The sequence below is a fragment of the Sphingomonas sp. BK481 genome, from assembly GCF_014194875.1.
GTDB lineage: Bacteria > Pseudomonadota > Alphaproteobacteria > Sphingomonadales > Sphingomonadaceae > Sphingomonas > Sphingomonas aerolata.
Genome location: NZ_JACIAP010000004.1, coordinates 170,076 through 398,875 on the forward strand (window position 1 = coordinate 170,076; position 228,800 = coordinate 398,875).

220 protein-coding genes, 5 tRNA genes and 2 riboswitches (2 of these 227 cut by a window edge) are annotated in these 228,800 nt (G+C 66.6%); of the genes, 73 read left to right on the forward strand and 152 right to left on the reverse strand.

All coding sequences use genetic code 11. The features are described 5' to 3' along the window. From FHY04_RS09830 to rpsL, 34 genes are all read right to left on the reverse strand, one after another. Positions 1–25 carry the beginning of a DNA-directed RNA polymerase subunit alpha gene (locus tag FHY04_RS09830; protein ID WP_031395236.1) on the reverse strand. The gene continues 1,046 nt to the left of window position 1, outside the view, so the window shows 25 of its 1,071 coding nt (coding positions 1–25); it begins with the start codon at positions 23–25; the stop codon falls past the left edge of the window. A 100-nt stretch (positions 26–125) separates the two neighbouring features. Further along, the gene (rpsK, locus tag FHY04_RS09835; RefSeq protein WP_031395237.1) at positions 126–515 is read right to left on the reverse strand and encodes a 30S ribosomal protein S11; all 390 of its coding nucleotides are present in this window, start codon (positions 513–515) and stop codon (positions 126–128) included. Positions 516–599: 84 nt separating this feature from the next. Beyond that, positions 600–968: a 30S ribosomal protein S13 gene (gene rpsM / locus FHY04_RS09840; protein ID WP_031395238.1), complete on the reverse strand. Its 369-nt coding sequence runs from the start codon at positions 966–968 to the stop codon at positions 600–602. A 215-nt stretch (positions 969–1,183) separates the two neighbouring features. Continuing rightward, positions 1,184–1,417 carry a hypothetical protein gene (locus FHY04_RS09845; protein WP_056674863.1) on the reverse strand — a complete coding sequence of 78 codons (234 nt, stop codon included), beginning with the start codon at positions 1,415–1,417 and terminating at the stop codon, positions 1,184–1,186. Positions 1,418–1,466: 49 nt separating this feature from the next. Next, entirely contained in the window at positions 1,467–2,810 is a 1,344-nt protein-coding gene (locus tag FHY04_RS09850; RefSeq protein ID WP_183936300.1) for a HAMP domain-containing sensor histidine kinase, read from the reverse strand. Positions 2,811–2,816: 6 nt separating this feature from the next. Next, positions 2,817–3,509, reverse strand: coding sequence for a response regulator transcription factor (locus tag FHY04_RS09855; RefSeq protein WP_031395241.1), 693 nt, complete (start codon positions 3,507–3,509; stop codon positions 2,817–2,819). A gap of 210 nt (positions 3,510–3,719) precedes the next feature. Then, entirely contained in the window at positions 3,720–4,370 is a 651-nt protein-coding gene (locus tag FHY04_RS09860; RefSeq protein WP_037529375.1) for an adenylate kinase, read from the reverse strand. A 51-nt stretch (positions 4,371–4,421) separates the two neighbouring features. Beyond that, entirely contained in the window at positions 4,422–5,786 is a 1,365-nt protein-coding gene (gene secY, locus FHY04_RS09865; RefSeq protein WP_031393745.1) for a preprotein translocase subunit SecY, read from the reverse strand. 324 nt (positions 5,787–6,110) lie between these two features. After that, the gene (gene rplO / locus FHY04_RS09870; RefSeq protein ID WP_031393746.1) at positions 6,111–6,653 is read right to left on the reverse strand and encodes a 50S ribosomal protein L15; all 543 of its coding nucleotides are present in this window, start codon (positions 6,651–6,653) and stop codon (positions 6,111–6,113) included. A gap of 117 nt (positions 6,654–6,770) precedes the next feature. After that, the gene (gene rpmD, locus FHY04_RS09875; RefSeq protein ID WP_031393747.1) at positions 6,771–6,947 is read right to left on the reverse strand and encodes a 50S ribosomal protein L30; all 177 of its coding nucleotides are present in this window, start codon (positions 6,945–6,947) and stop codon (positions 6,771–6,773) included. A gap of 6 nt (positions 6,948–6,953) precedes the next feature. Further along, complete coding sequence (rpsE, locus tag FHY04_RS22535; protein WP_260171436.1) at positions 6,954–7,763, reverse strand: 30S ribosomal protein S5; 810 nt, start codon at positions 7,761–7,763, stop codon at positions 6,954–6,956. A gap of 3 nt (positions 7,764–7,766) precedes the next feature. After that, positions 7,767–8,123 (reverse strand): 50S ribosomal protein L18, encoded by a 357-nt coding sequence (gene rplR / locus FHY04_RS09885; RefSeq protein WP_031393749.1) that lies wholly within the window; start codon positions 8,121–8,123, stop codon positions 7,767–7,769. Next, the gene (gene rplF, locus FHY04_RS09890; protein WP_031393750.1) at positions 8,123–8,656 is read right to left on the reverse strand and encodes a 50S ribosomal protein L6; all 534 of its coding nucleotides are present in this window, start codon (positions 8,654–8,656) and stop codon (positions 8,123–8,125) included. Before rplF ends, rplR begins: the two co-directional genes overlap by 1 nt. Beyond that, positions 8,656–9,051 carry a 30S ribosomal protein S8 gene (rpsH, locus tag FHY04_RS09895; protein WP_031393751.1) on the reverse strand — a complete coding sequence of 132 codons (396 nt, stop codon included), beginning with the start codon at positions 9,049–9,051 and terminating at the stop codon, positions 8,656–8,658. Before rpsH ends, rplF begins: the two co-directional genes overlap by 1 nt. 10 nt (positions 9,052–9,061) lie before the next feature. Then, positions 9,062–9,367, reverse strand: coding sequence for a 30S ribosomal protein S14 (gene rpsN / locus FHY04_RS09900; RefSeq protein WP_031393752.1), 306 nt, complete (start codon positions 9,365–9,367; stop codon positions 9,062–9,064). Between the two features lie 65 nt (positions 9,368–9,432). Beyond that, a complete protein-coding gene (rplE, locus tag FHY04_RS09905; protein WP_042466294.1) occupies positions 9,433–10,047 on the reverse strand; it encodes a 50S ribosomal protein L5 in 615 nt (204 codons plus the stop codon). Next, entirely contained in the window at positions 10,040–10,357 is a 318-nt protein-coding gene (gene rplX, locus FHY04_RS09910; protein ID WP_183936301.1) for a 50S ribosomal protein L24, read from the reverse strand. The genes rplE and rplX overlap by 8 nt, the downstream gene beginning before the upstream one ends. Further along, positions 10,357–10,725, reverse strand: a complete 369-nt coding sequence (rplN, locus tag FHY04_RS09915; protein ID WP_031393755.1) for a 50S ribosomal protein L14 — start codon at positions 10,723–10,725, stop codon at positions 10,357–10,359. The genes rplX and rplN overlap by 1 nt, the downstream gene beginning before the upstream one ends. 164 nt (positions 10,726–10,889) lie before the next feature. Further along, on the reverse strand, positions 10,890–11,162 hold the full coding sequence (rpsQ, locus tag FHY04_RS09920; protein WP_031393756.1) for a 30S ribosomal protein S17: 273 nt from the start codon (positions 11,160–11,162) through the stop codon (positions 10,890–10,892). A 10-nt stretch (positions 11,163–11,172) separates the two neighbouring features. Further along, on the reverse strand, positions 11,173–11,379 hold the full coding sequence (gene rpmC, locus FHY04_RS09925; protein WP_031393757.1) for a 50S ribosomal protein L29: 207 nt from the start codon (positions 11,377–11,379) through the stop codon (positions 11,173–11,175). Positions 11,380–11,383: 4 nt separating this feature from the next. Continuing rightward, a complete protein-coding gene (gene rplP / locus FHY04_RS09930) occupies positions 11,384–11,818 on the reverse strand; it encodes a 50S ribosomal protein L16 (RefSeq protein WP_031393758.1) in 435 nt (144 codons plus the stop codon). 15 nt (positions 11,819–11,833) lie between these two features. Continuing rightward, positions 11,834–12,541 carry a 30S ribosomal protein S3 gene (gene rpsC / locus FHY04_RS09935; RefSeq protein ID WP_031393759.1) on the reverse strand — a complete coding sequence of 236 codons (708 nt, stop codon included), beginning with the start codon at positions 12,539–12,541 and terminating at the stop codon, positions 11,834–11,836. Next, entirely contained in the window at positions 12,541–12,918 is a 378-nt protein-coding gene (gene rplV, locus FHY04_RS09940) for a 50S ribosomal protein L22 (RefSeq protein ID WP_037529220.1), read from the reverse strand. Before rplV ends, rpsC begins: the two co-directional genes overlap by 1 nt. Beyond that, a complete protein-coding gene (gene rpsS, locus FHY04_RS09945; RefSeq protein ID WP_031393761.1) occupies positions 12,918–13,193 on the reverse strand; it encodes a 30S ribosomal protein S19 in 276 nt (91 codons plus the stop codon). The genes rplV and rpsS overlap by 1 nt, the downstream gene beginning before the upstream one ends. Position 13,194: 1 nt before the next feature. Continuing rightward, a complete protein-coding gene (gene rplB, locus FHY04_RS09950) occupies positions 13,195–14,034 on the reverse strand; it encodes a 50S ribosomal protein L2 (RefSeq protein WP_031393762.1) in 840 nt (279 codons plus the stop codon). A 4-nt stretch (positions 14,035–14,038) separates the two neighbouring features. Continuing rightward, positions 14,039–14,353, reverse strand: a complete 315-nt coding sequence (locus FHY04_RS09955; RefSeq protein ID WP_031393763.1) for a 50S ribosomal protein L23 — start codon at positions 14,351–14,353, stop codon at positions 14,039–14,041. After that, a complete protein-coding gene (gene rplD, locus FHY04_RS09960; protein ID WP_183936302.1) occupies positions 14,346–14,972 on the reverse strand; it encodes a 50S ribosomal protein L4 in 627 nt (208 codons plus the stop codon). The genes FHY04_RS09955 and rplD overlap by 8 nt, the downstream gene beginning before the upstream one ends. Before the next feature lie 2 nt (positions 14,973–14,974). Further along, positions 14,975–15,721, reverse strand: coding sequence for a 50S ribosomal protein L3 (rplC, locus tag FHY04_RS09965; protein WP_056406239.1), 747 nt, complete (start codon positions 15,719–15,721; stop codon positions 14,975–14,977). Between the two features lie 287 nt (positions 15,722–16,008). Further along, positions 16,009–16,317, reverse strand: a complete 309-nt coding sequence (gene rpsJ / locus FHY04_RS09970) for a 30S ribosomal protein S10 (protein WP_007406109.1) — start codon at positions 16,315–16,317, stop codon at positions 16,009–16,011. 224 nt (positions 16,318–16,541) lie between these two features. Next, entirely contained in the window at positions 16,542–17,090 is a 549-nt protein-coding gene (locus tag FHY04_RS23045; protein WP_221211726.1) for a GFA family protein, read from the reverse strand. Positions 17,091–17,109: 19 nt separating this feature from the next. Continuing rightward, positions 17,110–18,303, reverse strand: coding sequence for an elongation factor Tu (tuf, locus tag FHY04_RS09980; protein WP_031393767.1), 1,194 nt, complete (start codon positions 18,301–18,303; stop codon positions 17,110–17,112). Between the two features lie 106 nt (positions 18,304–18,409). Continuing rightward, entirely contained in the window at positions 18,410–20,506 is a 2,097-nt protein-coding gene (gene fusA / locus FHY04_RS09985) for an elongation factor G (protein WP_031393768.1), read from the reverse strand. Positions 20,507–20,629: 123 nt separating this feature from the next. Next, positions 20,630–21,100 carry a 30S ribosomal protein S7 gene (rpsG, locus tag FHY04_RS09990; protein ID WP_031393769.1) on the reverse strand — a complete coding sequence of 157 codons (471 nt, stop codon included), beginning with the start codon at positions 21,098–21,100 and terminating at the stop codon, positions 20,630–20,632. Positions 21,101–21,149: 49 nt separating this feature from the next. After that, positions 21,150–21,521: a 30S ribosomal protein S12 gene (gene rpsL / locus FHY04_RS09995; RefSeq protein ID WP_010164594.1), complete on the reverse strand. Its 372-nt coding sequence runs from the start codon at positions 21,519–21,521 to the stop codon at positions 21,150–21,152. A 314-nt stretch (positions 21,522–21,835) separates the two neighbouring features. Between rpsL and FHY04_RS10000 the strand changes: the two genes are divergently transcribed. The 3 genes from FHY04_RS10000 to nusG all read left to right on the forward strand — a co-directional run bounded on the left by FHY04_RS10000 (position 21,836) and on the right by nusG (position 23,296). Further along, positions 21,836–21,912, forward strand: a tRNA-Trp gene (locus FHY04_RS10000). 640 nt (positions 21,913–22,552) lie between these two features. Continuing rightward, a complete protein-coding gene (gene secE, locus FHY04_RS10005; protein WP_031393770.1) occupies positions 22,553–22,750 on the forward strand; it encodes a preprotein translocase subunit SecE in 198 nt (65 codons plus the stop codon). A 9-nt stretch (positions 22,751–22,759) separates the two neighbouring features. Then, positions 22,760–23,296: a transcription termination/antitermination protein NusG gene (gene nusG, locus FHY04_RS10010; protein WP_031393771.1), complete on the forward strand. Its 537-nt coding sequence runs from the start codon at positions 22,760–22,762 to the stop codon at positions 23,294–23,296. Between the two features lie 68 nt (positions 23,297–23,364). Here nusG and FHY04_RS10015 read toward each other — a convergent pair whose 3' ends face one another. From FHY04_RS10015 to FHY04_RS10050, 8 genes are all read right to left on the reverse strand, one after another. Further along, positions 23,365–24,291, reverse strand: a complete 927-nt coding sequence (locus FHY04_RS10015) for a glycosyltransferase family 2 protein (RefSeq protein WP_183936303.1) — start codon at positions 24,289–24,291, stop codon at positions 23,365–23,367. Further along, positions 24,288–25,190 carry a polysaccharide pyruvyl transferase family protein gene (locus FHY04_RS10020; protein ID WP_183936439.1) on the reverse strand — a complete coding sequence of 301 codons (903 nt, stop codon included), beginning with the start codon at positions 25,188–25,190 and terminating at the stop codon, positions 24,288–24,290. The genes FHY04_RS10015 and FHY04_RS10020 overlap by 4 nt, the downstream gene beginning before the upstream one ends. 2 nt (positions 25,191–25,192) lie before the next feature. Continuing rightward, positions 25,193–26,266 carry a glycosyltransferase gene (locus tag FHY04_RS10025; protein ID WP_183936304.1) on the reverse strand — a complete coding sequence of 358 codons (1,074 nt, stop codon included), beginning with the start codon at positions 26,264–26,266 and terminating at the stop codon, positions 25,193–25,195. Next, a complete protein-coding gene (locus tag FHY04_RS10030; RefSeq protein ID WP_183936305.1) occupies positions 26,263–27,183 on the reverse strand; it encodes a glycosyltransferase family 2 protein in 921 nt (306 codons plus the stop codon). Before FHY04_RS10030 ends, FHY04_RS10025 begins: the two co-directional genes overlap by 4 nt. A 64-nt stretch (positions 27,184–27,247) precedes the next feature. Next, the gene (locus FHY04_RS10035; protein ID WP_183936306.1) at positions 27,248–28,360 is read right to left on the reverse strand and encodes a glycosyltransferase; all 1,113 of its coding nucleotides are present in this window, start codon (positions 28,358–28,360) and stop codon (positions 27,248–27,250) included. Then, the gene (locus FHY04_RS10040) at positions 28,357–30,234 is read right to left on the reverse strand and encodes an HAD family hydrolase (RefSeq protein WP_311724407.1); all 1,878 of its coding nucleotides are present in this window, start codon (positions 30,232–30,234) and stop codon (positions 28,357–28,359) included. Before FHY04_RS10040 ends, FHY04_RS10035 begins: the two co-directional genes overlap by 4 nt. A 299-nt stretch (positions 30,235–30,533) precedes the next feature. Continuing rightward, positions 30,534–32,567, reverse strand: a complete 2,034-nt coding sequence (locus FHY04_RS10045; RefSeq protein WP_183936308.1) for an alpha/beta fold hydrolase — start codon at positions 32,565–32,567, stop codon at positions 30,534–30,536. A gap of 134 nt (positions 32,568–32,701) precedes the next feature. Then, the gene (locus FHY04_RS10050; protein WP_260171437.1) at positions 32,702–33,823 is read right to left on the reverse strand and encodes an alpha/beta hydrolase; all 1,122 of its coding nucleotides are present in this window, start codon (positions 33,821–33,823) and stop codon (positions 32,702–32,704) included. A gap of 114 nt (positions 33,824–33,937) precedes the next feature. On the opposite strand from FHY04_RS10050, the gene FHY04_RS10055 reads away from it, so the two are divergent. After that, positions 33,938–34,693 carry a Crp/Fnr family transcriptional regulator gene (locus tag FHY04_RS10055; RefSeq protein ID WP_183936310.1) on the forward strand — a complete coding sequence of 252 codons (756 nt, stop codon included), beginning with the start codon at positions 33,938–33,940 and terminating at the stop codon, positions 34,691–34,693. Positions 34,694–34,784: 91 nt separating this feature from the next. Further along, a complete protein-coding gene (locus FHY04_RS10060; RefSeq protein WP_183936311.1) occupies positions 34,785–37,943 on the forward strand; it encodes a helicase-related protein in 3,159 nt (1,052 codons plus the stop codon). A gap of 3 nt (positions 37,944–37,946) precedes the next feature. Here the strand turns inward: FHY04_RS10060 and cobF are convergent, their stop codons facing one another. The 6 genes from cobF to cbiE are packed head-to-tail and all read right to left on the reverse strand — an operon-like array spanning position 37,947 to position 43,098. Further along, entirely contained in the window at positions 37,947–38,714 is a 768-nt protein-coding gene (gene cobF / locus FHY04_RS10065) for a precorrin-6A synthase (deacetylating) (protein WP_311724411.1), read from the reverse strand. Further along, complete coding sequence (gene cobA, locus FHY04_RS10070) at positions 38,711–39,430, reverse strand: uroporphyrinogen-III C-methyltransferase (RefSeq protein WP_183936312.1); 720 nt, start codon at positions 39,428–39,430, stop codon at positions 38,711–38,713. The genes cobF and cobA overlap by 4 nt, the downstream gene beginning before the upstream one ends. Further along, complete coding sequence (locus FHY04_RS10075; protein ID WP_183936441.1) at positions 39,427–40,749, reverse strand: cobyrinate a,c-diamide synthase; 1,323 nt, start codon at positions 40,747–40,749, stop codon at positions 39,427–39,429. Before FHY04_RS10075 ends, cobA begins: the two co-directional genes overlap by 4 nt. A gap of 8 nt (positions 40,750–40,757) precedes the next feature. Further along, positions 40,758–41,543, reverse strand: a complete 786-nt coding sequence (gene cobM, locus FHY04_RS10080; protein WP_183936313.1) for a precorrin-4 C(11)-methyltransferase — start codon at positions 41,541–41,543, stop codon at positions 40,758–40,760. Continuing rightward, positions 41,540–41,905, reverse strand: a complete 366-nt coding sequence (locus FHY04_RS10085; protein ID WP_183936314.1) for a cobalamin biosynthesis protein — start codon at positions 41,903–41,905, stop codon at positions 41,540–41,542. Before FHY04_RS10085 ends, cobM begins: the two co-directional genes overlap by 4 nt. After that, on the reverse strand, positions 41,902–43,098 hold the full coding sequence (cbiE, locus tag FHY04_RS22540) for a precorrin-6y C5,15-methyltransferase (decarboxylating) subunit CbiE (protein WP_183936315.1): 1,197 nt from the start codon (positions 43,096–43,098) through the stop codon (positions 41,902–41,904). Before cbiE ends, FHY04_RS10085 begins: the two co-directional genes overlap by 4 nt. Between cbiE and FHY04_RS22545 the strand changes: the two genes are divergently transcribed. Continuing rightward, the gene (locus FHY04_RS22545) at positions 43,097–43,846 is read left to right on the forward strand and encodes a cobalt-precorrin-6A reductase (protein ID WP_183936442.1); all 750 of its coding nucleotides are present in this window, start codon (positions 43,097–43,099) and stop codon (positions 43,844–43,846) included. The two genes, cbiE and FHY04_RS22545, sit on opposite strands and share 2 nt — an antisense overlap. Here the strand turns inward: FHY04_RS22545 and cobJ are convergent. The 7 genes from cobJ to FHY04_RS10130 form a co-directional block, all read right to left on the reverse strand. Further along, complete coding sequence (gene cobJ, locus FHY04_RS10100) at positions 43,822–44,586, reverse strand: precorrin-3B C(17)-methyltransferase (RefSeq protein ID WP_183936316.1); 765 nt, start codon at positions 44,584–44,586, stop codon at positions 43,822–43,824. The two genes, FHY04_RS22545 and cobJ, sit on opposite strands and share 25 nt — an antisense overlap. Then, positions 44,583–45,305: a precorrin-2 C(20)-methyltransferase gene (cobI, locus tag FHY04_RS10105; protein ID WP_333980969.1), complete on the reverse strand. Its 723-nt coding sequence runs from the start codon at positions 45,303–45,305 to the stop codon at positions 44,583–44,585. The genes cobJ and cobI overlap by 4 nt, the downstream gene beginning before the upstream one ends. 53 nt (positions 45,306–45,358) lie before the next feature. Further along, the gene (locus FHY04_RS10110; RefSeq protein WP_183936318.1) at positions 45,359–45,988 is read right to left on the reverse strand and encodes a precorrin-8X methylmutase; all 630 of its coding nucleotides are present in this window, start codon (positions 45,986–45,988) and stop codon (positions 45,359–45,361) included. Then, positions 45,988–47,112, reverse strand: a complete 1,125-nt coding sequence (locus tag FHY04_RS10115; RefSeq protein ID WP_183936319.1) for a cobalamin biosynthesis protein CobG — start codon at positions 47,110–47,112, stop codon at positions 45,988–45,990. Before FHY04_RS10115 ends, FHY04_RS10110 begins: the two co-directional genes overlap by 1 nt. Beyond that, complete coding sequence (gene cobN / locus FHY04_RS10120) at positions 47,109–50,402, reverse strand: cobaltochelatase subunit CobN (RefSeq protein WP_183936320.1); 3,294 nt, start codon at positions 50,400–50,402, stop codon at positions 47,109–47,111. The genes FHY04_RS10115 and cobN overlap by 4 nt, the downstream gene beginning before the upstream one ends. 5 nt (positions 50,403–50,407) lie before the next feature. After that, positions 50,408–51,457: a cobalamin biosynthesis protein CobW gene (gene cobW, locus FHY04_RS10125; protein WP_183936321.1), complete on the reverse strand. Its 1,050-nt coding sequence runs from the start codon at positions 51,455–51,457 to the stop codon at positions 50,408–50,410. Positions 51,458–51,593: 136 nt separating this feature from the next. Continuing rightward, positions 51,594–51,811, reverse strand: a riboswitch (cobalamin riboswitch). A gap of 160 nt (positions 51,812–51,971) precedes the next feature. Next, on the reverse strand, positions 51,972–52,961 hold the full coding sequence (locus FHY04_RS10130; RefSeq protein WP_037530938.1) for a HoxN/HupN/NixA family nickel/cobalt transporter: 990 nt from the start codon (positions 52,959–52,961) through the stop codon (positions 51,972–51,974). A 226-nt stretch (positions 52,962–53,187) separates the two neighbouring features. After that, positions 53,188–53,401, reverse strand: a riboswitch (cobalamin riboswitch). 237 nt (positions 53,402–53,638) lie between these two features. On the opposite strand from FHY04_RS10130, the gene glp reads away from it, so the two are divergent. Beyond that, a complete protein-coding gene (gene glp, locus FHY04_RS10135; RefSeq protein ID WP_183936322.1) occupies positions 53,639–54,823 on the forward strand; it encodes a gephyrin-like molybdotransferase Glp in 1,185 nt (394 codons plus the stop codon). Positions 54,824–54,891: 68 nt separating this feature from the next. Further along, complete coding sequence (gene lexA / locus FHY04_RS10140) at positions 54,892–55,623, forward strand: transcriptional repressor LexA (protein ID WP_183936323.1); 732 nt, start codon at positions 54,892–54,894, stop codon at positions 55,621–55,623. Between the two features lie 190 nt (positions 55,624–55,813). On the opposite strand, the gene FHY04_RS10145 is transcribed toward lexA, so the two are convergent. Continuing rightward, entirely contained in the window at positions 55,814–57,991 is a 2,178-nt protein-coding gene (locus tag FHY04_RS10145) for a ComEC/Rec2 family competence protein (RefSeq protein WP_260171438.1), read from the reverse strand. A 19-nt stretch (positions 57,992–58,010) separates the two neighbouring features. Between FHY04_RS10145 and gltX the strand changes: the two genes are divergently transcribed. Genes gltX through FHY04_RS10160 form a run of 3 tightly spaced genes read left to right on the forward strand, consistent with a single transcriptional unit; the run spans position 58,011 to position 61,027 of the window. Further along, entirely contained in the window at positions 58,011–59,516 is a 1,506-nt protein-coding gene (gene gltX / locus FHY04_RS10150) for a glutamate--tRNA ligase (RefSeq protein ID WP_081877730.1), read from the forward strand. A gap of 25 nt (positions 59,517–59,541) precedes the next feature. After that, positions 59,542–60,825, forward strand: coding sequence for a citrate synthase (locus tag FHY04_RS10155; RefSeq protein WP_107929711.1), 1,284 nt, complete (start codon positions 59,542–59,544; stop codon positions 60,823–60,825). A gap of 1 nt (position 60,826) precedes the next feature. Next, the gene (locus FHY04_RS10160; RefSeq protein ID WP_183936459.1) at positions 60,827–61,027 is read left to right on the forward strand and encodes a hypothetical protein; all 201 of its coding nucleotides are present in this window, start codon (positions 60,827–60,829) and stop codon (positions 61,025–61,027) included. Here the strand turns inward: FHY04_RS10160 and FHY04_RS10165 are convergent. The 4 genes from FHY04_RS10165 to FHY04_RS10180 all read right to left on the reverse strand — a co-directional run bounded on the left by FHY04_RS10165 (position 60,983) and on the right by FHY04_RS10180 (position 65,118). After that, positions 60,983–62,401: a sensor histidine kinase KdpD gene (locus tag FHY04_RS10165; protein WP_183936324.1), complete on the reverse strand. Its 1,419-nt coding sequence runs from the start codon at positions 62,399–62,401 to the stop codon at positions 60,983–60,985. The two genes, FHY04_RS10160 and FHY04_RS10165, sit on opposite strands and share 45 nt — an antisense overlap. Beyond that, positions 62,398–63,528, reverse strand: a complete 1,131-nt coding sequence (locus tag FHY04_RS10170; RefSeq protein WP_031394560.1) for a DUF2336 domain-containing protein — start codon at positions 63,526–63,528, stop codon at positions 62,398–62,400. Before FHY04_RS10170 ends, FHY04_RS10165 begins: the two co-directional genes overlap by 4 nt. 34 nt (positions 63,529–63,562) lie before the next feature. Next, positions 63,563–64,744, reverse strand: a complete 1,182-nt coding sequence (locus FHY04_RS10175; protein WP_183936325.1) for a hypothetical protein — start codon at positions 64,742–64,744, stop codon at positions 63,563–63,565. An 80-nt stretch (positions 64,745–64,824) separates the two neighbouring features. Then, the gene (locus FHY04_RS10180; protein WP_183936326.1) at positions 64,825–65,118 is read right to left on the reverse strand and encodes an Hpt domain-containing protein; all 294 of its coding nucleotides are present in this window, start codon (positions 65,116–65,118) and stop codon (positions 64,825–64,827) included. A 182-nt stretch (positions 65,119–65,300) separates the two neighbouring features. On the opposite strand from FHY04_RS10180, the gene FHY04_RS10185 reads away from it, so the two are divergent. Next, positions 65,301–67,496 (forward strand): hypothetical protein, encoded by a 2,196-nt coding sequence (locus FHY04_RS10185; RefSeq protein WP_311724422.1) that lies wholly within the window; start codon positions 65,301–65,303, stop codon positions 67,494–67,496. 23 nt (positions 67,497–67,519) lie between these two features. Here FHY04_RS10185 and FHY04_RS10190 read toward each other — a convergent pair whose 3' ends face one another. The 26 genes from FHY04_RS10190 to FHY04_RS10315 form a co-directional block, all read right to left on the reverse strand. After that, positions 67,520–67,801, reverse strand: coding sequence for a DUF1467 family protein (locus tag FHY04_RS10190; protein ID WP_031393778.1), 282 nt, complete (start codon positions 67,799–67,801; stop codon positions 67,520–67,522). Positions 67,802–67,805: 4 nt separating this feature from the next. Further along, the gene (locus tag FHY04_RS10195) at positions 67,806–69,443 is read right to left on the reverse strand and encodes a ribonuclease J (protein WP_031393779.1); all 1,638 of its coding nucleotides are present in this window, start codon (positions 69,441–69,443) and stop codon (positions 67,806–67,808) included. A 63-nt stretch (positions 69,444–69,506) separates the two neighbouring features. Further along, a complete protein-coding gene (locus tag FHY04_RS10200; RefSeq protein ID WP_183936328.1) occupies positions 69,507–70,283 on the reverse strand; it encodes a type III pantothenate kinase in 777 nt (258 codons plus the stop codon). Between the two features lie 72 nt (positions 70,284–70,355). Then, positions 70,356–71,123, reverse strand: a complete 768-nt coding sequence (locus FHY04_RS10205; RefSeq protein WP_183936329.1) for a biotin--[acetyl-CoA-carboxylase] ligase — start codon at positions 71,121–71,123, stop codon at positions 70,356–70,358. Then, positions 71,090–72,535, reverse strand: coding sequence for an NADH-quinone oxidoreductase subunit NuoN (gene nuoN, locus FHY04_RS10210; RefSeq protein WP_183936330.1), 1,446 nt, complete (start codon positions 72,533–72,535; stop codon positions 71,090–71,092). Before nuoN ends, FHY04_RS10205 begins: the two co-directional genes overlap by 34 nt. Continuing rightward, positions 72,535–74,067, reverse strand: coding sequence for an NADH-quinone oxidoreductase subunit M (locus tag FHY04_RS10215; protein WP_183936331.1), 1,533 nt, complete (start codon positions 74,065–74,067; stop codon positions 72,535–72,537). Before FHY04_RS10215 ends, nuoN begins: the two co-directional genes overlap by 1 nt. Next, positions 74,067–76,175: an NADH-quinone oxidoreductase subunit L gene (gene nuoL / locus FHY04_RS10220; protein ID WP_183936332.1), complete on the reverse strand. Its 2,109-nt coding sequence runs from the start codon at positions 76,173–76,175 to the stop codon at positions 74,067–74,069. The genes FHY04_RS10215 and nuoL overlap by 1 nt, the downstream gene beginning before the upstream one ends. Before the next feature lie 5 nt (positions 76,176–76,180). Then, on the reverse strand, positions 76,181–76,489 hold the full coding sequence (gene nuoK, locus FHY04_RS10225) for an NADH-quinone oxidoreductase subunit NuoK (RefSeq protein ID WP_031393835.1): 309 nt from the start codon (positions 76,487–76,489) through the stop codon (positions 76,181–76,183). Then, entirely contained in the window at positions 76,486–77,097 is a 612-nt protein-coding gene (locus FHY04_RS10230) for an NADH-quinone oxidoreductase subunit J (protein WP_031440949.1), read from the reverse strand. The genes nuoK and FHY04_RS10230 overlap by 4 nt, the downstream gene beginning before the upstream one ends. Positions 77,098–77,216: 119 nt before the next feature. Beyond that, complete coding sequence (gene nuoI, locus FHY04_RS10235) at positions 77,217–77,702, reverse strand: NADH-quinone oxidoreductase subunit NuoI (RefSeq protein WP_031393837.1); 486 nt, start codon at positions 77,700–77,702, stop codon at positions 77,217–77,219. Beyond that, complete coding sequence (gene nuoH / locus FHY04_RS10240) at positions 77,699–78,748, reverse strand: NADH-quinone oxidoreductase subunit NuoH (protein WP_031393838.1); 1,050 nt, start codon at positions 78,746–78,748, stop codon at positions 77,699–77,701. The genes nuoI and nuoH overlap by 4 nt, the downstream gene beginning before the upstream one ends. Continuing rightward, positions 78,745–80,739: an NADH-quinone oxidoreductase subunit NuoG gene (gene nuoG, locus FHY04_RS10245; protein WP_183936333.1), complete on the reverse strand. Its 1,995-nt coding sequence runs from the start codon at positions 80,737–80,739 to the stop codon at positions 78,745–78,747. The genes nuoH and nuoG overlap by 4 nt, the downstream gene beginning before the upstream one ends. Further along, positions 80,739–82,040 carry an NADH-quinone oxidoreductase subunit NuoF gene (gene nuoF / locus FHY04_RS10250; RefSeq protein ID WP_031393840.1) on the reverse strand — a complete coding sequence of 434 codons (1,302 nt, stop codon included), beginning with the start codon at positions 82,038–82,040 and terminating at the stop codon, positions 80,739–80,741. Before nuoF ends, nuoG begins: the two co-directional genes overlap by 1 nt. Beyond that, complete coding sequence (locus FHY04_RS10255; RefSeq protein ID WP_183936334.1) at positions 82,040–82,708, reverse strand: NAD(P)H-dependent oxidoreductase subunit E; 669 nt, start codon at positions 82,706–82,708, stop codon at positions 82,040–82,042. Before FHY04_RS10255 ends, nuoF begins: the two co-directional genes overlap by 1 nt. Continuing rightward, positions 82,708–83,919: an NADH-quinone oxidoreductase subunit D gene (locus FHY04_RS10260; protein ID WP_197975229.1), complete on the reverse strand. Its 1,212-nt coding sequence runs from the start codon at positions 83,917–83,919 to the stop codon at positions 82,708–82,710. The genes FHY04_RS10255 and FHY04_RS10260 overlap by 1 nt, the downstream gene beginning before the upstream one ends. A 20-nt stretch (positions 83,920–83,939) precedes the next feature. Further along, positions 83,940–84,788: an NADH-quinone oxidoreductase subunit C gene (locus FHY04_RS10265; RefSeq protein ID WP_183936335.1), complete on the reverse strand. Its 849-nt coding sequence runs from the start codon at positions 84,786–84,788 to the stop codon at positions 83,940–83,942. Continuing rightward, the gene (locus FHY04_RS10270) at positions 84,785–85,354 is read right to left on the reverse strand and encodes an NADH-quinone oxidoreductase subunit B family protein (protein WP_037527518.1); all 570 of its coding nucleotides are present in this window, start codon (positions 85,352–85,354) and stop codon (positions 84,785–84,787) included. The genes FHY04_RS10265 and FHY04_RS10270 overlap by 4 nt, the downstream gene beginning before the upstream one ends. Beyond that, complete coding sequence (locus FHY04_RS10275) at positions 85,345–85,719, reverse strand: NADH-quinone oxidoreductase subunit A (RefSeq protein WP_031393845.1); 375 nt, start codon at positions 85,717–85,719, stop codon at positions 85,345–85,347. The genes FHY04_RS10270 and FHY04_RS10275 overlap by 10 nt, the downstream gene beginning before the upstream one ends. Positions 85,720–85,970: 251 nt before the next feature. Beyond that, positions 85,971–86,783, reverse strand: a complete 813-nt coding sequence (locus FHY04_RS10280; protein WP_031393846.1) for an inositol monophosphatase family protein — start codon at positions 86,781–86,783, stop codon at positions 85,971–85,973. Positions 86,784–86,945: 162 nt separating this feature from the next. Further along, positions 86,946–87,509, reverse strand: a complete 564-nt coding sequence (gene efp / locus FHY04_RS10285) for an elongation factor P (RefSeq protein WP_183936336.1) — start codon at positions 87,507–87,509, stop codon at positions 86,946–86,948. Between the two features lie 73 nt (positions 87,510–87,582). Further along, positions 87,583–88,194 carry a M23 family metallopeptidase gene (locus tag FHY04_RS10290; RefSeq protein ID WP_183936337.1) on the reverse strand — a complete coding sequence of 204 codons (612 nt, stop codon included), beginning with the start codon at positions 88,192–88,194 and terminating at the stop codon, positions 87,583–87,585. 4 nt (positions 88,195–88,198) lie between these two features. Then, the gene (locus tag FHY04_RS10295) at positions 88,199–89,209 is read right to left on the reverse strand and encodes a L,D-transpeptidase family protein (protein WP_183936338.1); all 1,011 of its coding nucleotides are present in this window, start codon (positions 89,207–89,209) and stop codon (positions 88,199–88,201) included. Between the two features lie 172 nt (positions 89,210–89,381). Beyond that, a complete protein-coding gene (gene thiE, locus FHY04_RS10300) occupies positions 89,382–90,068 on the reverse strand; it encodes a thiamine phosphate synthase (RefSeq protein WP_183936339.1) in 687 nt (228 codons plus the stop codon). 75 nt (positions 90,069–90,143) lie between these two features. Next, positions 90,144–91,064 (reverse strand): class I fructose-bisphosphate aldolase, encoded by a 921-nt coding sequence (locus FHY04_RS10305; RefSeq protein ID WP_037527538.1) that lies wholly within the window; start codon positions 91,062–91,064, stop codon positions 90,144–90,146. Between the two features lie 20 nt (positions 91,065–91,084). Further along, positions 91,085–91,417, reverse strand: coding sequence for a type II toxin-antitoxin system PemK/MazF family toxin (locus FHY04_RS10310; RefSeq protein ID WP_056674787.1), 333 nt, complete (start codon positions 91,415–91,417; stop codon positions 91,085–91,087). Continuing rightward, positions 91,414–91,680 carry a ribbon-helix-helix protein, CopG family gene (locus tag FHY04_RS10315; RefSeq protein ID WP_159512388.1) on the reverse strand — a complete coding sequence of 89 codons (267 nt, stop codon included), beginning with the start codon at positions 91,678–91,680 and terminating at the stop codon, positions 91,414–91,416. The genes FHY04_RS10310 and FHY04_RS10315 overlap by 4 nt, the downstream gene beginning before the upstream one ends. Before the next feature lie 154 nt (positions 91,681–91,834). Here FHY04_RS10315 and FHY04_RS10320 point away from each other — a divergent pair, with 154 nt between their 5' ends. Beyond that, positions 91,835–92,344 carry a TlpA family protein disulfide reductase gene (locus FHY04_RS10320; RefSeq protein WP_409349157.1) on the forward strand — a complete coding sequence of 170 codons (510 nt, stop codon included), beginning with the start codon at positions 91,835–91,837 and terminating at the stop codon, positions 92,342–92,344. On the opposite strand, the gene FHY04_RS10325 is transcribed toward FHY04_RS10320, so the two are convergent. The 3 genes from FHY04_RS10325 to gap form a co-directional block, all read right to left on the reverse strand. Then, positions 92,341–93,531, reverse strand: coding sequence for a phosphoglycerate kinase (locus FHY04_RS10325; RefSeq protein WP_183936340.1), 1,191 nt, complete (start codon positions 93,529–93,531; stop codon positions 92,341–92,343). The genes FHY04_RS10320 and FHY04_RS10325 overlap by 4 nt on opposite strands. Then, a complete protein-coding gene (locus FHY04_RS10330) occupies positions 93,528–93,938 on the reverse strand; it encodes an MOSC domain-containing protein (protein ID WP_183936445.1) in 411 nt (136 codons plus the stop codon). Before FHY04_RS10330 ends, FHY04_RS10325 begins: the two co-directional genes overlap by 4 nt. Positions 93,939–94,116: 178 nt before the next feature. Beyond that, positions 94,117–95,127, reverse strand: a complete 1,011-nt coding sequence (gene gap, locus FHY04_RS10335) for a type I glyceraldehyde-3-phosphate dehydrogenase (protein ID WP_166746020.1) — start codon at positions 95,125–95,127, stop codon at positions 94,117–94,119. A gap of 144 nt (positions 95,128–95,271) precedes the next feature. Here gap and FHY04_RS10340 point away from each other — a divergent pair, with 144 nt between their 5' ends. The 4 genes from FHY04_RS10340 (at position 95,272) to FHY04_RS10355 (ending at position 96,751) form a co-directional block, all read left to right on the forward strand. Beyond that, on the forward strand, positions 95,272–95,496 hold the full coding sequence (locus FHY04_RS10340) for a hypothetical protein (protein WP_183936341.1): 225 nt from the start codon (positions 95,272–95,274) through the stop codon (positions 95,494–95,496). Between the two features lie 11 nt (positions 95,497–95,507). Then, positions 95,508–95,804, forward strand: a complete 297-nt coding sequence (locus tag FHY04_RS10345; protein WP_260171439.1) for a cell division protein ZapA — start codon at positions 95,508–95,510, stop codon at positions 95,802–95,804. A 216-nt stretch (positions 95,805–96,020) separates the two neighbouring features. Continuing rightward, entirely contained in the window at positions 96,021–96,554 is a 534-nt protein-coding gene (locus tag FHY04_RS10350; RefSeq protein ID WP_183936342.1) for a 5-formyltetrahydrofolate cyclo-ligase, read from the forward strand. Beyond that, positions 96,551–96,751: a DUF2842 domain-containing protein gene (locus FHY04_RS10355; protein ID WP_183936343.1), complete on the forward strand. Its 201-nt coding sequence runs from the start codon at positions 96,551–96,553 to the stop codon at positions 96,749–96,751. Before FHY04_RS10350 ends, FHY04_RS10355 begins: the two co-directional genes overlap by 4 nt. A gap of 71 nt (positions 96,752–96,822) precedes the next feature. On the opposite strand, the gene FHY04_RS10360 is transcribed toward FHY04_RS10355, so the two are convergent. The 4 genes from FHY04_RS10360 to FHY04_RS10375 all read right to left on the reverse strand — a co-directional run bounded on the left by FHY04_RS10360 (position 96,823) and on the right by FHY04_RS10375 (position 100,222). Then, positions 96,823–96,899 (reverse strand) — tRNA-Asp (locus FHY04_RS10360). A gap of 89 nt (positions 96,900–96,988) precedes the next feature. Next, positions 96,989–97,065: transfer RNA gene (locus FHY04_RS10365), tRNA-Asp, on the reverse strand. Between the two features lie 55 nt (positions 97,066–97,120). Continuing rightward, positions 97,121–98,269: an AI-2E family transporter gene (locus FHY04_RS10370; RefSeq protein WP_081874318.1), complete on the reverse strand. Its 1,149-nt coding sequence runs from the start codon at positions 98,267–98,269 to the stop codon at positions 97,121–97,123. Positions 98,270–98,512: 243 nt separating this feature from the next. Then, positions 98,513–100,222 carry a class I adenylate-forming enzyme family protein gene (locus FHY04_RS10375; RefSeq protein WP_183936446.1) on the reverse strand — a complete coding sequence of 570 codons (1,710 nt, stop codon included), beginning with the start codon at positions 100,220–100,222 and terminating at the stop codon, positions 98,513–98,515. Between the two features lie 187 nt (positions 100,223–100,409). Here FHY04_RS10375 and FHY04_RS10380 point away from each other — a divergent pair, with 187 nt between their 5' ends. The 6 genes from FHY04_RS10380 to FHY04_RS10405 all read left to right on the forward strand — a co-directional run bounded on the left by FHY04_RS10380 (position 100,410) and on the right by FHY04_RS10405 (position 107,673). After that, entirely contained in the window at positions 100,410–101,639 is a 1,230-nt protein-coding gene (locus FHY04_RS10380; protein ID WP_183936344.1) for a serine hydrolase, read from the forward strand. A 30-nt stretch (positions 101,640–101,669) separates the two neighbouring features. After that, positions 101,670–103,700: a 3-hydroxyacyl-CoA dehydrogenase NAD-binding domain-containing protein gene (locus FHY04_RS10385; RefSeq protein WP_183936345.1), complete on the forward strand. Its 2,031-nt coding sequence runs from the start codon at positions 101,670–101,672 to the stop codon at positions 103,698–103,700. 122 nt (positions 103,701–103,822) lie between these two features. Continuing rightward, entirely contained in the window at positions 103,823–105,004 is a 1,182-nt protein-coding gene (locus FHY04_RS10390) for an acyl-CoA dehydrogenase family protein (protein WP_166746025.1), read from the forward strand. Positions 105,005–105,094: 90 nt separating this feature from the next. Next, positions 105,095–106,222, forward strand: coding sequence for an acyl-CoA dehydrogenase family protein (locus FHY04_RS10395; RefSeq protein ID WP_183936346.1), 1,128 nt, complete (start codon positions 105,095–105,097; stop codon positions 106,220–106,222). Positions 106,223–106,295: 73 nt separating this feature from the next. Then, on the forward strand, positions 106,296–107,183 hold the full coding sequence (locus FHY04_RS10400; RefSeq protein WP_183936347.1) for an acyl-CoA thioesterase II: 888 nt from the start codon (positions 106,296–106,298) through the stop codon (positions 107,181–107,183). A gap of 76 nt (positions 107,184–107,259) precedes the next feature. Beyond that, on the forward strand, positions 107,260–107,673 hold the full coding sequence (locus tag FHY04_RS10405) for a BLUF domain-containing protein (protein WP_031394451.1): 414 nt from the start codon (positions 107,260–107,262) through the stop codon (positions 107,671–107,673). Positions 107,674–107,683: 10 nt separating this feature from the next. Here FHY04_RS10405 and FHY04_RS10410 read toward each other — a convergent pair whose 3' ends face one another. From FHY04_RS10410 to FHY04_RS10430, 5 genes are all read right to left on the reverse strand, one after another. Beyond that, on the reverse strand, positions 107,684–108,496 hold the full coding sequence (locus tag FHY04_RS10410) for an SDR family oxidoreductase (RefSeq protein ID WP_221211729.1): 813 nt from the start codon (positions 108,494–108,496) through the stop codon (positions 107,684–107,686). A gap of 13 nt (positions 108,497–108,509) precedes the next feature. After that, positions 108,510–109,274 carry an SDR family NAD(P)-dependent oxidoreductase gene (locus tag FHY04_RS10415; RefSeq protein WP_183936448.1) on the reverse strand — a complete coding sequence of 255 codons (765 nt, stop codon included), beginning with the start codon at positions 109,272–109,274 and terminating at the stop codon, positions 108,510–108,512. 35 nt (positions 109,275–109,309) lie between these two features. Continuing rightward, positions 109,310–110,389 carry a phosphotransferase family protein gene (locus FHY04_RS10420; protein ID WP_183936348.1) on the reverse strand — a complete coding sequence of 360 codons (1,080 nt, stop codon included), beginning with the start codon at positions 110,387–110,389 and terminating at the stop codon, positions 109,310–109,312. Continuing rightward, a complete protein-coding gene (locus FHY04_RS10425; RefSeq protein WP_107045377.1) occupies positions 110,386–111,468 on the reverse strand; it encodes a Zn-dependent alcohol dehydrogenase in 1,083 nt (360 codons plus the stop codon). The genes FHY04_RS10420 and FHY04_RS10425 overlap by 4 nt, the downstream gene beginning before the upstream one ends. Before the next feature lie 123 nt (positions 111,469–111,591). Continuing rightward, on the reverse strand, positions 111,592–112,875 hold the full coding sequence (locus FHY04_RS10430; RefSeq protein WP_183936349.1) for an acyl-CoA dehydrogenase family protein: 1,284 nt from the start codon (positions 112,873–112,875) through the stop codon (positions 111,592–111,594). 156 nt (positions 112,876–113,031) lie between these two features. Between FHY04_RS10430 and FHY04_RS10435 the strand changes: the two genes are divergently transcribed. Then, entirely contained in the window at positions 113,032–114,261 is a 1,230-nt protein-coding gene (locus FHY04_RS10435) for a TetR/AcrR family transcriptional regulator (RefSeq protein ID WP_056406190.1), read from the forward strand. 64 nt (positions 114,262–114,325) lie between these two features. On the opposite strand, the gene FHY04_RS10440 is transcribed toward FHY04_RS10435, so the two are convergent. The 3 genes from FHY04_RS10440 to FHY04_RS10450 all read right to left on the reverse strand — a co-directional run bounded on the left by FHY04_RS10440 (position 114,326) and on the right by FHY04_RS10450 (position 120,205). Continuing rightward, positions 114,326–115,648 carry an MFS transporter gene (locus FHY04_RS10440; protein ID WP_260171440.1) on the reverse strand — a complete coding sequence of 441 codons (1,323 nt, stop codon included), beginning with the start codon at positions 115,646–115,648 and terminating at the stop codon, positions 114,326–114,328. Between the two features lie 79 nt (positions 115,649–115,727). Continuing rightward, positions 115,728–118,907: a TonB-dependent receptor domain-containing protein gene (locus tag FHY04_RS10445; protein ID WP_183936350.1), complete on the reverse strand. Its 3,180-nt coding sequence runs from the start codon at positions 118,905–118,907 to the stop codon at positions 115,728–115,730. A 683-nt stretch (positions 118,908–119,590) separates the two neighbouring features. After that, on the reverse strand, positions 119,591–120,205 hold the full coding sequence (locus tag FHY04_RS10450; protein WP_183936351.1) for a glutathione S-transferase family protein: 615 nt from the start codon (positions 120,203–120,205) through the stop codon (positions 119,591–119,593). A 77-nt stretch (positions 120,206–120,282) separates the two neighbouring features. Here FHY04_RS10450 and FHY04_RS10455 point away from each other — a divergent pair, with 77 nt between their 5' ends. The 5 genes from FHY04_RS10455 to FHY04_RS10475 all read left to right on the forward strand — a co-directional run bounded on the left by FHY04_RS10455 (position 120,283) and on the right by FHY04_RS10475 (position 125,596). After that, positions 120,283–121,851, forward strand: coding sequence for a class I adenylate-forming enzyme family protein (locus tag FHY04_RS10455; protein WP_183936352.1), 1,569 nt, complete (start codon positions 120,283–120,285; stop codon positions 121,849–121,851). After that, entirely contained in the window at positions 121,848–122,624 is a 777-nt protein-coding gene (locus FHY04_RS10460) for a thioesterase family protein (protein WP_183936353.1), read from the forward strand. The genes FHY04_RS10455 and FHY04_RS10460 overlap by 4 nt, the downstream gene beginning before the upstream one ends. A gap of 148 nt (positions 122,625–122,772) precedes the next feature. After that, positions 122,773–123,423 (forward strand): hypothetical protein, encoded by a 651-nt coding sequence (locus FHY04_RS10465; RefSeq protein ID WP_183936354.1) that lies wholly within the window; start codon positions 122,773–122,775, stop codon positions 123,421–123,423. Between the two features lie 84 nt (positions 123,424–123,507). Then, positions 123,508–124,227, forward strand: a complete 720-nt coding sequence (locus FHY04_RS10470) for a response regulator (RefSeq protein ID WP_031395033.1) — start codon at positions 123,508–123,510, stop codon at positions 124,225–124,227. Between the two features lie 52 nt (positions 124,228–124,279). Then, positions 124,280–125,596, forward strand: coding sequence for a HAMP domain-containing sensor histidine kinase (locus FHY04_RS10475; protein ID WP_183936355.1), 1,317 nt, complete (start codon positions 124,280–124,282; stop codon positions 125,594–125,596). A gap of 42 nt (positions 125,597–125,638) precedes the next feature. Here the strand turns inward: FHY04_RS10475 and FHY04_RS10480 are convergent, their stop codons facing one another. The 4 genes from FHY04_RS10480 to FHY04_RS10495 all read right to left on the reverse strand — a co-directional run bounded on the left by FHY04_RS10480 (position 125,639) and on the right by FHY04_RS10495 (position 130,196). After that, positions 125,639–126,928, reverse strand: coding sequence for an MFS transporter (locus FHY04_RS10480; protein WP_031395035.1), 1,290 nt, complete (start codon positions 126,926–126,928; stop codon positions 125,639–125,641). Next, positions 126,928–129,015: a M3 family metallopeptidase gene (locus FHY04_RS10485; RefSeq protein ID WP_183936356.1), complete on the reverse strand. Its 2,088-nt coding sequence runs from the start codon at positions 129,013–129,015 to the stop codon at positions 126,928–126,930. The genes FHY04_RS10480 and FHY04_RS10485 overlap by 1 nt, the downstream gene beginning before the upstream one ends. 177 nt (positions 129,016–129,192) lie before the next feature. Beyond that, entirely contained in the window at positions 129,193–129,411 is a 219-nt protein-coding gene (locus FHY04_RS10490; RefSeq protein WP_183936357.1) for a hypothetical protein, read from the reverse strand. Continuing rightward, complete coding sequence (locus FHY04_RS10495; RefSeq protein WP_311724454.1) at positions 129,408–130,196, reverse strand: Crp/Fnr family transcriptional regulator; 789 nt, start codon at positions 130,194–130,196, stop codon at positions 129,408–129,410. The genes FHY04_RS10490 and FHY04_RS10495 overlap by 4 nt, the downstream gene beginning before the upstream one ends. 68 nt (positions 130,197–130,264) lie before the next feature. Here FHY04_RS10495 and gntA point away from each other — a divergent pair, with 68 nt between their 5' ends. After that, the gene (gene gntA / locus FHY04_RS10500; protein ID WP_183936358.1) at positions 130,265–130,963 is read left to right on the forward strand and encodes a guanitoxin biosynthesis heme-dependent pre-guanitoxin N-hydroxylase GntA; all 699 of its coding nucleotides are present in this window, start codon (positions 130,265–130,267) and stop codon (positions 130,961–130,963) included. Next, on the forward strand, positions 130,956–131,537 hold the full coding sequence (locus tag FHY04_RS10505; protein ID WP_183936359.1) for a DUF1989 domain-containing protein: 582 nt from the start codon (positions 130,956–130,958) through the stop codon (positions 131,535–131,537). The genes gntA and FHY04_RS10505 overlap by 8 nt, the downstream gene beginning before the upstream one ends. A gap of 38 nt (positions 131,538–131,575) precedes the next feature. On the opposite strand, the gene FHY04_RS10510 is transcribed toward FHY04_RS10505, so the two are convergent. After that, positions 131,576–131,986: a (deoxy)nucleoside triphosphate pyrophosphohydrolase gene (locus FHY04_RS10510; RefSeq protein WP_037529009.1), complete on the reverse strand. Its 411-nt coding sequence runs from the start codon at positions 131,984–131,986 to the stop codon at positions 131,576–131,578. Positions 131,987–132,017: 31 nt separating this feature from the next. Between FHY04_RS10510 and FHY04_RS10515 the strand changes: the two genes are divergently transcribed. Both FHY04_RS10515 and FHY04_RS10520 read left to right on the forward strand, forming a co-directional pair. Beyond that, positions 132,018–132,233, forward strand: a complete 216-nt coding sequence (locus FHY04_RS10515; protein WP_409349158.1) for a Flp family type IVb pilin — start codon at positions 132,018–132,020, stop codon at positions 132,231–132,233. Between the two features lie 120 nt (positions 132,234–132,353). Then, positions 132,354–132,524 carry a Flp family type IVb pilin gene (locus FHY04_RS10520; protein WP_183936360.1) on the forward strand — a complete coding sequence of 57 codons (171 nt, stop codon included), beginning with the start codon at positions 132,354–132,356 and terminating at the stop codon, positions 132,522–132,524. A gap of 76 nt (positions 132,525–132,600) precedes the next feature. On the opposite strand, the gene FHY04_RS10525 is transcribed toward FHY04_RS10520, so the two are convergent. The 4 genes from FHY04_RS10525 to FHY04_RS22550 all read right to left on the reverse strand — a co-directional run bounded on the left by FHY04_RS10525 (position 132,601) and on the right by FHY04_RS22550 (position 136,563). Then, positions 132,601–133,548 (reverse strand): acetyl-CoA carboxylase carboxyltransferase subunit alpha, encoded by a 948-nt coding sequence (locus FHY04_RS10525; RefSeq protein ID WP_183936361.1) that lies wholly within the window; start codon positions 133,546–133,548, stop codon positions 132,601–132,603. A gap of 31 nt (positions 133,549–133,579) precedes the next feature. Then, complete coding sequence (locus FHY04_RS10530; protein WP_183936362.1) at positions 133,580–134,533, reverse strand: tyrosine-type recombinase/integrase; 954 nt, start codon at positions 134,531–134,533, stop codon at positions 133,580–133,582. A gap of 13 nt (positions 134,534–134,546) precedes the next feature. Beyond that, the gene (locus FHY04_RS10535) at positions 134,547–136,163 is read right to left on the reverse strand and encodes a hypothetical protein (RefSeq protein WP_260171442.1); all 1,617 of its coding nucleotides are present in this window, start codon (positions 136,161–136,163) and stop codon (positions 134,547–134,549) included. 265 nt (positions 136,164–136,428) lie between these two features. Next, on the reverse strand, positions 136,429–136,563 hold the full coding sequence (locus tag FHY04_RS22550; protein WP_260171443.1) for a hypothetical protein: 135 nt from the start codon (positions 136,561–136,563) through the stop codon (positions 136,429–136,431). A gap of 103 nt (positions 136,564–136,666) precedes the next feature. Here FHY04_RS22550 and FHY04_RS10540 point away from each other — a divergent pair, with 103 nt between their 5' ends. The 3 genes from FHY04_RS10540 to FHY04_RS10550 are packed head-to-tail and all read left to right on the forward strand — an operon-like array spanning position 136,667 to position 138,443. Continuing rightward, positions 136,667–137,206, forward strand: coding sequence for a shikimate kinase (locus FHY04_RS10540; protein ID WP_031395245.1), 540 nt, complete (start codon positions 136,667–136,669; stop codon positions 137,204–137,206). Further along, entirely contained in the window at positions 137,203–138,303 is a 1,101-nt protein-coding gene (gene aroB, locus FHY04_RS10545) for a 3-dehydroquinate synthase (RefSeq protein WP_183936364.1), read from the forward strand. Before FHY04_RS10540 ends, aroB begins: the two co-directional genes overlap by 4 nt. Continuing rightward, a complete protein-coding gene (locus tag FHY04_RS10550) occupies positions 138,303–138,443 on the forward strand; it encodes a DUF2256 domain-containing protein (RefSeq protein ID WP_081874135.1) in 141 nt (46 codons plus the stop codon). The genes aroB and FHY04_RS10550 overlap by 1 nt, the downstream gene beginning before the upstream one ends. Positions 138,444–138,456: 13 nt before the next feature. Here the strand turns inward: FHY04_RS10550 and FHY04_RS10555 are convergent, their stop codons facing one another. From FHY04_RS10555 to radA, 5 genes are all read right to left on the reverse strand, one after another. Continuing rightward, entirely contained in the window at positions 138,457–138,786 is a 330-nt protein-coding gene (locus tag FHY04_RS10555; protein ID WP_183936365.1) for a DUF423 domain-containing protein, read from the reverse strand. Then, positions 138,783–140,546 (reverse strand): cation:proton antiporter, encoded by a 1,764-nt coding sequence (locus FHY04_RS10560; RefSeq protein ID WP_031439608.1) that lies wholly within the window; start codon positions 140,544–140,546, stop codon positions 138,783–138,785. The genes FHY04_RS10555 and FHY04_RS10560 overlap by 4 nt, the downstream gene beginning before the upstream one ends. Then, positions 140,546–141,034: an iron-sulfur cluster assembly scaffold protein gene (locus tag FHY04_RS10565; protein WP_183936366.1), complete on the reverse strand. Its 489-nt coding sequence runs from the start codon at positions 141,032–141,034 to the stop codon at positions 140,546–140,548. Before FHY04_RS10565 ends, FHY04_RS10560 begins: the two co-directional genes overlap by 1 nt. Further along, positions 141,031–141,597: a CvpA family protein gene (locus FHY04_RS10570; RefSeq protein WP_031439610.1), complete on the reverse strand. Its 567-nt coding sequence runs from the start codon at positions 141,595–141,597 to the stop codon at positions 141,031–141,033. The genes FHY04_RS10565 and FHY04_RS10570 overlap by 4 nt, the downstream gene beginning before the upstream one ends. A gap of 110 nt (positions 141,598–141,707) precedes the next feature. Further along, the gene (gene radA / locus FHY04_RS10575) at positions 141,708–143,078 is read right to left on the reverse strand and encodes a DNA repair protein RadA (RefSeq protein WP_107929806.1); all 1,371 of its coding nucleotides are present in this window, start codon (positions 143,076–143,078) and stop codon (positions 141,708–141,710) included. Positions 143,079–143,202: 124 nt separating this feature from the next. Here radA and FHY04_RS10580 point away from each other — a divergent pair, with 124 nt between their 5' ends. Further along, positions 143,203–144,354 carry a glycosyltransferase family 1 protein gene (locus FHY04_RS10580; RefSeq protein WP_183936367.1) on the forward strand — a complete coding sequence of 384 codons (1,152 nt, stop codon included), beginning with the start codon at positions 143,203–143,205 and terminating at the stop codon, positions 144,352–144,354. Between the two features lie 25 nt (positions 144,355–144,379). On the opposite strand, the gene FHY04_RS10585 is transcribed toward FHY04_RS10580, so the two are convergent. Further along, positions 144,380–144,664, reverse strand: a complete 285-nt coding sequence (locus FHY04_RS10585) for a DUF2218 domain-containing protein (protein WP_183936450.1) — start codon at positions 144,662–144,664, stop codon at positions 144,380–144,382. A 2-nt stretch (positions 144,665–144,666) separates the two neighbouring features. Then, entirely contained in the window at positions 144,667–145,278 is a 612-nt protein-coding gene (locus tag FHY04_RS10590) for a PadR family transcriptional regulator (protein ID WP_056674712.1), read from the reverse strand. 176 nt (positions 145,279–145,454) lie between these two features. Here FHY04_RS10590 and FHY04_RS10595 point away from each other — a divergent pair, with 176 nt between their 5' ends. The 3 genes from FHY04_RS10595 (at position 145,455) to FHY04_RS10605 (ending at position 147,796) form a co-directional block, all read left to right on the forward strand. Beyond that, positions 145,455–146,774 (forward strand): replication-associated recombination protein A, encoded by a 1,320-nt coding sequence (locus FHY04_RS10595; RefSeq protein WP_056406173.1) that lies wholly within the window; start codon positions 145,455–145,457, stop codon positions 146,772–146,774. A 74-nt stretch (positions 146,775–146,848) separates the two neighbouring features. Next, a complete protein-coding gene (locus FHY04_RS10600) occupies positions 146,849–147,703 on the forward strand; it encodes a hypothetical protein (RefSeq protein ID WP_183936368.1) in 855 nt (284 codons plus the stop codon). Positions 147,704–147,720: 17 nt separating this feature from the next. Next, positions 147,721–147,796: transfer RNA gene (locus FHY04_RS10605), tRNA-Thr, on the forward strand. A gap of 33 nt (positions 147,797–147,829) precedes the next feature. Here the strand turns inward: FHY04_RS10605 and FHY04_RS10610 are convergent. Continuing rightward, positions 147,830–150,826, reverse strand: coding sequence for a glycosyl hydrolase family 28-related protein (locus FHY04_RS10610; RefSeq protein ID WP_183936451.1), 2,997 nt, complete (start codon positions 150,824–150,826; stop codon positions 147,830–147,832). Positions 150,827–150,911: 85 nt separating this feature from the next. Continuing rightward, positions 150,912–151,124: a helix-turn-helix transcriptional regulator gene (locus tag FHY04_RS10615; RefSeq protein ID WP_037529849.1), complete on the reverse strand. Its 213-nt coding sequence runs from the start codon at positions 151,122–151,124 to the stop codon at positions 150,912–150,914. Between the two features lie 366 nt (positions 151,125–151,490). Between FHY04_RS10615 and FHY04_RS10620 the strand changes: the two genes are divergently transcribed. From FHY04_RS10620 to FHY04_RS10630, 3 genes are all read left to right on the forward strand, one after another. Beyond that, positions 151,491–152,837, forward strand: a complete 1,347-nt coding sequence (locus tag FHY04_RS10620; RefSeq protein ID WP_311724469.1) for a gluconate:H+ symporter — start codon at positions 151,491–151,493, stop codon at positions 152,835–152,837. Between the two features lie 40 nt (positions 152,838–152,877). After that, the gene (locus FHY04_RS10625; RefSeq protein WP_037529848.1) at positions 152,878–153,555 is read left to right on the forward strand and encodes a FadR/GntR family transcriptional regulator; all 678 of its coding nucleotides are present in this window, start codon (positions 152,878–152,880) and stop codon (positions 153,553–153,555) included. Positions 153,556–153,685: 130 nt separating this feature from the next. Further along, positions 153,686–156,685, forward strand: a complete 3,000-nt coding sequence (locus FHY04_RS10630) for a TonB-dependent siderophore receptor (RefSeq protein WP_260171444.1) — start codon at positions 153,686–153,688, stop codon at positions 156,683–156,685. 33 nt (positions 156,686–156,718) lie between these two features. Here FHY04_RS10630 and FHY04_RS10635 read toward each other — a convergent pair whose 3' ends face one another. The 3 genes from FHY04_RS10635 to FHY04_RS10645 all read right to left on the reverse strand — a co-directional run bounded on the left by FHY04_RS10635 (position 156,719) and on the right by FHY04_RS10645 (position 159,938). Then, positions 156,719–158,119, reverse strand: a complete 1,401-nt coding sequence (locus FHY04_RS10635; RefSeq protein ID WP_183936370.1) for a methyl-accepting chemotaxis protein — start codon at positions 158,117–158,119, stop codon at positions 156,719–156,721. A gap of 5 nt (positions 158,120–158,124) precedes the next feature. Next, positions 158,125–159,540, reverse strand: a complete 1,416-nt coding sequence (locus FHY04_RS10640) for a diguanylate cyclase (protein ID WP_183936371.1) — start codon at positions 159,538–159,540, stop codon at positions 158,125–158,127. An 86-nt stretch (positions 159,541–159,626) separates the two neighbouring features. Then, entirely contained in the window at positions 159,627–159,938 is a 312-nt protein-coding gene (locus FHY04_RS10645) for a hypothetical protein (RefSeq protein ID WP_183936372.1), read from the reverse strand. A gap of 525 nt (positions 159,939–160,463) precedes the next feature. Between FHY04_RS10645 and rplK the strand changes: the two genes are divergently transcribed. Continuing rightward, positions 160,464–160,895, forward strand: coding sequence for a 50S ribosomal protein L11 (gene rplK / locus FHY04_RS10650; protein WP_031392847.1), 432 nt, complete (start codon positions 160,464–160,466; stop codon positions 160,893–160,895). A gap of 4 nt (positions 160,896–160,899) precedes the next feature. Beyond that, positions 160,900–161,592 carry a 50S ribosomal protein L1 gene (rplA, locus tag FHY04_RS10655; protein ID WP_031439626.1) on the forward strand — a complete coding sequence of 231 codons (693 nt, stop codon included), beginning with the start codon at positions 160,900–160,902 and terminating at the stop codon, positions 161,590–161,592. Positions 161,593–161,677: 85 nt separating this feature from the next. Here the strand turns inward: rplA and FHY04_RS10660 are convergent, their stop codons facing one another. Both FHY04_RS10660 and FHY04_RS10665 read right to left on the reverse strand, forming a co-directional pair. Further along, on the reverse strand, positions 161,678–162,532 hold the full coding sequence (locus FHY04_RS10660) for an oxidoreductase (RefSeq protein WP_183936373.1): 855 nt from the start codon (positions 162,530–162,532) through the stop codon (positions 161,678–161,680). A 95-nt stretch (positions 162,533–162,627) separates the two neighbouring features. After that, entirely contained in the window at positions 162,628–165,132 is a 2,505-nt protein-coding gene (locus tag FHY04_RS10665; protein ID WP_183936374.1) for a PhoX family phosphatase, read from the reverse strand. A gap of 403 nt (positions 165,133–165,535) precedes the next feature. On the opposite strand from FHY04_RS10665, the gene rplJ reads away from it, so the two are divergent. Further along, positions 165,536–166,051 carry a 50S ribosomal protein L10 gene (gene rplJ / locus FHY04_RS10670; RefSeq protein WP_031392843.1) on the forward strand — a complete coding sequence of 172 codons (516 nt, stop codon included), beginning with the start codon at positions 165,536–165,538 and terminating at the stop codon, positions 166,049–166,051. A gap of 64 nt (positions 166,052–166,115) precedes the next feature. Continuing rightward, complete coding sequence (gene rplL, locus FHY04_RS10675) at positions 166,116–166,490, forward strand: 50S ribosomal protein L7/L12 (protein WP_031392842.1); 375 nt, start codon at positions 166,116–166,118, stop codon at positions 166,488–166,490. A 211-nt stretch (positions 166,491–166,701) separates the two neighbouring features. Here rplL and FHY04_RS10680 read toward each other — a convergent pair whose 3' ends face one another. Further along, on the reverse strand, positions 166,702–168,030 hold the full coding sequence (locus FHY04_RS10680; RefSeq protein WP_183936375.1) for a hypothetical protein: 1,329 nt from the start codon (positions 168,028–168,030) through the stop codon (positions 166,702–166,704). Positions 168,031–168,156: 126 nt separating this feature from the next. Beyond that, the gene (locus tag FHY04_RS22900) at positions 168,157–169,434 is read right to left on the reverse strand and encodes an EAL domain-containing protein (protein WP_183936376.1); all 1,278 of its coding nucleotides are present in this window, start codon (positions 169,432–169,434) and stop codon (positions 168,157–168,159) included. A 551-nt stretch (positions 169,435–169,985) separates the two neighbouring features. On the opposite strand from FHY04_RS22900, the gene rpoB reads away from it, so the two are divergent. Together rpoB and rpoC are read left to right on the forward strand one after the other, a co-directional pair. After that, positions 169,986–174,167, forward strand: a complete 4,182-nt coding sequence (gene rpoB / locus FHY04_RS10690; RefSeq protein WP_031393738.1) for a DNA-directed RNA polymerase subunit beta — start codon at positions 169,986–169,988, stop codon at positions 174,165–174,167. Positions 174,168–174,366: 199 nt separating this feature from the next. Beyond that, positions 174,367–178,653: a DNA-directed RNA polymerase subunit beta' gene (gene rpoC / locus FHY04_RS10695; RefSeq protein WP_183936377.1), complete on the forward strand. Its 4,287-nt coding sequence runs from the start codon at positions 174,367–174,369 to the stop codon at positions 178,651–178,653. A 112-nt stretch (positions 178,654–178,765) separates the two neighbouring features. On the opposite strand, the gene FHY04_RS10700 is transcribed toward rpoC, so the two are convergent. Both FHY04_RS10700 and FHY04_RS10705 read right to left on the reverse strand, forming a co-directional pair. After that, positions 178,766–179,530: a metallophosphoesterase gene (locus tag FHY04_RS10700; RefSeq protein ID WP_183936378.1), complete on the reverse strand. Its 765-nt coding sequence runs from the start codon at positions 179,528–179,530 to the stop codon at positions 178,766–178,768. Between the two features lies 1 nt (position 179,531). Further along, positions 179,532–180,623: a catalase family protein gene (locus tag FHY04_RS10705; RefSeq protein ID WP_183936379.1), complete on the reverse strand. Its 1,092-nt coding sequence runs from the start codon at positions 180,621–180,623 to the stop codon at positions 179,532–179,534. Between the two features lie 141 nt (positions 180,624–180,764). Here FHY04_RS10705 and FHY04_RS10710 point away from each other — a divergent pair, with 141 nt between their 5' ends. Further along, positions 180,765–181,439 carry a fumarylacetoacetate hydrolase family protein gene (locus FHY04_RS10710; RefSeq protein WP_183936380.1) on the forward strand — a complete coding sequence of 225 codons (675 nt, stop codon included), beginning with the start codon at positions 180,765–180,767 and terminating at the stop codon, positions 181,437–181,439. Between the two features lie 123 nt (positions 181,440–181,562). Beyond that, complete coding sequence (locus FHY04_RS10715) at positions 181,563–183,185, forward strand: OFA family MFS transporter (protein ID WP_198527021.1); 1,623 nt, start codon at positions 181,563–181,565, stop codon at positions 183,183–183,185. A gap of 95 nt (positions 183,186–183,280) precedes the next feature. Here the strand turns inward: FHY04_RS10715 and FHY04_RS10720 are convergent. Further along, positions 183,281–183,354 (reverse strand) — tRNA-Gly (locus tag FHY04_RS10720). A gap of 278 nt (positions 183,355–183,632) precedes the next feature. Here FHY04_RS10720 and FHY04_RS10725 point away from each other — a divergent pair. From FHY04_RS10725 to FHY04_RS10745, 5 genes are all read left to right on the forward strand, one after another. Further along, entirely contained in the window at positions 183,633–186,689 is a 3,057-nt protein-coding gene (locus FHY04_RS10725) for a TonB-dependent receptor (protein ID WP_183936381.1), read from the forward strand. Next, a complete protein-coding gene (locus FHY04_RS10730) occupies positions 186,689–187,708 on the forward strand; it encodes a phytase (RefSeq protein WP_183936382.1) in 1,020 nt (339 codons plus the stop codon). The genes FHY04_RS10725 and FHY04_RS10730 overlap by 1 nt, the downstream gene beginning before the upstream one ends. Positions 187,709–187,802: 94 nt before the next feature. Beyond that, positions 187,803–188,051, forward strand: a complete 249-nt coding sequence (locus tag FHY04_RS10735; RefSeq protein WP_031441754.1) for a glutaredoxin domain-containing protein — start codon at positions 187,803–187,805, stop codon at positions 188,049–188,051. A gap of 3 nt (positions 188,052–188,054) precedes the next feature. Next, positions 188,055–188,624 carry a TspO/MBR family protein gene (locus FHY04_RS10740; protein ID WP_183936453.1) on the forward strand — a complete coding sequence of 190 codons (570 nt, stop codon included), beginning with the start codon at positions 188,055–188,057 and terminating at the stop codon, positions 188,622–188,624. After that, positions 188,621–188,992, forward strand: coding sequence for a thiol-disulfide oxidoreductase DCC family protein (locus tag FHY04_RS10745; RefSeq protein WP_183936383.1), 372 nt, complete (start codon positions 188,621–188,623; stop codon positions 188,990–188,992). The genes FHY04_RS10740 and FHY04_RS10745 overlap by 4 nt, the downstream gene beginning before the upstream one ends. Here the strand turns inward: FHY04_RS10745 and FHY04_RS10750 are convergent. Next, complete coding sequence (locus FHY04_RS10750; protein ID WP_409349159.1) at positions 188,989–189,990, reverse strand: NAD(P)-dependent oxidoreductase; 1,002 nt, start codon at positions 189,988–189,990, stop codon at positions 188,989–188,991. The two genes, FHY04_RS10745 and FHY04_RS10750, sit on opposite strands and share 4 nt — an antisense overlap. 22 nt (positions 189,991–190,012) lie before the next feature. Between FHY04_RS10750 and FHY04_RS10755 the strand changes: the two genes are divergently transcribed. Next, on the forward strand, positions 190,013–190,627 hold the full coding sequence (locus FHY04_RS10755; RefSeq protein ID WP_031441750.1) for a TetR/AcrR family transcriptional regulator: 615 nt from the start codon (positions 190,013–190,015) through the stop codon (positions 190,625–190,627). A 66-nt stretch (positions 190,628–190,693) separates the two neighbouring features. Here the strand turns inward: FHY04_RS10755 and FHY04_RS10760 are convergent, their stop codons facing one another. Together FHY04_RS10760 and FHY04_RS10765 are read right to left on the reverse strand one after the other, a co-directional pair. Beyond that, entirely contained in the window at positions 190,694–193,450 is a 2,757-nt protein-coding gene (locus FHY04_RS10760; RefSeq protein ID WP_183936385.1) for a response regulator, read from the reverse strand. A gap of 325 nt (positions 193,451–193,775) precedes the next feature. Beyond that, on the reverse strand, positions 193,776–194,534 hold the full coding sequence (locus FHY04_RS10765; protein ID WP_183936386.1) for a molybdopterin-binding protein: 759 nt from the start codon (positions 194,532–194,534) through the stop codon (positions 193,776–193,778). 52 nt (positions 194,535–194,586) lie between these two features. Here FHY04_RS10765 and map point away from each other — a divergent pair, with 52 nt between their 5' ends. After that, positions 194,587–195,414, forward strand: a complete 828-nt coding sequence (gene map / locus FHY04_RS10770; RefSeq protein WP_031395631.1) for a type I methionyl aminopeptidase — start codon at positions 194,587–194,589, stop codon at positions 195,412–195,414. A gap of 236 nt (positions 195,415–195,650) precedes the next feature. Here map and FHY04_RS10775 read toward each other — a convergent pair whose 3' ends face one another. Continuing rightward, positions 195,651–195,971 (reverse strand): hypothetical protein, encoded by a 321-nt coding sequence (locus FHY04_RS10775; RefSeq protein WP_183936387.1) that lies wholly within the window; start codon positions 195,969–195,971, stop codon positions 195,651–195,653. Positions 195,972–196,130: 159 nt separating this feature from the next. Between FHY04_RS10775 and purL the strand changes: the two genes are divergently transcribed. The 3 genes from purL to bfr all read left to right on the forward strand — a co-directional run bounded on the left by purL (position 196,131) and on the right by bfr (position 199,223). Then, on the forward strand, positions 196,131–198,350 hold the full coding sequence (gene purL, locus FHY04_RS10780) for a phosphoribosylformylglycinamidine synthase subunit PurL (RefSeq protein WP_166746066.1): 2,220 nt from the start codon (positions 196,131–196,133) through the stop codon (positions 198,348–198,350). A gap of 93 nt (positions 198,351–198,443) precedes the next feature. Continuing rightward, positions 198,444–198,614, forward strand: coding sequence for a bacterioferritin-associated ferredoxin (locus FHY04_RS22560; protein ID WP_037527780.1), 171 nt, complete (start codon positions 198,444–198,446; stop codon positions 198,612–198,614). A gap of 93 nt (positions 198,615–198,707) precedes the next feature. Next, on the forward strand, positions 198,708–199,223 hold the full coding sequence (gene bfr, locus FHY04_RS10785; protein ID WP_042467738.1) for a bacterioferritin: 516 nt from the start codon (positions 198,708–198,710) through the stop codon (positions 199,221–199,223). 54 nt (positions 199,224–199,277) lie between these two features. Here the strand turns inward: bfr and FHY04_RS10790 are convergent, their stop codons facing one another. From FHY04_RS10790 to FHY04_RS10825, 8 genes are all read right to left on the reverse strand, one after another. Further along, the gene (locus FHY04_RS10790; protein ID WP_031395627.1) at positions 199,278–199,715 is read right to left on the reverse strand and encodes an Hpt domain-containing protein; all 438 of its coding nucleotides are present in this window, start codon (positions 199,713–199,715) and stop codon (positions 199,278–199,280) included. 55 nt (positions 199,716–199,770) lie between these two features. Beyond that, positions 199,771–200,052, reverse strand: a complete 282-nt coding sequence (locus FHY04_RS10795; RefSeq protein ID WP_183936388.1) for a sulfurtransferase TusA family protein — start codon at positions 200,050–200,052, stop codon at positions 199,771–199,773. 3 nt (positions 200,053–200,055) lie between these two features. Further along, positions 200,056–201,444 carry a ribosome biogenesis GTPase Der gene (der, locus tag FHY04_RS10800; RefSeq protein ID WP_031395626.1) on the reverse strand — a complete coding sequence of 463 codons (1,389 nt, stop codon included), beginning with the start codon at positions 201,442–201,444 and terminating at the stop codon, positions 200,056–200,058. A gap of 71 nt (positions 201,445–201,515) precedes the next feature. Beyond that, positions 201,516–202,838, reverse strand: a complete 1,323-nt coding sequence (locus FHY04_RS10805; protein WP_056406153.1) for a PQQ-binding-like beta-propeller repeat protein — start codon at positions 202,836–202,838, stop codon at positions 201,516–201,518. Beyond that, a complete protein-coding gene (locus FHY04_RS10810; RefSeq protein ID WP_183936389.1) occupies positions 202,835–203,572 on the reverse strand; it encodes a tetratricopeptide repeat protein in 738 nt (245 codons plus the stop codon). The genes FHY04_RS10805 and FHY04_RS10810 overlap by 4 nt, the downstream gene beginning before the upstream one ends. Before the next feature lie 92 nt (positions 203,573–203,664). Beyond that, positions 203,665–204,537: a 3-methyl-2-oxobutanoate hydroxymethyltransferase gene (gene panB, locus FHY04_RS10815; RefSeq protein WP_183936390.1), complete on the reverse strand. Its 873-nt coding sequence runs from the start codon at positions 204,535–204,537 to the stop codon at positions 203,665–203,667. A gap of 80 nt (positions 204,538–204,617) precedes the next feature. Next, on the reverse strand, positions 204,618–204,899 hold the full coding sequence (locus tag FHY04_RS10820) for a DUF427 domain-containing protein (RefSeq protein ID WP_031441739.1): 282 nt from the start codon (positions 204,897–204,899) through the stop codon (positions 204,618–204,620). An 11-nt stretch (positions 204,900–204,910) separates the two neighbouring features. Then, complete coding sequence (locus tag FHY04_RS10825) at positions 204,911–205,267, reverse strand: ArsC family reductase (RefSeq protein WP_031441738.1); 357 nt, start codon at positions 205,265–205,267, stop codon at positions 204,911–204,913. 257 nt (positions 205,268–205,524) lie between these two features. Here FHY04_RS10825 and FHY04_RS10830 point away from each other — a divergent pair, with 257 nt between their 5' ends. From FHY04_RS10830 to FHY04_RS10850, 5 genes are all read left to right on the forward strand, one after another. Then, positions 205,525–205,755: a hypothetical protein gene (locus FHY04_RS10830; protein WP_152555547.1), complete on the forward strand. Its 231-nt coding sequence runs from the start codon at positions 205,525–205,527 to the stop codon at positions 205,753–205,755. Between the two features lie 70 nt (positions 205,756–205,825). Beyond that, positions 205,826–207,901, forward strand: coding sequence for an NAD(+) synthase (locus tag FHY04_RS10835; RefSeq protein ID WP_183936391.1), 2,076 nt, complete (start codon positions 205,826–205,828; stop codon positions 207,899–207,901). Positions 207,902–208,021: 120 nt separating this feature from the next. Beyond that, positions 208,022–208,792 carry a CDP-alcohol phosphatidyltransferase family protein gene (locus FHY04_RS10840; RefSeq protein ID WP_236559052.1) on the forward strand — a complete coding sequence of 257 codons (771 nt, stop codon included), beginning with the start codon at positions 208,022–208,024 and terminating at the stop codon, positions 208,790–208,792. A gap of 15 nt (positions 208,793–208,807) precedes the next feature. Continuing rightward, positions 208,808–209,899: an inositol-3-phosphate synthase gene (locus tag FHY04_RS10845; RefSeq protein ID WP_031396675.1), complete on the forward strand. Its 1,092-nt coding sequence runs from the start codon at positions 208,808–208,810 to the stop codon at positions 209,897–209,899. A gap of 1 nt (position 209,900) precedes the next feature. Further along, complete coding sequence (locus tag FHY04_RS10850; protein WP_183936392.1) at positions 209,901–210,602, forward strand: NTP transferase domain-containing protein; 702 nt, start codon at positions 209,901–209,903, stop codon at positions 210,600–210,602. A 16-nt stretch (positions 210,603–210,618) separates the two neighbouring features. Here FHY04_RS10850 and FHY04_RS10855 read toward each other — a convergent pair whose 3' ends face one another. Next, on the reverse strand, positions 210,619–211,887 hold the full coding sequence (locus FHY04_RS10855) for a Xaa-Pro peptidase family protein (RefSeq protein ID WP_183936393.1): 1,269 nt from the start codon (positions 211,885–211,887) through the stop codon (positions 210,619–210,621). A 72-nt stretch (positions 211,888–211,959) separates the two neighbouring features. Between FHY04_RS10855 and FHY04_RS10860 the strand changes: the two genes are divergently transcribed. Continuing rightward, entirely contained in the window at positions 211,960–213,297 is a 1,338-nt protein-coding gene (locus FHY04_RS10860; protein ID WP_056674632.1) for a dicarboxylate/amino acid:cation symporter, read from the forward strand. A gap of 58 nt (positions 213,298–213,355) precedes the next feature. Here the strand turns inward: FHY04_RS10860 and FHY04_RS10865 are convergent, their stop codons facing one another. From FHY04_RS10865 to FHY04_RS10890, 6 genes are all read right to left on the reverse strand, one after another. Continuing rightward, complete coding sequence (locus FHY04_RS10865) at positions 213,356–213,991, reverse strand: glutathione S-transferase family protein (protein ID WP_183936394.1); 636 nt, start codon at positions 213,989–213,991, stop codon at positions 213,356–213,358. After that, positions 213,988–214,845, reverse strand: a complete 858-nt coding sequence (locus FHY04_RS10870) for a class I SAM-dependent methyltransferase (protein ID WP_183936395.1) — start codon at positions 214,843–214,845, stop codon at positions 213,988–213,990. The genes FHY04_RS10865 and FHY04_RS10870 overlap by 4 nt, the downstream gene beginning before the upstream one ends. 259 nt (positions 214,846–215,104) lie before the next feature. Then, positions 215,105–216,178, reverse strand: a complete 1,074-nt coding sequence (gene recA, locus FHY04_RS10875; protein WP_031396669.1) for a recombinase RecA — start codon at positions 216,176–216,178, stop codon at positions 215,105–215,107. Between the two features lie 313 nt (positions 216,179–216,491). Then, positions 216,492–217,349, reverse strand: coding sequence for a 4-(cytidine 5'-diphospho)-2-C-methyl-D-erythritol kinase (locus tag FHY04_RS10880; RefSeq protein WP_183936396.1), 858 nt, complete (start codon positions 217,347–217,349; stop codon positions 216,492–216,494). A 20-nt stretch (positions 217,350–217,369) separates the two neighbouring features. Continuing rightward, complete coding sequence (locus FHY04_RS10885) at positions 217,370–218,794, reverse strand: tetratricopeptide repeat protein (protein WP_311724494.1); 1,425 nt, start codon at positions 218,792–218,794, stop codon at positions 217,370–217,372. Positions 218,795–218,798: 4 nt separating this feature from the next. Further along, complete coding sequence (locus FHY04_RS10890) at positions 218,799–220,460, reverse strand: electron transfer flavoprotein-ubiquinone oxidoreductase (RefSeq protein WP_031394586.1); 1,662 nt, start codon at positions 220,458–220,460, stop codon at positions 218,799–218,801. A gap of 150 nt (positions 220,461–220,610) precedes the next feature. Between FHY04_RS10890 and FHY04_RS10895 the strand changes: the two genes are divergently transcribed. From FHY04_RS10895 to FHY04_RS10920, 6 genes are all read left to right on the forward strand, one after another. Next, positions 220,611–221,378, forward strand: coding sequence for a uracil-DNA glycosylase (locus FHY04_RS10895; protein ID WP_031438903.1), 768 nt, complete (start codon positions 220,611–220,613; stop codon positions 221,376–221,378). Further along, positions 221,375–223,246, forward strand: coding sequence for a lytic transglycosylase domain-containing protein (locus FHY04_RS10900; RefSeq protein ID WP_031438902.1), 1,872 nt, complete (start codon positions 221,375–221,377; stop codon positions 223,244–223,246). Before FHY04_RS10895 ends, FHY04_RS10900 begins: the two co-directional genes overlap by 4 nt. Before the next feature lie 6 nt (positions 223,247–223,252). Continuing rightward, positions 223,253–223,780, forward strand: a complete 528-nt coding sequence (gene moaB, locus FHY04_RS10905) for a molybdenum cofactor biosynthesis protein B (RefSeq protein ID WP_183936397.1) — start codon at positions 223,253–223,255, stop codon at positions 223,778–223,780. A 222-nt stretch (positions 223,781–224,002) separates the two neighbouring features. Continuing rightward, complete coding sequence (locus tag FHY04_RS10910) at positions 224,003–224,287, forward strand: hypothetical protein (protein ID WP_183936398.1); 285 nt, start codon at positions 224,003–224,005, stop codon at positions 224,285–224,287. A gap of 345 nt (positions 224,288–224,632) precedes the next feature. Further along, complete coding sequence (locus FHY04_RS10915) at positions 224,633–225,355, forward strand: outer membrane protein (protein ID WP_183936399.1); 723 nt, start codon at positions 224,633–224,635, stop codon at positions 225,353–225,355. 82 nt (positions 225,356–225,437) lie between these two features. Next, positions 225,438–226,508 carry a PA0069 family radical SAM protein gene (locus FHY04_RS10920; RefSeq protein ID WP_183936400.1) on the forward strand — a complete coding sequence of 357 codons (1,071 nt, stop codon included), beginning with the start codon at positions 225,438–225,440 and terminating at the stop codon, positions 226,506–226,508. 31 nt (positions 226,509–226,539) lie between these two features. Here the strand turns inward: FHY04_RS10920 and FHY04_RS10925 are convergent, their stop codons facing one another. The 4 genes from FHY04_RS10925 to thiS form a co-directional block, all read right to left on the reverse strand. Further along, on the reverse strand, positions 226,540–226,695 hold the full coding sequence (locus tag FHY04_RS10925) for a hypothetical protein (RefSeq protein WP_156360324.1): 156 nt from the start codon (positions 226,693–226,695) through the stop codon (positions 226,540–226,542). A 115-nt stretch (positions 226,696–226,810) separates the two neighbouring features. Further along, the gene (locus FHY04_RS10930) at positions 226,811–227,473 is read right to left on the reverse strand and encodes an HAD-IA family hydrolase (RefSeq protein ID WP_031438897.1); all 663 of its coding nucleotides are present in this window, start codon (positions 227,471–227,473) and stop codon (positions 226,811–226,813) included. Positions 227,474–227,614: 141 nt separating this feature from the next. Next, positions 227,615–227,797 (reverse strand): CsbD family protein, encoded by a 183-nt coding sequence (locus FHY04_RS10935; protein ID WP_031394577.1) that lies wholly within the window; start codon positions 227,795–227,797, stop codon positions 227,615–227,617. Between the two features lie 105 nt (positions 227,798–227,902). Beyond that, a protein-coding gene (thiS, locus tag FHY04_RS10940; RefSeq protein WP_081877604.1) for a sulfur carrier protein ThiS crosses the window boundary here: on the reverse strand, positions 227,903–228,800 show its 3' portion. 110 nt of this gene lie beyond the right edge of the window; only the last 898 of its 1,008 coding nucleotides appear in the window; the start codon falls outside the window, past its right edge; it ends in the stop codon at positions 227,903–227,905.

Consider the following 228,800-nt stretch of genomic DNA (forward strand, 5'->3'; position numbering starts at 1 on the left):
GCCAGTTCTTTGCGTTGACAGACACTTGCTTCCCCTAATTTGGGGGCCGGCGGACAGGACGTCCACCGGCCATGAATATGCACCCGTGCCGCGCGATCAACCGCGCACGGGCAACGTCGGAGAAATCAGACGCGACGACGCTTCGAAGGACGAACGCCGTTGTGCGGGATCGAGGTCACGTCGCGGATCGACGTGATCTGGAAACCGACCGCCTGCAGCGCGCGCAGTGCCGACTCGCGGCCCGAACCGGGGCCCTTCACTTCGACTTCGATCGTCCGAACGCCGTGCTCGGCGGCCTTCTTGCCCGCGTCTTCCGCTGCGACCTGGGCCGCGTACGGGGTCGACTTGCGCGAGCCCTTGAAGCCCATTGCGCCGGCCGACGACCACGAGATCGCGTTGCCCTGGGCATCGGTGATCGTGATCATGGTGTTGTTGAAGCTGGCATTCACGTGTGCGACGCCAGAGGTGATGTTCTTGCGCTCGCGCCGCTTAATGCGCTGAGGTTCGCGTGCCATGGTGTATTTCCTGACCTGTATCTGCGTGACGCCGGGCGGTCCCTCGGGACCAGCGCCGGCGGAGTAATCCGGTGTTGAGTCGGATTACTTCTTCTTGCCGGCGATCGGCTTAGCCTTGCCCTTGCGGGTGCGCGCATTGGTGTGCGTGCGCTGGCCGCGGACCGGCAGGCCCTTACGGTGACGAAGACCACGATAGCAGGCGAGATCCATCAGGCGCTTGATGTTCATCGACACCTGGCGACGCAGATCGCCTTCGACGGTGTAGTCGGCGTCGATCGCCTCACGGATGTGCAGCACTTCCTGGTCGGTCAGGTCCTGGACTCGTGCGGTGTCGGCAATGCCGAGCTTCGCGACGATTTCCTTGGCCTTGGTCGAACCGATGCCGTGAATATAGGTCAGCGCGATTACCACGCGCTTGTTGGTCGGGATATTAACACCCGCGATACGTGCCATGAACTTGGTTCTCCTGCTCCACGAGGTCCGGCATGGCTGCACGGCCCTCATCTCCTAGCGATGATCCGAAACGCACGATAACGGCGAACGCAAAAGAGCGCCGCCGGGAACCGTCGTATCGGGGAGGTCGAATTAGGCGCGCGCTAACGAACTGTCAAGCCGCGGGTTCCGCCGCCCGCGTGATGTGCCCCCGCAAGCCGCGCCGCGCGACCGCGTCAGGGCCGGGCCCCGGCCACCCGTCGCATAACGATCCAGCGCCGCAGCGCGACGACGAACCAGATCAGCTCGACCAGCCCGAACGGCCATGCCCCCTGCAGGAAGCCATAGGCCGATCCGAACAGGCACCCCACCGCGAAGCCGAACGTCCACCAGTGCGATCCCGATTCCTTGGCGTAGCACAGCAGGGTGAAGGAAACCGCGGCAAGCCCGAAAAGCGAAAGTGCGTCCATCGGCAGCCTCTTGCCGCGTCCGCCCGGACAAAGCCATCCCCGCACGCGGTCAGACCGGCAGGACGATCCGTGCGACGAGGCCCGGCGCATTGTCACCCAGTTCGAACCGCCCGTCATGCAGCCGCGCGACCGCCTCGACCAGCGCCATGCCCAGCCCCGCCCCCGGGGTCGTGCGTGCGCTGTCGAGCCGCCCGAATCGCTTGAGCGCCTGCGCGCGGTCCGCCACCGCGATCCCCGGCCCGCGATCCTCGACCTGGATCGCGACGCCGTCACCGCGCTCGATCAGGCGGAGTGTTACCGTGCCGCCACTGGCACCATGCCGCAGCGCATTGTCGATCATGTTGGTGATCGCCTGGCTCAGCAGTTCGCGGTGCAGCGCCATGGTCGGTGGCCGATCATCGATCGCCACGACGAAGCTCAGGCCGGCATCCTCGGCGACCGGGGCATAGAGCTCACCGATCTCCTCGAGCAGGTTCGCAGGCGACACCTGGATGAACCGGTCGCGCGATACCGAGCCCGACCGGCTGATCTCGATCACCATCGTCAACATCCGCATGACGAGATCGGTCTCGGTCAGCAGCCCGCCCAATGCCACTTCACGCGCGTCGGGGTCCGCGATCAGCACCGCCTGCTCGGTCTTGGTCCGCAGGCGCGCCAACGGCGAGCGCAGGTCGTGCGCCAGGCTGTCGGTCACGACGCGCAGCTCGGCCATCACCCCCTCGAGCTTGCTGAGCATGACGTTCAGTCGCGCGGCCAGCCGGTCGAACGCGTCACCGCCACCCGCGACCACGGCCACACGGCGTGACAGGTCACCCTCGCCCGCAGCCTCGACGACGCTCGCTATCCCGTCGAGACGCCGACCGACATAACGCGCGAGAACGAGTCCCCCGACGATGCCGAGCGCGAGCGAGAGGGTGATGGCGAAGGCCAGCGCGCGCTCCATCGCACGTTCCTCCGCCGCGATCAGATCGAGGTTGCGGCCGGTCAGCAGCCATTGCCGGCCGATCGGGTACAGGGCGTACCCCGTCTCGCGCGCGTTCCACAACGCGTCGTCGCCAAGCCGGGCGATCCTGAAGCGGGTCATCCGCAGCGGCACGGTCAGCCTCGCAGGCGCGACTCCCTGGACGGTTCGTCCGTCCGCGTCGACGAGCGCGAGTACCAGCGAGACGTCGCCGGGGCTCACCGCCTCGCCGATCGCCTGGCGCAGTTCGGGAATACCGCCAACTTGCCAGACGGTGCGCAGCGCATCGGACTGTTCGGTGGTCTCGCGCCGGATCGCATCGATTGCATCGGCGCTGGTCTGTTTCCAGACGAAGCCGATCAGCGCGAGGTTGGACACCAGCGACAGCATGATCGCGAGCAGCGCGATCCGCGCGGTGACCGACAGGCGCATCGCGGTTCAGCCCTCCACGGCGAGCCGGTATCCTGCCCCGCGTACCGTATGGAGGATCGGCGTCGGGAACCCGTCCTCGAGCTTGCGCCGCAACCGCCCGATATGGACGTCGACGACGTTCGATCCCGGATCGAAGTGATAGTTCCAGATCTTCTCGAGCATCATCGTCCGCGTCACGACCTGCCCCGCATGCCGCGCTAGGAATTCGAGCAGGTTGAATTCGCGCGCACCCAGCGGGATCGTGTGCCCACCGCGCGACACGACGCGTGAAAGCAGGTCGATCTCGAGATCGCCGACCGACAGCTTGGTCTTTTGCGGATCGCTCGCGAGGCGGTCCGACCGGCGCACCAGCGCCTCGACGCGCGCCGACAGTTCCGCGAACGAGAAGGGTTTGCAGAGATAGTCGTCGGCCCCGGCCTTCAGCCCGTCGACCCGGTGATCGACCGCGGCGAGTGCGGAGAGGATGAGGACCGGGGTGACGATCCCGGCCGCGCGGACCGCGCTGACCATGGCGAGGCCGTCGAGCCCCGGCAGCATCCGGTCGGCGATGATGAGGTCGAAGATCCCCTCGCTCGCGAGGAACAGCCCGTCACGCCCATCGCCACAGGTCTCGACGGCATAACCCGCCTCGGTCAGCCCCTTGGCAAGATAGCTCGCGGTCGAGACATCATCTTCGACAATCAGGATCTTGCGGTTCACGGCGTCATCGCTTTCCCCTGTCCCATAACGGAAAGGCCGGCGGAAATCACTTCCCGCCGGCCCCCACGGTACCCCCGGGAGTGACGGGCACCGATCTCTGGAAACTCGCGCCGCTCGTTCGGGCGACACGCGTCTCTTAGGATCGGGCACTCCACAGGGGGATGACCCGAACATGACAAACCTGTCATGTTCGGACCGGTGATCGTCCAATCAGCGGTCGTCGAGGATCGCTGCGATCGCGACGCCGACATGGCCGATGTCCGCCATCCCGTCGACGCGGCGCACGAGACCACGTGCATCGTAGATTGGCAGGATCGGCGCGGTCTTGGCGCGATATTCGGCCATCCGCGTCTTGACGGTTTCGGCATTGTCGTCGGGACGGCGCTTGAACTCCGTCGAGCCACACACGTCGCAGACCCCGGCAACCGCCGGCTGCTTGAACCGATCGTGATAACCGGCGCCGCAGTTTGCGCAGGTGTACCGCCCAACTACACGGTCGATCAGCGCGGCTTCGTCGACCCCGAGCTCGATCACGTAGTCAAGCGTGCGACCGCGAGCCGCAAGCAGACCGTCGAGCGCCTCGGCCTGGGCCGCGGTGCGCGGATAACCGTCAAAGATCACGCCGTTTGCGGTATCGGGCTGGTCGAGCCGCTCACCGATGATGCCCGACACGATGTCGTCGCTGACCAGGCCCCCGGCGGCCATCACGGCTTTCGCCTGAAGGCCGACGGGCGATTCCGCTGCGACCGCAGCGCGCAGCATATCGCCGGTGGACAGCTGGACCATGCCGCGTTCGGCCACGAGCGTCGCGGCCTGCGTGCCCTTGCCCGCGCCTGGCGGGCCAAGAAGGATGATATTCACGAAACGCACTCCCCTCGTTCGTGCAGGATTATAAACCGGTAACCCCGCAACTTAGCGAAGTCGACCGCCCTTCAGCTTCGCCTTCTTGATCAGATCGCCATATTGATGCGCGAGCAGATGGCTCTGGATCTGTGTCACCGTATCCATCGTCACGTTGACGACGATCAGCAGGCTGGTCCCGCCGAGATAGAAGGGGATCGACAGCGCCGTGACCAGATATTCGGGCAGCAGGCAGATGATCGTCAGATAGGCGGCACCGATGACGGTGATGCGCGTCAGTACGTAATCGAAATAGTTCTCGGTGTTCTTGCCCGGACGGATGCCGGGGATGAACCCGCCATGCCGCTTCAGATTGTCCGCCGTCTCTTCGGGATTGAACACGATCGCGGTGTAGAAGAACGAGAAGAAGATGATGCCGGCGCCGTAGAGCAGCATGTACACGGGGCTGCCGTGCTGCAGATACTGGTTGAGGGTGATGATGAAATCGCCCCACTGCGACTCACCTGCAACGCGCTGGCCCGCGAACTGCGAGATCGTCAGCGGCATCAGCAGCAGCGACGAGGCGAAGATCGGCGGGATGACGCCGGCGGTATTGATCTTCAGCGGCAGATGGCTGCGATCCGCCTGCATCCCGCGCTGCGTCTGGCGCTTGGGATACTGGATCAGGATGCGGCGCTGTGCGCGCTCCATGAAGCAGATGAACAGGACGAGCAGGACGACCGCGACGATGATGCCGATCAGCTTGATCGGGTCGAGGCTGCCCGAACGGCCGCCCTCGAGCAGGTTGACCAGCGTCGTCGGCAGATGCGCGACGATGCCCGCCATGATGATCAACGAGACGCCGTTGCCGATGCCGCGGCTGGTGATCTGCTCACCGAGCCACATCAGGAACATCGTGCCGCCGATCAGCGAGATGACCGCCGCGATACGGAAGGTCATGCCCGGCTCGATCACCGCGGCAATGCCCTGGTTCGCGCCGAGCGTCTCGAGCCCGACGGCGATGAAATAGCCCTGCACCGCGGTCAGCCCGACGGTGCCGTAGCGGGTATACTGGTTCAGGCGCTTGCGGCCCGATTCGCCGTCCTTCTTGATCGCGGCGAGCGTGGGGCTCAACGAAGTCGCGAGCTGCACCACGATCGAGGCGGTGATGTAGGGCATCACGCCGAGCGCGATCAGCGACATGCGGCTGAGCGAGCCACCGGAGAAGGTGTTGAAGAAGTCGAGCACGCCGCCCTGCGTCTGCTGCGACAACAGCCCCAGCGCGGTCGGATCGACACCCGGCAACGGGACATAGCTGAGCAGGCGGAAGACGATCAGGGCGCCGATCGTGAACCACAACCGCTTCTTGAGATCGGTCGCCTTGGCGAATTTGGACAGGCTGACGCTTTGCGCCATCTGGTCGGCTGCGGATGCCATACGTGTGATCGTCCTGGAAACAAAGAAGGCGGGAAGCGTTGTGACCGCCCCCGCCGCTCATATAGGCGCAGGAGCGCGCTTGTCTAATGCCTAGGTGCGTTATGCGAGCCCGACGGGCGCTCGGTCGCCCCCTGCCCCGTTCGTCCTGAACGAAGTCAAAGGACGTTGCCCCAGGTGACGTACCCTTCGACTACGCTCAGGGCGAACGGAGGAAGGGTGGTCCCGAAAAACGGGCGGGTCGGAAGCGGGCGACAGGAAGCCGCCAGGTCAGGCAAATAAAAAAAGGGGCCGGCGCTCTCGCACCCGCCCCCTTTCTCGTTCGGCTCAGGCCTTGAACGACGCCTTGTGCGCCGCACGCTCCTTGTACTTCACGCCCTTCTTGGCGGCAGCCTTCTCGGCTGCGGGGACGAAGTGGATCACCTCGACCTTGCCGCCGATCTTCTCGACCGCCTCGATCGCACCCTTCGACGCGCCGTCGACGGTGAACGAAAGGACCGTGGTCAGCTCACCCTTGGCGAGGAGGCGGACGCCGTCCTTGCCGCCACGTGCCAGGCCAGCGGCCTTGAGCGCGTTGTGGTCGAGCGTGGCGTTCGCCTCGATCTTGCCGGCATCGACCGCGAGCTGGATCGCGCCGAGGTTGACCTCTGCGAAGTCCTTGCGGAAGATGTTGTTGAAGCCGCGCTTAGGCAGACGCATGTGGAGCGGCATCTGGCCGCCTTCGAAGCCGGCGATGGACACGCCCTCGCGGCTCTTCTGGCCCTTCTGGCCGCGGCCGCCGGTCTTGCCCTTGCCCGAGCCGATGCCGCGTCCGACGCGCATCTTGGACTTACGGGCACCTTCGTTATCGCGGAGTTCGTTGAGCTTCATGGTAATGCACTCGCTTTCGCTTGTTACGCGCTGGTTGAAAAACCGGGGTTGGATTCTGGAATAAGAAAGGGGGCCGTTAGCCCCCTTTCCCGTATTTGTCACGTGGGTCGTGAAGGCTCAGCCTTCGACCGACACCATGTGCTGCACCTTGCGGATCATGCCGCGGACCTCTGGGCTGTCTTCCAGCTCGCGGGTCTTGTGCATCTTGTTCAGGCCGAGACCGACCAGCGTTGCGCGCTGGTCCTTCTCGCGGCGGATCGGCGAACCGGTCTGCGTGATCTTGATGGTAGCCATGATCGCTTACTCCGTGATCGCAGCTGCATCGGCCTCGGCGGTCTTCGAACCACCATGGCCGAGCAGGTCGGCGATCTTCTTGCCGCGACGCTGTGCGACGGCCTTGGGCGAGGTCTGCTCGCCAAGGGCTTCGAACGTTGCGCGGATCATGTTGTAGGGGTTCGACGTGCCGACCGACTTGGTCACGACGTCTGCGACACCCAGCGACTCGAAGACGGCGCGCATCGGGCCACCGGCGATGATGCCCGTACCCTGAGGCGCCGACCGCAGCGTGACCTTGCCGGCACCGAAGTGACCGTTGCCGTCATGATGCAGCGTGCGACCGTCCTTGAGCGGAACGCGAACCATCTTCTTCTTGGCAGCTGCCGTCGCCTTCGAGATGGCTTCCGGCACTTCGCGTGCCTTGCCATGGCCGAAGCCTGCACGGCCCTTGCCGTCGCCGACGACGACGAGTGCTGCAAAGCCGAAGCGCTTGCCGCCCTTGACCGTCTTCGAGACGCGGTTGATGTGCACCAGCTTCTCGATCAGCTCTTCGCCGCCATCGTCCGAACCCGGACGACCGCCACGATTGTCACGACCGCCACGACCGCCATCGCGACCACCACGGTTGCCACCGGGGCCACCGCCGCGATTGCCGCCGGGGCCACCACGACCGCCACCGCCACCGCCGCCGCCACCGGGACGACCACGGCCACCGCCGCTGTTGCCCTGGTACCCGGTGCTCTGGGGCACGTTCCCCGTAACGTTCTGGGCCGTGACGTCCTGTGCGGTCGTCTCGGGTGCGATTACCGCTGGCGTGTTGTTTTCGTCAGCCATGTCTTAGAACTCCAATCCGGCTTCGCGCGCGGCATCGGCAAGAGCCTTCACGCGACCGTGGTAGAGGAAGCCGCCGCGATCGAACACGACCTGGGTCACGCCCGCTGCCTTGGCAGCCTCGGCGACGCGCTTGCCGACCGAGGTCGCCGCATCGATGTTGGCGCCGGACGTGCCGCGCACGTCCTTCTCCAGCGTCGAGGCCGAAGCAACCGTCGTGCCGGCGGCATCGTCGATCACCTGGGCATAGATGTGCTTGCCCGAGCGATGCACGGACAGGCGCGGACGGGTGCCGGCGCGTGCGCGCAGCGCGGTACGGTTGCGGCGACGCCGCTTGGCGAAAAGAGAAAGTCCCTTGGTCATTACTTCTTCTTCCCTTCCTTGCGGAAGATGAACTCGCCGTCGTACTTGATGCCCTTGCCCTTGTACGGCTCGGGCTTGCGCCACTGACGAATCTCCGCGGCCAGCTGGCCAACCATCTGCTTGTCCGAACCCGAGATCTCGATCGTCGTGTTGTCCGGCGTCTTCACCTCGATGCCCTCGGGCACGTCGATGTTGACGTCATGGCTGTAGCCGAGCTGCAGCTTGAGGTTGCGACCCTGGGCTGCGGCACGATAGCCGACGCCGCTGATCAGCAGCTTCTTGGTGAAGCCTTCCGACACGCCGGTGACCAGGTTCTGCACCATGGTCCGCTGCATGCCCCAGAACGCGCGGGCGCGCTTGGTGTCGTTGGCCGGCTGCACCGAAATGCCGCCGTCTTCGATCGTGTAGCTGATCTCGTCGCGAAGCGGCATCTTCAGGGTCCCCTTGGGGCCCTTCATCGTCAGCTGCTTACCCTCGATCGTCGGCGTGATGCCCGCCGGTACGGTGACCGGCTTCTTACCAATACGGCTCATCAGAACACCTCCGCGAGGACTTCGCCGCCGACGTTCTGCTCACGTGCTTCGGAATCCGAAAGCACGCCGCGGGGCGTCGAGACGATGGTGATGCCGAGGCCGTTACGGACGCGGGGAAGTTCCTGCGAGCCGGAATAGACGCGACGGCCGGGCTTCGAGACGCGCGCGACATGCTTGATCGCAGGCTGGCCCTCGAAATACTTCAGCTCGATGCGAAGGCCGGCCGCGGGGCCCATCTGCTCTTCGCTATAGCCACGGATATAGCCTTCACGCTGCAGAACGTCGAGCACGCGGACGCGCAGCTTCGACGCCGGAGTCAGGACGGAGTCCTTCTTCGCGCGCTGGCCATTACGGATACGGGTGAGCAAATCACCCAGGGGATCGGTCACTGCCATGATGTAGTCCTTACCAGCTCGACTTCGTGACGCCGGGGATCAGGCCCTTGTTGGCCAGATCGCGCAGCTGAATACGGCAGAGCCGGAACTTGCGGTAATAGGCGCGCGGGCGACCGGTCAGCTCGCACCGGTTACGGATGCGGGTCGGGTTCGCGTTGCGCGGGATTGCCGCCATCTTGAGGCGAGCGATCAGACGCTCACCATCGTCGAGCGTCTTGTCCGCTGCGATCGCCTTCAGTGCCGCGTACTTCGGGGCATACTGCTTGACCATGCGCTTGCGGCGCTCGTTCTTGTTGACTGAACTCAGTTTCGCCATCGACTTAAGTTCTTTCTTTCCTGAAGCGCCGCCCGTGACACGAGGTCAGGGGCGGCGGTTGGTAGTTAAGCTGCCTTCTTCTCGTCGGCAGCGTCGTCTTCGATCGGGAACGGGAAGCCGAAGAGACGGAGAAGCTCGCGAGCCTCGTCGTCGGTCTTGGCGGTCGTCGTCACGATCACATCCATGCCGCGGACCTTGTCGACCCGGTCATAGCTGATTTCTGGGAACACAATCTGCTCCTTGATACCGCAGGCATAGTTGCCACGGCCATCGAAGCTCTTCGGGTTGAGACCGCGGAAATCGCGGACGCGGGGAAGAGCGATCGTGATGAAACGATCGAGAAACTCGTACATGCGCTCGCGGCGAAGGGTAACCTTCACGCCGATCGGCATGCCTTCACGCAGCTTGAACTGCGCGATCGACTTCTTGGCCTTCGTCACGACGGGCTTCTGGCCGGCGATCAGCTCCATTTCCTGGGCTGCCTGGTCGACCTTCTTCTTGTCCTGCGTCGCTTCGCCGACACCCATGTTCAGCACGATCTTGTCGATCCGGGGGATCTCCATGACGTTCTTGTAGCCGAACTTTTCGGTCATCGCCTTGATGATCGTCTCATCATACATCTTCCGCATGCGCGGCGTGTAGGCGGCCTCAGTGCCAGCGGCGGTGTTCTGATCAACCATTGATCTTCTCCCCGGTCTTGACGGCCACGCGGACCTTCTTGCCATCCTGCTCCTCGAAGCGGACGCGGGTCGGCTTGCCGTCCGCGGTCACGTGAGCGACCTTCGAGACGTGCATCGGTGCTTCCTTGCGGACCAGGCCACCCTGCGGGTCACCCTGGGTCGGCTTGGTGTGGCGCACGGCGACGTTCACGCCCGAGACGACGACCTTGTCGATCTTCGGCATCGACATCGTGACTTCGCCGGTCTTGCCCTTGTCCTTGCCGGACAGGATGATGACCTTGTCACCCTTCTTGATACGCTGGCTCGCCATTACAGCACCTCCGGCGCAAGGCTGATGATCTTCATGTGCTTCTTGCCACGCAGCTCGCGAACGACTGGGCCAAAGATACGGGTGCCGATCGGCTCCTCGTTCTTGTTGACCAGCACCGCGGCGTTGCCGTCGAAGCGGATGACCGTACCGTCTGCACGGCGGATATCCTTGGCAGTACGAACGATCACCGCGCGGTGAACGTCGCCCTTCTTCACGCGGCCCCGTGGCTGCGCTTCTTTGATGCTGACGACGATGATGTCGCCAACGCCTGCAACACGACGCTTGGAACCCCCAAGCACCTTGATGCACTGCACCCGCTTCGCGCCGCTGTTGTCAGCGACGTCGAGATTGGACTGCATCTGGATCATGGATCCGTATCCCTTCTCTGTCTCTGGGGTCGATACCGACCGAACCCCGCCTAAAAAATCACCCCGCCGCGGACGAATCCGCAGCGGGGAGGAGCGGCCGCTTAGCCGTTCCCGTTTACGAAAACAAGAGCGCAGGGAGTTGCCCCCCTGCCCTCATGTTTGATTCAGCCCTCGGCCGAAGCCCGCTCCGGCGTCGCGTGGGTGTTGACCCGCTCGATCACCTTCCAGGTCTTCAGCTTGGAGATCGGTGCGGTCTCTTCGATCCGCACGGTCTCGCCCTGCTTGAACTCGTTGCTCTCGTCATGAGCATGATACTTCTTCGAGCGACGGATGATCTTCCCGTAGAGCGGGTGCTTCACCTTACGCTCGACGTTCACGACCACCGTCTTGTCGCCCTTGTCGGACACGACCAGACCGGTCAGCACGCGCTTCGGCATGATGTGTTCCTTACTTCGCGGCGTCAGCGCTGGTGCGCTGAGCCTGCAGGGTCTTGATGCGAGCGATGTCGCGGCGGACCTCACGAACGCGGCTCGGCTTTTCGAGCTGGTTCGTGGCGGCCTGGAAGCGCAGGTTGAACTGCTCGCGCTTCAGTTCGCCAAGCGACTCCGACAGCTGGTCGTCGCTCTTGGCCTTCATGTCGTCGATACGAGCCATGATCTTACTCGCCTCCCAGATGCGAGGTGTCGCCCAGGCGGGCAACGACCTTTACCTTGATCGGCAGCTTCATGGCCGCCCGCTCGAATGCCTCGGCAGCGATCTTGCCGTCGACGCCGTCGAGCTCGAACAGGATCCGACCCGGCTTGACTCGAGCGGCCCAGTATTCCGGCGCGCCCTTGCCCTTACCCATGCGGACTTCGGCTGGCTTTCCCGAGACCGGAAGGTCTGGGAAAATGCGGATCCACAAACGCCCCTGGCGCTTCATGTGACGCGTGATCGCGCGGCGGGCCGCCTCGATCTGGCGTGCGGTGATCCGGTCGGGCTCCATGGCCTTCAGGCCGTAGGAGCCGAAATTGAGCGAGAAGCCACTCTTGGCGTCGCCCGAAATCTTGCCCTTGAAGGCCTTCCGGAACTTGGTCTTTTTTGGTTGCAGCATGTCTGTTCCTGCCCCTTAGCGACGATCGTCGCGCTGCGGCCGCACGCCGGAGGTCTGAGCCTCCATCATGATGCGGTCGTACGACGTCGGATCGTTGCCGAGAATCTCGCCCTTGAAGACCCAGACCTTCACGCCGCAAACGCCGTAAGACGTGTGCGCCGTAGCCTCGGCATAATCGATGTTCGCGCGCAGCGTGTGCAACGGAACCCGACCCTCACGATAGCTCTCCGACCGTGCGATCTCGGCGCCGCCAAGACGGCCGCCGCAGTTCACGCGGATGCCTTCGGCACCGAGACGCATCGCCGACTGAACCGCACGCTTCATGGCGCGACGGAAAGCGATACGACGCTCGAGCTGATCGGCGATGCCCTGTGCAACGAGACGCGCATCGACTTCCGGCTTGCGGATCTCGACGATATTCAGCGACACGGTCGACGACGTCATCTTGCCGATCGTCGAACGCAGCTTCTCGATGTCCGCACCCTTCTTGCCGATGATCACGCCAGGGCGTGCAGCGAAGATGGAGATGCGGGCCAGCTTGGCCGGACGCTCGATCACAACCTTGGAGATCGCAGCCTGCGGCAGCGTCTTCATGATATATGCGCGGATCTTGAGATCCTCGAGCAGGAGCCGACCATAGTCGGCGCCTTCGGCGTACCAGCGGCTATCCCAGGTACGGTTGATCTGCAGACGCAGACCGATGGGGTTGCTCTTCTGACCCATTATGCTTCTTCCTGCTCGCGCACGACGATGCGCAGACGGCTGAATGGCTTGAGGATGCGGGTCGACTTGCCGCGGCCGCGGGTCGCGAAGCGCTTCATCGTGATCGACTTGCCAACCGATGCCTCGGCGACGACCAGCGAGTCGACGTCGAGGTTGTGGTTGTTCTCCGCATTGGCGATGGCCGAGGCCAGCACCTTGCGGGCTTCGATCGCCATGCCCTTGGTCGAGAAGGCGAGGATGTTCATCGCATCGCCGACCTTCTTGCCACGGATGAGCGCAGCCACGAGGCCGAGCTTCTGTGCGGAACCGCGGATCTGCGTACCGACCGAAAGCGCCTCGTTGTCCGCGACCTTGCGCGGGCTGACTTGCTTAGACATCAGCGCTTGCCCTTCTTGTCGGCGGAGTGGCCGGGGAAGTAGCGCGTGGGCGCGAACTCGCCCAGCTTCATCCCGACCATGTCCTCGTTGACCGAGACCGGCACGAACTTGCGGCCGTTATAGACGTTGAACGTGAGGCCCACGAACGACGGCAGGATCGTCGAGCGACGCGACCAGGTCTTGATCGGCGAACGCGCGTTGGTGTCCTGGGCGGTTTCTGCCTTCTTGAGCAGATGAAGGTCCACGAACGGACCCTTCCAGACTGAACGAGCCATGTTAGCCCTTCCTCTTCGTCGAATGACGCGACCGGATGATCATCTTGTCGGTCGATTTGTTGTGACGCGTGCGCGCACCCTTCGTCGGCTTGCCCCACGGCGTGACCGGATGACGGCCACCCGAGGTACGGCCTTCACCACCGCCGTGCGGATGGTCGACCGGGTTCTTGGCGACGCCGCGCGTCAGCGGACGAATACCAAGCCAGCGCGAACGCCCTGCCTTGCCCAGGTTCTGGTTCTGGTTGTCGGGGTTCGAAACCGCGCCAACCGTCGCCATGCAATCGCTGCGGATATAGCGCTGCTCGCCCGAGTTCAGGCGGACCATCACCATGCCCTTGTCGCGACCGACAACCTGCACATACGTGCCGGCCGAGCGAGCGATCTGGCCACCCTTCATCGGCTTCATCTCCACGTTGTGGACGATGGTGCCGACCGGCATCTGACCGAGTTCCATGGCATTGCCCGGCTTCACGTCGGTCTTCTTGGCCGCGAGGACCTTGTCGCCGACGGCCAGACGCTGCGGCGCCAGGATGTAGGCGAGCTCTTCGTCCGGGTACTTGACCAGGGCGATGAACGCGGTGCGGTTGGGATCATACTCGATCCGCTCGACAGTGCCTTCGACGTCCCACTTGCGACGCTTGAAGTCGATGTAGCGGTACTTCTGCTTGTGACCGCCGGCGATGCCGCGCGAGGTCACATGGCCCTTGTTGTTACGACCGCCGGTCTTGTGCTTGCCTTCGGTCAGCGCCTTGACGGGCTTGCCCTTCCAGAGCGACGACTTGTCGACCAGGATGAGACCGCGGCGTGCCGGCGATGTCGGATTATAATGCTTGAGTGCCATGGCCTCAGATCCCCGTCGTCACGTCGATGGACTGACCGTCCTTCAACGTCACGATTGCCTTTTTCATGTCCGAGCGCGAGTAGTTCGTGCCCTTCCACTTCTTGGTCTTGCCCTTCTGGACGAGCGTGTTCACGCCGACGACGTTCACGTCGAACAGCGCCTCTACGGCCGCCTTGATCTCGGGCTTCGTGGCGTCGTTGGACACCTTGAACACCACCGCGTTGTGCTCCGACAGGGTCGTCGTCTTCTCGGTGATGTGCGGGGCCAGGATAACGTCGTAATGACGATTATCGATGCCCGCCTTCTGCTTCTTAGCCATGGAAGCGCGCCTCCAGCTTTTCGACAGCGGCGCGCGTCAGCACCAGCGTGTCATGCTTCAGGATGTCGTAAACGTTCGCGCCGGCTGCCGGCATCACGTTCACTTCGTACAGGTTGCCCGCAGCGAATGCGAAGCTGGTGTCGACCATGTCGCCGTCGATGACGAGCGCACGCTTGCCGAAGCCGAGCTTGGCGAGATCGCCCTGCAGCGTCTTGGTCTTGCCACCCTCGACAGCCAGGCTGTCCATGATGACCAGCGAGCCCGCCTTGGCGTGGCTGCTGAGTGCCATGCGCAGACCGAGCGAGCGAACCTTCTTGTTCAGCGACGGGTTGAAGTCACGGACGCGAGCGCCGTGAGCCTTACCACCACCGATGAACACGGGCGCGCGACGATCGCCGTGACGTGCGGTACCGCCGCCCTTCTGGCGACCGAACTTCTTGCCGGTGCGAGCGACGTCTGCGCGCTCACGGGTGCCACGAGCCGTCTCGCGACGCTTCTCGAGCTGCCAGGTGACCACACGGTGCAGGATGTCGGCGCGCGGATCGAGACCGAAGATCTCGTCGTTGAGTTCGATGTCCGCGCCCTCGGTGCCGGCGAAAGATGAAAGCTTGATCTTCACGCTCAGCCCTCCTGGCCGTCGGCTGCAGGTGCGTCGGTCGTTTCGGCCGGCGTGTCTGCTGCGGTGTTGCTGTTGGCGGTCTTGAGACCGGCGGGGAACGGTGCGTCGGCGTGGCGCGCGACCTTCACCGAGTCCTTGACGAAGAGCCAGCCGCCCTTGGAGCCAGGAACCGAACCCTTGACGAACAGGAGACCACGCTCGACGTCGGTCGATACGATCTCGAGGTTCTGCTGGGTGCGATACTTGTCGCCCATGTGGCCGGCCATCTTCTTGTTCTTGAAGACCTTGCCCGGATCCTGGCGCTGACCCGTCGAACCGAGCGAGCGGTGCGAGACCGACACGCCGTGGGTTGCCCGCAGACCGCCGAAGCCCCAACGCTTCATGCCGCCCTGGAAGCCCTTACCCTGGGTCTTGCCCTGGATATCGACGATCTGGCCTGCGACATAATGGTCGGCCGAGATCTCGGCGCCAACGTCGAGCAGGCCGTCTGCGTTCACACGGAACTCATGGACGACAGCCTTGGGCTCCACTTCGGCCTTGCCGAAATGGCCGCGCTGCGGCTTTGCGACATTCTTCGACTTGGCAACGCCTGCACCAAGCTGGACGGCCGTGTAGCCGTCACGATCCATTTCGCGAACGGAAATGACCTGATTGCCTTCGAGTGCCAGAACGGTGACCGGCACGTGCCGACCATCTTCCTGGAACAGGCGGGTCATCCCCATTTTCTTCGCGATCACGCCAGTACGCATGATCTTGTCCCTTCCTAGACAGAGGCCCCGTCGGACTATTCCTCAGGGGCTTGCGGACCATGTCCGGAGCAAGCTCCTTGATGCATCCACCTGACCCCATCCCCGGCAAAAGCCCTGAATGGAGTCGGATCAACCCGGTAAATACGAAACGCGCCCCGTCCCGGGCTGGTGTTCCTGCTGACGCAGGAACGTGACGGGGGACGCTGCCCCGTCGGTTTGCACCGACGGCGGTATCCCAATGTCGAACGGCGCGGGACCGTTACCGGTCGACCGCGCCGCGCTCGCCCTTAGGCGAGCTTGATCTCGACGTCAACGCCAGCGGCGAGGTCCAGCTTCATCAGCGCATCGACCGTCTGCGGCGTCGGCTGGACGATATCCAGCATACGCTTGTACGTGCGCACCTCGAACTGCTCGCGCGACTTCTTGTCGATGTGCGGGCCGCGGTTCACGGTGAATTTTTCGATGCGCGTCGGAAGGGGAATCGGACCGCGGATGAGCGCGCCGGTGCGGCGTGCGGTGTCGGCGATGTCGCCGGTGGCCTGATCGAGCACGCGGTGATCGAACGCCTTCAGACGAATGCGGATATTGCTGTCCATAGTCCCTACCGATGCGAAAGAGCGGGCCCGTTTCCGGGCTCTTGCTGGTTGATGTTTAAACCGAAGGCGGGCCATTACGGGAGAGTCGCCGAAAAGGCAACTAGGGCGACGACGATTTTAGGCCGCCCATCGCGGCGGCGATAGGCTCCATGACTACCCTCACCCAACCCCTATGACGCTACCTCGGCCTAGGGCGGGCGCCCGATCAGCCGGATAACCGACGCCTACACGCGTCCTTTGGCGAAATGCTGTACTTCCCCTGGTAAGGTCACCCAGTGATGCATCGATTCCTCCCAGACAGAGCGAACGGGAGCTGGGAAAGCACGATCGGCAATTGCGCCCACGGCGACCCCGATCATCGACGGGTGCTTGACGGTCCTCGCATAGACCGTTGATCCGCACTCTGGGCAGAAGACCGTCTCGAAGCGATTGCCTTCGTCCGTCGCCCGCTCAAACCGTTTGCCCTCACCTCCGACTGTGAGCAGCTCCTCGGGATAATAGGCGAGAACACCAAAGGGCGATCCGCTTCGGCGCTGACAGGCGATGCAGTGACATGCCACCACGGCAGGCGATGGCCCCGGAAGCTCGACCGTGAGTCGACCGCACTGACATTGCGCACGCATAAGTCCCGCCCCCCGTGGCGTGCCTAATCTAGCCGTTTGCCAGACCCTGGCAATTGCCTGCTTGCCGCCCAACGCTCTGACGACGCTGCGGCCGCCCCCGAACACGAAAAAGCCCGGCCTCTCTCGCGAGAAGCCGGGCTCTTCGATCATCTCCCGAAGGAGAAGATGCTTACTTGTCGATCTGGCTGACGACGCCTGCACCGACGGTACGGCCGCCTTCGCGGATCGTGAAGCGCTGGCCCACGTCCATGGCGATCGGTGCGATCAGCTTGATGCCGAGCGACACGTTGTCGCCTGGCATGACCATCTCGGTGCCCTCAGGCAGCTCGACGGTGCCGGTCACGTCCGTCGTACGGAAGTAGAACTGCGGGCGGTAGTTGGCGAAGAACGGCGTGTGACGGCCACCCTCTTCCTTCGACAGCACGTAGACTTCCGAGTTGAAGTCGGTGTGCGGCTTGATCGTGCCTGGCTTGCAGAGCACCTGGCCACGCTCGACTTCGTCGCGTGCAACGCCGCGGATCAGCGCGCCGACGTTATCGCCAGCCTGGCCCTGGTCGAGCAGCTTGCGGAACATCTCGACGCCCGTGACCGTGGTCTTGCGAACGGTCGGGTGGATACCGACGATCTCGACTTCCTCGCCAACCTTGACGATGCCGGTCTCGACGCGGCCGGTGACAACCGTACCACGACCCGAGATCGAGAACACGTCCTCGATCGGCATCATGAACGGCTTGTCGAGCGGACGCTCGGGCTGCGGAATGTAGTCGTCGACAGCCTGCATCAGCTCGGTGACGGCGTCGGCGCCGAGCTTCTGGTTCGAACCCGACAGCGCGCAGGTTGCCGAACCCTTGATGACGGGGATGTCGTCGCCCGGGAAGTCGTACGAGCTGAGCAGCTCGCGGATTTCCATCTCGACCAGCTCGAGGATTTCCTCGTCGTCGACCAGATCGACCTTGTTCATGAACACGACCATGGCAGGCACGCCGACCTGGCGTGCGAGCAGGATGTGCTCACGGGTCTGCGGCATCGGGCCATCGGTCGCCGAAACGACGAGGATCGCGCCGTCCATCTGGGCTGCGCCGGTGATCATGTTCTTCACATAATCGGCGTGGCCCGGGCAATCGACGTGCGCGTAGTGACGGTTGGCCGTCTCGTACTCGACGTGTGCGGTCGAGATCGTGATGCCGCGCTCGCGCTCCTCGGGAGCCTTGTCGATGTTTGCGAAGTCGACAGCGGTACCGCCGGTCGTCTCGGCGAGAACCTTCGTGATCGCAGCGGTGAGCGACGTCTTGCCATGATCGACGTGACCGATGGTGCCGATGTTGAGATGCGGCTTGTTCCGCTCAAATTTTGCCTTGGCCATTGTTTCCTACCTTCTGATTCGTATTCCGGTGCCACACCGGGAACCGCGCGAACGCGGCCCCATAGCGGCTGTTAAAGCCTGACGCTAGCCCTACCCCCTTAAAGGGTTAGGCCAGTTTCGCCTTCACCTCGTCAGCGACGTTCTGCGGCACTTCATCATAATGCGAGAACTGCATCGAGTATTGCGCGCGGCCCTGCGTGAACGAGCGGAGCGAGTTCACATAGCCGAACATGTTGGCCAGTGGCACCATCGCCTCGACCGTCTGCGCGTTGCCGCGGCTGTCGGTGCCCTGGATCTGGCCACGACGGCTGTTCATGTCGCCGATGACGTCGCCCAGATAGTCCTCCGGGGTGACGACCTCAACCTTCATGACCGGCTCGAGCAGCGTGATGCCCGACTTCTGCGCGACTTCGCGCATTGCGCCACGTGCACAGATTTCGAACGCCAGAGCCGACGAGTCGACGTCGTGATACGCGCCGTCATACAGCACGATCTCGAAATCGATGATCGGGAAGCCGACCAGCGAACCCGACGCGGCGGTCTCGCGGAAGCCCTTCTCGATCGCGGGCAGATATTCCTTCGGAATGTTGCCGCCCTTGATCTCGTCCTTGAACGTGATGCCCGAACCGCGCTCGCCCGGCGTGACCTTGACCTTCACGCGACCGAACTGGCCGGTGCCGCCCGACTGCTTCTTGTGCGTGTAGTCGACGTCGACCGGCTTCTTCAGATATTCGCGATACGCGACCTGAGGAGCACCGACATTGGCCTCGACCTTGAACTCACGCTTCATGCGGTCGACCAGGATCTCGAGATGGAGCTCGCCCATGCCCTTGATGATGGTCTGGCCCGACTCGGGGTCCGACGACACGCGGAACGACGGGTCCTCGCGTGCGAGACGATTGAGCGCGACGCCCATCTTCTCCTGATCGGCCTTGGTCTTCGGCTCCACCGACAGCTCGATCACGGGCTCGGGGAATTCCATCCGCTCGAGGATGATCGGTGCGTTCATCGCGCAGAGCGTGTCGCCCGTGGTCGTGTCCTTGAGGCCTGCGAGAGCAACGATGTCGCCCGCGAACGCTTCCTGGATGTCCTCACGGCTGTTCGCATGCATGAGCAGCATGCGGCCGACCTTTTCCTTCTTGTCCTTGACCGAGTTGGTGACCTGCGATGCGGTCTCCAGCTTACCCGAATAGATGCGGGCGAAGGTCAGCGTGCCGACGAACGGATCGTTCATGATCTTGAACGCCAGTGCCGAGAACGGAACCTCGTCCGACGAAGGACGCTCGTCCGGCGTCACGCCGTCGAGCTTCAGACCCTGAATCGCGGGAACGTCGAGCGGCGACGGCAGATAGTCGACCACGGCGTCGAGCAGGGGCTGGACGCCCTTGTTCTTGAACGCCGAACCGCAGACCACGGGGACGAACGCCATGCTGAGCGTACCCTTGCGGATCAGCTTCTTGAGGTCGGCGACGCTGGGCTCGTTACCCTCAAGATAGGCTTCCATCAGAGCATCGTCCTGCTCGACAGCCATCTCGATCAGGTCGCTGCGATACTTCGCGGCCTTGTCGGCCATGTCCGCCGGGATGTCCTGATATTCGAACTTCGCGCCCAGGCTCTCTTCGAGCCAGATGATCGCGCGGTTCTCGACGAGGTCGACCAGGCCCTTGAAGCCGCCTTCCATGCCGATCGGCAGGTACAGGACCGCCGGGCGCGCACCGAGACGCTCGATGATCGAGTCGACGCAGAAGTAGAAGTCGGCACCGGTGCGGTCGAGCTTGTTGACGAAGCACATGCGCGGCACGCCGTACTTGTCGGCCTGACGCCACACGGTCTCGGACTGCGGCTCGACACCGGCAACGCCGTCGAAGCACGCGACCGCGCCGTCGAGGACGCGCAGCGAACGCTCGACTTCGATCGTGAAATCGACGTGGCCCGGGGTGTCGATGATGTTGATAAGGTGCTCTTCACCCTTACCTTCTTCGGCGCGCCACTTGCAGGTGGTTGCAGCCGACGTGATCGTGATCCCGCGCTCCTGCTCCTGCTCCATCCAGTCCATCGTCGCGGTGCCTTCATGCACTTCGCCGATCTTGTAGGACTTGCCGGTGTAATAGAGGATGCGCTCGGTCGTCGTCGTCTTGCCGGCGTCGATGTGCGCCATGATGCCGATGTTGCGGTAACGGTCGAGCGGATGGCTGCGGGCCATGATCGTGCTTCCTTAAGGATATGGGGAGCCGAACGTGCCGGCTCCCCAATATATAGGTGTTTGCGTTACGGGCGAAAGACCGCCCGTGACACGGTTACCAATGCTAGGCTTCGAAGCCCGCTGTTACCAGCGGTAGTGCGAGAATGCACGGTTGGCTTCTGCCATCCGGTGCGTGTCTTCGCGCTTCTTGACCGCGTTGCCGCGGTTGTTGGCCGCGTCCATCAGCTCGCCCGACAGCCGTGCGGCCATCGTGTTCTCGCTGCGCGAACGGGCCGCACCGATCAGCCAGCGGATTGCCAGCGCCTGTGCACGCTCGGGACGCACTTCGACGGGAACCTGGTAGGTTGCACCACCGACGCGACGCGAACGGACTTCGATGCCCGGCTTCACGTTGTTGAGCGCATCGTGAAAAACGCCGATCGGGTCGCGCTTGGCGCGGCTCTCGACGGTTTCGAATGCACCGTACACGATCAGCTCTGCGACGGACTTCTTGCCGTCCAGCATGACGCTGTTCATGAACTTCGACAGAACCTCATCCCCGAACTTGGGATCAGGCAGGATGACCCGCTTTTCGGGACGACGACGACGTGCCATTTTATATTCCTTCTAAACTTCAGCCTGTGTGATCAGATACCTGATCGGCTTACTTCGGACGCTTGGCGCCGTACTTGGAACGCGACTGACGCCGGTCCTTCACACCCTGTGTATCGAGCACGCCGCGCAGGACGTGATAGCGAACACCGGGAAGATCGCGGACACGACCGCCACGGATCAGGACAACCGAATGCTCCTGAAGATTGTGGCCCTCGCCCGGGATGTAGCTGATGACTTCGCGCTGGTTGGTCAGGCGAACCTTGGCCACCTTGCGCAGAGCCGAGTTCGGCTTCTTCGGGGTCGTCGTGTAGACGCGCGTGCAAACGCCACGCTTCTGCGGGTTGGCTTCCATCGCAGGGACCTTCGACTTGGCCTTCTGCGGATCGCGGCCCTTGCGGACCAGCTGGTTGATCGTCGGCATTGAAGCCTTCACCTTTCAAATGGTTACTTTGCTGGAGCCATTGAGGCGCCTGAGAATACAAAAAGGACCCTAGGAAGCGCAAAACGCTCCTCAGGCCCTGGAATGCATCCAGCAATGTTCAAGCATGCCCGGCGGGAAAGACTCCCGAAGAACAGGGCGCGCCTATAGGTCAGGAGTCAGCCGCGGTCAACACGGGGATCACCCCCCCTGCCCTGAAGCCGACGCCAGATTGGTTGCACGTTCGACAATCGTGCATCGGGCATGAACAGGTGCTTGCCCTGCCGCGGACATGGCGCTAGAGCCCGCCACCGCACAGGAGTGTAGCTCAGTTGGTTAGAGCGTCGGTCTCCAAAACCGAAGGCCCTCGGTTCGAATCCGAGCACTCCTGCCATATCTTCTCACATCGCCGTCGATATGCATCTCTGACCACCGGGTCAGTGATCAGCAAAGCCGCCTCCATCGCGATTGCACAAAACGCATTTCATAATGCAATTTGCGCAGTTGTGAAATCCGCTGCTGCGATGCACAAAGACTGTGCCTTTCAGGCATCCTCTCCTAAAACTTTTACGGCCGGTCTTTGACCGGCCTTTTTTTTGGTCTGCGCGCTGATATACCGATGACGGTCCGTCACGCCGGCAAACATAACAGAAACGCAGGAGAGGCGCCGCCGGCAAGACCGGCACCGGTTGACGGCCGGCGGGGGAGAGGGCGCAAACGCCCGCCCCCGCGCCTTCCGGTCCCGCCTTCCACGCATCCCCTTATGCTTCCAACCGTGTGCGAAAGGCCGGTGCATCGCGGCTTACGCGCTGCCGAGTCGGGCCATAACGGGCACGCCTGGCGGACGCTGCCGCCCCGCCCCTTGCGTTCCGTCGGCGTGGAAGCTATCTGCGCCGCCATCCGACAGCGAGACGGACGCATGCCCGACCCCTTTGACGGGGCCCTATTGATGGGGCGACCCTTCACAGGGAGCGGGTTATGGGTCTATGCCTCGCTTCTTTTCATGTCTCCATCAGGCGGGTTCGAACAGCACCGTGGCTAAAACGTCCCCACTCGAATTCATCCGGCAGGTCCGCACCGAAACCTCGAAGGTTACGTGGCCGACGCGTCGCGAGACGATCATGACCGGGGTGATGGTCGTCATCATGACGACGATCCTCGCGCTCTTCTTCTTCGGCGTCGACTCGATCCTTCAGGCGATCGTCACCGCCCTCCTGAAACTCGCTCAATAAGGTCCGCACATGGCGCGCTGGTACATCATTCACGCCTATTCGGGTTTCGAGGGCAAGGTCCGCGACTCGATCATGGCAGAGGCGACCCGTATGGGTCTCGAACAGCTCGTCGAGCAGATCGAAGTCCCTACCGAGACGATCACCGAGGCCCGCCGCGGCAAGAAGATCGCGGTCGAGCGTAAGTTCATGCCGGGCTATGTGCTCGCCAAGCTGAACATGAACGACGACGTCTATCACCTCGTCAAGAACACCCCCAAGGTGACCGGCTTCCTCGGCAGCATGGGCAAGCCGCAGGCGATCAGCGAGGCGGAAGCCACGCGGATGCTGAACAGCAAGGAAGAGGCCGCGGCCGCTCCCAAGCAGAAGGTCAAGGTCGACTACGAAATCGGCGATCAGGTCAAGGTGCTCGACGGTCCGTTCGCGAGCTTCAACGGTCTGGTCGAGGAACTCGATTTCGACCGCAGCCGCGTCAAGGTGTCGGTGTCGATCTTCGGTCGCGCGACCCCGGTCGAGCTCGAGTTCGAGCAGGTCGAACGCTCGAAGTAATCACCGCCTGAGCCTGAGGGCTCAGTCTGGACAATCGATCATGGGCCTGATGCTGCGACGCCACGGCATCAGGCCTTTTCGTGTGCGTTTGAAAGCCGTACCCGCGCCGTAAGCCCGTGCCCGGCATAAGCGAGAAAGCCGCGCAGCATGTGGCGCAGGCGGAACCTGTGAAACCGCCGGATATAGGGAAAGGGCCGCGTCCCCGCGCGGGTCTCGCCGAGCGCATCGCCAAGGTCGCGGCGGATCGCCCCCAGGATCCGCCGGTCGCTCAGGATGTGCTTGGCGTAGAGCGCGCCGTCGCCATAGCCATAGCCCGCGAGCAGCGCGATCACCTGATCGGGCCGGCAGCGCCCGTGATGATGCTCGACGACGAAATACGGGTCATAGGCGACGACCACCCCGGCCGCGATCGCGCGGAACAGGAAATCCGTATCCTCCGCCGCCACGAACCGCGCGCCCGCGCCGAACCGCGTATCGAACGGCCCCGTCCGCGCGATGACGTCGTGCGTGAAGGCAAGGTTCGCGCCCATCACGAACCCGCCGGGAAACGCGCCCGGCACCGGCTCCATCGGATGATCCTCAAGCTTCAGCGTCACCGGCAGGTCTGCGGCATCGCCCGGCAGGATCCGCCCGCCGACGATCGTCGGCGTCGCAACCCCCGCGAACCGGCGGACCAGCGCGAGCAGATAGTCCGGCTTGAGCACGCAATCGTCGTCGGTCATCGCGACGATCCGCCCGCGGACATGCGCCAGCCCCAGATTGCGCGCCCGCGCCAGCCCCGCGAGTGGTTCGGCCAGCAGCAGCACGGGAAACGCCTGCTCCGCCTGCCAGGCCGCCAGCCGCGCCGCGGTGTCGTCGCGGGACCCGTTGTCGACCACCACCATTTCGACCGCCACGTCCCCCGCAACGCCGACCGCGCGCGTCACCGAGTCGAGCGTGCGCGACAGCGACGCCCCCCGGTCGCGCGTGCAGATCAGCACACTGACGTCGATCATTCGCGCAGCAGCAGCGGCGACGGCGCGGTCCAGGCGGCGATATAGGCGGACAGCTTGCCATAATCATTGTCGAGCGCGACGTGTGGGATGCCCAGCAGCAGCGCGAGGATATGCGCGTGCAGCCGGTCAGTGACGATCTGCCGCCCGCGCGACAGGAGCGTCAGCCCGCGCGCGACCCGCGCATAAGCCAGTCGCTCATAGTGCGCAGGACGCGGCGCCCCCACCTCCCATACGGGCAGCACGCCGTCCTCCAGCCAGTCGAGCACCACCGCCCCCTCCGGCACCGGCCCGCGATCCCCCGCCACGCGCTCGTCATCGGTCCGCATCAGCATCAGCAGGTCGCAATCCGCCGGCCCACGCGGCTGCGCCCCCAGCGCGAACGCGGAATCGGGCGCGAGCGTGACCGGGCAGGACAACCGCTGTGCGAGGTCGAGGCTCTGCGCATCGCGGACATAAAGGTGGAAATCGGGGTGCGCGGCGACGCAGGCGGCGAAGCGGTCGAGCCCCTCGCCGGCGCGGAAATGGATCGACTGGGGCAGCTGGACGATCGTCCGGTCGCGAAACTCCGCCAGCATCGCCTCGCGAAAATGCTGATGATGCGGCCAGATATCCCCCAGATTGCCGCCGCCGTGCAGGAACACGACCCCCGCCGGGCTGTCGCGGCGAAACGCGTCCGCGTCGAACGCGTCCCAGGTACAGACATGATCGGGATCGCGCCCGGTGATCGCGCGGAGCATCGCGATCTCGCCCAGCCAGATCGCGCTGTCGCCGACATTGGCGTGATCGGGAAAGTCGAGCAGCGCATAGCGGTCACCGGGCCCCACATGCCGCCGGTACAGCGCCGCCAGCGCCGCCTGCTGCACCGTAACGACGTCATCGCCCCGTATCCGTGCAGACATAGTCACGCGACCATCTCCGCCTTGGCCGCGCATACCTCCGCATACAGCGCCTCGCACCGGTCGAGCCAGCGGTCGCGCGTGAACAGCCGTTCGACCCGCGCACGCGGTACATCGCGCGGGATCGCCATCGCCGCAGGGATCGCCGCCGCCAGCCCCTCGACGTCGCCCGGCGCTGCAAGGCACCCCGCCTCGCCCACGACCTCGCGCGCGGCTCCCATGTCGAATGCGGCGACCGGCAGGCCGCACGCCATCGCCTCCGCCGCGACCAGCCCGAACGGCTCGTCCCAGCACGGCGTGAACAGGAACACCGACGCCTGCCCGAGCGCCGACGCCAGCGCCGCGCCGTCCAGATGTCCGCCATAACGGACGTCGGGTCCCAGATGCGGCGCGACCTCGGCCGCCCAATAGTCCGGATCCTCGATCTGCCCGTACAGCGTGATCGCCACACCCGCGCGCCGTGCCGCCTGTACCGCCAGATGCGGCCCCTTGTTCGGCGTCATCCGTCCCGACCAGACCGCGCTGCCGTCCCCTGCGGGCGAGAACCGCCACGCGGCGGGGTCGATGCCGTTGTGCAGCACCGACGCCTCGGCAGGCGCGCCGTCCGGCCACCAGGCGCTCAGCTGCGACTGCGACGTCACCGTCAGCCGGTGCGTCGGCGACGGGCTCGCCTTCACGAACCAGTGCAGCGCGTCATAGGGCGGCACGTGGAGCGAGGTGACGGTCGGCACGATCGCGGTCCGCTGCGGCTCGATGGGGAAGCGGCTCAGGCTGTTGTTGTGCACCACGTCGAACCGGCCCGCCGCGATCCTCTCGCACGCCGCGATATAGCCCTGGTCGACGTGCGCGATCAGCGGCGCCGACCCGCGATGCTCGGCCCAGGGAAACACGCGCTCGTAATGCTGGGGCAGCACCGGATCGATTGCGAAACGGGGATCGCTGTCGCCGCTCGCGAACAGCACGACGTCATGACCGCGTGCCTGCAGCCCTTCCGCCAGATACCAGCTGTGCGATTCCATCCCGCCCATGAACGGCTGCGCGATCCGCTGGCGGACGTGCGAGAGCAAAGCGATCCTCACGCCGCCGCAGCACTCGCAGCGACACGCTCTTCCAGCAGCCGGATGACGCTTGCGGTATTGGCATAGGGCTGGTGGCTCTGCTGTCCGGTCAGCGCGAGATCCGCGTCATCAGGGCGGCGGAGCACGCGGATCGGCTGGCCGGGCCGGTCGTCGATCAGCCCCATCAGCCGGAATGCGTGCAGCCAGTGCCCCATTGTCCGATAGCCCCAGCGCGCCTCGAACAGCTCGGCATTGCGGATCACACTGTCGAGATGATGGACCGGCGGCATGTGGTGCGGGTGATATTGATGATGCGCCAACCCGCCCTTGATCCACGCGATCGGCACGCCCGCGGTGTCGAGCACCTTGCCGAAATCGGTATCCTCGCCGCCATAGCCGTTATAGCCCTCGTGGAACCCGCCGACCGCGAGGAAGGTCGCACGCCGCATCGCGAAGTTGAGCGACCAGAAACAGCGATAGTCGCCGCACGCCTCGATCCCCTCGGCAGGCGGGCCGCGTCGGTCCGAATGCCGCACCGCGACTGCCGCGAAATCCTCGCTGCGCCAGTCCCCCTTCGTCGCGCCGCCCGGCAGGTACATCACCTCGCCCATCAGCAACCCGTCGTAGGTTGCAAGGTGCCCGGCATAGTCCGCGACCAAGCCCGGCGCCGGGATACAGTCCATGTCGAGGAAGATCAGCCCCTCCCCCGTCGCAGTCCGCGCCGCCAGGTTGCGCGCAGCGGCGAGCGGCAACGCCTCGCCCGCGATCATCAGCTGGCGGACCGGAAAATCCGTCTCGGGCAGGACATAGGGCTCGTCCTGCATCACCGCGACGATCAGCTCGCGCGGCGGGGTCGTCTGTCGCGTGAGCCCCAAAACCAGATTGTAGAGATGCTCGGCCCGCCCCTTGGCCAGCGTGACGATCGAGATAGCGGACATGGGCAGGGCTCCAATGGGATCGGGGGGACAGGACGGAACAGGGTAATGACGGGGGCAGAACGGATCAGGCCGGGTGCGGTGCCGTACCCCAGAGCCGCGCCGCCAGCGCCTCGAGCCAGCGCGCGGCATCGTCGGCGGGGGCATCGGCGATCATCGCGCGCTGCCGTTCGGGACGGTGCTGCGCATAGGCGGCGTCGATCGCCTGCGTCCACGCGTCCGCCGACGACGGCAGATGCGGCCGGATGCACGCGACCCCCGCCGCGCCGAGCGCGTCCGCCTTGCGGTGCTGCTCGTCGAAATAGCGCCATTCGGGCACGGCGATCCACGGCCGCGCCGCCGCCAGGATCTGCTGGCAGGTCGTGTTGCCCGTCGACGCGATCACCAGATCCGCCGCCGCGACATAGTCCGCCGCATTCTCCACCCAGCCGCGATGTTCGATATTGGCGGGCTCGGTCGCATGCCAGTCGCGCACGACCGGCCCGATCGTGATCCAGCGCGCGGCAGGCCGGCTGCGCGCGCCGACGCCCAGCGGCGCCTGCCCGAACCCGCTGCCGCCGCCGCCGGCCATGACGAGGATCATCTCCTCGCGCTCGCCAATCACCAGCCGCTCCCGCGCCGCGCTCCGGTCGGGGCCCCGCGTATCGACCCCCAGCCCGCCCGCGAAACACGTCTTTTCGACCATCGCCGCGTCCCAGTCGGGCTGGGCGAGATCGACGTGGAACGCGGCGAGCAGCCCGGCGGCGCCGTCATAGGCCGCGCGGTGCCCGGCATCGCCGCGGTCGCCATGCTGCAGCACCTTGACGTGCGGGACGCTGCAGATCCGCGCCAGCTGTGCGATCTCCGCCGACACGTCGCAGATCATCAGCGCGGGGTCCGCTTGCGCGAACCAGTCGGCGATCGTCGCCATCGCGCTTCGGATCCCCGGCCAGCCGAGCGGCGCGCAGTGCAGCGTCGCCGGCGTCGCGACCCAGTCCATCGCCACTTCCTGCCCGGTCGGTTCGAACAGCGACGGGATCGTCACGATCCGCGCCTGCGCCGGCAGCGCGGGGAAGATGTCGTCGCGCGCGCAGAATATCGTCACGGGACGCGACGGCGGCAGCGCCTGCAGGATCGCGGCACAGCGTTCCGCATGCCCGCGACCCTGATGGTGGACGAAATAGCCGAACGGACGCGTCATGCCGCGACTTGCACGGCCGGCGTGGTCAATCCGAGCCGTGCCAGCCCCTCGACCAGCCCGGCGGCATGGTTGCGCGTGGCGCGATGCAGCCCGGGACGCGCGGCAAGCGTCGCCAGTTCATCACTCGCATTGGCGACGACAATCGCGAACCCGCATGCGTCGAGCATGTCGAGGTCATTGCCGCTGTCGCCCGCTGCAATGCAGTCGTCGAGCGTCAGTCCCAACCCGGCCGCATAGGCCGCGATCGCCGCCGCCTTGCCGCCGCCGGGGGACAGCACGTCGATCAGCCGGCCGTGCGAGAACACGACCCGCGCTGCAAGCCCCGCCTGCGCCAGAGCCGCGCGGATCTCTGCAGCGTCGGCGGCGTCGCCAAAGAAGCTGAGCTTGTGCGCGCCCTCGGTAACGACCGGCTGGGCACAGATGCCGAGCGGGGCAATCGCCGCGCGTACCGCCGCCCGGTCCCAGTCCTTATCGAGCGCGGCAGTGAACGCTGCGCAGCACTGCCACCCGCCATGCGCCGCTGGACGGAGGATCCGCGTCCCGACGTCGACGATGAATGCGTCCGGCTCGGGCAAATGCCACTGCGCCAGCACCGCGCGCGCCTCGGCGAAGCTGCGCCCCGTCGCGACCACGAACGGCAGGCTGCTGCCATGCCGCCAGCGTGCGAACGCCGCTGCGCCGTCGACCGACCCGGTCAGCGTATTGTCGATGTCGCAGGCCAGCAGAGCGGGTTGGCGCCGTAATGCCGCATAGATCCCGACAGCCGACCCGGCATAACGCCGCCAGTCATACGCCGCATTCCCCACGCGTGCCGCCCGGCTCAGCCGCGCATGAAGTCCGGCGTCTCCGATCACCGCGCGGCATGCCGCAGCGATTCCCGCCTCGTCGCGCGGATCGACCAGCAGCCCGTGACCGATCTGCGCGACGATCTCCGCTGGCCCTCCGTTGCGGGTCGCGACGACCGGAACGCCGGCCGCTGCCGCTTCGATCAGGGTCAGCCCGAACGGCTCGTGCAGCGCCGGGTTGACGAACACGCCGCCTGCCGCCGCTCGCCGGTACAGCGCGGTGACGTCCGCCGCATCGTGCCGCGGCGGCAAGGCAAAGCGCCCACGCAGCGCAGGACTAGCGGCAAGCGCCTGCAGTTCGCCCAGCACCGCCCGTTCCTCGCTCGACGATTGGCCCCCATGTTGCCCAGCGAGGATCACCAGATTCGCACGGTCGTGCAAAACCGGATCCGCCGCGAACGCGCGAACAAGGGCCGCGAGGTTCTTCTTCGCCACCGGTCGCGCGATCGCCAGCAGGATCGGAAGATCCGGCCGATCGAGCCAGTCTTCCAAGCTGTCGACCAGCGTCACCGTGCCTCCTGTATCGGGACGGCGGGGTACGCCTGGCGGGACGCAGTGGATCCGGCCCGCGACCTCGACGCCATAGGCCGGGACCTGCCGTTCGGCCTCGTCCCGCGTCGATACGATCAGCGCGTCTGCCGCAGCGATCGCGGTGGTTTCCGCCGCAATCCGCGTGTCGAGTTCGGCTCCGCCAAGGCCCTGCCGCCGCTTGTCGATCGCCAGCGCATGCGGCGTGTACACGAACGGAATGCCGAACCGGCGGCGTGCCTCGATCGCGACCGCTGCGGCATCGGCGAAATGCGCATGGATGACGTTGGGCATGACCGCCTGTCCGGCGATGTGACGGCAAAACGCCTCGGTGAATGCAGGCAGGTCGGCGGCGAGCGCCTCCTTTTCGAGATAGCGGTCGTCGCCACTATCGACCCGGTCGATCGTCAACCTGTCGGTAATGCGCTCCGATCGCTGGCCATGCACGGATGGCAGATCCGCAGACCGGAACAACCGGGTAACGATCGAGACCCGGTCCACGCCGGGAAGCTCTGCCTGAACCAGCGCTGCGTCGACCACATACGCAAGATGCCCCCCGGAGTCGGCGGTAATGCCGAAGTCGATGGGCGGCGCTTTCAGGCAGCCCCCGAGGGCCAAATGGAGAATGAACAAGGCGACCCCGTATCGTTAGTATGGCGAAACGACACGCCACGACATTCGATCCCGGGGTGCGCGGTTATCGCGTTGCGCTATGTTAACCCTGTTGCAATCTGACGTTTTCTGCCGCTGCCGGACAGCGGCGCCCCGGCATGTCTGCATGCCCGGGGCGCCCGTTTATGTCACCGCACCGGGTCGAATGCGAACAATGCGGTCGGCAGCGATGCCGGCGCACCCGGCTTGAACCAGCTGGTGTCCTGGATATGGCTCGCGGTCACATAGATCCGCCCGTCGGGCCCTTCGGAGAAGGTATCGGGCCAGCGCAGCCGCTTGTCGGTCAGCACCGGCTCGACGTGATCGCCGACCAGCCGCGTGATGCTGTCGTCGGTGGGCGACGTGATGTACAGCACCCCCGCCTTGCTCATCCACAGACCGTCCGCGACATGCGTCTCGGCGATGGTCTTTACCCCCGCCGCCTGCTGCGCTGCGCTCACGCCCTCGCGGAGCAGCCCGGTATCGATCGCGTACAGCGTCTTGCCGGTGAGTGCCTGGTAATACAGCGTTTTGCCATCGTTCGAGATCGCGATCCCATCCGCGGAGAAGGCCGGCTGGCGGCCATCGGGGCGGACCAGCGGCTTGCCGTCGGTCATGACCGTCACGCTCTTGTCGATCTGCGTCGAGCCATGCCCGTCGAGCGCGCGCATACCCTTGCCGCTCTCCAGGTCGATCACGATGATCGCGCCGCGCGTGCCCGAATCGGTGATGTAGCCGGTCTTGCCGTCGGGCGAGAAGCGGATGTCGTTGAGGTACGTACCCTGCAGCGCGACATCGGGCGCGACCTTGATCACCTTGGTCACGCGGTTCGTCGCCAGGTCGATCCTGACCAGCTTCGGCGCGCCCTCGAGCGGCTTTTCGTTACCCGGCGCGCCGGGATCGAGCACCCACAGATTGCCGTGCCCGTCGGGCACGATCGACTGGACGCAGACGAAATAGTCGCCGACCGGCAATTCGCTGGCGCGGGCGTTGCGCCAGCTGTTCCACGTGTCGTCGGGATAGGCCTTGAGCTTTCCGTCCGGCAGCACCTCGGCGACCGAGATCGGCGCATCGTCGGTCCAGCGCGGAAAGTTGACGAACCGTCGTCCGTCTGCGGTCACCGCGACGCCGGTCACCTGGTGGTCGAACGTCGCCACCTGAGTCAGCGGGCTCGCCGCGGTCTTGGCCTGTGCGACGCCGGCCGCGGTTGCGGCGGCGGCGAGTGCGAACAGCGCGGCGCCTGCGAGAAGGGGTTTGAACTTGGACATGTCTTGGCTCCGGTAAATCGTGTCGGACAAGGTGGCGGGATCGCCGGTGAACAGCGTGACGAGCAGGTCGGCGACCGCCTCGGGCCGCTCACGCTGTGGAAAATGGCCGACGCCCGGCAAGGTGACGAAGGCAAAGGGGCCCGAGAATTTCTCCGGTACCGCGGTGGTCGCGCTCGGCGGGTTCACCCCGTCCTCCGCACCCTGAATGTACAGCGCGGGCAGCGACAGCGTCTCGCTCGCCTTTACCGCTTCCTCGAGCCAGACGCTCGCGGGATCGGGCGCCGCCTCGTCCCAGCGCGCGCGATAGCTGTGCAGCGTGACGTCGACCCAGTCCGGATTCCCGAACGCGCGCGCCACTCGCGCAAAGGTCGCCTCGTCGAACCAGCCCGGCGGCGACCAGTTGGTCCAGTGGACATGCGCGAACCCCCTGGGATCGTCGCGCACCGCCTGCGCGCCGCGCGCGGTGGCCATGAACCAGTGATACCATTGCCGCTGAGTCTGTTCGAACGGCGGTGTCGGCATGCCACCCAGTCGCGGCGGCGTCGCGAGCATCGCGATCCGCTGCACCCGCTCGGGCCAACCGACCGCCAGCGCCTCGGCGATGTTCGAGCCCCAGTCATGCCCCGCGACCATGAAACGCGCGATCCCCAGCCCGTCCATCAGCGCAATCGCGTCCATCGCCAGGACCGCGCTGTTGCCCGTGCGCGGCGCATCCGCCGCCACGAACCGCGTCTCGCCGAACCCGCGCAGCGTGGGCACGATCGTCCGCAGCCCGGCTTCGTGCAGCGCGGGCAGGACGTCGTCCCAGGTGGAGGAATCATCGGGCCAGCCGTGCAGCAACAACACCGCGTCGCCCTCGCGCGGGCCCGTATCGGTATAGGCAATTGCCAGCGTCGGCGTCGTCATCACGGGCATCTCAGCGCTCCGCCATCGGCAGGGCCACAACCGGCCCGAACGCACGATAGCGGGGCGAAGAGGCATGGGTCGTCGACGTCATGGCATTACTCGCTGCAAAAATGGGAGGGAGAAACTATTCCCCTCCCAACGCATCAGCGCTTCGCAGGAGCCATGGCGAACGCCGCCTTCAGCCGTGCCACCGCGAGATCGTTCGCATCCTTGGCGCCGCGCATGATCGTGCCCATGCCGAAGAATTCATGCGTCACGCCCGGGAAGGTGCGCTGTTCGACCTTGTCGCCCGCCGCGCGCATCGCCGCGGCCAGCGTCTCGCCGTCCGACCGCAGCGGATCGATCTGCGCGTTGATGATCGTCGTCGGCGGCAGCCCGCGCAGGTTCGCCCCGACCAGGTTCAGCCGCGGATCCTGCGCATCCGCCTTGCTGGTCTGGTAGTAATAACCGAACCACGGCAGCATCGCGCCGTTGAGCGGCTTCGCATTCGCCGAATCCCGGCGCGACGGCAGCGTCTTGCTGCTGTTGGCGATCGGATAGACCGAGACGATGTGCAGCGGCGCGGTCAGGCGATTGTCGCGGGCATAGATCGCCGTCGCGACCGCCAGATTACCGCCGGCGCTCTCGCCCGCAACCGCGATCTTCGCCGGGTTGCCACCCCATGCCGCGGCATTGGCCAGCGTCCAGCGATAGGCCGCCGCCGCGTCGTCATGCTGCGCGGGGAACTTGAACTCGGGCGCATGACGATATTCGACCGACACGACGATCGCATTCAGCGCCTTTGCCATCGCGCGCGGTGCCGCGTCATAGGTCGCGACATCCGCGATCACCCAGCCGCCGCCGTGATAATAGACCACGACCGGCAGGCCCTTGGCATTGGCGGCGCTCGCCGGCTTGTACACGCGGGCGAACTGCTTGGCGTCGCTGCCATAGGGCATGTCCTGCGTCGTCACCGATGCGTCGGGGGTCGTTGGCATGCCCTTCTGTGCCATCACCGCCTTGGCGCCATCGGCAGCCGAGGGCTGCTGGCGTGCTTCGGCGGGCGTCAGCGTCTCGATCGGCTTGCCGCCGAGACCGGCCAGCGCGTCGAGGACGGCCTGCATGTCGGGTGCAGCCTTGGCCGGCGCCATCTTCGTGGCGGGCGGCGGGGGCGGCGGCGGCGCGGTGTCGCTGCGCGCCGACTGGGCGAACGCGGTGCCCGGGATGATTACGAGCGTCGATGCAAACACGCCGGCGAGCAGCGTCCGTCGAATGGAATGTGTCAAAATTGCCTCCTGTATCATTGAGAGGCGCAACCCCGGCGGCGGCGTGGGAGTTGCTGTACGAAACCGGACGAAGACCGGATCGTATTGAATTCGTGCAGTGTTTCAGGGGGCGTGATGGCGGGCGACAATCGACTGGAGACCATCAACCGGGATGGGGCTGGCGACGCGTCGTCGGCACGCGGCACAGAAAACCGGCTGCTTCAGCGCTTGAGCCCCACCGACTTCGCACTGATCGCCCCGCATCTCGACCGCGTCCCCTTTGAGGTCGGCGCGTCGCTGACACGGGCGGGCGACCGGATCGAGACGCTCTGCTTTCCCGAGGAGGGGATCGCCGGCGTGCTCGACGCGCTCGAGGGCGATCATCGGTTCGCGGTCGGGCTGATCGGTGCGGAGGGCTTTGTCGGCTGGTCCGCACTACTCGGCGACGACCGCTCGCCCTATGACGTCGTGATGCGCGCCGAACAGGGCGTCGCGCTGCAGCTCCCGCTCGATCGCTTCCACGCCGCCGCCGCGCAGAGCGACACGCTGCAGCTCGCGCTGCTCCGTTTCGTGCAGGTGTTCATGACCCAGATGGGCCGCACGATCGTATCGTCGCTTGCGCATTCGATCGAGCGACGCATGGCGCGCTGGATCCTGCTCTATCACGATCGCATCCGCGACGACGCGATCTGCATGACGCATGAGGAGTTCCGCCTGATGCTCGGCGTCCGTCGCAGCAGCGTGACCGAAGCGCTGCACCGGCTCGAGGAGGAGCATGCGATTCGCTCGGTCCGAGGCCGCGTGCTGGTCCGCGACCGCGACATTCTGATGCGGATGGCGGGCGACACCTATGGCCATGCCGAATCCGAGTATCGACGCCTGCTCGGTTGAGCCGGTCGGAACATTTCGTGCACGGATCACGGAACGAGCCGGTCCGCATACCGTTCATTCAATGGGCGCCAACGGCCCGACCGGAGGGGCCATGCTGAAGCGTACCGACCATATCGACCTGCCGGGCGACACGCGCGCCGCACCGGCAAAACTGCCCGCGGCGATCGTCGTTGCCGAGCTGCTGACCGCCGGGATCGACCGTGCCATTCTGGTGGTCGAGGACGAGGCGCGCGCCGAGGCAATCGCCTGTCTCGCGGAGGGGTTCGCCCCTGCGATGACCGTCGTCCATCTCGTTGCGAGCGATGCGCTCCCCGGCGACTCCGCGCCGCCCAGCGCCGCCAATGTCGGGCGCCGGGTCGAGGCGCTGCGCCGTCTGCGCGCCGCGACCGCTACAGCCTCGACCGGCCCGATTCTCCTCGTCCTCTCCGCCGAGGCGAGCGCAGTCCGCTATCCAGCCCCCGCCGCGTTCGACGAGGCACCACCGGTGTTCCGCGTGGGCGACACGATCGACATCGCCGCGCTGCCCGCGCTCGCCGACACGATCGGCTACACGATCGATGACCGCGTCGACGAACCCGGCGAGATCGCGATCCGCGGCAGCGTCGTCGACCTGTTTCCAGCCGACCGCGCGAACCCTGCCCGGATCGAATTCGACGACGATTCGGTTATCACCGAAATTCGCAGCTATGACCCGGTGTCGCAGCGCAGCCTCGAGACGCTCGACGCGGTAATCGTCGGTCGCGCCTGCGAACCCGATCTAGGTGACGGCGTCGCGATCACCGAGCATCTACCCGACGCCGCGCTCCATTTCGACCCTCTGGTCGACGACCGCCGCACGCGCTTCCTCGCGCTTGCCGCCGACGGCACCGCGGCGCGTCAGGTCAAGGCCGCGCTGGTCGACGCCCGCGCCTGGAACAAGGCGACCGCCGGCCGCCAAATCCTCGCCACCGACACCCCGGTCGAACGCACCCCGCGCTTCATCGAGCGGCGCGATCCGGTCCGCGCATTCCGCCGCTTCGCGCGTTCGGTGATCGCCGACGGCCGGCTCGCGATCGCCGGGTCCGCGCGTGACCTCCGTTTCCTCGCATCGCGGCTCGGCGTCGACGCCGAACACGTTGACAGCCTTGCCGAGGCGGCGGCCGCACCCGTCGGTTCGGTGTCACTGCTCTGCGCTCCGCTCGACCAGGGCTTTGTCCATGCCGATCTCACCATCGTCGCCGCCGCCGATCTGCTCGGCAGCCGCGCACGACTGGACGACGGCCCCGGTGTTGGCGTTGCGGCCTTTGCCGAAGGTGCGACGCTGCAGACCGGCGACATTGTCGTGCATGAGGATCACGGCATCGGTCGCGTTCTCGGGGTCGAGGCGCTGCCCGACCTCGATGGCGTCGCGGCCGACGCCATCGTGCTCGACTATGCCAAGGGCGCCCGCCGGCTCGTACCCGTGCATGAAGCCGATCGCATCTGGCGTTATGGCGCAGACGCGGATGCGGTGACGCTCGACACGCTCGATGGCGGAAGCTGGACCAAGCGTCGCGCTGCGATCGACACCGCGATCGCCGAAAGCGCACGTGCGCTTCAGGCGGTTGCCGCCGAACGCGACGCGCGGACGACGCCGCCGATCGTCCCCGATGTCGCACTCTACGAACGGTTCGCTGCGGGCTTCCCCTTCGCCGAGACCCCCGACCAGGCGCGCGCGATCGCCGCGGTCCGCAGCGACCTCGCCAGCGGCAAGCCGATGGACCGGTTGATCGTCGGCGATGTCGGCTATGGCAAGACCGAGGTCGCAATTCGCGCCGCCGCGCTTGTCGCGCTGGCCGGTCGCCAGGTCGCGATCGTCGCGCCCACCACGGTGCTGATCCGCCAGCATCTCGAAACGTTCCGCACGCGCTTTGTCGGCACCGGGCTGGAGGTCGCTGCACTGTCTCGGCTGTCGACGCCTGCCGAGCGCAAGCGCGTCTGCGCCGGCCTCGCCGACGGGTCGATCGCGGTCGTGGTCGGCACCAGCGCGATCGGCGGCAAGGGCGTCGTCTTTGCCGATCTCGCGCTGGTCGTGATCGATGAGGAACAGCGGTTCGGCGCGAAGGCCAAGACAGCGCTGCGCGACATGGGCGCGGGTCACGTCCTCACGCTCAGCGCCACGCCGATCCCACGCACGCTTCAGTCGGCGATGGTCGGCATCCAGGCGATCTCGGTGATCGCGACGCCGCCCGCGCGCCGCCAGCCGATCCGCACCATCGTCGCGCCATTCGACGACGCCGCGGTCCGCAAGGCGCTCCGCCGCGAACGCGCGCGTGGCGGCCAGAGCTTCGTCGTCGTGCCGCGGATCGATGACATCGCCCCGCTCGCGAAGACGCTCGCGCGGCTCGTCCCCGAACTCGGCCTCGTCATCGCGCACGGCAAGATGGACGCCGCCGAGCTCGACGACGCCATGGCGGGCTTTGCCGCGGGTGACGGCGACGTGCTGCTCGCGACCAACATCATCGAGGCGGGGCTCGACGTGCCGCGCGCCAACACGATGATCGTCCACCACGCCGACCGGTTCGGCCTGTCGCAGCTCCACCAGCTGCGCGGCCGGGTCGGACGCGGCGGCCGGCGCGGCCAGATCCTGCTGTCGACCGACGGTGAGGCCATGATTGCCGAGGCGACGATGAAGCGCCTGCGCACGCTCCAGGCGTTCGACCAGCTCGGCGCGGGGTTCGCGATTAGCGCGCGTGATCTCGACATGCGCGGCGCGGGCGATCTGGTCGGCGAGGATCAGGCCGGCCACATGAAGCTGATCGGTATCGACCTCTACCAGCACCTGCTCGGCCGCGCGCTGAAGGCCGCGCGTGGCGAACCGGTCGATCAGTGCCAGCCGGTGCTCAATCTCGGCGTCGGCGGCATGCTCCCCGAGGCGTGGATCCCCGAAACCGACCTGCGGCTGACGCTCTACGGCCAGCTCGCGCATCTGACCGACATCGCCGCGCTCGACGCGTTCCAGGCCGAGCTCGAGGACCGGTTCGGCGCGCTGCCGGACAATGCCGTCCGCCTGCTCGAATGCGCGCGGATCCGCGCACTCGCCGCCGCCGCCGACATTCGCCAGATCGATGTCGGCCCGGGGGCCATCGCCTTCACCCCGGGGAATCCGACCGCCGCCCTTCCGGCGCCGTTCGAACCGGCGAAGCGCCGCTGGCTGGTCCGCGAACGGATCGAGGATCCCCTCGCCCGCCTCGATCGCGTCCGCGAGCTGCTGAGCGACCTGTCGGAGTGACGCTCAGCCGCCCGTGCGGCGCAGGAGATACACGTCCATGATCCAGCCGTGCCGGGCGCGCAGCCCGGCACGGCGTGTGACGATCTTTGGTCCAACCGTAGTAAGCGACCCGGCGATTAGCGCCTCTTGCGCCATGCCCAGATACGCCCCCCACCAGATCATGATGCCCTCGGGAGCGAGCGTCTCGAACGTACACGCTCCGTCGAGCATCACCGCCAGCGTCTCGACTCCCGCCGGCCACCCCTCCGCGCGCAGCCGCCGACCGGTGGTGATCGTCACCGGCGCGGCGAGCGTGTTGAGCGGGATCGCATGCGCCGCGGTCAGCGCCTGCAGGCTGGTGATCCCCGGCACCACGCTGACCCCGATCGACCGCCCTCCCGCGCGCAGCCGGTCAGCGATGCGCAGGCTGCTGTCGTAGAGCGACGGATCCCCCCAGACGAGGAACGCGACCCGTCCTCCGCCCGGCAGATGCTCTGCGATCTGCGCCGCCCACGCCGCCGCGATAGCGTCGTGCCACGCGTCCACCGCCGCACGGTACGGCACGTCCGCATCGCGCTCGGGCAGGTCGAACTCCACCACCTTGGCAGGCCCGGTCAGCAACGCGGTGCAGATCGTCCGGCGCAGATCAACCAGATCGGACTTCCCCGCGCCTTTCCGCGGAAGCAGGATCAGGTCGGCAGCGTTCATCGCCGTGACCGCCGCGCGCGTCACGTGATCGGGATTGCCCGTGCCGATCCCGATCAGCGATATCGCGATCTCGCCACCGCTCACGGCGCCATCAGCGAGCCATAGAGGATCAGCGCGGGCTTGTCGGACACGCCCCCCGCCAGCCGCGCCGCGAGCCCCGCGATCGTCGACCAGGTCAGGCTCTGGTCGGGATGCCCGACATTTTCCGCGAGCAGCGCGGTCGTGTCGCCCGACAGACCATGTGCGACGAGCGATTCGACCAGAGCCGGAAAGGTCCGCTGCGGCATGAACACGACCGTCGTCGCCTCCGGATCGGCGAGCGCAGCCATGTTGCGCTGCTGGGGCAGTTTCCCGGTCACGTCATGGCCGGTGACATATTGCACCCGGCGCGCGGACAGGCGTCGCGTCAGCGGTATCGCCGCGGCGGCGGCGGCGGCGCTCGCCGCGCTGATTCCGGGGACGATCTCGAAGTCCACGCCCGCCTCGCGCAGCGCGACGATCTCCTCCTCCAGCCGCCCGAACATCCCCGCATCGCCCGACTTCAGCCGGACGACGCGCGCGCCGGTCAGCGCATGGTCGACCAGCAGCTGCGAGACATGCGACTGGCGCGGCGACGGCCGCCCCGCGCGCTTGCCGACCGCGACCAGTTCGGCACCGACGCGCGCATGGCCCAGCACCGCGCCCGACGACAGATCGTCGAACAGCACGACGTCGGCGCGCTGCAACCGCGTCACCGCCTTCAGCGTCAGCAATTCGGGGTCGCCGGGGCCGGATCCGACGAACGAAACGAAACCGGTCATGCAGCCGGTGGGCCAAGGGGGGCGATCATGTGGAAGAAACTACCCGTCACGCCGCCGCGATGCGAGCCGGTTTCGGGTACGGCCTGCGCATTCGCGTCGACCACCTGCGCCAGCGGCGCGTCGGGCTGGTCGAGGATCGTCGAATAATGGAACTCATGCCCCGCCAGCATCGCCCCCGCCGCGATCCCGCCGATCGGCGCGTGCAGCGTCGCACGGCGATAGCCCAGATGCATCCGCCGCTTCTCGTAACTCGTCACCAGCCCGAGCAACCCGGCCATCCGGTGCCGCGTCCCGTCCGCATCGATCAGCCCCTCGCCCAGCGCCATGTACCCGCCGCACTCGCCGTGCACTGGTCGCGTCCGGGCATGCAGCGCCAGCGCCGCACGGAACCGGTCCGCCGCTGCCAGCACCCCGGCATGAAGCTCGGGATAGCCCCCCGGCAGCCAGACCAGATCGGCATCCTTCGCCGGCGCCTCATCCGCCAGCGGCGAAAAGGGCAGGATCTCCACCCCCGCGCTGCGCCACCCGTCCAGCACATGCGCATAGGTGAACGAAAAGGCGGCATCCTGCGCCAGCGCGATCCGCTGCGCCGGCGGGGTTGGCACCATCGTCCCCTGCGCCATGGGACGCGGCGTCGCGGCCGCCGCTTCGCGCAGTGCGGCGATATCGACATGCGCGCGCAGGAACGTCGCATAGGCCGCGATCTGCGCGTCGAGCGCGGGATGTTCGATCGCCTGCACCAGACCCAGATGTCGCTCGGGCAGCGTCAGGTCGCCGCGCCGCGGCAGCGCGCCAAACACGCGGATCCCGACCGCCTCCATCCCGCTGCGCGCCAGCCGCTCGTGCCGCTCGCTCGCCACGCGGTTGAGGATCACGCCTGCGACCCGCACGCCCGGATCATAGCGCGCGAACCCCAGGGCGGTCGCCGCCGCGGACTGCGCCTGGCCCGACACGTCGATCACCAGCACGACCGGCCAGCCCATCCGCCGCGCGACGTCCGCGCTGGCGCCATTGCCCGTCGCGCCCGCGTGCGCCACCCCGTCGAACAGCCCCATCGACCCTTCGGCCAGCGTCATGTCCGCATCGTCGCCGCGCGCCGCGATCCCGTCGAGCCGCCGCCCCGTCATCGCCCAGCTGTCGAGGTTGAACGACGCGCGCCCGCTCGCCGCGCGGTGGAATGCCGGGTCGATATAGTCGGGCCCGCATTTGAACGGCTGCACCGCGATCCCGTCGTCGCGCAGCGCACGCAACAGCCCGAGCATCACCGTCGTCTTCCCCGTTCCCGACGCAGGCGCAGCGACCAGCAGCCCCGGGGTCATGCCGCGCGTCATGGCGTGTCTCCTGCGAACCGGGACTCCGCCGATTGCGGCCGGAACCGCCGGTCATAGCCTTGCGCGTACAGGCTGCTCGTCGCGAAATCGCCCGGCGCCAGCACGCGCCCGACCAGGATCAGCGCGGTCCGCTCGGGCCGCCCCGTCACCGCCGCCTCGATCGTCGACAGCGTCGCGCGGACGATCTGCTCGTCGGGCCAGCTCGCGCGCCACACCACCGCGACCGGGCAGTCGCCACCATAAGCGGGCAGCAGGTCCGCGACGACCTGCGGCAGATTGTGCACCGACAAATGGATCGCCAGCGTCGCCTGTGTCGCGGCGAACGCGGCCAGCGTCTCGGCCGACGGCATCGAGCTTGCCCGCCCAGGCGTCCGCGTGAGTACCACCGATTGCGCCAGTTCGGGCAAGGTCAGTTCGACCTCGAGCGCGGCGGCGGCGGCGGCAAAGGCGGGGACGCCGGGGGTGATCGTCACCGGAATGTCCAGCGCGCGCAGCCGCCGCAGCTGCTCGCCCATCGCCGACCAGATTGACAGATCCCCCGAATGCAGCCGCGCGACATCCTGCCCCCCTGCGTGCGCGGTGACGATCTCGGCGATGATCTGGTCGAGGTCCATCGGCGCGGTGTTGACGATCCGCGCACCGGGCGGACAATGCTCGAGCAGCGCCTCCGGGATCAGCGACCCGGCATAGAGGCACACCGGCGACATCGCGATCCGGTCGCGCCCCCGCAACGTCAGCAGGTCGGGCGCACCCGGCCCTGCACCGATGAAATGCACGGTCATGGTCGAAATCCTTGGGCAATGGCGCAGGTCGCGCGTCGGCACGGCGAAACATGGCGAAGGGTCAGCAGCCGCGCGCCTTGCCCCGCGGCGGCGAGTGCAGCGGCCTCCGCGACGCTGCCGGTCCCCCGCACGGCAAGACTTACCGGCGACCGGGTGGCGGGACTGGCCGCAGTCAGCGCGGCGGGATCGACCGTGATCAGCGGCAGACCCAGCAGCGCCGCGATCTCGCCGGGCAGCCCCTGCTTGTCGTCGGGCGCGGCCAGCGCCTCGACCGGCGGCAGCCCCTGCTGCGCGGCGGCCAGCGCGGCGCGCAACGCGGCGGCATCCGCGGCCGTATTGAAGCCAAAACCGGCGACGATCATGCCGGATACGCCCATTGCACCACCGGGTACTGCGCGCGCCACCCACGTCGCGTCCCGATCGGCACCGCCTGCGCCACCTCGATCCGCATCAGGCTCCCCCCCTGCGCTGCCTGCCACTGCGTCAGCAGCGCCTCCGATTCGAGCGTCACCGCATTCGCGACGATGCGCGCGCCCTGCTCGACCCGCGGCCACAGCGCGCGCAACAGCGCCTCGGACAGCCCCCCGCCGACGAACACCGCATCGGGACATGCCTGCGTGTCGAGACACTCGGGCGCCCGCCCCTCGACCACCACCAGCCGGTCGACGCCCATCGTCGCGGCATTGTCGCTGATCCGCCGCGCGCGGACCGGATCCGCCTCGAACGCAATTGCCCGCATTGACGCGTGCGCGAGGAGCCACGAAATCCCGATCGATCCCGATCCCGCGCCGATATCCCACAAGTTCTCGCCCGGTTTCGGCGCGAGCGCGGCCAGCGTCACCGCGCGGATCGGCGACTTGGTGATCTGCCCGTCATGCGCGAACCAGTCGTCGGACAGCCCCGCCTGCGGCACGACCGCGCCCGCCCCGTCGAAGACGATCCCGACCGCGACCGGATGCGCGATGTCGTCGAACGCCATCGTCGTTGCAGTCGCAACGCGGATCCGTTCGCGCGGCCCGCCCAGCGCCTCGAGCACGTGCAGCGCCGACGCGCCGAACCCCGCCGCATCCAGATACGCCGCCAGCCCGCCGACCGCCGCCCCGTCGCGCACCAGCACGATTGCGCGCCGCCCCCGCGTGATATGCGGCCGCAACCGGCCGAACGGCGCGGCATGCAGCCCCAGGCATGTGCAGTCCTCGAGTCCCCAGCCGAGCCGCGCCGCCGCCAGCGCGAAGCTCGACGGCGCGGGATGCGCGATCCACTCGCCCGAACTCAGATGCCGCGTCACCGACGTCCCCGCGCCGAACCAGAACGGATCCCCCGATGCCAGCATCACCACCCTCTTACCGCGATGCCCGATCAGCCGCGCGATCCCGTCCTCGAACGGCACTGGCCAAGCCTCGACCGCCCCCCTAAGCTCGCCGGCAAGCGCCAGATGCCGGGTCGCGCCCGTCACGATCTCGGCATCGGCCAGCGCCGTGCGCGCCGCGGCGGACAGCCCGGCCGCGCCGTCCTCGCCAATCCCGACGATCGTCAGCCACGGAGCCTCAGTCATTCCGACCATCCTGCTTCTCGGCGGCACCACCGAAGCCAGCGCGCTCGCCGCACGGCTGGCGGCGCGCGGCGATCCGACCGTGCTGAGCTATGCCGGCCGCGTCGCCAGCCCGCGCGCGCAGCCGGTCCCCATCCGCATCGGCGGCTTTGGCGGCGTCGGAGGCCTCATTACCTATCTCAAAGAGCACCGTGTCACGCACCTGATCGACGCGACGCATCCCTTCGCCGCGCAGATGCACCGCCATGCGGTCGACGCCGCGGCACAGGCGGGCGTCGCGCATGTCGCGCTCGCCCGCCCCGCCTGGACCCCGGTCGCGGGCGATCGCTGGCACCGCGTCGCCGATATCCCGGCCGCCGTCGCGGCGCTCGCCGGCCCGCCGCAGCGCGTGATGCTCGCGCTCGGCCGGATGCATGTCGACGCTTTCGCGCAGCAGCCGCAACACGACTATCTGCTGCGTTTCGTCGATACGCCCGACGATCCGCCGCCGCTGCCCCGCCACCGCCTGGTCGTCGACCGCGGCCCGTTCGACGCCGCCGGCGACACCCAATTGATGCGCGATCACGCGACAGACCTGGTCGTGTGCAAGAACGCGGGCGGCAGCGGCGCGGCGGCCAAGCTGGTCGCCGCGCGCACGCTCGGCCTGCCGGTGATCATGATCGACCGTCCGCCGCTGCCCGCTCGACACGCGGTCGATACGGTCGACGCGGTGCTCTACTGGCTCGATCATGGCGCGGACCGCGGCGTATAGAGGATCGGCCCCTGCGCCCGCGCGATGATCCGCGTCAGGCTCGAACCGACGATCACCATCGTCCGCATGTCCGCCATCTCCGCCCGCGCCTCGGTCAGCGGTACGATCGACAGCGCTTCCTCGGGCGTCGACACCGCCCGCGCGAACAGCACCGGGCGATCGTCGCCGCACGTCGTGCGAAGGATCTCGAACGCGCGGACCAGCCCGTCGGGTCGCGCCTTCGATCGCGGATTGTAGAAGGCGATCGCGAAATCGGCCTCCGCCGCCAGCCGCACGCGTCGCTCGATCAGCGCCTGGGGCTTCAGATTGTCCGACAGGTTGATCGCGCAGAAATCATGCCCCAGCGGCGCGCCCGCGCGCGCACTCGCCGCCAGCATCGCGGTGATCCCCGGCAGCACGCGGATGTCGATCGCGCCCCACGCCGCCGGTCCCGCCTCGAGCGCCTCGAACACCGCCGCCGCCATCGCGAACACGCCGGGATCCCCCGACGACACGACGACGACGCGCGCGCCTTCCGCTGCCAGCTCGAGCGCATGGCGCGCGCGGTCGATCTCGACCCGGTTGTCGCTCGCATGCAGTGTCAGGCCGTCGCGCGCCGGAACCCTCGCGACATAGGGGATATAGCCGATCACGTCGGTCGCCTCGGCCAGCGCCGCGCTGACCTCGGGCGTCACCAGCGCAGCATCCCCCGGCCCCAGCCCGGCGATCGCCAGCCAGCCGGTCCCTGCGCTCTGCATCATGGCCGCCGCCCCTGCCCGTGGATGAGCAGGATCGCGAAATAGGGCGTGACCGCATCCGCCTCGCACAGCCGCGTGACGCGCTGCTCGGCCATCGCCGCATATTCGACCAGCCACGCCGCCTCCTCGCGCCCCGCCGCGGCGACCGCGCGGCGCAGCTTGGCGAGGTGGCGGCCGATCTTCATCACCACCAGCGCGTCGGTATCGCGGATGCGCCGCACCAGGTCCGCCTCGGGCAGCGTCCCCATCACCACCGTCAGCACGTCGTCGCCCCAGGTGATCGGCGCGCCGCTCGCGGTCCAGGCGCCCGACATGCCGGTAATGCCGGGGACGACCGCGACCGGCGCGACCCCCTGCAACCGCGTATAGAGGTGCATGAACGATCCGTAGAAGAACGGGTCGCCCTCGCACAGCACCACCACGTCCTCGCCGCCCAGCGCCAGAGCCGCGAGGTGATCGATGCACCCCGCGTAAAAGCCCGACAGCCGGTCGTTGTAGCGCGGATCGGACAGCGCGATCTCGGTGGTGACGGGATATTCCATGGGATATTCGATCACGTCGTCGCGCAGCATCCCCTCGACGATCCGCCGCGCCTGCCCCGGCCGTCCCGCCTTGCGGAAATAGGCGATATGCCGCGCGCCGCGCACCAGACGGTCCGCGCGCACGCTCATCAGGTCGCACGCCCCCGGCCCCAACCCGACGCCGTGGATCGTGCCCGTCACGACCACCTGTACCGGCGGCGCCACCAGGGTCGCGGACGGCTCCGCCACGCCGATCATTCCGCCGCGCTCGCCAGCGCGTTGATCGCCGCGACGGTGATCGCGCTGCCGCCCAGCCGCCCCTCGACGATCACGCACGGCACCGGCTGCGCCGCCCACAGCGCATCCTTCGATTCGACCGCACCGACGAAACCCACCGGACAGCCGATGATCGCCGCGGGCCGCGGACAATCGGGATCCTCAAGCATATTGAGCAGGTGGAACAGCGCGGTCGGCGCATTGCCGATCGCCACCACCGCACCCGCCAGATGCGGCCGCCAGAACTCCAGCGCCGCGGCCGAGCGCGTTGTTGCCATTTCTCTCGCCAGCGCGACCGTCTCGGGCGTGTGCAGCGTACAGATCACCGCATTGTCCGCCGGCAGGCGCGCGCGCGTGATCCCCTCGGTCACCATCCGCGCATCGCACAGGATCGGCGCACCCGCCCGCAACGCCGCGCGCGCGGCCCGTGCGAAGCCGGGCGAAAAGCGGATATCCCCCGCCAGCGCGACCAGCCCCGCAGCGTGGATCATCCGCACCGCGACCGGCTCCTCCTCGGCGTCAAACCGCGCGAGATCGGCCTCCGCGCGGATCATCGCGAACGACTGGCGATAGATCGCGGCCCCGTCGGTCTCATAGGCATAGGGCATCAGGCGGCTCCGGACGGCTGGGAGAAATGGGCGATAATCTGAGCTGGTTCGAGCGCGCCGAGCAGCGGCGGCGCGCCCGCCCGCGCGTGCAGGGCAAGATCGAACCGCCCGGCGCGCCCGGTGAGCGTCACGTCCGCAGGCCGCGCCCGCGCGCAGCCCTTGGCGCATCCCGACACGTGCAGGCTACCAGCAACCAACGGAGCGAGCCGCCGCGCGAGGTCGCGCGTCGCGACGCTCGCCTGCGGGCAGGCGGGCGCACCGACACAGGCGTCGACCCCGGCGCGCACGCTGCTCTGGTCACGCGCGCTATCCGCCACCCCGCCTTCGAGGATCAGCATCCGCCACGGCGTCACGCGGATCGCCGTGACCGGGTCCGCGGCGATCCGGTCGCGCAACTCTACTGCCGCGATCCGCCCGAAGCCGAGCGCGACCGCCGCGCCCAGCGGATGCGCCCCGGCTTCGGGCGGTGGCGCGGTGGGCGCGGGAACCAAGGTCGCGGCCCCCGGCACGGCCGCCGCATGGCGCGCCATCCGCCCCGCCGCCGCACCGCCGCTGTCGACGAACCACCGCGCCAGCGCGACCAGCGCGTCGACGGCGGTGTCGCGCGTCACGTCCACCCCCGCCGCACGCCCCTCGCCGCGGACCAGCAACCTGCCGTCCACCGCGCGCTCGACCCGGAAATCGGCGGGCGCGCGGGTCAACACGGGCGCGAGCCCCGCATCAATCGCAAAACCAACCTTGCCAGGCAGCACCGGCAGGTCAGCCAATCGCTCGCGCAACGCGGTGGCGATATGCTGCGTGTCGTCCCCGTCCCGCCAGTCGGGCGCGACCAGCATCGCGCCGCGCGCCTCGCGCTCCGGATCGGGATCGATCAGCCCGACCGCCAGCAACGCCTCGACCAGCCCCCGCCAGCCCGCCTCGGTCACACCGCGGATCTGCAGGTTGGCGCGACTGGTCACGTCGATCTCGCCATTTCCCCACGCCATCGCCGCATCACACAGCGCGAGTGTCTGCGCGCGCGTCAGCCGGCCGAGCGGCGGGCGGATGCGCACCAGCAGCCCGTCGCCCGCCGCCATCGGCCGCCACGCATCGGGGCACCATCCCTTGACGGCGAACGCGCTCATGCCGGCAGCTCGAGCTGCGCGAGGATCGAATTGCGCCGCGTCGGCCACAGCCCCGCCGCGTGCAGCGCCGCGAACCGCGCGGTCATCGCCGCCAGCGCCGCGGGGTTCGCGCTTTCCAGAAACGCACGCACCGCGTCGCGCCCCAGCGTCGCATCATAATAGAGGTCGATCAGCTCGGGCGACACCACCCGCGCCAGCTGCGCGAACATCGCCATATGGTCGAGCGTCGCGGCGATCTCCGCGCCGCCGCGAAACCCGTGCCGCATCATCCCCTCGACCCAGGCCGGGTTCGCCGCCCGCGCATGGACGACTCGCGCAATCTCCTCATCCAGCGGACGCGCACGCGGCCGTTCCGGATCGCGCGCATCGAGATGATACAGCGCCGCGCCCTTACCCCCGGCAACCGCCTGCGCCGCCGCGAACCCCGCCTCGTGCGCGGCATAATCCGCGGCGAGCAACAGGTCGGTCTCGGGCAGGTCCTGGACATGGACGAACGCGTCGGCGGCGACGACCCGGTCGCGGATCCCCGCTGGATCGAACCGCGTCGCACCGACGTCGCCCGCCCCGTCCAGCGCATGGCTCGACGCCGCCAGCCACGCCGCACCCGCCGCCGCCCGCGCCGCCTCGCCATACGCCTCGCCCGCATCACCCAGCCCGAGCCCGTAGCGACCCGGTTCTGGCCCATAGACCCGCGCACCGACGGCAGCGCCGACGAACGGGTTCCAGTCACCGGGCTCGTCGCGTAGCGCCAGCGCGCGCACCGCCTGCCCGAACATCTGGCCGAGCGCGGGAAACGCATCGCGGAACAGCCCCGACACGCGCAGCGTCACGTCGATCCGCGGCCGGTCGAGCCTCGCCAGCGGCAGGATCTCGACCCCCGTGACCCGGTCCGACGCATGATCCCAGACCGGCTCCGCGCCGAGCAGGTGGAGCGCCATCGCGAATTCCTCGCCTGCGGTCCGCATCGTCGCCGACGCCCACAGGTCGACGACCAGCGCGCGCGGATAGTCGCCCTCGTCCTGCAGATGCCGGCGGACCAGTTCGTCGGCCAGCCGCACGCCCTGCGCATGCGCCGCGCGCGACGGCACCGCGCGCGCGTCGGTCGCATACAGGTTGCGCCCGGTCGGCAGGACGTCGCTGCGTCCGCGCCACGGCGACCCCGACGGCCCCGCCGCGATCCGCCTGCCCCGCAACGCGCTCAGCAGCCCGTCGCGCTCGGCCTCGCCCTGTTCGCCGCGACCATAGACGTGCAGCCCGTCGCCGAACTGGCTCTCCTTCACGTCGCACACGAACGTGTCGATCCGCGTGATCGCCTCCGCCTGGCTCGCCGCCTCGTCGAGCCGCAGCGTCGCCGCCAGCCCGGTCGCGCGCGCCTCGTCGGCGATGTCGCGCTGCAATCGGTCGCGGCGCGCGGGGTCGAGCCCGTCGGCTGTTGAAAACTCGTCGAGCAAAGATTCGAGCCGCCCCAGGCCCGCGCCGCTGCGCGTCGTCGCGGCCGGCGGCGGGACGTGGCCGATCGTCACCGCGCCGATCCGCCGCCGTGCCTGCGCCGCCTCGCCCGGATCGTTGACGATGAACGGATAGAGCACCGGCATCGCCCCGGTCAGCGCCTCGGGCCAGCATTCCCCCGACAGCGCGACCGCCTTGCCCGGCAGCCATTCGAGCGTCCCGTGCGCGCCGACATGGATCAGCGCATCGGTCCCGCGCGCGTGCAGCCACAGATAGAAGGCGACATAGGCGTGGCAGGGACAGCGCGACAGGTCGTGATACTCCCCGACCCGCGCCGCACTGCGCCCGCGTTCGGGCTGGAGCGCTATCACCACGCGCCCCCGCTCGACGCCCGCGAACTGGAACGCGCCGTCGATACAGGCCGGATCGTCCTCGGGCGCGCCCCAGCTTTCCTTGAGCGCATCGCGCAACACGGCCGGCAGGCCCCCAAGTGCCGCACGATACGCCGCGACCGGCCACGCGATCCGCCCCGTCGCCAGCGCCCCGGCCAGCGCTTCGGGCGCCGCGCCGCCGGTCGCGTAACCCGCCGCCGCCAGGTCCTCGACGATCGCCTCGGCGGATGCCAGCGCGTCGAGCCCGACCGCATGCGCCATCTGATAGTCCTTGCCCGGATAGGTCGACAGCACGACCGCGGGCCGCTGGTCAGCGACCGGCCGCTCCGCCAGCCGCACCCACGCGGTGACGCGCGCGACGATCGCCGCGATCCGCTCGGGGTCAGCCCGGTGCTCGCGCCGAGCATAGCCGAGAGCGTCGTCGCGGACGCCGTCCTCCTTGAAACTCGCGACGCCTGCGAACAGCCGTCCGTCGACCTCGGGCAGGACGACGTGCATCGCCAGGTCGGCGGGGGACAACCCGCGCGTCGATCCCGCCCAGGCGGCACGGTCCGACGTCGCCAGCGCGACCTGGAACACCGGCACACCTGCTCCGTCGAGCGGCGATGTGTCGTCAACGCCGCGGCCCGAAAAGGCGGTCGCGTTGACGATCGCCGCCGGGGCGAGCGCGACGACCCAGCGCTTGAGCCACCCCGCGACGCCCGGCGCCTTCAACGACGGCGCGAACAGCCCGACGACGTCGAACCCCGCCCCACTCAGCCCGGCATGCAGCGCCTCGACCGGGTCGAGATCGGCAGCGGTCAGGTAGGAGCGGTAGAAGATCAGCAGGATCCGCGGCCGCGTCGCGGTCATCGCGAACGCCGCCGGGCACGTCACCCCGTCGCGCGGCTGCCAGCCGCCGACCTCTGGGACCGTCTTCACCCCCGCGACCGGCCCGGCATAGAGCCCCGCCGCCAGCGCCATCTGCGCCAGCGCGGCCTGCGCCGCGACCGCGCCGCCATCGTCGCACAGCGCGGCGAGCCGGCGCAGCGTCGACACCGGCACCGTCGACGCCGCATCGAGCCGCGCGTCGATCCGCCCGTCGGCCGGCAGCACCGCCAGCGCGATCCCCCACGCCCGCGCCAGCGTCTCGACCTGCTGCAACCCATAGGACCAGTAGGACCGCCCGCCGATCAGCCGGATCACGATCCCCTTCGCCCCACCGCTCCCGCTCAGCGTCCGCTCGACATAGGTATCGACCGACAGCGGATGCGCGAGCGCGGACAGGTTGGCGAGCCGGAGCGACGGCAGCGGGCTTCCACTCGCCGCCGCACGCCGCCACCCGGCCGCGAACGCGCCGAGATCCCCGTCCGAAAAGGACAGGACGACGAGATCCGCCGGGCTCTGCGCCAGGTCCTGCGGGACCGCGCTTTCCTCCAGCCCGTGGCTTTCGCGGAAGACGACGTGCATCGCCGTCAGCCCTGAAGCGCGGCCCGGATCCTTGCAGGGTCGATCCGGTCATGCTCGGCGATCACCACCAGCCGCGTCTGCCGCGCCTCGTCGGCGCGCCACGGCCGGTCATATTGCGTCCGCACCCGCGCCCCGACCGCCTGCACCAGCAGCCGCATCGGCTTGCCCGTCACCGCGGCATAGCCCTTCACGCGCAGGATGTCCGCGTCGCGCGCCAGCGTCTCGATCCGCGCGGCGAGCGCCGCCGGGTCCGCGATCTCGCCGAGTTCGACGATCATGCTGTCGAAATCGTCATGCTCGTGATCGTCAGCGCCATCATGATGCGACGGCCGCGCCGCGATGTCGTCCTCCGCAGCCGCGTTCAGCCCCAGCACGACGCGCGGATCGATCACCCCGTCGGTCAGCGCGATCACCGGCAGCACGCGCGCGGACTCCGCCGCGATCACCGCGCGCGCCGCGGTGACCCCCGCCTCGCCCGCCAGATCCGCCTTGGTCAGCAGTACCAGATCCGCACAGGCGAGCTGGTCCTCGAACACCTCGGCAAGCGGCGTCTCGTGATCGACGCTCGGATCGGCGCTGCGCTGCGCCTCGATCGCGGCGAGATCGGGCGCGAACCGTCCCGCGGCGACCGCTTCCGCATCGGCCAGCGCGATCACCCCGTCGACCGTGATCCGCGACCGGATCGCGGGCCAGTCGAACGCCTTGAGCAACGGCTTGGGCAAAGCGAGCCCCGACGTCTCGATCAGGATATGGTCGGGCCGCGGGTCGAGCGCGAGCAAAGTCTCGACGGTCGGGATGAAATCGTCCGCGACGGTGCAGCAGATGCAGCCATTGGCGAGCTCGACGACATTCTCGGCCGGGCAATCGGGGATCGCGCAGCCCTTCAATATGTCGCCGTCGATGCCGAGCGTGCCGAATTCGTTGACGATCACCGCGAGCCGCCGGCCACCGGCATTCCGGATCAGGTGGCTGATCAGCGTGGTCTTGCCCGCGCCGAGGAACCCGGTGACGATGGTGACGGGAATCTTGGCCAGGCTCGGCTGGGGGTCGGTCATGCGATACTCTCCGGGCGTCGGAACGACAGCCACGGACGGACGCACGCCCGCAGCCACACGCGCGCACGACCTGACGGCCGCACGCGTTCGTCGCTCAGACGGAGTACCGTGCCGCGACCATCCCCTGGATCAAGGCAAGAGCGACCATGACGCTGGCAGGTCTCCTGGCTCGCGGGTCGAAGCTCGATGCACGCCTTCCCAGGTCCCGTGACCCAGTGGCTGCCCCCGCATCGGGGGCCTGTGCGTCTCGCTCACCGCTTACAGTTGCAGGGACAGCCGCGGCATTGGGAGGCAAAGCTCCCGCACCGCATTCCCATTCAAGCCCCGAAGGGCACCGGCGCGATCTGTTGAGGTTCGGTAAAACCAAACCTCGGGGTTGGGTTTAGAGGAGTTTCGTGACTGTGCCAATGCACCTGACCTCCGTCATTCTGACGAAAGTCAGGATCCAGGGCCACGCATGATCCGGTGATTGGCTCTGGGCGCCGGGTCGAGCCGGGGATGACGACGCTGCTCGTTACCCCCGCACCACCTCGATCTCGTCGAACCGCTTCCACCGGTAGATCGCGAAACTCAGCACCCAGCACGCCACGAACAGCGCGATGATCGCAAAGCCCAGCCCGTTGAAATTCTCGCCCAGCGCCGAAGCAACGTCCCACACGCCCCCGCTCAGGCCGAGCTTCGACGCCAGCAGCGCGAGCGTCTCGATCCCGCCGATCGCGATCGCGACGATCGCCGAGATCAGCGTGATCGTGATGTTGTAATAGAGCTTGCGGATCGGCTTCACGAACGCCCATTCATACGCGCCGAGCATCACCACCCCGTCGGCACTGTCGACTAGTGCCATGCCCGTCGCGAACAGCACCGGCAGCACCAGCACCGTGCCGATCGACAGCCCGTCCGCCGCCTGGCTTGCAGACAGGCCGAGGATCGCGACTTCGGTCGCGGTGTCGAACCCCAGCCCGAACAGGAACCCGAGCGGCGCCATGTGCCAGCTGCGCGTGACCAGCCGGAACATCGGCCGGAACAGCCGCGCGAGCAGCCCGCGATTGCCGAGCAGCAGGTCGAGATCCTCCTCGACATAGCGCCCCCCGCCGCGGACATGGCCGAAGGTCCGCCACACCGATCGCAGGATGATCAGGTTCATCGCCGCGATCGTGAACAGGAACAGCGCGGAGATCAGTGTCGCGATCACCCCGCCCGCCTGCTTGAACGCCTCGAACTGCGCCAGCGCACTCGCGGTCAGCGCGATCGCGACCGCGGCGATCAGGACGATCCCCGAATGGCCGACCGCGAACCAGAAGCCGACCCCGATCGGCCGCTGCCCGTCCTGCATCAGCTTGCGCGTCACATTGTCGATCGCCGCGATATGATCCGCATCGACCGCGTGGCGCAGCCCCAGCCCCCAGGCGAGCATCGCGGTACCCAGCATCAGCGGTTGCGCCTGGAACAGCGCGAACGCCCATCCCCAGGCGGCGATGTTGGCCGCAACCAGCATCGCGAACATCCAGCCGATCCGGTGTCGCGTCGAACGACCGGCGGTCCGCCCGGTCATAATCTTGGTCATTGGTACATCCCCGGCGTCCGACGAGGACGGGGGCCTGCCGCGAACGACCGGGACGCGCGCCGACCGGACGCCCTGAGCGGCCGGCATGCGTCGCCGATGCGGCCCCCGCCGCATGGTCGTCGCTCAGACGGCGTTCACCGTGCCTCGGCCACCCCCTGGGCCGGGACAAGAGCGACCAGACGCCGGCAGGTCTCCTGGCTCGCGGGTCAAGGCTCGACGCACACCTTCCCAGGCCATCGGCCCAGTGGCTGCCCCCGTTGCAGGGGGCGCGTGCGTGTCGCTCGCCGCTTACAGTTGCAGGGACAGCTGCGGTCTTGGGGCAAACCCCGCACCGCATTCCCATTCAAGCCCCGAGGGGCACCGACGCGATCTGTGCGGATCCGGCTTGCGTCGGACCTGCGCCACAGGGCTAGCGCGTTTTGCCCGCGCTGACGACAGGATTTGCGTGCGGCGCAACGCAGGGCATGTCGTCCCATTTCACCGCAACGTCTGCCGTACCTCGTACGTTGATCGCGTAACCGACCGGTGTCCTGCCGGTCGCGGCGTTGCCCGCTTTCCGCCCCGCGGCTTTCGTGCGAGCAGCGCAGACCTTCATCGCCCCGCTGAACGGAGCCCGCATGCGCCCTCTCGTCCCCGTCGCCGAAGCCCAGTCCCGCCTCTTCGCCATGGCCTCGCGCGTGCCGGCCGAAACCGTGCCGCTGCGCTCGGCGATGGGTCGATGGGCGGCGGAGGACATTCTCGCCCGCCGCACCCAGCCCGCGACCGACCTCTCGGCGATGGACGGCTATGCGATCCGCTACGCCGATCTGCCCGGGCCGTGGACGGTCATCGGCGAGAGCGCGGCCGGCCGCCCCTTCACCGGTTTAGTCGACGCGGGACAGGCGACGCGCATCTTCACCGGCGCGGCGATGCCGGCAGGCGCCGACACGGTGCTCGTCCAGGAGGAAGCCGCGCGCGACGGCGACCGGCTGATGCTCGACGGCGAAGGCCCCGCCTTCGAGGGACGCAACACGCGCCGCAAGGGGCTCGACTTCGCGACCGGCACCCGGCTGATCGCGGCCGGCGACCGGCTGACGCCCGCGCGCATCGCGGTCGCTGCGACCGGCGGACACGGCACGCTGTCGGTCGGCCGCCGGCTGCGCGTCGCGGTCGCCGCGACGGGGGACGAGCTCGTTCCGCCCGGCTCGACCAGCGACCCCGTCCCGCTACCGGAATCAAACGGCATCATGCTCGCCGCGATGCTCGCCGACCTGCCCGTCGACATTATCGATCTCGGAATTCTCCCCGACCGGCTCGACACGCTGCGTGACGCCTTTGCCGGGGTCGATGCCGATCTGCTCGTGACCACGGGGGGGGCGTCGGTCGGCGATCACGACCTCGTGCGCCCCGCGATCGAGGCGGCGGGCGGGACGATCGACTTCTGGCGGATCGCGCTGCGCCCGGGCAAGCCGATGATGGCGGGCGCGCTCGGGCGGATGATGCTGCTCGGCCTGCCGGGCAACCCGGTCTCCGCCTTCGTCACCGCCATCCTCTTCGTCCGCCCCGTCGTCGCGCACATGCTCGGCGCGCGCGATCCCCTGCCGCAGACGACGCACGCGCTGCTCGGCGAGGATCTTCCGCCCAACCAGTCGCGGACCGACTATATGCGCGCCGAACTGCGCGACGGCCGCGCCTATGCCTCGACCATCCAGGACAGCTCGATGCTGCTGACGCTCGCCCGCTCGTCCTGCCTGATCGTCCGCGACGGCGACGCGCCGGCGGCAAGGGCGGGCGACTCGGCGGAAATCCTCGTCATCGCGTGACGTCACCGCTTGACGAAGCTGCAAGTGTTCCATAGAAGTTCCTCGTCTGTTCCGGACGGAGAACCGTTATGCTCACGCGCAAGCAGCACGAGCTTGTCTGCTTCATCAATGACCGCCTCGCCGAGACGGGCGTGTCGCCCTCGTTCGAGGAGATGAAGGACGCGCTCGACCTGAAATCGAAATCGGGCGTGCACCGTCTGATCAGCGCGCTTGAGGAGCGCAACTTCATCCGGCGCCTGCCCAACCGGGCGCGCGCGCTCGAAGTGCTAAGGATGCCCGAGCGTCCGGAGGCGGCAATCGCACAAACTGCGGCGAAGTCGGGGCCGAAGTCGGAGGCTAAGGCATCGGCCAGCACCGTATCTGCGCCGGACACGGCCAGCGCCACGCCCGCGTCGCCCGCCCGCATCGCGGCGAACGACGTCGTCGAGATCCCGCTGCACGGCCGGATCGCCGCCGGCGTCCCGATCGAAGCCTTTGAAGGCAGTTCGATGCTCGCCGTTCCGGCCGCATTGCTCGGCACCGGCGAGCATTATGCGCTGGAGGTTTCGGGGGACTCGATGGTCGAAGCCGGCATCCTCGACGGCGATTATGCGCTGATCCGCCGTACCGAGATCGCCCGCGACGGCGAAATCGTCGTCGCGCTGATCGAGGACAGCGAAGCGACGCTCAAATATTTCCGCCGCGAAGGCGCGATGGTCCGGCTCGACCCGGCCAACCGTGCCTATGACCCTCAGCGTTATGCGCCCGCACAGGTCCGGGTTCAGGGCAAGCTGTCGGGTATCCTGCGCCGCTACGATTGACAAATGCCGGGGAGCGCTGGCGGTCATCACCGCCACGCAACCGGCAGTGGCGTTCGTGACCAACGGCCTCAGGCACCATCGTCCGCGTTTCGGAATTGCGGCCCTCCCAATCGGAGGCCCCACTTTCGCAGGATCATGACCCGACATTCCCAGTCGCGACCTATCGCCCTGACCACCCCCGACCCGGCACCTAAAACCGGACCGACGCCGCACGTCCGGCGACCCCATGCTGATCGCCCGCCGCCCCGAACCGTCGCGTTGACCGCGCCACCGTCGGAGGATCGCGCCACGGGTGCCGGTCCCCCGGATTGAGCACCGTCACCATCCGCCCTGTGGTCAGCGTCAAGGCGATCCCCCCGGTCCGCGTGAGCACCGATCGATCGAGCTTCAGCCATCGCGGCGTACAATCGCGCGGCAGCCCGCGCTCGCTGATGACGATGTCCGCGCGCCGGCAGGCGGCAACCATCTCCGCGATCGGCACCCGGTAAACGCTGCGCGTCGCCAGCACACGCCACGCCCGCCCCCGCGCGACGACATCCGTCAAGCACAGGTCGCGGCTGCACCGCGCGTCGGGCTGATCCGCCAGCAACAGCGGTTCTCCGTCGACCCCGCCATTCTCCGCCAGTGTATCGCGGACATAGTCCCCCGCCTGATCGCGGAGCAGCGCGAGCCCGGCGGCGGTCCGGACCGCGACGTGACGGCCATCGCCCGTCACAAGGATATCGGGTGACGGCGTCATCAGCGCCCAGATCGCGCCGACTGCCAAGGGCAGGATCCCGATCCGTCGCCACCGCGTCCGCCACAGCGCGATCCACACACCGCCGCCGACCATCAAGGCAAACGCCCCGTCGGGCACCGCCGGCAGCGCGCGGACCGCGCCCGGTGCATGCGCCACGCCGCGCGCGAGCCACAGCAGCGCGTCGAGCGCATGCTGCACCAGCCACCAGGCGGGCGCGCCAATCCCGATCGTGTCGAGCAGCAGCGCCAGCGCTTCGAACGGCATCACGACGAACGTGGTCAGCGGGATCGCGACGATATTGGCGACCGCGCCGTACAGCCCGGCCTTGTGGAAATGATAGACCGCGATCGGCATCAGCGCCGTCTCGACGACGAGCCCGGTCAGCAGCAGCGACGCGGCGCCGCGCAACAGGCGCCTGCCGCGGCCCTCGTCATGCGGCGCGAACGTGGCACGGACGACGGGATGCTCGTGCAGCGCGATGATCGCGGTGATCGCGGCAAACGACAATTGAAAGCTCGGCCCGGCGAGCGATTCGGGCAGCGCGAGCATCACCGCGATCGCTCCCGTCGCGACCAGCCGCAACGTCATCGCCTCGCGCCCCATCGCCAGCGCGACCAGCACCAGCAACGCCGCGATGCACGAGCGGATCGTCGGCACCTGGCTGCCCGTCAGCACGGTGTAGCCGATCGCCGCCGCCGCACCGGCAAGCGCGGCAATCAATGGCAGCCGCGTGTGCAGCGCGAGCCACGGGCTGAGCGCCAGCAGCCGCAGCACGATCAGCATCGTAGCTGCGACCGCGGCGGTGATGTGGAGGCCGCTCACCGACAGGAGGTGCGCCAGCCCGGCGCGGCGCATCGCCTCCGCATCCGCGTCGCTGATCGCGCCGACGTCGCCGGTCGCCAGCGCCGCCGCGATCCCGCCCGCGCTCCCGTCGAGTTGCGCAACGATATGCCGCGACAAGGCCACCCGGACCCCAGCGCCGCCGCGGCCCGGCATCGTCACCTCGACCGGAGAAAAGCCCCGCCCCGTCGCGCCGATCCCGCTGAACCAGGCGACGCGCGCAAAGTCATAGGCGCCGGGTACCGCGGGCAAGGGCGGCGGCATGAGTCGAGCGCGCAGCCTTATCGTCGCGCCGATCCCCAGCGTCACTGGCGCATCCGCCTCTGCCAGGTTGATGCGGACGCGGCCTGGCAACGCAACCGGTGCGCCATCGGCGTCCTGCCCCGGCCCGACCGGCCGCACCGTCAACCGCACCAGTCGACGCGCGACGAGCGGTTCGATCGTCTCGACCCGCGCCGACAGCTGCACGAAAATCGGCCCCGCGAGCACCGGTGCCGCCACGCGGTCCGATCGCACCCAGATCAGCCCGATGCCGAGCGCCGCCGCAATCGCGCCGATCGCGAGCATCCGCGCCGCACGCCCGCCGCGCCCCACCGCAAGTCCGGCCAAACCGCCAGCGGCCAGCAAAAGGATCGCGGTGCCCCATGCCACGGGATCGGGCAGCACGAACCACAGCGCGATGCCGCCGCCAAGCCCGACCGGCAACCAGGTTATGAGCTGGTCGCGCTCTGCCTCCAGCCAGCGTTCGATCGCCCGGCCGGGCTCCGCCATCCAGGGCGGCACGCCCATTTGTCGCCGCCGGGGACGCATGCTAGAGGCGGCGACGGCTGATCCGGCCATCGTTTCTACAGTCTGGGAGCACCCGCGGTTGGGCGCAATATCTGATACGGATGCCGTCGTTTCGGCCGCACCCGTGGTTACTCGTTTCGCTCCGTCGCCGACGGGGTTCCTGCATCTTGGCGGCGCGCGCACGGCGTTGTTCAACTGGCTGTTCGCCAAGGCGAATGGCGGCAAATTCCTGCTGCGTATCGAGGATACCGACCGCGTGCGGTCGACCCAGCCGGCGATCGACGCGATCATCGACGGGATGCGCTGGCTGGGGATCGACTGGGACGGCGACGTCGTCATGCAGTTCGCCGGCGCCGATCGCCACGCCCGCGTCGCGCACCAGATGGTCGAGGCCGGCCACGCCTATCGCTGCTACATGACCAATGACGAGATCGCGGCGATGCGTGCCGAGGCGCAGGCGGCCAAGAAGCCGCTTCGCATCCGCAGCCCGTGGCGCGACCGTCCGGCAAGCGAGGCCCCCGATCTTCCCCATGTCGTCCGCCTGCGCGCGCCGCAGGAAGGCGCGGTCACGATCGAGGATCGCGTCCAGGGATCGGTGACGGTCCGCAACGAGGAAATCGACGACCTCGTCCTCCTCCGCTCCGATGGCACGCCCACCTACATGCTCGCGGTCGTCGTCGACGATCACGACATGGGCGTCACGCACGTGATCCGCGGTGACGATCACCTCAACAACGCGTTCCGCCAGCTGCCGATCTACCGCGCGATGGACGCCATCGAGGGCGGCTGGCCCGATCCGATCTATGCGCACATCCCGCTGATCCACGGCCCCGATGGTGCCAAGCTGTCCAAGCGGCACGGCGCCGTCGGCATCGAGGCGTATCGCGACGAGATGGGCATCCTGCCCGAGGCGTTCGACAATTACCTGCTGCGGCTCGGCTGGGGGCACGGTGACGACGAGATCATCAGCCGCGAACAGGCGGTCGAATGGTTCGACCTGTCGGGCGTCGGCAAGTCACCCTCGCGCTTCGACCTGAAGAAGCTCGAGAATCTGAACGGCCACTATATCCGCGAGGCAGATGATGCGCGTCTGGCCCAGCTCGCCGCCGATCGTCTCGGTCATGCCCTGCCCGATGGCGGACTCGACCTTCTGACTCGCGCAATGCCTGTCCTGAAGCCACGTGCAGCGAACCTGAACGAACTCGCCGAAGGTTCGAATTTCCTGTTCAGCCAGCGCCCCTTGGCCATGGATGACGCCGCAGCGAGCCTTTTGCAGGGTGAAGCGAGTGCGATTCTGACGAACGCGCATGCTGAACTTGACGCGCTCGACAAGTGGGATACGGAAGCGCTCGAAGGCGCGGTACGGCGCGTGGCCGAAGCGCGAAGCCTAAAGCTCGGGCAGGTTGCACAACCCCTTCGCGCCGCGCTGACCGGTCGCAAGACGTCGCCGGGAATATTCGATGTGCTCGACCTGCTCGGGCGTGACGAGAGCCTCGGTCGGATCGCCGACCGGATGGCAGACTGATAAGATTTCGAGGAAGGATACAAGCATGAGCGAGACCGCAAACCTCAAGGTCGACGGCAAGGAATTCGATTATCCGGTCATGTCCGGTACGGTCGGCCCCGATGTCATCGACATCCGCAAGCTGTACGCGCAGACCGACAATTTCACCTATGATCCGGGCTTCACCTCGACCGCCTCGTGCCAGTCGAAGCTGACCTATATCGACGGCGATGCGGGCACGCTGCTCCACCGCGGCTACACGATCGGCGAGCTCGCCGAACAGTCGAACTTCATGGAAGTCGCCTATCTGCTGCTGAACGGCGAACTGCCGAGCGAAGACGAGCTGTCGACCTTCTCGAACACGATCACGCGCCACACGATGGTGCATGAACAGCTCGCACAGTTCTTCCGTGGCTTCCGTCGCGACGCGCATCCGATGGCGATCCTGTGCGGCGTCGTCGGCGCGCTGTCGGCCTTCTATCACGATTCGACCGACATCCACGATCCGGCACAGCGCGTCATCGCGTCGCACCGCCTGATCGCCAAGATGCCGACGATCGCCGCGATGGCGTACAAGTACAGTGTCGGCCAGCCGTTCGTCTATCCGGACAACACGCTGAGCTACACCGGCAACTTCCTGAAGATGACGTTCGCCGTCCCGGCCGAGAAGTACGTCGTGAACCCGATCGTCGAAAAGGCGATGGACCGCATCTTCATCCTCCACGCCGATCACGAGCAGAACGCGTCGACCTCGACCGTCCGTCTCGCCGGCTCGTCGGGTGCGAACCCGTTCGCGTGCATCGCAGCCGGCATCGCCTGCCTGTGGGGGCCCGCGCATGGCGGCGCGAACGAAGCCGCGCTCAACATGCTGCACGAGATCGGCACGGTCGACCGGATCCCCGAGTTCATCGCCCGCGCGAAGGACAAGAACGATCCGTTCCGCCTGATGGGCTTCGGTCACCGCGTCTACAAGAACTACGATCCGCGCGCGGCCGTCATGCAGACGACCGTCAAGGAAGTGCTCGGCGAGCTGGGCGTCACCGACCCCGTGTTCGACGTGGCGATCGAGCTCGAGCGTCTGGCGCTGAGCGATCCCTACTTCATCGAGAAGAAGCTGTTCCCGAACGTCGACTTCTATTCGGGCGTCATCCTCTCGGCGATCGGCTTCCCGACCTCAATGTTCACGGTGCTCTTCGCACTCGCCCGCACCGTCGGCTGGGTCGCGCAGTGGAACGAGATGATCACCGATCCCGACCAGAAGATCGGCCGTCCGCGCCAGCTCTACAGCGGCCCGACGCAGCGCGACTATACGCCGATGGCGTCGCGCTGAGATGAAGCTCCGGCCGATCCTGATGGTCATCGGCGTGCTGTGCGCGCTGATGGGGTTCCTGTGGATCGGCCAGGGGCTTGGCTATGTCCATTGGCCGCGATCGAGCTTCATGCTCGATCAGCGGCCATGGGCAGACCGCGGCGCCGCGCTCGCGGTATTAGGCCTGGTACTGATCCTGGCTGCGCGCCGCCTGTGTCGGTAACGACAACACGAACCGCGCGCCCTCGCCGATCGCGCTGTCGATCGTCAGGTCGCCGCCCATCGCGCGTGCCAGCCGCCGCGCGATATAGAGACCGAGGCCGTTGCCGCCCGGTTCGGACGAGTCGACCCGCTCGAACTTCTCGAATATCCGCGCATGATCCGCGGGCGCCACGCCCTTGCCGGTATCCGCGACGACGACGGTCACCTGATCGCTCCCCGCATGCGCCGTCACCAGCACCGCGCCACCCGACTGCGAATAGCGCACCGCGTTGCCGATCAGATTGACCAGGATCTGCAAAACGCGACGGAAATCGCCGCGCGCGACGACGCGGGCTTCCGCGGCGGGGCGGGTGATCGTCACATTCGCGTTGCCCGCTCGCACCGCCAGCAGCCCGGCCGCACGCCGCGCAATATCGGCCATATCGATCGTCTCGAGAAGCAGCGCGAAGTCGGGCCGCTCGACCGCCTGAAGATCGACCAGATCGTCGACCAGCGCCAGCAGATGGCGGCCGGCATTGGCAATATCTGCGGCATAATCGGCATAATCGGGCTGCACCAGACCATCGGTCTGCGCATGGATACTGTCGGCGTTCGCGACGATGCGCGCCAGCGGTGTCCGCAACGCTCGGTCGAGCCCGGCGGTGAAGGTCGGCGACAGCTGGTCCGCCCCCGCCTGCCGGGGCTTGGCGGGCGGCGATGGTACGTCCGCGGGATCGTCGATCAGTTGCCCGCTGCCGATGAACCCTGCAAAGGCGCGTTCTGCATCACGGCGGACCACGGCGCTCAGCATGATCGCGCGGCCCGACCTTCGCAGCCGCGCGGGCTGTGCGTCGAGCGGCTGGCGGCGCGCGACCGCGTCGAGGATCGGCAGCGCGCCGTCATCGCCGCTGTCGAGCATGACGAGGCTCGTCAGCGGCTTGCCGAGCAACGCGAGCGGGTCGACGCCCATGCGGGGCCCTGCGTCGGGCGATACGAATGTCAGGCGAAGTGCTGCGTCGGTTTCCCAGCGCCAGTCGGCACCACTCGACAGGAAATCGACGCCTGCACCGGGGTTCGGTGCCGCTGGACGCCACGGCTGGAGTTCGCGCCAGCCACTCACCGCAAGGCCGACCGTATCGCCCTCGGGCTGCGCACGGACCCAGAGGTCCAGATCGACGTCGTCATCGGCGATCACCACGCTACGCGAAACCGCGATTCCCAGCCGGCGCGCCAGGCGGGCGATCATCGCGAGCTGCGGCACCGCGATCGGCGCGCCGATCACCCCCCCGGCGCGGCTGTTGAGCGCAAGCAGGATCGGATCCGCCGACAGCAACACGCCGTCCCCTGCCACTTCCGCCAGTGCGACCGCAGTATCGCCTGTCGTATATCCCGTCATCGTCGGTCTGCCCCGGCCAGCGCCCGCAACGCAGCGCGAAACTCGCGGTGCATCGCCAGCGGTGCGATCGCCGCGCGCGCATCGTCGACCGCGACGCTCGCGATGCTGTCGAGCGCGTCGGCGAAACTTTCGATATCACGGCGTGGATCGGCATCGGCCAGCGCCAGCCCGATCCGCGCGATCGTCTCCCGGTCGAGATCCGCCGCCCGCAGCGCCAGCCACAGTTGCTCTCCGTCGGGATCGAGTACGATCACCCGGACCTGTTCGGCATCGATCCCGATCGCATGCGCCAGCACCGCGACGAACAGGGTCAGACGCCGGTCGCCGAGCGCCTCGACCAGCAGCGCCGGCAATTCGTCGCGACGGGCATCGATCGCCGCGGCGAGGCGGATCGCGACCGCTTCGGGGCGCTCCGCGTCATCATGCGCGGCAAGGCTGCGCAGCGCCGCTTCGGTGATTGCCTGATCACTCTGGCCGCGGCCCTGCATCGCGACCATCTCGCCAGCGTCCTTCAAGGCATCGTCAAGCCCGTCGCGCACCGCTGCGGCAACCCACCAGACGAGGCGGCGATGCAGGTCGGCGGGCACGTCGCTTCCGGCGATCATTCCCGATTCATTGGCAGCACGACGCCGACTTTCCGCCGCGAGCAGCGCGCCGGCCGCGGTGGCGACGGTCGTATCCGACACCCCCGTCAGGCGGATCAACAGGCTCGGCTCCTCGGGACCGGCAATCGCGGCGGGAAGGGCGTCTGCGATCAGGTCGTGCCGGACGCGAGCGATCAGGTCCTTCATCAGGTCGCGATCGCGCAACACCCCCGACCGCGTCAGCCGCAGCAAGGCGCCGCCCTGCGTCAGGATCGCCTCCGCCCGCGTCGTCTCCCCCAGCCCGGCGAGAACGCGGGCGGCATGACGGCGGATATCCGCCTCGATCGCCCCGATGATCCCGCGCAGGACATGCGCCAGCATCAACCTCGTACGTTCCTCCAGCCGCGCATCGGCGGTCAGGAAAAAGTCGGTGATTGTGGTTTCCAGCCGGTCGTCGGCCCGCTGACGCGCACGCGCGGCGCGCGCGATCGCACTCGCCCGTGACAGCGCGGGATCAGGCAAGGGTTCAGAGCCAACCGACATGCGCCGTGCCTACCCCCTTATTATTAAGGCGGTACTAAGGCTGAAGACGAAGATGCTCGATTGCCGCAGCCAGCGTGACCGTCGCGTACAGTCCGGCGATCGCAAGGCCCAACAGCGGAAATCCGAGGATCGCGACGATCGTGACGATCAGCAGATAGGCCGGCGCACTGCCCCACCACATGCGACGCGCGCGCTCGACGATCGCGCGTTCCCCCAGCGCCGCGATCGCGAGCAGTGCGGCCGCCATGACCAGCGCGCTGTTGTCCGCCGAATAGCCCGCCCACAGAAAGGCAAACAATAGCACGGCGAGCGCGCTGACGACGCCGATCCCGCGCGTCTGCATCGTCGCGACCGACTCATCGTCGCGCAGCCCGCTCAGCACCGAGCCGATCGCCAGACCGACACAGGCCGTGCTGGCAAGCACCAGTCCGGTCGCCAGCCAGCCGAACAGCATGGCGCCAAGCCCGGCTGCGGCGATACCCAGCGACGTCGCGCCGACGGTCGTGCCAGCAACGCTCTTATCGACCAGGAACGGCAGGCCGAGCCTGGCGATCGGCGCGAGCACGAAACGGTCGAACCAGCCGCTGCGCCCCGACACGATCGTCGCCAGCACCGCACGACCGCGTTCTTCCAGCGTCCGCGCCTCGCGCTCGATGCCGTGCCCGCTGCGAATTGCATCGGTCGGCAACAGGATCTGCACCGCGCGCGCCTGCACCGCGATCCGCAGCATCGTCGATTGCAGGTCGTAATCATTGGGCAGGCCAGCGACTTCGGCGATCCGTGCGGGCTCCAGCCGGGCGACCCCGGCCCATGCCATCTGGCCGCCGACACGCTCGAACCCGGGTCCGGCATCGTCCTCCGGCACGACGAGCAGCGCATCGCCGCCCTCGTTCGCCATCGCCGCGACGATGCTCTCGGTCGTGACCAGCCCGTCGCCGAGCATCAAGACGCGCGCCAGCGGATGGAGCTTCTCCATCGCCTCGGCCGCAGTCCGGACGGTATCGACCGCGACGCCGCGGCGGTTGATGCGGTTGATCGCGCCCAGCAACTCAGGCGTCAGCCGCGCGACGACCACGATCACCTGACGCACGCCGGCTGCGATCAGCAACCGCGCCTGATACTCGATCAGCGTGACGCCGCTGAACGGCAAAGTGGCAGCCAGGCGATCGGGGCGATCGTCGGCATCGTGAATAGCAAAGAGAAGCCCGGCAAGCATCTGCGGCTGTTAGGCGTCGAAACGGCGGATGCAAAGCCCGCGCGTCGGAAGCGCGTGCAGATCGACGCCCTGCATGCGCATCAAAGCTGCTCGACCGCGTCGCGCAGCCGGCGCAGCATGTCGTCGTCGCCGGGCAGGGTGTCGGCCGCCACGCGCGCCAGCGTCATCAGCGGCATTGCGCCAAAGCTCGCCGCCAGCCCCTTCAGCCGCCATGCCGCGGCGCGCCACGCCTCGGTGTCGGATGCGTCCACCATAGCGTCCAGCGCGTCCGCCGCGCTGTGGGTGAAGGCGAGGTGCAGGTCGGCGATCAGCAGCGGATCGTCCCCGACCGCGGCTGCCAGGGCGGCGTCGATTGCTCCGGGATCATAGGCCATGAGATGGGGCGTACACGCGACCGACTTAACGGGAGGTTGCGCTATTCGCTTTGTCAAAGCCGATTTCATGGTAAAACCCGGACATGAACGGGGGTTCTTCCATCATCGGCCTGCGCGCGGACCCTGCCCGGGATCCGGACCTTGGCGACGTCCCACCACCGCCTTTGAAGGAACGCGCACCCGTGTTTATCGACGACTATATCCTGCCGGCGGACGACGACGGCGCCGATCGCGGCCGGATCTTTGCAGGTGCCGCAATCGCCGCGGTCCTGCTCTGGCTCGCCGTCATGCTCTGGCTCGTCCGCGGCGAGATCGGTGCGATCGGACCGGTCGCGCTGGTCCAGCTCCTCGCAGCGCTGTGCGTCGTGCCGGCGCTGATCGGCATCATCTGGTTGCTCGCGATGCGGACGAGCCGGGCCGAGGCGGCGCGGTTCGGTGTCACGGCGCGCGCGATGCAGGCGGAATCCGCCCGGCTCGAGCAGGCGGTCGCCGCGACTGCGCAGACGATCGACCGCAATCGCCGTCATCTGGCGGATCAGGTCGACACGTTGATGACGATGGGCGAGACCGCGCATCAGTTTCTCGGCGCGATCGGCGAAGGCTTCGCGACCGAGATCGAACGCGCCGACGCACACACGCGCAGCCTCGTTGCCGCGGCCGACGCGACGCAGACGTCGCTCGGTGTCCTGCTCGCCTCGCTGCCGCGCGCGCATGCCGAGACGGAAGCGATGGCGGACCAGCTTGAGCGCGCCGGCCTTTCCGCCAGCGAACATGCCGGTGCCCTCGATGCGCAGATCGGCGCGCTGGCAGCCCGTGGCCGGGAGGCCGATGCGGTGGCGAGCGGCGCGGCGCAGCGGCTGGCCGCGCATATCATCCGGATGGAAGCGACCAGCGAAACCGCGGGCGCGCGGCTCGAGGCCGTCACCGAGACGATGTCCGCAGCGGTCGACGCGCTGCTCGGGCGCACCGCCGATGCGGTCGACGAAGCACGCAAGGGCATTGCCGCGCAGGGTGACGCGGTGCTGGCGATGGTCAGTGCCAATCAGGCTGCACTCGACGGCGCGACGCGCGCGAGCGCCGAGGCAATCGCCGACCGGATCGCCGGCGTCGATTCGGCGATCGCCCAGGTTGCCCGCCGCCTTGAGGATCAGCGTACAGCCGGGGAGGTTATCCTCGGCTCGCTCGGTTCGGGCCTCGACCAGGTCGAGACTCGCATCGACACGCTCCACCATCATGGTGTCGAACGAACCCAGTTGCTCGCTGCGTCGATCAGCGCGCTGGGCGGCTCGGCGGATGCGATGACCGAGGCGCTCCGCTCGGGCGAGGCGATGGCGGGGCGGACGATCGGCACGACCGAATCGCTGCTGATCGCCCTCGACGCCGCGGCGCGCGAGATTGACGAAACGCTGCCCGATGCGCTCTCACGGCTCGACCGGCGCGTCGCCGACAGCAAGGCGATCGTCGTGGCCGCAAAGCCCGAACTGCTCGCGCTCGTCACCGCGGCCGAAAGCACGCACGATGCGATCGAGGCGATTGCCGGTGTCATCGCCGAACAGCGTAGCGTGCTCGATCGCCTGTCGAACACGCTGCTCGACACGCTGGCCTCGGGACGCGCCAAAGCGGACGCACTTGGCCAGATGGTCGACGAGACGATCGATCGCACCAACAGCTTCTCCGAGGAAGCCGCACCCCGTCTCGTCGAGGCGTTGCTGCGCGTCCGCGAGACCGCGACCGCGGCGGCGGATACCGCGCGCCACACGCTGGCTCAGGTCATTCCCGACGCCGCGCAGGCGCTCGAGCTCGCCAGCAGTGCTGCACTGCGCCGCGCGACCGGCGACACCGTCGATCGGCAGATCCAGGCGATCGGCGACGCGACCGACGCCGCGGTCGACGCGACGACGCGCGCGACCGAGCGGCTGGCGGCACAGGTCGAGGCGATTGCGCAACAGACCGCGGTCGTCGAAACCCGGCTCGAAGAGGCGCGCAACGACCGCGAAACCGCCGACCGCGACACCTTCGCACGGCGGGTATCGCTGCTCATCGAATCGCTGAATTCGGCCTCGATCGATATCGCCAAGGCGTTCGCGCCCGAAGTCGCCGACAGCGCTTGGGCCGCCTATCTCAAGGGTGATCGCGGCGTCTTCACGCGGCGAGCGGTGCGGATCCTAGATGCAAACGATGCCCGCGCGATCGCGAACCTGTATGACGACGATGCGGGCTTCCGCGAGATGGTGAACCGCTACATCCACGACTTCGAATCGATGTTGCGCGCGATCCTGGCACAGCGCGACGGCTCACCGCTCGGTGTCACTCTGCTCTCGTCGGATATGGGCAAACTCTACGTGGCGCTCGCACAGGCAATCGAACGCCTCCGCTAAAGGGGGCGCCCGCCCCGGTCGCGCTAGCGGCGGACCATGTCGCGTGTGTCGAACAGGTCGAACATCTGCGGCGTGATCCAGCCGTAAGCGTAATTCAGTTGGAACAGCACGAACAGCGTCGTCGCGACGATCGTCACGCGCCAGGCAACGCGGCCGGCGTGGAAATCATGCGGCGCGCTTTCGGACTGGCCGGGGACGGTTTCGCCCCCGACCTCACGCGTCGTCCGTACACCGAATGGCAGGACCAGGAACACCGAGAACGCCCAGAACAGGACGTAGATCGCGAGTGCCGAGGTCCAGCGCATCGGCTCAGCCTTCGATCAGCAGAACGTCGACGATCGGCTTCTTGCCGGTCCAGCGCGTCGAGACCTTGCGGACCGCAAGCCGGACCTGCTCGCGCATCTTGTCGATATCGCGCTTGCCGCCCCGCACGGTGTCGGCAACCGCCTGGACCGCATCCGCGACGAACGCGGCACGATCTTCCTCGACAGGCACGCCCTGAACGCGGACCTGCGGCTGGCCGAGCATCCGCCCGTCCTTGCCGATCGCCACCGCGACCGAAATCTGGCCGTTGATCGCCAGCTTGCGACGCTCGTTCAGCGTCGTGCCGTCCGCCGGCAGGATCACGTCACCGTCGAGGACCAGACGGCCAACCGTCGCATTGCCGATCTTGACCGGCCCCTTTGGCGCGAGCCGGACGATGTCGCCGTTGCTCTGCACAAGCGCACGGGGGATCCCCTGCTCCAGCCCGAAGCGCGCATGCTCCATCATGTGGCGCATCTCGCCATGCGTCGGGATCAGCGTGTCGGGACGCAGCCACTCGTACATCTGCGCCAGTTCCGGCTGGCCGGGATGGCCCGAGACGTGAACGTGCGCCTGGCGCTCGGTCACCATCCGGATGCCCTTGGCGGCCAGCGTGTTCTGGATGCGGCCGATCTGGACCTCGTTGCCGGGAATCTGCTTCGACGAGAAGATCACCGTGTCATCGGCCTCGAGCGTGATCGTGTGGCTGCCATTGGCGACGCGCGCGAGCGCGGCACGCTCCTCGCCCTGCCCGCCGGTGGCGATGATCAGAACCTTGTTCTTGGGCAGACGCATCGCGGTGTCGGGATCGATCGTCTCGGGGAAGTCCTTCAGATACCCCGTCGCACGCGCGACCTTGATGATCCGGTCGAGCGAGCGTCCGGTGACGCACAGCTTGCGCCCGGTTTCCTTCGCCACTTCGCCGAACGTGTGAAGCCGTGCGGCGTTCGACGCGAAGCTGGTGATCATCACCCGGCCCTTGGCCTTGCTGACCTCTTCGAACAGGCCCTTGCGGACCGTGCTCTCGCTGCCCGACGCGGTGGTGTTGAAGATGTTGGTCGAATCGCAGACCAGCACGTCGACGCCCTTGTCGCCGATCGCCATGAAGCCTTCTGGCTTGGTCGGATTGCCGATCACCGGGTTCTTGTCGAGCTTCCAGTCGCCGGTGTGGAACACGCGGCCATAGGGCGTGTCGATCAGCAGCGCGTTCGCCTCGGGGATCGAATGCGACATTTCGACGAAGGTGAAGCCGAACGGCCCGAGCTGGAAGTTGCCGCCCATCGGAATCATCTTGAGTTTCACGCGGTTGGCGATCCCCTCTTCCTCGAGCTTGCCGCGGACCAGGCCCATCGTGAACGGCGTCGCATAGATCGGCACGCCCAGATCTTCGGCGAGATAGGGCAGCGATCCGATATGGTCCTCATGGCCATGCGTGATCACGATGCCGAGTAGATCGTCGATCCGCTCCTCAATGAAGGACAGGTCGGGCAGGATGACGTCGACGCCGGGATATTGCGGATCTGCAAAGGTGATGCCGAGATCGACCATCACCCATTTGCCCTGGCAGCCATACAGGTTGACGTTCATGCCGATTTCGCCGGAGCCGCCAAGGCCACAGAAAAGGAGTTCGTTCTTCGGAGTCATTGATTACTTTCAGGATTACAGGGGAATGTGGCCCGCAGGCCGGTTGGCGCGAGCCCAATGGCCCTAGATATGGTGACGGTCCCACATCATCGCCAGCCCCTGGATCGTCAGGTCGGCCTCGATGACGTCGAACACGTCGGTCTGTTTTTCGAAGAGGGTAGCAAGTCCGCCGGTCGCGATGACCTTGACCGGGCGTCCGACCTCGGCCTTCATTCGCGCCACCAGCCCCTCGATCATCGCGACATAGCCCCAATAGATGCCGATGTGCATCTGCGAGACCGTGTTCAGCCCGATCACGCTGGTATCGCCGGGTGCCTCAATCGCGATCCGCGGCAATTTGGCCGCGGCAGTGACCAGCGCGTCGAGCGACAGGTTGATCCCCGGCGCGATGATGCCGCCCTTATACGCGCCGCGATAGTCGACGAGGTCGAACGTCGTCGCCGTGCCGAAATCGATGACGATCAGGTCGCCGTCGTGCAGCGCGTGCGCGGCGATCGTGTTGACCGCACGATCAGCGCCCAGCGAGGCGGGCTCGTCGACATCGATCGCGATCCCCCATTCGACCGGCGCGCGGCCGGCGATCAGCGCCTCGGTCGCGAAATATTTCGACGCGAGGACCTGCAGATTGTGCAGCGCGCGCGGCACCACCGTCGCGATGATCACGCCCTCGACCGCGCCCCGGTCATGCCCACCGAGCTGCATCAGCTGGCTCAGCCACACCGCATATTCGTCCGCCGTGCGGCGTGGATCGGTCGCGATCCGCCACCGCGCCACGATGACGCCCTTCTCGACGAGCGCGAACACGACATTGGTATTGCCGGCATCGATGGCGAGCAGCATGCGGGGACCTTCAACCTTTCCGTGCGGATAGTGCATAGTCGAGACCCGCGGCGATGGCGATGACGCGCCGCATCACAGCAGGAATATGTCGGCGGCGTGGATGACACGACGCTCGCCCGTCGCGGTGCGCAGGATCAACGCGCCATCGCTATCGAGCCCCACGAACAGTCCCTCGACCGCGTCGCCGTCCGCGAGCCGCGCGGTCAGCGCGGTGCCCGCCGGATGCGCGCAATCGACCCAGCGCGCACGGACGGGCGCCAGCCCCTCCGTCCGCCAACGCGCGACCCAGCGCGCAAACCCGTCGGCAAGGATGTCGAGGAACGACGCGGGCTCAATGACGACGCCATGCACCGTGAGATCGGTCGTCTTGCGATCGGCCAGCTCGGGATGGTGCGCAATGTTGACCCCAAAGCCAACCACGACCGCATCGTCGGCCCGCTCGAGCAGGATCCCCGACAGCTTGGCACCGGCAAGTAACAGGTCGTTCGGCCATTTGAGCAGCAGCGTCGCGCTCGAGTCCGTGGTTCCCTGTCGGATACCGGCGACGACGAAGGTCGACACGGCCTCATACAACGCGACCGCCGCGACGAGCGCGAGGCTGGCGGCGGGCGGATCGCTCGGACGCAGCCGCACCAGCGTGCTCGCATAGAGATTACCGTCGGGCGATGACCATTCCCGCCCCTGTCGGCCGCGTCCTGCAGTCTGCCGAACCGCCCTCAGCCAGAGGCCGTCATCGGCGCCGGTGCGGGCCAGCGCCAGCAGGTCGGCATTGGTCGATCCTGTCTCCGCAACGGTACGGATGATGCTCAGAACAACGCCCGCGCTGCCGCCATCGTCCATGCGCCGAGCACGGGGATGAGCAGATAGCCGGCCGGCGAGACGAACACCGCCGCCAGCGCGATCAACCCGCCCTCGACCTTGTTCTCCATCGGCGCAAAGGCGGGTGCCGGATCGTCGAAGTACATCGTCTTGACGACGCGCAGGTAATAATAGGCGCCGATCACCGATGCCGCGATGCCGACCACGGCCAGCGGGAAGAGGCCTGCATCGACGGCCGCACTGAACACCGCGAACTTCGCATAGAAGCCGAACAGCGGCGGGATGCCGGCAAGGCTGAACATGAAGATCGCGAGTGCTGCGGCAAGCCCCGGCCGCGTCCGCGACATACCCGCAAGGCTCGCGATCGTCTCGACCGGCTGCCCGTCATCGCCGCGCATCTGCAGCACGACCAGGAACGAGCCCAATGTCATCGCGACATAGATGGTCAGATACATCAGCACGCCCGACACGCCCTCGGGCGTCCCCGCGGCAAGACCGATCAGTGCGAAGCCGACATTGTTGATCGACGAATAGGCCAGCAGGCGCTTGACGTTGGTCTGGCCGATCGCGGCGACCGCGCCGAGGATGATCGAGGCGAGCGCCGCGAAGATCACGATCTGACGCCACTGGTCCGTCGCCGGCCCCATCGCCTCGATCGCGACGCGCACCGCCATCGCCATTGCCGCGACCTTGGGGGCCGAGGCGAAGAACGCGGTGACCGGGGTCGGTGCGCCCTCATAGACGTCGGGCGTCCACATGTGGAACGGCACTGCGCTGATCTTGAATGCGAGCCCTGCGAACACGAACACCAGACCGAACAGCAGGCCGAGCGACTTGGTCCCGGCATAGGCGTCGGCGATGCCCGAGAACAATGTCGTGCCGCTGAAACCGTAGACCAGCGAGATGCCGTATAATAGGATGCCGCTGGCGAGCGCGCCGAGCACGAAATATTTGAGGCCTGCCTCGGCCGAGCGCCCGTCGCGCCGCATGAAGCTGGCGAGGACATACGCTGCAAGGCTCTGCAGCTCGAGACCGACATAGAGCGTCAGCATGTCGCTGGCCGAGACCATGATGCCCATGCCGCACGCCGACAACAGGATCAGCACGGGGTATTCGGGACGAAGATCCTCGCCCTGCGACCGCGCGAAGAAGCTCGGCGCCATCATGATCGCGACCGCGGATGCGATGTAGATCAGCACCTTGGCAAACGCACCGAACGCATCGGCACGGTAGAGGCCGTCGAACGCATAGCCGCCCGACGATGCCGGACCGACCAGCGCGATCCCGGCACCAACCAGAACGAACACGGAGGCGATCGACACGGCGCGCGTCGACGAGTCCCCGCCCCAGGCCGAGACGAGCATCAGCGCGATCGCCCCCAGTGCCAGCACCAGCTCGGGCAGCGTCATTGCGATGTTAGCGGCGTATTCCATCAGTGTGCCTCCCCGTGCGCGGCTTCATGCACGGTGGCGGGCTTCCCCGCAGTTGGGTTCGAATCGCTGGCCGGCTTGGCGCGGTCGACGCGCGCGAGCAGGACGCTCACATCCTTGCGCATCGGCGCGAGGAAGCTCTCGGGATAGACGCCCATCCACAGCACGACGGCTGCGATCGGCGCGAGCAACCAGAATTCTCGCGCCGACAGATCGACCATGCCGCGAACCTCGTCCGACTTGATCTCGCCAAAGACCACGCGACGGTAAAGATACAGCATGTATGCCGCGCCGAGGATGATGCTCGTCGTGCAAAGCAGGGCCGTCCAGGTCGAGACCTGATAGGTGCCCATCAGCGACAGGAACTCGGCGACGAAGCCGCTGGTCCCCGGCAGCCCGATCGACGCCATGGTGAAGAACAGGAAGAAGATCGCATAGCGCGGCATGTTGATTGCCAAGCCGCCATAGCGCGAGATTTCGCGGGTATGGAGCTGGTCGTAGATCACGCCGACGCACAGGAACAATGCACCCGATACCAGCCCGTGGCTTAGCATCATGATCATCGCGCCTTCGATGCCCTGGCGGTTGAACGCGAACAGACCGATTGTGACGATCGCCATGTGCGCCACCGACGAATAGGCGATCAGCTTCTTCATGTCCGACTGCACGAGCGCGACCAGCGACGTGTAGATCACCGCGACCGCCGACAGGCCGAAGATCAGCCAGGTCAGCTGGCCCGAGGCTTCGGGGAACATCGGCAACAGGAAGCGCAGGAAGCCGTATCCGCCGAGCTTCAGCAGTACGCCCGCCAGGATCACCGACCCTGCGGTCGGCGCCTGCACGTGCGCGTCGGGCAACCAGGTATGGACCGGCCACATCGGCATCTTGACGGCAAACGACGCGAAGAACGCCAGCCACAGCCAGGTCTGCACATGCGCCGGGAAGTCGTAGTTCAGCAGCGCCGGGATGCTCGTCGTGCCCGCGGTCTTCGCCATGTACAGCATCGCGATGAACATCAGGACCGAGCCGAGCAGCGTGTACAGGAAGAACTTGTACGACGCGTAGATCCGGTTCGCGCCACCCCAGATACCGATGATCAGGTACATCGGGATCAGGCCGGCTTCGAAGAAGACGTAGAACAGGAACAGATCCTGCGCCGCGAACGTGCCGATCATCAGCACTTCGGTGAACAGGAACGCCGCCATGTATTCCGGCACGCGCGTCGTGATCGAGCGCCAGCTGGCGCCGATGCAGATCGGCATCAGGAACACGCTGAGCATGATCAGCATCAGAGCGAAGCCGTCGATGCCGAGCGACCAACCGAACGGCCCAAAGATGCCGGGGGCATGCTCGACGAACTGCCACTGTGCGCCGCCGATGTCGAAGTTCATCCACAGCATGATGCCGAGCGCGAAGTCGATCAGCGTTGCCGCCAGCGCGAGCATCCGGGCCGTGTTCGCCGAGACGAACAGGCACACGATGGCCGCGATCATCGGGACCGCGATCAGGACGGAAAGGATAGGAAAGCCGGTCATCAATAGAGTCCGATCGCCCAGGTTACGGCGGCTGTCAGGCCGATCAGCATGACGAAGGCATAGGTGTAGAGATATCCCGTCTGGAAGCGGCCGGCGACGCGCGCGCCGACTTGGACCAGCCAGGCCGACCCGTCGGGGCCGAACCGGTTGATCGTCTTCTCGTCACCGCGGTGCCACAGGAAGCGGCCAATCGCGAAGGCGGGGCGGACGAAAATCAGGTCGTACAGCTCGTCGAAATACCACTTATGCAGCAGGAAGTCGTAGAGCACGCCGAACTGTTCGATCACCTTGCCTGGGAAGGACGGGTTCTTGATATAGGCGTACCAGGCGGTCAGCAGGCCGAGCAGCATCGCGATCGTCGCCGACAGTTTGATGATGAGCGGCACGCCGTGCATCTCGTGCATCAGATGTTCGCGGAACGCGAGTGCGCCCTTCCAGAACTCTTCGCCTGCACTCGGCTCGATGAAGTAACCGTGGAAGACGAAGCCCGCCAGCACCGCACCGATCGACAGGACGATCAGCGGGATCAGCATCGGCAGCGGGCTCTCATGCGGGTGATACCCGCCATCGCCTTCCGCCGGCGCATGCACGGCATCGTGATGATCATGCGGCGCATGGCCTGCGTCCTCGGCCTTGGCCGGGTTCGCATGATGATCGTCGACGTGATGCGCGTCGTGCGCATGGTCGTCGTGACCATGGGCGTCGTGGAGCGCATGCTGGATGTGCTCCGATGCGGCCCAGCGCGGCTTGCCCCAGAAGGTGAGGAACATCACGCGCCACGAATAGAAGCTGGTGAGCAGCGCGACGAGCACACCGACGAACCACACGCCCGGCTGACCCGCAGCCCAGCTCGCCTCGATGATCGCATCCTTCGAATGGAAGCCTGCGAACCCGAATGCGGTGTTGCCGAAGATGCCGGGGATGCCGACGCCGGTGATCGCGAGCGTACCCGCCATCATGCCCCAGAACGTCACCGGGATCTCCTTACGCAGGCCACCATAATAGCGCATGTCCTGCTCATGGTGCATCGCATGGATCACCGAGCCGGCACCCAGGAACAGCAGCGCCTTGAAGAAGGCATGCGTGAACAGGTGGAACATCGCCGCGCCGTAGGCGCCGACGCCCGCGGCGAAGAACATGTAGCCGAGCTGCGAACAGGTCGAATAGGCGATGACGCGCTTGATGTCGGTCTGGACGAGGCCGCAAGTGGCGGCGAACAGGCAGGTCGCGGCTCCGACCGAGGTGACCACCGTCAGCGCGACCGGGCTCATCTCGAACATCGGCGACAGGCGGCACACCATGAACACGCCTGCGGTGACCATGGTCGCCGCGTGGATCAGCGCCGACACCGGCGTCGGCCCCTCCATCGCGTCCGGCAGCCAGGTGTGCAGGCCGAGCTGTGCCGACTTGCCCATCGCGCCGACGAACAGCAGCAGGCAGAGCACCGTCATCGTATCGAAGCGGTAGCCGAGGAAGCCGATCGTCGAGCCGGCCATACCGGGTGCAGCCGCCAGGATCTCGGGGATCGAGACAGTGCCGAATACCAGGAACGTGCCGAAGATGCCGAGCATGAAGCCCAGATCGCCGACACGGTTGACGACGAACGCCTTGATCGCGGCGGCGCTGGCCGAGGGCTTGCGGAACCAGAACCCGATCAGGAGGTAGGATGCGAGGCCCACCCCTTCCCAGCCGAAGAACATCTGGACGAGGTTGTTCGCGGTAACCAGCATCAGCATCGCAAAGGTGAACAGCGACAGATACGCAAAGAAGCGCGGCTGGTCGGGATCCTCGTCCATATAGCCCCAGCTATACAGATGGACGAGTGCCGACACCGAGGTGACGACGACGAGCATCACCGCGGTCAGCGCATCGACGCGCAGCGACCACGCAACGTTCATGTCGCCCGACTGGATGAAGTTGAGCAACGGCTCGACGGTCGCGCTGCTGGTGCCCGCCATGAAACCGAGGAAGATCGGCCAGGATAACAGGCACGACGCGAACAACGCGGCCGTGGTGACGATTTTCGCCGGCACGTTGCCGATCGCGCGATTGCCGAACCCGGCAACGATCGCGGCCAGTAACGGCAGGAAGACGATAAGCTGGATCAACCGTATTACCCCTTCATCCGGTTGACGTCGTCGACCGCAATGGTGCCGCGACCGCGGAAATAGATGACCAGAATGGCCAGGCCGATCGCGGCCTCACCCGCCGCGACCGTTAGCACGAACATCGCGAACACCTGTCCGACGAGATCGTTGAGGAAGGCCGAGAAGGCGACGAGATTGATGTTCACCGCGAGCAGGATGAGCTCGATCGCCATCAGAATGACGATGAGGTTCTTGCGGTTCAGGAAGATGCCGAGCACCCCCATGGTGAACAGGATCGCCGCGACGACGAGGTAGTGGACGAGACCGATCGTCACAGTTCGACTCCCTGCCCGACGACCGGGCGCGTATTGCGCGTTGCGTCCTGCGGACGGCGTGCGTTCTGACGGCTGATGTTCTGCGCCTTCACGCCGCCACGCTGTCGATGCGTCAGCACGATTGCGCCGATCATCGCGACCAGCAGGACGAGCCCGGCCGCCTCGAACACGAACAGATAGCGCGTGTAGAGCAGGTTGCCGATCGCCTGGATGTTGGGCACCCGCGCATCGATCGGCGCCGCGCGCCGTGCGAGCTGGATCGGCCCCGTGCTCCATGCGCCGATCGCGATCATCACCTCGGCCGCGAGTGCGACCGCGAGCGCCAGCCCGATACCGAAGTACCGTGCCACGCCGGCACGCATTTCGGCAAAGTCGATGTCGAGCATCATGACGACGAACAGGAACAGCACCGCGACCGCACCGACATAGACGATGACGAGCAGCATCGCGATGAACTCGGCCCCGACGAGGATCATCAGACCCGCCGCGTTGAAGAAGGCGAGGATCAGCCACATCACCGAATGGACCGGATTGCGCGACGCGATCGTCATGGCGCCCGACAGGACGACGACGAAGGCGAAGAGGTAAAAGGCTAAGGCCTGGATCATGAGGTCCTCGTCACCCCAGCGAAAGCCGGGGTCTCACGCCGCGCGGGCGCGCTCGGAAACGGGGAGATCCCAGCCTGCGCTGGGATGACGGAGTTAATCTGTGTCATCGCGGCGCTCGCTTAACGGTACGGCGCATCGGCGGCAAGGTTCGCCGCGATCGCGCTTTCCCAGCGATCGCCGTTATCGAGCAGCTTCGACTTGTCGTAGATCAGCTCTTCGCGCGTCTCGGTCGAGAATTCATAATTCGGACCCTCGACGATCGCATCGACCGGGCACGCCTCGGCGCACAGGCCGCAATAGATGCACTTGGTCATGTCGATGTCGTAGCGCGTCGTGCGGCGCGAGCCGTCGTCGCGCGGCTCGGCCTCGATCGTGATCGCCTGGGCGGGGCACACGGCCTCGCACAGCTTGCACGCGATGCACCGCTCTTCGCCATTGGGATAACGACGCAGCGCATGCTCGCCGCGGAACCGCGGGGACACCGGGTTACGCTCGTACGGATAGTTGATCGTCGCCTTTTCCTTGAAGAAATAGCGAAGCGTCAACGCGTGCGCCTTCACGAATTCCCACAGGGTGAACGATTTGATGATCTGAGCAACGCTCATGAACCCACTCCAACGCGCGTCAGCATTAACACGCCCGACACGAGGAAAACCCAGAACAGCGAGACGGGCAGGAAAATCTTCCAGCCGAGCCGCATCAGCTGATCATAGCGATAGCGCGGCACGGTCGCCTTCACCCAGCTGAACAGGAAGAAGAAGAACAGGATCTTGGCGAACAGCCAGATGATCCCCGGCACGTAATAGAGCGGTGCCCAGTCAACCGGCGGCAGCCACCCACCCCAGAAGAGCGTCGCGTTGAGCGCACACATCAGGATGACGTTGGCGTACTCACCCAGCCAGAACAGTGCGAACGCCATCGACGAATATTCGGTCTGGTAACCGGCGACGAGCTCGCTCTCCGCCTCGGTCAGATCGAACGGTGCACGCTGCGTTTCCGCGAGGCTCGAGATGAAGAACATCACCGCCATCGGGAACAGCAGCGGATTGACGATGTAGCCGTTGATATGCAGCCCGAACATGTTCTGCTGCGCGGTCACGATGCCGGACAGGTTGAACGTGCCCGACCACAGCACGACCGAGATCAGGATGAACCCGATCGCGACTTCGTAGCTGACCATCTGCGCGGCCGCACGCAGCGCCGAGTAGAACGGATATTTTGAATTCGACGCCCAGCCCGCGAGGATGATCCCGTACACGCCGAGCGACGACGCCGCGAGCACGTAGAGCAAGCCGACATTGATGTCCGCGAGCACGACGCCGGGCTGGAACGGGATCACCGCCCAGACGATCAGCGCGACCGTGAAGGTGATGATCGGCGCCAGCAGGAACAGCGCGCGATTGGCGGCTGCGGGGACGATCGTCTCCTGCAGGAACACCTTCAGACCGTCGGCGAAGCTCTGCAGCAGGCCGAACGGACCCACCACGTTCGGACCACGCCGAAGCGCCATCGCCGCCCAGATCTTGCGATCGGCATAGATGATCATCGCAACCGCCAGCATCACCGGCAGCGCGATCGCGAGAATGTCGATGATCGTCGCGAGGAAGAACGCCCAGTCGTAACCGAGCGAAGATTCGAACCAGGAGATCATTCGGCTGCCTCCGCAAAGTCTTCCCCGTGGAGAAGTTCAGCCGAGCAGCGCTGCATCGTCGGCGATGCGCGGCAGATCGCGTTGGTCAGGTAGAAGTCCTTGATCGGATAGCCGGTCAGAACCCCCTCGCCTGCACCGTCGAGCGACGGCGGGCTCCACTCGAACGTCGCGAGCGCCTGGTGACGCAGCGCGGGAACGGCAGCGAACATCTCTTCGCGCAGCCCCTCGAAGCTGTCGAACGGCAGCGTGTGGCCGAGCGTGTCGGACAGCGCGCGGAAGATCGACCAGTCGTCGCGCGCATCGCCGGGGGCGAACACTGCACGCTCGCCGCGCTGGACGCGACCTTCGAGATTGACCCAGGTTCCCGACTTCTCGGCATAGGTCACGCCCGGCAGGATGACGTCGGCAGCCGCCGCACCCTTGTCGCCGTGATGCCCCACGAACACCTTGAAGCCCGCGAACTGGCTGAAATCGACCTCGTCCGCGCCGAGGAAGAAGCCGAGCTTCGCCCCCATCACGTCAGCGATTCCGCCCGTCTGCGCATAGCCGAGCATCAGCCCGCCCATCCGCGACGCGGCCATATGGACGACGTTGAAGCCGTTCCAGCCGTCCTTGACGAGGCCCAGCGTGTCGACGAGCTTCAGTGCGGCGCCGTGGCCACCCTTCAGCGCCGCGCCACCGACGATCACCATCGGACGCTCGGCCTTGCCGAACGCCTCGGTCACTGCGTCGGGCAGAGTGCCGAGCAGGGCCAGATCGTCGCCGAGCCACTCGACCTTGTAGGTCAGCTCGGTCTCAGGGCCGATCGCGAAGACCTTCGCGCCCTTCTTGATCGCCTTGCGAACCCGCGTGTTCACCAGCGGCGCTTCCCAGCGCAGGTTGGTGCCCACCAGCAGGATCGCGTCGGCACGCTCGGTACCGGCGATCGTCGTGTTGAAATTGACCGCAGCGATGTTCGACGCGTCATAGGCCATGCCGGTCTGGCGGCCTTCGAGCATCGTCGAGCCCATCTTCGCGAGCAGCGCCTTGGCGGCGTACATCGTCTCACAGTCGACCAGGTCGCCTGCGACCGCGGCCACGCTCGACCCGGCATCAACCGCCTTGATCGCTGCAAAGGCCTCGTCCCACGTTGCGGGCTGGAGCTTGCCGTTCACGCGGACATAAGGCTTGTCGAGACGACGACGGACCAGGCCGTCGATCGCATGGCGCGTCTTGTCGGTCGCCCACTCCTCGTTCACGTCCTCGTTGATCCGCGGCACGCAACGCAGCACCTGGCGACCACGGCTGTCGAGCCGGATGTTGGTGCCGACCGCGTCCATGACGTCGATCGTCAACGTCTTGCGGAGTTCCCACGGACGCGCCTCGAACGCGTAGGGCTTCGACGTCAGCGCGCCTACCGGGCACAGATCGACGACGTTACCCGACAGCTCGCTCTTGACCGCATTCTCAAGATACGAGGTGATCTGCATGTCCTCGCCGCGGAAGATCGCACCGATCTCCTCGACGCCAGACACTTCCTCGGCAAAGCGGATGCAGCGCGTGCACTGGATGCAGCGGGTCATGACCGTCTTCACGATCGGACCCATATATTTCTCGGTGACCGCGCGCTTGTTCTCGTCATAGCGCGAATGGCCGCGGCCATAGGCGACCGACTGGTCCTGCAGATCGCACTCGCCACCCTGATCGCAGATCGGGCAATCGAGCGGATGGTTGATCAGCAGGAATTCCATGATGCCCTCGCGGGCATTCTTGACCATCGGCGAGTTGGTGAAGATCTCCTGCTTGTCCGCGGCCGGCAGTGCGCACGACGCCTGCGGCTTGGGCGGACCAGGCTTCACCTCGACCAGGCACATCCGGCAATTGCCGGCGATGCTCAGCCGCTCATGATAACAGAAACGCGGGATCTCCTTGCCGGCAAGCTCGCACGCCTGCAGCACGGTGGCACCCTGCGGCACCTCGATCTCTACGCCATCGACTTTGACTAAGGGCATTACTCTGCGGCTTCCATCATCGGCGCGGTGTCACCACCACGTTCGCGGATACGGCGTTCCATCTCGGGGCGGAAATGCTTGATCAGGCCCTGGATCGGCCAGGCTGCGGCGTCGCCGAGCGCGCAGATCGAGTGACCCTCGACCTGCTTCGTGACCTGCTGGAGCATGTCGATCTCGGACAGCTCGGCATCGCCTGTGCGCATCCGCTCCATCACGCGCCACATCCAGCCGGTGCCTTCGCGGCACGGCGTGCACTGGCCGCAGCTCTCATGCTTGTAGAAGTAGGAGATGCGGCTGATCGCACGGACGATGTCGGTCGACTTGTCCATGACGATGATCGCCGCGGTGCCGAGGCCCGAACCGACCGCCTTCAGGCCATCGAAATCCATCGCGCAGTCCATGATCTGCGCGGCGGGCACCAGCGGCACCGAGGAGCCGCCCGGGATCACCGCGAGCAGATTGTCCCAGCCGCCACGAATCCCGCCGCAATGCGTCTCGATCAGGTCGCGGAACGAGATGCTCATCTCTTCCTCGACGACGCAGGGCTTGTTCACGTGCCCGCTGATCTGGAACAGCTTGGTGCCGCGGTTGTTCTCTGCGCCGAAGCTCGAGAACCAGGCCGCACCGCGCCGCAGGATCGTCGGTGCGACCGCGATCGATTCGACGTTGTTGACGGTCGTCGGGCAGCCATAAAGGCCCGCACCCGCCGGGAATGGCGGCTTTAGCCGCGGCTGGCCCTTCTTGCCCTCGAGGCTCTCGAGCATCGCGGTCTCTTCGCCGCAGATGTACGCGCCCGCACCACGGTGGACGAACACGTCGAAGTCGTAGCCCGACCCGCACGCATTCTTGCCGACGAAGCCACGATCATAGGCCTCGGCAACCGCCGCGAACAGCGTCTCGGCCTCACGGATATATTCGCCGCGGATGTAGATGTACGCGGCACGCGCACGCATCGCGAACCCGGCGATCAGCGCGCCCTCGATCAGCTTGTGCGGATCGTGACGGATGATCTCGCGATCCTTGCAGCTGCCCGGCTCGGATTCATCGGCGTTGATGACGAGGAAGTTCGGCCGGTCGGGCTTCGGCTCCTTGGGCATGAACGACCATTTGGTGCCGGTCGGGAACCCTGCCCCACCGCGGCCACGCAGACCCGACGCCTTCATCACGTCGATGATCGCGTCCTGGCCGAGCGCCATCAGGTCCTTGGTATTGTCCCAATCGCCGCGCATGATCGCGGCGTCGATGTTCCACGGCTGAAAACCGTAGACGTTGGTGAAGATGCGGTCCTTGTCGGCGAGCATCAGGCCCACTCCCCCCGGTAATCTTGGTTCGCGTCGACCATCGCCTTGAGCGAGGTCGGGCCGCCTTCGGGGCAGCTCGCGCGGCGGCCGAACTGCGGCCCCGGCGTCGGCGTGCCGCCACTGGCGAGCGCCTCGAGGATCTCGGTCGTCTTGTCGTAATCGAGATCTTCGAAGTTATCGTCGTTGATCTGAACCATTGGCGCGTTCGCGCAGGTGCCCAGGCACTCGACCTCGGTCAGCGTGAACATGCCGTCCGGCGTCGTGCCGCCCTTGACGAGGCCCCGGTTCTTGCACGCGGCCAGCACGTCGTCCGACCCGCGCAGCATGCACGGCGTCGTGCCGCAGACCTGCACGTGATAGCGACCGACCGGTGCGAGATTGAACATCGTGTAGAAGGTCACGACTTCGTAGACACGCATGTACGGCACGCCGATCTGACGCGCGACGAACTCGATCACCGGCACCGGCAACCAGCCCTGCGTCTGCGTTTCCGCACCAACCTGGCGCTGGGCAAGATCGAGGAACGGGATCGACGCCGACTGTTCGCGGCCCTTCGGGTAGCGCCCGAGGATCTCGTTCGCCTTCACCTGGTTCTCGTCCGTCCAGGCGAACGAGCCCCAGCGTGCGCGGGTCTCTGCCTCATCGGGAATTTTCGGAGCTTCAGCCATCAGCGGTCACATTCACCAAAAACGATATCCATCGCGCCGAGGATCGCGGTCGTATCTGCCAGCATGTGACCCTTCGCCATGAAGTCGAAGGCCTGGAGATGCGAAAACGCGGTCGGGCGGATCTTGCAGCGATACGGCTTGTTGCTGCCGTCGGCGACCAGATACACGCCGAACTCGCCCTTGGGGCTCTCGGTCGCGACATAGACGTCGCCGGCGGGCACATGGAAGCCCTCGGTATAGAGCTTGAAGTGATGGATCAGTGCTTCCATCGACTGCTTCATCTCCGCGCGCTTGGGCGGCACGACCTTGCGGTCGAGCGAGGCGATCGGCCCCTCGGGCATGTCGCGCAGGCACTGCTTCATGATCCGTGCCGACTGACGCACTTCCTCGACGCGCACCATGAACCGGTCATAGCAGTCGCCACGCGTGCCGACCGGCACGTCGAAGTCCATCTTGGCATAGACGTCATAGGGCTGTGACTTGCGCAGATCCCAGGCGATGCCCGATCCGCGGATCATCGGACCCGAAAAGCCCCATTTGATCGCATCGTCACGGCTGACGATCGCGATGTCGACGTTACGCTGCTTGAAGATGCGGTTGTCCGCGACAAGCGAAATCGCATCCTCGAACAGCCGCGGCAGGCGCGTGTCGAGCCAGTCGCCGATATCGGCGAGCAGCTTGAGCGGTGCATCCTGATGCACGCCACCGGGACGGAAATAGTTGGAATGCATGCGCGCGCCGCTGACGCGCTCGAAGAAGTTCATGCAGTCTTCGCGGATCTCGAACAGCCACAGGTTCGGCGTCATCGCGCCGACGTCCATGACGTGGCTGCCGAGGTTGAGCATGTGGTTCGAGATGCGCGTCAGCTCGGCGAAGAACACACGCAAATACTGCGCACGCTCAGGGACTTCGAGGTCGAGCAGCTTCTCGACCGCCAGCACCCAGCTATGCTCCATGCACAGCGGCGAGCAGTAATCGAGACGATCGAAATACGGGAGCGCCTGCGTGTAGGTCTTGTACTCGATCAGCTTCTCGGTGCCGCGGTGAAGCAGCCCGACATGCGGATCGACGCGCTCGACGATCTCGCCGTCGAGCTCCATGACCAGACGGAGCACGCCGTGCGCCGCGGGATGCTGTGGACCGAAGTTGATCGTGTAGTTCTGGATCGTGACGTCGCCGGTCGTGGGATCGGCCGCATCGCCCTCGCCCAGAAGCTCCTCTACATAGAGACTCACTGGTTCTGTCCTCCGCCCTTGGTCGGGATCACGTCCGACTCCACGGGCTTGTCCTGCTTCTGGTTGCCCGGATCGGGCTCGCCCGCACCGCTCTGCGTGGTGTTCTGGACGTCCTTCTTCGCATAGGGCTCGCTCGGCGCGTCGGGCGCCTTGGTCGCGCTCTGCGCCGCATCCGCCTTGACGATCGTATCGGCCGACAGCGGCGTCTGCGTGCCCTTGGCCTGTGGCAGCGCGCCCTTCTCGTCACCCGGAAGGACGTATTCGGCGCCCTCCCACGGACTCATGAAATCGAACGTGCGGAAATCCTGCGCGAGCTGCACCGGCTCGTACACGACGCGCTTTGCCTCTTCCGAATAGCGCAGCTCGACATAGCCCGTCAGCGGGAAGTCCTTGCGCTGCGGATGGCCGCGAAAGCCGTAATCGGTCAGGATGCGGCGCAGGTCCGGGTTGCCGCTGAACAGCACGCCGTACATGTCGTACACTTCACGCTCGAGCCAGCCGGCGACCGGCCAGATGTCGGTAACCGACGGCACCGGCTTGTCCTCGTCGGTCGCGACATGGACGCGCAGGCGGTGGTTCCGCGTCAGCGACAGCATGCAATAGACGACCTCGAACCGCTCGGCACGATCGGGATAGTCGACGCCGGCGATTTCCATGAGCTGCTGATAGGCAAGCCCCGGCGTATCGCGCAACGCGATCATCGCGTCGTACAGGTCTTCACGACGGACGTGCAGAGCGACCTCGCCGACCTTGTCGACCGCGTCGAGCAGCATGCCGCCGAGCGCCGCGCGGGCCGCGTCGATCGTGCCGTCATTGGCGGCATAGGCTGGTGCGGGCGCCCTCACCGTTCAATGCTCCCGGACCGCCGGATCTTCCGCTGCAACTGCATGATGCCGTACAGCAACGCTTCCGCGGTCGGCGGGCACCCGGGGACATAGATGTCGACGGGCACGATCCGGTCACAACCGCGCACGACGCTGTAGCTATAATGATAATAGCCGCCGCCGTTCGCGCAGGATCCCATCGAGATCACGTATTTCGGCTCCGACATCTGGTCGTAGACCTTGCGAAGTGCGGGCGCCATCTTGTTGCACAGCGTCCCGGCGACGATCATCACGTCCGACTGACGCGGCGACGCGCGCGGTGCGGCACCGAAGCGCTCGAGATCGTAGCGCGGCATGTTCACGTGGATCATCTCGACCGCGCAGCAGGCGAGCCCGAACGTCATCCACCACAGCGAGCCGGTACGGGCCCACTGGAACAGCTCCTCGGTCGAGGTGACCAGGAAACCCTTGTCGGTCAGTTCACCGTTCAGGCCGTCGAAAAAGCCCTGGTCGGGCGGCACGATCGCGCCACCGCCGGCGGGTGCCAGCAGACCGGAACCGGGCTGCGATGTGAGCTCTACTCCCAATCGAGTGCTCCCTTCTTCCATGCATAGGCGAGGCCAAGGGCCAGTTCGCCGATAAAGATCATCATCGAGATCCACGCGGTCCAGCCGAGCGTGAAGACCGAGACGGCCCAGGGAAACAGAAACGCCGCCTCGAGATCGAAGATGATGAAGAGGATGGCGATCAGGTAGAAGCGCACGTCGAACTGGCTGCGCGGATCCTCGAATGCGGGGAAGCCGCACTCATATTCGCTCAGCTTCTCGGGCGTAGGCTTGTGCGACCCGGTGAGCCTGGAGACAGCCATCGGCAGGAACACGAACGTGCTCGACAATGCGATGGCGACCCCGAGGAACAGGAGGATCGGAAGATAGTGCGACAGGTCGACCAAATGGCTTCTCGCAGATGCGAACAGATGGGGAGCCTTTAGGCCGATGGGCCCCGTGGGGCAAGGCTAGCAGCCCGTGAGAATCACTCGCAAGAGCTGTATGAGCCCCGCGGGAAACCTGCGTTACCTGCATGGTTCCGCAAGCAACGGCAACCGCCAGGCGCCGGTCGTAGCCCCCAGCAAGACCGTCACCCCAGCAAAAACTGGGGTGACGGACATTTGGCAGGCCGGCCCGGCCTACCGACCCAAATGCATCAGCGCAGCGCGCCGGCCACCAGCTTATGCAGGCGCGAATGCAGCGCATCATTCGCCGCGAGGAACTCGTTGCGCTCCATCGCGCGGTCGCCACCGCGGAAGTCGGTCACGTAGCCGCCTGCTTCCTTGACCAGCAACATCCCCGCCGCGACGTCCCACGGCTTCAGGTTCGATTCCCAGAAGCCGTCGAACCGCCCCGCTGCCAGCCAGGCGAGATCGAGCGCCGCCGCGCCCAGACGACGGATCCCCGCCACCTCGGGTGCGACCGCACCGAAGATGCGGCTCCACTGCGCGAAATCGCCATGACCGAGGAACGGAATACCCGTCGCGATCAGCGAATCGGCCAGGTCGCGCCGCGACGACACGCGCAGGCGCTGGTCGGTCAGCCACGCGCCGCGGCCTCGCTCGGCCCAGAAGCTCTCGTCGGTGAGCGGCTGATACACGAGCGCAGTCGTGACCTCGCGCTTGCCGTTCGGCATCGGCTCCTCGACCGCGATCGAGATGCAGAAATGCGGGATGCCGTGGAGGAAGTTCGACGTGCCATCGAGCGGGTCGACGATAAAGCGCGGCTTGTTGGGATCACCCGCGACCTCGCCGCGCTCCTCCATCAACATGCCCCAGTCGGGGCGTGCGTGGCTCAGCTCTTCGAAGATCGTCTGCTCGGCGCGCTGGTCGGCCTGGCTGACAAAGTCGGCGGGACCCTTGCGGCTGACCTGCAGCTGCTGGACCTCGTTGAAATCGCGGCGCAGGCGCGGCGCGGCCTTGCGGGCGGCGCGCTCGATGACGGTCATGATGCCGGAATGGCTGGGCATTTCAATCCTTTCAGCCCCTCCCCTTCAGGGGAGGGGTTGGGGTGGGGCAGTGCCGCAGACCCAGGCCGCGGGCAAAGCCCGCGTCGTCGGCCGGGCTATGCCCGCCGGCCGGGCCGGCGGGTCGTGCGGATAGCTTAAGCTATCCGTCTCGGCCGCTCGGCCTTAATCAGCACGCCTTACATAGGTCTGCTCATAGACATCGACCACGATCCGCGTGCCGGCACCGATATGCGGCGGCACCATCACGCGCACGCCGTTCTCGAGCACCGCAGGCTTGTACGACGACGAGGCGGTCTGCCCCTTCACGACGGCATCGGCTTCGACGATCAGCGCCTCGATCGTGTCGGGCAGCTGGACCGAGATCGGCCGCTCCTCCCAGAGCTCCATCACGACATCCATGCCGTCCTGCAGGAACGCCGCGGCATCGCCCAGAATGTCGGCATCGAGCGTGATCTGCTCGTAATTGATCTTGTCCATGAAGGTCAGCGCGTCGCCGTCGCGGAACAGATACTGGAAATCGACGGTGTCGAGCCGGACCTTCTCGACGCTCTCGGCGGAGCGGAAGCGCGTGTTGCTCTTGCGGCCGTCGATGAGGTTCTTCATCTCGACCTGCATATAGGCGCCGCCCTTGCCGGGCTGGGTGTGCTGAATCTTCACGGCGCGCCAGATGCCGCCTTCATATTCAAGGATGTTGCCGGGACGAATCTCGACCGCGTTGATCTTCATGACCGATTCCTGCTGGAAAGAGCTAGGGGCCGTCCGCCAGGCAAGGCCGTGCGGAAACCCGAAGCCGCGCGCTTTAGCGGGATGGCCGCGCGCGGGCAAGCAGCGGGTAGGGATTGACCTCTTCGCCCTGCCACCAGCGCTGGCCCGGCTGCATCCGGCTGACCCCGAAATGCAGGTGATAATTCCCTGCGCCCGCGTCACCGGTGTCGCCGACATAGCCAAGCCGGTCCCCCGCCGCGACAGCCATCCCTTCGCGCACGCCCGGCGCATAGCCCGCGAGGTGCGCGTAATAATAGGTCCAGCGCCGGTCGGGTGACCGGACATAGACGGTGATCCCGCCAAGCGCGCTCTGGAACAGCTTCTCGATTCGTCCCGGCGCCGCGGCGACGACCGGCGTGCCGCCCGCCGCCATGATGTCGGTGCCGTGATGCCCGCGCAGCCCGCCGCCGCGCGGATCGTTCCAGCTGTTGCCGACCGCGGTGCGTGGGACACCCAGCACCGGCATCGTCAACGAACGGGGCGCGTCCACAACCCCGTCCTCCGCGACCGCGACGTTCGACGCCGCCGGCGACGACGCGCGCCACGCCACCGACCGTCGCCCGCCATCCCCGAAAGACAGCATCGAAGCGAACGCGCCGACCACCAGGACGATCAGCGCGAGAATAACCCAGAACGTCCGCGTCATGCGATCAGGCCTGGAAGACCGCCTTGGTCCCCGGCTTGATCATCATCGACAGTCGCGCCGCATCCCAGTTCGTCAGGCGGATACAGCCATGGCTTTCGGCGCGCCCGATCGTCTCGGGATTGGGCGTGCCGTGAATGCCGTAATGATCCTTGGACAGGTCCATCCAGACGACGCCGACCGGACCGTTCGGCCCCGGCGGCAGCATCTCCTTCTTCTGTCCCTTCTTCGCATCCCAGAACAGCGCCGGGTTGAAGTGGAATTTGGGGTTATAGTCGGAGCCCTTGATCGTCCACGTCCCCAGCGGCAGCGGGTCGTGGCTCGACCCCATCGTCGCCGAGAACTGCGCGATCAGCTTGTCGTTCGCGTCGAGCACCCGCAGCACGCCGTCGGACTTGTCGACGACGACGTGATCCGCCTGAGGCTGCTTCGCATCGACGTTGAGCATGTTGAGCGTCGCGCGCCAGTCGGGACGGAACTTGGGATCATAGTCGCGCGACGTCGGGAGAGCGTTGGGGAACACCACCTTTGTCCCCGCCGACAGTTTGGTCGACGGCGAGTTGAGGGCCATGATCACTGCGGGCGTGGTGTGGAACATCTCACCCAGCTTCTCCATGACCGTCCGGTAGCCGATCGTCTGAAGCTCGGCCTGCTTCGCCGGGTCCTTGGGCAGCGGATTGACGAACGGCCCTGCGAGCATCTCGGGCGTCAGCGCGACCGTGACGGTCGGCCGTGCCGCACGATAGGGATACAGCGCGCGCATCGTCTGCGTGTCGGGCTTGCCCGTGATCGGCAGCCCCTTTGCCTCCTGGAGCCCTTTGAGCGCGGCCACGAGCGACTGCCCGCCGCGTCCGTCGAGTACGCCCGGACCGAAACCCAGATGATCGAGGATCACCTGGACGTGCAGTACGTTGCGGTCGATCGGTACAGGCCTGGCAGGGACAGGCTGCGCCACCGCCGGCAGGGCCGCGAGCAGGCAACCTGCAAGAACCGAAGCTTTCGTCACAAATGCCGTCATGCTCGTCATCCCAACCGTTACGCTACTGCATCAAACGGTTGGAACGACGGTTGTTTCCGTGACGCCAGCCAACGCGCCTCCATCACCCCAAACTGTCATCCTGACGAAAGTCAGGATCCAGAGCCGCAAGGCGCAGCGCGACAGTTGAGGTATCCGAGGGCGACGCAGGGTCTCAGCGCTTGGCGAGCACCTCGCCGAATGCCTTGACCGCAGCGACCTCGTCACCATTCCAGACGGCGCCCGACACCGCGACGAAATCGGCCCCCGCCGCCGCCAGCGCCGCGGCATTGTCCGGCGTGATCCCGCCGATCGCGACACACGGCATTTCGAACAGCGTCGACCACCAGGACAGAAGCACGGGCTCGGCCAGATGCTCGACGGTCTTGGTCGTGGTCGGATGAAAGGCCCCGAACGCGACATAGTCCGCGCCGGCCTCGCCCGCTTCCATCGCCAGATGCCGGCTGCCGTGACAGGTCACGCCGATCTGCGCATTGGGGCCGAGCTGCGCGCGCGCCTCGCGCGGATCGCCATCGCTCTGCCCGAGATGCACGCCGTCCGCGTCGAGCCGCTTCGCCAGCCCGATATCGTCGTTGACGATGAACGCGACGTCGCGCTCGGCACAGATCGCACGCAGCGGCGCGCCGAGCGCGGCGGCGGCGTGCTGGTCGATGTCCTTCACGCGGAACTGGAACGCCGCCACCGGCCCGGCGTCGAGCGCGCGTGCCAGCCGCTCCGGAAAGTCGCCGCCGACGTCGAGTGGCGAGACGAGATAGAGCTGACATGGCGGCCGCCGCATGTCGCGGCGGAAATTCTCGGCGAATGTCGGGTCGAGCGGGCCCAGCGGATCTTCTTCGGTCATCCCCCGCCCCTAGCGGGTCGCGCCGCGCCCGTCACCCCGGCGCAGAGCCGGGATGACGGGCGGGCGAAGCCGCGCTTATTCCTCGTTCTTGTAGATCCGGATGATCCGGTCGAGCATCGCCAGTGCCTCGTCGCGCGGGCGCTGGAAGGTGTTGCGGCCGATGATCGAGCCGTTGCCACCGCCGTCACGAATGTCGCGTGCATCCTGGAAGACCGCATCGGCACCCTTGGACGCGCCGCCCGAGAACACGTTGATGCGACGCCCGGCAAAGCTCGACTGGACGACGTGGCGGACGCGATCGGCCTGCTTGGACCAGTCGGTGCCGGCATAAAGCGGCTTGGCTTCCTTCTGCTCGATATGATCGGTCGGCAGCTTGGTCTTGATGATGTGCGCACCGAGCAGCGCCGCCATGTGCGCGGCATAGGCGCCGACGTCGAGCGCGAGTTCGCCGTCCTTGGTCAGCTCGCCGCCACGCGGATAGGACCAGATCACGGTCGCGATGCCGACCGACTTGGCCTCTTCGCTCAGCTCGCGGATTTCCTCGACCAGGTCGAAGAACTGGTCCGCACCCGGATAGATGGTGAAGCCGATCGCCGCCGAGCCGAGCCGCACCGCATCCGCCACGGTCGCGGTCACCGCCTGGTCGATCGTCGTCGCCCAGCTGTTCGAGCTGTTGCACTTCAGAATCGTCGGGATCTGCCCGGCGAACGTGTCCGCGCCCGCCTCGAGCATGCCGAGCGGCGCTGCATAGGCGCTGAGCCCGGCGTCGATCGCGAGCTGATAATGGTAATGCGGGTCATAGGCCGCCGGATTGACCGAGAAGCTGCGTGCTGGGCCGTGCTCGAAGCCCTGGTCGACGGGCAGGATCACCAGCTTGCCGGTACCGCCGAGCTTGCCCTGCATCAGGATGCGCGCAAGGTTCGCCTTGACGGCCGAACTCGTGGCCTCGTACTTGTCGAGGATGGTCTTGATTTGCGGTGTGATCGTCGAGGTCATGATAAGTCCTTTTCTAAAATCTAAAGGGCGAGCCACCGGCGCAGTGCCTGATCCACGGCAAACATGGTTTCGTCGGACGCCGCGCCGACCCGTCGACCGATGCGATGCCGCCAGACCGATTGCACTTTGTCGATACTGACCTCACTCGACTTGAGGAGCCCCGTATCGGCATTGGCCGCGATCGGTATGCGGAACAGTCCGAGGCCGGCAAGCTGGCTGGTGATCAAGCACACAGCAACGCTGTCGTGATCCTGCAGGAACGCATCGGCCTGAACCACGAGCGCAGGGCGCGGCTTTCGCGCAAAATCCCCCGCGCCGGCATCAGCAATAGTCACGATATCGCCGCGTTTCATTCGGCGGCAGACCGACTATTGCTGGCAGGCTCCGGATCATCCCAGGCTACGCCCAGCCGCTCCCATGCCTCGTCGTCTTCGGTCCAGCCAAGTGCTGCGGCCGCAAGCGATTGCCGCCGCGCCTCCGCGAGAAAGGCCTCGTCGTGGCGTTCGACGTAGCGGCGCACGGCTTCGCGTGCGATATCGCTCTTGCTGCGTCCTTGCGTGCGGGCAACCGCCGCGAGTCGTTCTTCGAGGTCGCTATCGAGCCTGACGCCGAGCATCCGAGTCTCCGTTTAACATGTTAAACATAGGCAAGGGGCGGCGCCGGATCAACCCCTGCCTGACCGCACTCGAACGCGCGCGCGGGACAGATTGACGCACCATCCCCGGACGCCGAGGATGGCGAAGGGAAAACCTCCGGGGGGAGAGCAAGCGATGACGGTTTCGACAAAGGGCGTGATTGCGAGCGCCCTGGCGCTGGCGATCGCGATGACGCCGTCCCACGCGTCAGCGACGATCAAGGTGGGCGACCGGGCGCCGAAATTCGAGATGACGCTGATCGACGGCAGCAGGATCAGCAGCACCGCCCTGCACGGACAGGTCGTCATCCTCAATTTCTGGGCGACATGGTGCGGGCCGTGCAAGGCGGAATTGCCGCTGCTCGATACCTATTACCGGCTGCGCAAGGACAATGGCCTGCGCGTCTTCGCGGTCGCAACTGAAGATTCGCTCCCGGCATACAAATTGAAGCCGGTCTTCGCAGCGCTGGCGATACCATCGGCGCGGCGGATCAAGGGCGCGTTGGGCGTCATGGGCGCGCTGCCGACCAACTACATCATCGATCGCGCCGGGGTCGTCCGCTATGCGAAACCCGGCGCGTTCGACCTGGCCGACCTGAACACGCTGCTCGTGCCCCTGCTCAACGAGCCGGTGCCGACGCCTTAACGGGTCAGCGCGGCGACGCCGGGCAGGTCCTTGCCCTCCATCCATTCCAGGAACGCACCGCCCGCGGTCGACACGAAGGTGAACGCATCCGCGACCCCGGCATGGTTGAGCGCCGCGACCGTATCGCCACCCCCTGCGACCGAGACCAGCGAACCACCCTCGGTGAGTGCCGCCGCCGTCTTGGCGAGCGCGACCGTGGCGGTATCGAACGGCGGCGTCTCGAACGCGCCGAGCGGACCATTCCAGACCAGGGTCCGGCAATTCTTCAGGACGTCGCCAAGCGATTCGACCGCGGCCGGGCCGACGTCGAGGATCATCTCGTCCGCTGCGACCTCGTGCACGTTGATCGTGCGCGTGGCGGGGTTCGGCTTGAACTCCTTCGCAACGACGACGTCATAGGGCAGATGGACGGTGCAGTTCGCCTTGTCGGCGGCCTCCATGATCTGTTCGCAGGTGGCGGCGAGCTCATGCTCGCACAGGCTCTTGCCAACATCGACGCCGCGCGCCGCGAGAAAGGTGTTGGCCATGCCGCCGCCGATGATCAGGTGATCGACGCGCGTGACCAGGTGTCGCAGCACGTCGAGCTTCGACGATACCTTCGCGCCGCCAACGACTGCTGCCACGGGATGCTCCGGCGCGCCCAGCGCCTTCTGGAGCGCGTCGAGTTCGGCCTCCATCGCGCGGCCGGCAAAGGCCGGCAGGACGTGCGCCAGACCCTCGGTCGAGGCGTGCGCGCGGTGCGCGGCCGAGAAGGCGTCGTTGACGTAGAGATCGCCGAGGCTGGCGAAACGCGCGACCACCGCCGGATCGTTCGCCTCCTCGCCGCCGAAGAAGCGCGTGTTCTCCAGAACCGCGATATTGCCGGGTTCGAGCATCGCGACCGCGTCGTCCGCGCCTTCCCAGTCGACATAGCGAACCTCGCGGCCCAGCACGTCGCTATACGGCCGGACGACCTGCGAGAGCGAGAATTCCGGGCTCGGATTGCCCTTGGGGCGGCCGAAATGGGCGAGGATCAGGACGATCGCGCCTTTGTCGGCCAGTTCGCCGACCGTCGCGACGGTTGCCCGCAATCGCGTGTCGTCGGTGACGGCCCCTTCGGCCATCGGCACGTTGAGGTCTTCGCGGACAAGTACGCGCTTGCCCCGCACATCGCCCATGTCGTCGAGCGTCTTGAATGGCTTGCTCATGGTTCTTCGATCCTGATCTCGTCACCGACGGCGATCCTGCCGCCCATCAAAACGCGGGTACACGCCCCGCCCCGCCAGTCGGGCGTGAGCGCGGCGAACAATCCTGGCGCCAAGGCTTCCATGCGTTCGCACGGATCGGTGTGGCGCGTCACCTCCAGCACGACGTCAGCGCCAATGCGGAGCCGGGTGCCGGGTATCTGGGGAAGGTCGAAGCCGTCGACGAGAAGGTTCGCGCGGCGTTCGTACCAGGGAATATCACAGCCGACCTCGGCCATCGCGGCGTCCCAGTCGCCGCGTTCGAGCAGCGTGACCTGACGCCGTCCCCTGCCGCCGGGCTTTACATAGCCGCGAAAGTCACCGTGCAGGCCGGCCTCGATGGTGATCTCGACATGGTCGATGACCTCCATCGGAGCTTTCGCGCGAGCGTGACGCGCGATGCCGGCGATCGTGCCTGCCCTGTGTGAGGTCGAGGCCACCGCCCCCTGCCCGTTCGTGTCGAGCGCAGTCGAGACACCATCTGTCACGCGAGGCGGCTTCTCGACTGCGCTCGAAGCGAACGGAAGAGGGGGTACATAGGTCGCAAGTTCAGATGAACTTCGCCATCGCCGTGGCCGTGTCGACCATGCGGTTCGAGAAGCCCCATTCATTGTCGTACCAGCTGACGACGCGGACCAGCTTGCCGTCGATCACCGCGGTCTCCAGGCTGTCGATCGTCGACGAGGCCGGGGTATGCTGAAGATCGATCGAGACGAGCGGCTCGTCCGACCAGTCGAGCACGCCGACCAGCGGGCCGCTCTCGGATGCCGCCTTCAGCACCGCGTTCACTTCCTCACGGGTCGTGTCGCGCGACGGGGTGAAGGTCAGGTCGATCAGCGAGACGTCGGGCACGGGCACGCGGATCGCCGACCCGTCGAGCTTGCCCTTCAGTTCGGGCAGCACTTCGGACACGGCACGCGCGGCGCCCGTCGTGGTAGGGATCATCGACATCGCCGCAGCGCGTGCGCGACGCAGGTCCGGGTGGATCTGGTCGAGGATCTTTTGGTCGTTGGTATAGGCGTGGATCGTCGTCATCAGGCCGCGCTCGATGCCGATCGCATCGTTCAGCACCTTGGCGACCGGGGCCAGGCAGTTGGTCGTGCACGACGCGTTCGACACGATCGTGTGCTCGGCCGTCAGCTTGTCATGGTTGACGCCGTAGACGACCGTCAGGTCGACATTCTTGCCCGGTGCCGAGATCAGCACCTTCTTGGCGCCGGCGTCGAGATGCTTCTGGCAGCTTGCCTTGTCGGTGAAGAAGCCGGTGCATTCGAGCACGATGTCGACGCCCAGTTCGGCATGCGGCAGGTTGGCGGGGTCGCGCTCGGCGGTGACGCGGATGCGCTTGCCGTCGACGACAAGTTCATTGCCCTCGGCCGTCACGTCGCCCGGATATTTGCCGTGAACGCTGTCGCGCTTGAACAGCCAGGCGTTCGACTTGGCGTCGCCGAGATCGTTGATCGCGACGAGTTCGAGTGCGCCGTTCGACTGCTCGAGAACCGCGCGGGCAACGAGCCGGCCGATCCGCCCGAAACCGTTGATCGCAACCTTGACCGTCATTGCTGTATCTCCGCTACGCCCGTGAGTCCGTTCCGGGCGCGCTGCCTTTGCGGGGCGGTGGGGCGCCCTGTCAACACCATGGACGGTGTACGGCACGGGCGAAAGCCGCTTGCCGCGCCCCCCGGCCATGCTATCTCGCAATCTATGCCAGATACTCTTCCCGACGCGCCGACGGCCGTCGACAGGCCTCCCGACGGTCCAACCGCGGTCGACAGGATCGACGCCGCTATCGGCCGGATCGAAGCCGCGATCCACGCACGCGCCGAAAGCGGCGACGCCCTCGCCAGGCGGCATGCCGCGCTCAAGGCGCGCATGGCGGAGGCCGTCGCCGCGCTCGACGACGTCATCATCCGCGGGAGCCCCAACTAATGGCGCAGGTCATGCTCGATATCGGTGGCCGCCCGCATGCGGTGGCGTGTCGCGACGGCGAGGAATCGCGCGTCCGTCTGCTCGGCGCGATGCTCGCCGAACGCTGGCCGGTCGCGGACCGCGCCGCCGGGGGGCTCAGCGCCGAACGCGCAATGCTGTTCGTAGCGCTCATGCTCGCCGACGATCTGGACGAAGCCGCGCATCGGCCGCCCGAAGGATCGGCGGTCAGCGAGATCGCACTGACGCGTATCGCCGATCGTCTCGAAGGACTTGCACAGGCCCTTGAGCAAAGCCCGCCGAGCGCCTAGATTGGGCTTGGCGGGTTCTGCCCGGTACGAGCCTTTATTATCCCTGAGGCTATTCATCATCCATAGGGGGCTGTCCCTGTTAGGACCCTGGTCCGAAGCATATGGTCCCCACCTGACGTACCGTGCGTCAGTGGATAACCCGGCACACGGCCATGGTGGGCCCGCCACATCACCATTCCCGTCATCGGACGATACCCGCATGATCGATCCGCACCCGTGAGCGACAAGGCCGCGCTCCGCACCGCATTGCGGGCCGCCCGTGCGGCCGCCGCGCCCGTCGAGATCCGCGTCCCGGACGCGTTCCTGGCCCGGCTTTCGCCCGGCCTGACCGTCGCCTCCTATGTTCCGATGGCTGGCGAGGCGGATCCCTCCCCCTTCGCACGCGCCGCGGTCGAAGCGGGGTGCGTCATTGCGCTTCCGCACGTCGTGCGCCGCGACCAGCCGATGCGGTTTCTCGCCTGGGAGACCGAGGCGGCGCTGATCGCCGGCCCCTTCGGGCTTCACCAGCCCCCGGCCGATGCCGCCGCGCTCGGCCCCGACATCATCCTGACCCCGCTGGTGGGGTTCGATCGCGACGGCAATCGCATCGGCCAGGGCGCAGGCTATTACGACCGCGCATTTCTCGCACATCCCGACGCATGGCGAATCGGCATCGCGCTGGCGATCCAGGAGGTCGAGGCGCTGACGCCCGACGCCTGGGACGTGCCGCTTCACGCCATCGCCACAGACAAGGACTGGATCACGCCATGACACCTAGCTGGCGCAAACCCGCCGGGATGCTCGGCATCCTGTTGCTGATCACGCTGTGGTGCGTCGCGATCGTCAGCCTGTCGACGATCGTCGGCAGCTGGCAATGGCTGGGCCAGCTGGCATTCTATCTCGTCACCGGGCTGATCTGGATAGCGCCGCTGAAACCCGTGCTGCTCTGGATGGAAACGGGGCGCTGATCCCGGTCGCTAAGCGGACGGCATCTCGGGGCGGCTGATAATTTAATGGGGGTCTCGGCCACCCCTTGGGGTGGCGCGAGTGACGGGACTCGAACCCGCGACCTCCGGCGTGACAGGCCGGCGCTCTAACCAACTGAGCTACACCCGCATTCCCAATGACGACCACTGCACACTACCCGCAAACGAGTCTGGCAGTCGTCACCGTCGTAGACACTATCTCACACCATCGACGAACGATGGCGCGAGTGACGGGACTCGAACCCGCGACCTCCGGCGTGACAGGCCGGCGCTCTAACCAACTGAGCTACACCCGCTGAAACAGCGTGGAGGCGGCAACTAGGCGAGGGTTGGGATAGCGTCAACCCCCATTCAGCCGCCTGTTTCACGTTGGTCGTCGGACGCGTCCCCCCGGCGACGATTCCGCCCGCTTTTTTGCTGGACCAGCGTGCCGTGCTCGAACAGGAACCCCGCGATATCGGGCTTGCCCGCCGCACCCAGCACGGTCTGGATGATGATCAGCAGCGGCACCGCCAGCAACGCGCCGAGCGTGCCCCAGACCCAGCCCCAGAAGCTCAGAGAGATCAGGATCAGTAGCGGGCTGATCGTCAGCCGGTGGCCGACGATGAACGGCGTGATCGCGTTCGCCTCGACCAGATGCAGCCCGTACATCAATGCCGGGGGAAGCAGCGCCATCCAGATATCCGAAAAGGTCATCAACCCGCCCAGCCCGAGCAGGAACGCGCCGATCACGGGTCCGAAATAGGGGATGTAGTTCAGCAGGGCGACGATCCCGCCCCACATCGCCGGATAGGGCATGCCGATCGCCCACAAGGCGGTGCCGGTCACGATCCCGAGCAGGACATTGATGACGGTGATCGTGCCGAGATAGGCCGAGACGTCGTCGACCACGTCCTGAATCACGCGTGCGGTCGCCATCGCCCCGTCGAAGCTCGTGCGGCCCGTGATCGTCTGCCGTCGCATGCCCGTCCAGCCGGACAGGAAGAAGAACACGATCAGGATCCCGAACAGCAGCTGGACGATCACCGCCGGCGCGGATGTCGCGGCGAATTCGAGGATCGAACTTGGCGCCGCGACGCCCGCGGTTGCAGGCTGCTTGATCGGCGTCGACGCGACCTGCCGCAGCGTCTTGTTCACATATTTCTCGAGGCTCGAATAGAGATCGAGCAGCGGCGCCAGATTGCTCTGGATCCGATCGAGCCGTGTCGGCAGCAGCCGAAAAAAATCGGTTGCCGGCACGAGGATCGCGGCGATCGCGACATTGGCCGCGACCAGGAACACCAGAATGCACGCGAGCGCCGCGATCGGCGACGGCACGCCCCGCCGTTCGAGCCATTCGAGCACCGGAATCAGTGCGACGGCGATCACCAGCGCGGTCGTCAGCGGCAGGAAGAACTCCGCCCCTGCCTTCAACGCGAACGGCAACGCGATGACGAGCCCGATTCCGGCGGTCAGCGTCAGCGCGGCGAGCAGGCGATCGCGCCGCTGCGCGATCCGCATCGCATCCTCGACACCAACGCCGATCGGGGGTTCGAACACCCCTTCCGCGCTGGTTTCCGTGGTTGCCCCGCCCCTAGCGGGCGGCGGCCCTCCCTCATGGACGTCCGCCGTACCCGCCTGGGCCGTATAATCGTCGTTCGCCATGCCGTTACCCCTCGCTTGCCCTTCCCCTTGTCACAATCGGGGCGGCATTCAAGCGGTGTTGACGCTCCGCCTGCGCGATGCAGAACGAATCGCCCTAAACTATGATGCCGTGGCCGGAATCCGATCCGCAAAAAGCGATTGCAGGTCCTTTTTCAGGATCTTGCCGTTCGCGTTACGGGGCAAGGTCTCGGGCACGAAGCGGATGGCGACGGGCGTCTTGAACGCCGCGAGCCGTTCGCGCACCCAGGCCTGCAGCTCCGCCTCGCTCGCCTGCGCACCGGGAGCGAGGTGGACGACCGCGACCGGCTCCTCGCCCAGCGTGCGGTGCGGCAGCCCGATCAGCGCGCAGTCGGTGACCGCGGGATGCGCGTAAAGGACGTTCTCGACCTCCGACGAATAGATGTTCTCGCCGCCCCGGATGATCATGTCCTTGGCTCGGTCGACGATGTAGCAGAACCCCTCCTCGTCGAGCCGCGCGAGATCGCCCGTCCGCACCCAGCCGTCGATGAACGTCGTCGCGGTCGCCTCCGGCTTATTCCAATAGCCCTTCACGATCATCGGCCCGCGCGCCCAGAGCTCGCCGACCTCGCCGAGCGGAAGCTCGGTGACGCCGTCCTCCGCGACGATCTTCAGGTCGACGACCGGCGCGGGGGGCCCCGCACTGCTCGGTCGGTTGAGATAATCCTCTGCGCCGTGATGCGTGACCGTCGCCATCGTCTCGGTCATGCCCCAGCCATTGCCGGGCAGCGCGCCGAGCTCGCTATGGATGCGCCTGACCAGCTCGGGGGCAGACGGCGCGCCGCCATAGGCGATCGATTCGAGCGACGAGAGATCATAGTTGCCGCGGTCGGGATGCTCGATCAGCTGCCACGCAATCGTCGGCACGCCGCCGGTCACGTTCACCTTTTCGCGTTCGATGATCTCCATCGCGCGGACGGTGTCCCACTTGCGCATGAAGATCATCGTGCTGCCCGTCGCGATCACGCCCATCATGCCCGCCGAGCAGGCGGTGACGTGGAAGAGCGGGATGACCGTCAGCGTCACGCGCGGGGTCGGCTCGGGCGGCATCTCGCCGCGCCGCAGGGCCGAACGCGCGCCCGAATAGCCCCCGGTCAGGATGTTCGACATCATGTTGCGATGCGTCCCCAGCGCCCCCTTGGGGGCACCGGTCGTGCCGCTGGTATAGAAGATTGTCGCATCGTCGTCGGGCGCGATCACCGCGTCGGGCAGCGGCTGATCGGGCAGCGCCGCCCAGTGCGAGGACGTCCCGATCACGCCCTCCAGCGGCCCTGCGATACCCGTCAGCGGCGCGACCGCGCGGCTGACCAGCACCTGCTCCAGCGACGGGATCGTCGCGTAGATATCCTCGAGCCGGTGATGGCGTTCATCGTCGGTGATCAGAACCCGGGCACCCGAATCGGCGAGACCATAGGCCATCTCCGCACCCGTCCACCACGCGTTCAACGGCACCATCACCGCGCCGATCGCGGTCGCTGCGAAGAACGCGACCGGCCATTCGGGCAGGTTGCGCATCGCCAGCGCGACGCGGTCGCCCGGCCCGATGCCGAGCGCCCGCAGATGCGCCGCCAGCGTCGTCACCGCGCGCCACGTCGCTTCATAGGTCACACGCTCGTCTTCATAGATGGTGAAGACCCGCTCGCCATGACCGCGCGCGGCCTCGATCAGGTAACGCAGCGACGGCGGCGCATTCTTCCACACCCGCGTCGCGACCCCGCCGATCGTCACGGTCTCCATCTCGAACTTGCCGCCGGGCGCAGTCAGCCGCCGTTCGGTTTCCGCCATCGACATGACCGGCCAGTTGGGGTCCAGGGCGATGATTGGTTCATGAGCCAAGGCCAGCCTACTCCAAATATGAATTTCGGGTTTGGCTTATCCGCCAACCGGATGCACGTTTAGAGTTGATTTGCACGCCACTCAAGGCAATAGGAGTGCCCAAGTTCGAACCGGGGGTATGGTGCATGCGGGGAAGCTGGCGATGACCGCCGCGGTCGCTGGGGCGGCTGAACGGCACGGCTTCGATCCGGCACGGCTCGCCGCGATCGATAGGCTGTTGAAAGACCGCTATATCGTCACCGGCAAGCTCCCCAATGCGCAGCTGCTGATCACGCGCGACGGCGAAACCGTGCATTTCTCGCATCAGGGCCTCGCCCGCGAAGGCGGCGCGCCGATCGACGAGACCTCGCTGTTCCGGATCGCGTCGATGACCAAACCGATCACTTCGGTCGCGTTCATGATGCTGGTGGAACAGGGCCTCGTCGCGCTCGACACGCCGGTTCATCACGTCCTGCCCGCGTTCAAGGGGATCGGCGTCTATAACGGCGGCGGTGCGGGGGTCCCCTTCGCGGTGAAACCGACCGCCGAGCCGATGCGGATGATCGACCTGCTCCGCCACACTTCGGGGCTGACCTACGGCTTCCAGAACCGGTCGAACGTCGATGCCGCCTATCGCGAAGGCAAGATCGAGAACTGGCACGGCAATCTCGATCTCGACGGGTTCGTTGCCGCGCTGGGCGCTTTGCCGCTCGAATTCTCGCCGGGGACCGCGTGGAATTATTCGGTGGCAACCGACGTGCTCGGCGCGGTTGTCGAGCGCGTGTCCGGCGTCACGCTCGACACCTTCTTCACGACGCGGATCTTCGTGCCGCTCAAGATGGACGACACAGGATTCCAGGTTCCTGCCGACAAGACGGATCGCCTGACCGATTGCTACACGGTCGCGCCGGGCAAGGGGCGCACGATGCTCGATCGCGGCGAGAAGAGCGCGTGGAGCCGTCCGCCGACGCTGTTGTCGGGTGGTGGCGGGCTTGTCTCGACCGCGCTCGACTATCAGCGCTTCTGCCAGATGTGCCTCAACGGCGGCGAACTCGACGGTGCGCGGATCCTCGGCCGCAAGACGCTCGAACTCATGACGCAGAACCATCTGCCCGGCGGCGCCGATCTGACGACGATGTCCCGGTCGATGTTCAGCGAGGCGACCAATGCCGGCACCGGTTTCGGGCTGGGCTTCGCGGTGACCATCGATCCCGTCCGATCGATGATGCCGGGGTCGAAGGGCGAATATTACTGGGGCGGGATGTTCTCGACCGCCTTCTTCATCGATCCGGTCGAGCGCCTGTCGATGGTCTTCATGACCCAGGTCTCGCCCAGCAGCCTCTACCCCATCCGTCGCGAGCTCAAGACGATGATCTACGCCGCCATGACCTGATCCGTCAGCGGCCGTCACCAGGAGAGAATAATGACCACCCCGATCCGCACCGAACGCCATGACGACGTTCTCGTCATCATCTCGAACAACCCGCCGGTCAACGCGCTCGGCGCGGCAGTCCGCCAAGGGCTCGAAGCCGCGATCAAGGACGGCGTCGCCGACGCGAGCATCACCGCGATGGTGATCCGCTGCGACGGCCGTACCTTCTTCGCGGGCGCCGACATCACCGAATTCGGCAAGCCGATGGTCGAGCCCGGCCTGCCGACCGTCGTCGACATGATCGAGGCGTCGTCCAAGCCCGTCGTCGCCGCGATCCACGGCACCGCGCTCGGCGGCGGCTGCGAAGTCACGCTCGGCTGCCATTACCGCGTCGCCGTCCCCTCGGCCAAGATCGGCACGCCCGAGGTCAAGCTCGGCCTGCTGCCCGGCGCGGGCGGCACGCAGCGCATCCCGCGCATCGCCGGCGTCAAGCTCGCGCTCGAGATGACCGCCAAGGGCGATCCGATCCCGGCGAAGACGGCGCTCGACGCCGGCCTGATCGACAAGATCGTCGGCGAGGACAGCCTGGAAGACGACGCGATCGCCTTCGCGCGCGAGATCGCGGCGAAGCGCCCCCTGCCCCGCGCGTCCGAGAAGACCGCGCAGGCCGATCCCGAGGCGGTCGCCGCATTCAAGAAGGAGAATGCGCGCCGCTTCCGCAACTTCGACGCCCCCGCCGCCAACATCGCCTGCGTCGAGAAGGCCTCCGACGGGTCCAGCTTCGCCGATGGCGTCGCGTTCGAACGCGAGCAGTTCATGGCGCTCATGATGGGCGTCCAGTCCGCCGCCCAACGCCACATCTTCTTCGCCGAGCGCCAGGCCGCCAAGATCGACGACGTCCCCGCCGACACCAGGCTGCGCGAGATCAAACGCGTCGGCGTGATCGGCGCGGGCACGATGGGCGGCGGCATCGCAATGAACTTCCTGTCCGCCGGCATCCCCGTCACGATCGTCGAGATGCAGCAGGAGGCGCTCGACCGCGGCACCGGCGTCGTCCGCAAGAATTACGAGGCAACCGCCGCCAAGGGCCGGATGAAGCCCGAACAGGTCGAACAGGCGATGGGCGCGCTGAAGCCCACGCTCGACTTCGCCGATCTCGCCGAGTGCGACCTGATCATCGAGGCGGTGTACGAGACGATGGAGGTGAAGAAGGAGATTTTCACCAAGCTCGACGCAATCGCCAAGCCCGGCGCGATCCTCGCCTCGAACACCTCCTATCTGAATATCGACGAGATCGCGGCGTGCACGAAGCGTCCAGAAGACGTCGTCGGGATGCACTTCTTCTCGCCTGCCAACGTCATGAAACTGCTCGAGGTGGTCCGCGGCGACAAGACCGCGGACGACGTGCTCGCGACCGTCATGGCGCTTGCCAAGAAGATCAAGAAGGTCGCGGTCGTCGCGGGCGTCACCTACGGCTTCATCGGCAACCGCATGCTGATGCCGCGCCAGGTTGAGGCGACCAAGCTGCTGCTCGAAGGCGCGAGCCCCGAGCAGATCGACCGCGTCCATGTCGCGTTCGGCATGCCGATGGGCCCGTTCCAGATGAGCGACCTCGCCGGCGTCGACATCGGCTGGCACCGCGACCCGAGCCGGATCGAGAATATCCGCGATGCGCTGGCGGCCGAAAACCGCTGGGGCCAGAAGACCAAGGCGGGCTTCTACGATTACGACGAGAAGCGCACGCCGTCCAACTCCCCCCGCGTCGCCGAGATCATCGACGATTTCCGCGCCAAGTCGGGCGTCACCCCGCGCGAGATCAGCGACGAGGAGATCGTCGCGCGCACGCTCTACACGATGGTCAACGAAGGCGCGCTGATCCTCGAAGAGGGCAAGGCGCAGCGTGCGTCCGACGTCGATGTCGTCTGGATCTACGGTTACGGCTGGCCGGTCTATCGCGGCGGGCCGATGTTCTGGGCGCAGTCGGAAGGCTTGCCAAAGGTCGTCGCCGGGCTCGAGAAATACGGCTTCCCGGTTGCCAAGTCGCTCAAGGATGCCGCCGCGAGCGGTGGGAAGATCAAGTAAATTCTACGCCCTCTCCCCTCAGGAGAGAGGGCCGGGGTGAGGGGCAGCCAAGCCGTGCTCCGCCCCTGGCAGCCCCTCACCCCACCCTCTCCTCGCAGGGGAGAGGGAGAAAGGAAGACCCGATGACCGACCTCGACACCTTCCGCACCGAAACCCGCGCCTGGCTCGCGGAAAACTGCCCGCCCGAGATGCGCAAGCCCGTCCGCTCGGAGGACGATGTCTGCTGGGGCGGTCGCCAGTTCAAGCCATCGAGCCCCGCGCAGAAGGACTGGCTCGACCGGATGGCCGCCAGGGGATGGACCGTCCCCGACTGGCCCAAGGCCTATGGTGGGGGCGGCCTGTCGCCCGCCGAAACCAAGATCCTCCGCGAGGAGATGGCGGCGATCAAGGCGCGCAACCCGCTCAACAGCTTCGGCATCTCGATGCTCGGACCGGCACTGCTCAAATATGGCACCGAGGAGCAGAAGCTCGATCACCTGACCAAGATCGCGCGCGGCGAGATCCGCTGGTGCCAGGGCTATTCCGAACCCAATGCGGGCTCCGATCTTGCAGGGCTCGCCACCTCGGCGGAGGACAAGGGCGACCATTATCTCGTCAACGGCCAGAAGGTCTGGACGTCCTATGCCGACAAGGCGGACTGGATCTTCTGCCTCGTCCGCACCGACAAGACGTCGAAGCAGGGCGGGATCAGCTTCGTGCTGTTCGACATGGCCACCCCCGGCGTCTCGACCAAGCCGATCCTGCTGATCAGCGGCAATTCCCCCTTCTGCGAGACCTTCTTCGACAATGTCGAGGTTCCCAAGGTCAACCGCGTCTACGAGGAGAACAAGGGCTGGGACGTCGCCAAATATCTGCTCGGCCACGAACGCGAGATGATCTCGGGCATGGGGCTCGCCTCGTCGGGCGGCAACCCGCTGATAGACGGGGCGATCGCCACCGTCGGGCTCGGCCATGACGGCCGCCTCGCCGACCCGCTGCTCCGCGCGTCGATCGCGTTGTTCGAGGTGCGCGCCAAGGCGTTCGGGGCGATGTCCGAGCGGTTCATCGATGAACTGAAGGCGGGCAAGGCGCATCCCGCACAGCCGAGCATGATGAAATATTACGGCACCGAGCTGAACAAGTCGCGCTACGAACTGATGATGGCGGCGGGTGGCTCGGACGCGCTCGAATGGGACAGCGACCGCTCGCGCGGCGGTGCGATCCCGCGCTCGTGGCTGCGCACCAAGGCGAACTCGATCGAGGGCGGGACGAGCGAGATCCAGCTCAACATCATCGCCAAGCGAATCCTCGAACTGCCGGCCTGAGCTCTACCGTTCTCCCGCGAAAGCGGGAGCCCAGAATCACGAACGCTGCGCGCGGGGCTCCTGGGCCCCCGCCTCCGCGGGGGAACAGAAATGCCACTCTATCTCGACGACGACCAGACCGTCCTTCAGGACACGATCCGCGACTTCGTAGCGGAACATGCCCCCGTCAGCCACATGCGCGCGCTTCGCGATGCCGAGGACGCCACCGGCTTCTCGCGCGACCTGTGGAAGCAGTTCGCCGAGATGGGCTTCACCGGCATCCTGGTCGGCGAGGACCAGGGCGGACTCGGCCTTGGCCATGTCGAGGCGGGCGTCGTGCTCGAACAGATCGGTCGCAACCTGTCGCCCTCCCCCTTCCTGACCACCGCCGTCGCCGCGGTCGAGGCGCTCAAGGGCACCGGCCAGGCCGAGCGCTGGTTCCCCGGCATCATCGCCGGCGACACGGTCGCCGCGCTTGCGATCGACGAAGCCGCCAAGCACCGCGACACGATCGCGATGACCGCCGAACGCGCGGGCAACGGCTTCAGGCTGACCGGCGCCAAGCGCTTCGTTGCGCATGGCCACACCGCCGACCTGATCATCGTCGCCGCACGTACCGCAGGCGGCGCGGACGATGCCGACGGGATCACCTTGTTCGCTGTCCCGAAGGACGCCGCCGGGCTCAGCGCGAACGCTGAGCGGCTTGCCGATGCGAGCCTCGCCGCACGGCTCGACTTCGACGGGGTGGAGGTCGATGCCGATGCGGTGATCGGTGAGGTCGACGCCGGCCGCGCGCCGCTCGACCGCCTGCTCCGCGCGGGTCGCACCGGCGCGTCCGCCGAGCTGCTCGGCGTCGGCGGCGGCGCGATGGACATGACGATCGGATACATGAAACAGCGCAAGCAGTTCGGCACGCTGATCGGCAGCTTCCAGGCGCTCCAGCACCGCGCGGCGCATCTCTATTCGGAGATGGAGGTCGCGCGCGCCGCGGTCCTGAAGGCCCAGCAGCTGCTCGATCTGGGCCACGACAAGGCCGACGAGGCCGTTTCGGTCGCCAAGGCGATGACCGCGCTCGCGACGACGCTCAGCGTGCAGGAAAGCGTGCAGATGCACGGTGGCATCGGCATGACCGACGAATATGACATCGGTTTCTACATGAAGCGCGCGCGCGTGCTGGCCGAACTGTTCGGCGACGCCAACTTCCATGCCGACAGGCTGGCCATCGCCGCGGGCTATTGACCCGAACTTGTACCCCCGCGAAGGCGGGGGCCCAGACTGGGCTCCCGCCGTCGCGGGAGACCAAGGAGGTCAAATGCCTGAAGAAAACGCCGAAGTAACACCCCAAGCCCTCGCCCAGGGCCTCGTCGACTTGCTTGAGATCGACGAGGTCGACACCGACCTCTATGTCGGCAAGCGCCAGCCGGGCGGCGTCGGCCGCGTGTTCGGCGGGCAGGTGATCGCGCAGGCGCTCCAGGCCGCGCAGCGCTCGACCGAGGCGCCCAAGCCGGCGCATTCGCTCCACGCCTATTTCATGCGGCCGGGCAACGAGGACTACCCGATCGTCTACCGCGTCGTCCGCGATTTCGAGGGCCGCAGCTTTGCGACGCGTCGCGTCATCGCGATGCAGAAGGGCCAGCCGATCCTCAACATGGCGGCGTCGTTCCAGACCCCCGAGGACGGGCTCCACCATCAGGACGCGATGCCCGACGTCGCGCCGCCCGAGGAGCTGCGGTCCGATCGCGACCTGCGGCTGGAGAATATTGACGGTATTCCCGAGAAATTCCGCGCGCACATGCTCCGCTGGCGCCCGATCGAGGTCCGCCCGGTCAACCCGCGCAGTTGGATCGATCCCCCTGCACAGGCGCCGAGCCATGCCAACTGGTTTCGGATCGTGGCGCCGATCGGCGACGACCCGGCGATGCACCGCGCGGTCCTGTCCTATGCCTCGGACATGGCCCTGCTCGGAACCGCGCTGCTGCCGCACGGGATCAACTGGATCACGCCGGGTCTGCAGACCGCCAGCCTCGATCATTCGCTATGGCTGCACGAGGATTTCCGCGCGGACGACTGGCTGCTCTATGCCTGCGATGCCCCCTGGTCGGGCCATGCGCGCGGCTTCAACCGCGGCAAGATCTTCTCCCGCGACGGACGGCTGGTCGCGAGCGTCACGCAGGAGGGGCTGATCCGGATGCGAAAATAACCTTGGTTTACACGGGTTAACCCGGTCTTCGTAAATTCCGATTAGTCCCGCGCGATCATTCTCCGGGATCATCGGCATGCAGCGCCTTCTCTATATTAGCACGTCGCGTGGCCGTGTGACACAGCCGGTCATCGACGAGATCCTGCGGGTCTCGCGTCGCAACAATGCCGCCGCGGGCGTGACCGGTCTGCTCATCGCTGGCGGCAACAGGTTCTTGCAGGTGCTCGAAGGCGATGATCTCGCCGTGTCGCGCACCTTCGATCGCATTCAGCGCGACGACCGGCATTTCGCGATGGTACAGCTTGCGAAACAGACGATCACCGAGCGCAGCTTCGGCAGCTGGTCGATGGGATTTGCCAGCGGCGCGGCGCCTGGCGGTGGCGCGACGTCGCCCGCCGCCACGATCGCGGCGCTGATCGCACCGATCGAGGATCCGACGCTACGCGGCTATTTCACCGGTTTCGCCGACCTGCATCTCTCAGCCGCCTGAGCGGACCACCTCAGGCTGCGGTCTTGCCGTAATCCTGTCGCGTCACCGGATGGCTCGACGACAATCCGCCATCGACCACGATCGCCTGACCATTGACGTAGCTTGCGTCATCGGAGGCGAGGAACACCGCGACCCGGGCAAGCTCCTCGGGCTGCGCGCCGCGGTGGAGCGGGTTTAGGCGGCCGACGCGGTCCATCTTGTTGGCCTCGCGCGCGTAATCGAACACCGGTTTGGTCATCCCCGTCTCGGTCAGCCCGGGGCAGATCGCATTGACCCGGACGTTCGCACCCGACAGCTGCTGCGCCGACACCGCCGCGAGGTTGATCACTCCCGCTTTGGACGCGGAATAAGCCGGCGACCCTGCGCCCGACCGTAACCCGGCGACACTCGCGGTCAGAACGATCGCGCCGCCCCTGCCCGTCTCGGCCGCGTGCGCGACGATCCGTGGTGCCGCGTGCTTGATGGCGAGGAACGGACCGATCAGATTGACCCGCAGCACTTCGGTGATCAGCGCGACGTCGGTGTCGAAGAGATTGGCCATGCCGCCCGAGATTCCGGCATTGGCGAACAGCACGTCGAGCCCGCCAAAGGTATCACAGGCCAGTGCGACCATGCGGATCACGTCCTCCTCCTCCCCCGCGTCGACGCGGATCGGGGTGGCGACGCCGCCGGCCTGGCTGATCAGATGCGCGGTCTCGTCCGCACCCTCGGTACGGTCCGCGACGACGACATGCCCGCCCTCCGCCGCGAACAGCAATGCCGCCGCGCGGCCGATGCCGGATCCTGCGCCGGTGACGATGATCGACCTGTTCTCGAACCGCATGATGCCCTCCCCTTTAGATCGTGACGCCGCCGTCGATGACCAGCGTCTGCCCGGTCATGAAACGGCTTGCGGACGCCGCTAGAAAAACCACCGCGCCCGCGATTTCCTCGGGTTCGCCGATGCGTCGCAGCGGCACGCGGGTGTTCGCCGCCGCGATCCGCTCGGGATCCTCCCACAGCACGCGCGCGAAATCGGTGCGGATCAGTCCTGGCGCGATACAGTTCACGCGGACGCCCGACGGGCCGAACTCGACTGCGAGATTGCGTGCCAGCTGCATGTCGGCGGCCTTGCTGATGCAATAGGCGCCGATGACCGGTGATCCGCGAAGCCCACCGATCGAGGAAATGATGATGATGCTGCCGTCGCGCTGCTCCGTCATGCCGGGGGCGACCATCTGGATCAGCCAGTGGTTGGAGACGATGTTGTTGTCGAGGATCTTGCGGAACTGGTCGTCGCCGATCCCCGCCTGGGGTCCGTAATAAGGATTGGAGGCGGCGTTGCAGACCAGCACGTCGATGCGGCCGAACGCACTGCGGGTCGTGTCGACGAGATGCTGGAGCGCCGCCTTGTCGGCGATGTTCGCCGCGACCGCGATCGCGCGGCCCTCGCCGTGGCGCGCGTTGATCTCCGCCGCGACCGCATCGCACGCCTCCTGTTTCCGGCTGGAGATCACGACCCTCGCGCCATGTGCCGCCAGCTCGAAAGCGCTCGCCTTGCCGATCCCGCGCGACGATCCGGTGATGATCGCGACCTTTCCGGTCAGGTCGAACTGCGTCATGCCCTGCCTCTCCCCTTCCGCCTGCGGGACGTGCGTCACGCGCCCGCCTTCACCGCAAAGCCCCATGCCGCATCCGCCAGCGCGTGCACCTTGGCGACCGTCGCCTCGGCCTGCGCGCTCGACGCGGTGCCGTCGATGATCCGCTTCTTGATCCCCTGGACGATCCCGGTGAGCCGGAAGAGGTTATAGGCGAAATACCAGTTCAGATCGGGGACGCCGTCCCGCCCGGTCGCAGCGCAATAGCGCGCGACGACCTGCTCGATCGTCGGAATCCCGGTCTCCGGACCGGTCAGGCCGAGCACCCCCGACCGGCCTTCGGGTTCGGTCACCCAACTCATCAGCATGTAAGAAAAGTCGGCGAGCGGATCGCCGAGCGTCGACAATTCCCAGTCGAGCACCGCGATCACCTTCGCGCCCGCGCCGTCCGTCGCATGGGCGAAGATCATGTTGTCGATACGATAGTCGCCGTGGACGATCGACGTTCGCGTCTGGTCGGGCAAGGTCCGTGGCAACCAGTCGATCAGCCGCTCGACCGATTCCATCCGCTCGGTCTCCGCCGCGCGATATTGCTTGGTCCAGCGCCCTACCTGCCGCTCGAAATAATTGCCGGGCTTGCCATAGGATGCGAGCCCCGCCGCCGCGTAATCGGTGTTGTGAAGCGCAGCGAGCGCGTCGATCATCGCGTCATAATGCGCGCGGCGTTCGGCGGGCGTTGCACCCGGCATCGCGCCGTCCCAGATCGTCCGACCCTCGACCATTTCCATCACATAGAATGGCGCGCCGATGACGTCGGGATCCTCGCACAGCCCGTACGGCCGGGGAACGGGAAAGCCCGTCGGATGAAGCCCGGCGATCACCGCATATTCGCGCTCGACCGCATGCGCCGAGGGCAGGATCGGCCCGAACGGCTTGCGGCGCAGGACATAGGCGCGCGCCGGTGTGTCGAGCCGATAGGTCGGATTCGACTGGCCGCCGGCGAATTTGGCATAGGTGAGCGGCCCGGCAAAGCCTTCGACAGCCTCCGTCATCCATGCCGTCAACCGGTCGAGATCGAGCCGGTCCCGCTCGCCGACCGGGATCGTACCGACCATCGTGCTGGCTGCGTCGCCGCTCATGAAAAGGTGATCACGCTGCGCGTCGTGTCGCCGCGACGCAGTTCGTCGAATGCATCGTTGATCCGTTCGAGCGGCATGCGGTCCGCGATGATCGTGTCGAGATCGAGCAGCCCGCGCATGTAGAAATCGACGAGCCGCGGGATGTCGACCGGGAACCGGTTCGACCCCATGAACCCGCCCTGCAGCCGCTTGCCCGACAACAGGTCCATCGCCGACAGCCCGACCTTCTCGCCCAGCGGCATCATCCCGAGGATCGTCGCGGTCCCGCCGCGCCGCAGCACCTTGACCGCGGTCGCCGCCGATTGCGTCCGGCCGACCGCCTCGATCGCATGGTGGACGCCGCCCCTGGTCAGGGCGACGACCTCGTCCGCGGCAGTCTCGGACAACGCATCGAAGCTGTGCGTGGCGCCGAGCTTCTCCGCCATCGCGCGCTTCTCCGGCACCGGATCGAGCGCGATGATCTTGCCCGCGCCCGCGATCTTCGCGGCATTCACCGCCGCCAGCCCGATCCCGCCGCACCCGACCACGCACACCGTCTCGCCCGGCGTCACGTCGGTCGTGTTGAACACCGCGCCTGCCCCGGTCGTGATCGCGCAGCCGAGCAGCGCCGCACGGTCCATCGGCATGTCGCGGTCGATCGCGACGCAGGCGTGTTCGTGCACCAGCATCATCTCGGCATAGGCGCTCAGGTTCAGCATCTGCGCGATCGGCCGGTCACCCAGCATCAGCCGCGGCGGCGCGCCCTTCGGACGCCGCACCGAGCTGTCGACGCAGAGCGCCATCCGGCCGGTCACGCAGAACTCACAGTGGCCGCAAAACGCCGACAGGCAGGTGACGACATGGTCGCCGACCTTGACCATGGCGACCTCGTCACCGACCGCCTCGACCACGCCACACGCCTCGTGACCCGGAATGGTCGGCATCGCATGCGGATAGGCGCCGTCGACGAAGTGCAGGTCGGAGCGACACACCCCGACCGCGACGGTACGGATCAGCACCTCGCGCGGACCGGGCTTCGAGACGGTAACGTCCTCGATGCTGAGCGGCGTATTGGCTTCGAAAAGGACTGCGGCTTTCATGGGTGGTCTGGCTCCAGATTTGGCGGGCGCGCAATCAAAAATGCCGTTCGTCCCGAGCGAAGTCGAAGGACTGGCTCGTTCGGGGCATGTCCTTCGACTGCGCTCAGGACGAACGGGACAGGGTCAGCGGCTCACCCCGACATCCCCGCTCGACACGCCGCCTTTGCGAAAGTCCCCGTATTTGCCGAACTCGTTGCGCGCGATCGACCGGTTGTGGACCTCGTCGGGACCATCGGCGAAGCGCAGCGTCCGCATTGCCGCCCAGTCGTGCGCGAGCCGGAAATCGTCCGACACGCCGCCGCCGCCATGCGCCTGGATCGCATCGTCGAGGATCCTCAGCGCCATGTTCGGCGCGGCGACCTTGATCATCGAGATCTCGATCTGCGCGGATTTGTTGCCGGCCTTGTCCATCATGTCCGCGGCCTTCAGGCACAGCAGCCGCGTCATCTCGATATCGATCCGCGCGGTCGCGATCCGCTCCTCCCAGACCGAGAAGTCGGCGATCCGCTTGCCGAACGCGACACGGCTCAGCAGCCGCTTCGCCATCGCCTCGATCGCGGTCTCCGCGACGCCGATCGTCCGCATGCAATGGTGGATGCGGCCCGGCCCGAGCCGCCCCTGCGCGATCTCGAACCCGCGCCCTTCGCCCAGCAGCACGTTCTCGACCGGCACGCGGACATTCTCGAGCACGACCTCGCCATGCCCGTGCGGCGCGTGGTCATAGCCATAGACGGACAGCATCCGCTTGATCGTCACGCCGGGCGTGTCCATCGGCACCAGGATCTGGCTCTGCTGCTGATGCCGCGATCCCTCGAAGCTCGTCTTGCCCATGACGATCGCGATCTTGCAGCGCGGATCGCCGACCCCCGACGACCACCATTTCGTCCCGTTGATCACATAATGATCGCCGTCGCGGACCATCGACGTCTCGATATTGGTCGCATCCGACGACGCCACCGCAGGCTCGGTCATCAAAAAGGCGGACCGGACCTCACCGCGCATCAGTGGACCGAGCCACGTTTCCTTCTGCTCGCGCGTGCCATAGCGGTGGAATACCTCCATATTGCCTGTATCGGGCGCCGAGCAGTTGAAACATTCGCTCGCCCAGCTGACCTTGCCCATCTCCTCGGCGCATAACGCATATTCAAGATTGGTCAGCTGCGTCCCCTCGAACACGAAGCTGTCATCGACGTGAGTCTGCCCGGAATGGGGGGGCATGAAGAAATTCCACAGCCCAGCGGCCTTGGCCTTTTCCTTCATCTCCTCAATCACCGGAATCACCTTCCAGCGCTCGCCATGGTGGGCCTGCGCGTCGTAATCGGCCTGACGCGGGCGGATATTCTGGTCGATGAAGTCGCGCACGCGATCTCGGAAATAGGTCTGTCGGTCGCTGAAGCTGAAATCCATGCGGGCTCTCCATCGGTCCACGGTCTGGCGGTCGATTAGACCATACCGCGTATTCGGTAAAGCATCCCGGAGCCTGCCGAAAGCCGGTTTTCCACTCGGCCACGAAAGCGCCTAAAAAGCACTGTAACTTCAAATCGAAGCTGTTAGGGTATTTTGATGAAGGTTCCGGCAGAGGCGATCGAAGACGGCGAACAGGGAACGAAGCGCTTCCGTGCCAAGCGTGACGCCATCCTCGCCGCAGCCGCAGAGGCGATCAACGAACAAAGCGCCAAGGGCATGACCTTCGCGGACGTCGCGCGGCGCGTCGGGCTCAACACGACGAGCGTTACCTATTACTTCAAGCGCAAGGAAGACCTTGCTGCTGCCGCGTTCGAGAACACGCTCGATTATCTGCTACGGATGCTCGACGAGGCGATGGTCGAACCGACCCCGCAGGCGCGCGTCGCCCGTTATCTCGCGCTCAACATGGCGCGGCTTGGCCGGATCCAGCGCGGCGAGGAGAAGGCGTTCGCGGTCCTGTCCGATCTGCGCGCCACTGAGGATCCGATCCGCAGCCGGCTGATGAACGGCTGGCGCGAGGTTTTCCGCCGCACCCGCCTTCTCTGGGGCCCGTCGACCGGCCGCGCACAGACCGACATTCAGAGCGCGCGCGCCCACGTCCTGCTCGAAAATACCTTCTGGTTGCCGATCTGGCTGACGCGCTACGAGCCCGACCAATATGCCCGTGTCGAGGCGCGGTTGATGGATGTGTTCGCGCACGGCATCGCAGGACCCGGTGCGCGCTGGGCACCGACGCTGCTCGACCTCAGCCATGACGATGCCGAGCCGGGGCGCGAGGCTTTCCTGCTGGCTGCGACGCGGCTGATCAACGAACTCGGCTATCGCGGCGCATCGGTGCAGAAGATCGCGTCCGAACTGAACGTCACCAAGGGCAGCTTCTATCACCATCTCGATGCGAAGGACGATCTGGTCATCGCCTGCTATCGCCGCAGCTTCGACACGATCGCCGATGCGCAGGGCCGCGGTGAGGCCGAGGGCGGCAGCTATTGGCACAAGCTGTCGAGCACCGTCGCGACTTTGCTCGACGTCCAGTTCGCCGAGCGCGGTCCGCTGCTCCGCACGACGGCGCTCAGCGGCCTGCCGCCGAGCGTTCGCGACGCGATGGTCGAGCGCTCGAACGGGATCGCGCGGCGCTATGCGGGGATGATGATGGACGGGATCGGCGAGGGCTCGATCCGCGCGGTCGATGCGCTGATCGCCGCACAGGCGCTGATGGCGGTCCAGAATGCCGCCTTCGACATGCGCAAATGGGCGTCGACCATGCCGCGCGAGCGGGCTGTGGCGATGTACGCCTCGACACTGATGTACGGCTTGTTCGACGATTGATCGGCAGAGGGGCGGCGGGGACCGGCACAGGCTGACTGCCGCGCCGGTCCCCGCCCCCGGCGTCTCAGGCGGTCGCGAGCGCGGCCTGATCTTCGGCACGCTTGAGCAGCACGCCCGCACGCCAATAGTGATAGAGCGCCCAGGGCGTCATCATCACGATGATCACCAACGCATAGCGTAGTGATTCCTCGCCAAAGGTCGGCTTCAACAGGTCGCTCAGCCAGCCGACCATCGTCGGGCCGAGGCCGAGGCCGATCAGGTTGATGACCAGCAACGTGATCGCCGCCCACATCGCACGCGTCTTCAGCGGCGCGAGATGCTGGATCAGTGCGAAACTCGGCCCCAGGTACGAATTGGCGAAGATCAGGTAGACGAAATAGCTGCCGATCGCGATTGCCGGCACGTCGATCAGGTAGAAGGCCAGCGCGAAGGGCAGCGACAGCCCCTTCATGACGAGCACGACCCAGCTCTGCACGTGAAGGCCGTGGCGCTTGGCGAGCACATCGGCGATCTTACCGCCGGCGAGCGCCGAGATTGCCCCGAACAGCGCCCCCGGCAGCGCGATGTAGCGCGACACGTCGAGCATCGAGATGCCCAGCGATCGCTGCATAAAGCTCGGCCCCCACCCCGTCAGCGCGTACCCGATCATCGAGGTCAGGGTCACGCCGACGACGAGATGCCGCGCGGGCGCGCTCGCCCACATCGAGGCAAAGCCCTGTGCGACGCTCGGCATCGGCGCCGGCGCGGCGACCGGGCCGGCGTCGGACAGGCCGCGACGGGGCTCGACCATGAACAGCCGGACGAGCACCGCCAGCGCGATACCGGGCAGTCCGACGGTCATCATCGCCACCCGCCAGCCATAGCTGTGCGCGACGACGCCACCGATCAGCGTCCCGAACCCCGCCCCCAGCACCACGCCGAGCGAATAGACCGCCATCGCGCCCGCACGCTTTTCGGGGGGATAGAGATCGGCGATGATCGAATGGCTCGGCGGGCTGGATCCGGCCTCGCCGATCCCGACGCCGATGCGGAACAGCATGAGTTGCGTGAAGTTTTGCGCCAGACCGCACATCGCGGTCATCGCGCTCCAGATCGTCAGGCTCACCGCGATGATGTTGCGGCGGCTCGTCCGGTCCGCCAGTCGCGCGACCGGAATGCCGAGCGTCGCGTAGAAGATCGCGAACACCAGTCCCGAAAGCAGCCCAAGCTGCGTGTCGGTCAGCACGAGGTCCGCCTTGATGCGTTCGAGCAGGATCGCGAGGATCTGCCGATCCATATAGCTGAAGAAATAGGTGAGCGTGAGCAGGCTGAGCGTCAGGCCGCGGCGCTTCATGGCCAGGGAATCGGCGATGTCGGAATGCGTCTTCAACGCTGTCGCCATGGTCATCCTCTCGTATCGTTGCTGGCCTTGCGACCCTGTTGGGACCGTACCCAATCATGGAAAGCAAGGCCAGCGCCGAGAGCAATCAGAATTTTTGCGACAAACCGAGTTTTGCGGTGAACCCGAGCGGCGAGGCGGTGAACGGATCGTAATTCTGGTCCAGCCGCGCGAAGGGCGGCGCGCGATCGAAGATGTTGAGCGCGGACAGCGACACCGTCGATCCGGTCGGCAGCGCGATCCTCAGCGTGGCATCCATCGTCTTGAACGCGCCGATCTCCTTGCCACCCGTCACCGATCCACCCGCCAGCGCACCGAAGTTCGGCCCGAAGATCGCGGCGCCGCGCTGATCGGTATAGCCATCGATATAGTTGAACTGCACCCGCAGGCTGGCGACATCGTAATCACCCTGCACATACCAGTTACCCTTGATTTCGGGTACCGGATAGGCCGTCGTCTGGTAGTTGAGCAGGCCGACACCGTCGAATGCGGGCTGCACGACGATCCCCTCCACCGTCACGTCCTTGGTCTTGTAGTCGATGACATAGGTGCCGGTCGCGCCCACCGTGACGGTCGCCAGCCCTAGCTCGCCGCGGAAGCTCGCCTGGACGTCGAGACCCGAGGTCGTGACATTGGCGCTGTTGACATAGACGGTGCGCAACCGCTGGACATTGCCGACACCGCAGCCCGCACCGGTGAAGGTGAAGCGCTGCTGGAGAGCGGCAAAGGCGGCATTGCCGCAATTCGCCGCGCCGCTCGCACCGAACAATGCGTTGACGATGCCCTGTGTCGGCTCCTGCTCGATCGGCCCCTTCAGGTCGTACCGGAAATAATCGACGCTCGCATTGAACCCGCCCGCGTCGAGGATCACGCCGCCGCTATAGGTCGTCGCCTTTTCAGGCTCGAGGTCCGGATTGCCGTTGATGTCGACCGCGCGGAACGAGGTGCCGATGATCTGCAGCGCGGTCAGATTGCCTTCGAGCTGCTGCGCGGGCGGTCCGCGGAACGTCGTCCCGGCCCCGCCGCGCAACGCAAGCCACGGCGCCACCTGGATGCGCAACCGCCCCTGCGGATTGAAGGTCGACCCGACATTGCCGCCATAATCCTCATACCGCGCGGACAGCTGGGCGTTGATCGCCTCGAGGATAGGCAGCTGCAGCTCGGCGAACAGCGCCTTCACGTCGCCCACCGAGGACGCGTTCCGGTTGGTGCCGAGGAAGCCCAGCGCACCCGTCTGCGGCGTACAGGTCGCACGCGGATTGAGCGGGGTCCCCGGGCAGGGATTCACCGCAAGATTGCTGTCGGCATTATAATTCACGGCATAATAATTGCGCCGATACTGGCCGCCGATCGCAAAGCCGACATCGCCGCCGGGCAGTCGCAGCCCGGTCCGCCCGCCGAGCACGAGGTCGCCGACGAACAATTGCGTGTTGTAGACGGTGCGCGTCGTGCGGAAGAAATTGTCGACCGTCGCAATGTCGTTGACCAGCCCCGCACCGGGCGCGGTGCTGAGCCCGTTGGTGCCGCGCGACCCGGCATAATTGGGGTTCACCTGGCCCGTGACCGGGTTGGCCGCCACCGCGGTCGAGAACGGGTTGAAGAAGGTGCAGCCATTCGTTCCGGCAAGCGAAGCGATCTGCGCAGCGGTCAGCCCGGCGCGCGACGCGGTGGTCGCATAGGCGCAATTGGGACCACCAAAGCCCGCGATCGCGTTCTGCAGCAGGTCACCGAACGTGTCGGTCCCCTCATTTTCGCGGACATATTGCGAATAGGTCCCGCTCGCGGTCAGGTTGATCCGATCGGTGACCTCCCATGACAGGTCCGCGGTAAAGCGCATTTCCTCGGACTGGCGCTTGGAGAATGCCGATCCGCGGTCATTGTCCCCGCCCCGCATGACCGGATTGCCACCGAGCAGCGCCGGACGGAACAGCGAGGGGAAGGCGAGCGCGGGTGCGAGCGGCGTGCCGTTCGCGGTCAGGCAGCCCGCCGCCGCACCATAGACCTGGCAATAGTCGCGTAGTGCCGGTGCATAGGTCGGCACCTGGAAGAAGCCCGCACCGCCGCCCGCCGCATTCGCCGATGGCGGCAGCGTCGGCAGATAGGTCGGCGACGTCGTGATCCGCGTCGAGGTCGCTCCATAGAGCGCGGTCGCGGTGAACTGCAGCGAACTGGTGAGGTCGATCGCGACCTCGGCATAGGCCTGATACCGGTCCTCCGGCTCGACCAGATTGCCGAACTGGCCGTAATTGTTGAAGCATCGATCGGTCGGCACGGCGATCGTCCCGACTGCGGTCGGCGTCGGTGTCGTCGAGCCCGCGACGCTGCGGAATCCGCCGAGCGATTCACACCCCAGATCGCGAACGAAATTCACCCCGTTCGACGCGCCGTTCGCGCCATAGCCGGTGAACAGACGCCCGCTGACCGGGTCGAGAAACGGGACGGTCGCGTTGAAATCGAGGTTGCCGGGGTTGCCGCCGCCGGTCCAGCCGCCCTGGGGATTGTTGGCATAGGGCTGAATGGTGAAGTCTCGATCGGTCGTACGGAGCTCGGACCGATGCTGATAGCCGAACGACGCCAGCATCCGCACGCCGTTGCCGCTATGGCCATAGCTCATGGCCGTGCCGTAATCGCCCTTCGACCCGTCGATATAGCGGTAGTCGCCCGACACCAGGAAACCCTGCTGGTCGGTCCGTGTGATGAAATTGACCACGCCCGCGATCGCGTCCGAGCCATAGGTGGCGGCGGCGCCGTCCTTGAGCACTTCGACACGGCCGATCGCGGCCGAGGGGATCAAATTGATGTCGACGATCGGAATACCGCCGCCGACCGGCACCAGCCGCTTGCCGTTGAGCAGCACCAGCGTACGTTGCGGCCCCAGTCCGCGCAGATTGACCGACGCGACGCCCTCATTGCCCTGACTGCGGCTGTCGAACTGGTTCGCGTCGCCGGTCACGCCGTTCGAAGTCGGCAGGTTCTTGAGCAGTTCGACCGCGGTCGGCGCGCCCTGCTTCGCGAGTTCATCGCCCGAAATCACGTCGACGGGTGCGGCGGCATCCTCGGACGACCCCCGTATCAGCGAGCCGGTGACGATGATGTCGGCATTCTCTGACTGGGCGGCGGCGGCCTGCGCGGGGTTCGCTGTGACCTGCCCCGCTCCCGTCGTTCCCAATGGTTGTGGATCTCCCCCGATCTGTGCTGCCGCCGGAACGGCAAGGGCCCATGCAAGTACGAAAAACGCGGACGCGACGAAATAGCGCTGCTTGGCCACATCACTCTCCCCTGTTCGGCCGAAGCACTTTGGCCCGTACCGCATCATCGAATAGATTCTTCTACGCCTTACGCGTCAAGCGGGAAAATCGTAGCATATTGCTACTAATCCCTGCCAATACTGTCATGTAGACGGCTTTCGCCAGTTCCGGATCGGCCAGAACCATTTTTCGATCTTGCGATAATGTAGTCCCGGGGAGAGGGGCTTTGCCGCAGCGGTCCGACCTTAAGGAAACCAGCCGCCGCCGGCCTTCAAGCGCCACAGTCAGGTCACGCCGGATGATTCCGCAGAACGGGGCAGCGCACGCGGCGTCAGGCCAGGTCGCACGATGCTCGCTGATGCTGGGGTTTCAGGAAGGACGGCGGAAGGTACGGCCTTGCCGTCCTTCCGCCTTATCCCCTCTCCAAACTCGTCAAGGCGGCGAACTGTTGGACTGCCTGCCTGTCGATACCGAGCACTGCGAAAGTGCTTCAAGGCTCAACCACCCTAAGTCCGTCTCTTTCCGAAACTGAACATCAGGTATGGGCAGCTATTGGCATGATTCGCCGGGGGATGCAAAGGGAAGTTCGAGCGCCGTCGCGGATGCCGGACTAAAGTCGGGGATGCCGGCCTAAGAGCCCTCCGACCACGTCCGGCCGGTCCGGAGCACGAGGCCGGGGCCAGGACCCGGGACGCCAGCGGCGCTAGGCCTGTGCGCTCGGACGGGCCGACGCGCGGTCGTGCCAGGCCCTGAGATGCTCCAGCTCGTCCGGGATGGGAATGCCGACGAACGCGGCGAAATCGATCGTCGTCAGCAGGACGATGTCGGCAATGGTATAGCGCACTCCGTCGAGCCATTCGACGCCCGCCAGCGCAGCGTCGAACTCGGCCATGGCCGACCGGACACGCGGCCGCTGGGTTTCGCCGAATTCGGTATATTGCGGCTTCACGATCCGCGCCGTCCAGGGATGCGTATGCTGCCACACCAACGACAGCGGCGTCATCAGCCGCAGCTCGACCCGTCGCGTCCACATGTCCACCTCCGCGACATTGTGCGCGCCGTGCCCGAACAGCGGCGGGTCCGGATGCAGCGCCTCGAAATATCGACAGATCGCGACGCTCTCGGTCAGCACGCGACCATCGTCGAACGCCAGCGCAGGCGTCTGGCCATAGGGGTTCACCGCGAGGAACTGCGCCGCCTTGTGCTCCGCCTTGGGTATCGACACCTGCACCATCGGGATGCGCACCTGCTTTTCGGCGAGGAAGATCCGGACGCGACGCGGGTTGGGCGCCGGCGAGGCACTGTCGTAGAACAACATCGGCTGATCCTTTCGCGAGTCGTCTTTTCGAATATCGCGTATGGCATTCGCCGCACACTTCGCCTAGCCACGCGGATATGACGATCGCCTCCGATTTGCTCGCTACCGGCTTCGCGCCTCTGCCGGATCTCATCCGCGCCCATGCCCAAGAACGCGGATCATCGACCGCCATCGCAGATTCGCAGGGCAGTATCGACTATGCGACGCTCGACCGGACGATGGACCGCGTCGCGGCCGCGCTGCAACGCGACGGCATCGCCGCGGGACAGGCGATCGCGATCGTCGCCGCGCCGTCGACCAGCTATCTTTCTGTTTTCCTTGGCGCGGTACGGGCCGGCTGTGTCGCGACCCCGATTGCGCCGTCGGCAACCCCCTCGGCGATCGCGGCGATGATCGCGGACAGCGGCGCGCCGATCGTCGTTCTCGACGAGGCCATGGCGCAGGCTCTGGCGGACGAACGCATCACCGCGCGCATTCTGCTCATGTCGGATGCCAACCTGCCGCCTGAGGGGCCGTCCGGCGACGCCGAGCTGTTGGAGCGCTGGCTCGCGCCCGATGGCGCACGCCCCACGCCCGTGGCGATCGCGCCTGGCGATGCGTTCAACATCATCTATTCCTCGGGCACGACCGGCACGCCCAAGGGGATCGTCCAGAGCCATGCGATGCGCTGGGCGCATATCGCGCGCAACAGCGCCGCGGGGTTCGACACCGCAGTCACGATGATCGCGACGCCGCTCTATTCGAACACCACGCTCGTCAGCGTCCTGCCGACGCTCGGCTGGGGGGGCAGCGTCGTGCTGATGGGCAAGTTCGACGCGCGCGGCTATCTGACGCTCGCCGAGCGCTACCGCGCGACGCACACGATGCTCGTCCCCGTCCAGTATCAGCGGATCATGGCGCTCCCCGATTTCGACGCGTTCGACCTGTCGGCCTTCCGTTTCAAGACGAGTACCAGCGCGCCCTTCTCCGCCGCGCTGAAGGCCGACGTGGTCGCGCGCTGGCCGGGGCTGCTCGTCGAGTTCTACGGCATGACCGAAGGCGGAGCGAGCTGCGCGCTCAACGCGACCGCGCATCCGACCAAGCTGCATAGCGTGGGTCAGCCGATGCCGGGGCACGAGATCCGCCTGATCGACGACGACGGCGTCGAGGTGCCGCCGGGCGAAATGGGCGAGGTTGTCGGCCGCTCGCCCGCAATGATGAACGGCTATCACGGCCGCAGCGCTGCGACGCGCGACGCCGAATGGCATGATGCCGAGGGCAACCGCTATATCCGCCACGGCGATGTCGGTCGGTTCGACGAGGACGGCTTCCTGATCCTGATGGATCGCAAGAAGGACCTGATCATCTCGGGCGGGTTCAACATCTACCCCTCCGACCTCGAGGCGGTGCTTGGGCAGCATCCCGACGTCGCCGATTGCGCGGTCATCGGCATGCCGTCGGAGAGCTGGGGCGAGACGCCGGTTGCGATCATCGTCCCGCGCTCGCCCGCGGCGAACCCGGCTGAAATCCTGACATGGACCAACGCGCAGCTCGGCAAGACCCAGCGCCTGTCGGACATCCATCCGACCAGCGAACTCCCCCGCAGCGCGATCGGCAAGGTGCTCAAACGCGAGCTGCGCGATTCCCTGACGGGGACGGCGGCATGACCAGTCTGCGACAGGCGATCGAGGCGCTGCAGCCGATCGAGGGCGGCTGGCGCGGGACCGTGCCGGACAATTGGCTGCAGGGCCGCACCGCCTATGGCGGGTTCTCGGCCGCGCTTGCACTACATGCGGCGCAAATGTCGGACACCGACCTCCCACCGCTCCGCTCGGCGCAGGTCGCGTTCATTGGCCCGCTCTCGGGCGACATAACGATCCGCGCGACGCGGCTGAGGCGCGGCCGCAATGCCGCGTTCGTCCAGGCGGACGTCGAAAGCGCGGCGGGGCTCGGGCTGCGCGCGACCTTCGTCTTCATGGGGCCGATCGCTTCTCGCGTCGACCACCACACCGGCACCGCGCCCGCCTTCGCGGTACCCGACGCCGACACCGCGACCTATCGCGGACACAGCGCGGTCGCCTTCTCACGTAATTTCGATCTGCTCGACCGCCGCGACGACAGCGTCGGCCCCGCCGAATGGCTGCGCTGGGTCCGGCTGGCGGATCGCGACGGGCTGGATCCGATGGTCGAGCTGATCGCGGTCGCCGACTGCCTGCCACCCTCCGCGCTCAAGCTGCTCGGCGGGCCTGCGCCGCTCAGTTCGATGACCTGGCTGCTCAACATTCTCGGCCCGCAACCGGTGACGCACGATGGCTGGTGGCTGCTGCGCGCGACGACCGACTATGTCCGCGACGGCAGTTCGAGCCAGTCGATGGCAATCTGGAACGCGCAAGGCCTGCCGATCGCCGAACAGATGCAGAGCGTCGCGATCTTCGCCTGACGGCCACGTCAGGTCGGCCGCGCGCGAATGTGACGTGCACGATACAGATTGCGACAGTTTATCCGTCACCTGACAAAGCGTCGCGACAGCAGACCATCATAACCGGGACATTCGATGGGGATCAGCCCTGTCCCACCGGAGATACGCGATGCGCAAGACCCTGCTCACGCTGGCGCTGACCGCCAGCAGCTTTGCCGCCACGGCATGCGGCGCACAGTCCGCCCCCGCCGACCGCGCCGACGCCGCCGCCACCAGCGCCGCCAACCGCGCCGCGCTGCAGACGACCATCGCCGGCCAGGCGCAGGCGGCGCCCGAAGCTGCCCCCCGCGGTCCCGGCCCGCGGCACGCAGGCCGGATGCGCGGCGGGCCGATGATGCAGGCAGATACCGATCGCGACGGCGTCCTCACCCGCACCGAAGTCCTCGCGCAGGCAGAGGCCCAGTTCGCCCGATTAGACGCCGACGGCGATGGCATCGTGACAGCGGCCGAACGCCAGGCGACACGCGAAGCGATGCGCGACCGTCGCGAGGCCCGGATGGCGGCACGCGGCAAGACGCTTCCGCCCGAGCGCGCAGGCATGGCGGACGGCAGGAAGGACCAGATGATGCGCGGCAGGCGCGGCGGCGGTGACGGCGTGCTCACGCGGGCCGAATTCATCGACCGTGCCGGGCAGCGTTTCGACCGGATGGACGCCAATCATGACGGACGGCTCGACGCGGGCGAGCGGCCGGATCGCCGTGCGATGCGCCATGGTCGCGGGCATCGGATGGACCGGCCGGGCGGCGATACCGATCAGTAATTCGCCCCCCTGCCCCTGCGCGCCGGACGGTCTACGATCGTCCGGCGCTTCCTTTGGACACGCACCATGCTAGACGTCGCCCCCATGGGAGACATGCCGCATCTGTTGCTCGTCGATGACGAGCGTTCGATCCGCGAGCCATTGGCCGCCTATCTGACCAAGCAGGGATTTCGCGTCACGCAGGCGGGCGACGCGGAGGCCGCGCGGACGCGGCTGACCGCATATGCGATCGACCTCGTCATTCTCGACATCATGATGCCGGGCGAGGACGGGCTGAGCCTGTGCCGCCACATCGCCGCGACCAGCGACGTGCCGGTCATCCTGCTGACCGCGCGCGCCGAGGAAACCGACCGGATCGTCGGGCTGGAAATGGGCGCCGACGATTATGTCGTGAAGCCTTTCTCGCCGCGCGAACTCGCGACGCGGGTGAAGGTCGTCCTGCGCCGCGCCACCGCTGGCGGCGCACGACAGCATGCGCCCGAGGCCAATTCGTACGCCTTCGCCGGCTGGGTGCTCAAATCGGGCGAACGCGCGCTGGTCGACCGCGAAGGCGTGTCGGTGCCGTTGTCGACCGGCGAGTACAACCTGCTGCTCGCGCTCGTCACGCGACCGCGGCAGGTCCTGACCCGCGACCAGTTGCTCGATCTCACCCAGGGGCGCGAGGCCGCTGCGTTCGATCGCGCGATCGACAATCAGGTCAGCCGGCTGCGCCGCAAGATCGAGGCGGATGCCAAGACGCCCGAACTGATCAAGACGGTCTGGGGCGGCGGCTATACGCTGGCGGCAGAGGTCATCCGCCTGTGATCGCGCACCCGTGACGGCGTCCCGGCCCTGGCCGCGCAGTCTGGCAGGGCAGATGGCGCTGCTGATTGCGCTCGCCCTGTTTGTCGCGCAGGCGATAAATTTCGGGCTCATCCTTCGCGACCGGACCGAATTTCGTCTCGCCCAGGCGACGCGACCGGTGGCGACACGGATTGCCGATGCGCTCGAACGCGAAGCGCATGCCGGGCGGCCGCTGACCGCCGACCGCGGCCGGGTCCGTCGCCTCACCGCCAATCCGCTCGCCCCCTTCGCCTATCAGCGGCATCCGGAGGTCGCCGCGGAACTCCGTCGCCAGCTTGCCGACCAAGGGCTGACGGTGGGCAGGATCGATACCGGTCTGCGCCCGGTTTCCGACGACGATGCCGGGTCCCGGCGGCGGGAGGGTCGTCGCAACGCCGACCGGCGGGGCGACCTGCAGGGCCCCACGCTGGTGATCGCGGTCGAACAGCCGGGCCGCGGGTGGCTGGCGATCACCGCGCCGTGGCCGCAGCCGGGCTGGCGGCTGCTGTTCGCACTGTTGAGCCAGACCGCGATCCTGTACGTCATCGTGCTGTTGCCGGTGCTGTGGATCGTCCGGCGGATGTCGCGCCCGTTGCGCGATCTGCGCGCTGCGGCGGAGTCGTTCCGGCCGGGCGAGCCGGGTATCGCGCTGTCGGTTCGCGGCCCCGACGACGTCGCCGCGCTGGTCGGCGCATTCAACGCGCTGCGGCTGCGCGTCACCGCGATGCTCGACGAGAAGGATCGGATGCTCGGTGCGATCGGCCATGACCTGCGCACGCCGCTGGCAGCACTGCGTGTTCGTATCGAATCGGTCGAGGACGACACCGATCGCGCGCGGATGGCGGACACGATCGCCGAGATGAACCGCACGCTCGACGACATCCTTTCGCTCGCCCGGCTCGGCCGCCCCAGCGAGCCACCGACCGATGTCGATCTGGCGGCGCTGGTCGACGCGGTGGTCGAGGATTTCCGCGATATCGGTGACAATGTGACGTTCGTCGAGGCGGGGCGGCTCCGGATGCACCTGCGGCCCTCGCTGATCCGGCGTGCGGTTCGCAACCTGATCGAGAATGCGGTCAAATATGGTGTTTCGGCAGAGGTCCGCGTCGAGGCGGACGCGCGCCGCGTCGCGATCATCGTCGCCGATCAGGGGCCCGGGATCCCCGAGGATCGCATGGGCGACGTGTTCGACGCGTTCACACGGCTGGAAACGTCGCGCAATCGCGAAACCGGTGGCATCGGGCTGGGCCTTGCGCTCGCCCGCGCCATCATCCGCGAGGCCGGCGGCGAGATCCGCCTCGTCAACCGCACGGGCGGCGGCCTGGACGCGATCATCGAACTCCCGCGCTGACCGGTCTTCCCCCTCCCCGCCGGAGAGGGGGACATTGCTCGCCTAGTCCTCGACGATCTGGCTGTTCGTCCGCGTATCCTTCATCCGCAGATACACGATCAGCGACACCGCGATCATGCCGGTCACATACCAGTAGAAGCCGCGCTCGAACCCGGAATCCTTGAACTTGAGCGCGACATATTCGGCGGTCCCGCCGAACAGCGTGTTGGCGAGCGCATAGGGCAAGGCCACACCCAGCGCACGGATATGCGCAGGGAATAACTCAGCCTTCACGACTGCGTTGATCGAGGTGTAGCCCGTCACGATCAGCAGCGCCGCCATCACGAGCAACCCGGCATAGACCGGGTTGGTCGCCGTCTCGAGCGCGGTGAAGATCGGATAGGTGAACAGCACGCCTGCAATGCCGAACGCGATCATCAGCGGCTTGCGGCCGACCCGATCCGACAACCCGCCCGCGATCGGCTGGAGCAGCATGAACACGAACAGCGTCGCGGCATTGATCTGGCTCGCCACTTCGCGGCTGAAACCGCTCGTGTTCACCAGGAACTTCTGCATGTAGATCGAGTAGGCATAGAAGGCGAGCGTACCGCCTGCGGTCAGAAGCATCACCGTCATCGTCTCGCGCGGATGCTTGGTGATCAGCTGGAGGAAGCCCGACTTGGGCTTGCCGTCGCCCGCCTCGGACTTGGCATTCTCGAAGCTCTGCGTTTCGGCCAGCCCGCGACGGATGTAGAACACGACCACGGCCAGGACCGCACCGATCGCGAACGGAATGCGCCAGCCCCAGGAATCGAGTGCCGCCTCGCTCATCGTCGACTGGAGCACCAGCAGGACGCAGATCGCGAGCAGCTGGCCCGAGATCAGCGTGACATACTGGAACGACGAGAAGAACCCGCGGCGATCCTTGCCTGCCATCTCGGTCAGATACGTCGCCGACGCGCCATATTCACCGCCGACCGACAGCCCCTGCATGAGGCGCGCGATCACCAGCATGATCGGCGCGAACACGCCGATCGTCTCGTATCCCGGCGTGCATGCGATGATCAGCGAGCCTGCGCACATCAGCGTGACCGCGACCGTCAGCCCCGCCTTGCGGCCGTGGCGATCCGAATAGACTCCCATGATCCACGCGCCGATCGGCCGCATCAGGAAGCCGACGGCGAAAATCGCCGCCGCGCTCAGCAGCTGCGCGGTGCGATCCGTTGACGGGAAGAAATGCGGTGCGAAGTAGAGCGTGAAGGCGGAATAGACGTACCAGTCGAACCACTCGACGAGATTGCCGGTCGATCCGCCGATGATCGCCTTCAGGCGCGTTTTCTGATCGGGGGCCATTATTTCGCGTCCTGTGCGGCTTGAGTTGGGGCAAATCCGCGCTTCTTGAGCAACGCGTTCACATCCGGGTCGCGACCGCGAAAGGCGCGGTACGCCTCGGCACGATCGGTCTCGTTACCCGTCGACAGCAGGAGCCTTGCGAACTTGTCTGCCGTCGGCTTGTCCCAGGGGCTGCCCGCCTCCTCGAACGCAGCGAACGTGTCCGCGTCCATCGTCTCGGACCAGAGATAGCTGTAATAGCCCGCCGAATAGCTGTCGGACGAGAACAGATGCTGGAACTGCGGCACGCGGTGCCGCATCACCAGCTGCTTGGGCATGCCGATTTCGGCGAGTGTCGCCGCCTCGAACTTGTCCGGGTCGATCACGCCATTGGCCACGGTGTGGATCTTCATGTCGACGATCGCCGACGACAGATATTCCGCGGTGGCAAAGCCCTGGGCGAACGTCCGTGACTTCTCGATCTTGTCGAGCAGGTCCTGCGGCATCGCCGCCTTGGTCTGGTAATGCCGCGCATATTTGTCGAGCACGTCACGGGTCAGCAGCCAATGCTCGTTCACCTGACTCGGATATTCGACGAAGTCGCGCGGCGTCCCTGCAAGGCCCGGATACTGGACGTTCTGCAGCATCGCGTGGATCGCATGGCCGAATTCGTGGAACAGCGTCTGCGCATCGTCGAGGCTGATCAGGATCGGCTCGCCGGGTGCGCCCTTGGCGAAATTGTTGTTGTTCGACGACAGCACCAGCTGCGCCGGGGCAAGCCCGCGCTGCCCGCGATAGGTGTTCGCCCAGGCGCCCGACCGCTTGCCCGTCCGGGCGAAATCGTCGCGGTAGAACAGCCCGACATCCTTGCCGGCCTTGTCCGTCACGCTCCACACGCGCATGTTCGGCTCGAACACCGGAACGGTACCGGTGATCTCCTTGAAGTTCAGCCCGTACAGCCGGTTGGCGGCGTAGAGCGATCCCTGGATGATGTTGCCGAGCTCGAAATACGGCTTGAGCTGCGCCTGGTCGAGATCGTAGCGGCTCTTGCGGACCTTCTCCTGATAGAAGCGGTAATCCCAGGGCTCGATCGTCAGCGACGCGCCGGCGATCTTCTGCATGTCGGCGACTTCCTCGGCGACGCGCCCCTTGGCGGCGGGCCAGACACGCATCATCAGGTCCATCGCCGCGGCGGGCGTCTTGGCCATCGTGTCCTGCATCCGCCAGTCGGCATGCGTCTTGAACCCGAGCAGATGCGCGCGGTCGGCACGCAGCTTGACGATCTGCGCGATCGTCGCGTTCGTGTCGTTGGCATCGCCGTTATCGCCGCGATTGACGAACGCGCGCCACACCTTCTCGCGCAGGGCGCGGTCGGTCGCGTAAGTCAGCACCGGATCGACCGCCGAGCGCGTGTTGACGATCGCGAAACCCGGCAGCTTGCGCTCGGCCGCCGCGGCCCTGGCGACCGCCTTCACGCTGTCGGGAAGCCCGGCCAACTGCGCCTCGTCGGTGACCAAGATCGCCTTGCTCTCGTCGGCGAGCAGCTTCTCGCCAAAGGTCGAGAACTGCGTTGCGAGCTGCTGGTTATACTGAGACAGCTGCGCCTTCTGCGCATCGTTCAGTTTCGCGCCCTGGCGCACATAGCTGTCATAGATCCGCGTCACGAGCCGGATCTGCTGCGCGTCCAGCCCACTCGAGTTGCGCGCGTCGTAGATCGCCTGGATCCGCGCAAACAGCGGCTTGTCGAACGTGATGGCATCCGACGCGGCGGAGAATTTGGGCGACCATTCGCGGTCGAGCTTCTGATAGGCGGGCGTGTTCATGTTGCCCGTCATCACGCCGAACAGCGTCATCACCTGCCCGTAGCGCTTGCCTGCAAGCTGCATCGGCACGATCGTGTTCGCGAAGGTCGGCTTGGCCGGGTTGTCGGCGATCTTGCGATATTCCGCGGTGCGCTCCGCCAGCGTCGTCTCGAACGCCTGCGGGAACAGTTCGGGGCGGACCTTGTTCCAGGGCGGTACCCCGCCGGCGGGGCCGGTCCAGTCGGCAAGCAGCGGATTGGCGGAGGGCGCGACCGCGGTCTGCGCCATGGTAGATGCTGACGCCATCAATGCGGCTGCACTGATTGCGAGGGGTAGAAAATGCACATGGTTCTCCCGGACGATGTTGACGCCATCATAGAAACAATGTGCAGATGCGGAACCCCGCGTGCCGCGGCGGCACCCCCCGGCCCGCGCTGGCAGGCCGCGTCCAGGGCGCCAAAGGACCGCTCAGGCTGCCCGGGACTAGACGTCGTCGGACGCCTCTGAATGCCCATCCATAGCGCTTGAAGGCGGGGACTGCTGTTCAGCCAGACGTGCCGCCTCGATCAGCCGGCGGCCCGTTTCGGCCGCCGCCGCGGGCGTCATCGCGATTGCCAAACCATTGGGTCCATCAAGCGTCACCTGCCCCTGCTCGGCCGCCGCTACGCCCGGCTCGTCCTCCGGCTTCAACCTGTCGTTCATGCAAAGGCTCCGGCGGGGGTGGCGCTCGTCCCGTAAAGATAGTCGGGCTGAAATTCCCCAACACTCGCCAGCCCGGCTGGATCCATGATCTCGACGGTATTTGCCCGGAATGTCACCAGCTTGCGCTCTCGCAGCAGGCGCAGCACGCGATTGACGTGGACGCCGGTGATGCCGCAGGCCTCCGCCAGATCGGGCTGGGTCATCGGCAGCGCGTAGCGGCCGTCCTTCGCCAAGCCGACCATCGCCAGTCGTGCGTAAATCTCGCAGAACAGATGCGCCACGCGGCCCTCGGCGCCGAGCCGCCCCATCCGGAAAATCCATTCGCGGTGCATCGCCGCATCGAGCAAAGTGCTGAACCAGAGCCGCTGCGTCAGATGCGGATGCCGTTCCGTAATCGTCTTCAGCGTCGCATGGTCGAACGTCGCGACCTTTACTGGCCCCAAAGTCGCGACGTCATGATCCAGCCGCTTCATCGGGAAGGCGTGAAGATCGACAAAATCCCCCGGGATATGGACGGCGACGAGCTGCCGCAGACCATCGCGATCATCCATGTAACGGCAGATGAACCCTTCGAGCAGCAGCGTGCTCGTCTGGACGGGCTGGCCGGCACGCACGAGGCGATGGCGCGGCGGCAGCGACCTTACCTCGGCGACGCTGTCCTCCAGGATCTGCTTTTCCTGTGCGCTCAGGTCCTCGCGGCCTCGGCCCAGCAAGAATTTTTCCGTCAGCATGCCTGTTTCCCCACCGCAATACCGCGCGCATGACGCGCTCATCAGCGGATTCATATTGATCGAGATGAGTCAATCGCATCGAAGGCGAAACAAAGCCGCCGTCCATCTGTTCCTCGTCGACCATGTATCAGCCGCAATCTCAAAACGACCATCCGCTCGCACGCGCGTTCATCGCGACGATCAAGGACACTGCCTTCCCCTGTGTCGGTGCCAAGTCGGCGCTGGCGAAGGGGCAGATGGACATCATCGTCGCGCGCGACCTTCGATCGGCATGGGACGACCTGCGCATCCTGCCCATGTTGGGCGACACGGTCCGCAAATATCACCAGGATCGCGCAATCTTCCGTACGCTCGTGGTTTTGTTCGAAGGCCCGGCCGACAGTGCCACGCACCTGAGCGAAGAGGAATTCGAAGCGCACCTCTGGGCCCGGGCCCAGTCGCTGAGCGACAAGGACGCGTGGCTTGGCCATCGTCCCGATCCCTCGGTCAGCGCCGATCCCGACGATCCGCATTTTTCGCTGAGCTTTTCTGGCGAGGCGTTTTTCGTCGTCGGCCTGCACCCGCAGGCTAGCCGTCCCGCGCGGCGTTTCGAGGCACCAGCGATGGTGTTCAACCTCCACGACCAGTTCGAGGTGCTGCGGACGCAACAGCGTTATGACAAGTTGCGCACATCGATCTTGGCACGCGATCTCGAGCTGGCGGGGTCGATGAACCCGATGCTTGCGCGCCACGGCGAATCGAGCGAGGCACGCCAGTATAGCGGGCGGGTCGTCGACGATTCCTGGAAATGTCCGTTCAAGCGGAGCAGTGCACATGGTTGAGACGATCAGTCCCCGGTCCGGGACCGCCTTCACGCTCGATCGTGGCCAGACGCTGACCGTAATCGATCCCGAGGGCCGGCAGGTCGCCGATCTCCTCGCCTATAGCCGCGCCGACACGCGCGAGGTGATTTCGTCCGGGCGAACGCTGGACTATGCCAGCCGGCTGTATCTCACCACCGGCGACCGGCTCTATTCGAACCGCAGCAGCGTGATGCTCGACATCATCGCCGATGATGTCGGCCGGCATGATTTTCTGCTGACGCCGTGTTCGAAGGAAACCTTCGCGATCATCTACGGCGACACCGATCCGCACCGGGGATGCTTCGGCAATCTCGCGGCGGCGCTCGCGCCTTATGGTATCGAGCCGGATGCGATCCCGGTCGCGTTCAACTGCTTCATGAACGTGCCAATCGATGGCACGACAGGGGCGTTCACGGTCGAACCACCACTCAGCCGCGCCGGCGACACCGTCACATTCCGCGCGGAGATGGACCTGATCATCGGCTTGACCGCCTGTTCCGCACTCCAGTCCAATGGCGGCGCGTTCAAACCGATCCAGTACCGGATCGACTGACGCCGTCTGCCCTTTGGCGCGGAAACGCCGAGGGTCGCTTACAACAAGGCGTCGAGCAGTCCGATCAACGGCCGGTCGGCAGGCGGCATCGGCAGATCGTGCATGTCCGCCGGGCGGACCCAGCGCAACGCGGATGCCTCCAGTGCGCGCGGCACGCCGGTCCATTTGCGCGTGATATACAGCAGCAGGAGCAGATGCCGGTCGTCGAGCGGCGCACTGGCGAAGGCGGCGGGGGCAAGGCAGGCCTGCGGCACGGTGATCGCCAGTTCCTCTTCAAGCTCGCGGATAAGGGCGGCTTCGGGCGTTTCGCCCGGCTCAACCTTGCCGCCCGGAAACTCCCACAGACCTGCAAGCGAGCGGCCCTCGGGGCGCTGCTGCAGCAGGACGCGGCCGTCCGCATCGACCAGCGCGGCGGCGACGACCGGCAACAAGTAAGCGACTTTGGTCATTCGTTAATCTCCGCGCTGTATAGGGCACGCCATGAAGCCGAAGCTGATCGTCGTAAAGACCATGCGTCGCAAGATCCGCGCCGCTGCGGCCGCGCTCATCACCGATCGGCGCGGCGCTACCGCAGTCGAATACGGCCTTATTCTTGCGCTGGTCGTTCTCGGCATGATTGCCGGACTCGTCTATCTTGCTGATGGCACCACGGCGCTCTGGGGTATGCTGCACAACCGAGTGGCTAACGCGCGCTAACCATAGCAAAAATCCGCCCGTTTAAGCTTTTCTCAATGGGTCACGTCTAGTCACGAAATTGCTGATCCTGTGTAGCCCCGGGCGGCCGGGTGACTGATGCTTTTAACGATGGAGACCGGAATGCAGACGCTTCGGAAAATTTTCAAGAACACCAAGGGCGCAACCGCAATCGAGTACGGCCTGATCGCCGCGCTGATCGCCGTCGCAGCCATCGCCGCAATGCAGGGCCTGGGTGGCAGCCTGAACAAGACGTTCAACAACGTCTCGACCAAGCTGAACGCTTCGAGCTAATCTCGACAATCTTCGGATCGAAACGGTCGGCACAGGGCGGCGAACCTCCGGGTTCGCCGCCCTTTTGCTATGGGGGTCAGAGACGACCCATCTTGAGGAACTTGGCCTGGCGTTCCTTGCGCAGCTCGACCGGCGACAGCGGAACGAGCGAGTCGAGTGCATCCTTCAGCGCGCCGCCCAGCGCGTCGATCGCCACCGCGCGGTCACGGTGCGCGCCACCCAGCGGTTCGGGGACGATCGTGTCGATCACGCCGAACGCCTTCAGATCCTGCGCGGTGATGCGCATCGCCTCCGCCGCCTCGGCCGCCTTGTCCGCGGTACGCCACAGGATCGACGCGCAGCCTTCGGGGCTGATCACCGAATAGATGGCATGTTCGAACATGAGCACGCGATTGCCCGCCGCCAGCGCGACCGCGCCACCTGATCCGCCCTCGCCGACGATCGCCGAGACGATTGGCACGCCTGCGTTCAGGCAGGCTTCGGTCGACCGGGCGATCGCCTCCGCCTGTCCGCGCTCTTCCGCCTGGATGCCGGGAAACGCCCCCGATGTGTCGACCAGCGTCACGATCGGCAGACCGAAGCGGTCCGCGAGTTCGACGAGGCGGATCGCCTTGCGATAGCCCTCGGGCTTGCCCATGCCGAAATTGTGGCGCAGCCGGCTTGCGGTATCGTCGCCCTTCTCATGGCCGAGCACCATGATCTTGCGGCCGCGGAATGTTGCGAAGCCCCCCAGGATCGCCTGGTCGTCGCCGAACGCCCGGTCACCGGCGAGCGGCATGAATTCCTCGAACAGTGCGGCGGCATAATCCTTGAAGTGCGGCCGCTCGGGATGGCGCGCGACCTGCGTCTTCTGCCACGGCGTCAACCGGGCGAAGGTGTCCTTCAGCAGCTTGTCGGATTTCGCCTGCAACCGCATGATATCGGCGGACAGATCGAGATTGCCATCGCTGGCGGTCTCACGAAGTTCGTCGATCCGCCCCTGCAGTTCGGCGATGGGTTTCTCAAAGTCGAGGAAGCTTGGCATCCGCGTCGGTTACGGGGCGCGCGCCGGAACGTCAACGTGAGGTCGCGTGCTCCGGATCGGTCAGGGGGTGGCGGGTGTTGACAAGCTCGATCAGTTTGCTCGCCTCGACATGCGTATAGATCTCCGTCGTCGCGATATCGGCATGCCCGAGCATCGCCTGCAACGCCCTCAGATCGGCGCCCCCCGCGAGCAGATGCGTCGCGAAGGCGTGGCGCAGGACATGCGGGCTGACGCGGTCGGGGGGCACCCCCGCCTCTGCGGCCAGCGCCTTGACGATCTGGTACAGGCGAATCCGTGACAAATGCCCCTTGCCGGAGGGGAACAGCCAGGGCTGATCCGCCGCGACATGCGTGCGCCACAGCGCGACGGCGGCACGCGCCCGGTCGGAAATCGGCACGAGCCGCTCGCGTCCGCCCTTGCCGCGCAGGATCAGGAACGGCCGATCGGGATGCACCGCGGCGCGTGGCAGGCTGACGAGCTCGGTCGCACGCAGCCCCGATCCGTAAAGAAGCTCGATCAGCGCGGAGAGCCGCAGGTCGAGCGGATCCATCGGATCGCGCGCGACGCGCTCGACGATCGCGGCGAACAACCGGTCGACATCGGCGTGGCTGAGGATCTTCGGCAAGGGGCGTGCCGTGCCCGGCCGCGGCAGTGCCTTGCCCGGATCGTCACTGCGATGCCCTTCGTCGGCGAGAAATCCGAAGAACCGGCGCAAGGCCGCGGACTTGCGGCCGACCGTCGCGCGCGACAGGCTGCTCCAGCTGTCCGCCAGCCGCCCCAGCGCATCGCCATCCGCGCGGGCCAGCCCGCCCTCCGCAACGCGTGATGCGAGCATGAGATCGCTGCGATACGCCGCAATCGTGTTCGGCGCAGCGCCCGATTCCGCCGCCATCATCTCAAGGAACCGCTCGATCAGCGCCCGGTCGCTCGCCGCCGGCGGCGGGGCGCGCTCGACCGCATCCGCCCCGGCGACCACATCGGTCATGATCGCGACCGCGTCACGCGCGCGCGATCGCCTCGGCCGCGATCATCCGCGCTTCGCCCTCGAGACCCACGGCGCGCAACGCGGCGACGATCCGGTACAAGGCCTCGGGCGGCATGCCGTGCCAGCTGGCGGTCTGCATGCCCGTCGCCGCGAGCAGCGCGACCGTCCCCGGCTGGCCCGCTCGCGCTGCCTTGTCGAGCGCACGCGTCCAGCCATTCTCGGTGCCGATCGGAACCGCCAGCGCCTGCGCGGCGCGTTCGATATCGCCCGCGCTCAGACGGCCGAGACCGGCCAGTCCGGCGAACAGCAGACGCTGCTTCAGGGCCGAATCGCCGCGGCCACCGCTATAGGCCGCAAGATCGCCATAGCTCAGGCGACCGGTCGCATCGGGATCCGCCAGCGCGATCATCGCCCAGCCATCGCCCCCCTTGGCGACCGTGCCACGCCAGCGCGCCGCCGTCCGGTCGAGCCCCGCGGACAGCATCGCGGCGACCATCCGGTCCGCATCGCGTTCGCCATTTGCGGGCGGGATCCGTGCCGCCGCCCGCGCGGTCAGCACCATCCGGGCATAGGACGGCCAAGCATCTTCCGCCTTGCCCCAGATCGATCGCAGCGCGGTCATCCGGCCTTCGGCATTGCGGTCGGCATAGGCGGTACGCAGGTCCTGCACGGTCGCGGCCACCGCGCTCTGCACGCTGTCGTCCGCCTCCGCCGCCGCATAGAGATCGACCAGCGCTGCGCTCGACAGCACGCCTTGCGCCGCGGCGGCGTCCGCGGCGGGCAGGCGGTCGGCGATCGTCATCGCAGGCGACAGCGCCCGCCAATAGGTCGCCTGCACGCCGACGGTCCGGTACAGCGCATCGGGAACGGCGACGCCGGTCGCCATCGCCAGGCCGAACCGCCACGAGGTCAGCTGGTCGACCGAATCCCATTCGATCGTGACCGCCTGACGCCCCTGCCCCCCTGCGCCGACGACCTTCTGCGCGAGCAGCATGTCGACGCCCGACGCGACGTTGCGGCGCCGTGCCGCGGTGATCAGCGTGCTGGCCTGGGTCGGCGATCCCGACAGCCCCGCGCACATCGCCTGCGCCATCGTCCAGCCACGCGCCGGTGCGCGTTGCATCGCGCCCTCGACGAGCGGGCACAACGCGCCTGGATCGCCCGCGGCGAGAGCGGCATTCATCGCCACCTGATAGAGTTTGGGCGTATAATTGCCGGTATCGACGCCCTGCACCACCGCACGCGCGGCGACGGACTCGCCCATGCGCAGCAACAGCCAGGCGCGCTCGGCGGCGAAATCCGCGCCGTTGACGCCGACCGGGGTCTCGACCCGCGACACAAGCGCCCGTCGCAACAGGATCGACATCCAACGTGACGGGAGCGGCGCGCTCAACCGCCGCATCAGCGTCTCGAGATACGGGCCCTCGGCATCGCCAAACGCGTCGGCCGCAAGACCGCCCTCGCCGGGGCCGATCGGCCCGACACGGTCGAGCGAACGGCGGGCCGAGGCCGGCATTTCATATTGCGCGAGCACCGCCGGATCGATCGGTGGCGGCGTGTCAGCGGCAGGCGTCGCCGTTAGTGGCGGAATGCTGCCATCGGGTGCGGGCAGCGGCTGGATCGTCGCCATCCCGGCCGGCGGCGCCGGAACGGGAGCGCCGGGGGACGCGGCCGGGCCCGAAGACGGGGTCGACGGTGCGGACCGGGCTGGTGCCTGTCCGGGCGGCTGGGACTGCGTCGGGTTGGCGGACGGGGGAGTCCGCCGCGGTGCAGGCGCCGGTGTTGGCGTCGTGTCACCGAAACCGGGCGGCAGGAGTGATTCCGGTCGGTCCTGCCCGATTGCCGGCGCAAGCGCGGCCAAGCTGCAGGCGGCGGCGAGCGCCGCCAGCGTGACCTTAGGACAGGTTCGCAAGCGTCACGGCCTTCTCGACTTGCGTCTGCGGGCGCTCGGTTGCGCGACCGGCGAGCAGGAACAACCCACCGACGACGACGACCAGGATAACGACGACCGAGACTATCAGGCGGGACATACGCAAAACCTTGTAATGACTGATAGGACATTGCTGACGGATGCGAATAGGCATGCGGATGCCGTTTCCCCCCGCGCAGTGCCGCTGTATAGCGCGGACCGCGATGTTGCAAAGCCACAACCCGATTGCCCCCTGGAGCGGCCCCCCGATCGTGCTCGTCGGCCTGATGGGCGTGGGCAAGACCACCGTCGGCCGCCGCCTCGCGCACCGCTTGCGGCTGCCCTTTGTCGACGCCGATCACGAGATCGAGGCGGCGTCCGGCATGAGCGTGAGCGAGATCTTCGCCAAATATGGCGAGGCCTATTTCCGCGATGGCGAGCGCCGCGTGATCGCGCGGCTGATTGACGGCACGCCGAAGGTCATCGCGACCGGCGGCGGCGCGTTCATCAACGACGAGACGCGCAGCCTCATCCTCGCCGAGGCCACCGCGATCTGGCTCAGCGCGCCGCCCGAAATCCTCGTCGAACGCGTCGGGCGTCGCAATACCCGTCCCCTGCTGCGCAACCGCGACGCGGGCCAGGTGCTTGCCGAGCTCGCACGCGTCCGCAACCCGATCTACGCCAAGGCGCACATCCACATCGCGAGCAACAAGGCGCCGCACGAGGCGACCGTCGCCTCCATCCTGAAAGCCATCGGCCTATGACCGTCATCACCGTGAACCTGGGTGCGCGGACCTATCCGATCCATATCCGGGCCGGGCTGCTCGAGGATGCCGGCGATCATCTGGCGCCATTGGCGCGCGGTCGGACGATGGCGATCGTCACCGACGAGAATCTGAGCGGCCATCTGGCGACACTGCAGGCGTCACTCACGGCGCACGGCGTCGCGAGCGAGGCGATCGTGCTTTCGCCCGGCGAGGGATCGAAAAGCTGGGCGACGCTGGAACGGCTGTGCGACCGCCTGCTCGACATCGGCATCGAGCGCGGCGATCACGTCGTCGCGCTTGGCGGCGGCGTGATCGGCGATCTCGTCGGCTTCGCCTGCGCCATCCTCAAGCGCGGCTGCCGCTTCGTCCAGATCCCGACCACGCTGCTCGCGCAGGTCGACAGTTCGGTCGGCGGCAAGACCGCGATCAACACGCGTGCGGGCAAGAACCTGATCGGCGCCTTCCACCAGCCGGCGATGGTCCTGATCGATCCGCAGGTGCTCGACACGCTGCCGATCCGTGAGTTGCGCGCGGGCTATGCCGAGGTGGTGAAATACGGGCTGATCGACGACCCCGCCTTCTTCGCCTGGTGCGAGACGAACGGTGCGGCGTTGCTCGCCGGTGACATCGCACTCCGCGAATACGCCATCATCCACAGCGTGTCGGCAAAGGCGCGCATCGTCGCGGCGGACGAGCATGAGACGACCGGCACGCGCGCGCTGCTCAATCTGGGCCACACCTTCGGCCATGCGCTCGAGGCCGAGACGGGTTTCTCGCAGACGCTGATCCACGGCGAGGGCGTCGCCGCGGGCTGTGCGCTGGCGTTCCGCTATTCGGCGGCCCACGGACTGTGCCCGCGCGACGAGGCCGATCGGGTGGCGGCCCATTGGCGTGCGGTTCAGCTCCCCGACGGACTGGCCGGCGCGCATGTCGCCGCGGATGGCGTGACGCTCGTCGATCATATGCGCCACGACAAGAAGATGGCGGCGGGCACCCTGCCCTTCCTGCTCGCCCGCGGGATCGGCCGGACCTATCTCGACACGACCGTCGACCTCGCCGACGTCGCCGCCTTCCTCGACGCGGAGCCCCGCTGATGCCCAATGGTGTCGCCAAGCAGAATCTGCCGACGAAGATTTGCCCGGCCTGCGAACGGCCGTTCACTTGGCGCAAGAAATGGGCGCGCGACTGGGATTCGGTGATCTACTGCTCGGATGCCTGCCGCAAGAAACGCTAGCGCAGCAGCACCGTCAGCTGCGCGCTGCGCTCCACGCCAGCCACAGCCACCCACCGATGAGCAACGCGCCGCCAATCGGCGTGATCGCACCGAACCAGCGTGGCGCCCCCAGCGCCATGGCGTAGAGCGTGAGCGCAAAGATCGCCGCGCCGATGACGAACAGCCATGCCGGCCCCCGCGCCTCCATCCGCACCGCGACCAGCGCCGTGACGACATGGATCAGCTGATACTGCGCGCCCGTCTTCAACCACTCCACCGCGGGACCGCTTGCACCATGCGCACCGAACGCGCCCGCCGCGACCGCGATGGCGCCTGACAGTGCCGCTAGAACGACGAGCATCATTGTGGATCATTCCCCCATGGAAAGCGCTGCGCGGTCTCGGTGCGCGCCGCGCGAATGTCGCCGGCGGCGATCTGGATGCGCAGCCGCTCCTTGTCGCGCGCCCGGTACGCTTCCTCCGCACGATCGATCTCGGCCGGTGCGACGCCGAGCCCACGCAGCGCCAGCCGCGCCATCTTCACCGCCGATTCGAGAACCTCGCGAACGACATAGGTCGCCGGGCCGTTCTTCAGCTTGACGAGCGTGCGACGATCGAACGCGCGGACATAGATCTCCGCCTTGGGGAACGCCTCGTGAATCGCCGCTATCGTCTCCGGTTCGATCTGATCGCCGTCGATGCACATGCAGATGAGTTCGGCGTCCGCCGCCCCCGCCTGGCGCAACAGGTCGAGCCGGGTGCCGTCGCCATAATAGACCTTGGCGCCGAACTCGCCCGCAATGTCGATCATCTCGATATCGGTATCGATTAGCGTGACCGGGATGCCCTGGGCCAGCAGCATCTGACCGACCGTCTGCCCGAACCGGCCATAGCCGACGATGATCGCATTGGCGCCATCGGCGACGGGGCCCTCGCGATCGGTGCCCGGGGCAATCGGCTCGGTCCTGAACCGGCGGGTAATCCCCATCAGGAACGGCGTCGTCGCCATCGACAGCGTGATGATCGCGCCGAACAGGCTTGCCGCTTCCGGATCGATCAGCAGCCCCGCCTGCGCCTGTGCGAACAGCACGAACCCGAATTCGCCGCCCTGGCTCAGCAACAGGCCGAGCGCGAAGGCCTGCCGCCAGGTCATCTTGAACGCCATGCCGATCGCCATGATCACGCCGGTCTTCGTCGCGATCAGCGCCGCGGCCATCGCCAGCACGAACAGCGGCCGTTCGGCGATCGCGCCGAGATCGAGCAGCATGCCGACCGCGAGGAAGAACAGTCCGAGCAGGATCGACCGGAACGGCTCGACATCGGCCTCCAACTCATGCCGATACGGACTGTCCGCGAGCATCACGCCGGCGATGAACGCGCCGAGCGCGGTCGACAGGCCGAGCCATTCCATCACTGCGGCGCTGGCAATGACCGTGAACAGGCCGGCGAACACGAACATCTCGCGCTCGCCCATATTGCCGATCAGCCGGAAGAACGGCCGTAAAAGGAACCGCCCCGCGATGATCAGCCCGACGACCGCGGCAACGGTGTAGAGCGCGAGCAGCCATCCGGGGGGCGCATTCGCATCGGCGGGATTACGGCTCATCGCCGCGACGATCGTGATCAGCGGGACGATCGACAGATCCTGGAACAGCAGGATCGAAAACGCGCGCTCGCCAAAGGGCGTCCGCATCCGCCCCGAGGATTGCAGCATCGGCAACACCTGCGCGGTCGACGACAGCGCGAGCGGCAGTCCTAAGGCGAGCGCGGCGGGCAGCGAGAAGCGCGCGCCGAGCCACACGATCGCGGTGATCGCGAGACCGCAGGCAACCACCTGCATCAGGCCCAGCCCGAAGATCTCATGCTTCATCCGCCACAGCCGGCTCGGGTTGAGCTCGAGTCCGACGATGAACAGCAGCAACGTGATACCGAGTTCGGCAAACCCGAGCTTGGCCTCCGCGTCACCCACCAGCCCCAGGACATGCGGCCCGACGACCGCCCCCGCGACAAGATAGCCCAGCGTTGCGCCGAGGCCGATCCTTCGGAACAGCAGTACGAACACCAGCCCGAAGCCGAGCAGGACCACCCCGTCCCGCAACAGCGACGTCGGCGTGCCGTCATGCATCAGACATCGGTCCCGGCAGATGCGCTCGCGGGGGCCGTGACCGACACCTCCGCATGACCCGACGCAGTGTTCGCCGCAGCCTCGGCCGCCTCCGCCGCCGCTTCGAAAGCGAGGCGGATCGACGGATGCCGCGCGGTATAGTCGAGTGCGGGTGCGAAGACATCCATCCCGGGCCAGTCGGGTGCGTCGCCGGTGCGCGCGAGCCAGGCGGTGATCGCATCGCGTGCCGCCGCCAGCTCCGCAGGCGTCCGCCCGACGATGCTCGAGGCGAGCAACGACGAGGACGCCTGACCCAGCGCACAGGCGCGCACCAGCAGCCCAACCGCGGCGACGCGCCCATCCGCGCCCATATCGACGTCCACCGTCACGCGGCTGCCACAGATCGGCGAGCGGCGTTCCGCAGTCGCCATCGGCGCGGTCAGGCGCTCATGATACGGGATCGACGCAGCAAGACGCAGGATCTCGGCATTGTAGAGGGGGGCGTTCATGGGGTCGGCTCACTTGCGGTATCGGATCGGGAAACGTTCGGCTTCGTGCCGAACACCGGTTTGCCGCGACGGCGGCGATCGACGAAATCGGCGATGCTCGCGCTTGTCGCATTGAGCAGCGGATAGGTGCGCGAGCGGGTCATCCATTCGGGCCGCCGCGCCGCACCGCCGCTCATCGTGTCGATCACCAGCGTCGCCAGCAGGAAGACGAGGCTTGCGAGGATCAGTCCCTTCAGCGCCCCGAACCCGAATCCGAGCGCGCGGTCGACCGGTCCCAGGATCGACGTCCGCGTCCGCGCACCGATCGCGTTGGCGACGAGCCTCCCGCCGATATAGGTAAGCCCGGTGATGAGCGCGAAGGCGAGCACGGCCGCACCGCTGACGGTCCCGATGACCGGCGTCAGCGCCGCCGCGACGGGGATGTGAAACAACTTGAGCATCGCGACCATCGCGACCCAGGCGAACATCGAGAGCACCTCGGTCACGAATCCGCGAATCAAGCCGAGCACGGCGGCGCCGGCAACCGCGAGCAGGACGATGACATCGAGGGCGGTGAGGTTCATGATGTCTGGAATAGGGACGAGTGCCGCGAACCGCTAGTGCAGCCGCGCGAACCGCTCGTTCATCGCCACCCCGTGGTCGCCGGCCCCGACGCCGGACGCCTCGGCCCGACTCATCCCCGCCCGAGCATGTGGTCCACGAACGCGGCGAGCGTCTTGAACCCCGACAGCCGCATGCCGCTCTTCTCGTCGCTCATCGACGCGGGGACCAGCGCGCGCTCGAACCCCAGCTTGCTCGCTTCCTTCAGACGCAGCGGACCGTGCGCGACCGGCCGGATCTCGCCCGACAAGGCGACCTCGCCGAACGCGACCGCGTCGACCGGTACGGGACGCTCCGCCATCGCCGATATCAGCGCCGCGGCGACCGCGAGATCGGCGGCGGGATCCTGCACGCGGTAGCCGCCGGCGATGTTGAGATAGACCTCGGCCGACGAGAAGCTCAGCCCGCACCGCGCCTCGAGCACCGCGAGGATCATCGCCAGCCGCCCCGAATCCCATCCGACGACCGCGCGCCTCGGCGTCGCGCCGCTCGCCAGCCGCACCGTCAGCGCCTGGATCTCGACCAGCACCGGTCGCGTCCCCTCCAGCGCCGGGAACACCGTCGCGCCGGTCATCGCGTCGTCGCGCGTCGTCAGGAACAGCGACGACGGGTTGCCGACCTCCGCCAGCCCCTCGGTCTGCATCGAGAAGACGCCGATCTCGTCGGTGCCGCCGAAGCGGTTCTTGATCGCGCGCAAGATCCGGTACTGATGACTGCGCTCGCCTTCGAAGCTCAGCACCGTGTCGACCATATGCTCGAGCACGCGCGGGCCCGCGATGCTGCCGTCCTTGGTCACATGGCCGACCAGCACCACCGCGGTCCCGCGCTCCTTGGCGAAGCGGATCAGCTCCTGCGCCGATGCCCGTACCTGGCTGACCGTACCGGGTGCGCCTTCGATCAGGTCGGAATGCATCGTCTGGATCGAATCGATCACCAGCATCGCCGGCGGTTTTGTCTGCAGCGTCGTCAGGATGTCCCGCGTCGAGGTCGCCGCCGCGAGCTGCACGGGCGCATTGCCGAGCCCGAGACGCCGCGCGCGCAGCCGGACCTGGTCCGCCGCCTCCTCGCCCGAGACATAGGCCACCGACTGGCCGGCAAGCGCCATCTTCGCCGCCGCCTGCAACAGCAAGGTCGACTTGCCGATCCCGGGATCGCCGCCGATCAGCGTCGCCGACCCCTCGACGAAGCCCCCGCCCAGCGCACGGTCGAGCTCGGCGATACCGGTCGCCATCCGGTCGGGCAGCTTTATCTCCGCATCCAGCCCGACGAGCTGGATCGCGCGGCCGCCGGTCTGCAGATTGTGCTTCGAATGAAACGGCGTCGCGGCGGTATTCGCCTCCTCGACCAGCGTGTTCCATTCGTGGCAGTCGGCGCATTGCCCGGCCCAGCGCGATGCGACCGATCCGCACGCCTGACACACATACCGTTTCTGAATTTTCGCCATCGCCGCGGTGTAGCCAGATAGGAACGATAAGGGAACAGCGATCACCCGCGCGGCGAAACGCCACCGCCTCGGCGACAGAGGATTGTCTGGCGCTAACCGACGGGCAACGCTATCCGCCCGAGCGATGCAGCCGACCGACCTCCGCGTGGCCCTGTTTAGCGGCAACTATAATTACGTCCGCGATGGTGCGAACCAGTCGCTGAACCTGCTCGTCGGCCATTTGCTGTCGCGCGGCGTCAAGGTGCGGGTCTATTCGCCGACGGTCGCGGAGCCCGCCTTCCCCGCGATCGGCGATCTGGTCGACGTGCCCGCGATCCCGCTGGTCGGCGGACGCGGCGAATATCGCGCCGCACTTGGGATCACGCCGCGCGTCCGCCGCGACATCGACGCGTTCGCTCCCAATATCGTCCATGTCTCGGCGCCAGAGTTTCTCGGCCATGCCGCGGTCGCCTATGCGCGCAAACGCGACATCGCGACCGTTGCCTCCTTCCACACCCGGTTCGAGACCTATTTTCGCTATTACCGGCTCGGCTTCCTCGAGCCGATCGCAAAGAAGCGGCTGACGCGCTTTTACAATCGCGTGGAAGAGGTCCTGGTGCCCGGGACCAGCATGGCCGAGCTGCTCCGCGGCTGGGGCGTGAAGTCGTCGATCGGCATCTGGTCGCGCGGTATCGATCACGCGCGGTTCGACCCGGCGCGGCGCGACACGGCCTGGCGCCGGTCGCTCGGCATCGCGGACGACGAGATGGTGGTCGGGTTTCTCGGCCGGCTGGTGAAGGAAAAGGGCCTCGACGTCTTTGCCGACGTGGTCACCGAACTGCGCCGCCGGGGCGTGCCGCACCGCGTCGTCGTCGTCGGCCAGGGTCCTGCGCGCGACTGGTTCGCGGGCCATGTCCCTGAAGCCGTGTTCGCCGGCTTCCAGTCGGGCGACGCGCTCGGACGCGCAGTCGCGTCGATGGACGTGTTCTTCAACCCGAGCATCACCGAGACCTTCGGCAACGTGACGCTCGAGGCGATGGCGGCGGGCGTGCCCGTGGTCGCCGCGCGCGCGACCGGCGCGGTCGACCTGATCGAGGACGGCACGACCGGCTTCCTCGTACCGCCCACCGATATCGCCGCCTATGCGGATGCGATCGGTCGGATCGTGTCGGATCCCGCGCTGCGGCAATCGATGGGCGAAGCCGGGCACGCCAAGGCCGCGGGCTATCGCTGGGACACGATCAACCAGACGGTGCTCGACACCTATCTGGCGGTGACGGCGCGCCGGCAGCGGTGATTGAATGCGACGCGCGACCGTCCGGTTACGCGTCCACCCAGTCGAACGTCAGCGGCGCCTCGCGAAACGCGAACCGGTCGAGATGACTCGACACCACATCGCGCATCCGTTCGACATCCCCGCCCTCGGGCACCGACAGCGCGACGTCGAGCGTCTGGCTGTCCGCGCGCATCTCGAGCACCGCGCCACCCGGAAACGCGATACGCCCCTCCTGTTCGGTGAAGCGCACCTCCATCTTGTGGCTCCAGTGCTTGGCGAGCTGCTGAAGATACCGGCTCGCCGACTCCGTCGGCACGCGTGCGATCGACATGCTCACTTCACGCGCTCGATCTTTTGCACGACCTCGTCGATCAACGCCGCCACCTGGTGCGCCGCCTCTTCTGAAAAGCCGTCGCCGAGCAGCCGGTCCTGTACTGCATGGCGCAGATTGCCCATCGCGCGCCGGATCGGAGCCCGATCCGCGCGTTCGCGGTGCTCGCCGACCGCCGCCAGCCGCGCCATCAACGCCGCGACCTGCTCCGCATTCTCGTCGAGATGCGTGGTGCCGGCCGGCGTGATCGCAAAACGCTTCTTGGCGCCCTCGGACTGCTGCTCCTCGATCAGCCCCATCTCGTCGAGCAGCGTAATTGTCGGATAGACCACCCCCGGACTCGGCGCATAGGCGCCCCCGGTAAGCTCCTCGATCGCGCGTATCAGGTCATAGCCGTGGCGCGGCAAATCCGCGATCAGCCTGAGCAGGACGAGGCGCAGTTCGCCCCCGTCGAACATCCGCCGCTGCCGTCCGCCCCCCGGCCGCTCACCCTCACCCGGCCCCCAGGCGAAGGCGAAGCGCCCGCCGCCCCGACCGCCGCCATAGCCGCCGCCCATCGCGGCATGGTGTCCGTCACGATGACCGCATCCGCGGCCGTGCATGTGCATGAACATTCGAATCTCCTGTCGAGCGCATCCCGATACGTGCAAGATATATCTTCAACTGCGCTTCGCAAGATCTTTCAAGATATATCTTTTGCATGTCTTGGGCAGGAGACGCGTCGTCAGACAGCGGAAAGCGAGGCCAGGCCCAGGGTGGCACAGTCGTCCGTATCGACTACATTGCGGGCATGGCCGACCTTTTTGCGGGTTTCGAACCCGCCCCCCCACCCGACGCGCATCCCGAAAACGCTCCGCTTGCCGATCGCCTGCGCCCGCGGACGCTCGACGAGGTCGTCGGGCAGGATCACATCACCGGCGCAGGCGGCGCGATCGGGCGGATGGTGGCGGCGGGACGGCTGTCGTCGATCATCCTCTGGGGACCGCCCGGCACCGGCAAGACGACGATCGCGCGCCTCCTTGCCGACGCGGTCGATCTGCGGTTCGTCGCGATCTCCGCGGTCTTCTCGGGCGTGGCCGATCTGAAAAAGGCGTTTGCCGAAGCCCGCGACCACGCGCGGCTGGGCAAGCGTACGCTGCTGTTCGTCGACGAGATCCACCGCTTCAATCGCGCGCAGCAGGACGGGTTTCTTCCCTATGTGGAAGACGGCACTGTGACGCTGGTCGGCGCGACGACGGAGAACCCGTCCTTCGAGCTCAATGCAGCACTGCTCAGCCGTGCGCAGGTCCTGATCCTCGAGCGACTGGGCCGCGGTGCGCTCGAGCTGTTGCTGACCCGCGCCGCGACGCTGATGGACCGCCCGCTCCCGCTCACGCCCGAGGCGACCGATGCGCTGATCGCAAGCGCAGACGGCGATGGACGGTTCCTGCTCAACCAGGCCGAGACGCTGTTCTCGGTCGACCTGCCCGAACCGCTCGACCCCGCGGGGCTGTCGAACTTTCTCCAGCGCCGCGTCGCGGTGTATGACAAGGATCGCGAAGGGCATTACAACCTCATCAGCGCGCTGCACAAATCGATCCGCGGCAGCGATCCGCAGGCGGCGCTCTATTATCTCGGGCGGATGCTGACAGCGGGCGAGGAACCGCTGTTCCTGCTGCGCCGCCTGACGCGCGCCGCGGTCGAGGATATCGGTCTCGCCGACCCCCAGGCGCTCGTCCAGTGTATCGCCGCCAAGGACACCTATGATTTCCTCGGCAGTCCGGAAGGCGAACTCGCGATCGCCCAGGCCTGCGTCTATCTCGCCACCGCACCCAAATCGAACGCGGTCTACAAGGCGCAGAAGGCTGCCTGGAAATCGGCCCGCGAGACGGGGTCGCTGATGCCGCCGGCCGCGATCCGCAACGCCCCCACCAAGCTCATGCGCGATATCGGCTATGGCAAGGGCTACGCCTATGACCATGATGCCGAGAACGCCTTTTCGGGATCGGACTATTGGCCCGACGAGATGACGCCGCAGACCTTTTACGCGCCGACCGACCGCGGGTTCGAGAAGCGTATTGCCGAGCGCCTCGCCTGGTGGGACGAGCGCCGGCAGGCCAAGGACGCCTAGCCCGACATGAACGTCTGTCAGACGACTGGACGGCCCGCGCCCCGCCGGGTCGATGTGCCCTGCGTGCGTCTTCGATGACCCCCGATCACTTCGCGCAGTTCGTCGCGATCGACTGGTCCGGCGCGAAAGGACAGCGGCATAAGGGGATCGCCGTTGCGATCTGTGGCCGTGATCACGCCGCCCCGACGCTTGTCCCCGCGCCGGACGGGATCTGGTCACGCCAGGCGGTGCTCGACTGGCTGGTCGCCCGCCGCGACCTGCCGTTGCTCGCCGGGTTCGACTTCAGCTTTTCCGCCCCCTTCGTGACCCGTGGTGCGCATCTGCCCGGTGAGGCGCCGACCGCCGATGCCCGCGCGCTTTGGGCAATGGTCGACGCGCAGAGCGACGATCCCGATCTCGGCGCGGCCTCGTTCATCGAGCGCCGCCGGGGCACGCATTTCTATCTTGGCGCGGCGGACGGGACCAAGGCCGATTTCCTGCACTGGCGTCGGTGCGAGATGCCGGACGACGGCAGCCGCAAACCCTCGACCGTGTATGACGCGATCGGCGCGGCGCAGGTCGCCAAGGCGAGCTTTTCTGGGATGCGTCTGCTGCACCGTCTTGACGGACGGATCCCGGTCTGGCCGTTCGATGCGCCGCCGCGATCGGGCGCCGCGATCGTCGAAATCTATACCAGCATCGCCGCGCGCGCCGCGGGGCGCCCCGCCGGCCGCAGCAAGATGCGCGACGGCGCGACGCTCGACGCCGCGCTCGCCGCGCTCGGCTCCGCACCGCACCACCCCCTCGCGCGCTATGACGACCATGCGACCGACGCGATCCTGACCGCGGCCTGGCTCCGCGCCAATGCAAGAAACGCCGATTTCTGGTGTCCTCGGGCGATGACTTCGCTTATTGCTGCAACCGAAGGCTGGACGTTCGGCGTCACCTGACGCATGAGGCGCCCGCTGCCGGTTTAGCTCAGTTGGTAGAGCGCCAGTTTTGTAAACTGGATGTCGCGGGTTCGATTCCTGCAACCGGCACCACTCCTCCACCCGACCGCACCACCGCGCACGCCCTCAGATCGCGGTGGCGTACAGCGCATGGTGGGTGAGGATGAAGAGCGTGTGGTTATCGGGGCCGCCGATCACCAGTTGCAGCGGACGGTCGGGCACGTCGATCCGCCGGACCAGCGCGCCCCCGGCGTCATAGACGAACACCTGCCCATTGGCGACGTAGAGCCGGCCCGCGGCATCGCGCGCGACGCTTTCACCGCCGCGATCGGCCACCGGCTTCAGGTCGGTGACCCTGCCTTGCGCACCGACCAGACCACTATAGGTGCGGTTCTCCGACGCGTTGGTCAGGACGACGCGCTCGCCGGGCCGCGCGGCGACGAAGCCGTTCGCGTTCAGCGTATCCGACCAGCGCCATCCCTGATGGTCGTCCGGCCCCTGATTCCACACGCGAAAGGCAGGCAGCGCGAGCGAACCATCGGGCGACACATAGTGCGCCGCCTTGGCCTCACCCATCTTTGCCGCGAACAGGTCCGCCATCGTCGGATACTGATAGGTGACGGGATCGATCCGATCCGCGAATTCGCCGTTTTCCCAGACGTTGACCGGCAGCACGGTGGCGGCATCCCTCTTCGCCGGGCCGGACTCGGCGATCGCGGTCGGCGCGATGACCCGGACATCGGCGGGCTTTGCCGGATCGATACTGTAGACCGTGGCATCGCGTCCTGCCGACGACAGGACCAGCAGCCGCCCCGATCGATCGACCATCAGATTGACCGGATCGAGTGGTGCCTCCGCGACGATCGACAGACCTTCGCGCTTCGACCAGCCGTGAATGCGCTGGAAATGGCGGTCGATGAAGTAGAGTTTGCCGTTCGCGTCGACCGCACCGCCGGCGATCGAATAAAAGCCGTCGGCGAGCTTCTCGACCGCCGCCGGAGCCGGAGCCTTGGGCGCGGGAGTCGCAGGAACGTCGAGCCGGGCGAACTCGCGCTCGCGGACCTCCTGTCCGCCGGTGATGTCCTTGATCGCGTTCTCGAAGGGATATTTGCTCGCCCGCAGGAAGGTGCCGCAGCCCTTGGCATCGCAGCTCGCAAACCCGCTCTCCGCGTTCACATGGACGTTGCGGAAGCGGATATCGCCCGACTCGTAGAGCTTGATCGCCGCATCCATGGGCTTGATCGAGCGGGTGACGCGGTAGCCGTGATAATTGGCGAACAGGATGTTGCGCGAATGGCGGATCTCGGTCGAAATCGCGTCGACGCCGTCGCGAACCTCTTGCTCGGTCTGCGGCGCGAGGAATTCCCAGTTCGCGACATGATCGAGCACGATTTCGGCGCGATAATGATGCTCGGCCGACAATTGGTAGACATGGCCCGGCGTGCTGGTGTTCGACACGTGAAACCCCGCCGATGCCAGCGTGTTGGGGGACCACAAGGCGGCGAAGGTGCCGCCGCCGCCGTCCGTCACCCAGATGCTGGGATATTGCCCGTCGAAGCGCGCGCGCGGATCGCCGAAGCCGATCGGGCTTCCCTTGGTCAGCGCGGTGCCGCCGCCGCCCTGGATCTTGACGTCGTTGACCATCGACGTCTCGCCGGCCTTCCACAGCAACGCGGTCGCGCGCGGGTTGACGCCGCCGGTCCACAGCCCCAGCCCGGACACGATCGCATCGCCCCCCTTGGCGCTTTCGATCAGCGCCTTGGGGCCCCCGACCCCCATGAAGGCCGGGGTCGAATCGGCGAGATAGAGATGCGTGAGCCCGGGATGCAGCGCGATCAGCACAGTGTCGGGCCGGAGGCGGATCGTGTCGGTGACTCGGTAGCGCCCGGTCGGGAAATACAGCACGCGGTGCGTGTCGACCGCGCGCTGCAGCGCGGCGGTATCGTCGGTCTCGTCGTCGCCTTTGACGCCGAGATCATGGACATTGGCCCAGTCCTGAACCGGCGGCATCGCCCGGATTGCGCGCGCAGGCCGCGCGGGCGTGCGGGTAAGCGGCGTCATCGCGACGTCGGTCGCATAGTCGCCGATCGCACCCAGCGCCGGCAGCTTCAGGCCATAGGAGAAGTCGCTGACCCGGTAGCGCGCGCCCGATCCCGTCACCGTCTTGCCGCTGTCGCGAAACCGCACGAATGTCGGGGTGTCGACCGCCACCGCGTTGTCGAACCCGATCTGCGTGAAGACGCTACCCTCGTTCGAGACGACGATGCCTGCGCGCGTCACTTTCTCGAACCGGACGTCCTTCCCCCAAAGCGAATCCGAATAGCCGCGATCGATCTCGATACCGACCGGCGTGTCGCGGATGACGACGTTGACCAAAGTCAGATCGACCTCATGCTCGCGGATCGCGGCATCGCGCTGCCCGGAAAATTCCGAATCGAGCAGCGTGAACTGCCATGCGGGCGACGTCTTTTCGGACATGATGCCATAGCGCCCACCGAAGAAGCGCAGGTTCTCGAAGGCATTGCCCGCCTGATAGACGCCCGCCAGGCCCGATCCGATATGAAAGTCGGCATGCCGCAGATAGCCATGCTGCGCGACGCGAAAGCGCACCGCGACCGCGCCCGCATTGCCCGCGCCGATCCGGAAGTCGATGTTCGACAGCGCCGAATAGAAGGTGCTCGACGTCGCGTCGAAGATGCTCGGATCGAACGGCACGCTGGTCCGCGGCGGCACCGGTGCCTTGCCGACCCGGTATTGATCCTCGCCGGTGAAGCTGACCATCGCGGCCACCCCGGATGCGAAGCCTGCACTGTTATCGGCGAGCAGGATCTCGGGCCGGGTCGCTCCCACCCCGAACAGGCGGACAGCGGAGCGGACGAAGATCGTCCGGCTGATCCGGTAGCGCCCCGATGGCAGGAAGACGACGCCGCCCTTGCCGCTCGCCGCCGCCGCGTCGATCGCCTGCTGGATCGCGGCGCTGTCATCGGCACGACCATCGCCGACGCCGCGGACCGTGATCGCCCGCGGATCGGCCGGCGCGGTGCGATAGACCGACGTCGTCCCGGCGACCGCCGGGGTCGCGAGCAGCAGCAGCGCCGTGCCCGCCAGCCATTTCACGTCCATCATTCATCTCTCCGTGAGTGCCGCCCAGGTGCCGGCCTAATGCAGGCCGCTGATCACTTCAGGCGCGACAAAGGTCGTAGCCGGGTCAGGCCGCCTGCAGCATCAGTGTGTGCGCGAGCACCGCGACCTGCGTGCGGTTGCGCACGTTGAGCTTGCGCATCAACGCGGTCATGTGCGCCTTTACGGTCGCTTCCGCGATGCCGAGATCGAAGGCGATCTGCTTGTTGAGCAATCCCGAATGCACCCCGCGCAGGACCTTGATCTGCGTCGGCGTCAGCCGCGGCAGCGGCGCGCGCATGGCAAGCGCCTGGCCCGCGTTCGTAATCGCGTTCGAGGTCGCGGGGGCGTGCTGGATTTGCCGTGCGGTCTGGGCAGTCCCGTCCATGGTCATCCTCCTCTGCTGTCGGCTTTTCACGCCCCGGTCGATCGCCGCGGTCAAAGGCTTCTCAGTGCCCGTCCACCCATCTCTCTTGCGGAGTCGGTTGGACAGGTCTTCACTATGCCTCCGCATTTTCGCGGCGATCAAGCCTTTTCGGTGTCGTCAGACAGAAACCTGTCCTACAGCTGTTATCAAACCGGCAGACGAACGCGTCGTCGGATCATTGGGAGTGATGTCGATGATGCAGCCACAGCGCGGTCGCATGCGAATGAACGGCACCCATCCGTGATCGGCGGCGACCTGAGGCTCGTGATCGCGGCGCTGGCGGGCATCGCGCTGGCCGTCGTGATGATCGTGCGCGGCCGGCTGCATCCCTTTATCGGCCTGTTGTGCGGCGCCTTTACCGTCGGGCTGCTGGCCGGCCTGCCGCTGCCCGACGTCGCCAAGGCGGTCCAGAAGGGGGTCGGCGACATCATCGGCGGGACCGGTCTGGTCGTCGCGCTCGGCCTGTCGCTCGGCGCGATGCTGCATCTGTCGGGGGCCGCGGCGTCGCTCGCTCGGGGTGCGCTGCAGATGACCGGCGCACGCGCCGCCCCCTGGGCAACGCTGGGCATTGCGATCGTCGTCGGCCTGCCGCTGTTCTTCGAAACCGGGCTCGTCCTGCTGCTGCCGATCGTCGTCGCCGCCGCGGAGGAGATGACGGGCGAGGACGGCCCGGCCCGCGATGCCGCCAAGCTGCGGCTGATCATGCCGGCGCTGGCCGGGCTCGGCGTCGTCCATGCGCTCGTCCCGCCGCATCCCGGCCCGTTGCTGGCGGTCGAGGCGCTGGGCGCGGATCTGGGGCGGACGATGCTGTACGGCATCCTGATCGCGATCCCCACCGCGGTGATCGCGGGTCCGCTGCTGGCGAAGATCACGACGCGCGGCGTCCGGCTGGCGTCACCGGTCGCGACCGACGCCGGGCTCGCCATCGCACCGCCGCCGCGGCTCTGGTCGCTGCTGATCGTGCTGCTGCCGGTGCTGATGATCGCGACGGGCGAGCTGGGCCAGATGATGCCCGCGCTGAAGGGGGCGGGCTGGCTCGTCGCGGCGAGCAACCCGGTCGTCGCGCTCCTGCTGACCAACCTCGTCGCGCTGCCGCTGCTGTTCGGGCGACGGCTGCGCGAGGCGGCGATCCAGGAAGCGGTGTGGCATGAAACGATGGGCGCGGCGGGGGCGATCCTGCTGGCGATCGGCGCGGGCGGCGCACTGAAACAGGTACTGGTGACCGCCGGACTGTCCGACCTGCTCGCCCGGACGGTGCTGATGTACGCAATCTCCCCGCTGCTGCTCGGCTGGCTCGTCGCGGTCGCCATCCGGCTCGCGGCGGGGTCGGCGACGGTCGCGACGATCACCGCGGTCGGGATCATGCCCGGCGTCGTCGCGAACTCTGGCGTCTCCCCCGAACTCGTCGTGCTCGCGATCGGCGCAGGCTCGGTCTTCTTCAGCCATGTCAACGATCCCGGCTTCTGGCTGGTCAAGAGTTATGTCGGCACGAGTACCGCCGACACCTTCCGCACCTGGTCGCTGCTCGAGACCGCGATCTCGGTGGTCGGCCTCGTCCTCGTCCTGGCACTGAGCTATGTCGTCTGAGATGGGACAGGATGCGGTGACGAGAGAGGGGCGAGTGCCCGTGAGCGAGGGGCGGCTGGCGGATCGCGCCTATACCGCGATCGTGCGGATCATCACCGACGAGGAACTCGCGATCGGCGACCGGCTGCCATCGGAGGCGAAGCTCGCGGCGATGTTCGGCATGTCGCGGACGATCGTCCGCGAGGCGCTGGCCCGGCTCGCCTCGGACGGCATCACCCAGGCGCGGCTTGGTGCCGGCTCCTATGTCAAGCGGCGGCCGTCCGCGCGGCTCGGCACGCACATGCCGATGGACGCGCTCGCCGCGACGCTCGGCACCTATGAGGTCCGCTTCGTGCTCGAGGCGGAGGCGGCACGGCTGGCGGCGCAGCGACGCTCGGACGAACAGCTCGCGGCGATCGAGCAGGCGCTCGAGGCGTTGCGCGCGGCGTTGCTGTCGAACGCACCCGCCCATGACGAGGACTGGCTGCTCCACCGCGCGATCGTCGAGGCGACCGCCAACGCGGCGTTCCTGCCGGTGTTCGAGCATCTCCAGGATGCGGTGATGCGGATCCTGCGCGCCGGCGTGGACATATCGCGATCGCGCGCGCCGGAGGTGATCGGCGCGATGATGGACGAGCATGACGCGATCGTCGAGGCGATCCGGGCGCAGGACGCGGACGGTGCCGCGCTGGCGATGCGCTGGCATTTATCGCAGGGCCGCAAGCGTCTCATGCCCTGATTGCATCCCGAACGTTGCGACGATGGTCGTAGATGTTCCCCCCGCCGGTCCACGATAGGATCGCCGCATAACGGATTGCGGACCCGGACCGGACAGACGGCCTGGGCCATGACCGAAAGGGGATGGGATCATGGCGAAGGCCAGGCACGACCGAGATTTTGCCGCACGCATCGGCGGCACCGCGACCGGGATGATGGTGTCGGCGATCGCGCTGATCGGGACACCCGTTCTCGCCCAGACCGCCCCCCCGGCCCCGCCCCCGACCGTGACGCCGGCGACGCCGCTTGCCGAGGACAGCCCGCCGCCGGCGTCCGCGGCCGACATCGTCGTCACCGGCACGCGCATCACCACCAGCGGGTTCAACGCGCCGACGCCGACGACCGTGATCGGCGAGGAACAGATCCTCAAAAATGCCCAGCCGAACATCTTCAACGCGATCGCGCAGTTGCCGTCGCTGCAAGGCTCGACCGGCGCAGCGACCGGCACGTTCAGCACGTCGAGCGGCACGCAGGGACTGAGCTCGTTTTCGCTGCGGGGCCTCGGGCCGATCCGGACGCTCACCCTGCTCGACGGGCAACGCGTCGTCGGCGCGAACGTGACGGGCGTTCCGGACATCAGCATGTTCCCGCAACTGCTCGTCAAGCGGGTCGACGTGGTCACGGGCGGTGCGTCCGCCTCCTATGGTTCGGATGCGGTCGGCGGCGTGGTCAACTTCATCACCGACACGCGGTTCACCGGGTTCAAGGGCAATATCCAGGGCGGCATCACCAATTACGGCGACGATCAGCAGGCGCTGGTCCAGGCGGCGTTCGGCAAATCGCTGCTGGGCGACCGGCTGCACCTGATCGTCAGCGCCGAATATGATCATGAGGACGGCGTCGGGCCCGGCGATTTCGGCACCGATCTCGCCAAGGGGCGCGACTGGTACCGCGCGACGACGCTGGTCAATACGGGCCAGGCGAACAACGGCCTGCCGCAGTTCAACTATCGCGACTATGCCCAGCCCTATCAATATGCGCGGTTCGGGCTGATCAACAACGGCCCGCTACAGGGGATCGCGTTCGACCAGAATGGCGCGCCGTTCAACTTCAACTACGGGTCGAACGGACGCCCGACCGGGACGGGTGGCGTGACCGGCTGCTTCCCCGGCAACAGCTTCTGCGTCGGCGGCGACCTGTCGGGTGCGCCGGGGTCGGGCGCGTCGCTCAAATCCTCACTCGAACGCCTCAACGGCTTTACCCGCGTCGGCTTCGACTTTGCCGAGAACAACGAAGCCTATGTCACCGTCAACCTCGCGCAGGTGAAGACCAGCAACCAGCCGAGCCCGGGCTATAACCGCCCCAGTCTGACCGTGCAGTGCGCCAATCCGTATCTGCCGCAGCTGATCCGCGATCGCTGCGCGACCGCCGGGATCACGCAGTTCGGCTTCGGCACGAGCAACGGCAATTTCCCCGATCCGCTGGTGCAGACCGACCGCCGCCAATACCGGTTCGTGGGCGGGCTTAAGGGGCGGTTCGATCTGGCCGGCACCGACTGGAATTATGACGGCTATTACGAACATGGCATCACGATCGCGCATATCGATGTCGAGAACACCGTGTTGCAGAACCGCTATGTCGCGGCCGCCAACGCGATCACGCTGAACGGCGCGATCGTCTGCGCCGACGCCGCCGCGCGCGCTGCAGGGTGTCAGCCGATCAACATCTTCGGCGGGTCGCCCCCCTCCGCCGCGGCGCTCGCCTATGTCACGCCGGTCAACGGACCGTTGCAGCGGACCAAGCTGACGCAGGACGTCGCCAGCCTCAACTTTTCGGGCGAGCCGCTCGGCCTGTGGGCGGGGCCGCTCGCGGTCGCGTTCGGCGGCGAATATCGGCGGGAATATTACCGCGTCCACGGCGATCCCTATGGCGCCGGCGTCACTGCGCTCAGCCCCAACAGCGCCGACTATCCCGCGGACCCGCTGCTCAACTCGACGTTGGGCAGCAACTGGGCGGCGGGCAACTACAAGAACGGTGGCGGCAAATACGAGGTCTATGAAGGCTTTCTCGAGCTGAACCTGCCGCTGTTCAAGGGCGACGCGATCGGTCGCGCGAACCTGAACGGCGCGGGCCGCGTCACGCATTACAGCACGTCGGGGACGATCTGGGCATGGAAGATCGGCGGCACCTGGGAGACGCCGCTCGACGGCATCCGCCTGCGCGCGGTGACGTCGCGCGACGTCCGCGCGCCCAATTTGTCCGAATTGTTCGCCGCGCCGACCGTCACGACCTTGCCCAACTTCACCAACCCCTTCCCCCCCGGCGGCGGCGTCCAGGCGTTCCAGAACACCATCGGCAATCCGGACCTGAAGCCCGAGATCGCGCGCAATACCGAAGCCGGCATCGTCCTGTCGCACCCGTCCTGGCTACCCGGGCTCGGCCTGTCGTTCGACTATTACAGTATCAAGCTCGACGGCGTGATCTCGACGCTGTCGGCGGACCAGATCGTGCGCTTCTGCTTCGAGGGCAATCAGGCCTTCTGCGGCGGCTTCGTCCTGAACAGCCCGACCCAGGGCGGCAATTTCATCAACGTCCAGCCGTTCAACCTCGCCTCATGGAAGACCAGCGGGTTCGACATCGAGGCGAGCTACCAGTGGAAGCAGCCGCTCGGCCTGCCGGGCAATTTCACCCTCCGCGCGCTCGGCACCAATGTCCGCGAGTTCCTCGTGAAGGCGGGCATCGCCGGTGTCGCGACGGTCGACCAGGCGGGTGCCAACAATGGAGCCACGCCTAACTGGAAATGGCTCGCGACGCAGAGCTACGACAATGATCTCTTCAGCCTGACGTTGCAGGAGCGCTGGTTCTCCGACGGCAATTTCGGCAACCAGTATGTCGTGTGCACGACCGCCTGCCCCGCTTCGACCGCCAATAACCCGACGATCGATTACAACACGATGAAGGGCGCCTTCTACGTCGATCTCGGCGGGTCGGTGAACCTGTCCAAGCAGGTCAGCCTGTTCTTCAAGGTCGACAACATGTTCGATCACGATCCCGAACCCGCGCCGCAGACCAATACCGGCCTCGACGTGAACCCGGCGCTCTACGACACGCTCGGCCGTATCTACCGGGTCGGCATGCGCGCCCGCTTCTAGACCGGGACCCGCCCCCGACCCGGCTGGTCGGTCCTACCAGCTCGGCCGGGTCAGCGCGGTGATCGCGGAGGCGGGCAGCCGCCGGGTATCGCTCGCCAGCGTATAATGGTCGCGTCCCCCCGTTGCCGCCTGCGCCGCCGAGGCCGATGCCGCCTGCCGGACCCCGCCGCCATCGACGACGAAGCGTTGCGCGTGCTGTGCGAGCAGCTGCACCTCCTGCGCGAGCTGCCGCGCCGCGGCGGACGTCTGCTCGACCATCGCCGCGTTCTTCTGCGTCGCCTGGTCCATGCTGCCGACCGCGGCGCTCACCTCGGTGATCGCGAGCGCCTGCGCCTGGTTGTCGGTTGCGATCTGCCGCGAAATATCCGCCGCCTCACGCCCCGAGGCGACGATCCCAGACAGCGCCTGATCGACCAGTTGCACCGCGTCGACCGCCGCACCGATATCGACCTGCGTCACGGTCAGCTGGTTACGCGCACGCTTGGCCTCCTCCTCGGCCCGCATCGCCAGCGCGGACACCAGATCCGCGACCACCGCAAAGCCGCGTCCGGCATCGCCTGCGCGTCCCGCCTCGACCGCCGCGTTCATCGCCAAGACGCGGGTCTGGAACGCGATCTTGTCGAGTCCCTCGATGACGCTGTCGATCCCCTTGGCGCTATCGCTGACGCGCTCCATCGCCTGGACCGCCGTGTCGGTCTTGTGGCGTCCATGATCGAGCGCGCTCAGCGCCTGCTCGGAGGTCGCCACCGACCGCGTCGCGCCCTGCGCGGTATCCTTTAGGCGATTGTCCATCTGATGGATCGCCGCCGACGTCTCCTCCAGGCTCGCCGCGGTGCTCTCGGTTCGCCGCGCCAGATCTTCGGACGCCTGCGCAATCTCGCCCGAGCCGATCTGGATCCTGGAGGCGCCCTGCGCGACCGCGCGGATCAGGTCGCGCAAGCTGGCAAGCGCGATATTGAAGTTCGCTTTCAGGTCCTCGTAGATCGCCGGATAGTCCTCGGTGATGTCGACAGTCAGATTGCCCTCGGCCACCTGCTTGAAATTCTGCGCCATGCGGTTGACCACATCGGCGTTGCGCGACGCCTCGACGTTCAGCGCAATCTGCACCCGCGCATTCTCCTGGAACGTTCCCATCGCCTTGGTCATGCGGCCGACGCAGTCGCGAAAGTTCGTGAACTCGATCGGGCTTTCGAGATCACCCGCGGCCAGCGCCTCCATACGAACGACGGTGGTGACATAGGGCACCGCGATCATCTCGCGATAGGTATAGCCGAGCCCAACCGCGATCAGCGTTGCCGCGACGCCCGCGCCGATCAGCGCGGTGCCCTTAAGGACCAATCCCGCAATCGCGGTGCAGGCGACCAGAACGACGAAACTGGAAAAGGCGATCAGCAGTTTCAGGCGGATAGGCGCGTCGGCTTTGAACCATAGCATTCGGGTTATCCTTTGGGAGAGATCGAGCGGGAAAGTGGCGCGCGGGACGACGGCGTCGCGGACCCCCTCGGGTGGATGGCGCGGTCGTCGCACACGGTGTTGCGGCCGGCTTCCTTGGCCCGGTAGAGCGCACGGTCCGCGCGCTCGACGAGATCATCGGCGAGGACGTCGGCGCTGCGGTGATCCCGGCTGAGCGATGCGTGACCCACGCTGACGGTCAGCACCGGGCGTGTCCCGTCCTGATGGTCGACGCGCAACGTCTCGACCGCCGCACGGATCGTTTCCGCCGCGGTCGCCGCAACATCGGCACCGGCACTGGGCAGCAGCAGCGCGAATTCCTCGCCGCCGAAACGCGCGACCAGATCGTTGGCGCGCCGCACCGCTGACCGGATGGCGGTCGCGACGATCCGCAGACACGCATCGCCCTGCTGATGACCATGATTATCGTTGAACCGCTTGAAATGATCGATGTCGATGAGGATCAGCGACAGGTCGTCACCCGACCGGATCGCGCGGCGGACCTCCTCCGCCAGCGTCCGGTTGAACCGTCGCCGATTGGCGAGCTGGGTCAGCGCGTCGCTGAACGCGTGATGCGCGTTTTCGAGGCGCAGCTCGACCGATTCGGTGATGTCGGTCGCGATCTTGACGATCCGTGTCGGCTTGCCGCACGCGTCAAGGATGGGGTTGTAGCTAGCCTGCAGCCAGATCGGCCGCCCGTCCCGCCCGATCCGGCGGAATTCGGAGCGTATGAACTCCCCCTCGCGCAGCCGTTCCCAGAACCGCTCATAGCTGGGATCACAGGCGTCCTCGGGGGTCACGAACATGCGGTGATGCCGACCGCGAATGTCGGTCTCGGTATAGCCGGTAATTGCGAGATAGAGCGGATTGGCGGACAGGATCGTCCCGTCGAGTGCGAATTCGATCATCGCGGTCGATCGCGAGATCGCCTCGAGCATCTTGATTTTGTCCGCGGCGTGCTGATGCTCATGCGTGATATCGTTGGCGAGCTTGAACACGCGCTGCGGGACGCCGTTGCTGTCCAGCACCGGCATATAGGTCGCCTGCAACCAGACTTCGCGACCATCCCTGGCGACGCTGCCGAACTCGGTCTGGATCAGACGCCCCTTGCGCAGCGTGTTCCAGACGGTCGCATAGTCCGCCGCCCCCGCCGCGGTCAGCCGGACGAAGCTGCTGTGATGGCCGCCGATCAGGTCCTGTGCCTCGCGACCGAAAATGCGCAGATAGCGATCATTGACCGCCAGCACCTCGCCTTCCATCGAGAATTGCACCGTCGGGATCGAACGTGCCAGCGCGTCGACGACGAACGGGGCGTTCGCCATATCCCATCTGCCGCCGCCGTCCGCGACGTTGATCTTCGTATCCATGCCGAAACTCTCGGAGTGACGGGCGTGCAACGACACGTCCGGCCTCCATTATAGGCCGGCACCATGGGGTCCCGGGCGTGTCGGCGCTTTTTTGGCGCGGTCCGGGCGACGAACCGTGCGGCCTAGTGCGGCACGGCGCGCCCGGCGATCATGCAGAGGATACAGCCAGACCCGATGAGCATGCCGGGGAGGAACAGCATCGCCGCGGCGATATGCGGCATGTCCCGGTAGAGAAGATAATGCGGCCGGTCGGACACATAGATGCTGAACCCGCAGACGATCAGCGCCGTTGCCAGGCAAATCATGGCAAGCGAAACCTTGGGAACGGCGTCCCCGACATGCTCCTCGTCATGCTTCGACGGCCGCATCAGGATCACCGAGAGGGCATAGGTTGCGGATATTCCAACTATAATTCCGACGATAAGTATCGTCACCGGCCGATCAAGTATAAGCGAGCATGCCAATATGAATCCAAGCGGGATCATTAAACCAAGCGCTAGCCCGAGCGCCATTGTAAGGAATCTCAATGTTCCGCTGTCATGATCAAAGGCCGCTCTCATGGCTGTCCTAATCTCTCCTCGTGCAGGGCTTTCCACATTTACTGTGTTTTCGCTCATGATTTAGATTATCTTGTACGAATAACTTGAAATTTGCTGATCTGGATCATTGCGGTGAAGGTGAAGACTTTCGGACTGCAATCGGTTGCATACTCGGCGTCGGTCGTTGCTGTGACCGCCTGGGTAGTCCCGACGCCTGGGGATGGCGGGCGCCTGCGCAGCAATAGCCACTGGTCGGTGCATGGGCTTGCACGAGCGGCACGCCTCGGCTATGCGCGCCAACTTCCAACATCTGATGATGGAACCTGCGGGAGACGCGCGTCGAGCGTGCGTCGTTCGTACCGCTAGACTCGAAACCGGGCTGTACGCGCTTATGCGGGCGGCCCCTATCAAGAGAGTGACATGGCTAAAAAGATTACCGGATACATCAAGCTGCAGGTCCCTGCAGGCGAGGCAAAGCCCGCGCCGCCGATCGGGCCTGCGCTGGGTCAGCGCGGCGTGAACATCATGGAGTTCTGCAAGGCGTTCAACGCCGGCACGAGCGAACTGAAGAAGGGCATGCCGATCCCGACCGTCATCACGGTCTATGCGGATCGCTCGTTCTCGTTCGAGACGAAGACCCCGCCGGCATCGTACCTGATCAAGGAGGCCGCCGGTCTCAAGTCGGGTTCGAAGGAGCCGGGCAAGGTCGTCGCTGGCAAGATCAAGCGCTCGCAGCTGAGCGAGATCGCCACGACGAAGATGAAGGACCTCAACGCCAACGATATCGACGCTGCGACGAAGATCATCGAAGGCAGCGCCCGCGCAATGGGCCTCGAAGTGGTGGAGGGCTGATATCATGGCAAAGCTGACCAAGAAGCAGAAGGCCGTCACGGTCGACACCGTCAAGCTGCACGCAATTGACGAAGCGATCGCGCTCGCACGCTCGGGCGCCACGTCGAAGTTCGACGAGACGATCGAAGTCGCGCTGAACCTGGGCGTCGATCCGCGTCACGCAGACCAGATGGTCCGCGGCGTGGTGACGCTGCCCAAGGGCACCGGCAAGACCGTCCGCGTCGGCGTGTTCGCCCGCGGCGCGAAGGCGGAAGAGGCTCTCGCAGCAGGCGCAGACGTCGTCGGCGCGGAAGACCTGATGGAGACCATCCAGGGTGGCACGATCGATTTCGATCGCTGCATCGCGACCCCGGACATGATGGGCATCGTCGGTCGTCTCGGTAAGGTTCTGGGCCCCAAGGGCCTGATGCCGAACCCGAAGCTCGGCACGGTGACGATGAACGTCGCGCAGGCGGTCAAGGACGCCAAGGGCGGCCAGATCGAATATCGCGTCGAGAAGGCCGGCATCATCCACTCGGGCATCGGCAAGGCGTCGTTCCCGGCAGAAGACCTGCGCGCGAACTTCGATGCGCTGGTCGACGCCGTGGTCAAGGCCAAGCCGTCGGGCGCGAAGGGCAAGTATGTCCGCAAGATTGCGGTTTCGAGCACCATGGGTGCCGGGATCAAGGTCGACACGACGGAAGTCGCCGGCGCCTGATCGGCGTTCGCGCTTTTGAGTGTTAGGAAAGGGGCCGGGAGAGCGATCTCCCGGCCCCTTTCTGCGTCAGGGCCGCCTGATGCGCTCAGGTCGCATCGGCTGGAAAGTCCGCACCCAGGCTGATGTCGCGCGCCGCTTCAATCGCGGCCAGCCGTTCGCGCAGCTTTGCGGTCACGGCCTCATAGCCGAATGCGCCGAGCACCAGATGGCGCGGCGGCACGTCCTGGCTGACCGCGGCGATGATCGCCTCGCCTGCCCGGACCGGATCCCCGGCCTGCGTCCCGCTGACGTCCTTCGTTCCCGCCATCCGCGCGCCCGCGGTATCGGCATAATCGGCAATCTGGCTCGGCGTCTGGCGCAGCGATCGCCCCGCCCAGTCGGTGCGGAACGGGCCCGGCTCGACACAGGTCACGCCAATGCCGAGTGGCCCGACCTCGGCGAGCAGTGCGTCGGACCAGCCCTCGACCGCGTGCTTCGATGCCGCATAATAGCCCGATCCCGGAAACCCGATGAGCCCGGCAACCGAGGTGAAGTTGACGATGTTGCCGCTGCCCTGCGCGCGCATGATCGGCAGGACCGCGCGGGTGATCGCGAACAGCCCGAACACATTGGTGTCGAACTGGGCACGGATCTCGGTCTCGTCACCCTCTTCGGCGGTCGCCTGATAGCCATAGCCCGCATTGTTCACCAGCACGTCGATCTGGCCGAACTTCGCCTTGGCGGCCGCGACCGCAGCCTCGACCTGCGCCTGGTCGTTGACGTCGAGCGCGAGGGCGAGCGCGGTGTCGTCATGGCCCTCGACCAGGTCGGCGACCCGGTCGGCATCGCGCGCGGTGACGACGGCGCGCCACCCGCGATCCAGGACCAGCCTCGCTAGATCGCGGCCGAAGCCGGTGGAGCAACCCGTGATGAACCAGACGGGCGATGCGGGGAGAGTCATGGACGAACCTTTCCGGATACGCTGGACATGCGTTCGCTGGAGGTAACGCCGAAAGCCGGGGACGGGTCCGTTATGCGACCCGCCCCCTGCCCTGCTTACAGCCCGATGATACCGCCATCATTCTTGGTGATGACGATCGTCGACGAACGCGGACGCGACGGGGTCGCGACCGCGCCGGCCTGGTTCGCGGGCCAGCTGCTGGTGATGTTGGTGGGACCACCATTCTCACCGGGATGCTGGATGTTGACGAACAGCGAGCGGCCATCCGGGGTCGAGTGGATGCCCGTGATCTCACATTCCTTCGGCCCGACCAGGAAGCGCCGCAGCGTCGTGGCCGGTGCCTTGCCGATCCGCGTCGTGACCGTGTTGCTGGTCCCGCCGAGCGTGCTCGTCACCGACCGCGTACCGCCGTCACCGACACGGCCCGGAATTGCCGCGAGCAGCATGCAGTTGGTGACGTCGGTATAGGCGCCGTCATCGGTCTCGATCCACATCACAGGCGTGACGTTGCCGGTCGGATTGCTCGGCAGGCCGAACCACAGGCCATCGGGCGACGAGAAGTCGTTGGTCGCGTCGAGCCCCGACAGGTTGATGTTGGTCGCATCAAGATCGCTGCCCGCACCGAATGCGTAGATGTCCCATGTAAAGGCGGTCGCCTCCGACGTGTCGCCGGTCTCGCGCAGACGGATGACATGGCCGTTGGCGTTGCCCGTGGTCTGGCCACCGGTGGTCTTGGGATCGGTATAGGCCCGCGGGTTCGACGCATCGACATTCGCCGCAGTGCGCGACGAGTTGTTGGTCAGCGTGCAGTACATCTCGCCCGTCGCCGGGTTCACCGCGGTCCATTCGGGACGATCCATCTTGGTCGCGCCCAGCACGTCGCCCGCCAAACGCGCATTGATCAGCACATCGGCCTGATCCGCAAACGGATAGGTCGTGTTGGCGCTGGTCAGCGGCCCCTGACCGAACACCAGCGGCAGCCACTGGCCCGAACCGTCGGCGTTGAGCTTGGCGACATAGAGCGTGCCCGAGTCGAGATATTTGTCGCCGATCGCGAGCCGGTTGGTCGCGGTCGCGTCTGCCGCCGACCAGGGCGTGGCGGACACGAACTTGTAGATATATTCGTTCTGCGCATCGTCGCCCATGTAGAAGGCCGGCTTGACGCCCGCGATCGTCCGGCCGATCTCGCAACCCTCATGGTTCATGCGGCCGAGCGCGGTGCGCTTGCGCGGGGTCGAGGCGGGATCGAACGGATCGATCTCGACCACCCAGCCATATTGGAACGCCTCGTTGCGGAAATCGCCCGTGGCATCGGTCGCGGCGGTCGTGGTGACGTTCCAGCGGGCATATAGCGTGTTGGCAGCATCCGCCGGCACAACCGAGGCCCAGCCGTAATTGCCGTTGAAGGTGGTGGCGTTGGCGGTCTCGCGGATGCCGTAGCGGGCAAGCGAGACATTCTGCTTGGCGGTCGACCCGCCGCGTGCGGCGACGTCACCGAACTGGCGACGGAAATAGCCCGCCCAATTCTCCTCGTTAGTCAGATAGGTGTGCCAGGGCATCGTGCCGTTCGCGCAATTGTTGATCGTCCCGCGGCCCGCTGTGCCGTCGGTCGAATAGCGCGTCCGGAGCAGTGCGTTGCCGCGGACCGGACCACTGAAGCTCATCGGCGTCAGCGGTGTGATACGGCGGTTGAGCGCCGAGGCGGGGACATAGCTCCAGGCGGTCGCCGACCGGCTGATCTCGATCACCGAGACGCCGTGGCATTCCATCTCTTTCAGCGCCTCGGACTCGGGGCGGACACCGCCCGCACCGATCGCGCCGCCAGTGCTGGTCGCGCCGTTGGGGTGCAGATAGGCCTGGGTGATATTCTCGTGGTTGAGCACGAGCAGGCCGCGCGTGTTGCCGTTGGCGTCGGGGGTGCTGCCGGTCGCGGCCAGCCCGAAATAGCTCATGCCGTCATGATGGTCGCCCGCACGGCGTGCGAAGTTCGTGTCGCTGCCGTCATTGGCATAGGCGCCGACGCCGCTCGCGATCGGATCGCCCAGGCGGTAGAGGACGGTGACACTGTAGCCGGCCGGCACCGCGACGACATCGGCAAGGCTCTTGGGAACCGCGGTGAAGTCGAGCCGCGCCGGGCTGACCGTGACGCTGGTCGAGGTCTCGCTGCGGATGCCGTCGGTGCTGGTGCCGGTGAAGGTGAAGGTGAGCGTGGTGTCGGCAGCGACGCTGGGCGCGGTGAAGGTCGCGGTCGCGGTGTTCGCGTTGGCGAGCGTCACGGCCGGGCCGCCGGTCTGGGCCCAGGCGACGCCCGTCGCGCTGCCCGACGCTACCGTGCCCGTCAGCGTGACCGTCTTGCCCGCCGAGGTCGCGCCCGATGCACCGGCCTGCACGGTGACTGCACGCCGCGGGTCATCCTCGTCGCACCCTGCGAGCAGCATGCCGCCGAACACCGCGGCGGTCGCGGCGGACAGGCCACCCATCAGTGTCTGGCGACGCGAATAGCGCACCGCGATCAGATCGTTCAGATGCGGATTGGCGCTGGTGTTCGTGTCGATATCGCCGTCGTGATAGGCCATCGTCATGTTCGTCGGAATTTTCATACGTCCCCCCGGGATCGGCCGATCTGACCGCTGGACTGAGCTTTGGCCGGGTAAAGCGGCAGTGCGGTGAAGGAACGGAGACACCTCCGCGTCAGTCGCGTGACGGTTCCGCGACACGCACCGGACCGCATCTGAGCGATTGACTTCGCGACCGATTCGGCTATGCGGCGGCTTCGTTCGGCGGGTCCGCCTGCCGAACTCCGTCCGAGACAGTGGGTGCACCGGGTTTGCCGGCGCTTAATCTCCCACCTAGACGGGGAATGAGATATTGCGGAGCGCTTCCGGCGCCTGCCCTCTCCCATGCCCCATCGACGAGACACCCGGAAGCGCGGGCTTGTCTGCGCCTCCGGTTAGTAACCGGGTCCACCGTGCAAATGGTGAACCTGAAAACGTGGAGAATGGCATGGATCGTGATCAAAAGACCGCGGCCGTAGCCGAGCTGAACCGCACCTTCTCCGAGGTCGGCGTCGTCGTTGTGACGCGCAACCTCGGCCTGACCGTCGCACAGTCCACTGTGCTGCGGAACAAGATGCGCGACGCCGGCGCGACCTACAAGGTCTCGAAGAACAAGCTTGCCAAGATCGCAATGGACGGCACCGACTACAGCTCGCTGGGCGACATGCTCACGGGTCCGGTCGGTCTGGCCAGCTCCATCGATCCCGTCGCGGCCGCCAAGGTGGCCGTGGAATTCGCGAAGACGAACGACAAGTTCGAAATCGTGGGTGGGGCGATGGGCGCGACGACCCTCGACGTCGACGGTGTGAAGGCGCTCGCAACGCTGCCCTCGCTGGATGAACTGCGTGCCAAGATCCTCGGCCTCATCGTGGCACCTGCCACGAAGCTGGCGACGATCACGCAGGCTCCGGCAGCGCAGCTCGCGCGCGTGCTTTCCGCCTACGCGGAGAAGGAAGCCGCCTGATCTTGCAGGCTCTTTCGTTACTTTTTGAACTGATGGGGCACATGCCCCGAGATGGAGATTTATCATGGCAGACCTGAACGCGCTCGTTGAGAGCCTGAGCGAACTGACCGTTCTCGAAGCAGCTGAGCTTTCGAAGCTGCTCGAAGAGAAGTGGGGCGTTTCGGCCGCAGCAGCGGTCGCAGCACCGGCAGCTGGCGGCGGCGCAGCCGCACCGGCCGCTGAAGAGCAGACCGAATTCGACGTCATCCTGACCGGCGACGGTGGCAAGAAGATCAACGTCATCAAGGAAGTCCGCGCGATCACGTCGCTCGGCCTGACCGAAGCCAAGACGCTGGTCGAGTCGGCTCCCAAGGCCGTCAAGGAAGGCGTGTCGAAGGACGAAGCCGCCAAGATCAAGGCACAGCTCGAAGCAGCTGGCGCGACCGTCGAGGTCAAGTAAGCCGCAGCGGGAGAGACGCTTCAGCCACGCTGAAGCGCACTCCCCGCAAGGCCGGCCGGCGGCATTCATGCCGACCGACGAAGCAGGGGCTCCGCCCCTGCTGGCCGCAGCTAAAAAAGGGCGGCCCCAGCGATGGGGTCGCCCTTTTTTTGTGCCTGATAGAACGCAACCGGGCCGGATCGATGCGACCCGGCCCGTAGCCTAAGCCCGCCTAGACCATGATCGCGGGCGCATGGGGGCGCGCGGCGATCCCGTCATACATGCGCGCTGGGATATCGAGCCAGAACGGCGCAAGCTTGGCCGAGTCGACCCGCTCGACACCGATCGCCCAGGCACGCGCGGTCTGACCGGCGATCGCCCCGCTGGCATAGCGGATGTTGACCGCGACGATCGGCACGAACATCGGCCGGTCGGCCGCGGTCATGCTGTGGATCGCCTCGCGCGACATGGCCGAGACCGTCCGGATCGTGCGCGACTCGCCCGGCGCGAGCGTGAACGGCGCGGTCGCCGGACGCGGGACCTGACCCGCATTCACCGCCGTCAGATCGGCGTCCTGTCCAGCATGCGCGCTCAGCAAGACCGCCTGGACGCGGATCGCCTCCGCGACGCCTGCGCCGACGTTCGTCACCACGAGCTCACATTCAGCCGTCGCGCTGAGGAGGTTCAGTCCAGCACGAAGCGGGCGCAGCTCGACCGACAGACGCGCCCGCTCCGGCTCGCGCGCACGCCGGTCGAGAAATTGCGGGGTTGCCGCCGTCGCGGGCTCAGGCGGGGACGGCGGTGCGATCGCCGGGATCGGCGTCACCACCTGCGCGGGGCTCGGCGGGACCGGCGCCGGCGTGGGTAGCGGGGGAAGCGGTCTTGCCGGCGGTGCCTCGGCTTCAATCAGCGGTTCGGGCTCGTGATAGTCCAGCCGATCATGCCGTTTACGCGGCCCCCTGCGCAGCAACCACAGCGCGATGACGACGATCGGAATGACCGCCAGCCACAGCCAGAACGGCATCGCCCTGCCCTGCTCCGGCGCGGCGATCGTGCGTTCGACGGGGGCGGCGGACGGCGCAACGGCGGGTGCGACTTCGGGGCTCGCGGTGATTGCCGGAGTCGTCGGCGCCGTGGTGACGGTCGATGCGGGCGCCGGATCCGTCCGAACGTCCGCCGCGTCGCGCGGTGCGGCGGACGGCACGGGCTCCGCTGCACGTCGGGACGTCGTCGCGGCATCGACCCGCGCGGCCCTCGGGGTATCCGGGTCTGCACTGCGTGTCGCCGGCGCCCGCGCGGGGGTGCGGCTGCGCGGCGGCGCGTCTGCGGTCGTCGGAGCCGGCAGAACCAGTCGTGGCGTATCGGGTACGGGAACCGCTGCCGTTCCCGTATCGCGGGCCTGAAGCGGCTCGAGCCCGCGAACCGCCCCAGCCGGCGCCGGTGGGGTCGACTGCTGCGACGCGGCGTCCGACGTCTGGCCCGACTCCTGCGCGACCGCGGGCGGCGCCAGCGCCAAGCCGGCCGGCACGATCAGAAGCGCGCGGCGCCATTGTATGCTCATCGTCGAAAATTCCCTCCTGCAACGCTAGCGCGGGGAGGCCGAACGGGTCGCGGCGGCAAGCCGCCATGCGATGAGCCGCGCCGCGAGGGCGACCAGATGATCGTCCGCATCGCGAACCGCTGGCCTTCAGATCACGCGGACGTGCGCGAAGCTTCCCGCCGCCATCGGCCGGCCCCAGTAGAAGCCCTGTGCACAGCGAGCACCCAGGTCGCGGGCGATCGCGAGATGCTCTTCGGTCTCGACACCCTCGACGACCGTGCTCAGCCCCCGCGCGTGGCAGGACCGGACGACCTCGCGCAGGATGCCGAGTTCGTGCACGTGGCGTGCGCAATGGCCGAAAAAGTCCTTGTCGATCTTCAGCTCGGCGATCGGCAACGTGAAGACGCGATCGAAATTCGTCGCCCCCTTGCCGAAATCGTCGAGCGAGAACACCACGCCCAGATCGCGCAACCCGTTCATGTCGCGGACCAGCCGCTGGGTATCGACCGGCCGGGCATCCTCGGTGATCTCGATGATCAGGACGCCCCGTCCCGGCCCGTTCGACGCGACGCCGCGTCGGCGCAGTTCATCGCCCAGCGCCGCCTGGAACAGCGGATCGGCCAGCACCGCCTGGCTGCAGTTGATCGCGACCGGCGCGGACCGTTGCTCGACGCTCAGCGCAAGCCAGAGGTCGAGCGCGGCGATGACCGCCTTCATCGTCGCTGCCGCCTCGATCCCCGCATCGGTCATCGCGGCGAACAGCCATTCGGGGTTCACCCCCGGGATGTTGCGCAGCCGGGCGAGCGCTTCATAGCCGGCAACCTGATCGTTCGTCAGGTCGATCTTGGGAAGGAACTCGTAATGCAGGTTCGGCAGCAGCCGCGATTCCACAAGCAGCGCCGCAATCATGCGCCGGTCGCCCGCAGCGTCTTCCGACCGGCCCGGCCCGGTCGCGAGCGACGCGAGGATCGCGGTGAGTGCGCCGATCTTGTAAGTGCGCTCGAGCGACCCGACGAGCGGATGCTCGCCGATCATCGCCTCGCCGAGGACGGCGGACGGATATTCGCCCGGCGGCCGCAACTCGATCACCGGGCAGATCCGCCCGTCGTGCCCGATCTGATCGAGCACGGTGATCAGATCGTCGCCCCGCGATTGCGCGTCGGCAATCACGACGTCAGGCGCAAACGCCGTTCCCGCCGCAATCTCCCCCGCATGGCCGATCCAGGCGACGGCATAGCCACGGGACCGCAGTTCCGCGTGCGCCTGGCACGATGCCGCATCGGCGGCATGGACGAACAGCAATCGCGGCAGCACGGCGCGCCCCTCCCCCGCCACAGGCAGATAAGCGGAGGCCGGGCTTGCCAGCCCCAGGCCGAAACCTGCTGCCGCACCCGGTGGGGGCGCCAGACTGGGATCGGCGCTCACGCGGACGGGTCCGACCGGGCGGCTATCGACATGGGCGTGAACTCGGCAATAGGGTGGACGCTGACGAATGACGGCTGAACGACACCGGCAAGGCCCCGCCGTGCGGCGGATTCAATCCCGGTAGCCAATTGGTATCTACTAATCCTGATCAGGACTGTCATCCCCGCGAACAGCGCCGCACCCGCACCAGGTCGCTCGTCGCCCAATAAGCCGTTGCGTGGCATTGTGATTTTATTACAAATATTTTTCTACGAGTCGCTGCGCCGCGCTCGCCTGGCCGCAAGGGCATCCCGTCTTCGACATTTTACGCGCGATACCGGACCGCTTTGACAAGCGCCGGCCACCGTCCTATATGAGCCACTCACCACAGCATCCGGGAAACGACAGGCCGTCGCGCAGCATGTCGATCGTATTGGATGCCGGGGTTTCATTCGCCGAAAGCCGCCGCATGTGATTGCGCGCGGCCTTTTTGCGTTACTGCACGCCCCGTCCGGGGGTTCCCGGGCACGAAATTACGGCTGACCCGTCAGTTTATTGAGGGCAAATAACCTATGGCTTCCAAGGCGATCAACGAGGGCGCTGCCAAGCAGCGTCGTGACGGCGGCACCGCAAAGCGTCGCATCCGCAAGGTCTTCGGCAACATCCACGAAGTCGTGCAGATGCCGAACCTGATCGAGGTCCAGCGCGAGAGCTACGAGCAGTTCCTGCGCTCCGACAAGTCGATCGGCCATGTCTCGGGCCTCGAGAAGACGCTGCGCAGCGTGTTCCCGATCCAGGATTTCGCGGGCACGGCCTATCTCGATTTCGACGATTACGTCCTTGAGCCGCCGAAGTTCGACGTCGAGGAATGCCGCCAGCGCGGGATCACCTATGCCGCGCCGATGCGCGTCACGCTGCGTCTGACCGCGTTCGAGGTCGATCCCGATACCGAGGCCAAGTCGGTCATCGATATCAAGGAGCAGGACGTGTACATGGGCGACATGCCGCTCATGACCGAGAACGGCACCTTCTTTATCAACGGCACCGAGCGCGTGATCGTCAGCCAGATGCACCGTTCGCCGGGCGTCCTGTTCGATCACGATCGCGGCAAGACGCACGCATCGGGCAAGTATCTGTTCGCTGCCCGCGTGATCCCGTATCGCGGCTCGTGGCTCGATTTCGAGTTCGACGCGAAGGACATCGTCAACGTCCGCATCGATCGCAAGCGCAAGCTGCCCGTCACGGCGCTGCTCTACGCGCTCGGCATGACGTCGGAAGAGATCCTCAACTACTTCTACAACCGCGTGACGTTCGTCCGCGGCCAGGGTGGCTGGATCGTTCCGTTCCAGGTCGAGAACTGGCGTGGCCAGAAGCCGATGTTCGACATCGTCGATGCGAAGACCGGCGAAGTCGTGTTCCCGAACGGCCAGAAGATCTCCCCGCGCGCCGCGAACAAGGCGTTCAAGGACGGTCTCACCGACCTGCTGATTCCGACCGAGGAAATCTTCGGCCGCTATTCGGCATACGATCTGATCGACGAGTCGACCGGCCGCATCTACATCGAAGCCGGTGACGAAGTGACCGCCGAGAACCTCGAACTGCTCGACCAGGCAGGCATCGAGCGTCTCGACCTGCTCGACATCGATCACGTCGCGACGGGTCCGTGGATCCGCAACACGCTCAAGGTCGACAAGGCCGAAGAGCGCGAGCAGGCGCTGTCCGACATCTACCGCGTGATGCGCCCCGGCGAGCCGCCGACGCTGGAGACCGCCGAGGCATTGTTCTCGGGTCTGTTCTTCGATCCGGATCGCTACGACCTGTCGGCCGTGGGCCGCGTGAAGCTCAACATGCGTCTCGACCTCGACGTCGAGGACACCGTCACGACGCTGCGTACCGAGGACATTCTCGAGGTCATCAAGACGCTCGTGAACCTCAAGGATGGCAAGGGCGAAATCGACGATATCGACAACCTCGGTAACCGTCGTGTCCGTTCGGTCGGCGAGCTGCTCGAGAACCAGTATCGCGTCGGCCTGCTCCGCATGGAGCGCGCCGTGAAGGAGCGCATGTCGTCGGTCGACGTCTCGACCGTCATGCCGAACGACCTGATCAACGCGAAGCCTGCGGTTGCCGCGGTCCGCGAGTTCTTCGGCTCGTCGCAGCTGTCGCAGTTCATGGATCAGACCAACCCGCTGTCGGAAGTTACCCACAAGCGTCGCGTGTCGGCACTTGGACCAGGTGGTCTGACGCGCGAGCGCGCAGGCTTCGAAGTCCGCGACGTTCACCCGACGCATTACGGCCGCATCTGCCCGATCGAGACGCCGGAAGGCCCGAACATCGGTCTGATCAACTCGCTCGCCAGCTTCTCGCGGGTGAATAAGTACGGCTTCATCGAGACTCCGTACCGCAAGGTCGTCGACCACAAGGTGACCGACGACGTCGTGTACCTGTCGGCGATGGAAGAGGCCAAGCACACGATCGCGCAGGCTAACGCCGATCTGACCGGTGATGGCGGCTTCACCGAGGAACTCGTCTCGTCGCGTCAGGCGGGCGAATTCCTGATGGCGCTGCCCGACAACATCACGCTGATGGACGTCAGCCCCAAGCAGCTCGTCTCGGTTGCGGCTTCGCTCATTCCGTTCCTGGAAAACGATGACGCCAACCGCGCGCTGATGGGCTCGAACATGCAGCGTCAGGCCGTGCCGCTCGTCCAGGCCGAGGCGCCGTTCGTCGGCACCGGCATGGAAGAGACGGTTGCGCGTGACTCTGGCGCCGCCATCTCGGCAAAGCGTGCGGGCATCGTCGATCAGGTCGACGCGGCGCGTATCGTGATCCGTGCAACCGGCGAGATCGATGCCGGCAAGTCGGGCGTCGACATCTACACGCTGATGAAGTTCCAGCGCTCGAACCAGTCGACCTGCATCAACCAGCGTCCGCTGGTGAAGGTGGGCGATGTGGTCCGTGCCGGCGACGTGCTTGCCGACGGCCCGTCGACCGAGTTCGGCGAGCTGGCGCTGGGTCGCAACAGCCTCGTCGCGTTCATGCCGTGGAACGGCTACAACTACGAGGATTCGATCCTGATCTCCGAGCGGATCGTGAAGGACGACGTGTTCACGTCGATCCATATCGACGAGTTCGAGGTGATGGCCCGCGACACGAAGCTCGGGCCTGAGGACATCACGCGTGACATCCCGAACGTCGGCGAGGAAGCGCTTCGCAACCTCGACGAAGCGGGCATCGTCTACATCGGTGCAGAGGTCGAGCCGGGCGACATTCTCGCGGGCAAGATCACGCCGAAGGGTGAATCGCCGATGACGCCGGAGGAGAAGCTTCTCCGCGCGATCTTCGGCGAGAAGGCCAGCGACGTGCGCGACACCTCGCTTCGCCTGCCGCCGGGCGTGTCGGGTACGGTCGTCGACGTTCGCGTCTTCAACCGTCACGGCATCGACAAGGACGAGCGCGCGATGGCGATCGAGCGCGAGGAGATCGAGCGTCTGAAGAAGGATTCGGACGACGAGCGTTCGATCCTGAACCGTGCGACCTGGTCGCGTCTTCGCGAGATGCTGCTCGACCAGACGGCCACCTCGGCGCCCAAGGGCGTCAAGAAGGGCGTCGTGATCGACATGGATCTGCTCGACAGCGTCGACCGCCACGAGTGGTGGAAGTTCGCGGTCGCCGACGACAAGATCCAGAGCGATCTGGAAGCGGTCAAGATCCAGTATGACGATGCCGCCAAGCTGATCACCGACAAGTTCCACGATCGTCGCGAGAAGCTGGAGCGTGGTGACGAGCTGTCGCCGGGCGTGCTGAAGATGGTAAAGGTATTCGTCGCGGTGAAGCGCAAGCTGCAGCCGGGCGACAAGATGGCCGGCCGTCACGGGAACAAGGGCGTCATCAGCCGCATCCTGCCGGCGGAGGACATGCCGTTCCTCGCCGACGGGACGCCGGTCGATATCGTGCTCAACCCGCTGGGCGTGCCGTCGCGCATGAACGTCGGGCAGATCTTCGAGACGCATCTGGGCTGGGCCGCACGCGGTCTGGGTCAGCAGATCACCCACGCGCTCGAAACCTGGCGCGAGGAGAATCCGGAGGCCAAGGCCGGTGCGATGCCGGAGGCGGTCCGCGATCGTCTCAAGACGGTCTATGGCGAGCAGTATCACGAAGAGATCGACGCCCGTTCGGGTGACGAGATCATCGAGCTGGCCAAGAACCTGAAGGGCGGCGTGCCGATGGCGACGCCGGTGTTCGATGGTGCGCGCGAGGCGGACGTGTCGGCGATGCTGGAGCTGGCGGGTCTCGACCCGTCGGGCCAGTCGGACCTGTTCGACGGACGTACCGGCGACAAGTTCGATCGCAAGGTGACGGTTGGGTACATCTACATGCTCAAGCTCCACCATCTGGTCGACGACAAGATCCACGCACGGTCGATCGGGCCATACTCGCTCGTCACGCAGCAGCCGCTGGGTGGTAAGGCGCAGTTCGGTGGTCAGCGCTTCGGCGAGATGGAGGTCTGGGCACTCCAGGCCTACGGGGCGGCGTACACCTTGCAGGAAATGCTCACGGTGAAGTCGGACGACGTGGTCGGCCGCACCAAGGTCTACGAGGCGATCGTCAAGGGTGACGACACGTTCGAGGCGGGCATTCCGGAGAGCTTCAACGTGCTCGTCAAGGAAATGCGCTCGCTGGGCCTGAATGTGGACCTGAAGCAGTCGGAGCCCGGCTTCGACAGCGACGGCATCCAGATCGCGGCGGAGTAACGCGGTTGAACTAGCTCCCCTCCCGCGACGGGTTCCCATCAAAGTAATACTTTGATGGGGCCCTTCCGGGAGGGGCCGGGGGTGGGCTCCCGGCCGGTGATGGAGCGCCAAGATCGAACCGGGTGCCCACCCCTTCCCAAGCAAGAGCTTGGGCCCCTTCCCCTCCCGCTCGCGGGAGGGGAGTTGGAAGGATCAATATATGAACGAAATGACCCCCTTCGCCAATCCGGTCGCCAAGGCCGAGACGTTCGACCAGATCCAGATCGGCATCGCATCGCCGGACAAGATCCGCAGCTGGTCGTTCGGCGAGATCAAGAAGCCCGAGACCATCAACTATCGCACGTTCAAGCCCGAGCGTGACGGCCTGTTCTGCGCGCGCATCTTCGGTCCGATCAAGGATTACGAGTGCCTGTGCGGCAAGTACAAGCGCATGAAGTACAAGGGCATCGTCTGCGAGAAGTGCGGCGTCGAGGTTACCGTCTCGAAGGTTCGCCGCGAGCGCATGGGCCATATCGAGCTCGCCGCCCCGGTCGCGCACATCTGGTTCCTGAAGTCGCTGCCGTCGCGCATCGGCCTGCTGCTCGACATGCAGCTCAAGCAGCTCGAGCGCGTGCTGTACTTCGAGGCGTACATCGTCATCGAGCCGGGCCTGACCCCGCTCGAGAAGTACCAGCTGATGACCGAGGACGAGCTCCTCGACGCGCAGGACCAGTATGGCGAGGACGCGTTCTCGGCCGGCATCGGTGCCGAGGCGGTCCGCATCATGCTGGAGTCGCTCGATCTCGAGGGTGAGCGTACCACACTGCTCGAAGAGCTCGCGGTCACCAAGTCCGAGCTGAAGCCCAAGAAGATCATCAAGCGGCTGAAGGTCGTCGAGAGCTTCATCGATTCGGGCAACCGCCCCGAATGGATGATCCTCGAGGTCGTTCCGGTCATCCCGCCCGAGCTGCGCCCGCTGGTGCCGCTGGACGGTGGTCGTTTCGCGACGTCGGATCTGAACGATCTGTATCGCCGCGTGATCAACCGCAACAACCGCCTGAAGCGCCTGATGGAGCTCCGCGCGCCGGACATCATCGTCCGCAACGAGAAGCGCATGCTGCAGGAGGCCGTCGACGCATTGTTCGACAATGGTCGCCGCGGTCGCACGATCACGGGCGCCAACAAGCGTCCGCTCAAGTCGCTGTCCGACATGCTCAAGGGCAAGCAGGGCCGCTTCCGCCAGAATCTTCTGGGCAAGCGCGTCGATTACTCGGGTCGTTCGGTCATCGTGACCGGGCCTGAGCTGAAACTGCACCAGTGCGGCCTGCCGAAGAAGATGGCGCTCGAGCTGTTCAAGCCGTTCATCTACGCACGCCTCGACGCCAAGGGCCTCAGCATGACGCTGAAGCAGGCGAAGAAGTGGGTCGAGAAGGAGCGCAAGGAAGTCTGGGACATCCTGGACGAGGTGATCCGCGAGCATCCGGTCATGCTGAACCGTGCGCCGACGCTTCACCGTCTGGGCATCCAGGCGTTCGAGCCGGTGCTGATCGAGGGCAAGGCGATCCAGCTTCACCCGCTGGTCTGCTCCGCGTTCAACGCCGATTTCGATGGCGATCAGATGGCCGTCCACGTCCCGCTGTCGCTCGAAGCGCAGCTGGAAGCGCGCGTCCTGATGATGTCGACGAACAACATCCTGTCGCCCGCCAACGGCAAGCCGATCATCGTGCCGTCGCAGGACATGGTGCTGGGTCTCTATTATCTGTCGATGATGAAGGAGAACGAGCCGGGCCAGGGCATGCTGCTCGGTGACATGGCCGAAGTGCATCAGGCACTGAACGCCCAGGCCGTGACGCTGCACAGCAAGATCATCAGCCGCGTTCCGCAGACCGATGAGAACGGCAAGCAGTATCTCAAGCGCTACGAGACGACGCCGGGCCGCATGCTGCTTGGCGAGTGCCTGCCGCATAGCCACAAGGTGCCGTTCGACACCGTCAACCGCCTGCTCACCAAGAAGGACGTGGGCGACGTGATCGACGAGGTCTATCGTCACACCGGCCAGAAGGAGACCGTGCTGTTCGCCGATGCGATCATGACGCTCGGCTTCCGTCACGCCTTCCGCGCCGGCATCTCGTTCGGCAAGGACGACATGATCATTCCGGACGCGAAGGTCGGTCTGGTCGATGATACCAAGGCGCTCGTGAAGGACTTCGAGCAGCAGTATCAGGATGGTCTGATCACGCAGCAGGAGAAGTACAACAAGGTGATCGACGCCTGGAGCCGTTGCGGTGACCAGGTCGCGAACGCCATGATGGACGAGATCCGTGCGGTGAAGGTCGATACGGATACCGGCCGTGAAAAGCCGATCAACTCGATCTACATGATGGCCCATTCGGGTGCTCGTGGTTCGCAGGCGCAGATCAAGCAGCTTGCCGGTATGCGTGGCCTGATGGCCAAGCCGTCGGGCGAGATCATCGAGACGCCGATCATCTCGAACTTCAAGGAAGGTCTGACCGTCCTTGAATACTTCAACTCGACCCACGGCGCTCGTAAGGGCCTCGCGGATACGGCGTTGAAGACGGCGAACTCGGGGTACCTCACGCGTCGTCTGGTCGACGTGTCGCAGGATTGCGTCATCATCGAACCCGATTGCGGCACGACGCGCGCACTCGAAATGAAGGCGATCCTTCAGGGTGGTTCGACGATCGCAAGCCTCGGCGAGCGCATCCTCGGTCGTACGACCGCGGAGGACATCACCGATCCGAAGACCGGCAGGGTCATCATCCCGTCGGGCACGCTGCTCGACGAGCCGATGATCACGACGATCGAAGGCCTCGGCACGCAGTCGTGCAAGATCCGCAGCCCGCTGGTCTGCGAGTCGAAGATCGGCGTCTGCGGCAAGTGCTACGGGCGCGATCTCGCCCGCGGTACGCCGGTGAACATCGGTGAAGCTGTCGGCGTCATTGCCGCGCAGTCGATCGGTGAGCCGGGCACGCAGCTGACCATGCGTACGTTCCACATCGGTGGTGCAGCGCAGCTCAACGAGACGTCGAACCTCGAGGCGCATGCCGACGGTACGGTGCAGTTCCGCGATCTGCGTATCATCGTCGACCAGCGTGGCCGTCGCGTGGTGCTCAGCCGCTCGGGTGAAATCGCGATCGTCGACATGGACGGCCGCGAGCTCTCGGTCGATCGTATCCCTTACGGCGCATATGTGCTGTTCGACGATGGTCACATCGTGTCGCGCGGCGACCGGATGGCCGAGTGGGATCCGTTCACCATGCCGGTGATCACGGAGAACCCGGGCACGATCAAGTATGTCGACCTGATCGAGGGCAAGACGCTCACCGAGCAGACCGACGAAGCCACGGGCATCGCCCAGCGCGTCGTGATCGAATATCGTGCGGCGACCAAGTCGAAGGAGGATCTGCGTCCGCGCATGACCCTGCTCGACGAGACGTCGGGCGAGACCGGCCGCTACATGCTGGCGATCGGTGCGACCTTGTCGGTCGAGGATGGCGCACAGGTGTTCGGCGGCGACGTCGTGGCCCGCGTCAGCCGCGAGAGCGCCAAGACGCGCGACATCACCGGTGGTCTGCCGCGCGTTGCCGAGCTGTTCGAGGCGCGTATCCCCAAGGACTCGGCGATCATCGCCAAGATCTCGGGCCGCGTCGTGTTCGGCAAGGATTACAAGGCGAAGCGCAAGATCGGCATCCAGCCCGAGGATGGCGGCGACGTCGTCGAGTATCTGGTGCCGAAGTCGAAGGTCATTGACGTGCAGGAAGGCGATTACGTCAAGCGCGGCGACAACCTGATCGGCGGCTCGCCCGATCCGCATGACATCCTCGAGACAATGGGTATCGAGCCCCTCGCCGAGTATCTCGTGTCGGAAATCCAGGAGGTCTATCGTCTCCAGGGCGTGAAGATCAACGACAAGCACATCGAGACGATCGTTCGTCAGATGCTGCAGAAGGTCGAGATCACCGATGGCGGCGACACCACGCTGCTGAAGGGCGAGCAGGTCGATCGCGAGGAAATGGACGCGACCAACGAGAAGCTCGACAAGAAGCAGACCCGTGCACAGGGCAAGCCCATCCTGCTCGGTATCACCAAGGCGTCGCTGCAGACCCGCAGCTTCATCTCGGCGGCATCGTTCCAGGAGACCACCCGCGTTCTCACCGAGGCCGCGGTCCAGGGTAAGCAGGACATGCTGATGGGTCTGAAGGAGAACGTGATCGTCGGCCGGCTCATCCCGGCAGGCACCGGCGCAGGTCTCAACCGCCTGCGGGTCGTGGCGAACAGCCGTGACGCCTCGATGCGCGTCGCCCAGCGCAAGATGGCCGAAGCCTCGATCATCGCGCCGAAGTCGGCGAAGGAAGAGCATGACGCCGAACTCGCCCGCTCGCCGCGCGATTCCGGCGGCACGGGGGACGATGCGCTTGGCGAAGTCGTGACCTCGGGCACCGGCACCGATGCGGATGCCGGCGAGTATCTGAACAAGCCCGAGTAATCGGGCTCATCAGACGCCAGTGAAAAGGCCGCCGTCCGGATATCCGGGCGGCGGCCTTTTTCGTTTCAGGCGACTGGCGGGGTGGACTGGTCGAACCGCGCGCCCTGGCGGGTCAGCCGGTGTCGTCACCCATAGTTCGCGGGATCGTCCGGAGCTGCTGGCCGGTGACGCGTAATTCGTTGAATGCGGGCGGACTGCCGCGCGTCCGCTTGGACAGGGTGCCGGCACCGATCATGCGGATCTCCCGGCCGCGGCGTTCGACGGGAATGTCGAAGGGATCGTGGACATGACCTGACAGCACGGCATGCGCTCCCGCATCGGCCAGTGCGGTCAATGCGCTGTCGCCATGGCGGGTCTTCGCTGTCCCGGTCGTGCCGCCTTCGATCAGCGGATGATGCGCCGCGACGAAGACCAGGTGATCCTTCGGCACATCCTCGATCATCGCCAGCGCGCGCGACAGCGACCCCGGGCTGACACGCCCCTTCGACCAGTTCCAGCGCCACTGCGCGCGGGCCGTCGTCTTGAGCGGGACGATCGTGATCCCGGGCAATTCCAGGGGCTTCTCGATCATCGACTCGACCGCGGCATAACGCTGATAGGGCGAGAAGAACCGGCGGAACGGATCCCAGTAATAGGGGATGTCGTGATTGCCGACCTCGAGCGTGACGGGCACGCCGAGGCTGCGCAACCAGTCGCCGCCACGCTGGAACTCCTCCTTCGTGGCGCGCATCGTCAGATCGCCGGTCATGATCACCGCGTCGGGCCGCTCGGCCTCGACACAGGCGGAAAACCAGGCGAGCGCTGCCGGATCCTCCGCCCCGAAATGAACGTCGCTGACGTGAAACAGCGTGTGCGAGCGTCCTGAAACATCTGACATGTCAGGCAAGTTCGGCCAGCGTCTTGGGCTGGTGCATCGGACACCCGTTGAACGTCCCGCGGAATCCCGCCGAGAGCTCATAGGTCTCCTTGCGGACGCGATTGACGCCGCCCAGCGGCTGATGGTCGACCACGCCGTGCCACACGCTGTACGCCAGCGCATCGTCGGTATGATCGGTCACGCCATGCTCCCAGGAGATTTGCGGCGCCACCTCGAGCGTGGCGACCGTGACGAACGGGCTTCCCTGCTGATCCCATTCGACGGTCGCGTCCTCGATCGGCATCGCGTCGAGATCGGTGTTCAGCTGGACGCGCAGTTCCCAGACACCGCCATGCTCGATCAGCTCCTCGCGCACGACCTCGCGCAGCGCATCGGGGCGTGCGGTGATGTCGACCGTATCGCCGGTCAGGCGCGTCAGCGCGGGTGAGACCGGGAACAGCGCGACCTTGGCGATATAATCGCCGTAGCGCAGCGGCGTCTGCGAGAAATAGGTCTCGCCGAGCGGGTGGACGGGTTTTGCGCCGCCGAGTGTCTTCAGCGTCGCGGACTCCGCCCCGACCGCTTCCAGTGCGGATTCGACGACGCGGAAGGTCGCCGACATCGCCTTCTTCACACCGTCGAACCGGTCGGTCGTCTTGGCGAGCAGCTTGAGGTTCTTCGAAAAGGCCTTGGGATCGGGGGCTGCGAAGACCGGCGCGTTGACCATGATGAAGTCCTGCGTCGTCTCGCCTTCCGAACCCGGCAGGCGATCGCCCTGGACGTCGAGGATCTTCAGCGCGACGCCCCGCGGCAGGCTGACGCTGTCATCGAGAATGTCGCCCGCGTTCGTCGAGATGCGCAGCACCGCCTCATGACGCCCCGGCTGCGCAAAAATGCCTTGCGCCAGCGTTTCGGGCAGGCCGTCGGCGATCGTCAGCGTGCCGCGCGCGATGCCATGTGCCTTGGCATGAACCGCGCGCACGGCATGCGCATAATCCTGCGACGTGGTCTCAAGGATCTCGCGAAAGCTGTCCTTGAGCGACGCCAGCGTCTCGGCCTCGTCGTCGGCGATGGTCTCGACCGAAGGGGCGAATCGTACGGGCTGGGTGGACATGCGGATCTCCTGTCGTTTCCGATCCAAACCCGCCGAACTCCGCGACGTTCCCACTGCACGGGCGATCGGTACGATCCCGCACGCTGTTGCAAAGCGCCGCGCCCCGGTCCACGCGGTCGGCGCCCATCGAAGGAGAAACCGATGCAGATTCCCGTCGTCACCGCCCCCACGATCGCGATCGTCGGATCCGCGGCGCGGTTTCCGGTCCGCAGGATCTTCTGCGTCGGGCAGAATTACGCCGACCACGCGCGCGAAATGGGGTCGGATCCCGATCGGCAGCAGCCCTTTTTCTTCTCCAAGCCAGCCGATGCCGTCGTGCCCGGAGGCGGCACCCTGCCCTATCCGAGCATGACGCAGGATCTGCATCACGAGGTCGAGCTGGTCGTCGCGCTGGGCGCGGGCGGGCGGGACATCGATGCGGCGGAGGCGACGGCGAAGATCTTCGGTCATGCGGTCGGTATCGACCTGACGCGGCGCGACCTGCAGGCGGCGGCCAAGGCGGTCGGGCGGCCATGGGACATGGCCAAGGGGTTCGACCGGTCCGCCCCGATCGGCGCGCTCACCCCCGGCGCGCCGCCCGCTACGGGGGCGATCACACTCACGATCGACGGCGAACCGCGCCAGTCGGGCGACCTGTCAATGATGATCTGGTCCGTCGCCGAAGTCATCGCCGCGCTGTCGCGTCAGGTCGAACTCGCCCCCGGCGATCTGATCTTCACCGGCACCCCCGCGGGCGTCGGGCCGATCCTGCCCGGGGTACAGGTCCGCGCGACGATCACCGATCTCGAGCCGCTCGAGATCCTGTTCGACGCCTGATCGACCCCTGATCGACGTGGCGGGGACGATGTTTTTGTATAAATATAGTCGTCCCCGACCTTAGTCGGCTTTCCTTTGTCGCCGCCCGCCCGCATGCATCCCCTTCATAAAAAGGGGATGATGATGGCGGATGGATCAACCGGCGGGCTGCTCGACCGGGCACGGACGGTAGCAGGGCCGGGCTTTGATCGCTGGCTGGTGCCGCCCTGCGCGCTCGCCATCCATCTGTGCATCGGCATGGCCTATGGCTTCAGCGTGTTCTGGCTGCCGCTGTCGCGCGCGATCGGGATCACCGATCCGGTGGTCTGCGAAAGCATGACGCTGGCCCAGGCGCTGACGACCACGACCTGCGACTGGCGGGTCAGCGACCTCGTCTGGACCTACACCCTCTTCTTCGTCGTCCTCGGCGCCGCCGCGGCGATCTGGGGCGGCTGGCTCGAACGCGCCGGTCCGCGCAAGGCCGGCGTCGTCGCCGCGTTCTGCTGGTGCGGCGGGATGGGGATCGGCGCGATCGGCGTGTCGATGCACCAATTGTGGCTTATCTGGCTCGGTTCGGGCGTGATCGGCGGCATCGGTCTGGGTCTCGGCTATATCTCGCCCGTCTCGACGCTGATCAAATGGTTTCCCGACCGGCGCGGCATGGCGACGGGCATGGCGATCATGGGCTTTGGCGGCGGCGCGATGATCGGCAGCCCGCTCGCCAACTCCTTGATGAAGCACTTCTCCGGCCCGACCGGCGTCGGCGTCTGGCAAACGTTCCTCGTCCTCGCAGTCATCTATTTCGTGTTCATGATGGCCGGCGCGCTCGGCTACCGCGTGCCTGCCGAGGGCTGGAAGCCCGCCGGCTGGACCCCGCCGACCGATGCCAAGGCAACGATCAGCCGGTTCAACGTCGATCTGAAGGATGCGCACAAGACGCCGCAATTCTGGCTCATCTGGATCGTCCTGCTGCTCAACGTCTCCGCGTCGATCGGCATCATCGGCGTCGCCTCGCCAATGCTTCAGGAGATCTTTGGCGGTCGCCTGATCGATGCGCCGGGCGTGCTCTTCACCGCATTCAGCGACAGTCAGAAGGTCGCCGCGGCGGCGGTCGGTGCCGGGTTCGTCGGCGCGATCAGCCTGTTCAACATCGGCGGCCGCTTCTTCTGGGCGTGGTTCTCCGACCGGCTGGGGCGCAAGCCGCTCTACGCGGTAATCCTGGCGATCAGCGCTGTCCTCTATGGTATCGCCGCCCCCGCACTCGCTGGCAGCAGCCTCGGTCTCTTCATCCTCGTCTTCTGCATCCTCGCCTCGACCTATGGCGGCGGCTTCGCGACCGTGCCCGCCTATCTGGCGGACATATTCGGGACCAAGTTCGTCGGCGCGATCCACGGCCGGCTGCTGACCGCCTGGTCGACCGCGGGCGTTGTCGGGCCGCTGCTCGTCGCCAACATGCGCGACGGCCGGATTGCCGCGGGGATCCCACGCGATCAGGTCTATCAGCCGATCTTCCTGATGCTCGCGGCGATGCTCGTGGTCGGCTTCGTCGCCAACCTGTTCGTCAAGCCGGTGGCAAGCCGCTTCCACATGCCGGTTACCGAGGGCGTGGCTTCGACGACTGCCATCGACGCCACGACGGCCACCACCACCGCACAGCATGGCGGTGGATCGCGGTCGACCGTCATCCTCGCCTGGCTGGCGGTCGGCGTGCCGATCCTCTGGGGGATCTACATGACGCTGTCGAAGGCGGTCATCCTGATCAAGTGACCGAACGCGACACCGCGGTCGCATCGCTGGACAGGCGATCGCGACCCGGTGGTCGGCGTGGAAAAGGATTTGCGCTGGCACCGACGGTGTCGGCGTGGAGCGGGTGAAGGGAATCGAACCCTCGTCACTTGCTTGGGAAGCAAAAGCTCTACCATTGAGCTACACCCGCATATCGACCGCGCGTCCGTGCGGCGGATAAGCGCCGGCGGTCGCGATGCGATGGCGAGCGTCTATCGGCTCGGCGTTGGCGACGCAAGATGCTTCTCGACGCGGAATGGCGCGCTGTGTCGAGGGACGCGGGGCACGACGTAATGAAACTGTCACCCCCGTGTCACCACGCTGCCATTGGTCTGCAATAGGCACCCCGGCAAGCCAGCCCATAGCTGGACCAATCGGGGAACCATCATGATCATCGGCCTGTCACACCGCGCACGCGGCCCTGCTGTCTTGCGCGCGCTTCTTATCGGCAGCGCGATGATCCCGCTCGCGATCGGGATCGCCCGCGCCGAACCGGTCGATGGCCCCGCCGCAGCCGCAGCCCCCGCCCCGCGTGGCAATGCCAGCATCACGGGCACGATCTCGCAGGCCGGCAGCGGCGACTATCTCGACGGCGCATCGGTCTCGATCCCCGCGCTGGGTCTCGCGACCGCGGCGGATCGCGCGGGCCGGTTCACGCTGGCCGGGATCCCCGCCGGGACGCATGACGTCGTGGTCCGCTATGTCGGCTTTCCCGATGCCCGGCGCAGCGTCACGGTCACCGACGCGGCGGTCGTGCTCGATGTCGCGATGACGATCGAGACCAGTGCCGACGGCGACGAGATCGTCGTTTCGGGATCGCGCCCGATCGCCGAGTCCGAAGCGGCGGCGCTGCAGATCCAGCGGACCAGCCCCTCGCTGGTCTCAGTGATCGCGTCGGATTCGATCGGGCGCCTGCCCGACCAGAATGTGGCGCAGGCGGTCAGCCGCCTGCCTGGCGTCGGCGTCCAGCGCGACCAGGGCCAGGCTCGCTACATCACGCTGCGGGGCAGCCCGATCAACTGGACGACATTGTCGTTCGACGGGATCAACGTGGTCAGCCCGGAGGGTCGTGACGCCCGGTTCGACTCGATCCCCTCGGCGATCGCGTCGCAGATCATCGTGCGGAAAGCGGTGACCCCCGACATGACCGGCGAGACGATCGCGGGCAACGTCGACATCATCACCCGCTCGGCGTTCGACTATCCGGGACTGAAGGTTCAGGCCAAGGGCGGCCTCGGCCATGTCGAGCTCGGCAAGAAGACCGAATATGAAGGCTCGCTCGTCGTGTCCGACCGGTTCGACACGGGGATCGGCGAATTCGGCATCGTCTCGTCCGCCAGCCTCTATCGCCGCGGCATGGTCACCGACAATTTCGAGACCGATTTCGAAGCGGTCGACCGCGACCTGCGCCCCGGGTACGAGACGCGCAACTGGGCGCGCGAGACCGAGAACAAGCTCTACCGGCTGACGCGCAAGAACTATTCGCTGTCGAGCCGGCTCGACTGGCGCCCCGCCCCCGGCCACAAGCTGTTCGCCGAGACGATCTACTCCGCGTTCGAGGATGACGAGCAGCGTAACAATTACATCTTCGATCTCGACGACCAGCAGTCGCGCACCCCGAACGGCACCGCCGCCTGCACGGTCAATGCACGACCCGCCTCGGGCACCACGGGCTATGCGGATGTCTGCACGGGCAACACCCCCCTGCTCGGCACGGTGTACGGGATCGATCTCAATTCGAACTTCACGGTGCGCAAGTACAAGCAGTCGGTGTTCACCAACACGCTGGGCGGCGATCACGAACTCGGCGACTGGAAGGTCGCGTGGCGCGGCAACTACACCCGCTCGATCGACGACCGGTCGCAGCCTGCGCAGCTCAACTATGACAGCCCCTCGTTCGGCACCAATGGCGCGAATGCCGCCAACCGCCTGACCGTCGGCTATGACCTGACCGATCCGCAGCTCGCCAAGGTGCAGCTGTACCGGACGATCCGCAACGCCGATGGCAGCTTCTCACGCGGCGACCGGGTCACGGCGATCGAGGATTTTCCGCGCACCCTGTCGCGCCTGCGCTCGCTCAAGGCGCAGGACGTTACCGAGGCCTATACCGCCAAGCTCGACATCAGCCGCGAGGCGTCGGTGTTCGGCGCCTCGACGATCCTCGCCGCCGGCGTGCGCTATGACGACCGCACCAAGACGTCGAACGAATATCTGCTCGACCTGTCGACGCCCGCGCAATTCGCCGCTGCGGGTATCGCGACGAACTATTCGGCGATCGCCAAGCCCGGCGGGTTCCAGGGCGAGATCCCGCTCGGCTACACCTTCCAGTATTTCGACCGCGACAAGGTTCTCGGACTGGTCGATCAGGCCAAGGCGGTCGGCAGCTATGTGCGCAGCGACGCCAATTTCTACGACGTCGGCGAGAAGGTCTATTCGGCCTATGCGATGGCGACCGCGACGACCGGCTGGGGCAGCATCATCGGCGGCGCCCGCGTCGAGCATATCCGCAACGACGCACGCGCCTTCTCGATCGGCACGGTCGGGACCGGCGCCGCGGCGACGACGGTCACCACCCCGATCGACGTGAAGTCGAGCCAGACGCTGGTCTATCCCAGCCTCCACCTCAACTGGGACGTCGACGACCGGATGAAGGCACGGCTGTCGTTCAACACCGGCGCCGCGCGTCCCGATTACGATCAGCTGCGCCCCAATCTCAGCTATAACGATGCGAACGCCACCATCTCCGGCGGCAATCCCGACGCGAAGCCCGAAAAGGCGAAGGGCGTCGATCTCTACGTCGAATATTACACGATGCCGCGCGGCTTCCTGTCGATCGGCGCCTATTACAAGGACGTCACCGACGTCCTGTTCGATTCGACGCAGACGTTCGGGCGGACGACGCTGAACACCGGCGGCGTCGATCGCTCGGGCTATCTCTATTCGACGATCGTCAACGGCGGCAGCGGTTATATCATGGGCATCGAGGGTGCGATCCAGCAGCAGCTCGAGCCCTTCACTGCCGATCTCGGACTGCCCGAATGGATGGGTGGCTTCGGCGTCCAGCTCAACGCGACGATCAACAAGAGCCGCGCCGAGACGCCTGGGACCGCGGCCCTGCCCTCGCGCAAGGTGCCGCTGCCCGGCGCGTCGGACGCGATCTACAATCTGATCGCCTATTACGAGAAATACGGTTTTTCCGCGCGGGTGTCCTATCAGAACCGCTCGGCATGGCTCGATGCGATCGGCGGCACCGACACGATCGGCGGCGTCGTCCGCGGGATCGATGGCGGAGACTTCTACTGGGCGAAGGACAATGAGCTCGACGCCAGCGTCCGCTATGCGATCAACAACAATGTCGAGATCTATGGCGATTTTGCCAACCTCCTGAACGGCCCGGGCCGCCGCTATGCCGGTTCGTCCGCCTATACGATCGAGCATGAGACGTTCGGGCGGCGCTATACCGGCGGCGTGCGGGTGACCTTCTGATGCGCGCGTTGCCGCTCGTCGCGCTGATCCTCGCCGGGTGCGCGACCACAAGCATGCCCCAGACGGCCACCGCGCCGCTGGTCGCGGCGACCGCCGAAACCGATCCGGTCGATACCGCGGCGGATGCAGCGGACGACCCCGCGATCTGGCGCAACCCCGCCGACCCGGCGAAGAGCCTGGTCATCGGGACCGACAAGAAGGCAGGGATCCACGTCTACAGTCTGGCAGGCAAGCGGCTGAGCTTCACGCCCGCCGACCGGCTGAACAATGTCGACCTTCGCACCGTCGGCACGCGCGTGATCGCGGCGGCGAGCGACCGCGCCGATGTCGACGTCGCACATGTGTCGCTGTTCGCGCTCGACACCGCGGCGGCGAGGCTCGTGCCGCTCGGCCGGTTCCCGGTCGGCCCGGGCGAGGCTTACGGCATGTGCCTGTGGACTCGCGCGCGCGATCACGCGCTGTTCGGCTTCGTCGTGCTGAAGGACGGGCGGATCGATCAGGTCGCGATCGACGTCTCGGGCGGCATTCCCAAGGTCACGACCGTCCGATCGATGAAGCTGGCGAGCCAGGCCGAGGGCTGCGTCGTCGACGACCGGACCGGGCTGCTCTACGTCGCGGAGGAAGATGTCGGGCTCTGGCGGTTCGACGCGGATCCGGCGGCACCGGGGACCGCGACGCCGATCGCGCAGGTCGACGGCAGGACGCTCGTCGCCGATGCGGAAGGCCTCGCGCTCGCGCCCTCGGGCCGCCGCGGCGGCTATCTGGTCGTCTCGAGCCAGGGCGACAACGCCTATACGCTCTACCGCCTGCCCGGCATCACCTATGCGGGGCGGTTCCGGATCGGCGGCGGGGCGATCGACGGGACCAGCGATACCGACGGCATCGACCTGATGCTCGGCGATTTCGGCCCGGCCTATCCGGGCGGTCTGTTCGTCGCGCAGGACGGCGACAATGCCCCCGACACGCAGAACTTCAAGTTCGTCAGCTGGACGGCCGTGCGCCGCGCCGTGCGCCGCTAGCCCGCGACTTCCGCAGGGAACGTCTGGGGCCATCCCGCGCTATAGGATCTGGCATCGATCGGCGTATCGAGAGGCCGCAGATCCGAGGACGATGATGACCCAGACCCGTACCGCGACGCTGCACCGGATGGTGCTGCCCGATCACACCTGCCCGTTCGGCGTCCGCGCCAAGCAGTTGCTTCAGGCCGAAGGCTATGACGTCGACGACCAGATTCTGCGCGACCGGGATGCGGTCGAGGCGTTCAAGACCGAGCACGGCATCGCGACGACCCCGCTGATCGTCATCGATGGCGAAACGATCGGTGGCTGCGACGACCTCGAACGCTATCTGGCGGAGCGCTGAGTGATGGCCCATGCTGATCACCACCCGGTTGCGTTGCCCGTTCCGGCGCATGCGCCACCGCCAGCACTGTCGCGGACCGCGGCCGCGCTGATCGTCGTGTCGGTCCTCGGCGTCAGCGCCGCGATCGGTCGCCGCAATGCGCCCGACCCCTCCCACCCGCGGACCCGCCGCTGGTACAAGCGGCTCGACAAGCCCAGCTACACCCCGCCCGATGCCGTATTCGGCGCGGTGTGGCCGGTGCTCGAGACCGGGCTCGCCGTCGGCGGATATCGTCTGCTCCGCCAGCCCTCAGGGCCACGTCGCACGAGTGCGGTCGGGTTGTGGCTGCTTAACACCGCGATGGTCGGCGGCTGGACCGAGATCTTCTTTCGCAAGCGGGCGCTGCGATCCGGCGCGGTCGTCGCAGGCACGATGGTCGCAACCGCCGGCGCGTATGTTGCGGCGGCGGCGAAGGTCGATCGTCCCGCGGCGCTGCTGGGCGTGCCGTTCGTGGGCTGGCTCGGCTTTGCGACGTTGCCCGCCACGCGCATCAGCGCACGCAATCCCGAGTCCGACGCGGCGGACGCCCGGTGACCGATCTGGTCGTCTGGCATGACGGCGACTGCCCGCTATGCCGGCGCGAGATCGCGCTCATGCGGCGGCTCGACCGGCGCGGCGCGATCACCTTCGTTGATGCCACCGATCCCGATGCAAGTTGCCCGATCGACCGCCGGGACCTGCTCGCGCGGTTTCATGCGCGTGAGGACGGGACGATGCTGTCGGGCGCGGCGGCGTTCGCCGCGATGTGGCGCGCAATCCCGATGCTGCGGCCACTCGGCCTGCTCGCGCGTAACGGCATGGCGCTCAGCCTGCTCGAGCGTGCCTATCTCGGCTTCCTCGTTGTGCGACCCCGCCTGCAGGCCGCACTGCGCGGCCGACAGGCGGGCGAACCGCGGCGTTAAAGCCCGGCGTTGCGCCGGACGGCGGCGCCCACCGCCGACCAGTCGACATCCTCACCCTCCTGCGCGATCGCGGCGCGCAGATGATCGCGCACCACGCCGAGCAGCGGCATCGGCGTGCGCAGTCGTCCCGCCGCGGTGTCGACGAGGTTCATGTCCTTCAGCCCCAGCGGCGCGGCAAAACCTGCGGGCGTGAACCGCTGTTCGACCAGCATCTCGCCATACGTCTTGTAGACCGGCGCATTGAACAGCGTGCCCGTCAGCACCTCAAGCAGCAGCGCCGGTTCGACCCCGCCCTTTTCCGCCAGCGTCATCGCCTCGGCCATCGCCTCGACCGCCGCCATGATCATGAAATTGCCGCTGAGCTTCACCAGATTGGCGGCGGACGGCGTATCGCCGACGCGGAACACCCGCTGGCTGATGGCATCCAGTGCGGGCCCGCACCGGGCGATCAGATCGTCGCGTCCCGCCGCAACGACGAACAGCATTGCCGCCGCCGCCGCGGGCGGACGACCGAAGACCGGGGCCGCGACATAGCCACCGGCCTCGTTCTGGTCCGCCGTCAGCCGCTCCGCCAGCGCGACGCTGATAGTGCTGTGCGATACATGGACCGCCGGCGCACCGAGGATCCCGTCATTGCCGTAGACCACCGCCTCCAGCGCGGCATCGTCCGCCAGCATCGTCATCACCACGTCGCCCTGCGCCGCTTCGGCGGGCGTCGCGGCCCGAGTCGCACCACGTTCGACCAGCGCATCGGCCTTGTCCGGCGAGCGGTTCCACACCGTCACCTCATGACCCGCCTCGACCAGATTGGCGGCCATGGCATGCCCCATCTGGCCCAGACCGATAAACCCGATTCTCATGATCATAATCCCTTGTCCGACCGCAGCAGGATCACCCGCCGGTCCTGCCCCGCCCAACGCGCGGGCGGCGCGGATGTTCGACGCGCGCACGCCGGTCGATCGGTCCCGGAACGTCCGGGATACTGGACGTTTTTCCACTTGTGCCTATATACCGACTGGTATGAATAGCTTGTGCACGCTCACCGCCCCCAAGGGCCGCCCCCGCGAGTTCGATCTCGAGGAGGCGCTTGCGGCCGCGCTGCGTGTTTTCTGGCGAAACGGCTATGAGGCGGCGTCGATGGCCGAACTCACGGCCGAGATGAAGATCACCAAACCGAGCCTTTATGCCGCGTTCGGCAACAAGGAAGCGCTGTTTCACAAGGCGCTCGACCTCTACGAGCGCGAAAAGCTCGCTTATATGACCTCCGCGCTTGATGCGCCGACCGCCAAGGCGGTGGCCGAGCGGCTGCTGCGCGGGGCGCTCCAGATGCAGACGAGCACCTGCGATCCCAAGGGGTGCCTGAGCATCATCAGCAGCGTCGCCTGCGGCGTCGAGGCCGAACCGATCAAGGCCGAGGTTGCCAAACGCCGCGAGTCGTCGCAGGCAGCGCTGATCCGCCGGTTCGACGAAGCCAAGGCTGCGGGCGAGTTCCCCGACGGTCTCGAGTCGCCCGCTCTCGCGCGCTATCTGTTCGCGGTCATGCAAGGGCTGGCGATCCAGGGCGGATCGGGCGCCACCTGTGGCGAGCTCAATCAGCTTGTCGACACCTGCATGATGGTCTGGCCGACGCGCTAGGCGCCGGGGCACGCACGCCTCGATCGCGCGCTCCCCTCCCCCCGGCACGGTTGCTGCCGGTCAGGATTACCCTCTGTTACGTCCGTCTGACGCGATCTGCATCAGCACAGGTCCTTCGGCCGCAGTATCAGCCGGCGCTGGCCTGTCGATCGCCGCCCTCGACGCCGCCCTGACGACAGCCGAGCGCAGTGCCTCGACGCCATAGGGCTTCGGCAGCAGGATCGCCTCGGGATCCCACGGCACGAGCGCGACCTCGCTGTCGCCGGTTGCGAACACGACCCCGATGCCCGGCCGACGCATGCGGACCGCTTCGGCAAGCTCAGGGCCCGACAACCCCGGCAGGTTGACGTCGCTGACCAGCACATCGACCGGGCGGGCCTGCAGCGTCGTGAGCGCCGCTTCGGCGCTGACCGCCTCGATCACCGCCATGCCCAGATCGCGCAGCATCTCGGCCGCACCCGCACGGATCGCCGCGTCATCCTCGACGAGCAGGACGCGGATCGGGACGTTTCCGTCCGACCGCGGCGCATCCTCATGACCCTCGGCCGCGCGCCGCCGCGCGCGCTGGCCGGCAAGAACCTGTTCGAACTTCCGCGCGAGCGCCTCGCGCGTATAAGGCTTGGACAACAGGTCGACGCCCACGTCGAGCCGGCCGCCATGCACGATCGAATTCTCCGTATAGCCCGACGTGAACAGCACCGCGAGATCGGGGATCCGCTCGCGCGCACGACGGGCGAGTTCGGGGCTCTTCAGCGTCCCCGGCATCACCACGTCGGTGAACAGCATGTCGATTGGCACGCCGCTTTCGATGACGTTCAGCGCACTGCCCGCGTCGACCGCTTTCAGCACGCCATAGCCAAGGTCGCCGAGCATCTCGACGACGGTCGCACGGACCTCGTCATCGTCCTCGACCACCAGCACGGTCTCGGTCCCGCCGATGATCGGCCCACCGCTGGTCGCGACCTCGACGTCTTCGGGGCCCATCGCGCGCGGCAAATAGAGCTTGATCGTCGTGCCTTCGCCGACCTCGCTGTAGATCTTCACATGGCCGCCCGATTGCTTGACGAAGCCATAGACCATCGACAGCCCGAGCCCGGATCCCTTGCCCTCGCTCTTGGTCGAGAAGAACGGCTCGAACACCTTGTCGATGATGTCGGGCGCCATGCCGCTGCCCGTATCGGTGACCGCCAGCATGACATATTGCCCCGCCGCGACCTCCATATGGCCGCGCGCATAGGCGTCATCGAGGCTGGCATTGCCGAGCTCGATCGTGAGCTTGCCGCGCCCCTCCATCGCGTCGCGCGCGTTGATCGCGAGGTTGAGCAACGCGTTCTCGATCTGCGTCGGGTCGATGAACGTGTTCCACAGCCCGCCGCCGACGACCGTCTCGACCTCGATCGCCTCGCCGATCGCACGCCGCAGCATGTCGTCCATCCCGCGCACGAACCGCGTGACGTTGACCACCTTGGGTTCGAGCGCCTGGCGTCGGCCGAAGGCGAGTAGCTGCGCGGCGAGCTTGGCGCCGCGTTCGATCCCCGCCATCGCGTTGCTGACCCGCCGCTCGGCACGCGCATTCCCGGCAATGTCCTTGCCGAGCAACTGCAGATTGCCCGAGACGACCTGGAGCAAATTGTTGAAATCGTGCGCGACACCGCCGGTCAGCTTGCCGATCGTCTCCATCTTCTGCGCCTGGGCGAGCCCCGCTTCAGCGAGCCGGCGCTCCTCGATTTCGCGGATGACGCGCGCCTCGAGCGTCTCGTTGAGAACGCGCAGCTGGCGTTCGGCGCGTTCGCGGTGGCTGATCTGTCGTTCAAGCTGCAGCGTGCGATTGACGCGCTCCTCGACGTCGAAGACCAGCACGTAGAAGCCGTTGATCGTACCATCGGGCTCGACCCGCGGGATATAGCGCAGCTCGGACGCGCGGTCGCCGCCGTCGCGGTGCGGCAGCCGCGCATCGGCGGTCACCGTCTCGCCGGCCAGAGCCCGGTCCATCATCGGCAGGCGTACGGCAAAGGCGGGCTGACCGATGACGTCGCGGACATGCCGTCCGACGACCTGGGCGGGTGTCAGCCCGACCCAGTCCTCGTAAAAGCTGTTGGCGAAACGATAGACATAGTCACGATCGATATAGGAAATCAGCACGGGCAGCGCGTCGGTGACGATCCGCAGCTCCGATTCGCTCCGCGCCAGCTGCCGTTCCGCCGCCACCCGCTCGCTATTGTCGATCACCGTGCCCAGCACGCCGCCGACGCTGCCGTCGAAATCATGCACCGGGGTGTAGAAGAGGTCGAGCGTCACCGCGTGCGCTGCGCCGTCATGGTGGAGCGTCATCGGCTGGTCGCGAAAGAGCATGACCTCGCCGCGCATCACCTCGCCCAGCACGTGGCGGTTGAAGTCCGCCTGCTCGGGCCAGACATCGACGGCGCGCGCACCGATCGCGGCCGGGTGCTTGCCGCCCACGATCCTGGCATAGCCGTCATTATACAGCATGAGGCCGTCGGCGCCCCACATCAGCACCTTGGCGACGGGCGAGTTGACCACCGTATTGACGGTCGAGCGAAGCTGCGGGGACCAGGTGTCGATCGCGCCGAGCGGCGTCGCGCTCCAGTCATGCGCTCGTATCGCTGCGCCACATGCCCCGCCGGCGATCGGCCAGGCCACCGGGGTGGCGGCGACAGATCGCCCCAGCCGGTCGCGCAGCAGCGTCAGGGTCTCAGCGGCAACCGCATCGGCGCTGGCGCCGGTGCCGGCACTTACCTGGGCATCGATGAAGCGGTCGAGTTCGGACGCGAGCACCGGGTTGCGGGTCTGTCGGGTAACCATGCCACCGGGGTAGCTTTCCGACCGCGCCTGTCAATCGCGCTTGGCATCGGCACCGGACTTGGCAGACGGAGCGAGCCGCGCGCACGACCGACGTGCACGCGGCGAGAAGCCCCTCAGTCGAGGGGCTTGGTCACCGGCCGCCACATCACGAAGGCGAGCGCCACCAGCGGCAACACCGCCATACAGCCCACGATCATCAGCATCAGATTGCTTGCAGTCATCCAGCCTCTCCTTCGTATTTTTACGAAGGCTGACGGGTATTGCCGTGCTTTGCAAGCGACTTGGCCCAATGGCCCGTCCACCAACCTGGAGTACGCCCGCGGCGTCAGATACCTTCGGGTGTCACCACGCGCCCGGTCGCCTCGAGCGCGCTGACCAGATCGGCGATGCAGCGATCGACCAGCGCGGCATCCGCACTGCGCACGACGAAGTTCGCGCCCGTCCGGCCGTCGCGGAAAAACGGGTAGCTGCCGACCGCGACGCCGTCATGCGCCTTCTCGGCATCGCGCAGCAGGTCGGCGACTTCGCTCTCCGCCACCCAGCAGCCGATCGTCTTCGACACGACCGGGCGTCCGCCCTCGAGCGTGCCGGTGAGCGCGTCGAGCATGCCGGCGGTGATGTGCGGCACGCCCGCCATGATGAAGATGTTGCCGATCCGGATCCCCGGCGCGCCCGACACCTTGTTGTCGATCAGGTCCGCCCCGACCGGCACGCGCGCCATCCGCGCACGCGCTTCGGTCAGCCCGCCGCGGGTCGCATAATAGGCCTCCAGCACCGCCATCGCCCGCGGATGATGCTCGACCGCGACACCCAGCGCCTCAGCGATCGAGTCGACTGTGATGTCGTCATGCGTCGGGCCGATCCCGCCCGTGGTGAACAGATAGTCGTTGCGCGCGCGCAGGATGTTCACCGCCTCGACGATCGCCTCGGTCCGGTCGGCGACGACACGCACTTCGGCGAGCCGGATGCCCTGCACGTTGAGCCAGGCCGCGATCTGCGCGACGTTCTTGTCCTGCGTGCGGCCCGACAGGATCTCGTCGCCGATGATCGTCAGTGCGGCCGTCCAGATGCGTTCCTGTGTCATGGCCCTTCGCATAGCCTCGCAAAAGTTGCGCCGCCACGCTATATCGCTCGCCATGACCGAATATGTAACCGTCACGTCCGACGCGCCGGACGCGCGCACCGGCGCCATCAAGCTCCACGGCCCCGCCGCCTTCGAAGGCATGATGAAGGCCGGGCGGCTCGCTGCCGAAACGCTCGACATGATCGTGCCGCACATGGTGCCGGGCGTGACCACTGCCGAGATCGACCGGCTGATCTACGACTTCGTCACCGCCGCGGGCGCGGTGCCCGCGACGCTCGGCTATCGCGGCTATACCCACAGCGTCTGCATCTCGATCAACCATGTCGTTTGCCACGGTATCCCGAGCGAGAAGACGCTGAAGTCGGGCGATATCGTCAATGTCGACGTCACGCCGTTGCTCGACGGCTGGCATGGGGACACGAGCCGGATGTACCTGATCGGCGACGTGCCGATCAAGGCACGGCGTCTCGTCGAGGTTACCTATGAATGCCTGATGCTCGGCATCGAGCAGGCCAAGCCCGGCAACCGCATGGGCGACGTCGCGCATGCGATCCAGCGTCATGCCGAGAAGCACCGCTACGGCGTGGTCCGCGATTTCTGCGGGCACGGCGTCGGCCGGCTGTTCCATGACGCCCCCGAAGTCGTCCATGTCGGCAAGCCCGGCACCGGCCCCGAACTGCGCCCCGGCATGATCTTCACGATCGAACCGATGATCAACATCGGCCGCCCCGACGTGAAGCTGCTCGACGATGGCTGGACCGCGGTGACGCGCGACCGTTCGCTGTCGGCGCAGTTCGAACACTCGATCGGCATCACCGAGACCGGCTGCGACATCTTCACGCTCAGCCCCAAAGGTTACACGCAGCCGCCCTACGGGTGATACGCACGGGAGGGGGGCGCAATCGCCCCCCTCCCATCATCCTGACGAAAGTCAGGATCCAGAGCCGCAAGGCGCGTACCTCGTTACTCTAGATCCTGACGTCCGTCAGGATGACGACGCAAAGTGGGATGACGACTACAGGTCGCGGCAGAGGATCGCAGCCTTCCGCAACTCTACCTCCGCGCTTTCACCGGCGGCCGCATCACCCTTCGCTTCGAGACCCCTAGTCTGCACCGTCAGCTCGGCCGGCCCCTCGATCGGCACAGGATACCCTTGGGCGACTGGCTGCAGGCCTTCGTCGCCTTGTCATAGGCCGCCTGGGTCTGCTCGCCCGACGGCCGGACCATGAACGACACCATCGACGACCCGCCAAACAGATGCGATCCAAGACCCATCGTATTGACGCGCCATTCGGTGGCCCGCGCGGGCTTCGATCCGGCCTGCTTAATGTTGAGTTTGGGAGCAAGCCGCTCGCAGAAACTCGCCGGTGCCTGCGCGGGCAGTTGCATCGCCGTGCTCCCCAGCGCCGCAATCGCCAGTATCGACGCGATCTTCATTAACACCCCCCGAATGACGACCGCCCTGCCATATACCGGGCGGTATCGACGGGAAGTCTGACGCCGTTTCATGACATGGCAATTGCACGTCGCCAGTCCCTCGCGCTTCGAGCAGGATCGACGCTGGCAAGTCGCCCCCCACCCCGCTAAAGCCCGCCCATGACCGAGATCACACCGCAGATCGTCGCCGACCACGGCCTGTCCCCCGAAGAATATGAGCGCGTGCTCCACGCGATCGGCCGCGAGCCCAATCTCGTCGAGCTCGGCATCTTCTCGGTGATGTGGTCCGAGCATTGCAGCTACAAGTCGAGCAAGATCCATCTGATGAAGCTGCCCACCAAGGGCGAGCGCGTCATCTGCGGCCCGGGCGAGAATGCCGGCGTCGTCGATATCGGTGACAACCAGGCGGCGATCTTCAAGATGGAGAGCCACAACCACCCGTCCTACATCGAACCCTATCAGGGCGCGGCGACCGGCGTCGGCGGCATCCTGCGCGACGTCTTCACGATGGGCGCGCGGCCGATCGCCAACATGAACGCGCTGCGCTTCGGCCGGCCCGATCACCCAAAGATGCGCCACCTGATCTCGGGCGTCGTTCACGGCATCGGCGGCTATGGCAATTGCGTCGGCGTGCCGACGGTCGGCGGCGAGGTGAACTTTCACGCGGCGTATGACGGCAACATCCTGGTCAACGCGATGACCGTCGGGATCGCCGATCAGGACAAGATCTTCTATTCGGCCGCCAGCGGCATCGGCAATCCGATCGTCTATGTCGGCTCCAAGACCGGTCGCGACGGCATCCACGGCGCGACGATGGCGAGCGCGGACTTCGGTGAGGACTCGGACGCCAAGCGCCCGACCGTCCAGGTCGGCGATCCCTTCACCGAAAAGCTGCTGATCGAGGCCTGCCTCGAACTCATGGCGACCGACGTCATCGTCGCGATCCAGGACATGGGCGCCGCCGGCCTCACCTCCTCGTCGGTCGAGATGGCATCTAAGGGCGGGGTCGGTATCGAACTCGTCATGGACGACGTGCCGCAGCGCGAAACCGGCATGACGCCGTACGAGATGATGCTGAGCGAAAGCCAGGAGCGGATGCTCATGGTGCTGAAGCCCGGCCGCGAGGCCGAGGCCGAGGCGATCTTCAAGAAATGGGAGCTCGATTTCGCGGTGATCGGCCGCGTCACCGACACCGGCCGCATGGTTCTGACGTTCAAGGGCGAGACGGTCTGCGACATTCCGCTCGGGCCGCTTGCCGACGAGGCACCGCTCTACGATCGCCCGCACGTGCCGACGCCCAAGCCTGCGCCGCTCGAAAACGTGCCGCACAGCAACGACATCGCCGCCGACCTGGTGACGCTGATGGGCTCGCCAGACATCGCCTCGCGCCGCTGGATCTGGGAGCAGTATGACCACATGGTCGGCGCCGACACGGTGCAGCGCCCCGGTGGCGACGCCGCGGTCGTCCGCGTCCACGGCACGCAGAAGGCGCTGGCGATGACCACCGACTGCACGCCGCGCTATTGCTTCGCCGATCCCGTCGAGGGCGGCAAGCAGGCGGTCGCCGAAGCATGGCGCAACCTCACCGCGGTCGGCGCGCTGCCGTTGGCAGTCACCAACTGCCTCAACTTCGCCAACCCGCAGCGGCCCGAGATCATGGGCCAGATCGTCGGTTGCCTCGAGGGGATGAGCGACGCGTGCATCGCGCTCGACTTCCCGATCGTGTCGGGCAACGTCTCGCTCTACAATGAATCCAAGGCGACCGGCGGCGGCTCGGCTATCCTGCCGACGCCCGCGATCGGCGCAATCGGCCTGCTCGCCGACTGGCAGAAGAATGCGACGATCGCCTTCAAGGGCTCGGGCGACATCATCCTCGCGGTCGGCACGCGGCACGGCCATCTCGGCCAGTCACTGTGGCTGCGCGAATGCCATGGCCGCGAGGAAGGCCCCCCGCCCGCGGTCGATCTGGCGGCGGAGCGTCGCGTCGGCGACCTCATCCGCAACGCGATCGCCGAGGGACAGCTGTCGGCGGTCCATGACGTCTCGGACGGCGGCATCGCCGTGACCCTGGCCGAAATGGCGCTCGCGGGCGGCATCGGCGCTATGATCGACCGCAAGCAGCCCTTCGACTGCGCCCGCGCGTTCTTCGCGGAGGACCAGGGCGTCTATATCGTCACCGTCGAGGACCACGCGCTGCTCGACTTCCTCGGCGCCGCACATGCCGCCGATGTCGAGGCCGAACCGCTCGGCCGTACCGGCGGCAAGCGCCTGATCTTCGAACGCCCCGACCGCGACGACGTGATCGCGCTCGACACGCTGCGCGCCGCGCATGAAGGCTTCTTCCCGAATTTGATGGGGGCCGATGCCGCGCTGGCCTGAACGCCAACGCGGCATTAGTTGCGAATCAGACGCAAAAGCGCTTGCGACTGGTTCGCATTATCGCTAATTGGAAGCTCTCACGAGGGAGCTTCCATGGTCGTCTGCGTCTGCAATGCCATTCGAGAATCCGACGTCCGCAGCTGTGCGCGGGGCGGGTGCACGACGCCCTGCCAGGCGTTCCGTTCGCTGGGCCGTCAGCCGAAATGCGGTCAGTGCACGTCGGTCGCCCGGGCGATCATCAACGAGGAACGCGCCGCAGCCTGACCTGGCGCGGCACCACATGCCGCGATCCCGTCGCCCTTGCCGCCACGAACGTAAAACCGCTACATGCCGCTCAGAGGTGACGGAGTTATGGCAATGCGCGGCGATCCCACGGTAATCGATTTTCTGAACGAGGCGCTCAAGAACGAGTTGACCGCGGTCAACCAATATTGGCTCCATTATCGGATGCTCGAGCATTGGGGCGTCTACAAGCTCGCCCAGTATGAGCGCATGGAGTCGATCGACGAGATGAAGCATGCCGACTGGTTGTCGGAGCGCATCCTGTTTCTCGATGGCCTGCCCAATTTCCAGCTGCTCGGTCGGCTGCGCATCGGCGAGACCGTCGAGGAGGTTCTGAAGTCCGACCTCGCGCTCGAGGTCGAGGCGACGATCCAGCTGAAGAGCGCGATCGCCTATTGCGAAGAGGTGAAGGACTATATCAGCCGCGACCTGTTCGCGCGTATCCTTGCCAGCGAGGAAGAGCATGTCGACACGATCGAACGCCAGTTCGAGATGATCGCGCGGATGGGCATCCACAACTACATCCAGCTCAACTCGATCTCCGAGCATGATTCGCCCAAGGCCGGCGCAGCACCCTATCTGAAGGGCTGAGCCCGTCTGCCGGTCGTCGTCCGCGGCGACCGGCAGCGGTTGCTGCTCATGCGCTTATTCGGCGCCGAACCCCGATGGGACGGCACGCCGTCCGAACCCGCCCGCCGCGGGACGGCGAGGGACCAACGGATTGGCCTCGCGTTCGAGAAGCGTCAGCGTTTCGCCAAACAGCGGCCGCAACCGCGCGACATGCTCGAGCGCGGCATCCGGGGTATCGTGAAGCTCGACACAGTCGCGTGCGATCGTCTCGATCGTTTCCGCGAGATCGGCCAGCGGCTCGGCGCCGAACTGGCGCGCCTCACCCTTAAGGGTGTGGGCTGGAATGATCAGCGCCGCGGCGCTGCCGGCGCGCATCGCCGCTTCGATCGTCGCGACCGACTTCACGCCGTCTTCGCGGAAATAGCCGAGGATGCGGATGAACCCGCCGCCAAGCTCGCTGCGGGCCTGTTGAAACGCCGGCCAGTCGACCAGGGTGTTTCCTTCGAATGACACTGACGCCTACTCCCGTTTGGCCGGCCCGCCATGAACGTCGACGGTCAGCCTATCGCTATTCCGTAAAGACATTGTTGCTGTCGGACCCGCGTGTCACGACAAATATTGGCGCGACTGGATCGGAAATGATCGCCATGTCCGCGCCCGCCGCTGCGGCGACCGCCGCAAGCTCGGCAGGCGCACGCGGATCATCGGCGCGGACCTCGATCCGAACAGCGGCCGGCATCCCGTCCGAGCCTGATCCCTCGCCCGCCTGACGCAGCGTTCTGGCCAGCCGCATCGCGGGCCAGGGGCACCGCATGCCCCGCGCGTCGATCCGGACCACCCCGGACGCCACCGTCTAGTAGCCGCCGCCGCCGCCGCGATTATCGTCGTACGGGTTCTTCGGCGCGCGGAACATCAGCCGGACCGGCACTGCGCCGAAGCCCAGATCCTTGCGCATCGAATTGACCAGATAGCGCTCGTAGCTCGCCGGCAGCTGGTCGACGCGCGTGCCGAAGATCACGAAGCTCGGCGGACGCGTCTTGACCTGCGTGACATAGCGCATCTTGATCCGCTTGCCGCCCGGAGCCGGGGGCGGCGTCGCCTCGATCGCGCGTTCGAACCAGCGGTTGAGCTCGCCGGTGCCGACACGCTTCGACCAGGCGTCGCGCGTGTCGAAACACGCCTGGAGCAGCTGGTCGATGCCCTTGCCGGTCGCGCCCGACACGGTCATCACGGTGACGCCCTTGACCTGGCTGAGCCCGTCCTCGAGCGCGCGCTTGACGCCGTTGAACAGCGACGACGCGCTCTCGGCGATATCCCATTTGTTCAGCGCGATGACGAGCGCACGGCCCTCCTGCAACACCTTGTCGGCGATCCGCAGATCCTGCGCCTCGAGCCCCAGCGTGGCGTCGAGCAGCAGCACGACGACCTCGGCGAAGTCGACCGCGTGGAGCGCGTCCTCGACCGACATCTTCTCGAGCTTGTCCTGGACCTTCGCACGCTTGCGCATCCCCGCCGTATCGATCAGCCGGACCTTGCGCGATTCGCCGCCGGTCGGATGCCAGTCGTAATCGACGCTGATCGAGTCGCGCGTGATGCCAGCCTCGGGACCGGTGATCATCCGGTCCTCGCCGAGGATGCGGTTGACCAGCGTCGACTTGCCCGCGTTCGGCCGTCCGACGATCGCGAGCTTCAGCGGCCCCTCATATTCGTTGTCGGGCTGTTCCTCCGGAACCTCGTCCTTGCCTTCGAGCAGCGGGAGCAATGCCTCGAACAGGTCGCCCATGCCCTCGCCATGCTCGGCGGACAGTTCGACCGGATCGCCGAAGCCGAGCGCCAGCGACTCAAGCACGCCATCATTGCCCGCGCGGCCCTCGGCCTTGTTGGCGACGAGCACGACCGGCACGTCGGCGGTGCGAAGCCAGCGGGCGATCTCCTCGTCGAGCGGCACGATGCCGGCGCGCGCGTCGAACAGGAACAATGCGACATCGGCCTGGCCGACGGCAGCCTCGGTCTGCTGACGCATCCGCCCGGGCAGCGTCTGCGCGTCGTGATCCTCATATCCGGCGGTATCGATGATGCGGAAATCGAGCCCGATCAGCGACGCATCGCCCTCGCGGCGATCGCGCGTGACGCCGGGCCGGTCGTCGACCAGCGCAAGCTTCTTGCCGACGAGGCGGTTGAACAGGGTCGACTTGCCGACATTGGGGCGGCCGACGATTGCGACCACAGGGAGTTTGGACATGCCGTGCCCTTAGCGCGGGAACGCTCCGTCGTCACCTGTTACCCCTCTCCCACCGGGAGAGGGGTGATGGCTCACCGATAGGCGGTGATCTTGCCCTTCTGGTCGAGCGTGTAGAGCGTCGAGTTTGCGACGATCGGCGGCAGCGTGAACGGCGTCTTGGTCTCGATCGTGCTGCCGACCGCGCCATCGCCCGGATTGACCGAAACGATCTCACCGCGCGAATTGGTCAGGATCAGGCGTCCGCCCGCCAGGATCGGGCCATACCAGGTCACCGGCCCCTTCTTCTTCTTCTCGTTATCGAACCGCTGCAGCTGAGCGATCCAGCGTGCCTTGCCGTTCGACCGCGACAGGCAGACCAGCCGCGCATCGTCGGTGACCACGAACAGCCATTCGCCCGCGATCCAGGGGGTCGAGATGCCCGCAAAATTCTGTTCCCACAGACGCTGGCCGGTCGAGAGCTCGAGCGCGACCATGCGCCCGCCCTGCCCGACCGCATAGACACGGCCGCCATCGATGACCGGGGCCGCGTCGATATCCGACAGGCTCGACACCGATGTGGTGATCGACGTGCGCGACAAGGCGTCCTGCCACAGGATACGGCCATTCTCGTAGCGATAGGCGCTGAGCTCGCCGCTCGAGAACCCCGAGACGACCGTGCCCTGGCTGACCGCGGGTGCCGCGACGCCGAACACGCCCTGTGTCTCCAGCGTGCCCGACTGGACCCACTGGACCTTGCCGTCGCCCTGGTTGAGCGAGAAGATCTGGTTGTCCTGCGTCAGGACATAGACCGCGCCGTTCGACACGGTCGGCGAGCCACGCAGCGGGCCGCCGGGCTTCGCCCGCCACAGGATCGCGCCATCCGACGCGTTCATCGCGACCACGTCGCCGACGCCGTCGGTCGCATAGACCTTGCCGTCGTCATAGCTCACGCCGCCGCCGAACCGCGCAGACTGGTTGATCTTGCCCTCGGTGATCGGCGTGGTCCACAACGCCCCGCCGGTGTCGGACTTGAACGCATGCGCGACGCCGTGGACGTCCATCACGAACAGCTTGTTCTCACCGACGACAGGCGGCGCGGCCATGCGTTCGCGGTTGGAGCCACCGTCGATCGAGGCCTGCCATGCCTTGGTGGGCTGCGCGGCGAGCGCAAGCTGGCCCATCGACTTGGCGGGATTGCCGCCCGGCTGTGCCCAGGCGTCGTTGACCGAGGGGGCCGGCAGGAGGACCTGGACATCGGCGATCGTCGCGTCGGTCTCGACCCCGTTTTCGGAGGTCAGGATCGATACCCGGTTTCCGACCGTCGGGGTCTTCTTGACGCCACCCTTGAAAATGCCGCAGCCGCTCAAGGCCATGAGCGCAGCCACCGCGACCGTCACCCGATAAGACTTCGTCATTGCGCGTTGGTATCCTCGTTTGATGCAGCAGCAGCGGCGGTCCCGGCCGTCCCGGTGCTGGCAACGGCGTCGACGCCCAGTACACCGGCCATCTGAACAGCGCGTTGACGAATCGTCTCGGGCACGCCGGGATCAGCCGCGATCTGGCCGAAAAGCGTCCCCGCCTGCTTGGTCTGGTTCATCCGGACATAGGCGACGGCGACCATCTCGCCCGCGCTGCCGAGCCAGGGGTTGCCCGTCACCGCAAGCGGACGCAGCCGCTCGACCACGACCTGCGGCTTGAGCGTGTCATATTCCGCCGACGTCTGCCGGACCAGCGCCAGGTCGCGGAACGGCTTGGCGACCGACGTGTCAGCGGCGATCGCCGCCAGCTTGGCCGCGGCACCCTTCATATCCTCTTTCTGGAGAAGGATATCCGCTTCCGTAAACCGCGCGAGCGCGCTGTACCCGGCGCGGTCGGACGCGGCGAGCTTGGTCAGCGTCGTGTTCGCCTCGGCGACCTTGTCCGCGGCCAGCGCGTCATAAGCGGCCTGGAGCTGCTCGCCCTCGACACCCGCCTGGGTTTCGGTGCTGTGCTGATAATAGAGGAATCCGGCCAGCGCGACGAGTGCTGCGACCACCCCGAGCGCGACCCATTTGCCCCAGGTCGTCCAGAAACCCGCGAGCTGATCGCGGCGTAGTTCTTCGTCGACCTCGCGGAGGAACGCTTCATCGGTTTTCGGCGGCAGGGCCAAGGGTGACTCCGGAGACAAAGGGAGGAAAGGATATCGGGGGATGGTGGAATGGCGCGGACCTTAGCCGCCACGCGTCCGAAACAAAAGCCGGATCAATCCACCGTGCCGGCGCGCGGCGCATAGCTCTGATCGGGTCCCGGAAAAGCACGACTGCGAACCTCATCGGCATAGGTCTCCGCCGCGCCCGAGATCTTGCCGGCGAGATCCTCGAACCGCTTCACGAACTTGGCGGTACGGTCGAACAGGCCGAGCATGTCCTCGGCAACAAGCACTTGGCCGTCACACTTGACCGAAGCGCCGATGCCGATCGTCGGACAGGCGACCGCGCGCGTGATCTCGATCGCGATCGGCTCGACCACGCCCTCGATCACCAGCGCGAATGCGCCCGCCTCGGCAACGGCCTTGGCATCCGCGACGATCTTCGCCGCCTCTTCGGGCGTACGGCCGCGCGCGCCATAGCCGCCCAGCACGTTGACCGCCTGCGGGGTGAGGCCGACATGTCCCATCACCGGGATGCCGCGCTCGACCAGGAACCGTACGGTCGGCGCCATCGCGGTGCCGCCCTCGAGCTTCACCGCCGCCGCACCGGTCTGCTTCAGCAACCATGCGGCGCTTTCGAACGCCTTTTCGGGCGATGCCTCATAGCTGCCGAACGGCATGTCGATGACCACCACCGCATGATAGCTGCCGCGCACCACCGCCGCGCCGTGCGCCGCCATCATCTCGAGCGTGACGGGCACGGTCGAGGGCAGGCCGTAGATCACCTGCCCCAGGCTGTCGCCGACCAGCAGCATGTCGCAGTGTGGATCCAGCAGCTGCGCGTTGCGCACCGTATAGGCGGTGAGCATGACGAGCGGCACCTGCCCCTTTTGCCGGCGGATCGCGGGGATCGTCAGCCGCTTCAGCGGCGCGGGTGTCGGGTTGGCGCGACTCGTCGCGGTGTCGAGCGTGTAGGTCGTGGACATGGACGCGCGTTCTAGCGAAGCCGATGCCGCTCGCCCAGCCCGTCCGGTCGCACGCGCCCGACACCGGCGACGGCCGCGTCTCAGCCGACCGTCACGCCCTTCCAGAAGGCATAGCGATCCTTGATCTCGGCCGCGGCGGATTTGGGATCGGGATAGTACCAGACCGCATCGACGTTCCGTTTGCCGTCGACGACCAGCGTCTTGTAGCGCGCGGTGCCCTTCCACGGACAGTTCGACTGCGTCGCGCTGTCTTCGAGCAGCGCGGGATCGACGCTGTCCGCGGGGAAATAGTGATTGCCCTCGACGACGACGGTATCGTCGGACCGGGCGATCTCTTGGCCGTTCCATGTAGCGACAGGCATGTTCGTCTCCTTCAGGCGTTCCCCAGCCCCGCCGCCTCATACCGCTCGGCGCTGAAGCCGACCAGCAGCGTCGCACCGGTATCGAGCACCGGGCGTTTGATCATCGACGGCTGCGCGAGCATCAGCGCGACCGCCTTGTCCGCGTCCAGGTCGACGCGGTCAGACTCGGGCAGTTTCCGGAACGTGGTGCCGGCGCGGTTGAGCAACGGCTCCCACCCGACCCGGCCGATCCAGTCGCGCAGCCGTGCGTCCTCGATTCCGGCGGTCTTGTAGTCATGAAACACATAGGCGACGTCATGCGCATCAAGCCACGCACGCGCCTTCTTCATCGTGTCACAGTTCCTGATCCCGAACAGCGTGATCGTCAAAATCGCTTCCCCATAAAACACCCTGCCACGCACCCCGCGCGCCATCGCCTGTCAGTCCCGATAGCAGATCTGCCTGCCGATCGCGCAATGGCGGCCACGGTGCTGATTTTTGCCAGGGACGGTGGAACCTCGACGCCGCGAAATGGCTGTACGATGTACGGAATGACCAAGACAAGTTGCGGACATAGAAGGCTTTTCGGCGGGTTGCTGTGAAAGACCCGTCGGGTCCGATGACGGCAGGCGATGGGAGCGGGATGATGACGGACAAGGCTGCAGAAGCGCGACAACTGAACCTCCTCACCCTGTTATTCGCGATCCTCGCATTTGTCGGCATTCTCGCGCTGGGGAGTGTCGACGCGAAGACGAAGCAGCAGCGGTACCGGATTGCGAAGACCTACCAGATCTCCGAACGGCAGAAGCTCGAACGCCGGCGCGCCCGTGCCGTGCAGGGGGTCATCGCCTCCACGTCTGCGCAGAGCGCCCCCTGACAGCAGCCTCCGCATATCCGGCCGGTGAAGCCGGTAGCATGAACTGCCCCGCGCGTTTAACGATGCGGGCATGACGCATTCATTCTACGCGATCCACACGCACGGCCTGATCCGGGTTGCTGCAGCAACACCGCGGGCGTCGGTCGGGGATACCGCCGCCAATGCCGCGGCGACGATCGCACTGGCGACGCAGGCGGATGCGCAGCATGTCGACCTCGTCGTCTTTCCCGAACTCAACCTCACCTCTTATGCGCTCGACGATCTGCATCTGCAGACCGCGCAGCAGCGTGCGACGCTGGCGGCGATCGATAGCGTCGTCGCGGCGAGTGTGACGCTCCGGCCGGTGCTGCTGGTGGGCGCGGCGCTGGTGCGCGCGGGGCGGCTGTATAATTGCGCCGTTGTGATTGCGCGCGGTCGCATGCTCGGGGTCGTGCCCAAGACCTTCCTGCCCAACTACCGCGAATTCTACGAAAAGCGCTGGTTCGCGAGCGGCGCGGGACTGACGGGGCTGTCGATCGATCTCGGCGGCGAGCCCGTGCCGTTCGGCACCGACCTGATCTTTGCGGCGCGCGACCTGCCCGGCTTCGTAGTCCATGCGGAGATCTGCGAGGATTACTGGGCCCCTACCCCGCCATCGACCGCGGGCGCGCTGGCCGGCGCGCTGATCTGCTGCAATCTGTCCGCATCGAACATCGTCATCGGCAAGGCGCGCGAGCGCGAGATGCTGGCGGCGGCGCAGTCGGCGCGCGCGGTCTGCGCCTATGTCTATTCCGCGGCGGGCCCGGGCGAGAGCACGACCGAGGTCGCATGGGACGGCCAGGGGCTGATCCACGAGCTCGGCGAACAGCTCGCCCAATCACGCCGCTTCGCGACCGAGCCGGATCTGGTCGTCGCGGACGTCGATTGCGAGCGGATCGCGCAGGAACGGCTGCGGACCGGCACGTTCAACGACGCGGCGGCGTTCGCGGGGCATCCCGAGACGCGGATCCGGCGGATCGCGTTCGATCACCTGGCCGATCCTGCCGTCGCGGACGTCGGGCTCGAACGCGTCGTCCCCCGCTTCCCGTTCGTCCCCAATGATCCCGCCCGCCGCGACGAGGATTGTTACGAGGCGTTCAATATCCAGGTGGAGGCGCTGGCGAAGCGGCTCGAGGCGGCGCGGGCGCGAACGCTGGTGATCGGCGTGTCGGGCGGGCTCGACTCGACGCATGCGCTGATCGTTGCGGCCAAGGCGATGGACCGGCTCGGCCGCCCGCGTGCCGATATCCTCGGCTTCACCATGCCCGGTTTTGCGACGGGCGAGGGCACGAAGGCGAATGCCTGGGCGCTGATGCGCGCGCTGGGCATCACCGCCGAGGAAATCGACATCCGCCCCGCGGCGCGGCGGATGCTCGAGGATATGCGGCATCCCTTTGCCGATGGCGCGCCGACCTATGACATCACCTTCGAGAACGTCCAGGCGGGGTTGCGGACCGATTATCTGTTCCGTCTCGCCAACCAGCGCGGCGGGATCGTGGTCGGCACCGGCGACCTGAGCGAGATGGCGCTGGGCTGGTGCACCTACGGCGTCGGCGACCAGATGAGCCATTATGCGGTCAACGCGGGCGTGCCGAAGACGCTGATCCAGTTCCTGATCCGCTGGTGCATCCGGACCGGCCAGTATGACGCAGCGACCGATGCGATCCTGTCGACGATCGTCGCGCAGGAAATCTCCCCCGAACTCGTCCCCGCGGGGGCGGACGGCGCGCTGCAAAGCACCGAATTGATGATCGGACCTTATGCGCTGAACGATTTCTTCGCGCATTACGTGATCCGCTACGGCCTTGCGCCGTCGAAGATCGCGTTTCTCGCCTGGCATGCCTGGCGCGATGCGGAGCGCGGGGCATGGCCCGCGGACCTACCGTCGACTGCGCGCGTCGCCTATGACCTGCCGACGATAACCGCATGGCTCGAAAGGTTTCTTCAGCGCTTTTTCGCGACGAGCCAGTTCAAGCGATCCGCGTTGCCGAACGGGCCGAAGGTCTCGGCTGGCGGCGCATTGTCGCCGCGCGGCGACTGGCGCGCACCGTCGGATGGAACCGCGCGGGTCTGGATCGACGAATTGTGCTCAGCCGTTCCGCGGGCCGAGCCGGGCGACCTTGCATAAATCGCGTGCCGCGCGCATTATGAAAATCCTATGACAGTGGCTCCACCGGATGGATCGCGCGATCGCCGGATCGAGATCCCATCTAACCTTTGGCTGATTCACCCGGCAGGCCGCGCGCTTTTGCCCCTCGCACTCGCGCGTCGCATCTCGGCGAACACGGTGTCGGTGGCGGGACTGGTCCTGGGGGGCGCTGCTGCGCTGGCCTATACGCATTGGGGCAATCCCGCCTTGGCATTGGTCGGCCTGGCCCTGTCGATCGGGTGGCTGATTGCGGATGGCCTCGACGGCATGGTCGCCCGCGCGACCAAGACCGCGAGTCCGCTCGGGCGGATGCTGGATGGTCTATGCGATCACGGCGTGTTCGCGCTGATCTACATCTCGCTGGCCCTTACCATCGACACGCCAGAGGCCTGGATCCTCGCGGTTGCGGCCGGTGGCGCGCACGCGGTGCAGTCGAACATGTACGAGGGTGAGCGCTCGCGCTTCCATCGCCGGATTCGCGGCGTCGCGCTCGATGCCCCACCCGTGCCGACCGGCAACGCGCTCGTCCGCTTCTATGACGGGGTGGCCAGCAGCATCGACCGGATCGCGATGCCGTTCGAACGCACGCTCGGTCAGGCCAGCGATCCTGTCGCGCTTGGCCAGAGCTATGCCGCGCGCGCCGTCGCGCCATTGCGCTTCATGGCCTTGCTAACCGCGAATGTCAGAGTATGGGCGATCTTCGTCGCCTGCTTTGCGGGCAACCCGCGCATCTTCTGGTGGTTCGAGATCGTCCCTCTGACGCTCGTCGCCATCGTCGGGCTCGTCTGGCACCGTCGTGTCGAACGGGCTTTCGTCCGTAATACCACACCGCCGCGATCGAAGACCGCGTCGCGCATGCATCTTTCGTAAGGAACAGGGTCAGTAATGAATAGCATTCGGATCGCCGTGGTCGGCATCGGCAACTGCGCGAGCTCGCTCGTCCAGGGCCTCGAGCATTATCGCGAGGGGGCAAACGACCAGGTCGGCCTGATGCATTTCGACATGGGTGGCTACAAGCCGAGCGACATCAAGGTCGTCGCGGCGTGGGACGTCGATCGTCGCAAGGTCGGCAAGGACGTCGCCGAGGCGATCTTCGCCAAGCCCAACTGCACCGCTGTGTTCGCCCCCAATGTCGGCAACACCGGCACCATCGTGAAGATGGGCAAGACGCTCGACGGCGTCGCCGATCACATGTCCGACTTCAAGGACGACCGCACCTTCCTCCTCGCCGACGCCGCAGAGCCGACGCGTGAGCAGGTCATCGCGGATCTGAAGGCGTCGGGCGCCGACGTGCTGATGAACTACCTGCCGGTCGGTTCGCAGGAAGCGACCGAATTCTATGCCGACTGCGCGATCGAGGCCGGCGTGGCGTTCGTCAACAACATTCCCGTCTTCATCGCGTCGAACCCCGTCTGGGCGAAGAAGTTCGAAGACGCCGGCGTCGCGATCATCGGCGACGACATCAAGGCACAGCTCGGCGCGACGATCGTCCACCGCGTGCTGACCGACCTGTTCGCCAAGCGCGGCGTGAAGCTGGATCGCACCTACCAGCTCAACACCGGCGGTAACACCGACTTCCTCAACATGTCGAACCATCGCCGTCTCGAGTCGAAGAAGATCTCGAAGACCGAAGCCGTCCAGTCGGTCGCGGCCGAGCGCATGGATGACGACAATGTCCATATCGGCCCGTCGGACTATGTCCCCTGGCAGAACGACAACAAGGTCTGCTTCCTGCGCATGGAAGGCCAGCTGTTCGGCGGCGTGCCGATGAACCTCGAGCTGCGCCTGTCGGTCGAGGATTCGCCCAACTCGGCGGGTGTCGCGATCGACATGATCCGCTGCGCCAAGATCGCCAAGGACCGCGGCATCGCCGGTGTGATCGACCCTGCATCGGCCTATTTCTGCAAGCATCCCCGCACGCAGATGACCGACGATCTCGCGCAGATCGAGGTCGAGCGGTTCATCAAGGCCGCCTGACATGATCGAGACGGCTGTCATCCTCGCCGCCGGGGAGGGCAGCCGTCTTCGCGCCTCGGCGCCCTATAAACCCCTCTGCCCGGTCGCCGGCCGCCCCCTCATCGCGCATGCGCTCGAGGGTCTTGCGGAAGCCGGACTCAAGCGTGCGATCGTCACGCTGAGCTATGGCCGCGATGCGATCGAGGCCTATCTCGCCAGCCGCGCCTGGCCGCTACATGTCGAAACCGTTCTTGCCGACCACCGCGAGCCCAATGGCGTATCGGTGCTTGCCGCCACCGACGCGCTGGCCGGGCAGGACGCGGTTCTGGCGATGTGCGACCACCTCGTCCTCCCCGCGCTGTATCGCCGCATGGCCACCGCCGGACCGGGCAACGGGCTTCGGCTCGGCATCGACCGCCGGCTCGGCCATCCCTGGGTCGACCCCGAAGACGTCACGTGTGTCGCGACCAACGGGTCGGCGATCGTGGCGATCGGCAAGGGCCTCGAACCGCATGACGCCTATGACACGGGGGTTTTTGCGATCTCGCCGCGTCTCGGCGCCGCACTCGCCACGCTGGCGAGTCCCTCGCTGACCGAAGGCGTCCGCATGCTCGCCGCGGAGAACCGTGCCGAGACCGTCGACTGCAGCGATATCGACTGGATCGACGTCGACGACGCAGCCGCCCTCGCACATGCCGAACGCTGGATGAGCCAGGCCGCCTGAGCAGATCCCGGGCTCGTCAGCCCAGCGGTCGGTCGAGCGATGTGGGCGGCACGCTGAACCAGGTCGGCCCCGCTTCGGTCATGTGGAAGCAATCCTCGATTCGGATGCCATAGCGCCCGGGGATGTAGATGCCGGGCTCGTCGCTGAAACACATGCCCGCCGCGAGTTTCGTCGCCTCGCCCCGCACTAGATTGACCGGCTCGTGCCCGTCCATGCCGATCCCGTGCCCCGTCCGGTGCGACAGCCCGGGCAGCTTATAGCCCGGACCATAGCCCAGCGCCTGGTAATGCTGCCGCACCGCATCGTCGACGCTGCCTGCGGTCGCGCCGATCCGCGCGGCGGCAAACGCGATCTGCTGACCGCGCATCGCCTGGTCCCAGGTCTTGCGCTGGTCGGCGGTAGCCGATCCGTGAACCCAGGTGCGCGAGACGTCCGACTGATAGCCCTGCACGGTGCACCCGCAATCCATCAGCACGACCTGCCCGTTCGCGACGCGGTGGATCTCGCGGCTGCCATGCGGATAGGCCGAGGCTTCACCGACCAGCGCCATCGAGAATTCGGGCGCCCCGCCGAGCTTCCGGGTCGCGGCCGTCATCAGCGCGCCGATCTCGGGACCGGTCATGCCGGTCTCGACCCGCGCATGTGTCCAGCGATAGGCGGCGAGCGTGACGTCCGTCGCCGTCTGCATCAGCGCGATCTCGGCGGGCGTCTTGATCATCCGACAGCCGCGCACCACCGGATTGGCCGACACGATCAGCGCCTCCGGTACCAGCCGACGCAGCGCGTCGACGGCGAAGAAGCGCATCGTCTCCTCGATCGCGATCGGCCGCGCGATCAGCCGGCGATCGCGCAGGAAGCCCGCCACCACCGCGAGCGGGTTCTGATCCTCCTGCCAGACGCGGACCTCCGCCGGCACCGCAAGCGTCTCGCGCACCGACGGCTCCTCGAAAAACGGCGTGACGATACAGGGCTGCCCCTCGACCGGCAGGATCGCGGCGGTCAGCCGCTCGCTTCGGCTCCAGCGGACACCGGTGAAATAGAGCATCGACGATCCAGGCTCGATCAGGACCGCGCCGATCCCCGCCGCCTTCATCAGCGCCTGGGCACGCACCAGCCGGGCGGCGCGCTCGTCCGCATCGATCGACTTGGCACCCCCCGTGAGATCGGACAGCGCCGACAGGTCGGGCTCGGCCGCGCGCAGCACCGCGCCAATCGACAGCAGCGGGAGCGCGGCGGCGGCACCGAGGAGCGTGCGCCTGGTGGGTAAATCGGGAGAGATTGCCATGCCGGGACGATAGGGTCCTTGACCCGGGCGCCGCAATCCCCTTCCCTCCTGCGCGAGTTTCGGGAGCGTTTAATGGCCAAGCGGCTAACCTATTATATCCTGTTCGGGCTGGTCGCCGGCATGGCCGTCGGCTGGATCCTCAACGCGTCGATCGACGACGGCAGTGCGCAATCCGCCGCGCAGTTGAAGGACATTGCCGGCTATTTCTCGATCGTCACGTCGCTGTTCCTGCGGCTGATCAAGATGATCATCGCGCCCTTGGTCTTCTCGACGCTGGTCGTCGGCATCGCGCATATGGGCGACACCGGCGCGCTCGGCCGCGTCGGCCTGCGTAGTCTCGGCTGGTTCATCTGTGCGAGCCTGTTGTCGCTGACGCTCGGCATGATCCTGGTGAACGTGCTGCAGCCCGGGGTCGGGCTAGCGCTCGCCATTCCACCGGCGACCGCGTCGAGCGGCGTCGACCGAGCCGCGTTCGATCTCGCCAAGTTCATCACCCATATCGTTCCCGACTCGATGATCTCGGCGATGGCGAGCAACGAGATTCTTCAGATCGTCGTCTTCTCGGTGTTCGTCGGCGTCGCGATCACCGCGGTCGGCGAAAAGGCCGCCCCGCTCGTCAAGGCGATCGAGGCGCTCGTCGCGGTCATGCTGCAGATCACGAATTACGTCATGCGGTTCGCGCCGTTCGCGGTGTTCGCTGCGGTAACCGCGACGCTCGCCGAACGGGGGCCCAGCATCCTGGGCGACCTCGGCTATTTCATGCTGACCTTCTATCTCGGGCTGGGGCTGCTCTGGCTGATGCTGATCGGCATTGCCTTCCTGCTCATCGGCCCGCGGACGCGGCTGCTGGTGCGCTATATCCGCGACCCGCTGATCCTCGCCTTCTCGGCCGCGTCGTCGGAGGCGGCCTATCCGCGTACGCTCGAGGCGCTCGACCGGTTTGGCGTGCCGCCGCGGATCGCCAGCTTCGTGTTGCCGCTCGGCTATTCGTTCAATCTCGACGGGTCGATGATGTACATGACGTTCGCGTCGCTGTTCATCGCGCAGGCCTACGGCATCGACATGCCGATCGGGCAGCAGATCGCCATGCTGCTCGTGCTGATGGTCACGTCGAAGGGCATTGCCGGCGTGCCGCGTGCGTCGCTCGTTGTGATCGCGGGGACGCTGTCGATGTTCAAGATCCCGGAGGCCGGCATCCTGCTCATCCTCGCGGTCGATCACTTCCTCGACATGGGCCGATCGGCGACCAACGTCATCGGCAATGCGGTCGCTGCGACCGTGGTCGCGAAATGGGAAGGCGGGCTCGACGAGCGTGAACCCGCCGACCGCGACCCGCCGCACGCACCGACAGGGCATGGCCCGAAGGTGAATGTCGACAGCTATGAGAAGATCAAGCCCGGCCAGGCCTGAGCGGCACGGGGGACGTCAGGAGGCGGTCGTCTCGCCCGGCTCGTGGCGTGCGCCCGGGTCAGGCATAGGCATAGGGGCCGCCCTTTTGCAGGCCCGCCTGATAGGCCGGTCGCGCGTGAATCTTGCCGAGCCAGGCGATCGTCGCGGGACGCGATTCGTCGAGCCCCGCACGGCTGCGCGCTGCCTCGAGCGGAAAGCTCATCATGATGTCCGCCGCGGTCATCTGATCGCCGGCGAACCAGGGGCGCTTCGACAGTTCGGCCTCGACATAATCGAGATGGACATCGATCATCGGCTGGATGCGCTTCAGCGCGATCTTCCCCATCACCGGAATCCTCGCGAGCACCAGCTTGAGCAACAGCGGCGGCATCATCGAGCCCTCGGCATAATGCAGCCAGAAACGGTAGCGCAGCGCATCCGCGCGCTTGGCGGGGGCCCCGAGCCGACCGTCCGCCTTGTCGACGAGATACTCGACGATCGCGCCCGTCTCCGCCACGACCCGGCCACCTTCGACGTCGCGATCCTCGATCACCGGCGACTTGCCGAGCGGATGGACCGCCTTCAGTTCCGGGGGTGCGAGCATCGTCTTCGGATCGCGCGCATAGCGCTTGATCTCATAGGGCAGCCCAAGTTCCTCGAGCATCCACAGGATCCGCTGCGATCGCGAGTTTTCGAGATGGTGGACGGTGATCATGGCAGGCTCCCTTGGCTGTCGCGCGCCGGGTGCGCCGTCCATATCCAGGCGGCGGCCGGAAATTCGACCGCATCCCCGGTCAGACGATCGACGCACGCGCTGGTCAGACGCGCCAGCGCCCGTTCGCGTTCCGCGCCGTGCGTGTCGCGGATCCGCGACGCCGCGGGGCCGATCCGGCGGAGATAGTCGACCGCGTCCGCCACCGGATCCGCGCCGCCTCCCGCGCGATAGCCGAAGTCGACACGCTGTGGTGTCGTCGCGCGCCACCCGGCCTGCTTCAGCAGCTCCGCGACATAGGCGGGATCGGCAAAGGCAAAGGGCCCCGGCGCGGTCATGGCCCCCGTCGGTCCGGATGCGTCATCCGCACCCGCAACGGTTTCCACCGCCCAGCAATTGGCGGCACGCTCGGCAAAGCACGAGAAGACGAGCGCGGCGCCGGGGGCGGCGGCCTTAGCGAGCAGGGCAAAGGCGGCCACCGGATCGGCGAAAAACATGACCCCATGCCGCGAGACATAGAGGTCGATCGGCGCATGCGTCTCGACGCTCGCCGCGACGTCGGCGCAGCGGAACACGACATTGGTCAGGTGCCCCGCGCGGTGGTTCGCCACTGCGATCAGCGTCGGCGAAAGATCGATGCCGATCACTTGCCCGTCCGGCAGCGCCTGCGCGCTGGCCAGCGACGTGGCGCCGGCGCCGCAACCGATATCGACAACAGTACGAGTCTGCGGGCCTGCCGCCGCAAGGATCGCGGCGTTTAGTACGGGCGCAAGCCCCTCGAAGCTGCGGTCGGTACGGCGCCATTCCGTGGCCCAGGTGTCGCCGACGCGTCCGGTCCAGTCTCGATCACTGGTCATGATTGGCCATATCGCATGGTCGAACTCCCGTCTGTGCGCACAAGATCAGCTCTTGTGGCGCGTTTGACGCAAGTCGTGAAGCATATGCCCGCTAGGGCTCACTGGATTTCCGGACGATCGCCCAACACGCGTCCCGCTGCGGCCCATCAGCTCAACCAGGCGAGACGAGACCCGCCCGAACCATCAGCCCTGGACGCTGCCTCGCCCTGTCACAGGACGCGGAGCCCTTCCCCCCGAGGAAAAGGGCTCCGACTCTCACTCAGGCGTCGTCTTCGGCGTCGGGACCGACCATCATTTCCTCGGCGACCTTGTCGGTGCGCGCGCGGATCTGCTTTTCGAGACGATCGGCCGTCTCGGGATTGTCCTTCAGAAAGGTCTTCGAATTCTCGCGTCCCTGGCCGAGGCGGACGCTGTCATAGCTGAACCACGCACCCGATTTCTCGACCAGCCCGGCCTTCACGCCGAGATCGAGGATCTCGCCGAGCTTCGAGACGCCCTGCCCGTACATGATGTCGAATTCGACCTGCTTGAACGGCGGCGCAACCTTGTTCTTGACGACCTTCACGCGCGTCTGGTTGCCGGTAACCTCGTCCCCCGCCTTGACCGCACCGATGCGGCGAATGTCGAGACGGACCGAGGCGTAGAACTTCAGCGCGTTGCCGCCCGTCGTCGTCTCCGGGTTGCCGTACATGACGCCGATCTTCATGCGCAGCTGGTTGATGAAGATCACCATGCAGCGCGACCGGCTGATCGAACCGGTCAGCTTGCGGAGGCTCTGCGACATCAGGCGCGCCTGAAGCCCGACATGGCTGTCGCCCATCTCGCCCTCGATTTCGGCGCGCGGCACGAGCGCTGCGACCGAATCGACAACGAGTACGTCGATCGCGTTCGAACGGACCAGCGTATCGACGATCTCGAGCGCCTGCTCACCGGTGTCCGGCTGCGACACGATCAGCTCGTCGATGTTGACGCCAAGCTTCTTGGCATAGACCGGGTCGAGCGCATGCTCGGCGTCGACGAACGCGGCGGTGCCGCCATTCTTCTGCGCTTCGGCAATGACGTGGAGTGCGAGCGTGGTCTTGCCCGAGCTTTCCGGACCGTAGATCTCGATCACGCGGCCGCGCGGCAGGCCGCCGACGCCGAGCGCGATGTCGAGCCCGAGCGAGCCGGTCGAGATCACCTCGACCTGCATCGTCTCCTTCGAGCCCAGACGCATCGCCGAGCCCTTGCCGAACGCGCGGTCGATCTGCGCGAGTGCGGCATCGAGCGCCTTCTGCCGGTCGTTGGTTGCTGTTGCCATGCCGGTGTCGATCACTTTCAGATTAGCGGCCATCGATAAGCTCCCATCGCTAAAGCAAGCGCGCGTGCCATTCAACGCGTCAAACGCCATGTATTGCTTTTGTTCTCACGGAACAAGTGCGGAACATCGGGGAATGTGAAAAAGGGCGGCCGCCTTTCGGTGACCGCCCTCCCATCATGGGTCCGCTTCGGCGTCTTGGGAGAAACCTTGGGCCGGTCGGCAAACCGTGGCGCCGATCCGGTAGTGGACATCCCGATTTGACGCTTCCGGGTGGTGCGATGCAATCGATTTTATAGCGTCTGGAGTCCCAAAGCCGAACAGTTTCAACGCGGCATTTACCCCGCGTTCAGCGCAGCGTGCACGCCAGCGTCCACCAGCCTTGCGCAGCGGCATCCGCCGCCGCGGAATCACGGGCCGCGATGCTGTCGAACAGCGCAAAGCAGGTCGCCCCCGACCCCGACATGCGCGCGAGCAGCACGCCCGGCGCCGCATCCAGCAACGCGCGGACTCGGGCAATCTCCGGCGCGATCGCGCAGGCCGGCGCCTCGAGGTCGTTCCGCCCGGCGATCGCGCGTTCGAGCAGCGGCCCCTCGCCGAGCGGCCCGCGGTCGATCCCGTCCCACGCGCCAAATACCGCCGCGGTCGACACCGCCACGCCCGGATTGACGCACAGCAACGGCGTTCCCGCCAGCCCGTCGACCGCGACGAGCGTGTCGCCGCGCCCGGTTCCGAACGTCGTCCGGTTGACGAGGCACGCAGGCACGTCCGCACCCAGTCGGGCGGCAATGTCGTGGAGAGCCGGATCCTGCACCGCGACGCCGTGCAACTGCGCCAGCGCGCGCAGCGTCGCCGCGGCATCGGCGGATCCGCCGCCGATCCCCGATGCGATCGGCAGCCACTTGTCGAGCGTGATCGCGTGATGCGCGGCGATCCCGAACGTCGCGACGAACGCGTCCGCCGCGGCCGTCACGAGGTTGCCGTCCCATGGCGCGGCGTCGGTGCCCCCCGCCGCCGGACGCAATGCCGCGGCGAACGGCCCGATGATGGCAAAGCTGTCAGCGTCCGCCGTGCGCACCGTGACGACGTCGCCATGCTCGGCAAAGGCAAACAGCGTCTCGAGTTCATGATAGCCATCCGCGCGACGGTGACGCACATGCAGCGCGAGATTGATCTTGGCAGGTGCGGTTTCGGTCGTCGTCGGCATCGGGGTCTCGGGATCAGGGGTCAGCGGCGCGCAGCGATCGGCAGGCCGGTGTCGATCTTCGCGGCGATGCGCGCGCGCTCCTCGGCATCGCCGGTGACGATCGCGGCCTGCCACGCATAGCGCGCCTCGTAGCGTCGGCCCATGCTCCAATAGGCATCACCCAGATGATCGCCGATTTCGGCATTGGTCGGCTCCGCCTGCGCGGCACGCTCGAGCAACGGCAGCGCGCGTCGCGTATCGCCGGCGCGGTGATAGGCCCAGCCGAGCGAGTCGGTGACGGACGGGTTGGCGGGATCGAGCCGGCTCGCCCGTTCGAGCAGGCGAATCGAGCCCGCGATGTCGTCGCCATGCTCGACCTGTGCGAATCCCAGATAATTGAGCGCGAGCGGTTGCGTCGGGGCGAGGGCAACCGCCTTGCGGAGCGCGACGCGGGCCTCGGGCCAGCGGCCCGCCTGATCGAGCGCCCCGCCATATTGCAGCCACGCCCCCCAGCTTCCGCGCGCGGCCGCCGGCGCGCTGCGGTCCGCCGCCAGAACCCGGCCATACCACTGCGCCGCCGCCGCCGCATCGCCGGTCGTCAGCAACAGGTCAGCGTAACGCTGCCAGTCACCGGCGACCGCCTCCTGCCGCTCGGCGCGTGTCCTCGCGATGGCCAGCGCCGCCTGGTCACGGCCGGCAACCGACAGGATTTCGAGACGCTTGGCGATCGCCGCCTCTGCGGACGGCGACGTGCCATCGACCCTGTCGAGCACCGCCATTGCGCGGTCGACCCGGTCGCTATGCGCAAGCGCGTCGGCAAGGACGATTCGCGCGGGGGCATAATCGGGATCGGCCTCCACCGCCGCCTGAGCGAGCGCGATTGCCAGCGGCGACGGCGCCCCTGCGACAAGGTCCCCCGCCAAACCCGCGAGTGTCTGTGCAACGGCAAGGCCGAGTGGCTGGCGCGCGGGGGCGGCAGCGATGCGCTTACGCGTCTCGGCAGCGAAGCGGCGCGCGACCGGATCCTCGCCCGCGGTTGCCAGCGCCGCGCCCGGGTCACGATGCTCGGCACGCGCCACCCACGCGTTCAGCGATGGTGCGAGCACCACCAGCGGGCCCTTGCCGAGCGTGGCGATCGCCGTCCGGGTCGCCCTGGTGTCGCCCTTGCGCGCGGCGGCGGCGAGCGGGAACAGTGCAGCGTCCGCGGGCGCGACCCCGGCTTTCGCCAGCACCCCCGCCGCGCGCGCGACGAGCGGCATGTCGCCCGCCTCGATTCCCTCCCGGTAGGCGCGGATCGCAACGACCGGATCGTCGGGTGCCGCCGCCAGTGCCCGAGCATACTGGTCCGCGGCAATCATCACCCTCCCGTCCGCATCCGCGGCGCGCGCCTTGAGATAGGCAGAGAGACCACCGGTGTCGGCCAGCGCCGCCGTCGGGGCGGTCAGCAGGCCGATCGCCAGCAGCACAGACTTACATGTTGGGATAGTTGGGGCCTCCACCGCCCTCGGGCACGACCCAGTTGATGTTCTGTGTCGGGTCCTTGATGTCGCAGGTCTTGCAGTGGACGCAGTTCTGCGCGTTGATCACGAACTTCGGATCGCCCGTCTCTTCGCCCACCACCTCGTAAACGCCGGCCGGGCAATAGCGTTGCGCGGGCTCGTCGTACATCGGCAGGTTGTAGGCGATCGGCACCGCCGGGTCCTTCAGCGTCAGGTGGACCGGCTGGTCCTCCTCGTGATTGGTGTTCGAGATGAACACCGACGACAGCCGGTCGAACGTCAGCACGCCGTCCGCCTTGGGATAGACGATCGGCTTGACCAGATCCTTGCGCCACAGGCTTTCGTGATCGGGATGATGGTGCATCGTGAACGGCACCTTCAGACCCCAATGTTCCAGCCACATCGTGATGCCGGCAAGCCCGGACCCGAGCATGTCGCCGAACTTCTTGACCAGCGGCACGACGTTTCGGACGACCGACAGCTCCTTCTTCACCCAGCTGCGCTCGAACGCCTCCGGATAGGCGGCGAGTTCGTCATGCCCGCGCTGTGACACGATCGCCTCGACCGCGGCCTCGGCCGCCATCATGCCCGACTTCATCGCGGTGTGCGTGCCCTTGATCCGCGGCACGTTGAGGAAGCCGGCGCTGTCGCCGATCAGTGCGGCACCCGGCATCACCAGCTTCGGAATCGACTGGAGCCCGCCGTCGCTGATCGCGCGCGCGCCATAGCTGACACGCTTGGCGCCCTTCAGCAGCGCCGCGATCTCGGGATGCGTCTTCCAGCGCTGCATCTCGTGGAACGGCGAAAGATGCGGATTGGTGTAGTTCAGCCAGGTGACGAACCCGATCGAGACCTGGCCATTGGCCTGGTGATAGATCCAGCCGCCGCCGTTCGACCCGTCGGTTTCGCTGAGCGGCCAGCCCTGCGTATGGATGACGCGGCCGGGCGAATGGAGCGCGGGATCGATGTCCCACAATTCCTTGATACCGAGACCATAGACCTGCGGGTCGCTGTCCTTGGCGAGATCGAACTTGGCGATCAGCTGCTTGGTCAGGTGACCGCGGCAGCCTTCGGAAAAGAAGGTGTATTTGGCGTGGAGCTCGAGCCCCGGGGTATAGTCGCCCTTGTGCGTGCCGTCGCGCGCGACGCCCATGTCGCCGGTCGCGACGCCCTTCACCGACCCGTCGTCGTTGAACAGGATCTCGGCGGCCGCGAAGCCGGGGAAGATCTCGACGCCGAGCTCCTCCGCCTTGCCCGCCATCCAGCGGCACAGATTGCCGAGGCTGCCGGTATAGGTGCCCTTGTTGTGCATGAACGACGGCGTGACGAAGTGCGGCATCTCGCTCTTCTTCGTCTTGCTGAGGATCCAGTGGTGATTCTCCGTCACCGGCACCTCGGCCAGCGGACAGCCATCCTCGCGCCAATCGGGCAGCAGCTCGTCGAGGCTCTTGGGATCGATGACCGCGCCCGACAGGATGTGCGCGCCGACCTCGGATCCCTTTTCGAGCACGCAGACCGAGATGTCCGCGTCCTTCTCGGCCGCCAGCTGTTTCAGCCGGATCGCTGCCGAAAGCCCCGCCGGACCTGCGCCGACGATCACTACGTCGTAGGGCATCGATTCACGTGTCGTCATCATCGTCTCCCGGGGGATGGTCCCTGTCTGCCCGGCTTCCCGCCCCTCCCGTTCGTTCGGGCTCGGGCCGGCACCGTCTTGTCCGTGTCGCGTCTATTTAGGCGATTGCGCGAGTTGACCGCCACGTCAACCACGCAGCATAGGAGACATATGGGGGCGGATCAGACCATCGACTGGCGCAACGCCGCGGTCAGCGTGCTCGACTGGTGGCACGATGCGGGTGTCGACATGCTCGTCGACGACGCCCCGCGCGACTGGTTCGCGGCACCCGAACCGCTGGTTATCGCGCCGCCGGCGCCCGCTGGCGTGTCCGTCGCACCGCCGGTGGCGGTCGCCACGATGCCGCTGTCGCTGACCGAATTCCTGGCCTGGCGCACCGGCGCGGATGTGCCCGAGGCGGGATGGAACGGCATTTCGCTGGCGGCCGAGGGGCCCGCTGACGCTACGGTCATGGTGCTTGCCGACTGCCCCGATCGCGACGACGGCACGGACAATGGCGGCGCCGGACAATTGCTGAGCGGCGCGTCGGGTCGCCTGCTCGACCGCATGCTCGCCGCGATCGGGTTGACCCGGTCGGAGGTCCATGTCGCGGCGGTCTGCGCCAAGCGCCCGACCGCGGGTCGCATCCAGCGCGAGGTCGAGGACCGGCTGGCGGAGATCGCCAAGCATCACATCGAACTTGTTGCGCCCAAGCGGTTGCTTCTGCTCGGCAATGCGGCGAGCCGTGCCATCCTCGGGATGGAATTGCAGGCGGCGCGGGGACGTTTACATGGAATTAGCCATAAGGTCGGAGAAGCAGGCGTGGTCGCCAGCTTTCACCCGCGCTTTCTGATCGAGAAGCCGGCGGCCAAGGCAGAAGCCTGGAAGGATTTGCAGATGTTGATGGGGGGCCAGATGTCTCAGGAGACGCGGGCATGACCCGCACGCTCGCAATCCTGCTCGGTTGTGCGGCATTGCCGCTGCCCGCTCTGGCGGCGCCGATCGCTGACAGCGGCACGGGCGATGCCCGACTCGTCGCCGGTGCACCGACCGCCGAGCAGATTCCCGATCAGCTCGATCCGGCGCAGCGTGACGCCTATCGCGCGGTGTTCGGCGCGATCCGCGACGGCAAATGGACCGATGCGCAGATCCAGCTCGATACCATGAAGCCCGGCCCGCTCCATGCGATCGCGCGCGCCGAGATGTACATCGCCAAGGGATCGCCAAGGATCGAGATGGCACCGCTCGTCGCTTTGCTGAACGAGGCCCCCGAGCTGCCCGAGGCGGAACAGATTGCACGCCTCGCCACGGTCCGCGGCGCGGTCGATCTGCCTCCCCTGCCCGTCGCGCAGCGTTTGATCTGGCAGGACGGCGCGCCACGTCGGGTGCGCGCGAAGAGCCTCAAAGGCGATATGATCGCCGCCGACCTCGCGCTGAAGATGCAGCCTTACGTCAAGGCGGACATGGGCCGCGAGGCACAGTCGCTGCTCGACAGCACGCCCGGTCTCACGCCCGAGACGCTGACCGAATGGCAGCAGAAGATCGCTTGGATCTATTTCCTCCAGGGTGACGACGCCAATGCGCGCGTGATGGCCGCCAAGGGCCAGGACGGTGTCGGCGAATGGGCGGTCCAGGCCCGCTGGGTCGGCGCGCTGGCTGCGTGGCGACAGAATGACTGTGCCAACGCTGGCACGGGGTTCGAAGGCGTCGCGGCGCGCGCGGGCGATGTCGATCTGCGCGCCGCAGCTCTCTACTGGGCGTCGCGCGCCGACATGGTGTGTGCCCGTCCCGACAAGATCCAGGGTCGGCTGAAGGCCGCGGCGCAGTTCGGCGAAAGCTTCTACGGCCAGCTCGCACGCCAGCAGCTGGCGATGGCCGATCCCGCGCGGGTCGGCGGCAGCGGTCCTGGCGGCGTCGTCGCGCGCGACTGGAAGGTCGTCGAGAAGCGCCCCAATGTCCGCGTCGCAGCCGCGCTCGTCGAGGTCGGCGAGACCGAACTGGCCGATACTGTCATCCGCCAGCAGGCGAAGATCGGCGATCCCCGCGAATTCCGCAATCTCGTCCGAGTCGCAGAGGCACTCAGCCTGCCCGCGACGACCGTCTGGCTCGCGCACAACTGTCCGCAAGGGATCACCACCGCGGCCGAGGCGCGCTATCCGACGCCGAACTGGACGCCCGACAGCGGCTGGCACATCGACAAGGCGCTGGTCTACGCGCACACGCTCGAGGAATCGCGCTTCCGCAACACGGTGCGCAGCCCCGCAGGCGCGTACGGCCTGATGCAGATCATGCCCGCCGCGGCGACCGATTTCGCGCGTGAACGTGGCACGTCGATCGACCTCAAGGCGCTGACCAAGCCGTCGACCAACATGGACATCGGCCAGCGGCATCTCGAACGGCTGCGCGACATGGCCGGCGTTACCGGCGGGCTGCTACCCAAGGTGATCGCAGCCTATAATGCGGGCCCGCGTCCGGTCGGCGACTGGAACGCGATCGTCCACGATAATGGCGATCCGCTGCTGTATATCGAAAGCATCCCTTATTGGGAGACGCGCGGCTACGTCACCACCGTGCTGCGCAACTACTGGATGTACGAGGCGCAGGGTGGACGGAAGGCCTCGACCAGCCGCAACGCACTGGCACAGGGCATGTGGCCGCGTTTCCCCGGCCTGCCCGGCGCGACCGCGATCCGCATGAACGCCCGGCCCAATGCACGCGCGAGCGCGAGCCTCACCGCGCATCAGCCGATGATCGCGGTCAACGCCAGCGTCGGCGCACAATCTTCCACCGTCACACGCGCGGACTGATCGTTTATGCCAATCGACGAAAGCCGGACCTTCCTGCCGGTCCGGATCGCCGTGCTGACGGTGTCCGATACGCGCGGGCTGGCCGAGGATCGCTCGGGCGATACGCTCATCGCGCGGCTGGCAGAGGCAGGGCATGTGCTCGCCGACCGCCGGATCGAGAAGGATGACGTCGAGACGATCGTCGCCCGCCTCCACGCCTGGATCGATGATCCGGCGGTCGACTGCGTCATCACCACGGGCGGCACCGGCGTCACCGGCCGCGACGTGACGCCCGAGGCGGTCGAGCGCGTTGCCGAAAAGATGATCCCCGGGTTCGGCGAGCTATTCCGGATGCTCAGCTACAAGACGATCGGCACGTCGACGGTGCAGTCGCGGGCCTGCGCCTGTGTCGCGCACGGCACCTATATCTTCGCGCTGCCGGGTTCGACCGGCGCTGTGAAGGACGGGTGGGACGGGATCCTGCGCGACCAGCTCGACAGTCGGCATCGGCCCTGCAACTTCGTCGAACTGATGCCGCGCCTGCTCGAGCGCTGACCGCGCACGTCGACGGGCCATGTTTCGGCATCGATTCCCAACTGATGGCGCGATTTCCGCTGGGCGTGGATCGCGCTGATCGCCGCTGCGGGCGAAAAAGACGAGGTTTTAGAGCGCAGAAGCGAAGTGTCTTAGTGTAGTAGTCAACTGGCACGCCAGATGCATTGGTCTTCATGCCGCCCCCGGGCGGCTCGACCTCATCTTCTGGAAGGACACACCGTCATGCCCGCTTTGCCAACCACGCGCACGCTCGGCCGCACCGTCACCCTCATCACGATCGCCATCGCCACGGCCGCCAGCCCGACGATCGTGAACGCCGCACCGCGGGGAAGCGCGACACACGCCCAGATGACGACGCTGAAATATGATGCGAAGTCGCGCAAATATTGCCTGACCGAACCCGCAGTCACCGGCACCCGCATCGACCGGATCACCTGCCGCACGGCATCCGCCTGGGCCGCGTCGGGCCTCGACATGCCGAAGGAGTTGATCCTCGCCCAGAAATGATCGTGGCGTTCAGCCTCTCGCGGCGTGGATCAGATCGACGAGCTGCTTGTTGATCGCCGCGCCGTGGAGGTGGAGATGCACCGCGTCATACCCCTAGCGGCGCAATCGCTGGCGCAGGCCGTTGACCGAATCGCACTCGCCGGAGCGCGCAAGTTCGAAGGCCCGCTCCACCGTCGTCAGATTCTCTGCCATGCCCCGTTCTACGCGCAAAACCGCCGCGCGACCATCCGCGGCACCTTACCCGGCCTGCCGCGCTTCCGGTTAACGTCCTGTCAGCATTCTCGCGCGATACCAGGCAGGTACCGGCCCGTCGACGACGACGGGCGGCAAGGGGGAAGTATCAGTATGCGTAAAATCTACCTGCTCGCGCTCGTCGCAGCCGGGACCGCCGCCACGCCTGTCGTGGCGCAGTCGTCCGACGGCCGGACCTATGACGGTCGCGCCTATGATCGATTCGATCGCGATTCGCGCGGCAATCCGGCGAGCCAGGTGTCGGGCCTGCGGGTCGAACCGCGGATCGGCTATGAACGCGTCATTTCCGAACTGAACATCGACGCGGGGAGCGATTCGGCGAGCGTCCGCGTCGGCAAGAGCGGCGTCACCTATGGCGGCGAGGTCGGCTATGACGCGCAGGTCAATGTCAGCGCGGTGCTCGGCGTCTATGCCGGTCTCGAAGGGTCGAGCGCGAAGCAGTGCGCGTACGACACCGTGAGCGTGGGCGATCGCACCTGCATCGCCGCGAACCGTAACATCACCGTCGGCGCCCGCGGCGGCTATCTCCTGTCCCCGACGACGCTTCTCTATGTGAAGGGCGGCTTTTCGAGTGGCCGGTTGCGCCTGAGCAACCGCAACGCGACGATTGACGAAAACAACGTCGCGGGGTCCGACTCGCTCAGCGGCTTCCACGCGGGGGCCGGTATCCAGACCGCGTTTTCGTCGCGCTTTTACGGCAAGCTCGAGTACGTCTACACCGATTATAACGGCTACGAGGTCGTCGACGGCACGACCAAGACCAGCCTCGATTTCAGCCGCCACCAGGCGATCGCGGGGTTCGGCGTCAGGTTCTGAACGCGCATGACGACACCGGGCGGCGTCGGGGACGCTGCCCCTTTGTTCTTTATTCGTTCCTCGCCCGATGCTAGGATCGGGGATGATCAGACCCCGCCCGGTACGCGGTGCGACGCTGAACGGCGAAAGCACGCGCTTCAACCTGCCGCAGACCGAAGCGGACGGCGACTGGCTTGATGCGCGCGATGCGATTGACGGTGCCGCACCCCGGCTACGGACGACCGTCACGGTCGAGCGGGCCAGGACGATTATCAGTCGCAATGCGTCGCCCGACATCCCCTTCGACCGCTCGATCAATCCCTATCGCGGCTGCGAGCATGGCTGCATCTACTGCTTTGCCCGACCGAGCCACGCGTTTCACGATCTGTCGCCCGGGCTCGATTTCGAAAGCCGGCTCTTCGCCAAGCCCGACGCCGCCGCGCTGCTCCGGGCAGAGCTGGCGAAACCGGGGTACAGCGCGCGGCCGATGGCGCTGGGGACCAACACCGATCCCTATCAGCCGATCGAAGCCGACTGGCGGATCACTCGCGGCATCATCGAGGTGCTGGCCGAGACCAACCACCCGCTGACGATCACGACCAAGTCGGATCGCGTCATCCGCGATCTCGATCTGCTCGCCCCGATGGCGGCAAAGGGTCTGGCCGCGGTCGCGATGTCGATCACCTCGCTCGATCCTAAGATCGCGGCAACGCTCGAACCCCGCGCGCCGCATCCAGAGCGACGGCTCGCGGCGGTCAGCGCGCTCGCGGCGGCGGGCGTGCCGGTCTATGTCTCGATCGCGCCGGTGATCCCCGCGATCACGGATCACGAGATCGAACATCTGATCGCGCGCGCCGCACAAGCCGGTGCGCGCTTTGCGTTCTTCATCCCGGTCCGCCTGCCCTGGGAAGTCGCGCCGCTGTTCCGTGCGTGGCTGGACGCGCATTTTCCCGATCGCGCCGGCAAGGTCATGGCGACGATCCAGTCGATCCGCGGCGGACGCGACAATGATCCGGGGTTCGGCAGCCGGATGAAGGGGCAAGGGCCCTGGGCGGACCTGCTGAAGACGAGGTTCGATATTGCCGTGCGCAAGCACGGGCTTAACGCGGAACGGGTCGGATTACGCTGCGACCTGTTCCGCGCACCACAGGGCCCGCAGGGGGAGTTATTCTGATCCAGGCCCGGGCCGGTTACGGCCCCCGTGATCAGATCAGGCGCAGCGCCTGATCCAGCTGCTCGCGATAATATCGTTCGAGGTCGCGGTGCATCTGCGCGACCGCGGGGTTCGGTGCGATGCGCGCGAGTACGGCCTGGTCGTCCATGAAGCGTTCGAGCTTGGCTGGTCGCACCGGAAATTCCATCCGCCGATCCTGCGCTCAACTCATTACCAGTGTATATCCATAATGCGTCGAAAACAGATCAATCTCGGATAGTTACCCGTCATGCGGCCGAATCTACGATGTCATGATCCAGCCCTTATTCGCGGCCAAGCCGCCAGCGACCAGGACCGTCGGCCGTAAGCTCAACACCGTCATAATCCACAATCGCATGCCGCGCTGCGTCCACGCGGTGGTCGCGGCCATGCGTTGCCGTGATGACGACGACATCGGATCCCGCGGCATCGGCTGCCGCAATACCTGCCGGTGCATCCTCGAAGACAAGACAGTCGGATGCCGGTACACCCAGACGCTCGGCGGCCAGCAGGAAACAGTCGGGCGCGGGCTTGCCGTTTGCGACGTCCTCGGCCGCGATGAACTGCGCGGGGATCGCCAGACCCGCGGCGGCAAGACGCCGCTCGGCCAGCGCGCGCGGTGCCGAGGTCACGATCGTCCAGCGCCCGGCCGGCAGTGTCGCGAGGAAATCAGCCGCACCACGGATCGGGGTAATGTCCCCGACATCCTCCATCTCGGCGGCGGTGATCGCAGCCGCTTCGACGACCGGGTCGACGCCGGGCAGACCCAGCCGCCGAACCGTCTCGACCGACTGAACGCCGTGGATCGTTGGCAGAAACGTCGCGACGTCCAGGCCATGCGCGATCGCCCATGCGGTCCAGGTGCGCTCGGCCGACGCGATCGACGTCAGGATCGTCCCGTCCATGTCGAACAGGAAAGCGGCGTAGCTGCGGGTCGGCAGGGTCATGGAGTATCTCGCTTGGTCATTTGGATGTCCTGATCGGCAGCGACGCCATTATCAGGTCCCGCGCAGCGCGCGATGGCGACGTCAAAGAAAAAGCCGCTCCGGTTTCCCGAAGCGGCCATATTTCTGTCATCAAGCCTAAGCTTAGATGTCGTCGCCGAGCGCGCCCTTGACGCTGCCCTTGACGTTCTGCGCAGTACCCTTGGCCTGCTGTGCTTCGCCTTCTGCGACCATACGGTCGTTATCGGTTGCCTTGCCTACGGCTTCCTTGACGTTGCCTGCAACCTTGTTGCCTGCGGCTGCGACCTTATCGGTGAATTCGCCCATGAGAGCCTCCACTATGTTGTGCGATACGCCAATCGTACCGCTCTGAACTTGTGGGACTATAACGGCCGTCTTTATCGAGGGTTCCGTGACGTTTGCGTCATGGTGTCAGATCAGGCCGGCAAGCGGGCTCGAGGGATCGGCATAACGCCGCTGCCCCATCCGCCCTGCGCGATAGGCGAGACGCCCCGATTCGACCGCGGCCTTCATCGCCGCGGCCATCATCAGCGGATCCTTCGCCTCCGCGATCGCGGTGTTCATCAGCACGCCGTCGCAGCCAAGCTCCATCGCCACCGCCGCATCCGATGCCGTGCCGACGCCCGCATCGACGAGCACGGGCACCCCTGCCCCCTCGACGATCAGCCTGATCGTCACGCGGTTCTGGATACCCAGACCCGAGCCGATCGGCGCACCCAGCGGCATGATCGCAACCGCGCCCGCATTCTCCAGCCGCTTGGTTGCGATCGGATCGTCGACGCAATAGACCATCGGCTTGAAGCCCTCGTTCGCCAGGATCTCGGTTGCGCGCAGCGTCTCGACCATGTCGGGATAAAGCGTCTTCGCCTCCCCCAGCACCTCGAGCTTCACCAGCTCCCAGCCGCCCGCCTCGCGCGCCAGCCGCAGCGTGCGGATCGCCGATTCGGCGTCGAAACAGCCCGCAGTGTTGGGGAGGTAGGTGATCTTTTTCGGGTCGATGAAGTCGGTCAGCATCGGCGCATTGCGATCCGACACGTTGACGCGGCGCACCGCGACGGTGACGATCTCTGCCCCCGAGGCCTCGACCGCGGCGGCGTTCTGCGCGAAATCCTTGTACTTGCCGGTGCCGACGATCAGTCGCGAGCGGAAGGTGCGGCCGGCGACCGTCCAGCTGTCGGTGTCGATCGCCGCGGCATGATCACCGCCGCCGACGAAGTGCACGATCTCGAGGTCGTCGCCATCCTCGACCATCACGTCCGCCAGCGTCGAACGCGGCACCACCTCCATATTGCGTTCGACCGCGATCTTT

Coding starts and splice junctions, on each gene's coding strand:
- FHY04_RS10615 (WP_037529849.1), bottom strand. CDS start 151,124: ATGCGCGCGCCGCTGCCGCGGCTGACGCCGACGCAGATCAAGGTCCTG.
- FHY04_RS10420 (WP_183936348.1), bottom strand. CDS start 110,389: ATGAGCGGCGACGCAGCCAGCACGATGGTCGGTACGATCCCGGTCGGC.
- lexA (WP_183936323.1), top strand. CDS start 54,892: ATGCTCACGCGCAAGCAGCACGAGCTTGTCTGCTTCATCAATGACCGC.
- FHY04_RS10345 (WP_260171439.1), top strand. CDS start 95,508: ATGCTCGATATCGGTGGCCGCCCGCATGCGGTGGCGTGTCGCGACGGC.
- FHY04_RS10630 (WP_260171444.1), top strand. CDS start 153,686: ATGGCGAAGGCCAGGCACGACCGAGATTTTGCCGCACGCATCGGCGGC.
- FHY04_RS10330 (WP_183936445.1), bottom strand. CDS start 93,938: ATGGAGGTCATCGACCATGTCGAGATCACCATCGAGGCCGGCCTGCAC.
- FHY04_RS10385 (WP_183936345.1), top strand. CDS start 101,670: ATGACCACCCCGATCCGCACCGAACGCCATGACGACGTTCTCGTCATC.
- FHY04_RS10845 (WP_031396675.1), top strand. CDS start 208,808: ATGAATAGCATTCGGATCGCCGTGGTCGGCATCGGCAACTGCGCGAGC.
- FHY04_RS10280 (WP_031393846.1), bottom strand. CDS start 86,783: ATGCCCAGCCATTCCGGCATCATGACCGTCATCGAGCGCGCCGCCCGC.
- FHY04_RS10340 (WP_183936341.1), top strand. CDS start 95,272: ATGCCAGATACTCTTCCCGACGCGCCGACGGCCGTCGACAGGCCTCCC.
- FHY04_RS10505 (WP_183936359.1), top strand. CDS start 130,956: ATGGTTGAGACGATCAGTCCCCGGTCCGGGACCGCCTTCACGCTCGAT.
- FHY04_RS10295 (WP_183936338.1), bottom strand. CDS start 89,209: ATGACGGCATTTGTGACGAAAGCTTCGGTTCTTGCAGGTTGCCTGCTC.
- FHY04_RS10710 (WP_183936380.1), top strand. CDS start 180,765: ATGCAGATTCCCGTCGTCACCGCCCCCACGATCGCGATCGTCGGATCC.
- FHY04_RS10395 (WP_183936346.1), top strand. CDS start 105,095: ATGCCACTCTATCTCGACGACGACCAGACCGTCCTTCAGGACACGATC.
- FHY04_RS10570 (WP_031439610.1), bottom strand. CDS start 141,597: ATGAACCTCACCGCCCTCGATGTCATCGTCCTGCTCGCGGTTGCCGGC.
- cobW (WP_183936321.1), bottom strand. CDS start 51,457: ATGACCGACCCCCAGCCGAGCCTGGCCAAGATTCCCGTCACCATCGTC.
- FHY04_RS22560 (WP_037527780.1), top strand. CDS start 198,444: ATGGTCGTCTGCGTCTGCAATGCCATTCGAGAATCCGACGTCCGCAGC.
- FHY04_RS10060 (WP_183936311.1), top strand. CDS start 34,785: ATGCTGAAGCGTACCGACCATATCGACCTGCCGGGCGACACGCGCGCC.
- FHY04_RS10820 (WP_031441739.1), bottom strand. CDS start 204,899: ATGCCTGTCGCTACATGGAACGGCCAAGAGATCGCCCGGTCCGACGAT.
- FHY04_RS10030 (WP_183936305.1), bottom strand. CDS start 27,183: ATGTCCGCTATCTCGATCGTCACGCTGGCCAAGGGGCGGGCCGAGCAT.
- FHY04_RS10705 (WP_183936379.1), bottom strand. CDS start 180,623: ATGTCCACCCAGCCCGTACGATTCGCCCCTTCGGTCGAGACCATCGCC.
- FHY04_RS10190 (WP_031393778.1), bottom strand. CDS start 67,801: ATGCGCTGGACCTCGGCACTCGCGATCTACGTCCTGTTCTGGGCGTTC.
- rplE (WP_042466294.1), bottom strand. CDS start 10,047: ATGGTTGATCAGAACACCGCCGCTGGCACTGAGGCCGCCTACACGCCG.
- FHY04_RS10595 (WP_056406173.1), top strand. CDS start 145,455: ATGGCCGACCTTTTTGCGGGTTTCGAACCCGCCCCCCCACCCGACGCG.
- rpsH (WP_031393751.1), bottom strand. CDS start 9,051: ATGGCAGTGACCGATCCCCTGGGTGATTTGCTCACCCGTATCCGTAAT.
- nusG (WP_031393771.1), top strand. CDS start 22,760: ATGGCGCGCTGGTACATCATTCACGCCTATTCGGGTTTCGAGGGCAAG.
- FHY04_RS10290 (WP_183936337.1), bottom strand. CDS start 88,194: ATGACGCGGACGTTCTGGGTTATTCTCGCGCTGATCGTCCTGGTGGTC.
- FHY04_RS09955 (WP_031393763.1), bottom strand. CDS start 14,353: ATGGCTAAGAAGCAGAAGGCGGGCATCGATAATCGTCATTACGACGTT.
- FHY04_RS09850 (WP_183936300.1), bottom strand. CDS start 2,810: ATGCGCCTGTCGGTCACCGCGCGGATCGCGCTGCTCGCGATCATGCTG.
- rpsC (WP_031393759.1), bottom strand. CDS start 12,541: ATGGGTCAGAAGAGCAACCCCATCGGTCTGCGTCTGCAGATCAACCGT.
- FHY04_RS10635 (WP_183936370.1), bottom strand. CDS start 158,119: ATGCTATGGTTCAAAGCCGACGCGCCTATCCGCCTGAAACTGCTGATC.
- cobM (WP_183936313.1), bottom strand. CDS start 41,543: ATGACCGTGCATTTCATCGGTGCAGGGCCGGGTGCGCCCGACCTGCTG.
- FHY04_RS10700 (WP_183936378.1), bottom strand. CDS start 179,530: ATGTCAGATGTTTCAGGACGCTCGCACACGCTGTTTCACGTCAGCGAC.
- FHY04_RS10215 (WP_183936331.1), bottom strand. CDS start 74,067: ATGACCGGCTTTCCTATCCTTTCCGTCCTGATCGCGGTCCCGATGATC.
- FHY04_RS10435 (WP_056406190.1), top strand. CDS start 113,032: ATGAAGGTTCCGGCAGAGGCGATCGAAGACGGCGAACAGGGAACGAAG.
- FHY04_RS10320 (WP_409349157.1), top strand. CDS start 91,835: ATGACGGTTTCGACAAAGGGCGTGATTGCGAGCGCCCTGGCGCTGGCG.
- aroB (WP_183936364.1), top strand. CDS start 137,203: ATGACCGTCATCACCGTGAACCTGGGTGCGCGGACCTATCCGATCCAT.
- rpsS (WP_031393761.1), bottom strand. CDS start 13,193: ATGGCTCGTTCAGTCTGGAAGGGTCCGTTCGTGGACCTTCATCTGCTC.
- FHY04_RS10580 (WP_183936367.1), top strand. CDS start 143,203: ATGCAGCCGACCGACCTCCGCGTGGCCCTGTTTAGCGGCAACTATAAT.
- bfr (WP_042467738.1), top strand. CDS start 198,708: ATGCGCGGCGATCCCACGGTAATCGATTTTCTGAACGAGGCGCTCAAG.
- FHY04_RS10255 (WP_183936334.1), bottom strand. CDS start 82,708: ATGGCTGAAGCTCCGAAAATTCCCGATGAGGCAGAGACCCGCGCACGC.
- tuf (WP_031393767.1), bottom strand. CDS start 18,303: ATGGCCAAGGCAAAATTTGAGCGGAACAAGCCGCATCTCAACATCGGC.
- FHY04_RS10410 (WP_221211729.1), bottom strand. CDS start 108,496: ATGCGGTTCGAGAACAGGTCGATCATCGTCACCGGCGCAGGATCCGGC.
- FHY04_RS10450 (WP_183936351.1), bottom strand. CDS start 120,205: ATGTTGTTCTACGACAGTGCCTCGCCGGCGCCCAACCCGCGTCGCGTC.
- rpsM (WP_031395238.1), bottom strand. CDS start 968: ATGGCACGTATCGCGGGTGTTAATATCCCGACCAACAAGCGCGTGGTA.
- FHY04_RS10535 (WP_260171442.1), bottom strand. CDS start 136,163: ATGGCGACGATCCAGCCGCTGCCCGCACCCGATGGCAGCATTCCGCCA.
- thiE (WP_183936339.1), bottom strand. CDS start 90,068: ATGACCGAAGAAGATCCGCTGGGCCCGCTCGACCCGACATTCGCCGAG.
- panB (WP_183936390.1), bottom strand. CDS start 204,537: ATGTCCACGACCTACACGCTCGACACCGCGACGAGTCGCGCCAACCCG.
- rplP (WP_031393758.1), bottom strand. CDS start 11,818: ATGCTGCAACCAAAAAAGACCAAGTTCCGGAAGGCCTTCAAGGGCAAG.
- nuoN (WP_183936330.1), bottom strand. CDS start 72,535: ATGGAATACGCCGCTAACATCGCAATGACGCTGCCCGAGCTGGTGCTG.
- FHY04_RS10865 (WP_183936394.1), bottom strand. CDS start 213,991: ATGATCACCGTCCACCATCTCGAAAACTCGCGATCGCAGCGGATCCTG.
- FHY04_RS10740 (WP_183936453.1), top strand. CDS start 188,055: ATGGCCCATGCTGATCACCACCCGGTTGCGTTGCCCGTTCCGGCGCAT.
- FHY04_RS10325 (WP_183936340.1), bottom strand. CDS start 93,531: ATGAGCAAGCCATTCAAGACGCTCGACGACATGGGCGATGTGCGGGGC.
- purL (WP_166746066.1), top strand. CDS start 196,131: ATGACCGAGATCACACCGCAGATCGTCGCCGACCACGGCCTGTCCCCC.
- FHY04_RS10915 (WP_183936399.1), top strand. CDS start 224,633: ATGCGTAAAATCTACCTGCTCGCGCTCGTCGCAGCCGGGACCGCCGCC.
- FHY04_RS10115 (WP_183936319.1), bottom strand. CDS start 47,112: ATGAGCGCGTTCGCCGTCAAGGGATGGTGCCCCGATGCGTGGCGGCCG.
- FHY04_RS10665 (WP_183936374.1), bottom strand. CDS start 165,132: ATGAAAATTCCGACGAACATGACGATGGCCTATCACGACGGCGATATC.
- moaB (WP_183936397.1), top strand. CDS start 223,253: ATGCCAATCGACGAAAGCCGGACCTTCCTGCCGGTCCGGATCGCCGTG.
- FHY04_RS10310 (WP_056674787.1), bottom strand. CDS start 91,417: ATGAAACGCGGCGATATCGTGACTATTGCTGATGCCGGCGCGGGGGAT.
- gltX (WP_081877730.1), top strand. CDS start 58,011: ATGCTAGAGGCGGCGACGGCTGATCCGGCCATCGTTTCTACAGTCTGG.
- FHY04_RS10440 (WP_260171440.1), bottom strand. CDS start 115,648: ATGACCATGGCGACAGCGTTGAAGACGCATTCCGACATCGCCGATTCC.
- FHY04_RS10520 (WP_183936360.1), top strand. CDS start 132,354: ATGCAGACGCTTCGGAAAATTTTCAAGAACACCAAGGGCGCAACCGCA.
- FHY04_RS10035 (WP_183936306.1), bottom strand. CDS start 28,360: ATGACGCGTCCGTTCGGCTATTTCGTCCACCATCAGGGTCGCGGGCAT.
- FHY04_RS10920 (WP_183936400.1), top strand. CDS start 225,438: ATGATCAGACCCCGCCCGGTACGCGGTGCGACGCTGAACGGCGAAAGC.
- FHY04_RS23045 (WP_221211726.1), bottom strand. CDS start 17,090: ATGATCGAAGAGCCCGGCTTCTCGCGAGAGAGGCCGGGCTTTTTCGTG.
- nuoH (WP_031393838.1), bottom strand. CDS start 78,748: ATGATCTCCTGGTTCGAATCTTCGCTCGGTTACGACTGGGCGTTCTTC.
- FHY04_RS10085 (WP_183936314.1), bottom strand. CDS start 41,905: ATGATCGTCGCCGGTTTTGGCTTCAATACGGCCGCGGATGCCGCCGCG.
- FHY04_RS10165 (WP_183936324.1), bottom strand. CDS start 62,401: ATGACGGGATATACGACAGGCGATACTGCGGTCGCACTGGCGGAAGTG.
- FHY04_RS10495 (WP_311724454.1), bottom strand. CDS start 130,196: ATGAATCCGCTGATGAGCGCGTCATGCGCGCGGTATTGCGGTGGGGAA.
- FHY04_RS10600 (WP_183936368.1), top strand. CDS start 146,849: ATGACCCCCGATCACTTCGCGCAGTTCGTCGCGATCGACTGGTCCGGC.
- FHY04_RS10490 (WP_183936357.1), bottom strand. CDS start 129,411: ATGAACGACAGGTTGAAGCCGGAGGACGAGCCGGGCGTAGCGGCGGCC.
- FHY04_RS10020 (WP_183936439.1), bottom strand. CDS start 25,190: ATGTCTGCACGGATACGGGGCGATGACGTCGTTACGGTGCAGCAGGCG.
- FHY04_RS10730 (WP_183936382.1), top strand. CDS start 186,689: ATGCGCGCGTTGCCGCTCGTCGCGCTGATCCTCGCCGGGTGCGCGACC.
- FHY04_RS10430 (WP_183936349.1), bottom strand. CDS start 112,875: ATGGATTTCAGCTTCAGCGACCGACAGACCTATTTCCGAGATCGCGTG.
- FHY04_RS10475 (WP_183936355.1), top strand. CDS start 124,280: ATGGCGCTGCTGATTGCGCTCGCCCTGTTTGTCGCGCAGGCGATAAAT.
- rplA (WP_031439626.1), top strand. CDS start 160,900: ATGGCAAAGCTGACCAAGAAGCAGAAGGCCGTCACGGTCGACACCGTC.
- rpsE (WP_260171436.1), bottom strand. CDS start 7,763: ATGGCTGACGAAAACAACACGCCAGCGGTAATCGCACCCGAGACGACC.
- FHY04_RS10145 (WP_260171438.1), bottom strand. CDS start 57,991: ATGGGCGTGCCGCCCTGGATGGCGGAGCCCGGCCGGGCGATCGAACGC.
- rplF (WP_031393750.1), bottom strand. CDS start 8,656: ATGAGCCGTATTGGTAAGAAGCCGGTCACCGTACCGGCGGGCATCACG.
- recA (WP_031396669.1), bottom strand. CDS start 216,178: ATGGCCGCTAATCTGAAAGTGATCGACACCGGCATGGCAACAGCAACC.
- FHY04_RS10370 (WP_081874318.1), bottom strand. CDS start 98,269: ATGCGGATCGCGCAGCGGCGCGATCGCCTGCTCGCCGCGCTGACGCTG.
- radA (WP_107929806.1), bottom strand. CDS start 143,078: ATGGCGAAAATTCAGAAACGGTATGTGTGTCAGGCGTGCGGATCGGTC.
- FHY04_RS10380 (WP_183936344.1), top strand. CDS start 100,410: ATGACCGCCGCGGTCGCTGGGGCGGCTGAACGGCACGGCTTCGATCCG.
- FHY04_RS10860 (WP_056674632.1), top strand. CDS start 211,960: ATGGCCAAGCGGCTAACCTATTATATCCTGTTCGGGCTGGTCGCCGGC.
- FHY04_RS10835 (WP_183936391.1), top strand. CDS start 205,826: ATGACGCATTCATTCTACGCGATCCACACGCACGGCCTGATCCGGGTT.
- FHY04_RS10890 (WP_031394586.1), bottom strand. CDS start 220,460: ATGACGACACGTGAATCGATGCCCTACGACGTAGTGATCGTCGGCGCA.
- FHY04_RS10390 (WP_166746025.1), top strand. CDS start 103,823: ATGACCGACCTCGACACCTTCCGCACCGAAACCCGCGCCTGGCTCGCG.
- FHY04_RS10680 (WP_183936375.1), bottom strand. CDS start 168,030: ATGAGCATACAATGGCGCCGCGCGCTTCTGATCGTGCCGGCCGGCTTG.
- nuoF (WP_031393840.1), bottom strand. CDS start 82,040: ATGCTCGCCGACAAGGACCGCATCTTCACCAACGTCTACGGTTTTCAG.
- FHY04_RS10760 (WP_183936385.1), bottom strand. CDS start 193,450: ATGGTTACCCGACAGACCCGCAACCCGGTGCTCGCGTCCGAACTCGAC.
- gntA (WP_183936358.1), top strand. CDS start 130,265: ATGTATCAGCCGCAATCTCAAAACGACCATCCGCTCGCACGCGCGTTC.
- FHY04_RS10540 (WP_031395245.1), top strand. CDS start 136,667: ATGTTGCAAAGCCACAACCCGATTGCCCCCTGGAGCGGCCCCCCGATC.
- FHY04_RS10610 (WP_183936451.1), bottom strand. CDS start 150,826: ATGGACGTGAAATGGCTGGCGGGCACGGCGCTGCTGCTGCTCGCGACC.
- der (WP_031395626.1), bottom strand. CDS start 201,444: ATGTCCAAACTCCCTGTGGTCGCAATCGTCGGCCGCCCCAATGTCGGC.
- FHY04_RS10805 (WP_056406153.1), bottom strand. CDS start 202,838: ATGACGAAGTCTTATCGGGTGACGGTCGCGGTGGCTGCGCTCATGGCC.
- FHY04_RS10075 (WP_183936441.1), bottom strand. CDS start 40,749: ATGACCCCGGGGCTGCTGGTCGCTGCGCCTGCGTCGGGAACGGGGAAG.
- FHY04_RS10425 (WP_107045377.1), bottom strand. CDS start 111,468: ATGAAAGCCGCAGTCCTTTTCGAAGCCAATACGCCGCTCAGCATCGAG.
- FHY04_RS10560 (WP_031439608.1), bottom strand. CDS start 140,546: ATGCATGACGGCACGCCGACGTCGCTGTTGCGGGACGGGGTGGTCCTG.
- rplV (WP_037529220.1), bottom strand. CDS start 12,918: ATGTCTAAGCAAGTCAGCCCGCGCAAGGTCGCGGACAACGAGGCGCTT.
- map (WP_031395631.1), top strand. CDS start 194,587: ATGACCGAATATGTAACCGTCACGTCCGACGCGCCGGACGCGCGCACC.
- FHY04_RS10205 (WP_183936329.1), bottom strand. CDS start 71,123: ATGGACGATGGCGGCAGCGCGGGCGTTGTTCTGAGCATCATCCGTACC.
- rpsL (WP_010164594.1), bottom strand. CDS start 21,521: ATGCCGACGATCAACCAGCTGGTCCGCAAGGGCCGCGATCCGCAGAAG.
- FHY04_RS10590 (WP_056674712.1), bottom strand. CDS start 145,278: ATGTTCATGCACATGCACGGCCGCGGATGCGGTCATCGTGACGGACAC.
- FHY04_RS10175 (WP_183936325.1), bottom strand. CDS start 64,744: ATGCTTGCCGGGCTTCTCTTTGCTATTCACGATGCCGACGATCGCCCC.
- glp (WP_183936322.1), top strand. CDS start 53,639: ATGCGCCCTCTCGTCCCCGTCGCCGAAGCCCAGTCCCGCCTCTTCGCC.
- rpmD (WP_031393747.1), bottom strand. CDS start 6,947: ATGGCTACCATCAAGATCACGCAGACCGGTTCGCCGATCCGCCGCGAG.
- FHY04_RS10355 (WP_183936343.1), top strand. CDS start 96,551: ATGACACCTAGCTGGCGCAAACCCGCCGGGATGCTCGGCATCCTGTTG.
- FHY04_RS10130 (WP_037530938.1), bottom strand. CDS start 52,961: ATGTTCGCGATGCTGGTTGCGGCCAACATCGCCGCCTGGGGATGGGCG.
- FHY04_RS10045 (WP_183936308.1), bottom strand. CDS start 32,567: ATGCCCGTGATGACGACGCCGACGCTGGCAATTGCCTATACCGATACG.
- rplR (WP_031393749.1), bottom strand. CDS start 8,123: ATGACCAAGGGACTTTCTCTTTTCGCCAAGCGGCGTCGCCGCAACCGT.
- FHY04_RS10925 (WP_156360324.1), bottom strand. CDS start 226,695: ATGGAATTTCCGGTGCGACCAGCCAAGCTCGAACGCTTCATGGACGAC.
- FHY04_RS10405 (WP_031394451.1), top strand. CDS start 107,260: ATGCAGCGCCTTCTCTATATTAGCACGTCGCGTGGCCGTGTGACACAG.
- rplC (WP_056406239.1), bottom strand. CDS start 15,721: ATGCGTACTGGCGTGATCGCGAAGAAAATGGGGATGACCCGCCTGTTC.
- FHY04_RS10465 (WP_183936354.1), top strand. CDS start 122,773: ATGCGCAAGACCCTGCTCACGCTGGCGCTGACCGCCAGCAGCTTTGCC.
- FHY04_RS10555 (WP_183936365.1), bottom strand. CDS start 138,786: ATGATGCTCGTCGTTCTAGCGGCACTGTCAGGCGCCATCGCGGTCGCG.
- FHY04_RS10870 (WP_183936395.1), bottom strand. CDS start 214,845: ATGACCAGTGATCGAGACTGGACCGGACGCGTCGGCGACACCTGGGCC.
- FHY04_RS10110 (WP_183936318.1), bottom strand. CDS start 45,988: ATGCCCTATGCCTATGAGACCGACGGGGCCGCGATCTATCGCCAGTCG.
- gap (WP_166746020.1), bottom strand. CDS start 95,127: ATGACGGTCAAGGTTGCGATCAACGGTTTCGGGCGGATCGGCCGGCTC.
- nuoI (WP_031393837.1), bottom strand. CDS start 77,702: ATGAGCGTTGCTCAGATCATCAAATCGTTCACCCTGTGGGAATTCGTG.
- FHY04_RS10180 (WP_183936326.1), bottom strand. CDS start 65,118: ATGGCCTATGATCCCGGAGCAATCGACGCCGCCCTGGCAGCCGCGGTC.
- rpsK (WP_031395237.1), bottom strand. CDS start 515: ATGGCACGCGAACCTCAGCGCATTAAGCGGCGCGAGCGCAAGAACATC.
- FHY04_RS10480 (WP_031395035.1), bottom strand. CDS start 126,928: ATGGCCCCCGATCAGAAAACGCGCCTGAAGGCGATCATCGGCGGATCG.
- FHY04_RS10415 (WP_183936448.1), bottom strand. CDS start 109,274: ATGACGCAGTTCGACCTGACCGGAAAGGTCGCGATCATCACCGGATCG.
- FHY04_RS10055 (WP_183936310.1), top strand. CDS start 33,938: ATGGCGGGCGACAATCGACTGGAGACCATCAACCGGGATGGGGCTGGC.
- cbiE (WP_183936315.1), bottom strand. CDS start 43,098: ATGACTGAGGCTCCGTGGCTGACGATCGTCGGGATTGGCGAGGACGGC.
- FHY04_RS10900 (WP_031438902.1), top strand. CDS start 221,375: ATGACCCGCACGCTCGCAATCCTGCTCGGTTGTGCGGCATTGCCGCTG.
- nuoG (WP_183936333.1), bottom strand. CDS start 80,739: ATGCCCTTAGTCAAAGTCGATGGCGTAGAGATCGAGGTGCCGCAGGGT.
- cobN (WP_183936320.1), bottom strand. CDS start 50,402: ATGCACGTCGTCTTCCGCGAAAGCCACGGGCTGGAGGAAAGCGCGGTC.
- FHY04_RS10935 (WP_031394577.1), bottom strand. CDS start 227,797: ATGGGCGAATTCACCGATAAGGTCGCAGCCGCAGGCAACAAGGTTGCA.
- FHY04_RS10315 (WP_159512388.1), bottom strand. CDS start 91,680: ATGCTCGGCGTCAGGCTCGATAGCGACCTCGAAGAACGACTCGCGGCG.
- FHY04_RS10930 (WP_031438897.1), bottom strand. CDS start 227,473: ATGACCCTGCCGACCCGCAGCTACGCCGCTTTCCTGTTCGACATGGAC.
- rpoB (WP_031393738.1), top strand. CDS start 169,986: ATGGCTTCCAAGGCGATCAACGAGGGCGCTGCCAAGCAGCGTCGTGAC.
- FHY04_RS10195 (WP_031393779.1), bottom strand. CDS start 69,443: ATGACTCCGAAGAACGAACTCCTTTTCTGTGGCCTTGGCGGCTCCGGC.
- rpsG (WP_031393769.1), bottom strand. CDS start 21,100: ATGGCACGTCGTCGTCGTCCCGAAAAGCGGGTCATCCTGCCTGATCCC.
- FHY04_RS10895 (WP_031438903.1), top strand. CDS start 220,611: ATGGGGGCGGATCAGACCATCGACTGGCGCAACGCCGCGGTCAGCGTG.
- FHY04_RS10200 (WP_183936328.1), bottom strand. CDS start 70,283: ATGCTGCTCGCCATCGATGCCGGCAATACCAATGTCGTGTTCGCGCTC.
- rplN (WP_031393755.1), bottom strand. CDS start 10,725: ATGATCCAGATGCAGTCCAATCTCGACGTCGCTGACAACAGCGGCGCG.
- FHY04_RS10230 (WP_031440949.1), bottom strand. CDS start 77,097: ATGATCCAGGCCTTAGCCTTTTACCTCTTCGCCTTCGTCGTCGTCCTG.
- FHY04_RS10715 (WP_198527021.1), top strand. CDS start 181,563: ATGGCGGATGGATCAACCGGCGGGCTGCTCGACCGGGCACGGACGGTA.
- FHY04_RS10455 (WP_183936352.1), top strand. CDS start 120,283: ATGACGATCGCCTCCGATTTGCTCGCTACCGGCTTCGCGCCTCTGCCG.
- FHY04_RS10160 (WP_183936459.1), top strand. CDS start 60,827: ATGAAGCTCCGGCCGATCCTGATGGTCATCGGCGTGCTGTGCGCGCTG.
- FHY04_RS22550 (WP_260171443.1), bottom strand. CDS start 136,563: ATGTCCCGCCTGATAGTCTCGGTCGTCGTTATCCTGGTCGTCGTCGTC.
- FHY04_RS10565 (WP_183936366.1), bottom strand. CDS start 141,034: ATGAACGCCCCCCTCTACAATGCCGAGATCCTGCGTCTTGCTGCGTCG.
- FHY04_RS10850 (WP_183936392.1), top strand. CDS start 209,901: ATGATCGAGACGGCTGTCATCCTCGCCGCCGGGGAGGGCAGCCGTCTT.
- FHY04_RS10015 (WP_183936303.1), bottom strand. CDS start 24,291: ATGATCGACGTCAGTGTGCTGATCTGCACGCGCGACCGGGGGGCGTCG.
- rplO (WP_031393746.1), bottom strand. CDS start 6,653: ATGAAGCTCAACGAACTCCGCGATAACGAAGGTGCCCGTAAGTCCAAG.
- rpsN (WP_031393752.1), bottom strand. CDS start 9,367: ATGGCGAAACTGAGTTCAGTCAACAAGAACGAGCGCCGCAAGCGCATG.
- FHY04_RS10880 (WP_183936396.1), bottom strand. CDS start 217,349: ATGCCGACGACGACCGAAACCGCACCTGCCAAGATCAATCTCGCGCTG.
- cobA (WP_183936312.1), bottom strand. CDS start 39,430: ATGACCGGTTTCGTTTCGTTCGTCGGATCCGGCCCCGGCGACCCCGAA.
- FHY04_RS10170 (WP_031394560.1), bottom strand. CDS start 63,528: ATGTCGGTTGGCTCTGAACCCTTGCCTGATCCCGCGCTGTCACGGGCG.
- FHY04_RS10460 (WP_183936353.1), top strand. CDS start 121,848: ATGACCAGTCTGCGACAGGCGATCGAGGCGCTGCAGCCGATCGAGGGC.
- rpmC (WP_031393757.1), bottom strand. CDS start 11,379: ATGGCTCGTATCGACGACATGAAGGCCAAGAGCGACGACCAGCTGTCG.
- rplB (WP_031393762.1), bottom strand. CDS start 14,034: ATGGCACTCAAGCATTATAATCCGACATCGCCGGCACGCCGCGGTCTC.
- FHY04_RS10755 (WP_031441750.1), top strand. CDS start 190,013: ATGAATAGCTTGTGCACGCTCACCGCCCCCAAGGGCCGCCCCCGCGAG.
- rplX (WP_183936301.1), bottom strand. CDS start 10,357: ATGGCGAGCCAGCGTATCAAGAAGGGTGACAAGGTCATCATCCTGTCC.
- FHY04_RS10855 (WP_183936393.1), bottom strand. CDS start 211,887: ATGGCAATCTCTCCCGATTTACCCACCAGGCGCACGCTCCTCGGTGCC.
- FHY04_RS10375 (WP_183936446.1), bottom strand. CDS start 100,222: ATGTCGATGGCGGAAACCGAACGGCGGCTGACTGCGCCCGGCGGCAAG.
- FHY04_RS10515 (WP_409349158.1), top strand. CDS start 132,018: ATGAAGCCGAAGCTGATCGTCGTAAAGACCATGCGTCGCAAGATCCGC.
- FHY04_RS10660 (WP_183936373.1), bottom strand. CDS start 162,532: ATGACTCTCCCCGCATCGCCCGTCTGGTTCATCACGGGTTGCTCCACC.
- FHY04_RS10735 (WP_031441754.1), top strand. CDS start 187,803: ATGACCCAGACCCGTACCGCGACGCTGCACCGGATGGTGCTGCCCGAT.
- rpsQ (WP_031393756.1), bottom strand. CDS start 11,162: ATGCCGAAGCGCGTGCTGACCGGTCTGGTCGTGTCCGACAAGGGCGAC.
- secY (WP_031393745.1), bottom strand. CDS start 5,786: ATGGCATCCGCAGCCGACCAGATGGCGCAAAGCGTCAGCCTGTCCAAA.
- FHY04_RS10305 (WP_037527538.1), bottom strand. CDS start 91,064: ATGACCTCGACGATCACACCGCAAATCAAGACCATCCTCGACAAGTAC.
- FHY04_RS10400 (WP_183936347.1), top strand. CDS start 106,296: ATGCCTGAAGAAAACGCCGAAGTAACACCCCAAGCCCTCGCCCAGGGC.
- fusA (WP_031393768.1), bottom strand. CDS start 20,506: ATGGCCCGCAGCCATCCGCTCGACCGTTACCGCAACATCGGCATCATG.
- FHY04_RS10530 (WP_183936362.1), bottom strand. CDS start 134,533: ATGACCGATGTGGTCGCCGGGGCGGATGCGGTCGAGCGCGCCCCGCCG.
- FHY04_RS10775 (WP_183936387.1), bottom strand. CDS start 195,971: ATGAAGATCGCGTCGATACTGGCGATTGCGGCGCTGGGGAGCACGGCG.
- FHY04_RS10910 (WP_183936398.1), top strand. CDS start 224,003: ATGCCCGCTTTGCCAACCACGCGCACGCTCGGCCGCACCGTCACCCTC.
- rplJ (WP_031392843.1), top strand. CDS start 165,536: ATGGATCGTGATCAAAAGACCGCGGCCGTAGCCGAGCTGAACCGCACC.
- FHY04_RS10485 (WP_183936356.1), bottom strand. CDS start 129,015: ATGGCGTCAGCATCTACCATGGCGCAGACCGCGGTCGCGCCCTCCGCC.
- FHY04_RS10830 (WP_152555547.1), top strand. CDS start 205,525: ATGACGGACAAGGCTGCAGAAGCGCGACAACTGAACCTCCTCACCCTG.
- FHY04_RS10155 (WP_107929711.1), top strand. CDS start 59,542: ATGAGCGAGACCGCAAACCTCAAGGTCGACGGCAAGGAATTCGATTAT.
- FHY04_RS10550 (WP_081874135.1), top strand. CDS start 138,303: ATGCCCAATGGTGTCGCCAAGCAGAATCTGCCGACGAAGATTTGCCCG.
- FHY04_RS10525 (WP_183936361.1), bottom strand. CDS start 133,548: ATGCCAAGCTTCCTCGACTTTGAGAAACCCATCGCCGAACTGCAGGGG.
- FHY04_RS10510 (WP_037529009.1), bottom strand. CDS start 131,986: ATGACCAAAGTCGCTTACTTGTTGCCGGTCGTCGCCGCCGCGCTGGTC.
- rplK (WP_031392847.1), top strand. CDS start 160,464: ATGGCTAAAAAGATTACCGGATACATCAAGCTGCAGGTCCCTGCAGGC.
- FHY04_RS10470 (WP_031395033.1), top strand. CDS start 123,508: ATGGGAGACATGCCGCATCTGTTGCTCGTCGATGACGAGCGTTCGATC.
- FHY04_RS10585 (WP_183936450.1), bottom strand. CDS start 144,664: ATGTCGATCGCACGCGTGCCGACGGAGTCGGCGAGCCGGTATCTTCAG.
- cobJ (WP_183936316.1), bottom strand. CDS start 44,586: ATGATGCAGAGCGCAGGGACCGGCTGGCTGGCGATCGCCGGGCTGGGG.
- FHY04_RS09845 (WP_056674863.1), bottom strand. CDS start 1,417: ATGGACGCACTTTCGCTTTTCGGGCTTGCCGCGGTTTCCTTCACCCTG.
- FHY04_RS10765 (WP_183936386.1), bottom strand. CDS start 194,534: ATGACACAGGAACGCATCTGGACGGCCGCACTGACGATCATCGGCGAC.
- rplL (WP_031392842.1), top strand. CDS start 166,116: ATGGCAGACCTGAACGCGCTCGTTGAGAGCCTGAGCGAACTGACCGTT.
- efp (WP_183936336.1), bottom strand. CDS start 87,509: ATGAAGATCAACGCGGTCGAGATTCGTCCCGGCAACATCCTTGAATAT.
- rpsJ (WP_007406109.1), bottom strand. CDS start 16,317: ATGGACAGCAATATCCGCATTCGTCTGAAGGCGTTCGATCACCGCGTG.
- rpoC (WP_183936377.1), top strand. CDS start 174,367: ATGAACGAAATGACCCCCTTCGCCAATCCGGTCGCCAAGGCCGAGACG.